The organism is Bradyrhizobium sp. ISRA436 (assembly GCF_029910015.1).
Lineage (GTDB): Bacteria > Pseudomonadota > Alphaproteobacteria > Rhizobiales > Xanthobacteraceae > Bradyrhizobium.
The window spans coordinates 3,797,197-4,024,526 of record NZ_CP094519.1 but is presented as its reverse complement, the minus strand read 5'-3'; the positions used below and the strand labels follow the sequence as shown (position 1 = coordinate 4,024,526).

General features: G+C 62.7%; 208 protein-coding genes, 6 tRNA genes and 10 pseudogenes (2 of these 224 only partly in view). 127 read left to right on the top strand and 97 right to left on the bottom strand.

The window, feature by feature from the left end:
* A protein-coding gene (locus MTX23_RS19105) for an SDR family oxidoreductase (RefSeq protein ID WP_280971760.1) crosses the window boundary here: on the top strand, positions 1–680 show its 3' portion. 130 nt of this gene lie to the left of the window's left edge; the window shows 680 of its 810 coding nt (coding positions 131–810); its start codon lies beyond the left edge, outside the window; its stop codon occupies positions 678–680.
* Between the two features lie 876 nt (positions 681–1,556).
* Here MTX23_RS19105 and MTX23_RS19100 read toward each other — a convergent pair.
* Positions 1,557–2,792: a lytic murein transglycosylase gene (locus tag MTX23_RS19100; protein ID WP_280971759.1), complete on the bottom strand. Its 1,236-nt coding sequence runs from the start codon at positions 2,790–2,792 to the stop codon at positions 1,557–1,559.
* Between the two features lie 54 nt (positions 2,793–2,846).
* Positions 2,847–3,446 carry a MarR family transcriptional regulator gene (locus tag MTX23_RS19095; RefSeq protein ID WP_280971758.1) on the bottom strand — a complete coding sequence of 200 codons (600 nt, stop codon included), beginning with the start codon at positions 3,444–3,446 and terminating at the stop codon, positions 2,847–2,849.
* Between the two features lie 74 nt (positions 3,447–3,520).
* On the opposite strand from MTX23_RS19095, the gene MTX23_RS19090 reads away from it, so the two are divergent.
* The 5 genes from MTX23_RS19090 (at position 3,521) to MTX23_RS19070 (ending at position 6,792) form a co-directional block, all read left to right on the top strand.
* Complete coding sequence (locus MTX23_RS19090; RefSeq protein ID WP_280971757.1) at positions 3,521–4,000, top strand: carboxymuconolactone decarboxylase family protein; 480 nt, start codon at positions 3,521–3,523, stop codon at positions 3,998–4,000.
* A gap of 46 nt (positions 4,001–4,046) precedes the next feature.
* On the top strand, positions 4,047–4,553 hold the full coding sequence (locus MTX23_RS19085; protein ID WP_280971756.1) for a cupin domain-containing protein: 507 nt from the start codon (positions 4,047–4,049) through the stop codon (positions 4,551–4,553).
* Positions 4,554–4,705: 152 nt separating this feature from the next.
* Entirely contained in the window at positions 4,706–5,605 is a 900-nt protein-coding gene (locus MTX23_RS19080) for a dihydrodipicolinate synthase family protein (RefSeq protein WP_280971755.1), read from the top strand.
* 437 nt (positions 5,606–6,042) lie between these two features.
* Positions 6,043–6,462, top strand: coding sequence for a DUF5602 domain-containing protein (locus MTX23_RS19075; RefSeq protein WP_280971754.1), 420 nt, complete (start codon positions 6,043–6,045; stop codon positions 6,460–6,462).
* Positions 6,463–6,510: 48 nt separating this feature from the next.
* Complete coding sequence (locus MTX23_RS19070; RefSeq protein WP_280971753.1) at positions 6,511–6,792, top strand: high potential iron sulfur protein; 282 nt, start codon at positions 6,511–6,513, stop codon at positions 6,790–6,792.
* 223 nt (positions 6,793–7,015) lie between these two features.
* On the opposite strand, the gene MTX23_RS19065 is transcribed toward MTX23_RS19070, so the two are convergent.
* Positions 7,016–7,924, bottom strand: a complete 909-nt coding sequence (locus tag MTX23_RS19065) for a LysR family transcriptional regulator (protein ID WP_280971752.1) — start codon at positions 7,922–7,924, stop codon at positions 7,016–7,018.
* Between the two features lie 119 nt (positions 7,925–8,043).
* Between MTX23_RS19065 and MTX23_RS19060 the strand changes: the two genes are divergently transcribed.
* Positions 8,044–8,523 carry a cupin domain-containing protein gene (locus MTX23_RS19060; RefSeq protein WP_280971751.1) on the top strand — a complete coding sequence of 160 codons (480 nt, stop codon included), beginning with the start codon at positions 8,044–8,046 and terminating at the stop codon, positions 8,521–8,523.
* Positions 8,524–8,710: 187 nt separating this feature from the next.
* Here MTX23_RS19060 and MTX23_RS19055 read toward each other — a convergent pair whose 3' ends face one another.
* Both MTX23_RS19055 and efp read right to left on the bottom strand, forming a co-directional pair.
* A complete protein-coding gene (locus MTX23_RS19055) occupies positions 8,711–10,285 on the bottom strand; it encodes a M23 family peptidase (protein ID WP_280971750.1) in 1,575 nt (524 codons plus the stop codon).
* A 153-nt stretch (positions 10,286–10,438) separates the two neighbouring features.
* Positions 10,439–11,005, bottom strand: a complete 567-nt coding sequence (gene efp / locus MTX23_RS19050) for an elongation factor P (protein ID WP_280978119.1) — start codon at positions 11,003–11,005, stop codon at positions 10,439–10,441.
* A 394-nt stretch (positions 11,006–11,399) separates the two neighbouring features.
* On the opposite strand from efp, the gene epmA reads away from it, so the two are divergent.
* The 3 genes from epmA to MTX23_RS19035 all read left to right on the top strand — a co-directional run bounded on the left by epmA (position 11,400) and on the right by MTX23_RS19035 (position 14,022).
* Positions 11,400–12,452: an EF-P lysine aminoacylase EpmA gene (epmA, locus tag MTX23_RS19045; RefSeq protein WP_280971749.1), complete on the top strand. Its 1,053-nt coding sequence runs from the start codon at positions 11,400–11,402 to the stop codon at positions 12,450–12,452.
* Positions 12,449–13,540 (top strand): lysine-2,3-aminomutase-like protein, encoded by a 1,092-nt coding sequence (locus MTX23_RS19040; protein WP_280971747.1) that lies wholly within the window; start codon positions 12,449–12,451, stop codon positions 13,538–13,540. The genes epmA and MTX23_RS19040 overlap by 4 nt, the downstream gene beginning before the upstream one ends.
* A 236-nt stretch (positions 13,541–13,776) precedes the next feature.
* Positions 13,777–14,022 (top strand): hypothetical protein, encoded by a 246-nt coding sequence (locus MTX23_RS19035; RefSeq protein WP_280971746.1) that lies wholly within the window; start codon positions 13,777–13,779, stop codon positions 14,020–14,022.
* A 69-nt stretch (positions 14,023–14,091) separates the two neighbouring features.
* On the opposite strand, the gene MTX23_RS19030 is transcribed toward MTX23_RS19035, so the two are convergent.
* The 3 genes from MTX23_RS19030 to MTX23_RS19020 all read right to left on the bottom strand — a co-directional run bounded on the left by MTX23_RS19030 (position 14,092) and on the right by MTX23_RS19020 (position 17,052).
* Positions 14,092–15,177 (bottom strand): 3-deoxy-7-phosphoheptulonate synthase, encoded by a 1,086-nt coding sequence (locus MTX23_RS19030; protein WP_280971745.1) that lies wholly within the window; start codon positions 15,175–15,177, stop codon positions 14,092–14,094.
* 226 nt (positions 15,178–15,403) lie between these two features.
* On the bottom strand, positions 15,404–15,979 hold the full coding sequence (locus MTX23_RS19025; protein WP_280971744.1) for an HdeD family acid-resistance protein: 576 nt from the start codon (positions 15,977–15,979) through the stop codon (positions 15,404–15,406).
* 35 nt (positions 15,980–16,014) lie between these two features.
* Positions 16,015–17,052 carry a PrsW family glutamic-type intramembrane protease gene (locus tag MTX23_RS19020; protein WP_280971743.1) on the bottom strand — a complete coding sequence of 346 codons (1,038 nt, stop codon included), beginning with the start codon at positions 17,050–17,052 and terminating at the stop codon, positions 16,015–16,017.
* A gap of 630 nt (positions 17,053–17,682) precedes the next feature.
* On the opposite strand from MTX23_RS19020, the gene MTX23_RS19015 reads away from it, so the two are divergent.
* Positions 17,683–18,588, top strand: coding sequence for a sulfite exporter TauE/SafE family protein (locus tag MTX23_RS19015; RefSeq protein ID WP_280971742.1), 906 nt, complete (start codon positions 17,683–17,685; stop codon positions 18,586–18,588).
* 20 nt (positions 18,589–18,608) lie between these two features.
* On the opposite strand, the gene MTX23_RS19010 is transcribed toward MTX23_RS19015, so the two are convergent.
* On the bottom strand, positions 18,609–19,841 hold the full coding sequence (locus MTX23_RS19010; protein WP_280971741.1) for a Zn-dependent hydrolase: 1,233 nt from the start codon (positions 19,839–19,841) through the stop codon (positions 18,609–18,611).
* A 131-nt stretch (positions 19,842–19,972) separates the two neighbouring features.
* On the opposite strand from MTX23_RS19010, the gene MTX23_RS19005 reads away from it, so the two are divergent.
* From MTX23_RS19005 to MTX23_RS18975, 7 genes are all read left to right on the top strand, one after another.
* Entirely contained in the window at positions 19,973–20,320 is a 348-nt protein-coding gene (locus MTX23_RS19005; protein WP_280971740.1) for a hypothetical protein, read from the top strand.
* 451 nt (positions 20,321–20,771) lie between these two features.
* Positions 20,772–20,846, top strand: a tRNA-Glu gene (locus MTX23_RS19000).
* Between the two features lie 345 nt (positions 20,847–21,191).
* Positions 21,192–22,826 carry an NAD(P)/FAD-dependent oxidoreductase gene (locus tag MTX23_RS18995; protein ID WP_280971739.1) on the top strand — a complete coding sequence of 545 codons (1,635 nt, stop codon included), beginning with the start codon at positions 21,192–21,194 and terminating at the stop codon, positions 22,824–22,826.
* A gap of 81 nt (positions 22,827–22,907) precedes the next feature.
* Complete coding sequence (locus tag MTX23_RS18990) at positions 22,908–24,101, top strand: serine hydrolase domain-containing protein (RefSeq protein ID WP_280971738.1); 1,194 nt, start codon at positions 22,908–22,910, stop codon at positions 24,099–24,101.
* Between the two features lie 202 nt (positions 24,102–24,303).
* Complete coding sequence (locus MTX23_RS18985; protein ID WP_280971737.1) at positions 24,304–26,316, top strand: sigma-54-dependent Fis family transcriptional regulator; 2,013 nt, start codon at positions 24,304–24,306, stop codon at positions 26,314–26,316.
* 197 nt (positions 26,317–26,513) lie between these two features.
* Positions 26,514–26,771: a PilZ domain-containing protein gene (locus MTX23_RS18980; RefSeq protein WP_280971736.1), complete on the top strand. Its 258-nt coding sequence runs from the start codon at positions 26,514–26,516 to the stop codon at positions 26,769–26,771.
* A gap of 31 nt (positions 26,772–26,802) precedes the next feature.
* Positions 26,803–27,048, top strand: a complete 246-nt coding sequence (locus MTX23_RS18975) for a hypothetical protein (RefSeq protein WP_280971735.1) — start codon at positions 26,803–26,805, stop codon at positions 27,046–27,048.
* Between the two features lie 16 nt (positions 27,049–27,064).
* On the opposite strand, the gene MTX23_RS18970 is transcribed toward MTX23_RS18975, so the two are convergent.
* From MTX23_RS18970 to MTX23_RS18955, 4 genes are all read right to left on the bottom strand, one after another.
* On the bottom strand, positions 27,065–27,706 hold the full coding sequence (locus MTX23_RS18970; protein ID WP_280978118.1) for a glutathione S-transferase: 642 nt from the start codon (positions 27,704–27,706) through the stop codon (positions 27,065–27,067).
* Positions 27,707–27,834: 128 nt separating this feature from the next.
* On the bottom strand, positions 27,835–28,050 hold the full coding sequence (locus MTX23_RS18965) for a hypothetical protein (protein ID WP_280971734.1): 216 nt from the start codon (positions 28,048–28,050) through the stop codon (positions 27,835–27,837).
* 4 nt (positions 28,051–28,054) lie between these two features.
* Entirely contained in the window at positions 28,055–28,507 is a 453-nt protein-coding gene (locus MTX23_RS18960; RefSeq protein WP_280971733.1) for a VOC family protein, read from the bottom strand.
* Between the two features lie 174 nt (positions 28,508–28,681).
* Positions 28,682–28,855 (bottom strand): hypothetical protein, encoded by a 174-nt coding sequence (locus MTX23_RS18955; RefSeq protein WP_280971732.1) that lies wholly within the window; start codon positions 28,853–28,855, stop codon positions 28,682–28,684.
* Between the two features lie 174 nt (positions 28,856–29,029).
* On the opposite strand from MTX23_RS18955, the gene MTX23_RS18950 reads away from it, so the two are divergent.
* Both MTX23_RS18950 and MTX23_RS18945 read left to right on the top strand, forming a co-directional pair.
* A complete protein-coding gene (locus MTX23_RS18950; protein WP_280971731.1) occupies positions 29,030–29,377 on the top strand; it encodes a GrlR family regulatory protein in 348 nt (115 codons plus the stop codon).
* A 780-nt stretch (positions 29,378–30,157) separates the two neighbouring features.
* Positions 30,158–30,472, top strand: coding sequence for a hypothetical protein (locus MTX23_RS18945; RefSeq protein WP_280971730.1), 315 nt, complete (start codon positions 30,158–30,160; stop codon positions 30,470–30,472).
* Positions 30,473–30,654: 182 nt separating this feature from the next.
* Here the strand turns inward: MTX23_RS18945 and MTX23_RS18940 are convergent, their stop codons facing one another.
* On the bottom strand, positions 30,655–30,816 hold the full coding sequence (locus tag MTX23_RS18940; RefSeq protein ID WP_280971729.1) for a hypothetical protein: 162 nt from the start codon (positions 30,814–30,816) through the stop codon (positions 30,655–30,657).
* Positions 30,817–30,857: 41 nt separating this feature from the next.
* Here MTX23_RS18940 and MTX23_RS18935 point away from each other — a divergent pair, with 41 nt between their 5' ends.
* From MTX23_RS18935 to MTX23_RS18910, 6 genes are all read left to right on the top strand, one after another.
* Positions 30,858–30,992 carry a hypothetical protein gene (locus tag MTX23_RS18935; protein ID WP_280971728.1) on the top strand — a complete coding sequence of 45 codons (135 nt, stop codon included), beginning with the start codon at positions 30,858–30,860 and terminating at the stop codon, positions 30,990–30,992.
* Positions 30,989–31,225 carry a hypothetical protein gene (locus MTX23_RS18930; protein WP_280971726.1) on the top strand — a complete coding sequence of 79 codons (237 nt, stop codon included), beginning with the start codon at positions 30,989–30,991 and terminating at the stop codon, positions 31,223–31,225. The genes MTX23_RS18935 and MTX23_RS18930 overlap by 4 nt, the downstream gene beginning before the upstream one ends.
* Before the next feature lie 77 nt (positions 31,226–31,302).
* Positions 31,303–32,064 (top strand): Sir2 family NAD-dependent protein deacetylase, encoded by a 762-nt coding sequence (locus MTX23_RS18925; protein WP_280971725.1) that lies wholly within the window; start codon positions 31,303–31,305, stop codon positions 32,062–32,064.
* Positions 32,065–32,264: 200 nt separating this feature from the next.
* The gene (locus MTX23_RS18920; protein WP_280971724.1) at positions 32,265–32,930 is read left to right on the top strand and encodes a cold-shock protein; all 666 of its coding nucleotides are present in this window, start codon (positions 32,265–32,267) and stop codon (positions 32,928–32,930) included.
* A 130-nt stretch (positions 32,931–33,060) separates the two neighbouring features.
* Positions 33,061–33,540, top strand: coding sequence for a DUF192 domain-containing protein (locus tag MTX23_RS18915; RefSeq protein WP_280971723.1), 480 nt, complete (start codon positions 33,061–33,063; stop codon positions 33,538–33,540).
* A gap of 66 nt (positions 33,541–33,606) precedes the next feature.
* Positions 33,607–33,683, top strand: a tRNA-Pro gene (locus MTX23_RS18910).
* A 37-nt stretch (positions 33,684–33,720) separates the two neighbouring features.
* Here MTX23_RS18910 and MTX23_RS18905 read toward each other — a convergent pair.
* The gene (locus MTX23_RS18905) at positions 33,721–34,908 is read right to left on the bottom strand and encodes an IS481 family transposase (protein WP_280971693.1); all 1,188 of its coding nucleotides are present in this window, start codon (positions 34,906–34,908) and stop codon (positions 33,721–33,723) included.
* Positions 34,909–35,420: 512 nt separating this feature from the next.
* On the opposite strand from MTX23_RS18905, the gene MTX23_RS18900 reads away from it, so the two are divergent.
* Positions 35,421–36,197, top strand: coding sequence for a cyclase family protein (locus MTX23_RS18900; RefSeq protein WP_280971722.1), 777 nt, complete (start codon positions 35,421–35,423; stop codon positions 36,195–36,197).
* A 326-nt stretch (positions 36,198–36,523) separates the two neighbouring features.
* Here MTX23_RS18900 and MTX23_RS18895 read toward each other — a convergent pair whose 3' ends face one another.
* On the bottom strand, positions 36,524–36,796 hold the full coding sequence (locus MTX23_RS18895) for a hypothetical protein (RefSeq protein WP_280971721.1): 273 nt from the start codon (positions 36,794–36,796) through the stop codon (positions 36,524–36,526).
* 364 nt (positions 36,797–37,160) lie between these two features.
* On the opposite strand from MTX23_RS18895, the gene MTX23_RS18890 reads away from it, so the two are divergent.
* Positions 37,161–38,984: a carbamoyltransferase C-terminal domain-containing protein gene (locus MTX23_RS18890; RefSeq protein ID WP_280971720.1), complete on the top strand. Its 1,824-nt coding sequence runs from the start codon at positions 37,161–37,163 to the stop codon at positions 38,982–38,984.
* A gap of 96 nt (positions 38,985–39,080) precedes the next feature.
* Here MTX23_RS18890 and MTX23_RS18885 read toward each other — a convergent pair whose 3' ends face one another.
* Positions 39,081–40,247, bottom strand: coding sequence for an OpgC domain-containing protein (locus MTX23_RS18885; protein WP_280971719.1), 1,167 nt, complete (start codon positions 40,245–40,247; stop codon positions 39,081–39,083).
* Positions 40,248–40,473: 226 nt separating this feature from the next.
* On the opposite strand from MTX23_RS18885, the gene MTX23_RS18880 reads away from it, so the two are divergent.
* Positions 40,474–40,779, top strand: coding sequence for an ETC complex I subunit (locus MTX23_RS18880; protein ID WP_280971718.1), 306 nt, complete (start codon positions 40,474–40,476; stop codon positions 40,777–40,779).
* Between the two features lie 14 nt (positions 40,780–40,793).
* Here MTX23_RS18880 and MTX23_RS18875 read toward each other — a convergent pair whose 3' ends face one another.
* Positions 40,794–41,291, bottom strand: coding sequence for an Lrp/AsnC family transcriptional regulator (locus tag MTX23_RS18875; RefSeq protein WP_280971717.1), 498 nt, complete (start codon positions 41,289–41,291; stop codon positions 40,794–40,796).
* On the bottom strand, positions 41,288–41,950 hold the full coding sequence (locus tag MTX23_RS18870) for a TetR/AcrR family transcriptional regulator (RefSeq protein ID WP_280971716.1): 663 nt from the start codon (positions 41,948–41,950) through the stop codon (positions 41,288–41,290). Before MTX23_RS18870 ends, MTX23_RS18875 begins: the two co-directional genes overlap by 4 nt.
* A gap of 194 nt (positions 41,951–42,144) precedes the next feature.
* Here MTX23_RS18870 and MTX23_RS18865 point away from each other — a divergent pair, with 194 nt between their 5' ends.
* The 4 genes from MTX23_RS18865 (at position 42,145) to MTX23_RS18850 (ending at position 47,921) form a co-directional block, all read left to right on the top strand.
* Positions 42,145–43,317, top strand: coding sequence for an isovaleryl-CoA dehydrogenase (locus MTX23_RS18865; protein WP_280971715.1), 1,173 nt, complete (start codon positions 42,145–42,147; stop codon positions 43,315–43,317).
* An 85-nt stretch (positions 43,318–43,402) separates the two neighbouring features.
* Positions 43,403–45,007: a carboxyl transferase domain-containing protein gene (locus MTX23_RS18860; protein WP_280971714.1), complete on the top strand. Its 1,605-nt coding sequence runs from the start codon at positions 43,403–43,405 to the stop codon at positions 45,005–45,007.
* A 2-nt stretch (positions 45,008–45,009) separates the two neighbouring features.
* A complete protein-coding gene (locus MTX23_RS18855) occupies positions 45,010–47,019 on the top strand; it encodes an acetyl/propionyl/methylcrotonyl-CoA carboxylase subunit alpha (RefSeq protein ID WP_280971713.1) in 2,010 nt (669 codons plus the stop codon).
* Positions 47,016–47,921 (top strand): hydroxymethylglutaryl-CoA lyase, encoded by a 906-nt coding sequence (locus tag MTX23_RS18850; RefSeq protein WP_280971712.1) that lies wholly within the window; start codon positions 47,016–47,018, stop codon positions 47,919–47,921. Before MTX23_RS18855 ends, MTX23_RS18850 begins: the two co-directional genes overlap by 4 nt.
* A 70-nt stretch (positions 47,922–47,991) precedes the next feature.
* Here the strand turns inward: MTX23_RS18850 and MTX23_RS18845 are convergent, their stop codons facing one another.
* Genes MTX23_RS18845 through dctP form a run of 3 tightly spaced genes read right to left on the bottom strand, consistent with a single transcriptional unit; the run spans position 47,992 to position 50,920 of the window.
* A complete protein-coding gene (locus MTX23_RS18845) occupies positions 47,992–49,350 on the bottom strand; it encodes a TRAP transporter large permease (protein ID WP_280971711.1) in 1,359 nt (452 codons plus the stop codon).
* Positions 49,347–49,901: a TRAP transporter small permease gene (locus tag MTX23_RS18840; RefSeq protein ID WP_280971710.1), complete on the bottom strand. Its 555-nt coding sequence runs from the start codon at positions 49,899–49,901 to the stop codon at positions 49,347–49,349. Before MTX23_RS18840 ends, MTX23_RS18845 begins: the two co-directional genes overlap by 4 nt.
* Positions 49,898–50,920, bottom strand: coding sequence for a TRAP transporter substrate-binding protein DctP (dctP, locus tag MTX23_RS18835; protein ID WP_280971709.1), 1,023 nt, complete (start codon positions 50,918–50,920; stop codon positions 49,898–49,900). The genes MTX23_RS18840 and dctP overlap by 4 nt, the downstream gene beginning before the upstream one ends.
* Before the next feature lie 316 nt (positions 50,921–51,236).
* Here dctP and MTX23_RS18830 point away from each other — a divergent pair, with 316 nt between their 5' ends.
* Positions 51,237–51,479 carry a pentapeptide MXKDX repeat protein gene (locus MTX23_RS18830; RefSeq protein ID WP_280971708.1) on the top strand — a complete coding sequence of 81 codons (243 nt, stop codon included), beginning with the start codon at positions 51,237–51,239 and terminating at the stop codon, positions 51,477–51,479.
* 57 nt (positions 51,480–51,536) lie between these two features.
* Here the strand turns inward: MTX23_RS18830 and MTX23_RS18825 are convergent, their stop codons facing one another.
* Positions 51,537–51,893 carry a DUF6481 family protein gene (locus MTX23_RS18825; RefSeq protein WP_280971707.1) on the bottom strand — a complete coding sequence of 119 codons (357 nt, stop codon included), beginning with the start codon at positions 51,891–51,893 and terminating at the stop codon, positions 51,537–51,539.
* A 254-nt stretch (positions 51,894–52,147) separates the two neighbouring features.
* On the bottom strand, positions 52,148–52,372 hold the full coding sequence (locus MTX23_RS18820; RefSeq protein WP_280971706.1) for a hypothetical protein: 225 nt from the start codon (positions 52,370–52,372) through the stop codon (positions 52,148–52,150).
* A gap of 186 nt (positions 52,373–52,558) precedes the next feature.
* On the opposite strand from MTX23_RS18820, the gene MTX23_RS18815 reads away from it, so the two are divergent.
* Positions 52,559–52,735 carry a hypothetical protein gene (locus MTX23_RS18815; RefSeq protein WP_280971705.1) on the top strand — a complete coding sequence of 59 codons (177 nt, stop codon included), beginning with the start codon at positions 52,559–52,561 and terminating at the stop codon, positions 52,733–52,735.
* Between the two features lie 82 nt (positions 52,736–52,817).
* On the opposite strand, the gene MTX23_RS18810 is transcribed toward MTX23_RS18815, so the two are convergent.
* From MTX23_RS18810 to MTX23_RS18800, 3 genes and pseudogenes are all read right to left on the bottom strand, one after another.
* Complete coding sequence (locus MTX23_RS18810; protein WP_280971704.1) at positions 52,818–53,042, bottom strand: hypothetical protein; 225 nt, start codon at positions 53,040–53,042, stop codon at positions 52,818–52,820.
* Between the two features lie 117 nt (positions 53,043–53,159).
* Positions 53,160–53,333 (bottom strand): hypothetical protein, encoded by a 174-nt coding sequence (locus tag MTX23_RS18805; RefSeq protein ID WP_280971703.1) that lies wholly within the window; start codon positions 53,331–53,333, stop codon positions 53,160–53,162.
* A gap of 404 nt (positions 53,334–53,737) precedes the next feature.
* Positions 53,738–54,697 (bottom strand): annotated as a pseudogene (locus MTX23_RS18800) (IS481 family transposase); the annotation flags it as partial.
* A gap of 409 nt (positions 54,698–55,106) precedes the next feature.
* Between MTX23_RS18800 and MTX23_RS18795 the strand changes: the two are divergent.
* Both MTX23_RS18795 and MTX23_RS18790 read left to right on the top strand, forming a co-directional pair.
* Positions 55,107–56,021 carry a 2-dehydro-3-deoxygalactonokinase gene (locus MTX23_RS18795; RefSeq protein ID WP_280971702.1) on the top strand — a complete coding sequence of 305 codons (915 nt, stop codon included), beginning with the start codon at positions 55,107–55,109 and terminating at the stop codon, positions 56,019–56,021.
* Positions 56,022–56,032: 11 nt separating this feature from the next.
* Positions 56,033–56,668, top strand: coding sequence for a 2-dehydro-3-deoxy-6-phosphogalactonate aldolase (locus tag MTX23_RS18790; protein WP_280971701.1), 636 nt, complete (start codon positions 56,033–56,035; stop codon positions 56,666–56,668).
* Between the two features lie 47 nt (positions 56,669–56,715).
* On the opposite strand, the gene MTX23_RS18785 is transcribed toward MTX23_RS18790, so the two are convergent.
* Entirely contained in the window at positions 56,716–56,901 is a 186-nt protein-coding gene (locus MTX23_RS18785) for a hypothetical protein (RefSeq protein ID WP_280971700.1), read from the bottom strand.
* A gap of 153 nt (positions 56,902–57,054) precedes the next feature.
* Positions 57,055–57,360: a hypothetical protein gene (locus MTX23_RS18780; RefSeq protein WP_280971698.1), complete on the bottom strand. Its 306-nt coding sequence runs from the start codon at positions 57,358–57,360 to the stop codon at positions 57,055–57,057.
* A 217-nt stretch (positions 57,361–57,577) separates the two neighbouring features.
* Between MTX23_RS18780 and MTX23_RS18775 the strand changes: the two are divergent.
* The 3 genes and pseudogenes from MTX23_RS18775 (at position 57,578) to MTX23_RS18765 (ending at position 60,243) form a co-directional block, all read left to right on the top strand.
* Positions 57,578–57,990 (top strand): annotated as a pseudogene (locus tag MTX23_RS18775) (SRPBCC family protein).
* Between the two features lie 994 nt (positions 57,991–58,984).
* A complete protein-coding gene (locus MTX23_RS18770; RefSeq protein WP_280971697.1) occupies positions 58,985–59,191 on the top strand; it encodes a hypothetical protein in 207 nt (68 codons plus the stop codon).
* Positions 59,192–60,015: 824 nt separating this feature from the next.
* Positions 60,016–60,243 carry a cysteine rich repeat-containing protein gene (locus tag MTX23_RS18765; protein WP_280971696.1) on the top strand — a complete coding sequence of 76 codons (228 nt, stop codon included), beginning with the start codon at positions 60,016–60,018 and terminating at the stop codon, positions 60,241–60,243.
* 93 nt (positions 60,244–60,336) lie between these two features.
* Here the strand turns inward: MTX23_RS18765 and MTX23_RS18760 are convergent, their stop codons facing one another.
* Together MTX23_RS18760 and MTX23_RS18755 are read right to left on the bottom strand one after the other, a co-directional pair.
* Positions 60,337–60,801, bottom strand: a complete 465-nt coding sequence (locus tag MTX23_RS18760) for a DUF992 domain-containing protein (protein ID WP_280971695.1) — start codon at positions 60,799–60,801, stop codon at positions 60,337–60,339.
* Positions 60,802–61,001: 200 nt separating this feature from the next.
* Positions 61,002–61,295: a hypothetical protein gene (locus tag MTX23_RS18755; protein ID WP_280971694.1), complete on the bottom strand. Its 294-nt coding sequence runs from the start codon at positions 61,293–61,295 to the stop codon at positions 61,002–61,004.
* Between the two features lie 1,979 nt (positions 61,296–63,274).
* Between MTX23_RS18755 and MTX23_RS18750 the strand changes: the two genes are divergently transcribed.
* A complete protein-coding gene (locus tag MTX23_RS18750; protein WP_280971693.1) occupies positions 63,275–64,462 on the top strand; it encodes an IS481 family transposase in 1,188 nt (395 codons plus the stop codon).
* A gap of 37 nt (positions 64,463–64,499) precedes the next feature.
* Here the strand turns inward: MTX23_RS18750 and MTX23_RS18745 are convergent.
* A tRNA-Arg gene (locus tag MTX23_RS18745) sits at positions 64,500–64,576 on the bottom strand.
* A gap of 285 nt (positions 64,577–64,861) precedes the next feature.
* Between MTX23_RS18745 and MTX23_RS18740 the strand changes: the two genes are divergently transcribed.
* From MTX23_RS18740 to MTX23_RS18715, 6 genes are all read left to right on the top strand, one after another.
* A complete protein-coding gene (locus tag MTX23_RS18740) occupies positions 64,862–70,075 on the top strand; it encodes an alpha-2-macroglobulin (protein ID WP_280971692.1) in 5,214 nt (1,737 codons plus the stop codon).
* A gap of 11 nt (positions 70,076–70,086) precedes the next feature.
* The gene (gene pbpC, locus MTX23_RS18735; protein WP_280971691.1) at positions 70,087–72,282 is read left to right on the top strand and encodes a penicillin-binding protein 1C; all 2,196 of its coding nucleotides are present in this window, start codon (positions 70,087–70,089) and stop codon (positions 72,280–72,282) included.
* A 142-nt stretch (positions 72,283–72,424) separates the two neighbouring features.
* Positions 72,425–74,086, top strand: a complete 1,662-nt coding sequence (locus MTX23_RS18730) for a glycosyltransferase family 39 protein (RefSeq protein ID WP_280971690.1) — start codon at positions 72,425–72,427, stop codon at positions 74,084–74,086.
* Between the two features lies 1 nt (position 74,087).
* Positions 74,088–74,933, top strand: a complete 846-nt coding sequence (locus tag MTX23_RS18725) for a phosphatase PAP2 family protein (RefSeq protein WP_280971689.1) — start codon at positions 74,088–74,090, stop codon at positions 74,931–74,933.
* 68 nt (positions 74,934–75,001) lie between these two features.
* Positions 75,002–75,781: a glycosyltransferase family 2 protein gene (locus MTX23_RS18720; RefSeq protein ID WP_280971688.1), complete on the top strand. Its 780-nt coding sequence runs from the start codon at positions 75,002–75,004 to the stop codon at positions 75,779–75,781.
* Entirely contained in the window at positions 75,781–76,119 is a 339-nt protein-coding gene (locus tag MTX23_RS18715; protein ID WP_280971687.1) for a lipid-A-disaccharide synthase N-terminal domain-containing protein, read from the top strand. Before MTX23_RS18720 ends, MTX23_RS18715 begins: the two co-directional genes overlap by 1 nt.
* A 3-nt stretch (positions 76,120–76,122) precedes the next feature.
* Here MTX23_RS18715 and MTX23_RS18710 read toward each other — a convergent pair whose 3' ends face one another.
* Both MTX23_RS18710 and MTX23_RS18705 read right to left on the bottom strand, forming a co-directional pair.
* Positions 76,123–77,814, bottom strand: a complete 1,692-nt coding sequence (locus MTX23_RS18710) for a Na/Pi cotransporter family protein (protein WP_280971686.1) — start codon at positions 77,812–77,814, stop codon at positions 76,123–76,125.
* Positions 77,815–77,979: 165 nt separating this feature from the next.
* Positions 77,980–78,162: a hypothetical protein gene (locus MTX23_RS18705; protein WP_280971685.1), complete on the bottom strand. Its 183-nt coding sequence runs from the start codon at positions 78,160–78,162 to the stop codon at positions 77,980–77,982.
* Positions 78,163–78,453: 291 nt separating this feature from the next.
* Here MTX23_RS18705 and MTX23_RS18700 point away from each other — a divergent pair, with 291 nt between their 5' ends.
* Both MTX23_RS18700 and MTX23_RS18695 read left to right on the top strand, forming a co-directional pair.
* The gene (locus MTX23_RS18700) at positions 78,454–78,699 is read left to right on the top strand and encodes a PilZ domain-containing protein (RefSeq protein WP_280971684.1); all 246 of its coding nucleotides are present in this window, start codon (positions 78,454–78,456) and stop codon (positions 78,697–78,699) included.
* A gap of 153 nt (positions 78,700–78,852) precedes the next feature.
* Positions 78,853–79,659 (top strand): tetratricopeptide repeat protein, encoded by an 807-nt coding sequence (locus tag MTX23_RS18695; RefSeq protein WP_280971683.1) that lies wholly within the window; start codon positions 78,853–78,855, stop codon positions 79,657–79,659.
* A 130-nt stretch (positions 79,660–79,789) separates the two neighbouring features.
* On the opposite strand, the gene MTX23_RS18690 is transcribed toward MTX23_RS18695, so the two are convergent.
* From MTX23_RS18690 to metC, 5 genes are all read right to left on the bottom strand, one after another.
* Positions 79,790–81,061: an AAA family ATPase gene (locus MTX23_RS18690; RefSeq protein WP_280971681.1), complete on the bottom strand. Its 1,272-nt coding sequence runs from the start codon at positions 81,059–81,061 to the stop codon at positions 79,790–79,792.
* Between the two features lie 4 nt (positions 81,062–81,065).
* Entirely contained in the window at positions 81,066–81,794 is a 729-nt protein-coding gene (locus tag MTX23_RS18685) for a CpaD family pilus assembly protein (RefSeq protein WP_280971680.1), read from the bottom strand.
* Positions 81,795–81,824: 30 nt separating this feature from the next.
* Complete coding sequence (locus MTX23_RS18680) at positions 81,825–83,300, bottom strand: type II and III secretion system protein family protein (protein WP_280971679.1); 1,476 nt, start codon at positions 83,298–83,300, stop codon at positions 81,825–81,827.
* A 13-nt stretch (positions 83,301–83,313) separates the two neighbouring features.
* Positions 83,314–84,120, bottom strand: coding sequence for a Flp pilus assembly protein CpaB (gene cpaB, locus MTX23_RS18675; protein WP_280971678.1), 807 nt, complete (start codon positions 84,118–84,120; stop codon positions 83,314–83,316).
* 290 nt (positions 84,121–84,410) lie between these two features.
* Positions 84,411–85,607 (bottom strand): cystathionine beta-lyase, encoded by a 1,197-nt coding sequence (gene metC, locus MTX23_RS18670; RefSeq protein WP_280971677.1) that lies wholly within the window; start codon positions 85,605–85,607, stop codon positions 84,411–84,413.
* Between the two features lie 319 nt (positions 85,608–85,926).
* Between metC and MTX23_RS18665 the strand changes: the two genes are divergently transcribed.
* Genes MTX23_RS18665 through MTX23_RS18650 form a run of 4 tightly spaced genes read left to right on the top strand, consistent with a single transcriptional unit; the run spans position 85,927 to position 90,441 of the window.
* Positions 85,927–86,943 (top strand): amino acid ABC transporter substrate-binding protein, encoded by a 1,017-nt coding sequence (locus MTX23_RS18665; RefSeq protein WP_280971676.1) that lies wholly within the window; start codon positions 85,927–85,929, stop codon positions 86,941–86,943.
* Positions 86,944–86,966: 23 nt separating this feature from the next.
* On the top strand, positions 86,967–88,172 hold the full coding sequence (locus tag MTX23_RS18660; RefSeq protein WP_280971675.1) for an ABC transporter permease subunit: 1,206 nt from the start codon (positions 86,967–86,969) through the stop codon (positions 88,170–88,172).
* On the top strand, positions 88,169–89,692 hold the full coding sequence (locus MTX23_RS18655; RefSeq protein WP_280971674.1) for an amino acid ABC transporter permease: 1,524 nt from the start codon (positions 88,169–88,171) through the stop codon (positions 89,690–89,692). Before MTX23_RS18660 ends, MTX23_RS18655 begins: the two co-directional genes overlap by 4 nt.
* Before the next feature lie 8 nt (positions 89,693–89,700).
* Positions 89,701–90,441 (top strand): amino acid ABC transporter ATP-binding protein, encoded by a 741-nt coding sequence (locus MTX23_RS18650; RefSeq protein WP_280971673.1) that lies wholly within the window; start codon positions 89,701–89,703, stop codon positions 90,439–90,441.
* A 121-nt stretch (positions 90,442–90,562) separates the two neighbouring features.
* Here MTX23_RS18650 and MTX23_RS18645 read toward each other — a convergent pair whose 3' ends face one another.
* Positions 90,563–91,603, bottom strand: coding sequence for a cysteine synthase A (locus MTX23_RS18645; protein WP_280971672.1), 1,041 nt, complete (start codon positions 91,601–91,603; stop codon positions 90,563–90,565).
* Positions 91,604–91,698: 95 nt separating this feature from the next.
* On the opposite strand from MTX23_RS18645, the pseudogene MTX23_RS18640 reads away from it, so the two are divergent.
* The 3 genes and pseudogenes from MTX23_RS18640 to MTX23_RS18630 all read left to right on the top strand — a co-directional run.
* A pseudogene (locus MTX23_RS18640) lies at positions 91,699–92,061 on the top strand (efflux RND transporter permease subunit); the annotation flags it as partial.
* 35 nt (positions 92,062–92,096) lie between these two features.
* Positions 92,097–92,828 carry a tRNA-uridine aminocarboxypropyltransferase gene (locus tag MTX23_RS18635; protein ID WP_280971671.1) on the top strand — a complete coding sequence of 244 codons (732 nt, stop codon included), beginning with the start codon at positions 92,097–92,099 and terminating at the stop codon, positions 92,826–92,828.
* Between the two features lie 104 nt (positions 92,829–92,932).
* Positions 92,933–93,006 (top strand) — tRNA-Cys (locus MTX23_RS18630).
* Between the two features lie 43 nt (positions 93,007–93,049).
* Here the strand turns inward: MTX23_RS18630 and MTX23_RS18625 are convergent.
* Both MTX23_RS18625 and MTX23_RS18620 read right to left on the bottom strand, forming a co-directional pair.
* The gene (locus MTX23_RS18625) at positions 93,050–93,214 is read right to left on the bottom strand and encodes a hypothetical protein (RefSeq protein WP_280971670.1); all 165 of its coding nucleotides are present in this window, start codon (positions 93,212–93,214) and stop codon (positions 93,050–93,052) included.
* Between the two features lie 168 nt (positions 93,215–93,382).
* The gene (locus MTX23_RS18620; protein ID WP_280971669.1) at positions 93,383–93,583 is read right to left on the bottom strand and encodes a hypothetical protein; all 201 of its coding nucleotides are present in this window, start codon (positions 93,581–93,583) and stop codon (positions 93,383–93,385) included.
* 25 nt (positions 93,584–93,608) lie between these two features.
* Between MTX23_RS18620 and MTX23_RS18615 the strand changes: the two genes are divergently transcribed.
* The 7 genes from MTX23_RS18615 to MTX23_RS18585 all read left to right on the top strand — a co-directional run bounded on the left by MTX23_RS18615 (position 93,609) and on the right by MTX23_RS18585 (position 101,030).
* A complete protein-coding gene (locus MTX23_RS18615) occupies positions 93,609–94,007 on the top strand; it encodes an anthrone oxygenase family protein (protein WP_280971668.1) in 399 nt (132 codons plus the stop codon).
* Positions 94,008–94,150: 143 nt separating this feature from the next.
* Positions 94,151–94,225, top strand: a tRNA-Asn gene (locus MTX23_RS18610).
* A gap of 135 nt (positions 94,226–94,360) precedes the next feature.
* The gene (locus tag MTX23_RS18605) at positions 94,361–94,540 is read left to right on the top strand and encodes a hypothetical protein (RefSeq protein WP_280971667.1); all 180 of its coding nucleotides are present in this window, start codon (positions 94,361–94,363) and stop codon (positions 94,538–94,540) included.
* Positions 94,541–94,674: 134 nt separating this feature from the next.
* Positions 94,675–95,340, top strand: coding sequence for a protein-L-isoaspartate O-methyltransferase (locus tag MTX23_RS18600; protein WP_280971666.1), 666 nt, complete (start codon positions 94,675–94,677; stop codon positions 95,338–95,340).
* 219 nt (positions 95,341–95,559) lie between these two features.
* Complete coding sequence (locus MTX23_RS18595; RefSeq protein ID WP_280971665.1) at positions 95,560–96,942, top strand: TolC family outer membrane protein; 1,383 nt, start codon at positions 95,560–95,562, stop codon at positions 96,940–96,942.
* Positions 96,943–97,269: 327 nt separating this feature from the next.
* Complete coding sequence (locus tag MTX23_RS18590) at positions 97,270–98,025, top strand: DUF2497 domain-containing protein (RefSeq protein ID WP_280971664.1); 756 nt, start codon at positions 97,270–97,272, stop codon at positions 98,023–98,025.
* Between the two features lie 137 nt (positions 98,026–98,162).
* Positions 98,163–101,030: a valine--tRNA ligase gene (locus tag MTX23_RS18585; protein ID WP_280971662.1), complete on the top strand. Its 2,868-nt coding sequence runs from the start codon at positions 98,163–98,165 to the stop codon at positions 101,028–101,030.
* Between the two features lie 21 nt (positions 101,031–101,051).
* Here MTX23_RS18585 and MTX23_RS18580 read toward each other — a convergent pair whose 3' ends face one another.
* On the bottom strand, positions 101,052–101,657 hold the full coding sequence (locus tag MTX23_RS18580) for a DNA-3-methyladenine glycosylase (protein ID WP_280971661.1): 606 nt from the start codon (positions 101,655–101,657) through the stop codon (positions 101,052–101,054).
* 189 nt (positions 101,658–101,846) lie between these two features.
* Here MTX23_RS18580 and lipA point away from each other — a divergent pair, with 189 nt between their 5' ends.
* From lipA to MTX23_RS18565, 3 genes are all read left to right on the top strand, one after another.
* Positions 101,847–102,806, top strand: coding sequence for a lipoyl synthase (gene lipA, locus MTX23_RS18575; protein WP_280978117.1), 960 nt, complete (start codon positions 101,847–101,849; stop codon positions 102,804–102,806).
* Positions 102,807–102,918: 112 nt separating this feature from the next.
* Complete coding sequence (locus tag MTX23_RS18570; protein WP_280971660.1) at positions 102,919–103,458, top strand: DNA topology modulation protein; 540 nt, start codon at positions 102,919–102,921, stop codon at positions 103,456–103,458.
* Positions 103,458–103,925, top strand: a complete 468-nt coding sequence (locus tag MTX23_RS18565; protein ID WP_280971659.1) for an SRPBCC family protein — start codon at positions 103,458–103,460, stop codon at positions 103,923–103,925. The genes MTX23_RS18570 and MTX23_RS18565 overlap by 1 nt, the downstream gene beginning before the upstream one ends.
* Before the next feature lie 260 nt (positions 103,926–104,185).
* Here the strand turns inward: MTX23_RS18565 and MTX23_RS18560 are convergent, their stop codons facing one another.
* Positions 104,186–104,785, bottom strand: coding sequence for a CinA family protein (locus MTX23_RS18560; protein WP_280971658.1), 600 nt, complete (start codon positions 104,783–104,785; stop codon positions 104,186–104,188).
* Position 104,786: 1 nt separating this feature from the next.
* Positions 104,787–105,998, bottom strand: coding sequence for a bifunctional 2-C-methyl-D-erythritol 4-phosphate cytidylyltransferase/2-C-methyl-D-erythritol 2,4-cyclodiphosphate synthase (locus MTX23_RS18555; protein ID WP_280971657.1), 1,212 nt, complete (start codon positions 105,996–105,998; stop codon positions 104,787–104,789).
* A 288-nt stretch (positions 105,999–106,286) separates the two neighbouring features.
* On the opposite strand from MTX23_RS18555, the gene dusB reads away from it, so the two are divergent.
* The 3 genes from dusB to ntrC are packed head-to-tail and all read left to right on the top strand — an operon-like array spanning position 106,287 to position 109,912.
* Positions 106,287–107,288 carry a tRNA dihydrouridine synthase DusB gene (dusB, locus tag MTX23_RS18550; RefSeq protein ID WP_280978115.1) on the top strand — a complete coding sequence of 334 codons (1,002 nt, stop codon included), beginning with the start codon at positions 106,287–106,289 and terminating at the stop codon, positions 107,286–107,288.
* Positions 107,285–108,460, top strand: coding sequence for a nitrogen regulation protein NR(II) (locus tag MTX23_RS18545; RefSeq protein ID WP_280971656.1), 1,176 nt, complete (start codon positions 107,285–107,287; stop codon positions 108,458–108,460). Before dusB ends, MTX23_RS18545 begins: the two co-directional genes overlap by 4 nt.
* 9 nt (positions 108,461–108,469) lie before the next feature.
* Entirely contained in the window at positions 108,470–109,912 is a 1,443-nt protein-coding gene (ntrC, locus tag MTX23_RS18540; protein ID WP_280971655.1) for a nitrogen regulation protein NR(I), read from the top strand.
* Positions 109,913–110,049: 137 nt separating this feature from the next.
* Here ntrC and MTX23_RS18535 read toward each other — a convergent pair.
* Positions 110,050–110,765 (bottom strand): annotated as a pseudogene (locus MTX23_RS18535) (IS5 family transposase).
* Positions 110,766–110,993: 228 nt separating this feature from the next.
* Between MTX23_RS18535 and MTX23_RS18530 the strand changes: the two are divergent.
* From MTX23_RS18530 to mgtE, 5 genes are all read left to right on the top strand, one after another.
* Positions 110,994–113,360: a PAS domain-containing sensor histidine kinase gene (locus MTX23_RS18530; RefSeq protein ID WP_280971654.1), complete on the top strand. Its 2,367-nt coding sequence runs from the start codon at positions 110,994–110,996 to the stop codon at positions 113,358–113,360.
* 18 nt (positions 113,361–113,378) lie between these two features.
* A complete protein-coding gene (locus MTX23_RS18525) occupies positions 113,379–114,749 on the top strand; it encodes a sigma-54 dependent transcriptional regulator (protein ID WP_280971653.1) in 1,371 nt (456 codons plus the stop codon).
* A gap of 374 nt (positions 114,750–115,123) precedes the next feature.
* Positions 115,124–115,372: an RNA chaperone Hfq gene (gene hfq, locus MTX23_RS18520; protein WP_006020546.1), complete on the top strand. Its 249-nt coding sequence runs from the start codon at positions 115,124–115,126 to the stop codon at positions 115,370–115,372.
* Between the two features lie 11 nt (positions 115,373–115,383).
* Complete coding sequence (gene hflX / locus MTX23_RS18515) at positions 115,384–116,763, top strand: GTPase HflX (protein WP_280971651.1); 1,380 nt, start codon at positions 115,384–115,386, stop codon at positions 116,761–116,763.
* Positions 116,764–116,891: 128 nt separating this feature from the next.
* The gene (gene mgtE / locus MTX23_RS18510; protein WP_280971650.1) at positions 116,892–118,262 is read left to right on the top strand and encodes a magnesium transporter; all 1,371 of its coding nucleotides are present in this window, start codon (positions 116,892–116,894) and stop codon (positions 118,260–118,262) included.
* A gap of 282 nt (positions 118,263–118,544) precedes the next feature.
* On the opposite strand, the gene MTX23_RS18505 is transcribed toward mgtE, so the two are convergent.
* From MTX23_RS18505 to mazG, 3 genes are all read right to left on the bottom strand, one after another.
* A complete protein-coding gene (locus MTX23_RS18505; RefSeq protein WP_280971649.1) occupies positions 118,545–119,288 on the bottom strand; it encodes an alkaline phosphatase family protein in 744 nt (247 codons plus the stop codon).
* A complete protein-coding gene (locus MTX23_RS18500) occupies positions 119,246–120,223 on the bottom strand; it encodes an alkaline phosphatase family protein (RefSeq protein WP_280971648.1) in 978 nt (325 codons plus the stop codon). Before MTX23_RS18500 ends, MTX23_RS18505 begins: the two co-directional genes overlap by 43 nt.
* Before the next feature lie 369 nt (positions 120,224–120,592).
* Positions 120,593–121,405 (bottom strand): nucleoside triphosphate pyrophosphohydrolase, encoded by an 813-nt coding sequence (mazG, locus tag MTX23_RS18495; RefSeq protein ID WP_280971647.1) that lies wholly within the window; start codon positions 121,403–121,405, stop codon positions 120,593–120,595.
* Between the two features lie 138 nt (positions 121,406–121,543).
* On the opposite strand from mazG, the gene MTX23_RS18490 reads away from it, so the two are divergent.
* Entirely contained in the window at positions 121,544–122,035 is a 492-nt protein-coding gene (locus MTX23_RS18490; protein ID WP_280971646.1) for a hypothetical protein, read from the top strand.
* A gap of 23 nt (positions 122,036–122,058) precedes the next feature.
* Here MTX23_RS18490 and MTX23_RS18485 read toward each other — a convergent pair whose 3' ends face one another.
* Together MTX23_RS18485 and MTX23_RS18480 are read right to left on the bottom strand one after the other, a co-directional pair.
* Positions 122,059–122,388: a hypothetical protein gene (locus tag MTX23_RS18485; RefSeq protein WP_280971645.1), complete on the bottom strand. Its 330-nt coding sequence runs from the start codon at positions 122,386–122,388 to the stop codon at positions 122,059–122,061.
* 128 nt (positions 122,389–122,516) lie between these two features.
* Positions 122,517–122,603: pseudogene (locus tag MTX23_RS18480) on the bottom strand (nucleoside triphosphate pyrophosphohydrolase); the annotation flags it as partial.
* Positions 122,604–122,731: 128 nt separating this feature from the next.
* Here MTX23_RS18480 and queC point away from each other — a divergent pair.
* Positions 122,732–123,448 carry a 7-cyano-7-deazaguanine synthase QueC gene (gene queC / locus MTX23_RS18475; protein WP_280971644.1) on the top strand — a complete coding sequence of 239 codons (717 nt, stop codon included), beginning with the start codon at positions 122,732–122,734 and terminating at the stop codon, positions 123,446–123,448.
* A gap of 231 nt (positions 123,449–123,679) precedes the next feature.
* Here queC and MTX23_RS18470 read toward each other — a convergent pair.
* Positions 123,680–124,434: pseudogene (locus MTX23_RS18470) on the bottom strand (IS5 family transposase).
* 668 nt (positions 124,435–125,102) lie between these two features.
* Between MTX23_RS18470 and MTX23_RS18465 the strand changes: the two are divergent.
* Positions 125,103–126,326 carry an acyltransferase gene (locus tag MTX23_RS18465; protein WP_280971643.1) on the top strand — a complete coding sequence of 408 codons (1,224 nt, stop codon included), beginning with the start codon at positions 125,103–125,105 and terminating at the stop codon, positions 126,324–126,326.
* A 25-nt stretch (positions 126,327–126,351) separates the two neighbouring features.
* On the opposite strand, the gene MTX23_RS18460 is transcribed toward MTX23_RS18465, so the two are convergent.
* The 7 genes from MTX23_RS18460 to MTX23_RS18430 form a co-directional block, all read right to left on the bottom strand.
* The gene (locus MTX23_RS18460; protein ID WP_280971642.1) at positions 126,352–126,729 is read right to left on the bottom strand and encodes a nitrile hydratase accessory protein; all 378 of its coding nucleotides are present in this window, start codon (positions 126,727–126,729) and stop codon (positions 126,352–126,354) included.
* Positions 126,729–127,388 (bottom strand): nitrile hydratase subunit beta, encoded by a 660-nt coding sequence (nthB, locus tag MTX23_RS18455; RefSeq protein WP_280971641.1) that lies wholly within the window; start codon positions 127,386–127,388, stop codon positions 126,729–126,731. The genes MTX23_RS18460 and nthB overlap by 1 nt, the downstream gene beginning before the upstream one ends.
* Positions 127,385–128,014, bottom strand: coding sequence for a nitrile hydratase subunit alpha (nthA, locus tag MTX23_RS18450; RefSeq protein ID WP_280978114.1), 630 nt, complete (start codon positions 128,012–128,014; stop codon positions 127,385–127,387). Before nthA ends, nthB begins: the two co-directional genes overlap by 4 nt.
* Positions 128,015–128,317: 303 nt before the next feature.
* Entirely contained in the window at positions 128,318–128,599 is a 282-nt protein-coding gene (locus MTX23_RS18445; protein WP_280971640.1) for a hypothetical protein, read from the bottom strand.
* 108 nt (positions 128,600–128,707) lie between these two features.
* A complete protein-coding gene (locus tag MTX23_RS18440; protein WP_280971639.1) occupies positions 128,708–129,694 on the bottom strand; it encodes a transporter substrate-binding domain-containing protein in 987 nt (328 codons plus the stop codon).
* A 482-nt stretch (positions 129,695–130,176) separates the two neighbouring features.
* Positions 130,177–130,476 (bottom strand): hypothetical protein, encoded by a 300-nt coding sequence (locus tag MTX23_RS18435; RefSeq protein WP_280971638.1) that lies wholly within the window; start codon positions 130,474–130,476, stop codon positions 130,177–130,179.
* Positions 130,477–130,769: 293 nt separating this feature from the next.
* Positions 130,770–131,435: a GntR family transcriptional regulator gene (locus tag MTX23_RS18430; protein WP_280971637.1), complete on the bottom strand. Its 666-nt coding sequence runs from the start codon at positions 131,433–131,435 to the stop codon at positions 130,770–130,772.
* A gap of 124 nt (positions 131,436–131,559) precedes the next feature.
* Between MTX23_RS18430 and MTX23_RS18425 the strand changes: the two genes are divergently transcribed.
* From MTX23_RS18425 to MTX23_RS18375, 11 genes are all read left to right on the top strand, one after another.
* Positions 131,560–132,357 carry an enoyl-CoA hydratase/isomerase family protein gene (locus tag MTX23_RS18425; RefSeq protein WP_280971636.1) on the top strand — a complete coding sequence of 266 codons (798 nt, stop codon included), beginning with the start codon at positions 131,560–131,562 and terminating at the stop codon, positions 132,355–132,357.
* Positions 132,358–132,368: 11 nt separating this feature from the next.
* The gene (locus tag MTX23_RS18420; protein WP_280971635.1) at positions 132,369–133,628 is read left to right on the top strand and encodes a CoA transferase; all 1,260 of its coding nucleotides are present in this window, start codon (positions 132,369–132,371) and stop codon (positions 133,626–133,628) included.
* Between the two features lie 53 nt (positions 133,629–133,681).
* A complete protein-coding gene (locus tag MTX23_RS18415) occupies positions 133,682–134,674 on the top strand; it encodes a tripartite tricarboxylate transporter substrate-binding protein (protein WP_280971634.1) in 993 nt (330 codons plus the stop codon).
* Between the two features lie 53 nt (positions 134,675–134,727).
* Positions 134,728–135,210, top strand: coding sequence for a tripartite tricarboxylate transporter TctB family protein (locus tag MTX23_RS18410; protein ID WP_280971633.1), 483 nt, complete (start codon positions 134,728–134,730; stop codon positions 135,208–135,210).
* A gap of 8 nt (positions 135,211–135,218) precedes the next feature.
* Complete coding sequence (locus tag MTX23_RS18405) at positions 135,219–136,757, top strand: tripartite tricarboxylate transporter permease (protein ID WP_280971632.1); 1,539 nt, start codon at positions 135,219–135,221, stop codon at positions 136,755–136,757.
* The gene (locus MTX23_RS18400; RefSeq protein ID WP_280971631.1) at positions 136,754–137,758 is read left to right on the top strand and encodes a 4-hydroxythreonine-4-phosphate dehydrogenase PdxA; all 1,005 of its coding nucleotides are present in this window, start codon (positions 136,754–136,756) and stop codon (positions 137,756–137,758) included. Before MTX23_RS18405 ends, MTX23_RS18400 begins: the two co-directional genes overlap by 4 nt.
* Positions 137,759–139,100: 1,342 nt before the next feature.
* Positions 139,101–140,645: an ABC transporter substrate-binding protein gene (locus MTX23_RS18395; RefSeq protein WP_280971630.1), complete on the top strand. Its 1,545-nt coding sequence runs from the start codon at positions 139,101–139,103 to the stop codon at positions 140,643–140,645.
* A gap of 63 nt (positions 140,646–140,708) precedes the next feature.
* Positions 140,709–141,626: an ABC transporter permease gene (locus tag MTX23_RS18390; RefSeq protein WP_280971629.1), complete on the top strand. Its 918-nt coding sequence runs from the start codon at positions 140,709–140,711 to the stop codon at positions 141,624–141,626.
* Positions 141,627–141,638: 12 nt separating this feature from the next.
* Positions 141,639–142,538, top strand: a complete 900-nt coding sequence (locus MTX23_RS18385) for an ABC transporter permease (RefSeq protein WP_280971628.1) — start codon at positions 141,639–141,641, stop codon at positions 142,536–142,538.
* A 113-nt stretch (positions 142,539–142,651) separates the two neighbouring features.
* Entirely contained in the window at positions 142,652–143,542 is an 891-nt protein-coding gene (locus MTX23_RS18380) for an ABC transporter ATP-binding protein (RefSeq protein WP_280978113.1), read from the top strand.
* A gap of 8 nt (positions 143,543–143,550) precedes the next feature.
* Positions 143,551–144,549, top strand: a complete 999-nt coding sequence (locus MTX23_RS18375; RefSeq protein ID WP_280971627.1) for an oligopeptide/dipeptide ABC transporter ATP-binding protein — start codon at positions 143,551–143,553, stop codon at positions 144,547–144,549.
* A gap of 472 nt (positions 144,550–145,021) precedes the next feature.
* On the opposite strand, the pseudogene MTX23_RS18370 reads toward MTX23_RS18375, so the two are convergent.
* The 7 genes and pseudogenes from MTX23_RS18370 to MTX23_RS18340 all read right to left on the bottom strand — a co-directional run.
* Positions 145,022–145,144 (bottom strand): annotated as a pseudogene (locus MTX23_RS18370) (DNA polymerase IV); the annotation flags it as partial.
* A 942-nt stretch (positions 145,145–146,086) separates the two neighbouring features.
* The gene (locus MTX23_RS18365) at positions 146,087–146,764 is read right to left on the bottom strand and encodes an RraA family protein (RefSeq protein ID WP_280971625.1); all 678 of its coding nucleotides are present in this window, start codon (positions 146,762–146,764) and stop codon (positions 146,087–146,089) included.
* 30 nt (positions 146,765–146,794) lie between these two features.
* Complete coding sequence (locus MTX23_RS18360; protein ID WP_280971624.1) at positions 146,795–147,775, bottom strand: C-terminal binding protein; 981 nt, start codon at positions 147,773–147,775, stop codon at positions 146,795–146,797.
* 80 nt (positions 147,776–147,855) lie between these two features.
* The gene (locus tag MTX23_RS18355; protein ID WP_280971623.1) at positions 147,856–148,860 is read right to left on the bottom strand and encodes a substrate-binding domain-containing protein; all 1,005 of its coding nucleotides are present in this window, start codon (positions 148,858–148,860) and stop codon (positions 147,856–147,858) included.
* A gap of 81 nt (positions 148,861–148,941) precedes the next feature.
* Positions 148,942–149,931 carry an ABC transporter permease gene (locus MTX23_RS18350; RefSeq protein ID WP_280990740.1) on the bottom strand — a complete coding sequence of 330 codons (990 nt, stop codon included), beginning with the start codon at positions 149,929–149,931 and terminating at the stop codon, positions 148,942–148,944.
* Entirely contained in the window at positions 149,928–151,343 is a 1,416-nt protein-coding gene (locus tag MTX23_RS18345; protein ID WP_280971620.1) for a sugar ABC transporter ATP-binding protein, read from the bottom strand. The genes MTX23_RS18350 and MTX23_RS18345 overlap by 4 nt, the downstream gene beginning before the upstream one ends.
* A 140-nt stretch (positions 151,344–151,483) precedes the next feature.
* Positions 151,484–152,203 carry a GntR family transcriptional regulator gene (locus tag MTX23_RS18340; protein ID WP_280971619.1) on the bottom strand — a complete coding sequence of 240 codons (720 nt, stop codon included), beginning with the start codon at positions 152,201–152,203 and terminating at the stop codon, positions 151,484–151,486.
* Between the two features lie 182 nt (positions 152,204–152,385).
* On the opposite strand from MTX23_RS18340, the gene MTX23_RS18335 reads away from it, so the two are divergent.
* Together MTX23_RS18335 and MTX23_RS18330 are read left to right on the top strand one after the other, a co-directional pair.
* On the top strand, positions 152,386–153,258 hold the full coding sequence (locus MTX23_RS18335) for an SMP-30/gluconolactonase/LRE family protein (protein ID WP_280971618.1): 873 nt from the start codon (positions 152,386–152,388) through the stop codon (positions 153,256–153,258).
* Positions 153,259–153,334: 76 nt separating this feature from the next.
* A complete protein-coding gene (locus MTX23_RS18330) occupies positions 153,335–154,372 on the top strand; it encodes a sugar ABC transporter substrate-binding protein (protein ID WP_280971617.1) in 1,038 nt (345 codons plus the stop codon).
* 9 nt (positions 154,373–154,381) lie between these two features.
* On the opposite strand, the pseudogene MTX23_RS18325 reads toward MTX23_RS18330, so the two are convergent.
* Positions 154,382–155,142, bottom strand: a pseudogene (locus MTX23_RS18325) (IS5 family transposase).
* A 152-nt stretch (positions 155,143–155,294) separates the two neighbouring features.
* Here MTX23_RS18325 and MTX23_RS18320 point away from each other — a divergent pair.
* Genes MTX23_RS18320 through MTX23_RS18310 form a run of 3 tightly spaced genes read left to right on the top strand, consistent with a single transcriptional unit; the run spans position 155,295 to position 158,292 of the window.
* Positions 155,295–156,797: a sugar ABC transporter ATP-binding protein gene (locus MTX23_RS18320; RefSeq protein WP_280971616.1), complete on the top strand. Its 1,503-nt coding sequence runs from the start codon at positions 155,295–155,297 to the stop codon at positions 156,795–156,797.
* The gene (locus MTX23_RS18315; protein WP_280971615.1) at positions 156,797–157,801 is read left to right on the top strand and encodes an ABC transporter permease; all 1,005 of its coding nucleotides are present in this window, start codon (positions 156,797–156,799) and stop codon (positions 157,799–157,801) included. The genes MTX23_RS18320 and MTX23_RS18315 overlap by 1 nt, the downstream gene beginning before the upstream one ends.
* Positions 157,798–158,292, top strand: coding sequence for a lactoylglutathione lyase family protein (locus MTX23_RS18310; protein WP_280971614.1), 495 nt, complete (start codon positions 157,798–157,800; stop codon positions 158,290–158,292). Before MTX23_RS18315 ends, MTX23_RS18310 begins: the two co-directional genes overlap by 4 nt.
* On the opposite strand, the gene MTX23_RS36385 is transcribed toward MTX23_RS18310, so the two are convergent.
* Both MTX23_RS36385 and dinB read right to left on the bottom strand, forming a co-directional pair.
* Positions 158,283–158,579, bottom strand: a complete 297-nt coding sequence (locus MTX23_RS36385) for a tetratricopeptide repeat protein (protein WP_348637571.1) — start codon at positions 158,577–158,579, stop codon at positions 158,283–158,285. The two genes, MTX23_RS18310 and MTX23_RS36385, sit on opposite strands and share 10 nt — an antisense overlap.
* Positions 158,580–158,630: 51 nt before the next feature.
* Positions 158,631–159,596, bottom strand: a pseudogene (dinB, locus tag MTX23_RS18305) (DNA polymerase IV); the annotation flags it as partial.
* Between the two features lie 468 nt (positions 159,597–160,064).
* On the opposite strand from dinB, the gene MTX23_RS18300 reads away from it, so the two are divergent.
* The 6 genes from MTX23_RS18300 to MTX23_RS18275 all read left to right on the top strand — a co-directional run bounded on the left by MTX23_RS18300 (position 160,065) and on the right by MTX23_RS18275 (position 165,072).
* Positions 160,065–160,286 carry a hypothetical protein gene (locus MTX23_RS18300; RefSeq protein ID WP_280971613.1) on the top strand — a complete coding sequence of 74 codons (222 nt, stop codon included), beginning with the start codon at positions 160,065–160,067 and terminating at the stop codon, positions 160,284–160,286.
* 53 nt (positions 160,287–160,339) lie between these two features.
* On the top strand, positions 160,340–160,720 hold the full coding sequence (locus MTX23_RS18295) for a hypothetical protein (protein ID WP_280971612.1): 381 nt from the start codon (positions 160,340–160,342) through the stop codon (positions 160,718–160,720).
* 742 nt (positions 160,721–161,462) lie between these two features.
* A complete protein-coding gene (locus MTX23_RS18290; RefSeq protein WP_280971611.1) occupies positions 161,463–161,915 on the top strand; it encodes a MarR family transcriptional regulator in 453 nt (150 codons plus the stop codon).
* A 90-nt stretch (positions 161,916–162,005) separates the two neighbouring features.
* On the top strand, positions 162,006–163,190 hold the full coding sequence (locus tag MTX23_RS18285) for an HlyD family secretion protein (protein ID WP_280971610.1): 1,185 nt from the start codon (positions 162,006–162,008) through the stop codon (positions 163,188–163,190).
* Positions 163,190–164,722, top strand: a complete 1,533-nt coding sequence (locus MTX23_RS18280) for a DHA2 family efflux MFS transporter permease subunit (protein WP_280971609.1) — start codon at positions 163,190–163,192, stop codon at positions 164,720–164,722. Before MTX23_RS18285 ends, MTX23_RS18280 begins: the two co-directional genes overlap by 1 nt.
* Before the next feature lie 149 nt (positions 164,723–164,871).
* A complete protein-coding gene (locus MTX23_RS18275) occupies positions 164,872–165,072 on the top strand; it encodes a DUF2905 domain-containing protein (RefSeq protein WP_280985425.1) in 201 nt (66 codons plus the stop codon).
* A 67-nt stretch (positions 165,073–165,139) separates the two neighbouring features.
* Here the strand turns inward: MTX23_RS18275 and MTX23_RS18270 are convergent.
* Positions 165,140–165,345 (bottom strand): annotated as a pseudogene (locus MTX23_RS18270) (methyltransferase); the annotation flags it as partial.
* Positions 165,346–165,465: 120 nt separating this feature from the next.
* Here MTX23_RS18270 and MTX23_RS18265 point away from each other — a divergent pair.
* Together MTX23_RS18265 and MTX23_RS36380 are read left to right on the top strand one after the other, a co-directional pair.
* Entirely contained in the window at positions 165,466–165,921 is a 456-nt protein-coding gene (locus MTX23_RS18265) for an SDR family NAD(P)-dependent oxidoreductase (protein WP_348637491.1), read from the top strand.
* Positions 165,882–166,064, top strand: coding sequence for an SDR family oxidoreductase (locus MTX23_RS36380; RefSeq protein WP_348637490.1), 183 nt, complete (start codon positions 165,882–165,884; stop codon positions 166,062–166,064). Before MTX23_RS18265 ends, MTX23_RS36380 begins: the two co-directional genes overlap by 40 nt.
* A 329-nt stretch (positions 166,065–166,393) precedes the next feature.
* Here MTX23_RS36380 and MTX23_RS18260 read toward each other — a convergent pair whose 3' ends face one another.
* The 3 genes from MTX23_RS18260 to MTX23_RS18250 all read right to left on the bottom strand — a co-directional run bounded on the left by MTX23_RS18260 (position 166,394) and on the right by MTX23_RS18250 (position 169,831).
* Positions 166,394–167,461 (bottom strand): Cj0069 family protein, encoded by a 1,068-nt coding sequence (locus MTX23_RS18260; RefSeq protein WP_280971608.1) that lies wholly within the window; start codon positions 167,459–167,461, stop codon positions 166,394–166,396.
* A 265-nt stretch (positions 167,462–167,726) separates the two neighbouring features.
* Positions 167,727–169,151 (bottom strand): ATP-binding protein, encoded by a 1,425-nt coding sequence (locus MTX23_RS18255; RefSeq protein ID WP_280971607.1) that lies wholly within the window; start codon positions 169,149–169,151, stop codon positions 167,727–167,729.
* Positions 169,148–169,831 (bottom strand): response regulator transcription factor, encoded by a 684-nt coding sequence (locus MTX23_RS18250; protein ID WP_280971606.1) that lies wholly within the window; start codon positions 169,829–169,831, stop codon positions 169,148–169,150. The genes MTX23_RS18255 and MTX23_RS18250 overlap by 4 nt, the downstream gene beginning before the upstream one ends.
* A gap of 261 nt (positions 169,832–170,092) precedes the next feature.
* Between MTX23_RS18250 and MTX23_RS18245 the strand changes: the two genes are divergently transcribed.
* The 6 genes from MTX23_RS18245 to MTX23_RS18220 all read left to right on the top strand — a co-directional run bounded on the left by MTX23_RS18245 (position 170,093) and on the right by MTX23_RS18220 (position 174,869).
* A complete protein-coding gene (locus MTX23_RS18245) occupies positions 170,093–170,641 on the top strand; it encodes a hypothetical protein (RefSeq protein WP_280971605.1) in 549 nt (182 codons plus the stop codon).
* A gap of 157 nt (positions 170,642–170,798) precedes the next feature.
* Positions 170,799–171,167, top strand: coding sequence for a hypothetical protein (locus MTX23_RS18240; protein ID WP_280971604.1), 369 nt, complete (start codon positions 170,799–170,801; stop codon positions 171,165–171,167).
* 8 nt (positions 171,168–171,175) lie between these two features.
* Positions 171,176–172,573 (top strand): ABC transporter permease, encoded by a 1,398-nt coding sequence (locus MTX23_RS18235; RefSeq protein WP_280971603.1) that lies wholly within the window; start codon positions 171,176–171,178, stop codon positions 172,571–172,573.
* Between the two features lie 5 nt (positions 172,574–172,578).
* Positions 172,579–173,829 carry an ABC transporter permease gene (locus MTX23_RS18230; protein ID WP_280971602.1) on the top strand — a complete coding sequence of 417 codons (1,251 nt, stop codon included), beginning with the start codon at positions 172,579–172,581 and terminating at the stop codon, positions 173,827–173,829.
* On the top strand, positions 173,826–174,539 hold the full coding sequence (locus MTX23_RS18225; RefSeq protein ID WP_280971601.1) for an ABC transporter ATP-binding protein: 714 nt from the start codon (positions 173,826–173,828) through the stop codon (positions 174,537–174,539). The genes MTX23_RS18230 and MTX23_RS18225 overlap by 4 nt, the downstream gene beginning before the upstream one ends.
* Before the next feature lie 33 nt (positions 174,540–174,572).
* Positions 174,573–174,869: a copper-binding protein gene (locus MTX23_RS18220; protein WP_280971600.1), complete on the top strand. Its 297-nt coding sequence runs from the start codon at positions 174,573–174,575 to the stop codon at positions 174,867–174,869.
* 355 nt (positions 174,870–175,224) lie between these two features.
* Here the strand turns inward: MTX23_RS18220 and MTX23_RS18215 are convergent, their stop codons facing one another.
* The gene (locus MTX23_RS18215; protein WP_280971599.1) at positions 175,225–176,286 is read right to left on the bottom strand and encodes a DUF3182 family protein; all 1,062 of its coding nucleotides are present in this window, start codon (positions 176,284–176,286) and stop codon (positions 175,225–175,227) included.
* A gap of 261 nt (positions 176,287–176,547) precedes the next feature.
* On the opposite strand from MTX23_RS18215, the gene MTX23_RS18210 reads away from it, so the two are divergent.
* Positions 176,548–177,144, top strand: a complete 597-nt coding sequence (locus MTX23_RS18210) for an ATP-binding cassette domain-containing protein (protein ID WP_280971598.1) — start codon at positions 176,548–176,550, stop codon at positions 177,142–177,144.
* On the top strand, positions 177,141–177,941 hold the full coding sequence (fetB, locus tag MTX23_RS18205; RefSeq protein ID WP_280971597.1) for an iron export ABC transporter permease subunit FetB: 801 nt from the start codon (positions 177,141–177,143) through the stop codon (positions 177,939–177,941). Before MTX23_RS18210 ends, fetB begins: the two co-directional genes overlap by 4 nt.
* Positions 177,942–177,948: 7 nt before the next feature.
* On the opposite strand, the gene MTX23_RS18200 is transcribed toward fetB, so the two are convergent.
* Positions 177,949–178,257, bottom strand: coding sequence for a hypothetical protein (locus MTX23_RS18200; RefSeq protein WP_280971596.1), 309 nt, complete (start codon positions 178,255–178,257; stop codon positions 177,949–177,951).
* A 331-nt stretch (positions 178,258–178,588) separates the two neighbouring features.
* A complete protein-coding gene (locus MTX23_RS18195; protein WP_280971595.1) occupies positions 178,589–179,404 on the bottom strand; it encodes a response regulator transcription factor in 816 nt (271 codons plus the stop codon).
* Positions 179,405–179,929: 525 nt separating this feature from the next.
* Here MTX23_RS18195 and MTX23_RS18190 point away from each other — a divergent pair.
* Entirely contained in the window at positions 179,930–180,871 is a 942-nt protein-coding gene (locus MTX23_RS18190) for a glycosyltransferase family A protein (RefSeq protein WP_280971594.1), read from the top strand.
* Positions 180,872–180,901: 30 nt separating this feature from the next.
* Here the strand turns inward: MTX23_RS18190 and MTX23_RS18185 are convergent, their stop codons facing one another.
* On the bottom strand, positions 180,902–182,131 hold the full coding sequence (locus tag MTX23_RS18185) for a glycosyltransferase (RefSeq protein WP_280971593.1): 1,230 nt from the start codon (positions 182,129–182,131) through the stop codon (positions 180,902–180,904).
* 21 nt (positions 182,132–182,152) lie between these two features.
* A complete protein-coding gene (locus MTX23_RS18180) occupies positions 182,153–183,412 on the bottom strand; it encodes a WecB/TagA/CpsF family glycosyltransferase (RefSeq protein ID WP_280971592.1) in 1,260 nt (419 codons plus the stop codon).
* Positions 183,413–183,854: 442 nt separating this feature from the next.
* Here MTX23_RS18180 and MTX23_RS18175 point away from each other — a divergent pair, with 442 nt between their 5' ends.
* The 3 genes from MTX23_RS18175 to MTX23_RS18165 are packed head-to-tail and all read left to right on the top strand — an operon-like array spanning position 183,855 to position 187,936.
* Positions 183,855–184,979, top strand: a complete 1,125-nt coding sequence (locus MTX23_RS18175; RefSeq protein WP_280971591.1) for a hypothetical protein — start codon at positions 183,855–183,857, stop codon at positions 184,977–184,979.
* 43 nt (positions 184,980–185,022) lie between these two features.
* Positions 185,023–186,663, top strand: a complete 1,641-nt coding sequence (locus tag MTX23_RS18170; RefSeq protein ID WP_280971590.1) for a tyrosine-protein kinase domain-containing protein — start codon at positions 185,023–185,025, stop codon at positions 186,661–186,663.
* 1 nt (position 186,664) lies between these two features.
* Positions 186,665–187,936, top strand: a complete 1,272-nt coding sequence (locus MTX23_RS18165) for a polysaccharide biosynthesis/export family protein (protein WP_280971589.1) — start codon at positions 186,665–186,667, stop codon at positions 187,934–187,936.
* Positions 187,937–188,000: 64 nt separating this feature from the next.
* Here the strand turns inward: MTX23_RS18165 and MTX23_RS18160 are convergent, their stop codons facing one another.
* The 3 genes from MTX23_RS18160 to MTX23_RS18150 are packed head-to-tail and all read right to left on the bottom strand — an operon-like array spanning position 188,001 to position 191,851.
* The gene (locus MTX23_RS18160) at positions 188,001–189,122 is read right to left on the bottom strand and encodes an acyltransferase (RefSeq protein WP_280971588.1); all 1,122 of its coding nucleotides are present in this window, start codon (positions 189,120–189,122) and stop codon (positions 188,001–188,003) included.
* 48 nt (positions 189,123–189,170) lie between these two features.
* Positions 189,171–190,664, bottom strand: coding sequence for an oligosaccharide flippase family protein (locus MTX23_RS18155; protein ID WP_280971587.1), 1,494 nt, complete (start codon positions 190,662–190,664; stop codon positions 189,171–189,173).
* Positions 190,664–191,851 carry a polysaccharide deacetylase family protein gene (locus MTX23_RS18150; RefSeq protein WP_280971586.1) on the bottom strand — a complete coding sequence of 396 codons (1,188 nt, stop codon included), beginning with the start codon at positions 191,849–191,851 and terminating at the stop codon, positions 190,664–190,666. Before MTX23_RS18150 ends, MTX23_RS18155 begins: the two co-directional genes overlap by 1 nt.
* A gap of 324 nt (positions 191,852–192,175) precedes the next feature.
* Between MTX23_RS18150 and MTX23_RS18145 the strand changes: the two genes are divergently transcribed.
* Positions 192,176–192,892, top strand: coding sequence for a class I SAM-dependent methyltransferase (locus MTX23_RS18145; protein ID WP_280971585.1), 717 nt, complete (start codon positions 192,176–192,178; stop codon positions 192,890–192,892).
* Between the two features lie 7 nt (positions 192,893–192,899).
* A complete protein-coding gene (locus MTX23_RS18140) occupies positions 192,900–194,183 on the top strand; it encodes a glycosyltransferase family 4 protein (protein WP_280971584.1) in 1,284 nt (427 codons plus the stop codon).
* Positions 194,184–194,194: 11 nt separating this feature from the next.
* Here the strand turns inward: MTX23_RS18140 and MTX23_RS18135 are convergent, their stop codons facing one another.
* Positions 194,195–195,469, bottom strand: coding sequence for an O-antigen ligase family protein (locus MTX23_RS18135; protein ID WP_280971583.1), 1,275 nt, complete (start codon positions 195,467–195,469; stop codon positions 194,195–194,197).
* 631 nt (positions 195,470–196,100) lie between these two features.
* Here MTX23_RS18135 and MTX23_RS18130 point away from each other — a divergent pair.
* The 4 genes from MTX23_RS18130 (at position 196,101) to MTX23_RS18115 (ending at position 202,316) form a co-directional block, all read left to right on the top strand.
* On the top strand, positions 196,101–196,670 hold the full coding sequence (locus MTX23_RS18130) for a sugar transferase (RefSeq protein WP_280971582.1): 570 nt from the start codon (positions 196,101–196,103) through the stop codon (positions 196,668–196,670).
* Between the two features lie 1,043 nt (positions 196,671–197,713).
* The gene (locus MTX23_RS18125; protein ID WP_280971581.1) at positions 197,714–198,733 is read left to right on the top strand and encodes a TRAP transporter substrate-binding protein; all 1,020 of its coding nucleotides are present in this window, start codon (positions 197,714–197,716) and stop codon (positions 198,731–198,733) included.
* A gap of 22 nt (positions 198,734–198,755) precedes the next feature.
* Positions 198,756–200,642, top strand: coding sequence for a TRAP transporter large permease subunit (locus MTX23_RS18120; protein WP_280971580.1), 1,887 nt, complete (start codon positions 198,756–198,758; stop codon positions 200,640–200,642).
* Between the two features lie 24 nt (positions 200,643–200,666).
* Positions 200,667–202,316, top strand: a complete 1,650-nt coding sequence (locus MTX23_RS18115; protein ID WP_280971579.1) for an acyl-CoA synthetase — start codon at positions 200,667–200,669, stop codon at positions 202,314–202,316.
* 132 nt (positions 202,317–202,448) lie between these two features.
* Here the strand turns inward: MTX23_RS18115 and MTX23_RS18110 are convergent, their stop codons facing one another.
* From MTX23_RS18110 to MTX23_RS18085, 6 genes are read right to left on the bottom strand one after another with little or no spacing between them, the layout of a single operon-like run.
* Positions 202,449–203,255: an MBL fold metallo-hydrolase gene (locus MTX23_RS18110; RefSeq protein WP_280971578.1), complete on the bottom strand. Its 807-nt coding sequence runs from the start codon at positions 203,253–203,255 to the stop codon at positions 202,449–202,451.
* Positions 203,252–204,043 (bottom strand): TatD family hydrolase, encoded by a 792-nt coding sequence (locus tag MTX23_RS18105; protein WP_280978111.1) that lies wholly within the window; start codon positions 204,041–204,043, stop codon positions 203,252–203,254. The genes MTX23_RS18110 and MTX23_RS18105 overlap by 4 nt, the downstream gene beginning before the upstream one ends.
* 14 nt (positions 204,044–204,057) lie before the next feature.
* Entirely contained in the window at positions 204,058–206,025 is a 1,968-nt protein-coding gene (gene metG, locus MTX23_RS18100) for a methionine--tRNA ligase (protein ID WP_280971577.1), read from the bottom strand.
* A 57-nt stretch (positions 206,026–206,082) separates the two neighbouring features.
* On the bottom strand, positions 206,083–207,123 hold the full coding sequence (locus MTX23_RS18095; protein ID WP_280971576.1) for a DNA polymerase III subunit delta': 1,041 nt from the start codon (positions 207,121–207,123) through the stop codon (positions 206,083–206,085).
* Entirely contained in the window at positions 207,120–207,806 is a 687-nt protein-coding gene (tmk, locus tag MTX23_RS18090; RefSeq protein ID WP_280971575.1) for a dTMP kinase, read from the bottom strand. The genes MTX23_RS18095 and tmk overlap by 4 nt, the downstream gene beginning before the upstream one ends.
* Before the next feature lies 1 nt (position 207,807).
* Positions 207,808–209,064: a D-alanyl-D-alanine carboxypeptidase family protein gene (locus MTX23_RS18085; protein ID WP_280971574.1), complete on the bottom strand. Its 1,257-nt coding sequence runs from the start codon at positions 209,062–209,064 to the stop codon at positions 207,808–207,810.
* Positions 209,065–209,224: 160 nt separating this feature from the next.
* Between MTX23_RS18085 and MTX23_RS18080 the strand changes: the two genes are divergently transcribed.
* Positions 209,225–210,160, top strand: a complete 936-nt coding sequence (locus MTX23_RS18080) for an alpha/beta hydrolase (protein ID WP_280971573.1) — start codon at positions 209,225–209,227, stop codon at positions 210,158–210,160.
* Positions 210,161–210,178: 18 nt separating this feature from the next.
* On the opposite strand, the gene MTX23_RS18075 is transcribed toward MTX23_RS18080, so the two are convergent.
* The 3 genes from MTX23_RS18075 to MTX23_RS18065 form a co-directional block, all read right to left on the bottom strand.
* Positions 210,179–211,105: a septal ring lytic transglycosylase RlpA family protein gene (locus MTX23_RS18075; RefSeq protein WP_280971572.1), complete on the bottom strand. Its 927-nt coding sequence runs from the start codon at positions 211,103–211,105 to the stop codon at positions 210,179–210,181.
* Between the two features lie 1,537 nt (positions 211,106–212,642).
* Entirely contained in the window at positions 212,643–213,071 is a 429-nt protein-coding gene (locus MTX23_RS18070; protein WP_280971571.1) for a hypothetical protein, read from the bottom strand.
* 199 nt (positions 213,072–213,270) lie between these two features.
* Positions 213,271–213,507, bottom strand: a complete 237-nt coding sequence (locus MTX23_RS18065; protein WP_280971570.1) for a hypothetical protein — start codon at positions 213,505–213,507, stop codon at positions 213,271–213,273.
* A gap of 188 nt (positions 213,508–213,695) precedes the next feature.
* On the opposite strand from MTX23_RS18065, the gene MTX23_RS18060 reads away from it, so the two are divergent.
* The 4 genes from MTX23_RS18060 to MTX23_RS18045 all read left to right on the top strand — a co-directional run bounded on the left by MTX23_RS18060 (position 213,696) and on the right by MTX23_RS18045 (position 215,912).
* Positions 213,696–213,929: a hypothetical protein gene (locus MTX23_RS18060; protein WP_280971569.1), complete on the top strand. Its 234-nt coding sequence runs from the start codon at positions 213,696–213,698 to the stop codon at positions 213,927–213,929.
* 443 nt (positions 213,930–214,372) lie between these two features.
* A tRNA-Ser gene (locus MTX23_RS18055) sits at positions 214,373–214,462 on the top strand.
* Between the two features lie 781 nt (positions 214,463–215,243).
* On the top strand, positions 215,244–215,426 hold the full coding sequence (locus tag MTX23_RS18050; protein ID WP_280971568.1) for a hypothetical protein: 183 nt from the start codon (positions 215,244–215,246) through the stop codon (positions 215,424–215,426).
* 24 nt (positions 215,427–215,450) lie between these two features.
* A complete protein-coding gene (locus MTX23_RS18045) occupies positions 215,451–215,912 on the top strand; it encodes a DoxX family protein (RefSeq protein ID WP_280971567.1) in 462 nt (153 codons plus the stop codon).
* Between the two features lie 604 nt (positions 215,913–216,516).
* Here the strand turns inward: MTX23_RS18045 and MTX23_RS18040 are convergent.
* From MTX23_RS18040 to MTX23_RS18030, 3 genes are all read right to left on the bottom strand, one after another.
* Complete coding sequence (locus MTX23_RS18040; protein ID WP_280971566.1) at positions 216,517–216,813, bottom strand: hypothetical protein; 297 nt, start codon at positions 216,811–216,813, stop codon at positions 216,517–216,519.
* Positions 216,814–217,228: 415 nt separating this feature from the next.
* On the bottom strand, positions 217,229–217,870 hold the full coding sequence (locus tag MTX23_RS18035; protein ID WP_280978110.1) for a hydrolase: 642 nt from the start codon (positions 217,868–217,870) through the stop codon (positions 217,229–217,231).
* Positions 217,871–217,991: 121 nt separating this feature from the next.
* Positions 217,992–218,858: a pirin family protein gene (locus MTX23_RS18030; protein ID WP_280971565.1), complete on the bottom strand. Its 867-nt coding sequence runs from the start codon at positions 218,856–218,858 to the stop codon at positions 217,992–217,994.
* Positions 218,859–218,973: 115 nt separating this feature from the next.
* Here MTX23_RS18030 and MTX23_RS18025 point away from each other — a divergent pair, with 115 nt between their 5' ends.
* The 3 genes from MTX23_RS18025 (at position 218,974) to MTX23_RS18015 (ending at position 220,670) form a co-directional block, all read left to right on the top strand.
* Complete coding sequence (locus tag MTX23_RS18025) at positions 218,974–219,906, top strand: LysR substrate-binding domain-containing protein (protein WP_280971564.1); 933 nt, start codon at positions 218,974–218,976, stop codon at positions 219,904–219,906.
* An 89-nt stretch (positions 219,907–219,995) separates the two neighbouring features.
* Positions 219,996–220,163, top strand: a complete 168-nt coding sequence (locus tag MTX23_RS18020; RefSeq protein ID WP_280971563.1) for a hypothetical protein — start codon at positions 219,996–219,998, stop codon at positions 220,161–220,163.
* Between the two features lie 249 nt (positions 220,164–220,412).
* Positions 220,413–220,670, top strand: a complete 258-nt coding sequence (locus tag MTX23_RS18015) for a hypothetical protein (protein ID WP_280978109.1) — start codon at positions 220,413–220,415, stop codon at positions 220,668–220,670.
* A gap of 21 nt (positions 220,671–220,691) precedes the next feature.
* On the opposite strand, the gene MTX23_RS18010 is transcribed toward MTX23_RS18015, so the two are convergent.
* The 3 genes from MTX23_RS18010 to MTX23_RS18000 all read right to left on the bottom strand — a co-directional run.
* A complete protein-coding gene (locus MTX23_RS18010) occupies positions 220,692–221,975 on the bottom strand; it encodes a sorbosone dehydrogenase family protein (protein ID WP_280978107.1) in 1,284 nt (427 codons plus the stop codon).
* Positions 221,976–222,144: 169 nt separating this feature from the next.
* Positions 222,145–223,641, bottom strand: a complete 1,497-nt coding sequence (locus tag MTX23_RS18005) for an HWE histidine kinase domain-containing protein (RefSeq protein WP_280978106.1) — start codon at positions 223,639–223,641, stop codon at positions 222,145–222,147.
* 15 nt (positions 223,642–223,656) lie between these two features.
* Positions 223,657–227,330, bottom strand: partial view of a HAMP domain-containing protein gene (locus tag MTX23_RS18000; protein WP_280971562.1) — the 3' portion only. The gene runs 2,614 nt beyond the window's last position; only the last 3,674 of its 6,288 coding nucleotides appear in the window; its start codon lies beyond the right edge, outside the window; the stop codon is at positions 223,657–223,659.

Sequence of the window (227,330 nt, the reverse complement as noted above, 5' to 3'; positions counted from 1 at the left end):
GGCCTGAGCTGGCCGCGCGCCTGAAGAAAGCCGGTCGCGATGTGAGTTTCCTGGCGCAGGACGTCACCAGCGAGGAGCGCTGGATCGAAGTCGTGGCCGAGATCGGCAAGCGGCATGGCCGGCTCGACGTGATGGTGTCCAACGCGGGAATCGGCATCGGCGTGCCTTCGATCGTCGAAATGTCGCTGCAGGATTGGCGCCGGCAAACTGCGATCAATCTCGACGGCGTCTTCCTGTCGGTGAAGCATTCCCTGCCGTTGATGCGCAAGTATGGCGGCGGCTCGATCATCATGATGTCGTCGCTCGCCGGCCTCCGCGGCTCAGCAAACCTCGCCGGCTACTGCGCGACCAAGGGCGGTGTGCGGCTGTTCGCCAAGGCGATCGCGATGGAGTGCGCGCAAGTTGGCGACGGCATCCGCGTCAACTCGGTGCATCCCGGCATCATCGACACGCCGATCTGGGGCAAGATCCCGACCGGCGCGGCCGGCGCCGGCCAAAATGCGCCGATCGATCCGGAGGAGCGCGCCAGATTTGCGACGCCGCTCGGCCGTGCGGGGCAGGCGATCGAGATCGCGCAGGGCGTGCTGTATCTGGCCTCCGATGCATCGCGCTATGTGACGGGCACCGAGCTCGTCATCGACGGCGGCATGAACGCCGGCGGAGTCGTGCGGCAGCAGTGAGTCTCCGGCGTTGCGAGCGAAGGCGATTGCTTGCATTAGTTCCGTCATCCTGAGCCCGGAACGCGCGTCTCAAAGGATGCGCGGCCCGGCGGGTGGCCGTCGTGCTTCGAGACGGCCGTTGAGCGGCCTCCTCCAGCGACAACGGCAATGCCGTTGCGCGGGCATGATGGAGTTCTCTCCGCGTCATTGCGGGCGAAGCGACTTGTCCGCCGAAGCCTTGGCGAGGGCGGAAGCAATCCATCGCCCCGCCGTCATACCCCGCGCATGCGGGGTATCCAGTACGCTGCGGCCTCTCGGATCAATCACTGCTGCCTCTGGAATACTGGATCGCCCGCTTTCGCGGGCGATGACAGTCGTGGAGATATGGCTTCGCGTTCCCGCGACATGATCTGTCCGAGCTTTTGCCGTTCGTTTCGCCCTCTCTTGAGCAGAGGGCGCAGGGAAAGCCGGGTGCCGATCGCACCCATGGGTCCCGTGCAAATGGAAAGCACGGGAGGTAGGACCACAGGTGAAACCGGAAACACTCCGGCTTTCCCTGCGCGATGGTTTACGGCTTATACGTGCTCTCCCCGGCGAGACTGGGCTTTGTTGTCACCGTCTTTGCAAAAGCGCTTCGCGCTTTGCAAGGAGACACCTGCCACTAGGGCGTCAGGCCTGCACGACTTCGCCGTCCGCCTTGCGTGCGCTCGTCAGTCACGCGCTCGGCGTCCACCGCATCTCGACCCAACACTCGTGACGATCGCGAAGCGCCCCTCAAGCGGGTGAGACGGGCCATTCATACACTGAGTTGAACTTCTGGAAAACAGAAATATTTCTCGCCCAAGGGCTTGACGGGTTTTGTTGAGTTGCCCGTCGAGACCGTTTGTCGCAGCGGTGCTAGCCACCCTGGCGCAGCCGCGCCAGCACCTTCAGCCCGCCATAGCCGTCAGCGGGCTGAAGGCCGGTCCTGATCTGATAGTCCTTGATAGCCTTCATGGTGTCGTTGCCGACGCGGCCGTCGGTGCCGCCCGTGTTGAAGCCGGCCTTGGTCAGGCGTGTCTGCATCTCCTGCACTTCCGCCAGCGTCAGCGCGCGCTCTGAGCCGGGGAACGGCTGGATGAAGGGCGGTCCGCCGAGGCAGCGATCGCCGAGATGGCAGATCGCCAGTGCGTAGTTCATCGAGGGGTTGTAGCTCTTGACCGAATAGAAGTTCGGTCCGAGCAGGAACGCCGGTCCGCCCTGGACCGGAATCCAGAGCTGCGCCGATGCATTCGGCTGCGGGAACGGATGTCCGTCGGCGCGCGTCACGCCGGCGTTCACCCAGGCCGCATAGCTGCGGCTGCCGCCGGCACCGCCGCCGGGCGCACGGACCTCGTAGCCCCAGTGCTCGCCGCGGCGCCACTTGCCGCGATTGACGAGGTATTTCGCGGTCGATCCCAGCGCGTCGTCGGGCCGGCCGAACGGGGAGACCTTGCCGTCGCCGTCATAGTCGAAGCCGACATTGAGCCAGACTTCCGGCATCCACTGCGAATGGCCCATAGCGCCGGCCCAGGAGCCGCGCATCTCTTCCGGCGTGCTCCAGCCACGCTGGACGATCTTCATCGCGTTGATCAGCTCGGTCTCCCAATAGGCCTTGCGGCGCGGCTCGTTCCAGGCGAGCGCGGCGAGGGAGGGAAAGACCGGCGTCATGTGGTTCTGCTGCACCAGCGGATCGCCATAGGCGGACTCGACACCCCATAGCGCCAGCAATGTGCCGCGCTCGACGCCGAAGTCGCGTTCGATCCGGGCGAACAGCGCCTCATGTTTCCGGAGCGCCTCGCGGCCATGGATGATGCGCCAATCGGAGACCCGGCGGTTGATGTACTGCCAGATCTGCTCGTGGAATTCAGGCTGATTGCGCATCTGCCTGAACACGCTCATGTCGGGCTCGACCCGCGCCATGCAGCGGTTCCAGGTCGTGTCCGAGATGCCCTTCGCGAGCGCGCGGCCGCGGAAATTGTCGCGCCATTGGTCAAAGCCTGGAGGCGCGGCCGCCAGTGCGCAAAGTGGACTGGCGAGCACGGCACCTGTGGCAACCCCGAGCTTCAGAAAGGTGCGGCGGGCGGGGGAGTTCGGAGAATCAGGCTGTTTCATTTGGCCAGTCTAGCGGCGGGCTCCGAATGGACCAAAGCAACTCCGCCGCAGTGGCTAGCTATCCTGCAAATCTGTGGCGATTTTTGACAGCCAGCGCCGGACCACGCGTTCCTCATGGGCGGAGAGCCCTGCGGACAGCCGCCGCTCCAGCGCCTGGGCGTGGCGGCGGCATTGCGCGAGCAGCGCGGTTCCACGGCTGGTCAGCGTCCATTGCAGCACCCGGCCGTGGACCGGGTGCGGCGACTTGCGGATCGCGCCGTCGCGCTCGAGGTTGCGGATGATCACGTTGACGGTCTGCGGCGTCAGGATCGCGACCCGCGCGAGGTCGGCGCCGGAGAGGCCTGGATAGGCTTTCAGCATGGTGAGGACGACGAACTGCGGCGAGGTGACGCCGAGGCCGGCGAGCGCGCGCTCCATCGACAGCCGTGACGCCGCCTGGGCCTGGCGCAGCAGGTAGCCGAGATAGCCCTGCTCGCCGCGTTTGCCCTGGCCGGGCGGCGGGGGGACGGCGAGGGGGGAGGGCGGCGCTGCCGCAGGCGCCTTCCGGGCACCAACCGGCTTGTTTCCGCTGCGGCCTCTCGCGGGCCGCTTTGCGGCGGCGCCGGACTTTCCGCGTTTTCGCACCTCCGCCATGCCGTCTAAGCGCGCCTTCATCGGCATCGATGTCTTGCTCACAATATCAGTGCTCTTATAAGATATCAGGACTCTGATAACACGAGGCAAAGCCGATGTCACATGCTCGCAAGGAATACACCGATTTCGAGAAGCTGGCGCCCGATGTGTTCGCTGTCGTGCGTTCACTCGGCCACTTTGCGGCAAAGGCCGGGCTCGACAAGCAGCTCATCGAACTCATCAAGATTCGTGCCTCGCAGATCAACGGCTGCGCCTTTTGCGTGCAGTATCACATCTTGCAGAGCGAGAGCCTCGGCATTCCCGCCGACAAGCTGAACCTCGTCGTGGTGTGGCGCGAGGCGCCGCAATTCTCTGCGCGCGAGCGCGCCGCGCTGGCCTGGACCGAAGCGTTGACGACGCTGCCGAACGGCGTCAGCGACGAGGTCTATGCGCAGGCGACAGCGGAGTTCTCCGAAACGGAGCTGACCTATCTGACCTCGGCGATCGCATCGATCAATGTCTGGAACCGGTTCGGCGCGGCCTATCGCTGGACACCGCCGCCGCGCAAGCAGAAGGCGGACGCGGCGGCATCGTAGGATGTGAGGAGCAGATTGGGCGACAACAGAACAGGGAGAACAACCGATGAGCATCATGGCCGCGACGCTGTCGCCTCCATCCATACGGTCGCCGCGGCCGGTTTCGCTCGCGATCGTTGCGGGACTGGCCTGCGCCATGGCGATCGGCAAGGCCTTGCCGATCCCGATGGATGCGATCTCCTCGGTCATCATGCCGCCGTGCGCGACCGCGAATGCTGCATCCCCGCTCGACAAGGTCGAGGTCATCAGCTCGCATGCATTGCCGAACGTACCTGGCAAGCGCGTTACGGTGGTGCGCGTGTTCTACGGTCCCGGCGGATTTACCCCGCCGCATCGTCACGCCGGCTCGGTGACGGCCTACATCACCAAGGGCGAAATCCGCTCTCAACTCGGCGGCGGGCCGATCAAGACCTTCAAGGTAGGCCAGTCCTTCTTCGAGCCGCCGGGCTCCACCCACGTCGTCTCAGCCAATGCGAGCACCACGGAGCCGGCGGAATTGATCGCGGTATTCGTGGCCGACGAGGGCGCACAGCTGACCACGATGCTTGAATAGTCGTGGACGGCAGGCCGTGTCTCGGCGGCTATTAGCGCAAGCGTGACGGGGGTCGGTGGTCCATCTCGAGGCCGAGATCGATCGCAACTGGATCATCTCTCGTCCAGTCAATCCGGATATGTGTTTCGCTGCTACTGAAGAGGAATCAACCGATGATCAATCTGAAGGGACTTTCCGCTTTTCCGATCACGCCATCGCATCGAGACGGGCGGGTCGACGTCGGTGCTCTCGGAGCGTTGGTAGAACCTCTGATTGCCGCGAAGGTGGATTCGGTCGGACTGCTCGGCAGCACAGGCTCATATCCGTATCTCGGTCGCGACGAGCGGCGGCGCGCCGTCCAGGCGGCTGTCCGCCTGGCGGAGGGGAGGACGCCGATCTTGGCCGGGATCGGTGCGCTTCGCACCGACGAGACGGTGAGGTTGGCCCAGGATGCGCGCGATGCCGGCGCGGCCGCAGGGCTTTTGGCGCCGGTTTCCTATACTCCGCTGACGGATGACGAGGTTTTCGAGCATTTCCAGACGGTGGCGCGCGAGAGCCGGCTGCCGATTTGCATCTACGACAATCCGGGCACCACGCATTTCCGCTTCACGCCGGCCTTGATCGGTCGTTTGAGCCGTGTGGATGGAATCGTGGCGGTGAAGAGTCCGGCGCCGGAGCCTGCTGCCATCTCGCGCCATATCGCGGAGTTGCGAGCCGTCGTCCCAAGTGGCTTTTCGTTGGGTTACGCCGCCGACTGGAATTGCACCGAGGCGCTGCTGGCCGGCGGCGAGACCTGGTACAGCGTTCTTGCGGGAATTTTCCCGAAGATCTGCCTCGACATCGTCCGCGCTGCGACGAGCGGCAATGCCCCGGAGGCGCGACGGCTCAACCAGCGCCTGCAACCGATCTGGGACCTGTTCAAGACGTTCTCAAGCCTGCGCGTGGTTTACGCAATCGCCAATCTCAGGGGAATCTGTGCGGCGGAGCCGCCGCGTCCGATCCTGCCGCTGCCCGCGGAAGGGCAGAAGAAAGTCGCGGAGACATTGGCAGGAATACAGATCGATTTTGGTTGAATCGGCTTCGTCGCTTTCGGGGCTAGGCGGACATCAGCCAGCCGACAGCCCGACCGAATCTGTCGAAAATGACCCGAAGCAGTCATCGGTATGTCGAAGTTGCTGCGATACGCAATCATCACTTCTCTGGTGCCGCGGAACGCGCGGCGGTGAGCATCAGCGTGGAATTCGCATAAGCGCCGGAGGCGCGCATCTCCGCTCGGTAGTGCGATTGCATCTCGGCTCAGTATTCCGATGATGCATTGCTCGCATCAGGCGAAGCCAGAAGTGCCATCGCATGGATCAAATTTGAGTGACGGCGGGAACCCGCCCGCGAGAACGTCATCTCATTTTAGCGAGTCTCTATTTGGCAAGTGTCTTCGGCCTTCCATCGGCCGCGCCTTGTGCGCCGCGGGATCGCGGACGCGCTATATAGCACAGACAGCGGGAGCAAACGCATGCGTAGAATTCTTGGAGTTGTTGCAGTCTGCGGCATCCTGGTCCTGTCCGCACTACCGGCAGCCGCTCAGAAGGTCGAAAAAGCGCCGCCCGGTGGTCCCTACAAGAAAGTGAGCGAGCTCGTGAAGCTACCTGATTTCCTGCCGGGCATAGGCACACTTTATGTCGACCCCAAGACTCTTCCCGAGGGGCCGTTCCTCGCCTATGACCACCAGGAAAAGCTTGTGAGCACGATCTTTATGATCCCGCTCAAAGACCTCGATGCGCAAAAAAAGCGGGATGATCTGGCGGCGCCAGGCGGGAAAGTCGATCACGTCAGCATCTACTACAATGCAGGCCATCCCGGCGTTCCTGAACCGCACTATCACATCGTGCTTTGGCACGTTCCGAAGGCGCAGGAGCAACTCGTCGCGAAGTAAAAGAAACCCGGAAGTGTTCACCTGCCGGTGCCCATGAGGATCATCATAATGGAAAGCAGCGTCTCGCGTCGCGGGATGCTGCAACTAACTCTCGTCGCCGCTGCCTCGGTTGCGGAAGCTGTAACCTGGCCTGCTCGCGCTCAGCCAGAACTGAGCGAAGCACAAAAGATTTCGCATGCCGACGCCAAATATCAGACTACGCCAAACGACCAGCAACGCTGCGAGATTTGTCTGCAATTTGAGCCGCCCAACCATTGCAAGGTCGTGCAGAGCCCGATCACCCCTCATGGCTGGTGCCAGTATTTTGCGGCGCGAGAGAATGCCCATTAGTTTTTAAGTGCGCCACTGCCACCATGCTGGCTACTCAAGTGCGTTCGGCCGCCGCGCCGCCCGCCTGATAGTCGAGATCGCTATTCTTGCCCAGCCTCTTCGCTAGTACGCCCTATGCGCTGCCATCGCGAACATGGATTTCATCGGCCCAATAGGCGTCAGCTTCGCCGCAACAGCTCGCGGCCGCACGCAATCGGATGGCAGTTCAGAGCCCTCCTGCTTGCTAGATGCTGGCGTCCCAATAGGGCGGTCTCCCGAAACTGCGGGCGAGATGGTTGACGAACGCGCGGACCTTCATGGACATCAGGCGATTGCCGGGATAGACGGCGTAGATGGCGCTGGCCGGCAGCTCCCATCTGGGAAGTACGCGTCTGAGCGCGCCCGTGCGCAGCGGTTCGGCCGCAGCCCATGTTGGTAGCACCGAGATGCCGACGCCATCGAGAGCCGCCGCCCGCAGCATCTCGGCGCTGTTGCTTCGGAAACTCCCGCTCACCGCCATGCGCACCTTCCCGCGTGGGCCTATAAGCGACCATTCGCCGCCCCACGGGAGCAGGGCCGTGCAGATGCAGTTGTGCTGTGTCAATTCCTCTGGCTTGCGAGGCATTCCGCGCGCATCGAGATAAGCCGGCGCAGCACAAAGAATAATGCGCGACGGCGCAAGCTTGCGCACCACGAGCCGAGAATCCTCGAGTACACCGATGCGAATGGCGAGATCGAGACCCTCGTCGACGAGGTTTACATGGGCCGGACTTAGCGTGATGTGGACGGCAAGCTCCGAATAGCGTCTCAAGAAGCCCGAAAGCGCTGGAGCGACATGCATCCATCCAAAGCTGTCCGGCGCCGAAATGCGCAGCGTACCGCGCGGTTGGTGTTGGAGCGCAGCAGCTGCCTGCTCAGCCGCTTCAGCCTCGGTGAGAATTCGGATGCAATGGCGATAATAGGCCGCGCCCGCCTCGGTTAAGGATACTCGACGGGTCGTCCGATTCAGAAGGCGAACGCCCAGGCGATTCTCGAGCCGTTGCACATGGGCACTGACCGCGGACTTGGAAATCTTCAAGCGAGCCGCCGCCGCCGAAAAGCTTCCGCTATCGACCACACGAACAAAGGCAGCGATTCCGTCGAGAGGATCCATCCGCCGATTGTCCTGAAATCAGAACGGCAAGTCCAGAGAATACCGGCTAATCAGACTTCCCAAACGGAGCTAGTTATCTGGCGATCGCAATGATTGGGGCAGAGAACAGGAGGTTGGAAATGACTAACAGTCTCGCTGCGGCTACGGCCCTTTCGCGTGAGCCTGAAGCCGGTTCGACACTGAACGTGTTGGGCGTCACCCACATTTACAAGGTAACGGGTGCTGAAACAGGCGGGTCCCTGTCGTTTTGGGAGGCCATCATCCCGCCGGGAGCGGGGGCGCCACTGCATACGCATAGCCGCGAGGATGAGGCCTTCTATGTCCTAAGTGGCGAGATCCTGATCGAGCGAGAAGGCGAGGCCGCGCCGCTTACCGTCGGTCCGGGTGATTTTTTCTTCGGTGCCCGCGGGCGCTACCATGCTTTCCGCAATGTCGGGGACGAGACCGCTCGCGTCCTCATGCTCAGTACGCCCAGCTGCGGCCTTGATCAAATGTTCGCGGACCTCGAAACCGCTACCCGTGGCGGCATGCCGGACCCCCCAAGGCTGGTGGCGATTGCTTCCAAGTACGGTGTAACTATCAAACCGCCGTCGGCGTGAAAGTCTGAAGCCGCGGCGTCGGGGACGCTGCGGCTTCCTTGCACAAATCAGCAGCTCTCTGCCGAGCGGGTCGCGATTTCGGCAATTGGCCCTTCGCGACATATTGCGTCGCCGCGCGAGCTTGGTCGCTAACGGCGCAGAGCGGACGTGGCTTTCGTCGCGCCGGGGTTATGGTGACACGGCCCAGCTAATTGCTGCCGCCCTCCTGGATGTCGATGCGACGTGTGACGTCCTCGGGCAGGGCATGGGCGACGGCGGCTGCAAGCCCCGGCTCGGGGCCGATTTCGCGCCCGCGGCCGCGGATCAATCGCTCATAGGCCGACACGAGCGTGGTGTAGGGATTGACCCAGATCCAGCCGTCGCGCGTGAACACCTGGACGTCGAAATGCAGATGCCGCGTCGTGCCGTTCGGATGATCGAGATAGTTCGAGACCACACCGATCCTCTCGCCCTCCACCACGCGGCGGCCGTTGAGCAGACCATCGGCATCCATCACCGACGGGTTCATGTGCATGTAGCGGAAGCGGATATGTTCGGTGCGGGTATTGACCTGCAGCGTGACCGCCTGCTGCTGCGGTGAGCGGATCACGATGGCGTCGCGCACCGCAACGACCGCCTGCCGCTTGGGGTTGCATCCGTCCGTGCTACCGGGCGGACATGCGCCGGGGCGAATGTCCTGGCCCTGATGGCCATAGCCGCCGGCGCATTGCCCGACTTCAAAGCTGCGCGCCTCGCAGAAATTGTCCTGCCAGGGATATTCATCGCCACGCCCGTGCTTGGGAAAGGACTGGGAATGGGCGAAGGCGGGCGCCTTCTCGAGCGGAAAGCGGATCTGCGAATAGACGGTGAAGTCGGCGCGGCCGCCCTGATGGTGCCCGCCGCTGTTGGCGATGATGTCGCCGCTCGGGCGATAGGTGAAGTCGGGCGAGGTCGCCGCCGGCCGTTCGGCGATGTCGGCGGCGAGATCGCTGCGCGGTCGCGATGACTGGCCGCCGGCGACGCGCAAAGCCTTCAGGAAGCGTTCGGCGACGGGATAGGCCTCGCGGCAGGCCAGCCGCTTCGGACGCGGCGCGCTGTCGAGGCACTGGATCGACACGACGTAAGGAATTCCGAACCGGGTGAAGGCGTAACGGACATAGCCTTCCCGGATGAAGCGGCGCATGTCCGGGAACTGCGTGGCGAGCGCCTTGACCGGCTCGCCTTTGCCGATCAGCCGATCAGCTAGGTCGTAGACCAGGATTGAGCCCGAGATCTGGACCTCGACCGGCTTTGCAAAGGTCCGCTGCGGCATGCCGTCGGTCGCGCCGGGGTCGAGCGAGAACACGGCATCGTAGCCGGATGGGCCGGCATGGAAGAGATCGGCAGCACGGAAGTCGGCCTGATAGCGAGACACGGGGAGGCTGTCCGGCGCACCGCCTTGCCGCGCCTCGAGATAGCTTGCCGTATCGAACGGCAGCAGCACCGGGATGGGGCTGCGCGCGATGCCGGGGAAAATCGGCGATGTCACCGCGTTCAACTGCACGAATGCCGGCGTCGAGCGCGGGTCGTGGGCCGGGACCCGGCGCTGGCTCGCAAAGCTGAAGCTGGAGGCGATGGCCGGCCGGGCGTTGATTTCCTGCCGCAACTGGTTGAGCGCGGAACGCCATTCGACCCGCATGGCCGAGATTGACGGCGTCCTGAACTCGCCGGCTGACGCGCCGGTCAGGGGGAAGAGCAAAGCTGCCAGCCAGCAACCGGCGAAGCTGACGACCTTCCTGCCCAACGCGCCCCCCCCCCCCCCCCGGGCTCATGTGCGACTGCCGGAGAGATTAATGCATATTAGGTTCTGATTGAATCGGAACCCAAGTTTTAGATTCTTGTTTTGAAGCGTTTTCTTAACGCGAACCTGCCCGCTCGCTTCGGAAAGCGCCGGCCGCTAATCCTTGGCGCGTTCGACGTAGGAACCGTCCTCGGTCATCACCACGATGCGGGTGCCGGTGGTCACGTGCGGGGGGACGCCGGTGCGCACGCCGTTGGACAGCACCGCGGGCTTGTAGGACGAGGAGGCGGTCTGGCCCTTGGTCACGGGCTCGGTCTCGACGACTTCCAGCGTCACGCGCTGCGGCAGCTGGATCGCGACGGGATTGCCCTCATGCAGCGAGAGCTTCACGGTCATGTTCTCCTGCAGATACGGCGCAGAAGAGCCGACGATCTCCTTGGAGACCTGGACCTGGTCGTAATTCTCGGCGTTCATGAAGTGGAAGCCGTCGCCGTCTTCATAGAGGTAGTTGAAGTTGTGGTCCTCGACGGTGGCCTTCTCGACCTGGTCGGTGGTCTTGTAGCGTTCCGAGACCTTAACTCCGTCGCCGATGCGGCGCATTTCGATCTGGCTGACCGGGGTGCCCTTGCCGGGGTGAATGTTCTCGGCTGACAGCACCACATAGAGCTTGCCGTCCTGCTCGATGACGTTGCCCTTGCGGATGGAACTGGCGATGACTTTCAAAGGTGTTTTCCTGAATTTGGGAGGCGCGGGCGCAAACCGGATCGGCAACCCCTCTGCCTTGGCGGCGATTTCGGGCTGCAACATACTGATTTGTCCCTGAGATGCCAGCCTTTTGCGGCTGATTTCGGCAGATTGCAGGTCTCCGATCCTGGCCAATCAGGGCCGTCCTCCCGTGTCATCTGGGGTTTTGGACGCCTTGGCGCGGGCTTCGAGAGGGTTCAGCCACATGGACAAGGCTGGCGTCTTTCGACAAGAAGGGAAAAACGTCGCCGCACTCCCGTGAGACAAAGATCATGTCCGTAGGCAATCGTTTCAATATCAAGGGCTTATATTTGTCTCTTAAACAAATGATGGCGGTTGCTGATGGCGATTCGTCGCATCGGGCGAGATCGAAATGACCGGACCGGACAACCCTTCGCCGTGGTGGACGCCGTCGCGCTACGCCGACCGCAAACCGTTCCTGCTGACGCGGAGCGTGGTGACGAAGGCGCTCAGGGCCTGGTTCGAGGAGCAGGGATTTACCGAGGTCGAGACCGGGATCCTGCAGATTTCCCCGGGCAACGAGACCCATCTGCATGCGCCCCGGACCGACCTGGCGCGGGCCGACGGCTCCCGTGCGACACGCTATCTGCGCACCTCGCCGGAGTTCGCCTGCAAGAAGCTGCTCGCAGCTGGCGAGCCGAAGATCTACGAGTTCGCACGGGTGTTCCGCGATCGCGAGCGTGGTGATCTGCACTTGCCTGAATTCACGATGCTGGAATGGTACCGCGCCAATGCAGGCTACGATGCCATCATGGCCGATACGATCGTGGTGATCGCGCACGCCGCGCAGGCGACCGGGATCGGCCGGTTCTCGTTCCGTGGCAAGACCGCCGACCCCTTCGTCGAGCCGGAACTGCTGACCGTCGCGGCGGCCTTCGATCGCTTTGCCGGCATCAATCTGCTGGCGACAATCACAGGCGGCGAGGGTGATCGGGCGGCGCTGGCGGCGGCCGCGCGGGAGCGGGTGCGGATTGCGGATGACGACACCTGGTCCGATATCTTCAGCAAGGTGCTGGTCGAGCATGTTGAGCCCAATCTGGGGCAGGGCCGTCTGACGGTGCTGTTCGAATATCCGTCGCCGGAAGCGGCGCTGGCACGCGCCAAGGCCGGCGATTCGCGCGTCGCCGAGCGCTTCGAGGTCTATGCCTGCGGCGTCGAGCTCGCCAACGGCTTCGGCGAGCTGACCGATGCCGTTGAGCAGCGCGATCGCTTCACCGCGGCAATGGACGAGAAGGCCAGGCGTTACGGTGAGCGCTATCCGCTCGACGAGGACTTCATTGCCGCGGTCGGCCAGATGCCCGAGGCGAGCGGCGTTGCGCTCGGCTTCGATCGGCTGGTGATGCTGGCGAGCGGCGCGCCGAGAATTGACCAGGTGGTCTGGACACCGCCTGCGGGAGAAACATGAACAGAATCGATCCCAAACTTGCTGCAACGCTGCGACAACCGCGCGAGCTGGTCGACGCCGGGCTCGCCCCGGTGGAGGCGTTGGCGGAGCTGGAAAAGGTCGCTGCGCGCTATGCCGTCGCGGTGACGCCGGAGCTTGCCGCGCTGATCGACCCGGCCGATCCCGACGATCCGATCGCGCGGCAATTCATTCCGAGTGCCGAGGAGCTCGTGGAGCAGCCTGGCGAGAACGCCGATCCGATCGGCGACGATGCGCATTCGCCGGTCGCCGGAATCGTCCACCGCTATCCCGACCGGGTGCTGCTCAAGCTGGTCCACGTCTGCGCGGTCTATTGCCGGTTCTGTTTCCGTCGTGAAATGGTCGGGCCGGGCAAGGCCACCGCGTTGTCCGATGACGCCTATCGTGCGGCATTGGACTATATCCGCGCGCGTCCGGAGATCTGGGAGGTCATCCTGACCGGCGGCGATCCGCTGATGCTGTCGTCGCGCCGGCTGACGGAGATCATGGCCGATCTCGCCCGGATCGATCACGTCAAGATCATTCGCATCCATACCCGCGTACCAGTTGCTGATCCAGCCCGCATCAACCCAGAGGTGATCGCGGCACTGCGGCCGGATGGCGCGACGACCTGGGTCGCGCTCCATGCCAATCATCCGCGCGAACTGACGGAGAACGCGCGTGCAGCCTGTGCGCGCCTCGCTGACGCCGGCATCCCCCTGGTCAGCCAGTCCGTGTTGCTGCGCGGGGTCAATGACGACGCCGCGACGCTCGAAGCGCTGATGCGCGCCTTTGTCGAGTGCCGGGTCAAGCCCTATTACCTGCATCACGGCGATCTCGCGTCGGGCACCGGCCATCTGCGCACCACGATCGAGGCCGGGCAAAGCCTGATGCGCGCCTTGCGGGGGCGGGTCTCGGGCCTGTGCCAGCCCGACTACGTGCTCGACATTCCCGGCGGCCATGGCAAGGCGCCGATCGGGCCGGATTATTTGTCGCAGTCAGATTCCCGGGAACGTGAAGGTTCCACGGAACGGCAGTATCGTGTCGTCGATTATTGTGGTGACGTTCACCTGTATCCGCCGGAATCGTGAGCCAGCGCAGGGGAAGGACGGCAGGAGCCGCCCGAGGACGAGGGCCGCCGCGGGATCGAAAATGCTGTGATGCTCGGCTTGTTTGTGGTGCTGGTCGCCGCGGGAATCTGGCTACATGGCACCATGGCCGATATACGGAAGGTGCAGGATTGCGCAGCACAGGGGCGACGCAACTGCGCTATCATCGACGTCCCGGACCGGGCGCGAGAAATAAGGGCTAGAGGCGGAGACGCAAAATGCGAAAAACAGTTTTGTCGATGGCGTTGCTGGTTGCGGTTGGAGCGCCCCAGGCCTTGGCGCAGCAGGGCGGGGTCACCACCATGCAGAAGGACAGGCCGCTGCCCCAGGCGCCGGTCGGGCACCGACAGCCGCGGGCCAGCGACGTTCCCAGCGAGAAGCATCTGAGCGATCCGAACAGCCAGACGAGCAAGGAAGACGCGGCGCTCGACAAGAAGATCAAGAGCATCTGCCGCGGCTGCTAGGCTGAGCCGGAGGACGGTGGAGCGCGGCATCGTGCGCTCCGCCGCTTGCGTTCAATCCTCGGTACCTCGTCAGGCGGAGGCTTCCTTCAAGCCGTCACGGCGAGCGTTTCGCCTGGCGTCGACCGCCTGGGCCAGCCGGTTGAGGACATCAGCTGTCGTCTCCCAATCGATGCAGCCGTCGGTGATGCTCTGGCCGTAGACCAGCGCTGTGCCCGGAACGACATCCTGACGGCCGGCAACCAGGTTGCTTTCGATCATCGCGCCGACGATGCGCCGTTCGCCGCCCGCAATTTGACGGGCGATGTCGGCGGCGACCAGCGGCTGGTTCTCCGGCTTCTTGCTGCTGTTGGCGTGGCTGGTGTCGATCATCAGGCGGGGTGCAACGCCGGCGCGGCTGAGCTCGACCGCGGCGGCATCGACGCTCGCGGCATCGTAATTCGGCGCGCGGCCGCCGCGCAGGATGATGTGGCAGTCCTCATTACCGCGCGTTGCGGCGATCGCCGAACGACCGCCCTTGGTGACCGCCATGAAATGATGCGGGTGCGAGGCCGACTTCACGGCATCAGCCGCAATCCGCACATTGCCGTCCGTGCCGTTCTTGAAGCCGACCGGGCAGGACAATCCGGACGCCAGCTCGCGATGGATCTGGCTCTCGGTGGTGCGCGCGCCGATCGCGGCCCACGAGACCAAGTCGGCGATGTATTGCGGTGTCGTCATGTCGAGGAATTCGGTGCCGGCCGGCAGGCCGAGATTGTTCACCGCCGACAGCACGCTGCGGGCGAGGCGCAGGCCCTTGTTGATGTCGAAGCTGCCGTCGAGGTTAGGATCGTTGATCAGCCCCTTCCAGCCGACCGTCGTGCGCGGCTTCTCGAAATAGACGCGCATCACGATCTCGAGGCGGTCGCTAAGCTGTTCGCGCAAGCCGGCGAGACGCTCGGCGTAATCGACGGCCGCCGCGGGATCGTGGATCGAGCAGGGGCCGACGACGACCAGCAGGCGGTCATCGGTCCCGTGCAGGATGGCGTGGATGGCGTTGCGGGCGCTCATCACGACCCGGGTCGCCGTCAGGGTGCGCGGGATTTCCCGCATCACCTCTTCGGGCGTACTCAGCTCTTTCAGTTCCTTGATGCGAAGATCGTCTGTCGTACTCAACACGGCTGGCTCCTTGGGATTGGGACCTGCCGGCACACAAAAAAGCCGCCAGGTCTGGCGGCTTGTTTCGGACGTCTGCTGCAATTCTTCAGATTGAGCGCGATCCTCCTGCCGCCAGCAAGCTGTCGTAGCTAAAGTACCAAAAATAGCTGGTGGCGACGGTGATCATGGGGCGGCTCTATAACCTATCGATCTTGGCTTGTCACCCCTAAATCCGACCGGCTCGTGATCACGAGGAGCCGCGGGCCGCCAGCGCCATGCCGATCAGGGTGGCCCCGCCGAACATCAGGTTGAGGCCGACCAGGAGACCAAGCGCCCACTGCGCCGAGCCCGGCAGGCCCGCGATGATGAAGAATGCGATCACGATGTCCATCAGGCCGGCGACGGCCAGCCACGACCAGCGCCCGGACAATTCGCGACGATGTTCCAGCGCGTACATGATGGTGGCGACGCCCTCGGCGACGAAATAGGCACCGACGACAATGGTCAGCGTCAGCACGCCCTGAAGCGGACGCGCCAGCAGCACCAGGCCGGCGAGAACGGCGAGGGCGGCCGAGATCAGCGACCACCAGAAGCCCGGCATGTTGCGCGCCCAGTACGTCGCGATGAGCCCGCCGATGCCGCTGATCAGAAACATCCAGCCAAGGAAAATGGTGACGGCAAGGCTCGCCAGTGGCGGCACGATCAACGCGGCGATGCCGAGGATCACCAGCAGGATGCCTTCGAACAGGAATGCCTTCCAGTGTTGCTTGACCGCAGCGCTCATCTCCGATCGCAGCTTGTCGAGATCATTGGGCAGGGGCATTCGCAGATCTCCTGGGACGCGCCTCGCGCGCGATTCTAACTCGGACCGGACGTCGACGAAAAGCCCTCCGCCGCCGTCCGCATCCGGCTGCGGCCGAGGAAGTAGACCGCGCCGGTCGCGACCAGGAGCGCAAGGCCGACCAGGATCGACGTGAAGCCGATCGGGACCAGGATGAACGACGCGTTGCGCTCGGGATTGACATACCAGTGGTGGAGCGAGGTGAGCAGGAAGGCGACGCCGGCAAAGCCGGCACCACCACCGATCAGCAGGAGCGCCCACATCCGCCGCAGTTGACTCAGCCGCTCGCGCGCAACCTCGGTGCGCGGCGCGTGATGCTTGCCGACACGCCGCACCAGCCGAACCGCAAATCCGATCGAGGCGAAGCCGATCAGCACGCTCGCCGAGCCCAAGAGCAGCCGAGCGGTCGGCGTCAGGTCGGGAATGCGTTGCAGCGACAGCAGCGGAAAATCGAAGGCCGCATGCAATGCGATCGGCGCGACCAGGACAAGCGCCCAGCTCGTGATGCGCGCCCAGTCGCGGTTGCCACGATGTGCGCCGAGCGCGCCGCCCGAACGCGCGATCGCCAGATAGGCCCCGGCGATGATGCCGAGCGAGCCGTGAAACGGCACGGTGAGGACGCTGCGCAGGGCCGCCAGCGCGCGCCACATGTCCTTGTGCTGGACCAGATAGGCGAGGTTCTCGTAGGCGGCGAAGCCTAATCCGGCGGCGGCGCCATAAACCACCGTGTCCATCGGATCGGCAAAGGCACGGCGCCGCGAGGAGATCGCGACGATGACGAGAACCTTGACGATCTCTTCGGGAGCGGCGACGCCGAACAGCGAGCGGATCGCCTGCGTTATCCAGGGATCGCCGGGGATCGCGAGCAGCGCATTGAACGGCACCCGCGCCAGCCCAAGCAGCGAAATACTGGCTGCGCCAAGCACGAAAGCAAGCCACACCTGCGTGGGCGGTCCGGGGCGCTCGTCGGCAGCGATGACAAGCCACAGCACCAGCAACGCAGGTGCGATGGCGGCAGCGCCAATTACAGTCGGAAGCGACTCAAGCAACAACATGAGCCGGATGGCCCCTTTGATGGCACCAAAGCGATGCGTGCCCAAGAAATGGCAGCAAGTTCAGCAGATTGCAAATCGGCGACGGCTATCGGGTCGGCCGACCCGGCTGAGGCTTGATCCAGCGCTGTGACCGGCTTTGCCACGGTGTCGATCCCCGACTCCACCTTCGGTCCGGTTCCACGAGCTCTTTCGGCATGATACGTGTCAAGGATGTGCCTCGCCTGAATTTGCGGCGCCGACAAACGACAAAGTGTATTCCGGCTGGGTAAAATTGTTCCGTCACGTGGGGCGCTCGTCGCGCTCGGGGCTCCGGCCGGCGCCCACAGCATCGACACCATGTAGCTCTGGGACGCCTGGGTCCAACCGTTTCGCGCTGAATTTCGCAAGCCGCCTGGCGAGGGCGAATCGCGGCGTGGTGGGCTTACACACCGACAAAGTGCTTGCAATCGACAATGGCCGTCAGCCCAACTTGCTCGGCAGAGGAGGCCGAGGTCATGACGATATCACCGGTCTACAGACCGCGGCGAGCCTCACAGCCGCCACGGGCCCAAGTTTCGGCGCCGCGCTCCTTTCGTTGCGCTATAATGCCGGAGAAAAACCGACTGTCGCCGATACGGTAAAGCGCCAAAGATGCCTTCGATTGATGCCGCAGTGATCGTTCTTGCCGTGATCGCTCTGCTTGCGGCCTTCGTAAACGGTGCGCTTGGCTACGGGTTTTCGTCCCTTACCGTACCGGTCGCACTCGTCTTCTACACCAATCGTATCCTCAATCCTGCCGTCGTGGTCGTCGAGGTCTTCGTCAATCTGTACGTTCTATGCATCAATCTGAGCGGCGTTCCGGCCGTTTGGAGGCGCGTGCTGCCCATTCTCATCGGCATGCTGCCCGGCATCGCAATCGGAGCCCTTGTTCTGACTTCGCTGCAACCCGGCTGGACCAAATTCGCCACCTACTCGATTATTCTGCCGCTTATCCTGCTGCAGGCAGCCGGTTGGCGGAGGCCGATTCAGTCAAAATGGCTCGTCGGTTTGCCCTTTGGAACGACGCTCGGGATCCTGTACTCGGTAACGACCATCTCGGGGCCGCCGCTAGCAATTCTGTTCAACAACCAGGGCCTCGTCAAAGATGAGTTTCGCGCCGGGCTCGCACTGGTCCGGGTGGCGGAGTCCAGTCTGACTGCGATTGCGTATTACAGGCTCGGTCTGTTCATCGAGGAAAGCCGGAGCATCCTGTTCGTGATCGTGCCCTGCGTTCTCGTCGGCATACCGCTCGGTGCCTATCTCATTCGACGGCTCGATGCCGAGACGTTTCGCCGGATATGCATGAGCTTTGACGGGTGGGTCGTGGGATTCGGTTTGTCTCGTGTCTTGATCGAACTGAATCTGATGGAAAGCCCGTGGGCCTATAGCGTCATGGCGGGCACGATTCTGATCGACGCCTATTTACTGTACGTCTTCTTCACCGTGCGAAGAGGGACCGTGAGCGGTTCGCAAGTGTTGGCTTGGCTGAGATCTGGCAACCGAGGCGGTCCGACCTAAGGGCCACGACCGTCAGGTGGCTAACGTGCCAACAGGCGCCGGCAGGTTTCGACAAAGACCTGCGCACCCATGACGATGTCGGCGTCCTCGGTGTTTTCGCTCCAGTGATGGCTGATGCCGCCGATCGACGGCACGAATAGCATGGCGGCCGGCATGATGGTGGCGAGGATCTGGGCGTCGTGTCCGGCGCCGCTCGGCATCCGGATTGACCGGCCGTCGGCGAAGGTCGCGCCGGCAGCTTCGATCGCGTCCTGGAATGCGTCGTTCATCATCGCAGGCACGCCGGTTCTGATGCGTTCAACCTCGACGCTGCAACGGCCCTGCGCGGTGACGTCGGCCGCCATGCGACGCAGATGCTCCTCCAGGCGCGCAATCACCGCGGGATCGTCATCGCGGATCTGAAACAGCATCTCGGCGCGCCCGGGAATGATGCTTGGCGCGCCGGGATCGAGCGCGATGCGGCCGGTGGTCCAGACCGTACGCGGTCCGCACAGGGCAGGGAAGTTGTCGTCGATCGCCACGCAGAACCGCGCGAGCGCAAGGCCGGCATCCCTGCGGATCGCCATCCGCGTGGTGCCGGCATGGTTCTGCTCGCCGGTGAACGTGATCCGGTACTGCCATATCCCGACGATGGAGGTGACGACGCCGATCTTGAGGCCGGCGCTCTCGAGCGTATCGCCTTGCTCGATATGCGCCTCGAGATAGCCGATATGGCGGCCAGGCTCTGCCTGCAGGCGCAGGCGGCCGGCGAGCCCAGCATCACGCAATGCCTGGCGCATCGTGCGATCGCTGCTGCGGTCGCGCGCGGCGTCGATCTCGCCTTCGGCCACCGCACCGACATAGGATCGGCTGCCGAGGAAATGACCGAAATGTCCTTCCTCGTCGCACCAAGCCGCCACCTCGACGGCGCCTTTGACGCCCTGATCGGCGTTGATCACGCGCGCCGCCTCGAGTGCGTAGATGACGCCGAGCGGGCCATCGAGCCAGCCCGCATGGTTCTGGCTCTCGAGATGCGAACCGGCCAGCAGCTTCGATCCAGTCTTCGCGCTTGTGCCGAGAACGTTGCCGATGCCGTCGATCGTCGCGGTGAGGCCAGCCTCGGGCAGCCGCTGCGCGAGCCAGTGGAGGGAATGAATATGGGGTTCCGAAAATGTCGGTTTGTGCACGCCGGTCTTGTAAGCGCCGATTGAGCGGAGCGCGTTGAGGTCGGCGAGCACGCGCCTGCCATCGAAGCGACTGGTTAACTCAGGCATGATCGGACTCCGGCTTTTCCTTGCCCGCCTCAATGCGGTCTTCGTTTGATGTGACGATCGATCAATACGGCAAACGATTTCTTAGCGGTTCTGCTTTTAGGTCACAGCACGAATAGCGTGAGAGTTCGATCATGTCTTCAATCCGGAACTGGGTCGGCAAGGCCGCAGTGTTGCTCCTGCCGATCGCGCTCGGTGCCTGCGCGCAATATGCTCAATACGGCATGACGACGGCACCGTCAGGGTCGGGTCCGCTTGCCTGGGACGGCGCTGGACGGGATCCGAACCTGCCACCGCCGCAGCGGCATGCACGGAATGCTTCGCCTGCCGTTGCGCAATCGAGCGATGACCAACAGACCGCGGCTGCGGATGACGACGATCGGCTCGCACGGAAGCTTGTGATCTGCAGCACATGCATCAAGCCGCCGGCGCCGCAGCCGAGCGACCGTCAGGACGTGGCCAGCATCGCCAATCAGCGATAGGTGGCGACGCATCAGCCGAAACAGCGGTGCGCCGCCTCGTCGTCGGCAAACACCGGTGATGTCGAATAGGCCTTAGTTGGGCCACGATGTCGTTTGATGCGCACGCGCATGAAATTTGGAAGAGCTATTGTTCCCGCAGTTCTCGTCGCGCTTGCCGTCGCCATTTTGGTTCACGCCGGCACGCGGGCCCACGCGCACGTGCCGCCGCATTGCGGCTTCTGGACCTCGATCGAGGCCGGATTGTCCTGCAGGTGACCAGATCGGCCTGCGGTTGACAGACCGCTCAGAAGGAAGCGGGTAGAGGACGTGCCAGGCCGCTCTCGGGAAAACATCGTCTAGGTGCTTGCCCGGCCGACCAATCGCCACTATACGTTCGCCCGTCGCAGCCGGTGACCGGCAACGACCGATCCGGCGCTTCTCACGTATAACGTATTGATTTGCCGGGAGTTTTGCTCCCTTCGTCTATCGGTCAGGACGCCACCCTTTCACGGTGGAGAGAGCGGTTCGATTCCGCTAGGGAGCGCCACGACCGTCGCCTCCGGCTGTTTCCAGGATCCCGTACGCTACCGCACGATGACCAAAGCCGCGGGGCGCTCTTCGACGCAAGGGCCGCTGCCGCCGGGCTCATCGGTGTCGACCAGCGGCCGAGTGCGAATCGGGTGCGCGCTTCGCGAGACGCGTCCGGATTTCGGCCTCACCGGCCTCCTCCGGTTCGAATTTCGAACGCCGAGCCGCATAGCCGGAAAACCATAAGCTTAACTATCGCAAGCACTTAGAACAGCTCATCAGGGTTGGCACACAACCTGCGTTTCTCACTCGCATCTCACGCCTTCGGCGGGAGGAGGACAACAAGCGAGATTGGGAGGAATGCATGAGTGAGAACAAGACCAATGGCGCGCGTCAGCACGAGGGGCTCGACGCGGTGGTGATCGGCACGGGCGTTGCCGGTCTCTACCAGCTCTACAAGTTGCGCGACGAGCAGGGTCTCAAGGTCAAGGCGTTCGACACGGCCACGGGCGTCGGCGGAACGTGGTACTGGAATCGCTATCCGGGCGCGCGCTTCGATTCCGAGGCCTACATCTACCAGTATCTGTTCTCGGAAGAGCTCTACAAGGGCTGGAGCTGGAGCGAACGCTTCCCCGGCCAGCCCGAGATCGAACGCTGGCTCAACTACGTCGCCGACAAGCTCGACCTGCGCAAGGACATCCGCTTCTCAACGACGATCACCTCCGCCGTCTACAACGAGGCGACGCAGCGCTGGACCATCACGACCGACAAGGGCGATGTGATCGACGCGCAGTTCCTGATCACCTGCTGCGGCATGCTGTCGGCGCCGCTGACATCCGTGTTTCCCGGACAGGAGACGTTCAAGGGCAAGCTCGTCCACACCGGCCGCTGGCCGAAGCAGGATCTCGATCTTGCCGGCAAGCGCGTCGGCGTCGTCGGTAACGGAGCGACCGGCATTCAGGTGATCCAGACCATCGCCGGTGACGTCGGCAGCCTGAAGGTGTTCGTGCGCACGCCGCAATACATCATCCCGATGAAGAATCCGAAATACGGTCCGAAGGAGGTCCAAGCCTACAAGGCGCGCTTCAAGGAATTCTGCGAAACGCTTCCCTACAGCTTCACCGGGTTCGAGTACGACTTCACCAACGGCAACTGGAAGGACCTGACGACCGAGCAACGTCATGCGGTGCTTGAGAAGATCTGGGACGAAGGCTCGCTGCGGCTGTGGCTTGCCTCGTTCTCAGAGATGTTCTTCGAGGAGGAGGTCAGCGAGGAGATCTCCGAATTCGTCCGCAAGAAGATGCGCGCCCGCCTCAAGGACCCCAAGCTGTGCGAGACGCTGATTCCGACCGACTACGGCTTCGGCACGCATCGCGTCCCGCTCGAGACCAACTATCTCGAGGCCTATCACCGGCCGAATGTCGAGCTGGTCAGCGTGAAGAACAATCCGATCGAGCGGATCACGCCCGAAGGCATCAAGCTCGCCGACGGAACCGTGTACAACTTCGACGTGATCATCCTTGCGACCGGCTTCGACGCCGGCTCAGGCGCGCTCACCCGCATCGATATCCGCGGCCGCGACGGCCGCTCGCTGAAGGACGAATGGAGCCGCGATATCCGCACCACCATGGGGCTGCAGGTCCATGGCTATCCGAACATGTTCACGACCGGCGCGCCGCTGGCGCCCTCGACGGCCCTCTGCAACATGACGACGTGCTTGCAGCAGCAGGTCGAGTGGATCAGCGACTGCATTCGCTATCTCCGCAAGAACGAGCTGCGCGTCATCGAGCCAACGCGGGACACTCAAGACGCCTGGGTCGCCCATCACGACGAGATCGCGAACACGACCCTCGTGACCAAGACTCACTCCTGGTACATGGGCTCCAACGTCGAGGGCAAGCCGCGCCGCCTCCTGTCCTACATCGGCGGCGTCGGGACCTATCGCAAGAAGTGCGATGAAGTCGCCGCCGCCGGCTATCAGGGCTTCGCGAAGCAATAAGCACCGCGAGGGGCCGTGTGATCGATCGCGCGAGCGCGGCCCTCCTTTCTCATATTTCTCAAAATCAAACGGAGGAAACACATGTCCAGAGAATTCGCTGTAGACGCCGATGCAATCCTCAATGAGACGGTCACGAAGGGGCCGGGTGTCCCGGGCGTTGTCGCCATGGTGACGGACCGCAACGGCAACATCTACGAAGGCGCGACAGGCAAGCGTCGGACCGACAAGCCGGACGCGATGACGACAGATACGAGCTTTGCCATCTTCTCGACAACCAAGGCGATCACCGGCACCGCCGCCCTTCAACTGATCGAAGAGGGCCAGCTCGACCTCGATGCTCCCGCCAGGAGATATGCGCCTGACATCGGCAAGCTGCAGGTGATCGACGGCTTCGACGCCAAGGGCCAGCCCAAGCTGCGCGCGCCGAAACGCGAAGTGACCACGCGCATGCTGCTGCTGCATATCGGCGGCTTCGGCTACGACTTCTTCAACGAGAACTATTTGCGCCTGGCGACCGAGCACGGACAGCCGAGCGTGATCACCGCGTCCAAGGCCTCGATCATGACGCCGCTCCTGTTCGATCCCGGCTCAAAGTGGGAGTATGGAACGAACATCGATTGGGTCGGTCAGGTCGTCGAGGGCATCACCGGCAAGCGGCTCGGCGAAGTCTTCGCCGAGCGGATCTTCAAGCCGCTCGGAATGGCGAACACGACGTTCGAGATCAACGATGCCGTGCGCAGCAAGCTCGCCGGCATGCATGCCCGCAACGCCGATGGCTCGCTCACGCCGATGGACTTCGAATTGCCCTCGAATCCCGAGGTCCATATGGGCGGGCACGGCCTCTACAGCACGGTCGGCGACTACATGCGCTTCATTCGGATGTGGCTGAACGACGGCAATGGCCCGCACGGCCGGGTGCTCAAACCGGAGACCGTGAACATGGCAGAAAAGAACCACCTCGGGGATCTCAAGGTGACCGCGCTGCCGGGCGTGATCAAGTCGCTCTCCAACGATGCCGAGTTCTTCCCGGGCCAGTCGAAATCGTGGTCGTTCACGTTCATGGTCAATGACGAGGAGGCCCCGACGGGCCGGCCGGCCGGCGCGCTCGGCTGGGCGGGACTTGCGAACTTGTTCTACTGGATCGACCGGCAGAATGGCTTCGGTGGCTATTGGGCGACCCAGATTCTGCCATTTGGCGATCCGGCTTCGTTCACCGGCTATATGCGTTTCGAGACGGCCTTCTACGACACGCTGCACCGACGCAAGGCCGCCTAGGCGCCTTGTCAGGCCAGGACAATCGGCGCGCCTTTCGGCTTCGCGGCTTTCGCAGTGCGGCCGGAGGCGCGCCAAAGTTGCGCCCTGATTCCGGTTGTCAGTTGCGCGGTGGCTTGGAATGGTTTCAAAATCAGGCGATAAAGCTCGGGGTCCCCTAACAACCAGAAGATCTTGGACCACTCAGCGCGTCAAAGGAGGAAGCGTGTTGGGTCAGACGCCAGAGGAAGCCTTTGCGAATCCAGATGTTGAACGCGACGTCCTGACAAGCTGGGAACGCTTCATGTCCGGGACCGGTGCCGGCGGGCAGGTCGTTCGGCCCGCGATCAATGATTCCTGGCGGCGGAGCCGGCAATCGGCCGTGGACTACCGACGCAGCCAGGCCCCGTTGCCGATGAATGACGAACGGCTACACCGCCTGCTCGACAAGCGTACCCGCCTGGTCCATGCCGGCGCTTCGACCATGGCGCTGGCGCGCGACTACATGCTCGAAACCGGCACGGTGATGGTGCTGACCGATGTCGATGGCATCGTGCTGCGCCTGGAGGGCGATACCAGGCTTGCGTTGCGTAACGCGGTGGAGAAGACCCACCTGTTGCCCGGCAGCAATTGGAGCGAGACGACCTGCGGCACCAACGCGATCGGCACGGCGCTGGAAACCGGCCAGGCCATCCAGGTGCATGCGACTGAACATTTCTGCTCTGGCATCCAGCGCTGGACCTGTTCGGCCTCGGTCATTCGCGATCCGATCGACGGCGCTGTCATCGGGGCCATCGATATTTCCGGGCTGTCCGATTCCTACGGACGACAGGCCCTCGCGCTGGCGATTTCGGCGGCGGCGCGGATCGAGGCCCAGTTGCTCCAGATGGAGATGGACGCGCGCTATCGGCTTCTCGACCAGTGCTTCTGGATGCTGCCTGCCACGGACCGGCACCACACCGTGTTGTTCGATAGCGCCGGGCGCCCCTTCAAGGCCAACGGCGAGATGGCGCAGATCATGCGCGATCTCGGCGCGCCGCGGTGCCAGCCCGACTTTCCTCAGCTCGGGACCAGCGATGATCGGCCTTGGGGGACCTCACGCCCGGCCTGGATCAAGGAGGAGTGGCTGCGGCCGGTGGTCTACCAGGGTGAACACCTTGGCACAGTCATGGTGGCGCCAAAGCCGGCGGCGAACAGGACCTGCTTGCCGCTCGCGCGCGAGGGGTCGAAGGCATTCGTCAACGTCGTTCACGGCAATGCGAAGATGCATGCGGTGGTCGAGACATGCCGTCGCGTCGCCGCGAGTTCCGCTCCCATCCTGCTGCTTGGCGAGACCGGCGTCGGCAAGGAGATCTTTGCGCAAGGCATCCACGCGGTGTCGCCTCGACGCGACCGTCCCTTCGTCGTCGTCAATTGCGGTAGCGTCTCGCGCGAGCTGCTTGCCAGCGAACTCTTCGGCTATGTGGACGGCGCTTTCACCGGCGCGCGTCGCGGCGGCTCCGCCGGGAAGATCGAAGCCGCTTCGGGCGGAAGTCTCTTCCTCGACGAAATCGGCGAATTGCAGCTCGACCTCCAGCCTATGTTGCTGCGGGCTTTGGAGAATGGCGAGATCAACCGCATCGGCGAAACCACGACGCGCAAGGTGGACTTCCGGCTTGTCGCCGCGACGAACCGCGACCTGCAAATCGAGGTCGATGAACGGCGTTTCCGCAAGGACCTTTACTACAGGCTGGCAGTGGTCCCGATCATCGTGCCTCCGCTGCGGGAGCGGGCGGATGATATTCCGATACTGGTCGAACACTTCGTCGCTCAGGCCAGGACTCGCTATGGCATCAGTGATTGCCGTTTTGCACCGGAGAGCATCGCGCGTCTGCAAGGCCATGACTGGCCCGGCAACGTCCGAGAGCTGCGCAATCTCGTCGAGAGCCTGATGCTGACCGGGCGGGGCGAGGTGATCGAAGTTTCGGACCTGCCCGATCTCATCTGCCGGAGGGAATTGCGCACCGGAGGTGAACAGGGTCTGTCGTTGGCCGAGTCGTCTGAACGCGATCTCATCGCAGGCACGCTGCGATCGCTCAATGGCAATGTAGCAGCCACCGCATCCGCGCTCGGTCTCGCCAAGAGCACCGTGTACGCTAAGCTGCGCCGCTACGGCATTCGTCCCGATCTGGGCTCCGGGGCGCAGGCCCATGCATGCACGGAAAGTATACAGCAATCTCAATTACATAAGAATTCGTAGATTTGTTCTGGGTGGCGCGCCACGGCGCAATCGAAAATTCCTGCAAATTCAGAGGATTGTCGCGGACTCCTCCAACCGGCATCGATTGGCGAAAGCACTGGCGCGAGTCCCGATCCGTCGATCGCTGCAATTCGCCGCGATTTCGCAACCGTTTGTAAAGCGACCCGGATTAGGGCTGAGGTTCGGGGGATGACGCGATGGTGTTCGGAACGAAAAAGCGCGAAGTGCGCAAATCGCTGCGCCGAGCCGGTTGGATCACCCTCGATGGCGGGTTTGCCGCGCGACCCTGCGTCGTCGAGGATATGTCGTCCTCGGGCGCAAAGGTCACGGTCCAGGACAACAACACGCTGCCGGCCAAGCTACGGCTGGCGTTTTCGCGCGACGCCCGCACCGGTCGGGCGTGCGAAGTGGTTTGGCAGGACGGCAAGACGTTCGGCGTCAAATTCGTCAGCTAGCCGCGATCGGCGACGCGCGGTAAAAGGCCGAATGCGGAAAACATGCTTCGTCATCATCGCCGTCCTGCTTCCGGCTGCCGCGCTCGCGCAGCAGGGCAACGAACGGAAACTTCAGACGCCGCCTGATGCCTGGAAGACTTTGCCGTCGAAAAGCACGACGCGGAGCAATCCCTGCGCATCGTTCGGACCGGGCTTCGTCAAGGTGGAAGGCAGTGACACCTGCGTGAAGCTCGGCGGCGGCATCAGCGTGGGCGGCGGGATGTCGACCGGACGGTGAGCGGCCCTTGTCCTCGCTATGACATCGGTGGTGCGACGAAACGGTTGAAGCCGGGCCGTTGCCCGAACTCGCCGAACCAGCGCTCGAGGTTGGGCAGCTTCGGCTTGACGACGCCTTCGACGCCCAGCCAGCGCCGCGCAAAAACGCCGAGCGCGATGTCGGCGATCGTGAACTGATCGCCTTCGATGAAGCGGCGGCTTGCGACCTGGGCCTCGACAACCCGCCACACCACGCCTTCTGCATCAACGTCCTTTTGGATCTGCACCATGTCGCGCTTTTCCGGCGGTGTGCGCACCAGCGCCCAGAACACCGGACGGTCGGCCGGCTGCATCGTCGACAGGCTCCAGTCGAGCCAGCGGTCGACGGCGGCGCGCGTCTTGGGCGCTTGCGGATAAATCGGCGAGCCCTGGCCGTAGGCCATGCAGAGATAGCGCATTACCGAATTGGATTCCCAGAGCACATAGTCGCCGTCGACCAGCGTCGGGATACGACCATTCGGATTCATCGCGAGATATTCGGGCTGATCGTTCTTGCCGAACTGCATGCCGGCGTCGATGCGCTGATAGGGCAGGTCGAGCTCGGCGAGGCACCACAGTACTTTCTGCACATTGACCGAATTGGCCCGGCCCCAGATCGTCAGTTCTGCCTCGCTGTCGATCACGCGTTCTCTCCCGCAGTTGTCCTCGGCCTGCGTTCTTAGCGCAGCCGCTTGCAAAATGCGCGGGATGAATTGTACCAGGAGCAATAAATCGAGGCGCTGATGCCAGAGCGTGCGGATACGCGCACTCAGGATGTTGGAAGCTCTGAGAGCGAGAGCCCGATCCTGAACAGCGAGTAGCCGTCGCGATCGACGGCTTCGCGCACCTCGGGATTGACGTCGTCTGCGCGTCGCGTGCGCGTCAGTCGCCATTCACCTTCGCTTGTCGCAGGCGGAAAGGGCGCGTCCGCCTTCACTACCAGGCGGTAGGCGGGATGGCGGACGTGCACGAGGAATTTGTACAAGGCTCTACCAGTGGCCGGTGTTCGGCATCGAGGTCCACGGCTCCGCCGGCGGCTTCGGATCGCCCTTCTGCAGCAGCTCGATCGAATGCAGGTCGGGTGAGCGCACGAACGCCATGTTGCCGTCGCGCGGCGGCCGGTTGATGGTGACACCCATCTTCATCAGCTTCTCGCAGGTCGCGTAGATATCGTCGACCTCGTAGGCGAGGTGACCGAAATAGCGGTCCTCGCCGTATTTCTCCTCGTCCCAGTTGTAGGTGAGTTCGACCAGTGGCGCGCCGCGCGTCTGCGGCAGCGCCTTGAGCAAATGCTGGTCCTCGGGCGCGCAAAGGAACACCAGCGTGAAGCGCCCCTTGTCATTGTCGATGCGGCGCACTTCCTTGAGGCCCAGAGCGTCCTGATAGAATTTCAGCGCCGTATCGAGGTTGCGGACGCGCAGCATGGTGTGGAGATAGCGCATGGTTGGGCTCCCTGGAGTTTTCCGGAGATGGTTTTGGTTGGATGGTTCGTGCCCTCAATAGCAGCAAAACGCCCGCTGCGGCAGGGTGCTATCCAGCCGGTTCGGCATGTGTGGGGTCACGATTTGGATAGGCCGCGCTGCGACACAGACTGACGCGTGCCGGGTTGCGGCAGGTCACGCCTTGATATCGAGGATGGTTTCCACGGCGTCGCGGTCGGCCTTGTTCTTGGCGGCGAACACGTCCAGCACGTCCTCGCTGACAATGCGGGGCTCGGCCTTCGCCGTCTGGTCGGCGACGAGTTGCACTCTGGCTCGTGTCACTTCGACAGGCACCGGATAGATGAGCATGGCTCTTCCTCCCGCCCGACCTTGCCTGTGCCTTCTTAACGAATTGTGAATAAATTCTGACGGGATACCTTGGTCTCCGGATCTGTCGGGTGAGCCAAATCGCGACATGAGGCCGCTCGCGGATCACCCCGGTTCGCGCAATAATGCTGCAGCGAGAGGCAAGCGGCGCGACGGATGAAGAACGGGCTTTACTCGGTTCACATGCATATGACCGACGGCGTAAGGGGGCGCGACAGCGGCATCCTGATCTTGCGCGATGGCCTCCTCATCGGCGGCGGTCCTTATTTCTGGTCGATCGGCGCCTACACGGTCGGTGACGGGACCTGGAAGGGACATCTCAGCACCAGCCAGCACACGCCGTTGCCGGATCCGTTCGTGCGGCCGCTGGCCGGCGGGCAGGAGGTCCATAGCGGCTTCTCGGGCACGTTCGGGGAGGACGGCGCGGATGCATTCGGCACCGTGCTGGTGGGAACACGCAGCCTGAGTTTTCGGGCTACTCTGAAGTGGTTGGCGGAGGTCTGACGTTTCGGGGGCGTGGCGAATGCGGCGTGCGGGCGAATGTGGTGTGGATATGTGCGCAGCAAGATCACGCATTTGCTTGGCAAATTCGACTATCACCCCTGTGGATATTTGCTGCGGATAACCGCTGAGTAAGCGGTGGACGATTATGGCATCGTCCAACGTCCCTGCACCCGCTCGGACCCGGTTTCGTACGACCGGCAACCCTATCCAGTTAGGTCAAGGGCAGCATGGCGATGCTACAACTTTTGATCGCATCAGGGATGGCTGCGGATGACAGCCATGACGCCTTCCTTTCACAATACGGATAGACCAACCCACCGACGCGTGATGGGCGTCGGGCTACTATTCTGCGCGGTCTTCGTGGCGATGACCGTCTGGCTCCGGCCGCAGCCGGAAAGTGGAATATGCTGGTGAAGGCGGACAGGCTGGTACGGGCCGCGGGTGAGCCGCCCAAGGCCAATCAGCGCCGCCGCCGATCGCTCAATCGGGCAGCTTTCCATTCGGATGCTTGTGATACATCGCAATGCCGATGAAGCCGGCAAAGCCCATCACGTTGAGCAGAAGTTCCATCCACGCCGGCATGATGCCAACCCTGACTTATTTCCACTTTCTAACCCCAAGGTTGTCTTTTTGTTCATGCACTAACTGATGGTAGCCCTGCGCAATCGCATGGCTATGGAACCCGGTCGTTCGTATCGACGCCCCGACCTGCAACCAACACTGTTCGCTTGCGTTAATTTATCAGGCGTTAATTTGTCAGATCATGTGAGGAGGTTGCGCATGAAAAAGGCATTGGCTGTTCTGGCGACGGTCGCGACGGTTGGCGCGACCATGGTCAGCGCGCCAGCGCAGGCGCGCCATATCGGGATTGGGCCTGGCCTGGCCTTCGGCCTGGCTGCCGGCGCTATCGCTGCGGGCGTGGCGGGCGCGTACGGCCCCTACTACTACGGGCCGGCTTACTATCCTGGGTACTATTATGGGCCGCGCTATTACGGCTACTATGGGCCGGGACCCTACGCCTATTATGGCGGGTACTACGGCAGGCCGTACTATCGACACCATTATTGGCACCACTATTGGCACCACTATTGGTAACGGCCAAAGCCCGGAGCACATCGCTCCGGGCTTTTCCAGCTCCGCATCGGCGCGCAATCCGCCGGGATGCGACATCGCGTTTCGGCGTCTCTTGTCAGCGTGATCTGCGCACTTGGGACGCGTCCATGTCGCGAGAGGACGCAGCAGCGCACGTCTTGGATCATCCCTGACGTCGCACGATATCACGCCGTCTCGCGTTGAAACCCGCTCCAGACATTGCCCAGCGTGTTGGCGTAGTACTCCTGACGATCGCGCTCGAACTTCTGCTGCGTCGCCCGGAAGCTGGCAACGCGTGCGGCAATCTCCTTGCGCTCACGCGCGATCGCGTCTTCCTTGTCGGTCATTGCCCATCCTCTCCGTGGTGCGGCCCCCGAGGCGCATAGGCATGGGCGATCTTGGCGTGAGTGCGGAGCGGGCGGTGCAGGATTATGATCAACCGATGGCGGTGGATAAGGCGCACGCCGCCTTGTCGCTCGCCGGGCTTCCCGTTAGCCAAAAGGAAAACGGGAGGCCGCAATGACAAAGATCGATCTGGACGCACTGAGCATCGAAGAACTCGCAAGCCTGCGCGATCACGCCACCGAGAAGCTGTACGAAAAGGTTGCCGCACGGCAGGCCGAGCTCGAAGCCGAGCTTTCGCGGCTCTCGCAATATGCGAAGCCAGTGAAGAAGGCGCCGGCGGCCCCCGTTGCCAAAATCAGGAAGAGGGAGGAGGAGAGCGCTCCGAAGGAGCAGGCGGCCAAGGCCGCTTGAGCGAGGAATCCATCGCGTGCCGATCTCGCAACCGATGGGACCGTGCTATAGTGGAGTGACCAACCGGATCATTTCGCGTGATTGCAAAGGACCTGCGGAGCGGCGTCGAGCAACTCGGCAACATGATTGCCGAGGCGTGCACCATCGTTCCGTTTACCGGCGCCGGCATCTCCACCGAGTGCGGCATTCCCGATTTCCGTTCGCCGGGCGGGATCTGGACCCGCAACCGGCCGATTCCGTTCGACGAATTCGTCGCCAGCCAGGACGCTCGCGATGAATCCTGGCGCCGCCGTTTCGCGATGGAACCGACCTTTGCGGCAGCCAGGCCCGGCCGAGGGCATCGGGCGCTTGCTTCGCTCTATCGGGCTGGAAAGATTCCTGGCATCATCACCCAGAACATCGACAATCTGCATCAGACGTCGGGTTTCAAGGCCGACGACGTCATCGAGTTGCACGGCAACACGACCTACGCTCGCTGCATTGGTTGCAGCAAGGCCTACGATCTCCCGTGGGTGAAAAAGCTCTTCGACACGACCGGCAGCGCACCCGACTGCGCGGACTGCGGCGATCCCATCAAGACCGCGACGATCTCGTTCGGACAGGCGATGCCCGAGGACGCGATGCTCCGCGCGACGGAACTCTCCCAGCATTGTGATCTGTTTCTCGCGGTCGGATCATCACTCGTGGTGTGGCCGGCCGCGGGCTTTCCGATGATGGCGAAGAACTGCGGCGCGAGGCTCGTGATCATCAACAACGAGCCGACCGATCAGGACGACATTGCCGATCTCGTGATCCGCCACGACATCGGCGAGACGCTCGGTCCGTTCGCGGGCAACTGATGTCCATTTGATTCGTGGCTGTGCAAGCCTGTTCATAGTTCCCGGCAAATTGGTTTTTTAGCTATGCGCGGCAGGCGGGAGTGTTATCTTTTGATTCGAGAGATTCGCGCAGCGCTCTCGTGAGTTGGTCATGCATAGCAGCGTGTTCAGGCGTCGCCGTAACGACGGCAAATTGCAATTGATGTGTGGGGTCCGGGGTCATGGGGTCGGACGGATTTGAGTCCAAGAAGCTCGGCGGACCGCCGGTGAGCGGAAGCGGGCAGAACAGACTTGGATCAGGCGAGTACGCAAGCGGCGCGCCGCGCGATCCGGCGATCGATGCATTCTCCGGTCTTGGCGACACTGCCGCCAACCTCGTCGAAATCTCCGGCGTCATCAAATGGTTCGACGCCTCGAAGGGCTACGGCTTCATCGTTCCCGACAATGGCTGGCCCGACGTCCTGCTGCACGTGACGGTGCTGCGGCGCGACGGCTATCAGACCGCCTATGAAGGGGCGCGCCTCGTTGTCGAATGCGTGCAACGCGCGAAGGGCTATCAGGCCTTCCGCATCGTCTCCATGGATGAGTCGACCGCGATCCATCCGGCGCAGATGCTGCCGCCGCGGACGCACGTCACCGTCACGCCGACCAGCGGGCTCGAACGCGCGCAGGTCAAGTGGTTCAACCGGCTGCGCGGCTTCGGCTTCCTGACCTGCGGGGAAGGGACGCCGGATATCTTCGTCCACATGGAAACACTGCGTCGCTTCGGCATGACCGAGCTCCGCCCTGGCCAGTATGTGCTGGTGCGGTTCGGGCCCGGCTCCAAGGGCATGATGGCCGCCGAGATCCATCCCGAGAGTGGCCCGTCTGCGCTGTCGTCGCACTAGCCTTAACGCCACTCCGCGAGAGCGCCTGACGGAAACGTGAGCCGCCGGGCTGCCCCCAAGGCTCTGGCATTTGCCGCAATCGTCGGGTTAGGGTTCGCCCGGACAACCTCCCCGACGTGAGTATTTATCGATGAATTTTGCTTCGTTTGCCGGGCGGCTGCGCCCTTTGCTGGTGGCCGCACTCGTCATCCTGTTCGGCGCGCTGGCTGGCCCGAGGGCACAGGCCGCAACTTTCGAGCCGCTTGAGATCGTCACCAAGTCGGGTGTTCACGTCTTCTCGGTCGAACTGGCGACCACGGAGCAGGAGAAGGAAACCGGCCTGATGTACCGGAAGGAGCTGGCCGACGGCAAAGGCATGCTGTTCGACTTCTCGCCGGAGCAGGAGGTGTCGATGTGGATGAAGAACACCTATATCCCGCTCGACATGATCTTCATTCGCGCCGACGGCCGCATCCTGCGGATCGCCGAGAACACCGAGCCGCTGTCGACGAAGATCATTCCGTCGCGGGGGCTCGCGAAGGGCGTCCTGGAGGTGATCGCGGGGACCGCGCAGAAGTACGGCATCCAGCCGGGCGACCGGGTGGCGCATCCCCTGTTCAACGGCCGCTGAAAGGCCCCAAGCGGCGCCTTGCTGGCGCCGATTTATGCGTGTATCGACAAGGCTTCTCGGAAATGTCGGGGTATAGCGCAGCCTGGTAGCGCGGCAGTTTTGGGTACTGCAGGTCGTTGGTTCGAATCCAGCTGCCCCGACCATTCACCCCAGGTCCGTTCCGGACACATGGGTTACGTTTCATTCCGAGGACATAGGTAACAGTTTTGGTCCGAAGGGATTTGCAAGGGGTTCGAGCCTGCAAGTCTCGTCGTCGAAGTAGCCGAGATCATATTCCATGAAGCTGACGAGCCAAATGCGGTCGTCGGTTTGCTTGATGCCGACGGTCTGGCCGGCGAAGACCTGACTGAGATTGATCTTCTGGTTATTGAAGCAGATGCGGCCGCAAGTGGTGACGGTGGCGGCCTTATCGTGAAGCGGATAGTCGAGGTCGGGCAAGCCGCGATATGGCCGGGACGAGGGCTGATAGCGCTCGGCTGGACACTGCATGTTGAGTGCCTGGTGTGGCCGCTCGTTGTTGTAGCCGTCGATGAAGTCATCGAACCTGGCCTGCTGCTGCAGGAAGTTTTGCGCGGCCGGCTTGGTGGCCTCCAGCTTCAAGGTCAGATGCATGCGCTCATGGCGGCCGTTCTGCTGCGGGTTGCCGGGCTTGATCCGCTTGATTTCGATACCGAGCCTGAGCCACCAGACCGACAGCCTGCTTAAACCGAACAAAGCATTGGGACTGGCAAACGGAACGCCGTTGTCGGTGCGGATGGCTCGCGGCAGGCCGAACTCCTTGAAGACGCTCTCGACCACCGGGAAAGCATAGACTTCCTTGGTGGTAGAGAGGGCTTCGCAGGCAATGAGATAGCGGCTGGCGAAGTCGGTGATGGTCAAGGGATAGCAGTATCGCCGGTCGGCAAGCATGAACTCGCCTTTGTAATCGGCGCACCACAGCTCGTTCGGCTGGGCCGGCCAAGAGAGTGCTGTGCCCTCAGCCCTGTTGCGTCGTCGGGTTCGGCGCTTGACCAGGCCATGGCGATCGAGCACCGCATGCACCGTGCTGATCGCGGGCGTGTGGACATCCGGATAGAGCCGGGCCAGTCGCTCCCTGATCTTTGGGGCGCCCCAGCTCGGCTTGTCCTGCTTCAGGCGTACGATCAGCGTTTCGATCTGGTCCGGAAGCTGATTGGCGTGGCGGTATGGCCGGCGTGAGCGATCGGTGAGGCCGTCGAGCCCGGTCTTGTTGTAGCGCGTGAGGATCTTGTAGCCGGTCTTGCGGGAGATGCCGAACTCGCGGCAAAGCCCCGCCATCTGCTCGCCATCCAAAAGTCTGGCAATGAACTTCAGTCGTTCGTCCATGGGTTTACACACCTTCCAGGGCATCTTGCGCTCCCCGCAAAAGGCCCGATTGTGTAACCCATGTCTCCGGAATGAACTGTCACCCCTCTCTCAGGAAGGGCACCATCTCATTACGATCGTCGGGACCCTCCCGGAGCGGCCAGGGGTGCCCCCGTGCAGAGTTGCTGCCAGCCCTCAAGGAGAACCTCGCTCGGCGGGGCGGGACTTCGGCCGGCGGCAATCGGGACCGAAGGGCCAGCACTGCCGGCATGATCATAAGCCAGAGATTGCATCGTGGAATGCAGCAGTGCCGCCTGGACGGAGTATGTTCGTCCAGGCGGGCGCCGTACGAATGACTGGGCCCTCAAATCCCCAGCACTCATCAGTCGTGCCTGCCGCCCCGAAGGTTCAAGGGGAGGCAGCGGCGTTCGCAGCGGTTTGGCTTGCACGCTGACCTGCGGCGCGCGTTATCCGGGTCGAGCGGATGTGGCTTGCCGATCGCGCGAGCGGGCTGGCAGGGTAAAGCGGCCCGACAAGAACAATCAGCGAGGACCGCCATGGCGCGCAGACTGATCGATATCTCCGTTCCCCTGCAGAATGACGTTCCGGCCGATCCACCCGGTAACCACCCGGCTATTCAATACGTCGACCATCAGCAGGGCCTGCCCCGCATGTTGCAGTTCTTTGAGGGATTGAAGGCCGAAGATCTGCCGGACGGGCAGGGCTGGGCCGTCGAGCAGGTCTCGCTCTCCACCCACAACGGCACGCATCTCGATGCACCCTGGCATTTCCATCCGACCATGAACCGGGGCGAGCGGTCCTGGACCATCGATGAGGTGCCGCTGGAATGGTGCTTCCAGCCGGGCGTGAAGCTCGACTTCCGGCACCTGCCGGATGGTTACGTCGCGACCGCGAAGGATGTTGAGGCCGAGCTCAAGCGCATCGGCCACACGCTGTCGCCGCTGGAGATCGTCGTCGTCAACACCAGTGCCGGCGCCAAATACGGTCGCCCCGACTACGTCAATTCGGGCTGCGGCATGGGCTACGAGGCGACGATGTATCTGCTCGAGCGGGGTGTGCGGCTGACCGGCATCGACGGCTGGAGCTGGGATGCGCCGTTCGTTTACACCGCGAAGAAATACGCCGAGACGAAGGACGCCAGTCTGATCTGGGAAGGTCACAAGGCTGGGCGGCACATCGGCTACTGTCACATCGAGAAGCTGCACAATCTCGAGCAGCTTCCGTCCACCGGATTCATGGTGTCGTGCTTCCCAGTGAAGATCGAGCGCGCGTCGGCGGGATGGACGAGGGCGGTTGCGATCCTCGATGGCTAGGCTCGCTCGGTTCCAGTCGCATTGCCCCGCGGAACCCTGGCGCGCCGATCATTCCAGCCGATTGTTGCCTCAGGGCTACAGCTTTAGACAGCTAGATGCGGCTTTAATACACGCAGTGGTCGTAAGCGCATTCGATGACGGAGCAGGCAGTTCGTCGTCGATTTCATCGCTTCCGCAGTTCTCTCCCGTGGACTGGAGCCCCGGTGTCTATCCGGGGCTCTTTCTTGCCCGGCAGCGGAATCTCCTGGCACAAAAAAATCAGGTGCGCCGGAACCGGCGCACCTGATGTCGTGTTGTGGGTTTCGTTTGCGCGGGACCGGAGGTTGTTACCACCGGCAAACGCGAACGCCGCGCGGGGTCCACCAGCAACGGGGACCGGGCCGGTAGAAACCGTAGCCGCGGGGATAGTAGCCACGGCCGCGATGCCAGCCGCCGCGATAACCCCAGCCGCCGCGATAGCCCCAACCGCGTCCGCGCCATTGCGCCTGTGCCGGCGTGGTCGTCGCACCCAACAGAATGGCGGACGAACTCGCGACATAGACGAACAGCAAGGCGACCGCCGCAAGGCAGCGCGTCAGGACATTGTAGCGTTTCGTCATTCGAGAATCTCCGGATCACTTCCAGACATCAGCACCGATGCTGGCTGTCTTGCTTAGACGCGCGACACCGACATCGGTTCGGATGCGCTAAGACAATATCTTCACTAACGTTCTTACGAGTTTTGTGAGCCTATTGAGACGAACAGGTCGGGTCAAGTTACAGTGCTGTTTGCGATGGATGATCATGTTGCTGCGTTCATCTTGTCGTTCATCTGCCGTTCATTCTGTTCATCTTGATCTGCATCGATTGGATTTGTGCGCCGCAGAATCGGAGACTTGAAACGTCAAGGAATCCGCGCCGAGAACTTGAAGTCGACACGATCGTAATCTGTGAACATCGCGAGCCGCCCTCCGAAGAGTATCCATGCCCAAACAACACACCTACGTCCTTGGTCTCAACAGCTACGACCATGATGTGAGCGCCTGCTTGCTGCGCGACGGCGCCATCGCATTCGCGATCTCCAAGGAACGGATCACGCGGGAGAAGCATGCATCCGGGTTCTACAAGGAGGTGATCGACTATTGCCTCGGGGCCGAGGGCATCACGCTCGACGATGTCGATCTCGTCGTGCGCAACAGCTACATCCTGCCGGTGCCGGAGATGGAAGAGCGGCTGGTCCATCAGGATATGCCGGGTTTCCTGCCGATCGCCGAGCGGACCGAGGCGATGAAGCACCCGCTGTTTCGCTCCGGATCCGACAAGGTGGTGTCGATCTCGCATCACCTCGCGCACGCTTACAGCGCGTTCGCGGTGTCGCCGTTCCGGGATGGTGCGGTGATGATCGTCGATGGTGTCGGCAGCTATCGCGCCGATGCGATGGAATCTTATCCTTCCGACGATGGCGGCAGCCCGCTGGCGCGCGAATCCGAGAGCTACTACAGGTTCGACGACGTCAGGCTGGAATGCCTGAAGAAGGTCTTCATGGAGCCGGCCCGTGGCCTGCTGAGCGACGAATTCTACAACATGCCGGGCCTCGGCGCGCTCTACAGTCGCGTCTCGACCTATGTATTCGGTGACTGGAACAAGTGCGGCGAGCTGATGGGGCTTGCGCCCTACGGGCGGCGCGAGCAGGTCGGCCACCTGCTCGAGATGACGGACGGCAAGCTGAAAGTGCCGTTCTGGACTACCGAGAACCAGCAGCCCTATGTGCTCGACAGCGGTAGCTGGGAGAAGAGCCCGGCGATGCGGCACTGGGAGGACATCGCCTGGCGTGTGCAGGATGATACCGAGAACGTGCTGCTGGCGCGTGCGCGCTGGCTGCGCGAGACCACGGGCGCCAAGAACCTCTGTATCGCTGGTGGCGTCGCGCTGAATTGCGTGGCGAACGGACGCATCGCGCGCGAGGCGGGCTTTGAGAACGTCTGGATCCAGCCCGCCGCCGGCGACGACGGCATCGCCATCGGCTGTGCCTATTATGGCTGGCTCGAGATCCTCAAGCAGCGGCGCTGTTTCGTGATGGACCACGCCTATGTCGGCAGGCCCTACGGCGACAACGAGGTGGCCGCGGCGCTGCAGAACTTCCTGGTGCGCATCCAGATCGATGCCAGGCGCAGCGACAACATCTGCCGCGACACTGCCAGACTGCTCGCCGATCAGCGCGTGATCGGCTGGTTTCAGGGGCGGTCGGAGTTCGGTCCGCGCGCGCTCGGCAACCGCAGCCTGCTCGCCGATCCTCGCCGGGCCGAGATGAAGGACATCCTCAACAGCCGGGTCAAGCACCGGCAGGCGTTTCGTCCGTTCGCGCCGATCGTGCTCGCGGAGCGCATGAAGGAGGTTTTCGAGGGGGAGGAAGACTCGCCCTTCATGCTGATCGCAAAACCGGTGCGGCCGGAATGGCGCGACAGGATTCCGGGGGTCGTGCACGTCGACGGCTCGGCGCGAGTCCAGAGTGTGCGGGAGGCGACCAACCCGATGCTTTACCGCCTCTTGAAGGAGTTCGAGGCGCTGACCGGCGTGCCGCTGCTGATCAACACCTCCTTCAACGTCAAGGGCGAGCCGATCATCGAGACGCCTGAGGACGCCGTGAACTGCTTCCTCACCACAGGCATCGATCATCTCGTGCTGCACGATACGTTGATTTCGAAGAACAAGATGCACAAGGTCGTTGCGCCGGTCATGAGGACGTTTGGCGACGTCACAACTATCGTCGCGGCGACGGCCCCGCCGGAGGGCGGACGCGCCGGCTGATCACGCTCCGCGCGCGGAATTGCTCGAGGCACAGAGCGAGGACGACAGCGGCCAGCCGCGCGGAAAGGGCAGCCGCCGGGAAAGTGAGGCAACCTGTCAGCCTGCCCTGGCTTGCGCCGGCGGCTTGGCGGGGGCCGGCGGCTTGACCGGCTTGTCTTGCCGCTTCGACCAGGAGATGTAGTAGGCCACGATCGTCATGATCGCGATGCCGGAGATGCTGACGAAGATCTGGGCGAACAGCGAGCCCGAGCTCATCGACAGCTCGAAATGGCCGACGAAGGACAGGAATACGCCGACGCAGAACACCGCGAGCGATTGCTGGCCGCACACGATCAGCGGGTCGAACATCTTCCACTCCAGCGCCTCCCAGTCCTTCGGGATGAACCGGATCACCAGCACAACGATCACCGCGAAATGCAGGAAGCGATAGGGCGCGAGGTTGGTCTTGTCGTTCGGGTTGAACGCCGAATAGAGCCAGTCCGGGAACATCGCGCCGAACTCGGGGAAGCGTCCGGCCATGGTCATGATCAGCCCGAAGATTAGATAGGCGACGCAGAACCAGAGCGTGTAGCGCGAGTTGATGATGTGCATGTTCCGCCGCGCGCCGCCGAGCGCGCACCACGATCCGAACACGAACAGCACCTGCCAGCAGAACGGATTGAAGTACCAGGTTCCTGCGGGGTAGGCCGGCAGGTTCCAGCCCATATGCCGCGACACCAGCCACAGCACCAGCGAGGCCAGCATGGTCCAGTTCGGCTGCCGCAGCATGAACCACAGCACCGGCGGGAACAGCCCCATCAGCACAATGTAGAGCGGCAGCACGTCGAGGTTAACCGGCTTGAACTTGAGGAACAGGCCTTGCCGCAACGTCTCGGTCGCGTTGTCGACGAGGCCCGCGACGTTGAACTCGTTGATCATCTCGGAATCGCCGAAACGCAGCGCGAGATAGCTGATCGAAGCGATGTAGATCACGAACAGGATGATGTGGGCGACATAAAGTTGCCAGACGCGCTTGGTCAGCCGCGTGGCGCCGACGATGAAGCCCCGCTCCAGCATCATGCGGGCATAGACGAAGGATGCTGTGTAGCCGGAGATGAAGACGAAGAGGTCAGCGGCGTCGCTGAATCCGTAATTCCGAGTCGTGATCCAGTTCACGACATTGTCGGGGATGTGGTCGAGATAGATCGCCCAGTTCGCAATTCCCCGGAACAGGTCGAGCCGGAGGTCACGTCCTTTTTCGGGCAGGGTGGCGTGGATTTCCATGGGCCGCTTCTTCGAGGTGACGCTTTCGAGAAGGCCGCGCTGCCGGCCGCGGGAAGCCCCCGAGGCCCAGATTGTCACAGCGCGGTAGAATGACTATATCGGTCCGGCGAAGGTAACATCCGGGAATGGGGAATCACCGATCACATCGCTGAGCGGTGTCTCTATACTATCCCGGCGGTTTCCTCCATTCGCTTCATGTTGCATATCCCACGAGGCCCGACCATCCATGACCGCACGCATTTTTAAGCCCGCCAAAAACGCGATGCAATCGGGACGCGCCACGGCCAAGGACTGGCAACTGGATTACGAGCCGGAGCAGCCCCGCACCGTGGAGCCGCTGATGGGCTGGACCTCGTCCACCGACATGAAGCAGCAGCTCTCGCTCCGGTTCGAGACCAAGGAAGAAGCGGTCGGCTATTGCGAGCGCAAGGGCATCGCCTACCAGGTGATCGAGCCGCAGGCATCGGCGCCTCGCCAGATCGCCTATGCCGACAATTTCGCGTTCCGCCGCTGGGAGCCCTGGACTCACTAGGGCCATTCCGGAGATTAGGTCGCCGGGCTTGGAGCGGCCAGGCTGCCGGGGATCGGCAACGGCGCGTCTTTCGAGACGCCGAGGACCGGAAAGCTTCTGATTTTGCGAACATTCGGCAGGCTTGCGAACTGCAGGAGCTGCTGACGCATGTCGTTGACATCAGGTGCGACGCATTTGAGCATGAAATCGGCGTCGCCCGAGATCCGCCAGCACTGCAGAAAGCGCGGCACCGCCGCCACGGCGGCCTCAAACGCCTCGATCGCCGAAAGCGTCTGGCTCTCGAGCTGGATCAGGACGAAGGTCGTGACCTCATAGCCGAGCATCCGTTCGTCGAGGGTCGCGCGGACGGCCTGGATCACCCCGCGGCTGCGCAGCGCCCTGACACGGCGAAGACAAGGTGGGGCGGTGATGCCGACGCGGGCTGCGAGTTCGTTGATCCTGATCCGGCCGTCGTTCTGCAGTTCGGACAGGATCCTGAGGTCGATGTCATCGAACTGTTGGCGTTCCGTCACCGGCGTTCACCCGCCACAGCGCTGCGGAGACCCTCGCTGCTCCTGCGCACTTCGCCCGCTCGGGTTAGCGCAGCGCCGACACCTGACAGCACCAGCTTCTCGTGGGCTGCGACGATCGCCTCCTTCGTCAACCGGCCTCCGGGGCGATACCAGGTGCAAAGCCCGGTCAGGAGCGCGATGATCGCAAAGGTTGCGACCTGGATGTCGACGACCTCAAAGACGCCTTCGGACACCCCGTCAGTGAGGATCTGGGCCAGCCGCTGCTCGTAGGCGCCGCGCAGCGCCACAACGGCCTCATAGTTCTTCGGCTCGAGACTGCGCAGCTCGGAATTGGCGATAAAGACCTCGCGTTTCCGCGTCATGTGGTAGGTGACGTGGAAGCCGACGAAGGTACGCAGCTTTTCGACTGGATCGGCCTTTCCGTCGAGCGCATGATCGAGCTGGCGCAGGAGATCGTTGATATGGTCCTGCACCAGGTCGAACAACAGATCCTGCTTGGTGCTGATATGATTGTAGAGCGAGCCGGCCTGGATGCCGACCTCGGCGGCGAGCTGGCGCAGGCTCATCGCCTCATAGCCGTGCTCGTAGATCAGGCGCACGCCGGCCTTGCGGATCGCCTCCAGCGTCTTGGGACCGTGTGAGCCGATCGTGCGTGCCATCGAAGCCTCGGATGGGTGTTGGCTTGCAGCGGATATCTCGGAAACAAGCGAACGACCGTATGTTTATTGCACAAAATCCTAGCAGATTCAATGTGCTGCTGGGTTCGTTTGCAAACCATAGCACGATGGCTTGCGAAGCCAATAAAAAAACGTATGATCGTTTAATTGCAGGATGAATCTCTAAGGGAGGGATCATGGCCTCGAACCAGGCGGCAATGTTCAATTTCGACCTCGGCGAGACCGCGCATGCGATCCGCGAGACGGTGCATGATTTCGCGACCAACGAGATCGCGCCGCGGGCGGCCGAGATCGATCGCTCCAACCAGTTTCCGCGCGACCTTTGGCCGAAGCTCGGCGCGCTGGGCCTGCACGGCATTACGGTCGAGGAGGAGTATGGCGGCTCGGGCCTCGGCTATCTCGAGCATTGCGTCGCGCTGGAAGAGATCTCGCGGGCATCCGCGTCGGTTGGCCTGTCCTACGGCGCGCATTCCAACCTCTGCGTCAACCAGATCCGCCGCAATGGCAACGAGACGCAGAAGCGCAAGTATCTGCCGAAGCTGATCTCGGGCGAGCATGTCGGCTCACTCGCGATGTCGGAGCCCTCGGCCGGCTCGGACGTGGTCTCGATGAAGACCCGCGCCGAGAAGAAGGGCGACCACTTCGTGCTGAACGGCAACAAGATGTGGATCACCAACGGGCCCGTCGCCGATACGCTTGTGGTCTATGCCAAGACCGATCCGAATGCCGGGCCGCGCGGCATCACCGCTTTCATCATCGAAAAGGGCATGAAGGGCTTTTCCACCGCGCAGAAGCTCGACAAGCTCGGCATGCGCGGCTCCGACACCTGCGAACTGGTGTTCGAGGATTGCGAGGTGCCGCAGGAGAACGTGCTTGGCGAGCTCGGCCGCGGCGTCAATGTGTTGATGTCCGGCCTCGACTATGAGCGCGCGGTGCTGGCTGCCGGTCCGATCGGTATCATGCAGGCCTGCATGGATGTGGTGCTGCCTTATGTTCACGAGCGCAAGCAGTTCGGCGAGCCGATCGGCGAGTTCCAGCTGGTGCAGGGCAAGATCGCCGACATGTACACCACGATGAACGCCTCGCGCGCCTACGTCTATGCGGTGGCCAAGGCCTGCGATCGCGGCGAGACCACGCGCGAGGATGCCGCCGGTGCGATCCTCTACGCCGCCGAGAAGGCCACTCAATGCGCGCTGGATGCGATCCAGCTCCTGGGCGGCAACGGCTACATCAACGACTACCCGACGGGCCGCCTGTTGCGCGACGCCAAGCTCTACGAGATCGGCGCCGGCACCAGCGAGATCCGTCGCATGCTGATCGGCCGCGAGCTGTTCACCAAGACGGCGTGAAGATCCACAATGCATCGCGCCGCCCGGCGCGATGATCTATTTTGCGCAAGTCCTGACGGTATCACCAACGAGACGTGCAACGCATATGCTGCTTCATTCGACGATCGATCCGACATCCCAAGAATTTGCGCATAACGCCGAGGTGATGCGCGGCCTGGTCGCTGAGCTCCGCGACAAGCTCGATCAAGTCGCCGGCGGCGGGGGCGAGACCTCGCGCAAGCGCCACACCTCGCGCGGCAAGATGTTGGCACGCGATCGCGTCGATCTTCTGATCGACCCCGGCACGGCATTCCTGGAACTGTCGCCGCTGGCCGCCAATGGCCTCTATGGCGGCGACGTGCATTCGGCGAGCATTGTCACCGGCATCGGACGCATTGCTGGGCGCGAATGCATCATCGTCGCCAACGACGCCACGATCAAGGGCGGGACCTACTACCCGATGACGGTGAAGAAGCATCTCCGCGCCCAGGACATCGCGCGGCAGAACAATCTGCCCTGCGTCTACATGGTGGATTCCGGCGGCGCGTTCCTGCCGCTGCAGGACGAGATCTTCCCCGATGAGCGGCATTTCGGGCGCATCTTCTACAACCAGGCCCAGATGTCTGCAGCCGGCATTCCGCAGATCGCGATCGTGATGGGCTCCTGCACCGCGGGCGGCGCCTATGTGCCGGCGATGTCGGACGAGAGCATTATCGTGCGCAATCAGGGCACCATCTTCCTCGGCGGTCCGCCGCTGGTGAAGGCTGCGACCGGCGAGGTCGTCACGGCCGAGGAACTCGGTGGCGCCGATGTTCATTCGCGGCACTCCGGCGTCACTGATCACTACGCGCAGAACGACGCCCATGCGATCGGGATCGCCCGGCGCATCGTGGGTACGCTGAAGCAGCCCGCGCGCGCGCCGCTCAACATGCGCAACCCCCAGGAGCCGCTGTTTCAGGCCGAGGAAATCTACGGCGTTGTGTCTGCCGACGGGCGCAAGCCGTTCGACGTGCACGACATCATCGCGCGGATCGTCGACGGCTCCGAGTTCGACGAGTTCAAGAGGCTCTACGGTACCACGCTGATTTGCGGCTTCGCCCATATCTGGGGCTATCCGGTCGGCATCATCGCCAACAACGGCATCCTGTTCAGCGAGAGCTCGCTGAAGGGCGCGCATTTCATCGAGCTGTGCTGCCAGCGCGGCATTCCGCTGGTGTTCCTGCAGAACATCACCGGCTTCATGGTCGGCAAGAAGTACGAGGCGGGCGGCATCGCCCGCGACGGCGCCAAGCTGGTGACCGCGGTGGCCACCGCCGGCGTGCCGAAATTCACCGTCGTGATCGGCGGCTCCTACGGAGCCGGCAATTACGGCATGTGCGGCCGCGCCTACAGCCCGCGCTTCCTCTGGCTCTGGCCCAACGCCCGCATCTCCGTGATGGGCGGCGAGCAGGCCTCGATGGTGCTGAGCCAGGTCCGCCGCGACAATATCGAGGCCAAGGGCGAGACCTGGTCGGCGGAAGAGGAGGAGAAATTCCGCGCGCCCATCCGCGCCCAGTATGAGAGCCAGGGCAATCCCTATTACGCCACCGCGCGACTCTGGGACGACGGCGTGATTGATCCTGCCGATACCCGGCTGGTGCTTGGGCTCGGGCTGTCGGTCGCCGCCAATGCACCGATCGAGCCGACGAAGTTTGGCCTGTTCAGGATGTGACCATGGACCGCTCAAGACTCTACCGGCGCTTCCGCACGCTTCTGATCGCCAACCGCGGCGAAATCGCCTGCCGCGTCATCCGCTCCGCGCGCGCCATGGGGCTGCGCACGGTCGCCGTCTATTCGGAAGCCGACCGTGAGGCGATGCATGTCGCGCTGGCCGACGAGGCCGTGCTGCTCGGACCCGCGCGGGCGCGCGACAGCTATCTCAACATCGAGCGGGTGATCGCAGCCGCGCGCGAAACCGGCGCTGAGGCGGTGCATCCCGGCTACGGCTTCCTCTCGGAAAATGCCGAGTTCGCCCAGGCCTGTCTCGAGGCCGGATTGGTATTCGTCGGCCCGACCGCCGAGATGATGACGGCGATGGGCTCCAAGTCAGGCTCCAAGGCGCTGATGGAGAAGGCTGGTGTGCCGCTGGTGCCAGGCTATCATGGCGAAGCCCAGGACGAGGCCACTCTTGCCGACGCCGCCAACCGGATCGGCTTTCCGCTGTTGGTGAAGGCCTCCGCCGGCGGCGGCGGTCGCGGCATGCGCGTGGTCAATTCGGCGGCCGAGCTGTCGGCTGCGATCGTTAGCGCCAAGCGCGAGGCCAAGGCGGCGTTCGGCGACGACCGGATGCTGATCGAGAAATTCGTGCAGAACCCGCGCCATATCGAGGTGCAGATCGTTGGTGACCGCCATGGCAATCTGCTCTCGCTGTGGGAGCGCGAATGCACGCTGCAGCGGCGGCACCAGAAGGTGATCGAGGAGGCGCCGTCGCCGACCTTGAATGCCGCGCAGCGTGAAACGGTCTGCGAAGCCGCGCGCAAGGCGGCCGGTGCGGTCAACTACGTCGGCGCCGGTACGATCGAGTTCGTCTCCGACGGCAAGGACGTGTTCTTCATCGAGATGAACACCCGCTTGCAGGTCGAGCATCCCGTCACCGAGCTGATCACCGGCGTCGATCTCGTCGAATGGCAGCTACGCGTCGCGTTCGGCGAGGCGCTGCCGCTGAAACAGGATGAGGTCAAGCTCAACGGCCACGCCATCGAGGCGCGTGTCTACGCGGAAAATCCGCGGAAGAACTTCATGCCGTCAGTTGGCCGCATCAAGACCTGGCGGACGCCGCCGCAACGCGACGGCCTGCGTATCGACGCCGGTTACCGCAGCGGCGACAGCGTGTCGCCATATTACGACGCCATGCTCGCCAAGGTGATCGCCTGGGCGCCGACCCGTCAGGCGGCGATCGAGAAGCTCAATCGTGGGCTGGAAGAGACCGATGTCCGCGGCATCGTCACCAACATCCCCTTCCTCTCGGCGCTGGTGACCCATCCGGCCACGCGCGCCAATACGATCGATACCGGCTTCATCGAGCGCGAGCTGAAGAGCCTGACGGCCGAGAAAGGCGCGGCCGGCGAGTTCGAGCTTTGTGCAGCGGTGGCTGCGATCGTGAACGAGGAGCAGAAGGCCGCGCGGAGTGAGGCGAGCTCGCCCTGGCAGACCTTCGGCTGGATGCCGGTCGGCCGCCGCCAGCGTGTCTTCTCGTTGCGGCAAGGCCACGAACCAGCGCAGACCATCACGCTGCACTATGGCAACGGGCCGTCGACGCTGTCCGTCGGCGGGCGCGAACCGACCTTCACCATTTCGTCTCCCGATGACCGCGGCTTCGACCTGACGCTGAATGGCGTGAAGTCGCGTGTGGCGTCCGTGATCGAGGGGCACGAGCTCTACTTGCGGACCCGCAACGGCCGCTTCGACCTGCACTGGGTCGATCCGTTCGGTGGCGAGAGCGAGGAGCACGTCGGCGAGGACAAGATCGTCGCGCCCTTGCCGGGCACCGTGGTGGCGCTGCTTGCCGAGGAAGGCGCGACGCTCGAGAAGGGCGCGCCAATCCTCACGCTGGAAGTGATGAAGATGGAGCAGACCCTGCGCGCGCCCTATGCGGGCGTGCTGAAGAAGCTCAAATGCAAGGTCGGCGACATCGTCGGTGAGGGCGTTGAGCTTGCCGAGGTGGAGCCGCTGGCTGAGTCATGAGCGATCGTATCAGCATCATCGAGGTTGGCCCGCGCGACGGGCTACAGAACGAGAAGACGCCGATCAGCGTCGCCGACCGCATCGCGTTCGTCGAGCGCCTGATCGACGCGGGCCTGCCGACGGTTGAGGTCGGCGCGTTCGTGTCGCCAAAGGCGGTTCCGCAGATGATGGGATCCGCCGACGTGCTGCGCGGCGTGGGCCACCTCAAGGGCGAGTTTCACGTGCTGGTGCCGAACGAGAAGGGCTACGAGGCGTCGCAGGCCGCTGGCGCCAAGGTGATCGCGGTGTTCGCGTCCGCGTCCGAGGGCTTCTCCCGCGCCAACATCAACTGCTCGGTTGCGGAATCGATCGAGCGGTTCAAGCCGGTGCTGGCGCGCGCCAAGGCCGACGGCATCAAGGTGCGCGGCTATATCTCCTGCGTGCTCGGCTGCCCGTTCGACGGCGAGGTGAAGCCGCAGGCGGTCGTCGATGTCGCCAAGACGCTGTTCGATCTCGGCTGCTACGAAATCTCGCTCGGCGACACCATCGGCGTCGGCACGCCGGTCAAGGCGCGGGAGCTGATGCGCGCGGTCGGCGGCAGCGTTCCCATGGCCAAGCTCGCGATGCATTTCCACGACACCTATGGCCAGGCGCTCGCCAATCTCTATGCCGGCATGGAGGAGGGCGTCCGTGTCATCGATTCCGCAGCCGGCGGTCTCGGCGGCTGCCCCTACGCGCCCGGCGCGACCGGGAATGTTGCAACCGAGGATGTGGTCTACATGCTCGAGGGCATGGGGATCAGAACCGGCGTCGACATGGAGAAGCTCCTGGTTGCGACGAACGAGGTCAGCAGGCTGCTGGGACGGCCGCCAGTAAGCCGCGTCGCCTCCGCGCTCAATGCGAAGAAGCGTCGTGCTTCGTAGCGTGGGTAGAGCGCAGCGAAACCCACGAACGTGATGGGTTTCGCTGCGCTCTACCCATCCTACAGAGGTTCTATCCCCCTCCCTCCGACCCCATGACGAGGTTCGGCAGCCAGGTGGAGATCTCCGGGAAGATGCAGAGCAGCAGCACCGCGAACATCATCAGGAGCACGAACGGCAACGTGCCCCAGATCACCTCGCTCAAGGAGATGTCGGGTGCGACGTTGCGGATGACGAAGATGTTCAGGCCGACCGGCGGATGGATCAGGCCCATCTCCATCACGATGGTCATGACCACGCCGAACCAGATGATGTCGAAATTGGCGGCGCGGAGCGGCGGCAGGATGATTGGCGCGGTCATCAGGATGATCGAGACCGGCGGCAGGAAGAAGCCGAGCACGATCACCATCACCAGGATCGCGAACAACAGCTCCCAGCGCGGCAGATGCATGGCCACGATTGATTCCGCTGCCGACTGCGAGATGTGCAGGTAGCTCATCACGTAGGAATAGAGCAGCGACATGCCGATGATCAGCATCAGCATGGTGGATTCGCGGATCGTCGATTTCAGGATTGGCGACAGGTCGCCCGGCCGCCACACGCTGTAGATCACCGCGATCAGCGCGAGCGCCAGCAGGCCGCCGAGACCGGCCGTTTCCGACGGGGTCGCATAGCCGCCATAGAGCGCGATCATCACGCCGGTCAAGAGCAGCACAAACGGGAGCACGCGCGGCAGCGCGCTGAAGCGCTCTGCCATGGTGAACTCGTCGTGCTGTAGGATCGCGGCGTCCTTGCCGGTGGCGTCATAGGCGGCGCGGGCGGCGGCATATTCCTTCCGGAAACGGAACACCGCGTACAGGCCGAACAGCGTCACCAGCAGCAGTCCGGGACCGATGCCGGCGAGAAACAGCCGGCCCAGCGATTTCTCGGCAGCGACCGCGAACAGGATCATCGTGATCGAGGGGGGCAACAGGATGCCGAGCGTGCCGCCGGCGGCGATGATGCCCGCGGCAAAGCCGCCGGAATAGCCGCGCTTGCGCATCTCGGGGATGCCAGCCGAACCGATCGCAGAGCACGTCGCGGGCGAGGAGCCGGCCATCGCCGCGAACAGCGCGCAGGCGAACACATTGGCGACGCCGAGGCCGCCGGGGATTCGGTGCAGCCAGGCATGCAGCGCCGAGTAGAGGTCCTGGCCAGCGCGGGACTTGCCGATGGCTGCTCCCTTCAGGATGAACAGCGGGATCGACAGCAACGTGATCGACGCCATTTCCTCGTAGACGTTCTGCGTTACCGTATCGAGCGAGGCGGCGGGCATGTAGATCGCCATAAAGACGACGGCGACGGCGCCCAGGGCGAATGCAATGGGCATGCCTGAGAACATCGCGAACAGGGTGGCAAGCCCGTAGGAGATGCCAATTCCGAACACGGTCATCGGCGGCCGCCACCGGTCAGCGGAACGAGGATCTGCAGCAGGATCTGCACACAGAGCAGGCTCATGCCAAGTGCCATCAGCCCATAGGGGATCGCGAGCGGCGGCGACCACATCGAGTTCGAGACCTGGCCGTCGACATAGGCTTCGTGCGCCAGGGTCCAGGACTTCCAGGCGAAGAAGGTGCAGAACGCGAAACTTGCGAGATCGACCAGCCAGAGCCGGACGCTATTCGCTCGCTTCGAGAGCAGGCCGACAAACGCCTCGATGCTGACATGGCCGCGCTGGCTCTGCACATAGGCCGAGGTCATGAAGGTGGCGCCGACCAGGAGGAACACCGCGGCCTCGTCCTGCCAGTAATTGGCCATGTGGAAGAGCGCACGCCCGAGCACGCTGTAGCTCAGGATGACGCAGGCTGCGACCAGGGCGACCGCCGCGAACACGACGATGATGTTGTTGCAGATACGAAGCGCGCGCTCGAGAACAGCCACGGGCGAGCTGCCCTTGGCCATATGTGCGGCTTCCGGTTGATCCGCGATCGGACCATGCATCATGCGGCGACGTCGCTTGCGAGCTTCAGGAGCTTGGCTGCGGTCGCCGTCTTGGCGCCGTAGTCCTTCCAGGCGGTATCGCGCGCGATGTCGCGCCACTTGCCAACGGTGGCGGCATCGAGTGCGCTGACCTTGGCGCCGGCCTTCTCATAGACCTTGGCGACCTCGGCGTCGTCGTCCTGCGCGCCCTTGCGGCCGAAGGCTTCGAGCTCCGCGCCGACGGCCAGGATGATGTCCTGCTGGTTCTTCGGCAGCTTGTCGAAGATCGCCTTCGACATCATCAGCGGCTCCAGCATGAACCAGTAGGAGGCGCCGGCACCCGAAGTCAGCGATTTCGCGACCTCTTCGAGACGGAACGAGATCAGGCTGGTGGAGGAGGTGATGCCGGCATCGCAGGCGCCGGTCTGCATCGCCGCATAGATTTCGTTGGAGGGCACCGACAGCACCGCGGCGCCGGCGGTCTGCAGCACCATGTCCATCTCGCGCGAACCGCCGCGCACCTTCATGCCCTTGGCGTCCTCCGGCGCAACGATCGGCTTCGAGCGGCTGGCAACGCCGCCGGCCTGCCAGACCCAGGTGAGCAGCAGGATGCCCTTGTCGGCGAGGAAATCGCTCAGTGCCTTGCCGACCGGCTCCTTCTTCCAGCGCAGCCCCTGATCGTAGGTCGTCACCAGCCCGGGCATCAGGCCGATATTGGTCTCGGGCAGCTCGCCGCCGGCATAGGGCATCGGATACAGGCTGATATCCAGCGCGCCCTTGCGCATCGCCGAGAACTGCGCGTTGGTCTTGATCAGCGACGAGTTCGGATAGACCTCGGCCGCGATCTCGCCGCCCGAGCGCTTCGCAACCTCGGCCGCGAACATTCTGCACAGCCGGTCGCGGAAGTCGCCCTTGTCGATGGTGCCGCCGGGAAACTGGTGCGAGATCTTCAGCGTGGTCGCGGCGTGCGCGGTCCCGATGCCCATCCGCAGGATGGCGGGTGCGGCCAGAGCGGACGCGAGGACGTGGCGGCGTGTAAGCATGATGTCTCCCCCTGGTGAGCTTCTTGAGTGGCTGGCTAGGCCGGTGCCGGGCGCACCATAGCCGGTCTTCGCGCGAATCTTCTCTAGTCTGATAGTTCGAGGCGCCCTGATAGTGCGAGCAGCTGTGCGCCGGCAAGCTTTGACGTTGCTGCGGCGCACACTGCGGCGCGACGACGTCGCAGTTCAACCCATGCGGGTGAGCTCACTCAAGCGGCATCGCGGGTTCAAGAGTTTGTTATTGAGGTAACGAGTGATGGTCCCGGCGCGTCGAGCAGGGAGCGGCAGTCGTCGCTTTCACATTCGCTTCACACAAGGGATGACCCTCATGACCACCAAGACCTGCATCGGCCTCTCGGCCGCGATCCTCTCGTTCAGCCTCGCGCTCGCACCGGCCGCGCTCGCTCAGGACAAGATGGGCAAGGACGACGCGATGAAGAAGGAGGACGCGATGTCCAAGGATCACATGAAGAAGGAAGGCGGCATGATGAAGAAGGACGACGCCATGAAGAAGGATGGCGGGATGATGAAGAAAGACGACGGCATGATGAAGAAGAACTGATCGCCGCCGTCACGCCATCGTCGCCAGGCCCGCCGCCGGGGCGGGCCTGTTGCGCGCTTACCGCTTCTTCTTGCCGCGTTCCTTGCGCGCTGCGTAGCGGGCGTCGCGTTTGGCCTTTTGTTCGGCGAGGAGGGCCTCCTGCCGGGCGGCTTCTTCTTCCTTCTCGCGCGCGATCCGGGCTGCCTCGGCGGCAGCGGCTTCTTCCTCGCGGCGCTTCTGTTCGGCCTTCTCGGCCTCGCGGGCTTCCTTGGCTTTGGCGCGGCGTTCCGCGATCGCCGCGCGCTCCTCGGCCCGCGCCTTCACGGCCGGATCGTCAGGTCCCGGCCGGGCGCGAAACTTGTTGAGGATGTCCTGCCGCGCCTGCTGGGCCGCTTTCTGGCGGTCGGCAAAACCCGGTTCCTTGAAGCCACTCATAGAGGAAGCCTTGCTGCTTTCTGTTCGGTGATGGATGGGGATTCAGTTCGGCGTTTCAATAAGTGAACGGCGGCGAAAATGCCAGCGTCGAAGGACGGGCGGTAAAGCAGGGGAGATATGAGTGAGCGGCAAATGGCCCAAAACGATGCCGATCAGCGCGCTGACATTAGCGCTCCTCGACAAGATCGCGATGATCGCATCCGGCAAATGACCAGCGCCGGTGAGTGAACGATCACCGCCATCCGCCGAATATCCTAGCCGCGCTGGACATGCGCGCGGCGCCCGCTGCTGCCCAGAACCTTGGCGACCGTCTCGGCGGTCATCGCGATCCGGTCGGACATGCGCTGGGCCTCCAGCCGGTCACGGGCCCTTTCCTTGATCAGCAGATCGATCAGCCGCAGCCGGCTGGCTTCGTCGACGGCTTCAGACAGCAACTGCCTGTAGCGATGGAAGTCGTAGGTCGTTTCCTGCTCGCTCATTGGCACGCCCCGCACACGCGCTCCATTGAGCGAGCAGTTTTTCGCAAGCCGTCGCTGCGTGCAATGGAATTGCGGCATCGATGTCCGGCCCATCGACTTTAACTGTGCGACTGTTGCAGATTTGATCGCACGCCAGCGGGCAAAGCGGTCATGATGCGCCCGGAATGACTTGGAGCCGGAGCAATCATGGGTGATCCGGACGACGGTGGCGGCCGCCGCGGCGCGCTGGTGGGATTGCTGGTGGCGGCCGTGATGCTCGCGGTCGGGCTCTGGCTCGCCCATGCCCTGACCTCGGCGAGCAAGATACAGGACTGTGTGATGGCCGGCCGGAGCAACTGCAATGTGATCGAGCCGGCGCGCTAACGGTTCTTGCGGCAGTGCAGTATCGACCCCAGATGGCGCAATCAGGGTAACGCGAAATAAACGGCCTGGATTGTGATCCCAATCACAGGGGAATCGGGTGCGCCGATCCAAGATGCCTGGGATCGACAGGAACCAAAGCGATGATCTCTAAGCTGTGGTCCAGAAAGGGCGTGGCGCTCGCCGCCGCGGCCGCAATATGCGCTGGTTTGGCGGCGCTCGTGTCGTTCGGCCTGCCGTCGCCGGAGCCGGCCTCCAGTGCGGCGCTCGGTCCCCAGTGGCAGTGCAGCCGGGTTGCCTTCGTATTCACCAGTTGCACCCGCACGGCCGAGGCCGGAAATAATAAGGTGATTCGCGTGCGGGCGAAGGAGGATTGCCCCCCTCGGGGGACCTAGCGGGCCGCCGGGCCGGCAACGGGTCCTGGCAGTTACTTCTTCGCGGCTCGCGACTTGATCGACAGCCCGAGTCGCATCGCCATCTTTTTGATTCGGTCCGGCGAGCGCCCGGTGACCTTGGCGACCTCCTCGAGCGACTTGGAGGCGCGAGCCAGTTCCATGAGGCGGCGGTCTTCCTTGAACGACCAGCGCGGCTTTCGAGCCATCCTGTTGATATCCTCGCATTACCGGACAACAAAGCCGCCAAGCGAAAGCGCCTGACGGCTTTGCCGGTGTGGGCCCGGACCTTGGGGAATTGTCCGGTGGATAAGCAATACTGCTTCCGGATAAGGTCGCAATTGAAACCAGAACTTAACCTAACCGGTAAAGGTTACTTCGGTGGAACGTGGCAGGAGGCCTTATGCTCAAGGTCGCCGTTCTGGGTGCCGCAGCACTTTGCCTGTCCGGTTGCTGGTCTGATCCGGAGGTCACGGGATCGACCAACGCCTGCGCGGCCAATCTCTACAGCCAATACAATCCCAAGGTCATGGACCAGTGCGCCAACGCCTGCATCAAGTGTGACCACGGCAACGTAACCACCTGCACAACGTCCTGTACGCTGAAGGGCGCGGAGCCTCAAGAGGTTGTTCCCGGTTAATCCGAGCCTGCTGATCGGCGGCTTTGAGCCGATACTGCCATGAGGACGATGCCAGTTGTAGCGGTGAAGCCATCGTGGCAGCTCCGCGGCTCTTTCTGTTGAGGTGTTGTAGGCCTGCGCGTAGGCCCATTCTCGCAGGCTGGTCTGAATGAAGCGTTCGGCCTTGCCATTGGTTTTGGGCGTATAGGGCTTGGTGCGGATGTGCTTGAGGCCGAGGCGCTGACATGCCTTTCGGAAGGCGGCGGATTTGTAGCACGCGCCGTTGTCGGTCATGACGCGCTCGACCTTCACGCCCAGGCTCACGTAGTAGGCCACCGCCGCCTTGAGGAAGGCGACGGCACAGCCCTTTCGCGCGTTCTTCATGACCTGGCTGAAGGCGATCCGCGACGCATCGTCGATGCAAACATGGACGTATTCCCAACCTGGTCCTTGACGGCGAGAACGCAGGTTGCTCGCCCCACGTCGATCGCCGGTGATCCGATGGCCGATCCGATTGAACTTGCCGAGCTTTTTGATGTCGATGTGGATCAGCTCACCAGGATGCTGGCGCTCATAGCGCCGGATCGGCTCAGCCGGCTCCAGCGCAGCCAGCCGGTTCAAACCGAGCCGGCGCAGGATCCGGCTGACGGTTGCTGCTGAGACCCCGACCTCGCGCGCGATCTGCTTGCCGGTGTGGCGCTGCCGGCGGAACGTCTCGACAGCGGCGCATGTGGCGGCCGGGGTTTGGCTTGGCAAGGAATGCGGCCGTGAGGACCGATCCTGCAAACCATCGACGCCTTCTGCGCGGAAGCGCTTGACCCATTTGGCGACTGTCTTCGCCGTAACATTGAATTGGCGCGCGGCGGCGGCCTTCGTCAGGCCGCTCTCGATCACGCTCCGCGCCATCGCCGCTCGACCTTTTGGCGTCAAAGGCGCATTCTTGTGGATGTTCATCTGGTCTCTCCGGGGAACCCTGAAGCGTCGCAGCCTCAGCTTCCTCGGTTCAGACCAGATGGACAACCTCCTGAAAGCTCACAACTAGGGCGTCAGGCCTGCACGACTTCACCGTCCGCTATCTGCCACGCTCGTCAGTCGTGACAGCGGCGTCCACCGCATCTCGACCCAACACTCGTGACGATCGCGAAGCGCCCCTCAAGCAGGTGAGACGTGCGAACAATACACTGAGTTGCAATTCTGATAAACAGAAATATTTCTGCCGCGAGGGCTGGACATTTGCCAAATCGCGTGAAGCAAAATGTGAGTTGCCCGTCGCGGCGCAGATCGCAGGACTCTCACGCCACGCACCTTCGTGCTACCCATCGTCCTCGAATCCGTCCCAGCAAACGCCCGGAACCGAGCCGAAATGACTAGTGCCGCATATGTCGCCGTCGATTGGGGCACCAGCAGTTTCCGGCTGTGGCTGATGGATCGCTCCGGCCGCGCCCTGGATCAACGCCGTAGCGACGAAGGCATGGTGGCCGCGGCGAAGCCCGGCTTTGCGTCGGTGCTGCAATCGCATCTCGATGCACTCGGCGTGGCCGCCGACCTGCCGGTCGTGATCTGCGGCATGGCTGGCGCGCGACAGGGCTGGGTCGAGGCCGGCTATATCGACACTCCCGCGCATCTTTCCGATGTACTCGATCACGCCGTCGTGGTCGGCGGCCAGGCGCGCGACATCCGGATCCTGCCGGGGATCGCGCAGCGCGATACCGCGGCACCGGACGTGATGCGCGGCGAGGAGACCCAGTTGCTCGGGGCGCTTGGCTTCGACGCGGCCGGTGAGGCGGTCGTGTGCATGCCGGGAACGCATTCCAAATGGGTGCGCATGCGCGGCGAAACGGTCGAACGCTTTGCGACATTCATGACGGGAGAGCTGTTCAGCGCGGTCGCGCGCGAGACGATCCTGTCGCACGCCGTCAATGGTGCCGGGGAGGCCGTCGACCAGGATGCGTTCGGGGCGGCCGTAACCGACGCGTTCAACGCGCCGGCGCTCGCGGCCAACCTGCTGTTCCGCGTGCGATCGCGACAGCTTCTGTTCGGTGGCAGTGCCTCGGCTGCGCGCGAGACGATCTCGGGCACATTGATCGGCCTCGAGCTGGCGGCCGGTCTAGCAGAACGTCCGCGCGAAACCCCGGTCATGCTGATTGCCTCGGGGCGGCTTCAGCGGCTCTATCAGATGGCGCTCGAAACCCTTTCGATTCCGCTCCGCTTTGTCGATGCGGAAGAGGCGGTCCGTCGCGGCCTGTCGAGGGCCGCGGCGGCAATATGGAAGAGCTGAAGGACAACGCAATGAGTATCCCGTTTCCGCCGATGAAGCGTCCGCTGGTCGCGATCCTGCGCGGCATCAAGCCGGACGAGGCCGATGGTATCGTGAGCGCGCTGATCGAGGCGGGCATGACAGCAATCGAGATTCCGCTGAATTCGCCGGAGCCGTTCCGCTCGATCGAGGTCGCCGTGAAGCGTGCGCCGGCCGATGTCCTGATCGGCGCGGGCACCGTGTTGACGGCCGCGGAGGTCGACCGTCTCCATGATGTCGGCGGCCGGCTGATCGTCTCTCCGAACGTCGATGTCGACGTGCTGGCGCGCGCTCGCGAGCGCGCAATGGTCACCATGCCCGGCGTGTTCTCGCCGACCGAGGCGCTGCTGGCGGCGAAGGCGGAAGCGTCGAGCCTGAAGTTCTTTCCGGCGAGCGTGCTCGGGGCGGCCGGCATCACCGCGATCCGCGCGGTGCTGCCGCCGAACCTGATGATCGCAGCGGTCGGCGGCGTCTCCGACCAGAATTTTGCTGACTATGTGAAGGCCGGCATCCGTGCCTTCGGTCTCGGCAGCAGTCTCTACAAGCCGGGCATGACGGCCACGGACATCGCAATCAGGGCGAAGGCAACGATCGAGGGGTATGACGCGGCGATTCGGCGTGCACCATAGAACTTCAAGATGGCTCTCGAAGTGGCTTTCAGGTCGCGCGCTGCCGCTTACGCGGCCTCGCCGGACTGGTAGGTCGCAGTCCCAACCGATCGCCCGCCGATCGAAAATTGAACTTTGTGAGCTCGCCAGTCGCCATCGCGCACGGTCTGGAGAATGATCCTCGCAATATCCGTGTAATCGTCGAATTCACAGGGGTCGAGGGTAAAGCCATAATTGGGAAGCAACTGGTTCAAGCTGTCTCGCACTTCCAAAACGACTAGCATAATTTGGGCTTCTCAACGAAAGGATTGTCCTTTCTGAAAAGTGTGATGCATCGCTTAAGGCCCGGTTAATTTTTCGCCGTTGCGTCGCGCAGGATCGATGCCGACTTCGTGATCGTGCGGAAGCTATTCATCCCGCTTGCCGCCGTCGATCACCCTGAACAGGGGCGCCGCCTCGCGGGGATGCTCGAGCAGCTCATCGACCATGGCGATGGCGGCCGCAACGTACTTGCTCGTCGCGCTGTCGAGCGGCCGCTCGGCTTCATCGGCAAGCGCCAGCTTGGCGCCCTCCAGCAGCTTGCGGGTGCGGGCGGCGGATTCATCTCCGGCCGTCAGCGAGGCTCTGGCGATCGACCGCAGGACGAACAGCTCGCCCTCCAGCCGCAGCAGTCGATCGTTCAGCTTGCTCAGGACGGTGTTCAGGTTCCGCATGGGGTTCTCTCGCGGTCGTTCGGGCGGCCGCGGCTCTGGCCGTCCAAGGCTTGCAACGGCATTATCCTTACACGGCCATTCCTGACGAAATTGTTGTGTCGGCCGCCGGCTGGCGGAGGGGCAGTCGGGCGCATTTTGTGGATCAGAGGGAACGTCGCAGATTGGCGCGGTTCCGGCGCACCGGCCGGGCAAATCCGCAAATCATGAGGACAAGCAAGTGAAGATCGCCGTCGAAACGACCGTTGCCGCACCGATCGCCGAGTCTGGCGGGCCTATACGACGCCTGACGACATCAAGCAGTGGAACGCTGCCTCCGACGATTGGCACACCACCGCGGCGACCGTCGACTTGCGCGTGGGCGGTGCCTTCTCGTCGCGGATGGAGGCCAAGAACGGCAGCATGGGATTTGATTTCGCCGGCACCTACACCAAGGTGGAGGCGCCCCGGCTGCTCGAATATTCTTTCGGCGACCGTACCGCGCAGATTGCATTCACGCCGGAGGGCAGCGACGTCAAGGTGCAGGTTGCGTTCGACAGCGAGGACACCCATTCGCTCGAGCAGCAGCGCGGCGGCTGGCAGGCCATCCTGAACAATTTCAAGCGTTACGTCGAAGCGAGGTCGCGGTCCTGACGCGCGGCTGCGGGAGGACCACGTGATCGACGCGCTCAAGGTCTGCGGCTTCGGGGAAGGTGATAATCTCGCACGTCATCGTCACGGGTCGTCAGGAGCAAATGCGATGCGTTCTGTTCTGGCTCTTGGTCTGCTGCTCATCCTGTGCGCGTCCGCGAGCGCCGCACCGGTGCGTCACGCCCGCGCCCGCCAGCCTGTGTCTACGCATCCGCCCGCGGCCGCAGCCCCGAGGCCGCGCTTCGCGGTGCCTGGCTGGAGCGACGAGGCGACGCGCCAATGGCTTGACCGGGCTTCGTCCATGGTTGGGCGAGGAGGATAGTCAGTCGCCACGAGCCCGGCGGGCGGAAACGCTGTTTCCGTTCTTGCTGACTTCGCCGCGATCCTCCGCAGCGTCGGATGCGCCTGGCCCTCGTGTCTTCCCCGAATGTTAGTGAACGACCGGCTCGCCATGAAAACGGCGGTGCAGCTTCCGCTGACGCCGAAACTGAATTCGAAGACGAGCCGCGGCACGCGTCCGAGCGCAAACATCGGCAGCCATCGCGGGTTCTCCCTGATGTCAGCAACATGTGTCGGCAAACGTTTGATCATTCGTCCGATTTTCGTAACGATCCTTGGCCCGCTGTGCACCAGGGCGGGAGTAGCCCCTTAAGCAGTTCGGTAGTCTGCGTTGTCGTTCAGAATTGGACATGACGGCTCGCAGCTCCTGGGCTGGGTGGACTTCCACGACCGTACATTCAAGCGTAGCCATCTCGTCGCGCCGCGGACCACGAAGATTTCCGCCATGAACCCGCCCGAACGGGGTATCCCGAAATCACATCTCCCATTGCCGCTTTTCCGCGTACAGTGCTTGCTGCTCGTACACAGCGCCCATGGGATGGTGGACGGCTTCCGGTGCTCTTGACCGGGGTGTCCCGGTCACGTCGAGGCTGTTCACCAGCCCCGCCGGAATGTTTACCGCCTTTCAGTCCAGCTCTACGTTGCGTTGGGGGAAGTGATGAAAACAAGCGCTTGCGGCGATATGACTGATGAGAAATTGGCTCGCCAACGCGCGCACGAAAATAACATCGCGCGCTATCGCGGCTTGCTCCAGACCCGACTCTCGGACGTCGAACGCCACTTCATCGATCAGCGCCTTGCCGAAGAGCAGGCTGCCCTATCAATGCTTGCTCAGCCCAATGAAACAACGTTCGTCGCGCCTTGACCAATCCCTTGTTTGCCGGAGCATCATCGCCGCGATTGCTGGCGGCTTCTCGCCGCGCGCTATCGGAGCGATCATTGGGTATGAGGCGCCCTCAAAAGATCACCGTCGGCGAGATGCACACGGCAGGCGTGCGCGGAGTGCTGGTCTTCTGTTCGGATTACGCGTGCAGCCACTCGATCGCACTCATGGCGGACCGCTGGAGCAACGATCTGCGGCTCTCCGATATCGAGCCGCGGCTCGTCTACTCTGTCTGCGGTAAGCGCTGCGCCGACGTGCGGCCGAACTTTAAACTGGGACATCAAGGGGCCTATTGGCGGGATGGGTTACTGCATTCCCCAACCCTGAAGGCAATCGTCCCGCGCGCCGGTCAGAATCTGGGACGCGAGCGGGGGGCGCCCTCGCGGGCCACCCGCCTGTGCTTCCGAAGTAGGTGGCCCGCTTCCGAGGGCCGGATAAGCCGGGGAGGCTCACGCCAGCTTTGCTCGCCGCGCGATTAGACGGCCAGTCCAATGGGTCCGCAATTGGGGAAACGGGATTACCTCGCTCGGTCGAGTGCAAGGGCCCATCTTCTCTGAAGTATTTCCATCCGGAAGCGCTGAGACCAACCAGATCAAGCGCGATGCGATTGCTGCGCGCCCAAGCATCTCCAAGCTATACGCGACGGGAGCGCTCTTCGGACGCTCGGTGATCGGTCGCGGTACAGCGCGACGAGCCTGCGTTCGTCCGGTGGGTCGATTCCTCGCCCAACCGAGGGAACCGCGCGATAGGTTCGCGCCTTATCCCGCGTTCGGAAGTGTTGTGTCACGGACCAAGGGAGAAGGTCGATGCGCCAGCTAATGCTCGCCGCTGTTGCGTTGCTGATTGGGACGTCATCGTCCTGGGCTCAGGGGCACATGGGATCACCACAGGAGCAGCAGGCGTGCAGGCGAGATGCACAGCGATTTTGCCGCAAGGATCTCGCCGATGACAACGCGGTTCAACAGTGCTTGCAGCAACACCGAACGAGGTTGAGCAGAAGCTGCCGGAAGGTATTTGAGAGCCACGGAATGTAGAATAGTCGGCTCGTTGGCATAGCCGGCCGTGTTGGTGATGAAGCCGGCACGGGCCTCGCCTTTCGCCACGAGGCCGATAGCGCGGGGCGGCGATCAGGATCCTCGATCCATCGGTCGAATCTCCAGGTTTTCGATGTTCGCGGGCGGTGCTGAGGCTTCATTCCGCTCGGTCAACGGACGCAATGTGATCGTGGCATTTGCGCCGCCGACCAGAACGTTGGTGCCGGCGTCGCCGGCGTGCGTGTAAGTGCCGACGAGATCGTCGATCCCGAGCCATGGCACGGGCGCCATCACCTTCCAATTCAGTGCGACGTCCCTTTCGCCGATGAAGACTTCGAAATTCTGAATGGCTGCGACGTAGCGACTATCCGGCGAGCTATCGACATGCAGCACGCAATTGAGATTGGTCACCGAGCCCAGAACGAACCCGGTGTCGGGGCCACCACGACACTCAAGCGTTCCGGCCGGTACCTGCTGTGCAACGGCGATTCCCACCGGCGCAGCGAAGCCGGCTGCGCCACACGCCGCAAGGACGACCAAATGACGCGCGGTACGCATGGTCCGGTACAATGCGAATGGGGAGCGATCGGTTCGCTATCTCGGGGGAAGTCCCCCACTCGTGGTTAAGAGAACCCTAGACCGCAATATTGGCGACGGCGAGAGACGACAAGCCGGAGCGCCCTCTCGTCGGTCAGGTGGTTTGCGGGCCGCGCGAAGCTTGTGGCTGCGCAAAAATACAAACGACCTAAAAGACACGCTCAGGATTTATCATGCTTCTGGCCGCCCTTGTGCTCAGCCTTGTGGGCGCCCTTGTGGCCGCCACGACCAGGACCGGTTCCAGACTTGTCGCCCTTGGCGAGGATCACATTGCCTCCTGAGAAGCCTCCGTGGCCGCTTCCGGCGACATCGCCGGGAGCGATTTGGCGCTTTTGGATAGCAGCCCCAGCAGCTCCCAATTCAGGATCTCCGACCTGCTCTCGGCCGGCCGTCAACGCCATCACTGCCGTCGGCGCCAAAAAAATGACTGTCAAGGCCAGAATCGTTCTCCGCATGGCACTCCTCCAGATGGAAACTCATAGAAACTCCGAAATCGGCCCCTAAGTTCCCGACACTTAAGGACACGACGTGTCTTGGGTATTCTTTCAAAGCGGTCCTCGTTGTGGGGCGAGGGAGCAATACTGGCGCGCATAGTTCCTGCACAAAGCCACACACCCGAATTGGTTGCACAGTGTGCCAAATTCGAGAGGCTTTCAGCCGCTCCCGGCGCCTACAAGGCACTTTCGCTGATGAACATAGATCTCGATATCAGATCTATCCTGAGGATGGAGGGCATGCCTTTTGGTTTGGTGACGCCGAAGCGTTTCTTGGAGATATCGAGCAATTCGTCACGGGACATCGCGAGAAGCGGTCAAACGACCTTGAGCGAGTATTGGCCACTGTTCTTTTCACCGATATCGTGGACTCGACCCGCAGCGCTTCCGATATGGGCGATTTGACTTGACGTCGCTTGCTCGACAAGCACGCTAGCGAAGCAATCGTAGAAAAGCATCGCGGCAATCTCGTTAAGTCTAGCGGTGATGGATTCTGGCGACATTTGATGGGCCGGGCGCGCAGTGAAATGCGCGATGGCGTTTACAGCGGCGGCGCATCGACTTGGCCTGCGGCTGCGAGCCGGTCTTCATACCGGCGAGATCGAGCGCAGGGGTCAAGATATTGGTGGCATAGCAGTCCATACCGCCGCGCGTGTGATGGCCCGATGCCAACCTAACGGAGTTCTAGCATCGAGAGTCGTAACCGATCTGGTCGCCGGGGCTGGTTTGAAGTTCTCGGAGCGCGGCTCCCATGAACTGAAAGGCATACCTGGTCGATGGGAGCTATTTGCCCCGCGAATGCTTAGTGCGGTCTGCGACTAAGGCGCGGTCACATAAGGGATCGTCGCCCGCGCCAGCGTGATCGGCAGTGGCCGTCTAAATCCACGGCCATCAGTTGGAGCCATGACGGTGAATGGCGCGATCGGGACGAGGAGGTCGACAACCGCGTTCTCATGGCTCGCAGGCTCCTAATTGACCTTGCGGGTGGGAGCCATCAGGGGAACTTCGGGGGCAATTCGCCTAGAGCCTCGGCGATACCGTCCCAAGAAAAGACGCCGCCGGTCTCACAAATACCGACGGACGCTGAAATCCCCAGCAGCGAACGTACTGCACCGCCTGTGCCAAAGGCAGATGGCGCACATTGCGAGCAACCAAGCGGATTATGTGGCGTTTCCGTTCACGTGTTCCCTGAACCCAGGGAGGGTTTCCGATGTTCAGAAAAGTGTTTCTATCCCTAGTCGCTGCAGCCATAGGCGGGGCGCCGACGGTGGCTTCTGCGCGCGGCGGATTCGGCTTTCATGGAGGCGGTTTCCATGGTGGCTTCGCGGGAGGTGGTTGGCACCGCGGATTTGGCCCCGCCATCGCTGGCGGATTGATCGCGGGAGCCGTGATCGGAGGTCTCGCTTCGTCCGCATATGCTTGGGGGCCAGACTACGATTACTACGATGGGTATGCGCCGGCGTATTATCCGGGGCCGTACTATCGGGGCTGCCCTGAGCCTGGCTATGGGGCCTACTACAACTGCGGAGCCTATGCCGTGCCAGGGTATGGCTATTCATACGTTCCTTGGTAGGATTCTAATTCCGATCGAGAGACCACCCGCCGGTTCACGCCGGCGGGTTTTTTATCGCCTGCTGGCAATGTGCTCGGGCGAATTGAAGCCTGGCTTCGGCGGCCCCGTCGTCAGCCACATAGCAACGCCAATGGCCAGCGCGACCAGCACGGTAATTGAGAACAAACGCGGAAGCGCCGTGGATCATCCGTGTACGACCGGCTCAGCGGGACTAAACGAGAAAGCCTGAAATTAAAGGGGTTTCCGCAACACTCGATGAGACGCGGGATTTTCGACGCACATTGCGTTGTGCCCTTCCTGAGAGAGGGGTGACAGTTCATTCCGGAGACATGGGTTACACAATCGGGCCTTTTGCGGGGAGCGCAAGATGCCCTGGAAGGTGTGTAAACCCATGGACGAACGACTGAAGTTCATTGCCAGACTTTTGGATGGCGAGCAGATGGCGGGGCTTTGCCGCGAGTTCGGCATCTCCCGCAAGACCGGCTACAAGATCCTCACGCGCTACAACAAGACCGGGCTCGACGGCCTCACCGATCGCTCACGCCGGCCATACCGCCACGCCAATCAGCTTCCGGACCAGATCGAAACGCTGATCGTACGCCTGAAGCAGGACAAGCCGAGCTGGGGCGCCCCAAAGATCAGGGAGCGACTGGCCCGGCTCTATCCGGATGTCCACACGCCCGCGATCAGCACGGTGCATGCGGTGCTCGATCGCCATGGCCTGGTCAAGCGCCGAACCCGACGACGCAACAGGGCTGAGGGCACAGCACTCTCTTGGCCGGCCCAGCCGAACGAGCTGTGGTGCGCCGATTACAAAGGCGAGTTCATGCTTGCCGACCGGCGATACTGCTATCCCTTGACCATCACCGACTTCGCCAGCCGCTATCTCATTGCCTGCGAAGCCCTCTCTACCACCAAGGAAGTCTATGCTTTCCCGGTGGTCGAGAGCGTCTTCAAGGAGTTCGGCCTGCCGCGAGCCATCCGCACCGACAACGGCGTTCCGTTTGCCAGTCCCAATGCTTTGTTCGGTTTAAGCAGGCTGTCGGTCTGGTGGCTCAGGCTCGGTATCGAAATCAAGCGGATCAAGCCCGGCAACCCGCAGCAGAACGGCCGCCATGAGCGCATGCATCTGACCTTGAAGCTGGAGGCCACCAAGCCGGCCGCGCAAAACTTCCTGCAGCAGCAGGCCAGGTTCGATGACTTCATCGACGGCTACAACAACGAGCGGCCACACCAGGCACTCAACATGCAGTGTCCAGCCGAGCGCTATCAGCCCTCGTCCCGGCCATATCGCGGCTTGCCCGACCTCGACTATCCGCTTCACGATAAGGCCGCCACCGTCACCACTTGCGGCCGCATCTGCTTCAATAACCAGAAGATCAATCTCAGTCAGGTCTTCGCCGGCCAGACCGTCGGCATCAAGCAAACCGACGACCGCATTTGGCTCGTCAGCTTCATGGAATATGATCTCGGCTACTTCGACGACGAGACTTGCAGGCTCGAACCCCTTGCAAATCCCTTCGGACCAAAACTGTTACCTATGTCCTCGGAATGAAACGTAACCCATGTGTCCGGAACGGACCTGAAAGCGTTGGCGATCCCGGCAGGATTCGAACCTGCAACCCGCGGAGTAGAAATCCGCTACTCTATCCAGTTGAGCTACGGGACCGTGGCCGTCTTCTAGCACCGCCAATATGAAAAATCCGCTTTTCCGCCAAGTCCGTCCGAACCGATTTTTGTGGTCGGGCGACAAAGGCGGGCAGGGGGCCGCCCGGTTCGCTGGCCCAGCCCCCCGTGCCGGCAGGATCCGGCCGCCGGGGCTGGTCAAAGGACGGCTGGAAATGCAGTTTGCGACGGTTTTGTTCGGTCATTTCGGCGCCTTTACTCCGTCACCTTTTCGCGCACTTTTTGGCCCCGTGCGGTGCTTGTCCGCGGGCCCTTCAGGAGCTCCATCATGATCGGTTTGGTTCGTGCCGCCGCAGTTTGCGCCGCGCTGGCGCTTGGCGTTGGCCTGGGTGTCGCCCAGGCTGCGGAGAAGGCCTTCACCCGCGACGACCTGGCCGATTCCGCGATCAAGCTGGAGGCCCAGATCAAGAGCGAGGCGGGGCCGGTCAACAAATCGTCCGCGACCCTGCGGACCGATGCCGACGCCGCGTTCAGGCGCAATGATGTCCGCTCCGGCTTGCAGATCCTGGGCCAGATCGCCGCGACCACGCCGGAGGACGGGGCCAACTGGCTGCGGCTGGCCAAGACCATCTTCCAGATCCGTTCGGCGAGCTCCAGCGAGCAAACCTTCCTGATGGAGCGGGCCTCGACCGCGGCCTACATCGCCTATCAGCGCGCCGGCAATCCGGGCGAGGAGGCGGATGCGCTGGCCGTGCTCGGCAAGGCGCTGTCGGAGCGCAAGCTGTGGCGTCCGGCGCTGGATGCGCTCCGCCTGTCGCTCGACCTGCGCGAGGTCGCCGACATCCGCGGCCAATATGAGAAGATGCGCGACGAGCACGGCTTCCGGCTGCTCGATTATACCGTCGATTCCGATTCGGCGTCGCCGCGGGCCTGTTTCCAATTCTCCGAGGAACTGGCGAAGCGCGTCGACTTCGCGCCGTTCCTGGCGCAAGCCGGCACCGATAAGCCGGCGCTGTCAGCGGAAGGCAAGCAGCTCTGCGTCGACGGGCTGAAGCACGGCGAGCGCTACAACATCAATCTGCGCGCTGGCCTGCCGTCGACGGTCAAGGAGACGCTGCCAAAATCCGCCGAGTTCAACATCTATGTCCGCGACCGCAAGCCGTTCGTGCGCTTCACCGGACGCGCCTATGTGCTGCCGCGGACCGGGCAGCGCGGTATCCCGGTGGTCAGCGTGAACACGCCGGCGGTCAAGATCGACGTGTTCCGGATCGGCGACCGCAACTTGATCAACACGGTGATCGATTCCGACTTCCAGAGCACGCTGAGCCGCTACCAGCTCTCCGATCTCGGCGACCAGCGCGGCGTCAAGGTCTGGTCCGGCGAGCTTGCGACCGCCACCACGCTGAACCAGGACGTGGTCACTGCATTTCCGGTCGACCAAGCACTCGGCGACCTGCAGCCGGGCGTCTATGTCATGACCGCTGCCGCGAAGGGGCCGGGAAGCGACGAGGACGGCACGCTGGCGACGCAATGGTTCATCGTCTCCGACATGGGCCTGTCGGCCTTTTCCGGGAATGACGGTATCCACGTCTTCGTCAGCTCGCTTGCCTCGACCGATCCGGTCGCCAACGCCGAGGTGAGGCTGGTCGCCCGCAATAACGAGATCCTGGCGACCCGCAGGACCGATGCGGCCGGCCACGTGCTGTTCGAGTCCGGATTGGCCCGCGGCGAGGGCGGCCTGTCTCCGGCGCTGCTCACGGTCACCAGCGACAAGGCGGACTATGCCTTCCTGAGCCTGAAGACCAATGCCTTCGACCTCACCGACCGCGGCGTCGCGGGCCGCGCGATTCCCGCTGGTGCCGACGCCTTCGTCTACGCCGAGCGTGGTGTCTACCGCTCCAACGAGACGGTCTATCTGACCGCGCTGCTGCGCGATGGGCAGGGCAATGCCCTGACCGGGACGCCGTTGACCGTGGTGATCGAGCGGCCGGATGGCGTCGAGTTCCGCCGCGCCTTACTGCCCGACCAGGGCGCCGGCGGCCGGACACTGGCCGTGCCGCTGAATTCGGCGGTGCCGGCAGGAACCTGGCGGGTCCGCGTCTTCACCGACCCCAAGGGCAATTCGGTCGGCGAAACCACCTTCATGGTCGAAGATTATATCCCCGAGCGGATCGAATTCGATCTCACGGCCAAGGACAAAATGATCAGGGCTGAAGTTCCGGTAGAACTTCAAGTGAGCGGCCATTTCCTCTATGGCGCGCCGGCCTCGGGCTTGCAGCTCGAAGGCGACATGCTGGTCGCGCCCGCAACCTCCGGGCGGCCGGGCTATCCCGGCTACCAGTTCGGTGTCGAGGACGAGGAGACCGCGAGCAACGAGCGGACCCCGATCGAGGACCTGCCGGAGGCCGATGCCAACGGCGCGGCGACCTTCCCGGTGAAGCTCGACAAGGCGCCGACCTCGACCCGGCCGCAGGAGGCTCAGATCTTCATCCGCATGGCGGAGACCGGCGGCCGCGCGGTCGAGCGCAAGATCGTGCTGCCGGTGGCGCCTGCGACCTCGCTGATCGGCGTCAAGCCGCTGTTCGGCGACAAGAGCGTCGCGGAGGGCGACAAGGTTGAGTTCGACGTCGTGTTCGTCGCTCCCGACGGCAAGCAGTTGCCGCGCGACGGGCTGCGCTACGAGTTGTTGAAGCTGGAGTCGCGTTACCAATGGTACCGGCAGAATTCGTCCTGGGAATACGAGCCGGTCAAGTCGACCCGCCGCGTCGCCGACGGCGACGTCAACCTTGCGGCCGACAAGCCGATGCGGCTGACGTTCCAGCCGCAGCCTGGCCGCTACCGGCTCGACGTGAAATCGACTGGCGCCGACGGCCCGCTTACCTCGGTGCAGTTCGACGTCGGCTGGTATTCCGACGGTAGCGCCGACACGCCGGATCTGCTGGAGACCTCGATCGACAAGCCGGAATACGCCTCGGGCGATACGATGACGGTGTCGGTGAATGCGCGCACGGCCGGCAAGCTCTCGGTCTACGTGCTCGGCGACCGCCTGCTGACCACGCAAAGCGTCGACGTCAAGGAAGGCACCCGGAAGGTCAAGATCCCGGTCGGCAAGGATTGGGGCACCGGCGCCTATGTGATGACGACGCTGCGCCGTCCGCTCGATGTTGCGGCCGGGCGCATGCCGGGCCGCGCCATCGGGTTGAAATGGTTCGGGATCGACAAGAAGGCCCGCACGCTGGCCGTCGAGCTGTCGCCGCCCGCGCTGGTGCGGCCAGGCTCGACGCTCAATATCCCGGTGAAGCTCGGCGGGCTCAGCCCGGGCGAGGATGCCAAGGTGGTGATCGCGGCGGTCGACGTCGGCATTCTCAACCTGACCAATTACAAGCCGCCGGCGCCGGACGATTACTATCTCGGTCAGCGGCGCCTCACCGCCGAAATCCGCGATCTCTACGGCCAGTTGATCGACGGCATGCAGGGCACCCGCGGCCAGATCAGGACCGGCGGCGATGCCGGCGGCGCCGAGCTGCAGGGCGCGCCGCCGACGCAGAAGCCGCTCGCGCTCTATTCCGGCATCGTCACGGTCGGGCCCGACGGCACTGCGGAGGTGAGTTTCGACATCCCCGATTTCGCCGGCACTGCGCGGGTGATGGCGGTGGCCTGGAGCGCGACCAAGCTCGGCCGTGCGACGACCGACGTGACCGTGCGCGATCCCGTGGTGCTGACCGCGACGCTGCCGCGCTTCCTGCTCACCGGCGACAAGGGCACCATGAGCATGGACATCGACAATGTCGAAGGCGCAGCCGGCGACTATGCCGTCAGCGTCAAGGCGCAGGGCCCCGTGAAGGTCTCGGGCAACCCGAGCACAACCGTGAAGCTCGCCGCCAGGCAGCGCTCTTCGCTGTCGCTTGGGCTCGAGGCCGGCGGTGCCGGGCGCGCTGAATTCGACGTCGATATCTCCGGGCCGAACGGCCTGACGCTGGCGCGGCATTATGCGCTCGACGTCAAGCCGGCAACGCAAGTGCTGGCGCGGCGCTCGATCCGGACATTGGCGAAGGGCGAGAGCCTGACGCTGACCTCCGACATGTTCTCCGATCTCGTCCCGGGCACCGGCAGCGTGTCGATCTCGGCGAGCCTCTCGACGGCGCTCGATGCCGCGACGATCCTGAAGGCGCTCGACCGCTATCCGTATGGCTGCTCCGAGCAGATCACGAGCCGCGCGCTGCCGCTGCTCTATGTCAACGATCTCGCCGCCGGCGCGCATCTCGCGATGGACACGGCCGTCGACCAGCGGATCCGCGACGCGATCGATCGGCTGCTGGCGCGTCAGGGCTCGAACGGCTCGTTCGGTCTGTGGTCGGCAGGCGGTGACGACGCCTGGCTCGATGCCTATGTCACTGATTTCCTGACGCGCGCCCGCGAAAAGGGTTTTGCGGTGCCGGACGTGCTGTTCAAGAGCGCGCTCGACCGTGTCAGGAACTCGGTGGTGAACGCCAACGAGCCCGAGAAGGACGGCGGTCGTGATCTCGCCTACGGCCTCTATGTGCTCGCGCGCAATGGCGCCGCGCCGATCGGCGACCTGCGCTACCTGGCCGACACCAAGCTGAACAATCTGGCGACGCCGATCGCCAAGGCGCAGCTGGCCGCGGCGCTGGCGCTGGTCGGCGACAAGGCCCGCGCGGAGCGAGTGTATGGTGCCGCGCTCGACGCGCTGAATCCGAAGCCGGTGCTCGAGTTCGGCCGGGTCGACTACGGCTCGGCGCTGCGCGATGCGGCAGCACTGGTCTCGCTCGCCGGCGAAGGCAACGCGCCGCGCGCGACGCTGACGCAGGCCGTGCTGCGGGTGGAAGCGGCGCGGGGGCTGACGCCCTACACCTCCACGCAGGAGAATGCATGGATGGTGCTGGCGGCGCGCGCGCTCGCGAAGGAGACGCTGGCGCTCGACATCAACGGCCAGCCGGTCAAGACCGCGGTCTATCGCAGCTACAAGGCCGAGGAGACGGTGGGCCAGCCGCTCAAGATCACCAACACCGGCGATGCGCCGGTGCAGGCGGTGATCTCGGTGTCGGGCTCGCCGGTCACGCCGGAGCCCGCGGCCTCCAACGGCTTCAAGATCGAGCGCGCGTACTACACGCTCGACGGCAAGCCGGCCGATGTCACCAAGGCCAGGCAGAACGACCGCTTCGCGGTCGTCCTGAAGGTCACCGAGGCCAAGCCGGAGTTCGGGCACATCATGGTGGCCGACTATCTCCCGGCCGGTTTCGAGATCGACAATCCGCATCTGGTGTCGTCGGGCGATTCCGGCACGCTCGACTGGATCGAGGATGGCGTCGAGGCCAAGAACACCGAATTCCGCGATGACCGCTTCACCGCGGCGATCGATCGTGCCGCCAACGACAAGTCGGTGTTCACGGTGGCCTATGTCGTGCGCGCGGTGTCGCCGGGCAAATACGTGCTGCCGCAGGCCTACGTCGAGGACATGTACAATCCCTCACGCTACGGCCGCAGCGGCACCGGAACGGTCGAGGTGACATCGGCGAAATGAGCGATGGTGGGATGAGCGAAGACGCATGCCCAGGACCCTTCTCGTCATCCCCGGGCTTGACCCGGGGATCCGCGGACTTGCCTGGCGGAACGAAAAACGCGGATGCCGGGGGCAAGCCCGGGCATGACGCTGGCAGAGGGTGGACGCTTCGCGTCATTGCAGCGCTGGCCGCGGTGCTCGTCATCGTGACCGGCGCCTTCGCGGCCTGGGTCCATTCGCTTGGGCCTCTGCCGATTGCGCAGGCCGAGCAGGTCTCGACCACCGTCGTCGACCGCAATGGCAAGCTGCTCCGTGCCTATGCGATGGCCGACGGACGCTGGCGCCTGCCGGTCGACGCGAAGACCGACGTCGACCCGGGCTACCTGAAGCTGCTGTTCGCCTATGAGGACAAGCGCTTCTACGAGCATCACGGCGTCGACCCGCTGGCGCTGTCGCGCGCTGCGTTGCAGCTCATCACGCGCGGCCAGATCATCTCCGGCGGTTCGACCATCACGATGCAGCTCGCGCGGCTGATGGAGCCACGGCATCAACGCTCGGTCTACGCCAAGCTGCGGCAGATGGTGCGCGCGGTGGAGCTGGAGCGGCAGTTCTCCAAGGATCAGATTCTCAACCTTTACCTCGCGCTGGCGCCGTTCGGCGGCAATCTCGAAGGCGTGCGCGCGGCCTCGATCGCCTATTTCGGCAAGGAGCCGAAGCGGCTCTCGCTGGCCGAAGCCGCGCTGCTCGTAGCGCTGCCGCAGTCTCCCGAACGGCGGCGGCTCGACCGCTATCCGCAAGCGGCACACATTGCGCGCGACCGTGTGCTCGACCGCATGGTCGAGGAGGGCGCGGTGTCGAAGGAGGACGCCGCCCAGGCGAAGGCCGTGCCGGTGTTGAAGATGCGCAAGCAGATCCCGATCCTGGCGCCGCATTCGTCGGATCAGGCGATCGCGACGATGAAGGATACCCCCGTCATCAAGCTGACGCTGGATGCCCCCTTGCAGAAGAATCTCGAGGCGTTGGCGCGCGACCGCGCAATCGCGCTGGGACCTGACATCTCGGTCGCGATCATCGCGGTCGACAATGAGACCGGCGACGTGCTCGCGCGCGTCGGCTCGCCCGATTACTTCGACGAGCGGCGTGCAGGGCAGGTCGACATGACCCGCGCGGTGCGCTCGCCCGGCTCGACGCTGAAGCCGTTCATCTATGGCCTCGCCTTTGAGGACGGCTTCGTGCATCCGGACAGCCTGATCGAGGATCGCCCGATCCGCTTCGGGACCTATGCGCCGGAAAATTTCGACATGACGTTTCAGGGCACGGTGCCGGTGCGCAAGGCGCTGCAGTTTTCGCTAAACGTGCCGGCGATCGCGTTGCTCGACCGGGTCGGCGCCAGCCGGCTGTCGTCGCGGTTGAGACAGGCCGGAACCAATCTGGTGCTGCCCAAGGACGAGGCGCCGGGTCTCGCAATGGGCCTCGGCGGCGTCGGCGTGACGCTGCAGGATCTCGCGCAGCTCTATTCCGGACTGGCGCGGCTCGGCGCAACAAAGCCGCTGCGCGAGATCATGCAGGCCAAGGACGAGCGCGACACGATGCGGCTGATGGATCGGGCTGCGGCCTGGCAGGTCGGCAATGTCCTGCTCGGTACGCCGCCGCCGGAGAATGGCGTGCACAACAGAATCGCGTTCAAGACCGGCACCAGCTACGGCTATCGCGACGCCTGGTCGGTCGGCTTCGACGGCCGCATCACGATCGGCGTCTGGGTCGGCCGCCCCGATGGTTCACCGGTACCGGGTCTGGTCGGCCGCTCGGCCGCGGCGCCGATCCTGTTCGACGCCTTCGCGCGCACCGGTAGGATCCCGGCAGCGCTGCCGAAGCCGCCGCGGGGCGTGCTGATTGCCAGCAATGCCAAGCTGCCGCCGCCGCTGCGACGTTTCCGCCCGCTCGGCGAGCTCGTCCGCAGCGGCAATGACCGGGCGCCGCACATCCAGTTTCCACTAAACGGCTCGCGCATCGCCGTCGACCACTCCGAAGGCGGCCGTTATGGGGCCATGCCGGTGAAGGTCGCCGGCGGCGTGCTGCCGCTGACGGTGCTGGTCAATGGTGTCTCAGCCGGGGACATCGACAGCCGCCGCCAGCGCCTGATCGATCCGCCCGGGCCGGGCTTCGCGCGCCTGACCGTGATCGATGCCACGGGGGCCGCGGATACCGTTGTGATTCGCGTGCAATGATGGCGCGGGAAAGCGGAACTGCACAGTTGTTTGCGCTGCGGTTTCATCGTATGCGAAATCCATGGTGGATGGCCTCCAACCCCGGCGCTTCGGAGCAGGGCAACAGTCTGTAAAACCTGCGCATTCGAGCCGCAGGTTGTTCATGGCGTTCGAGTTCGCCACGGCCAGCCATTGGCGTTCGGTCCTGTTCCTGACACTGACCTGTCTGGTGCTGTTCCTGCCGGGCTTCTTTACCATCCCGCCGATCGACCGCGACGAGGTGCGCTTTGCCCAGGCGACCAAGCAGATGGTCGAGAGCGGCGACTTCGTCGACATCCGCTTCCAGGACGACGTCCGTTACAAGAAACCCGTTGGCATCTACTGGATGCAGGCGGCGGCCCTGAAGACGATATCCGCGCTCGGGGTGCCGCGGGCTCAGGTGCGCATCTGGGTCTATCGCCTGCCATCCTTGATCGGCGCCATCGGCGCGGTGCTCCTGACCTACTGGACGGCGCTGGCCTTCGTGACCAGGCAGGGTGCGGTACTGGCCGCATTGATGATGGCAAGCTGCGTGCTGCTCGGGGTCGAGGCGCGGCTCGCCAAGACCGATGCGATGCTGCTGTTCACGGTTACAGCCGCGATGGGCGCGATGGCGCGGGTTTATCTGTCGTGGCAGCGCGGCGAGGACCCGGCGCACCCGTCGTGGGGGCCGCCCGCGATCTTCTGGACGGCGCTGGCGGGAGGCATCCTGCTCAAGGGGCCGCTGATCCTGATGTTTGTCGGGCTCGCAATGGCGGTGCTCGCCTTCCTCGACAGATCGGTGGCCTGGTTCGGGCGCATGCGCCCGGTCTGGGGGCTGATGTGGCTGCTGGTGCTGGTGCTGCCGTGGTTCGTGCTGATCTTCCTGCGCGCCGGCGAAACGTTCTTTGCCGACTCGGTCGGCGGCGACATGCTGAGCAAGCTCGGGGCGCAGGAATCCCACGGCGCGCCGCCGGGACTGTACCTTCTGCTGTTCTGGATCACGTTCTGGCCCGGCGCGCCGCTTGCCGCAATGGCCGCGCCTGCGGTCTGGCGCGCACGGCGGGAGCCTGGCGCGCAGTTTCTGCTGGCCTGGTTGATCCCGTCCTGGATCGTGTTCGAGGCTGTTCTGACCAAGCTGCCGCATTACGTGCTGCCGCTTTATCCGGCGATCGCGATCCTGACCGCGGGCGCGCTGGAGCGGCGCGTGCTGGCGCGCTCCTGGCTGTTGCGCGGCTCGGCCTGGTGGTTTGCGATCCCCGCAGCCGGCTCGGTGCTCGTGATCGTGGGGGCCATCAAGGCGATTCATCAGCCGGTGTTTCCCGCCTGGCCGTTGTTTGCGGTCGCAATGGTGTTCGGCCTCGTTGCCTGGCGGCTGTTCGAGGACAGCCGCGCCGAGCGCTCGCTGCTCAACGCCGTGATCGCCGCGGCGCTGATGGCGGCCGGCACCTACGGCGTGGTGTTGCCGCAGCTCACGACGGCGTTCCCGAGTCAGGAGGTGGCACGCGCCCTTCGCACCGTCACATGCGTAGGCCCGAAAGCCGCAGCAGCAGGTTTCCTCGAGCCGAGCCTCGTGTTCATGACGGATACGTCGACACTTCTGACCGACGGATCGGGCGCCGCCGATTTCCTGTCGCAGGGCGCCTGCCGCTTCGCGCTGGTCGAACAGCGCTCCGAGCGCTCCTTCGTCCAGCGGGCCGAGGCGATCGGGCTGCGCTACAACGCGATGGTGCGGATCGAGGGCTACAACATCTCGCAGGGCAAGGCGGTCTCGATCGCGATCTTCCGCTCCGAAGGAACGGAATAAGATGGCGTTGCCGCCTGCGCCCCAGGACACCGGGAATTATTTCGGGCGACTGCTGACGCTGGTTTGGCTGTCGTTCACACAGCTTGTGCGCGCCCCGTCGCATTCGCTGAGGGCGGAGGCCGCGCGCCGCTCTGCGCGTGACGTGCTCATGCTTGTCGTCGTCACCGGTGCCGCGATCGTCACGCTGATGTATCTCGTCGACACCGAGGAGATCAGCTTGATGCCGCCGCGCGGCACGCCGAGCCTGTGGTGGGTGCGGATCCTGACTGACTTCGGCAAGGATGTGCACGTGCTGTGGGCGCTCGGCATTCTGCTGATCGCGGTCGCGCTGGTCGCCCCCGCGTTGCGCGGCGTGTCTCGCGCGACCTTGCTGGGCCTTGGAACACGGCTGCAATATCTGTTCCTGTCGGTCGCGTTCTCGGTGGCCGTGGGCGAAGTGATCAAATGGATCGTCGGCCGCGGCCGGCCCTTTGTCGGCGGCAAGGCCAATGCCTTCAACTTCCATCATTTCGCCGGCACCGAGGCCTATTCGAGCTTCCCGTCGGGGCACGCGATCACGGCGTTCGCGCTGGCGTTCGCCGTGTCGGCGGTATGGCCGCGGGCACGGATCGTGATGCTGGTCTACGCGCTGATGATCGCCGCGACACGGCTGGTGCTGCTGGCGCATCATCCGAGCGACGTGGTCGCCGGAGCGCTCGTCGGCGTGATCGGCGCAATGGCCGTGCGGTACTGGTTCGCCGCCCGCCGTCTTGGTTTTGCCATCCATCGCGACGGCACCGTCGTTGCGTTGCCGGGACCGTCGGACGGGCGCCTCAAAAGGGTTGCGGGGAACGCCTTCGCCCCATAAAAGCGGTCGCCCGACGGCCGGATCGGGCCGGTTCCAAGCCGGAAACAACACCAACCTCGAGTGCCGATTTGCCGCTTCCCGACCAGACGCCGGTCGCCGTTTCCATCGTCGTGCCGGTGCGCAATGAGGCCGACAATATCGCGCCGCTGATCGCCGAGATCGCGGCCGCGCTGGATGGCCGCTGGGCCTACGAGATCATCTACGTCAACGACGGCTCGACCGACGACACCGGCGAACGGCTGGCTGCGATCATGGCGCAGCGGCCCAATCTCAGGCAGCTGCGGCACGCCGTGTCGTCGGGCCAATCAGCGGCGGTGCGCAGCGGGGTACGGGCCGCGCGCGGTGCGATCGTGGCGACGCTCGACGGCGACGGGCAGAACAACCCGGCGTTCCTGCCGAACCTGATCTCGGCGGTCGAGAGCGGCAACGGCCGTGTCGGCCTCGCCGCCGGCCAGCGGGTGGGGCGCAAGGACACCGGATTCAAGAAGATGCAGTCGCGCATCGCCAACGCGGTGCGCGGCGCGATCCTGCGCGACGGCACCCGCGACACCGGCTGCGGGCTGAAGGCCTTTCCGCGCGACGTGTTCCTGTCGATGCCCTATTTCGACGGGCTGCACCGCTTCCTGCCGGCGCTGGTCCGCCGCGAAGGGTTCGCCATCGCCTATGTCGACGTGATCGACCGCCCACGCCATTCCGGCGTATCGAACTACGGATTCTTCGACCGGCTCTGGATCGGGATCATGGATCTCGCTGGCGTGTGGTGGCTGATCCGCCGCAAGAAGCCGACGCCGGTCGTCACTGAAGTGACGGGCGTCACTGAAGTGCCGGTCGTGACCGAGGTGAGGTGATGCTGATTCAGTACGGCCAGGCGCTGCATGCCTATCTCTACGACGTGTTCGTCGCCAAGTTCGACTTCTGGCTGGCCTTCGGCCTCGTCGCGCAACTGCTGTTCACCGCGCGCTTCCTCGTGCAATGGATCTCCAGCGAGCGCGCCGGCCAGAGCGTGGTGCCGATGGCGTTCTGGTTCTTCTCGATGGGCGGCGGCCTGATGACGCTGATCTACGGCCTCGCCAAGCGCGAACCGGTGATCATCCTTGGCCAGGGCCTCGCCACGCTGATCTACACGCGCAACATCATGCTGATCGTGAAGAACCGAGGCAAGGCGTCCAAGACGCTCGACCGCTGATCATCACGATCGGCCGGCCATGGGCGCCGAAAGATCATTCGCGGCCTCGACGGCGCTCTCGCGATAGGCCGCGGTCTCACCGGCTGCGTCGAGCACCGGGTAGGCGACCGAGCAGATATGCGAATGGATGCGGCGGAGGTCGCGCAGCACGTCCAGATGCAGCGACGTGGTCTCGATGGTCTCGGGACGGCCTTCACGCAGACGCTCGAGATGACGCTCGACGGCGGCGAGTTCGGCCGCGCGCAACGCAGCCTTCTCGGTCAGCAGCTTGCGCGCCTCGCCGGTGTCGCCCGACATGAAGACGCCGAACGCGATCCGCAGCGAGTCGATGGTCCGCTTGTGGAATGCCGACAATTCCTCGGCACCTTCGCTCGAGAATTGCAGGCGGCGCTTGATCTTCTTGGTCGCGAGCTCGCTGAGGTTCTTGTCGATGATGTCGCCGATATGCTCGAGATTGATCGCGAAGGCGACGATCTCCATGGCGCGCTGGCCCTCGCGCTCGTCGAGGCTGCCGCGGGTGAGCTTGGTCACGTAAAGCTTGATCGCCTCGTTCAGGCTGTCGACGCTGTTGTCCATCCTCGACACCTGGTCGACCAGCGCGCGGTCGCTGGTCATCATCGCGGCCATCACCTTGCGCAGCATCACCTCGACATGGTCGCCCATGTACAGCACCTCGCGCGCGGCGTCGGCCAGCGCGAGCGACGGCGTCTCCAGCGCGCTCTCGTCGAGATACCGCGGCCGTGACGGATCGGTCTCCTGCACCCGCTGGGGCAGCAGCCGATTAAGCAGCCGCGCCATGCCGTCGAGGATGCCGATAAACAGGATCGCTGTCGCGACATTGAAGGCGATGTGGAACTGCGCCGTCGCCTTGGCGAGGTCCGGCTGGAAGGCCTGAATGTGCTCGGTGATCGGGCGCAGGAACGGCGCCACCAGCAGGATGCCGACGATGCGGTTGACGAGATTGCCGACCGGCAGGCGATAGCTCGCCGGATTGTCGCGGCGCGCGCCTTCCATCAGCGGGTTGATGGCGCTGCCGAGATTGGCGCCGAGCACCAGCGCAAACGCCGCGTAGGGTGAAATGAACTGGGCGTAGGCCAGCGACATCACCAGCAGCACGCTGGCGACGCTGGAATGGACCAGCCAGGTGACGATGGCGCCGATGAAGATGCAGAGCACGGGATCGCCGGTGATCGCGTTGATGAAGACGCGCACGCCCGGGGCGTTTTCGGCCGGCGCCAGCGTGTCGAGCAGGATGTGCAACGCCAGCAGCATCAGGCCGAGGCCGATCGAAACGCGGCCGAGGTCCTTGATCCGGGAGCGCGGTCCCGTGCGGAAGGCGACCAGGCCGAGGATGAACAGCACGGGCGCAACCGCCGCGACGTTGAACGACAGCACCTGCACGATCAGGGTGGTGCCGACATTGGCCCCCAGCATGATGGCAAGCGCCGGCACCGGACTGACCAGGCCTTCCGCGGTGAACGAACTGGTGATCAGGGCGGTCGCGGTCGAGCTCTGCAGCAGGGCGGTCAGGCCGAGGCCGGCGGCGAAGGCGCTGAACCGGTTGTTCAGTGCCCTGGCGAGCAGCAGGCGCAGGTCGGGGCCGAAGGCGCGCAGGATCCCGCTGTGGACCATGTGAAGGCCCCACAGCAGCAGCGCCACGCCACCCATTAGATCAAGTAAGACCATGCTTCCCATGCCTGTCCGCGCCCCGGCAAAATCGAGCCGAAAGGGTCACGCTATCGCCAATCGACCGTGGATCAACCCCTTTTTGTTCTCACGGGAACCTGGCGGCGGGGAGGGACCTCAACGAAAAAGGCCGCCAACCGAGGCGGCCTCTTCCAGACTGTCGGTGATGACCGTTCAGCTTTTCAGCCCGAGATTGGTGCAATACCAGGCGAGCGCGTTGTTGTCCCAACCGAGCGTCAGCATCTTCGCGTGACATTCCCCAACGCTGCTGAAGTTGTAGTAGTTCCTGCAGGGTAGCGCCGCACCCATCCACCCGATATTGCCGTTGCATCCGATGCGGGTGTCGGACGTGATCATTCGGCCGTTCGTCCTTTGAAGCGGGCCGGCATTCGCAGGAGCGACCGACAAGATAGCGGCGAGCAGGAGTAACGAGGCTATCCCAATGTGAACGATGGCACGCTTTAGTGGCTCGGATTAGGAGATTGCTAACCGTAAGGCGGAGGCAGTGCCGGAGCGGGCAGCGCTCGTGGGTAAATGAAGCTGAAAGACAACCGCTCAATTGCGAGCGGTTCCGCTAGTCAGTTTCCAATCTTTGCGCGCTACGACTGAGGCAATCAGAAACTCGTCCAGCCGTGTTTGGGGATCAGGATGTTTGTTAATCGCCGCAAGAGCGAACGTCGCGCCTGCAGAAGCGTCGCCAAGATCCAGATCGGAACCGGTTCACTGCCTCGGGATTGCATGATCACCGATATTTCGGCGGGCGGCGTCAAGGTGATCGCCGAGTATCTGGAAGTTCCGCCGGAATTCACCCTCATCTTTTCGACCGGTAGCCCACGCCAATGCCGTCTGGCCTGGCGGATCGGGCATGAATTCGGCGCCCAGTTCATCGACTGATCCGGCTCGGTCCGTGCGCCCGACGTGCGCGGCGGGCGCTGGTATGGCGGCGGCATGATGCCGGCCTTAACCCGGCCTTAGGGTTAAGCTGTGAGCATCCGGGAACCTTCGCTCTCCCGAGTCCCGTTGATGTTCCAGAAGTCATCCCGACAAATGAGCCGCGTGAACCGTCTCGCGAGCGCAGTATCGGCCGCGGTCCTGTTGGTCGGACTGTCGGCCTGCCAGACGTCGTCAGATCTCGCCGGAGACATCACTGGGTCATTGGGCGATACGACGGAGCCGAGCCAGGCGTCCGCCGATCCGCGGCGCGACCTCGAAATCTATAAGGAGCGCGTCCGCGCCAATCCCAAGGATGCCGACGCCGCGCTGAAATACGCCAAGGCGCTGCGTGCGACCGGCCAGCGCGAGCAGGCGGTCGCGGTCATGGAGCAGGCGGTACTGGCCCAGCCCGGCGACAAGCGGCTGCTCGCAGGCTACGGGCGCGCGCTGGCCGACAACGGCAATTTCCAGCAAGCCTTCGACGTGCTCGGGCGCGCGCACAGCCCGGAAGATCCGGACTGGCGCATCCTGTCCGCGCAGGGTGCCGTGCTCGATCAGCTCGATCGCCATGACGAGGCGCGCCAGTATTACGCGAGCGCGCTGAAGATCCGGCCGGACGACCCCTCGGTGCTCTCCAATCTCGGATTGTCCTATCTGCTTTCGAAAGATCTGCCGAAGGCGGAGGAGACGTTGCGTCGCGCCCGGGAGCGCGCCCCCGGCGACATGCGTGTGCGAACCAATCTTGCCGTCGTGGTGGGGCTGCAGGGCCGCGAGGCCGAGGCCGAGGGCATCATGAAGGCGAATCTGCCGCCGGAGCAGGGCTCGGCCAATGTCGCTGCGTTGAAGCGGCTGTTGGCGCGGAAGGACGCGAGCCGGACCGATACGGGCCGGATTCCGGTCGCCGCCAACCATCGCGACTAGATCGCGATGCGAGCACGTTTCGATTCCCATGAGCGCGATCTCTGCGTACGAGTGCGCGTTGCTCATGCGCAAGAGGCGGCTTGCATTCGTCGGTCGCGATCGAATCCGTCAGGCAACGCATTGAGTGCAATCAGCCCGCGGCCTTGCGCCTGCCGTCGCGGCTCCCCTGCAGCTTCCTGAGGATCGGCGACAACAGCGAATCGCGCTGCTCGGCGAGGTCGGGGCGGCCGGTCAGGCGGTGCGCGATCTGCAGGAAGGTCTTCGTGGTGCGATGACGCGCGGACACTTCCGCGATCATCTGGCCGTTGTTGGCGGCCTCGCCGAACAGGCGGCTGTCGAACGGAATTGTCGCGATCGGCGGGGTCTCGATGGCCTTGGCGAACTCCTTGACCTCGATCTCGGGCCGCCTCGGCATGCCAACCTGGTTCAGGCAGTAGAGCGGCGGGCGGTCGTTGGGGCGCGCCGCCTTCAGCAGGTTCACCATGTTCTTGGTGTTGCGCATGTTGGCGAGATCTGGCTCGGCGACGATCAGAATATCGTCGGCGCCGACCAGCGTGCGCTTGGTCCAGGCCGTCCATTGATGCGGAACGTCAAGCACGATGCAGGAAGTGGTCATGCGCATCGTATCGAAGATCGCCTCAAACGCATCGGCGCCGAAATCATAGACCTGATCGAGGGTGGCCGGCGCCGCCAGCAGGCTGAGATGGTCGCTGCATTTGGCGAGCAGGCGGTCCATATAGGCGGTATCGGGGCGCTCGGGCGAGAACACCGCGTTGGCGATGCCCTGCACCGGATCCTGATTGTAATCGAGGCCGGCGGTGCCGAAGGCAAGGTCGAGATCGACGACGACGGAATCGAGCCCGAGATCGCGCGCGATCGTCCAGGCGACGTTGTGCGCAACGGTCGATGCGCCGACGCCGCCCTTGGCGCCGGCGACCGCGATCAGGCGGCCGACCGAGACCGCTTCCGTCGCCGAGAACAGGCTGCAGATCGAGCGCACGATGTCGAGCACCTTGACGGGGCCGACCACGTAATCGTTGACGCCGCGGCGGACCAGCTCGCGATAGGGCGCAACATCGCCGGCATTGCCGAGCATGACGACGCGGGTGCCGGGATCGCACACCGCGGCAAGCTCGTCGAGACCGGCCAGGAAATCTGTGCCCGGCTCGGTTTCCAGGACAATCACGTTCGGCGTCGGCGCCTTGTGATAGGCCTCGATCGCAGCGGCGATGCCGCCCATGTGGACGGAGAGGTGAGCCTTGGCGAGGCGGCGGTCCTCGGCGGCGGCGCGCGCGGTCGTGGCGGTTGCGACGCTGGCGCAGAAGGCCTGCACCGAAATGCGTGGCGCCGGCGCGATGTAATCGTCGATCTGCGGTTGTTCGTCTTGTTGTTGGGCGGTCATTGCCTTAGTCGCTCAGCTTGGCCTTTTCGGCTTCAGGATAGGCGGTCGCGGTGGACGTGCCCTTGCGGTACTTGTCAAACGCGATCAAACGGCGCGGCGTGTAGGCGGCGGTCTCGGTGCGCGGCTGCTCGAGGTCGGACGGATTGGCGACCATTGCCGCCAGGTTGCGCTGGGTGGCGCAGCCGAAATTGTAATAGTCCTTGTTCTGGATGTAGGCGGGGTTGTCGAGCGAGGGGCCGAGATCGGCCGGCCACAATCCGCAAGGGCCGGCAACCGCAGCCATCTTGGGATAGCTCACACGGATGGTAGCGAGCGCGCGCGGATCGTCGGGGTGGTAGAGCCGCTTGGTGATGGCGTGGCCGGGCACGCCCATCGACGCGAGCAAGCCGCGGATCTCCTGATAGATCGCCTGTGCCGCGCGCGCATTTGGCGTATCGACCGGTACATCGACGGCGATCGCGCCAGTTCCCTCGCGGCGCCAGCCGCGGGCCATCCCCATGACGTCGTCGCGCTGGGTCTCGGTCAGGTTGCCGCGGGCATGACCGACGAATACGACGATCGATTGCTCGCCTTCAGTCACCGCGATCGGATGGCGCTGGCGGTAGTCGTCCGGGAGGGTCCCGGTCACGACCTCAGTGGTCGCCGTGTTGCATCCGCCGAGTGCAAGCGCCGTGAGCAGGACGCCGAACAGCGGTAGCGTCCGCGCGCGTCCGCCGAGTGTGTTGCGTGTCATCGGTTCGATCCCCAACTCTTACGACCCGTGTCAGTCGATGATGAAGCCGAAATTGGCCGGCGTGGCGCCGATCGGCTCGGCGCGGGCGGCGACGCCATAGATGCGGTTGATGCGCGCCAGCAGCGCCGACTCCGAGTCGGAGGCCGAGGCAAAACCGTCGTCCGGACGGGACAGGTCCTTCTGCGCAACCGCGCGCACGACATACGGCGTCACGATGACCATCAGCTCGGTCTCGGAATTGACGAAGTCCTGACTCCGGAAAAGCTGTCCGAGGACCGGGATCTGATCGACACCGGGCAAGCCGTTGATCGCCTGCTTGGTCTGCTCCTGGATCAGTCCGGCCATCGCGATCGAGCCGCCGGAGGGCACTTCCAGCGTGGTGTCCGCGCGCCGCGTCTTGATCGATGGAATCGTCGTTCCGCCCTGGCCGCCGGTCAAAGCGTTCTCCATCGAGACCTCGGACACCTCGGTCATCACCTTCAGGCTGATCCGTCCCTCGGACAGCACCACCGGCGTGAAGTTGAGCGAGATGCCGAATTTCTTGAAGCTGACCGTCTGGACGCAGTTGCCGATCGTGCCGTTTGTCGACGTCTGGCAGGTCACGCCGGTTGGAATCGGGAATTCGCCGCCCGAGACGAATGTCGCGGACTCGCCGGAGATGGCCGTGAGATTCGGCTCGGCCAGCGTCCGCACGACGCCCGCGCTCTCCATCGCACGCAGCGTCGCGGTGACCGATGGGACACCGGCCTTCGTCAGGGCCGCCCCAGCCAATCCGTTGCCGGAGACGAGCGGTCCGTTGTTCGCGGTGAAGGGGGTGCTGTTGTTGAACACCACCGCGGCGGTGCCGTAGTTCATGTTGGCGCTGAGATCGATGCCGAGTTGCTTGACCAGATCGCGCCGCACTTCGGCGACGGTGACCTTCAGCATCACCTGGTCGCGGCCGCGCACCACGATCGAGTTGACGACCTTGTCGGCGCCACCGACCAGCTTTGCGGCGACGTCGCCGGCCTGCTGGGCCTCGACCGGGCTCGACACCGAGCCGGTCAGCACGACGCTGTCGCCGACACCCTCGATGTTGACGCCCGGCAGCATTTGCCTGAGCGCGGCGCGCAGGCCGTTGAGATCGCGCTTGATGGCGATGTCGTAGGAGGCGACCTGCGCCCCGTCCGCATCGAAGAACACCACATTGGTCTGACCGACCGTGGCGCCGATGATGTAGGCCCGCTGGGCCGAGCGGATCACCGCGTTGGCGATCTTGGGATCGGCGACCAGCACGTCCTTGGCTTCGCGGGGCAGGTCGACCACGACAGACTTGCCGACGCCAAGCGCGAGGAAGCGCGTCTTGACCGGGATGCTGTTGGTCACGGCGACATCCGCATGCTTGTCGGGATCGGCCGCAACGGCCGGAGACAGGGCAGGGATGACGATCAGCGCCGCGGCCGCCGAAAATGACAGTGAGCGGACCAGTGCAGTCCGCGCCTTCAGTTGCCTTGCACCGGATATCATTTCGAAGCCCCCATCACTTCTGTGTCGTCTGAGAGCTCAGGACGCCGTAGCGAACCACACTGATGCTCTCGCCCCGCTTCGGGGCCTGGTCGTTGGCCGAGGTCTCGACCGTTGTGTCGTTGATGTCGGCGATGCTGCGCAGCGCGAGCGACAGCGTGCCGCTCTGCCTTGCGCGCGCGAGCGTCTCGGCCTGTTCGGGCTTCAACTCGAGCGTCGCGGTCTTGCCGACGAGCGAGTTGGTACCGTCCTTCTCCTTGGGCGCCTGGTCGATCGCCAGCACGCGGACATTGGACAGCAGGGTTTCGGTGACGACGACGTCGGAACCGACGCGATCGGGGCTCTTGTCGCGCTTCGACAGGATCACGTCGACGCGGTCGCCGGGCAGGATGAAGCCGCCCGCGCCGGTCTCCGGCGTGATTTCCGTGGAGATTGCGCGCATGCCTGCCGGCAGGATCGCGGCCATGAAGCCGCTTCCGTTGGCTTTGACCAGCTTCTGCTCGCGGATCGGCTCGCCGACGATGAAGGGGGCGCGCGCGATCGAGCCGATGACGTCCTTCATCGCGTCGGCATTGGTGTCGCGGCGCATGAAGCCGCTGCTCGCGGTCTCGGCCGGCCAGCGCTGCCATTGCACGTCTTCGGGCTTGACGGATTGACCGAGCCCGATGTCGGACTTCGCCACCAGCACCTCGACGGTCGGCAACTGCACGACCGGCGCCACAGACGCCGGCTTGCTATCGTTGCCACCGGTGCTCGCGAGATACGTGGCCGCAAGGCCTGCGACGCCGGCGATGGCCAGGACCATGATACGTGCCGTCTTCATGTGACCGACTGAATACCCTTACGCCAGGCGGTCAGCGGCCTTGCGGCGCGGACAGCCCTTCCCGGGGCATGACTACGGCAGCAAAAGTGTAAGCGAACTTGCTAGCGGGCTTGGGCGATTAAGGGATTGGTGGGGATGGTGAACGGCTGGTTATCAGCGACGTCACAACCCTGCAAAATCCCGGAGGTCGCCGCTTGCGATCGGCAGGCGCAGCGTCGAGCACAGGATGGGAAAAGCCACGGCGCGCCGCTTGCGGTCCGCGAGCGTCGGGCGCGCTGCGCGTCAGTGGATCACAGTGCCGCCTTCAGCGCCGCAAATCCGCGCTCGAGGTCGGCCTTGAGGTCCTCGACATCTTCGAGCCCGATATGCAGCCGCAGTGTCGGCCCGCCCGGCGCCCATTTGGTCGCGGTGCGATACTCGTTGCAGTCGAACGGGATCGCGAGGCTCTCGAAGCCGCCCCAGGAAAAGCCCATGCCGAACAGCGTGAGCGTGTTGAGCATGGTATCGACCGCCTGTTGCGGCACCGGCTTCAGGACAACGCTGAACAGACCGGAGGCGCCAGTGAAGTCGCGCTTCCAGATCGCATGTCCCGGATCGGTTTCGAGGGCAGGGTGCAGGACACGAGCGACCTCGGGCCGCGCGGCGAGCCAGCGTGCCATCTCGAGGCCGGAGCGATGGTGTTGCGCGAGCCGGGCCGACAGCGTGCGTATTCCGCGCAGCGCGAGATAGACGTCATCCGGCCCGGCGCAGACGCCGAGCAGGCGGATCGCCTCGGAGACCAGCGGCCAGGCCTTGGCGTTCGCCGAGATGGTGCCGAACATGATGTCGGAATGGCCGCCGATATATTTGGTCGCGGCCTGCATGCTGATATCGACGCCCTGGTCGAGCGACCGATGATAGAGCGGGGTCGCCCAGGTGTTGTCGTCGATGACAAGCGCGCCGTGGGCATGGGCCGCGGTCGCGATCGCAGGGACGTCGGGCATCTCGAAGGATTGCGAGCCCGGCGCCTCGACCAGCACCGCTCGGGTGTTCGGCTTGAACAGAGCCTTGATACCGCCGCCGATCAGCGGATCGAAATAGGTGGTCTCCACGCCATAGCGCGCCAGTATGCCGTTGCAGAAATTGCGCGTCGGCCGGTAGGCGTTGTCGCAGACCAGCAGATGATCGCCCGCTTTCAGCACCGCGAGCAGGGTGGTCGAGATCGCGGCCAGTCCCGATGGCGCGAGCCCGACGCCGGCGCATTGCGGGCCTTCGAGCGCCATCAGCACATCTTGCAGCGCCCGCGTGGTCGGCGTGCCGTGGCGGCCATAGGTAAATTCGGCACGATGGGCGTGGAGGTCCTCTGCGCTCGGATAGAGCACGGTCGAACCGTGGAAGACCGGCGGGTTGACAAAGCCCTTTTGGGCCTTGGTGTCGCGCCCGGCGGTGACCAGCCGGGTTGCGGCGTGTTGCAGATGGGAGGGCGTGGAATTGTCGGAGGAGGTCATGGTCGTTGCCGTTAGACTTTTTGCCGCAGCCGTAACGCGTCGGGAGGGCAGAGTTACGCTGGGGAGTGTTACTAACAGGACGCGGAAGACATGCGTCAACCCCTTGACCCGGCACGTCAGTCGCTATGTGATGCGCCGCAACTTCCAGTCGCCGCACGTTGAGGGGCCTGCCGCGACCTTCGTTCCCGTTGCCTGACCGATTTGCAGTCAAACTGCCGGTCAGATTGGCATTTTTGCTGCAGGGGGATCATCGGGTGGCCCCGTGAGCGTCAGGCGATCAAAAGCAACGTCCACGGACGACCCTGAAAGGCCCCTGCCCATGAAACGCGTTCCCCTGGCTCTAACCCTTGCCGCTGCCGCCGCCTTGTCGGTTCAGGCCGCCTCGGCGCAAACCCTGAAGGCGGTCAAGGACCGGGGCCAGCTGTCCTGTGGCGTCAGCAGTGGCCTGCCGGGCTTCTCGTCGCCGGACGACAAGGGCAATTGGACCGGGATCGACGTCGACGTCTGCCGCGGGATCGCAGCGGCAATCTTCGACGATCCGACCAAGGTCAAGTTCGTGCCGCTGTCGGCCAAGGACCGCTTCACCGCGCTGCAGTCCGGCGAGATCGACGTGCTGTCGCGCAACACCACCTGGACGCTATCGCGCGATACCTCGCTCGGCGCCAACTTCACTGGTGTGACCTACTATGACGGGCAGGGGTTCATGGTGAAGAAGTCGCTCAAGGTGAATTCGGCGCTCGAATTGAACAGCGCCTCGGTCTGCGTGCAGACCGGTACCACGACCGAGCAGAACCTCGCCGACTACTTCAAGGGCAACAACATGAAGTACGAGGTGATCGCTTTTGCCTCGGCGGACGAGACCCTGAAGGCCTACGAGACCGGCCGCTGCGACGTGTTCACCTCGGACGTCTCCCAGCTCTACGCGATGCGGCTGAAGCTCGCCAACCCGGCCGATCACGTCGTGCTGCCGGAAATCATCTCCAAGGAGCCGCTCGGCCCGATGGTCCGTCACGGCGACGATCAGTGGTTTGACATCGTGAAGTGGGTGCTGTTCGCGCAGATCAACGCTGAGGAGATGGGCGTCACCCAGAAGAACGTCGACGAGATGGCCAAGTCGGACAAGCCCGACCTCAAGCGCGCCTTCGGAACCGACGGCAATCTCGGCGAACAGCTCGGCCTGACCAAGGACTGGTTCGCCCGGATCATCAAGGCCGTCGGCAATTACGGCGAAATGTACGATCGCAATGTCGGCGTCGGATCGAAGCTGCAGATCGCGCGCGGCCTCAACCAGCTCTGGAACAAGGGCGGCATCCAATACGCGCCTCCGATCCGCTGATCGGGGACGAGGCGGCTGCGGCGATGACCACCGAGCCCCGAAATCCACCGCCGCAATACGTTCTCCGCTTGAAGCGTGCGCTCGGCGGCAAGGCCGGCTGGACCGGTCTTGCCGTGCAGATCGTGTTCGCCGCGGTGCTGGCCTGGGTGGCTTACGAGATCGTGGCCAATGCCAGGGCCAACCTGGAGACGCAGCGCATCGCCTCGGGGTTCGGCTTTCTCAGGAACACCGCCGGCTTCGACGTCAGCCAGAACCTGATCTCGTATACGGGATCGGACACCTATACGCGGGTGTTCCTGGTCGGACTCCTGAACACGCTGCTGGTGTCGGTGATCGGCATCGTGTTCGCCACCATCATCGGCTTCGTCCTGGCGCTGTGCCGGCTGTCGCCGAATTGGCTGCTGTCGCGGCTTGGCGAGATCTATGTCGAGATTGTGCGTAACCTGCCGCTGCTGTTTCAATTGCTGTTCTGGTACCTCGCGGTGCTGGCGTCGCTGCCTGCGCCGCGGCAGAGCATCAACCTGTTCAACGCCGTCTTCCTCTCCAATCGCGGCCTGGTGATTCCACGGCCGATCGGTCAGGCCGGTCTCGATCCGTTTCTTGCGGCGGTCGCCGTCGGGATCCTGGGTTCGCTGCTGTTGCGCGGCTACGCCCGGCGCGCGCTGTTCCAGCGCGGGCAGGCGATCCGGATCTGGCCTTACGTGCTCGGCCTGCTGGTCGGACTGCCGCTTTTGACGATGCTGATCTTCGGGCTGCCGCTGACCTTCGAATTGCCGCAACTCAGGGGCTTCAACTTCGCCGGCGGATCGCGGGTCATTCCGGAGCTGGTTGCACTGGTGGTGGCGCTGTCGACCTATACCGCGGCCTTCATCGCGGAGATCGTCCGGGCCGGCATCCAGTCGGTCCACAAGGGGCAGATGGAAGCTGGTTTCTCGCTCGGCCTCTCGCGCGGCGCCACCTTGCGGCTGATCGTCATGCCACAGGCGATGCGCGTCATCGTTCCGCCGCTCACCAATCAATACCTCAACCTGACCAAGAACTCGTCGCTCGCGGTCGCGATCGGCTATCCCGACCTGGTCTCGGTCTTCGCGGGCACGACGCTGAGTCAGACCGGCCAGGCGATCGAGATCATCGCCATCACCATGGGCGTCTATCTCATGCTCTCGCTCGTCACCAGCGCTATCATGAGCGTCTATGGCTGGCGCATCAACCGGAGCCTCGGGGCATGACCGATATCTCCGCGTCATCCTTTGTCCGGCAGCACCTTGTCCCCGAGCGCGCGGCGCCGGTGAAGGCGACCGGCTTGTTCGGCTTCCTGCGCACCCGGCTGTTGAACTCGCCGACCAACATCCTGCTCACGATCCTGGGGCTGGCGCTGCTCTGGTACACGATCGTTCCTGCGCTCAAGTTCCTGCTGGTCGACGCGGTCTGGAGCGGCAAGGACCGCAACGCGTGCCTTGCCGACAATGCCGGCCACCAGGTCGGGGCCTGCTGGCCCTATATCCAGGCCAAGCTCACCCAGCTGATCTACGGCTTCTATCCGGCAGGGGAGCGCTGGCGCGTCAACCTGACCTTCGCTTTCGCAGCGGCGCTGCTGCTGCTGCCGCTGCTCATTCCGCGCCTGCCGGCGAAGCGCCTGAATGCGAGCCTGTTCTTCTTTGCCTTTCCGGCGGTCGCATTCTTCCTGCTGCGCGGCGGCGGGCTCACCGGTTTCGGCGTGAGCTGGGTTGCCGGCCTGCTGCGGCTTTTCGACGACAGCATCGTCAGTGCCGGTCAGATCCTAGTTAATCTCAGCCAGGGTTCGGCGATCGGCCCACTGCTCTGGGGGATCGGCAAGATCATCATGCTGCTCGGCAGCCTGATCGGCTGGCTGATCCTTCCGCTGAGCTGGTTGCGCGACCAACTCCAGGCATCCGGCCAGCCGCTGTGGTTCGATTTCGTACTGACTGCCGCGATCGTCTCGCTGATCTTCTTTGCCCTCGGCGGCGGCACGAGGACGGGGCAGCGTGCATTGGTCGGAAGCCTCGTGACCTTTTTCGGCACTGCCATCGTGATCAAGCTGATGGGGCTCGACCGCGGCGGGCTTCCAGTTGTCGACACACGGCTGTGGGGCGGCCTGCTGGTGACGCTGGTGGTCTCGGTCACCGGCATTGTGACCTCGATGCCGATCGGTATCGCGCTCGCGCTCGGCCGACGCTCGACCATTCCCCTGATCCGGATCTTCTCGATCGCGTTCATTGAGTTCTGGCGCGGCGTGCCGCTGATCACGGTCCTGTTCTTCGCGACCTACATGCTGCCGCTGTTCCTGCCGGGCAACTTCAGTGTCGACGGCCTGGTCCGCGCGCTGATCGGTATTGCGCTGTTTGCGGGCGCCTACCAAGCTGAAGTCGTGCGCGGCGGCCTCGCGGCGATTCCGCGCGGGCAGGGCGAGGCGGCAAGTGCCCTCGGCCTGTCCTGGTGGAAGACCGCGTCACTGATCGTGATGCCGCAGGCGCTGCGCCACGTCATTCCGGGCCTCGTCAACAGCTTCATTGCGCTGTTCAAGGATACCTCGCTGGTCTCGATCGTGGCATTGTTCGACCTGCTCGGGTCGCTGCACGCCACGTTCTCCGACCCGACCTGGTCGACGCCGAGCACCGCCTTTACTGGCTTCGCCTTTGCCGGAATGATCTACTTCGTGTTCTGCTTTGGAATGTCGCGCTACTCGCTGTTCGTCGAAAGCCGCCTTAACGCTCACCACCGTCATTGAAGGTCATCATGTCCACAGATCCGATCGTCAGTATTTCCGGTCTCAACAAATGGTACGGCGACTTCCACGTACTGCGCGACATCAACCTCGAGGTCGGCAGGGGCGAGCGCATCGTGATCTGCGGGCCGTCCGGCTCGGGCAAGTCGACGCTGATCCGCTGCATCAACGCGCTCGAGGAGTTCCAGGAGGGCGAGATCGTGGTCGACGGCATCGACCTCGGGCCGAACCTGCGCCGTGTCGACGAGGTGCGACGCGAGGTCGGCATGGTGTTCCAGAGCTTCAATTTATTCCCGCATCTCACCGTGCTCGACAATTGCACGCTGGCGCCGATCTGGGTCCGCAACATCCCGAAGAAAGATGCCGAGGCGGCTGCGATGAAGTTCCTCGAACGCGTCAAGATCCCGCATCAGGCCAACAAGTTCCCCGGCCAGATGTCGGGCGGGCAGCAGCAGCGCGTCGCAATCGCCCGCGCATTGACGATGACTCCGAAGGTCATGTTGTTCGACGAGCCGACCTCGGCGCTCGATCCGGAAATGGTCAAGGAGGTGCTCGACACGATGGTCGATCTCGCCAAGGAGGGCATGACCATGCTCGTCGTGACTCACGAAATGGGCTTTGCCCGCGAGGTTGCCAATCGCGTCGTGTTCATGGATGCCGGTCAGATCATCGAGTCGAATACGCCGCAGGAATTCTTCGCCAACCCGCAGCACGCGCGGTCGAAGCTGTTCTTGAGTCAAATATTGAGGTGATTTCGCCTCTCATGGTGAGGAGCGCGCATTTGCGCGCGTGTCGAACCATGAGGCCCATGGCCCATCCTTCGAGACGCCGCTGCGCGGCATCCTCAGGATGAGGTCGGCAAGTGTGGCGGGCTCACGTCTTTACAAGCGGCAATTCGACCTTGGAGCGTGTCTCCAGCCATTGCGGGACCGGCAGGTTCTTCGAGCGCATGAAGTCCGGATTGAACAGCTTGGACTGATAGCGATTGCCGGAGTCGCAGAGGATCGTGACGATGGTCTTGCCGGGGCCAAGCTGCTTGGCGAGCTGAATTGCGCCTGCGATGTTGATGCCGGTTGAGCCGCCCAGGCACAGGCCTTCGTGCTGCAGAAGCTCATAGATGGTCGTCACGGCTTCCTCGTCGGAAATCAGGAACGCGTCGTCGACCTTAGCGGTCTCGACGACCGGCGTCTTGCGCCCAAGACCGATGCCCTCGGTGATCGAGTCGCCCGGCGTCGATTTGAGCTGACCATTCTTGAATAGCTCGTACATCGCAAATCCGTGCGGATCGGCACATGCGATCACGATGTCCTTGTTCTTTTCCTTCAGGTAGCGGCTGACGCCGGCGAGCGTGCCGCCGGTGCCGATCGAGCAGATGAAGCCGTCCACCTTGCCGTTGGTCTGCTGCCAGATTTCCGGCCCCGTCGAGTCGTAATGCGCCTTGGGATTGTCGAGGTTGTTCCACTGGTCGGCGAACAGCACGCCATTCGGCTCCGTCTTGCGGAGCTGCTCGGCAAGACGCCGGCCGAGATGCTGATAGTTGTTCGGATTGGAGAAGGGCAGCGCCGGCGCCTCGACCAGTTCGGCGCCGCATAGCCGCAGCATATCCTTCTTTTCCTGGCTCTGGGTTTCCGGAATGACAATCAGGGTGCGGTAGCCGCGCGCGCTGGCCACGACCGCGAGCCCAATTCCGGTGTTGCCTGCCGTCGACTCGACGACGAGGCCGCCCGGTTTCAGGTCGCCGCGTTTCTCCGCCTCCAGGATCATCCACTTGCCGGCCCGGTCCTTGACCGACTGGCCGGGATTCATGAACTCCGCCTTGCCCAGAATGGTGCAGCCGGTCAGTTCGGACGCTCGTTGCAGCTTGATAAGGGGGGTATTGCCGATTGCTTCGACGACGTCTTTGTTGAATGCCATGTCAGGGACGATCTTCTGCCGGTCGATGTTTTGGTTGCCGCGAACCTAGTGCGCTGATCGCAAAAGGGAAAGGTTTTTGCACTGCGGCGAAGCAGGCCTTCGTCGGCGTCATCCTGTTGATCGGCATTGTAAAGAAGAACGGCATCATGATGGTCGACTTTGCGCTGGGGGCTGAGCGGCATCAGGGACTGTCGTCGCGCGACGCGATTTTCGAGGCCTGCCGGGCGCGCTTCCGGCCGATCCTGATGACGACGATGGCGGCGCTGTTCGCCGGCATTCCGCTGGTCATCGCCACCGGCCCGGGCACCGAGCTGCGGCGGCCGCTCGGCATCACCATCATCGGCGGCCTGTTCGTCTCCCAGATCCTGACGCTCTATACGACGCCGGTGATCTGTCTGTTAATCGACCGGCTGCGCCAGCGCTCGGCACCGTCAGCGGTAGCCGCGCCGGCAGAATAGGTTGAATTGCGCCATCCCTGGCGTATAGCGAACCCATGTCGGAACCGACCGAATCACAGACCGACGTTGTGCTCGGGACGCTCGCGGAGTGCCCGCATTGCGGCAAGCCGCTGCCGCTGTGCATCTGCGACAGCGTCACGCCGATCGAGAGCCGGATCCAGCTCCTGATCCTGCAGCATCCGCAGGAACAGGACAGGGCGCTCGGCACCGCGCGGCTGACCGCACGACATTTCAAGAACGCGGTCGTCCGGATCGGGCTCTCCTGGCCGAGCCTGTCGAAGGCGTTCGGCCGGCCCGTCGCCGACCCGTCGCGCTGGGCGGTGCTCTATCTCGGCTCCGCCAAGGCCGAGGACCTCGATACCGATGCCGAAATCATCGCCATCAACCGCAAAGGGGAGCTGGAGCCGGACCAGCGCGGCATTCTTGCCGACATCGAGGGCATCGTGCTGCTCGACGGTACCTGGAGCCAGGCCAAGGCTTTGTGGTGGCGCAATGCCTGGATGCTGAAATGCCAGCGGGTGATTCTTGGACCGAAGCGGCCCTCGCGCTATGGCCCATTGCGCCGGGAACCGCGGCGCGACGGCCTGTCCACCATCGAGGCGGCGGCGATGCTGCTGGCCGGGCTGGAAAAGCGGCCGGACATTGCCGCGATGCTGATTGCCAGTTTCGAGCGAATGTTGACGAGATTTCGCGAGGTACAGGCCAAAATGCCGGAATTGGCGCCAAAACCGAAGAAGCGCGACTTCCGCAGGCGGAGGCGAGGCTAGCGTTTTGCGCTCGCACGGACCGCCGCCATTTTGCGCGAAAGCGCGATTGCGGGTCCGGCTCGGTTGCCTATCGGAGTGAGCCCGTATATGAGTGCGGCGCGTGGGGCCACGTGGCGGAGTGGTTACGCAACGGTCTGCAAAACCGTGTACACCAGTTCAATTCTGGTCGTGGCCTCCACCCATCTCATCAATAATTTGCGGTCGATAGATGAGGCGCTGCCTTAGCTGGCGGCGTACCAGCCCTCGGGGAACGGAATCAGCGGCCAGGGCGCGCTGTTGTCGTTCGCAGCGCGCGGCGGTGGCTGAGCCAAGAAATCCTCCTCGGAAACAGGCGCGACGGCCGTTCGCACGGCGTCCAACAACAGGTCAAATTCCACTTCGCTCATCGCGCTCTCCGGGGTTCGAGAGCGCAATGGTCGCAAAACTGTCTTGTGTCTGGATTGAGCCGATCGTTCGAATTTTAGCTAAGGAGCGCCTGCGTCCGGCCCAGTTACTAGATCGCTGCCGCCCCGCCGGAACTTAGGTTCGGCTATCCGAGCCTCATGTGAAAGAAATCACATTTCGAGAAAAACTGTTCGTGTCGTCTCGACGGCCAGGTTGAGCTGGGGCTGCGCGGCGGCGTTCGAGCAATAAGACTGTCGGGCCAGCTTGGAGAGATCGTGCGGTAACATGGTCTTGAACTGCGCCAACACGCGCTGCGCTTGTTTCGGCGGCAGCGTAATTGCGTGACGCACCGCGGCCGCGATCAGGGTCATGATCAGATTGGAAAAGGCGGAGAGCGTGGCCGGCGCGGTGTTGGCGGTGCTCGCTTGCCTGCGATGGCAGGAGCCCGGCGCGATCGCGATGATCTGCGGCGGGGTGCTCTACGTGGTCGGCATGTTCGCGGTCACGATCGTCTTCAACGTGCCGCTCAACGATCAGCTCGCCGCCGCCGATCCCGCAAGCAGCGCGGCCGCGCCGGTATGGGCGCTACCTGACCGAATGGACATTCTGGAATCACCTGCAGACGGCCGCGTCGATCGCGGCGACGGCGCTATTCATCGCGGCCATTGCCGCGCGATAGGTGGTGGGCTTCGCCTCGCGGCCGGGTCCCGGGCACCTGCCGGCGAATCCGGTCCGGCGGGATTTGGCGTTCCTAGAACCTCCCGGGCCTGTCACAACGGGGCAGGAGGGCGCTGAGCATCCCCTGAAGCGGGCCAAATCCTTGCCCCGCAGCGAGTTTACGCTGCTTGTTAAAGTTAGAACGGGAGTGTCATTTGGTTCTTTGCAAGGCCGAAAGGCTTTGTTATACGCTGCCCGCTCGCGAACAGACGTTCGCCTATTCCTCGGTAGCTCAGCGGTAGAGCATTCGACTGTTAATCGAATGGTCGCTGGTTCGAATCCAGCCCGGGGAGCCAGTTTTGGCCCCACCGACAAAGTCCGGATCATCGTTCACAAGCCTGTAGCTCGCTGCGGACAGGCTAAATTAGCCGTCAAATCGACTTAATGGCTGTCGATCGTTCCTCTCGCCGGGTTCTGAGAGGTGATTTTCCATGTCCGAGATCCTGATCGATCTGTCGATGTCCCAGCCGACGCTCGTTCCTGGCGACGTTCCCGACATCAGCGATGATGAGTGCCTGCGCCGATTAGCGAAGGCCCTCGAGACGCATGATTCGGAGCATCTCGACGAGGTAGCCCGCCTGATTGGCCGGCTGGCCGTCACCATCGAATAGGCAAGCTCCAGAACGCGCCCTGTGGCGCGTTGTGCGCATCAAGGCGTGTTGCGTTTTGGCGGAGCTTGTTCCAAAAGGTGGCCCTGTTCTAGCTCCTCCAGCGGCAATGCCGCGCGATTTGCAGGGTTCCGCCAATGTCCGGTTTTTCGGCCGCGCGCCAGTATATGGTCGATGGTCAGGTGCGTCCGAGCGACGTCACCGATGAGCGAATCCTCGATGCCATGCTGACGGTGCCGCGTGAGGCCTTCGTGCCGACCGACAAGCAGGCGCTGGCCTATCTGGACCTCGATCTGGACGTCGCCGAGAAGGGGGCGTTCAAGCGCTACCTGATCAAGCCGGCGCTGCTTGCCAAGATGCTGCAGGCGGCCGACATCAAGAATACCGATCGCGTGCTGATCGTTGGCTGCGCGACCGGCTATGCCGCCGCGGTGGTGGCGCGCTTTGCCGCCCAGGTGAGCGCGACCGAGAGCGATTCGGCCCTTGCGGCGAAGGCGACTGCGGCACTGGTCCAACTCGGCATCCAGAATGCGACCGTGACCGCCGTGGCCGCGGCCGACGGTGATAGCGCCGGCGCGCCGTTTGACGTGATCGTTCTCAACGGCGCCACCGAGGTTGTCCCGACCGGCCTTTATGCCCAGCTCAAGGAAGGCGGCCGGCTGGTTGGGGTCTTCGCCCTGTCGCAGCCGCCGCGGGCCAGCCTCGTGACCCATTCCCACGGCGACTATGGACACCGCGAGCTGTTCGACGGCACGGCCCCCGTTTTGCCCGGATTTGAGCGGCTTCCCGCGTTTGTCTTCTGAGCGCCTCCATCCCTACCGCGCTGCAGCACCTGATAGAATCCCATTCTGAATCAGAAGTGTGGCTCGTTTGCCCCACGTGAAGAGTTTCCGCTGTGTTTCATTGCAGGGGAGTTCCGTTGCTCATAGCTGCGGACTAAGGTGAGGCGGGACTCACTTCGTCTGAAGCGACGCCGGGCCCATGGGCATGATGGGGCGGCGATACATGAATGGAACTTGGGGATGCGAGGGGTGAAGGCTGTCACCGCGGCTGCGATTGCGGTCCTACTGTCGGCGGAGTTGGGCCCAGTGCCCGCCTTGGCCGATACAATCGAGGCCGCGCTGGTGCGAGCCTATCAGAACAATCCCCAGCTCAACGCCCAGCGCGCATTGGTGCGATCGACGGACGAAAGCGTGCCGCAGGCGCTCTCGGGCTACCGCCCGAAGGTCTCGCTAACCGCGAGCGCCGGGTATCAATACACGGACGAGCAGTTGTCGAAGGACACTCCCGCGATTCACGGCACGACCGTGCCGCGCAGCGTGGGTCTCACGGTCAACCAGTCGCTGTTCAACCCGCAGACCGCTCCCCGGGTGCGCGCGGCGGAAAGCCAGGTATCGTCGGCGCGCGAGGGCTTGCGCGTGCTGGAGCAGACCGTGATGCTGCAGGCGGCCACGATCTATATGGACTATCTTCGCGATTCCGCGATCGTGGAGGTCCAGCGCAGCAACACCCGCGTGCTCGAGCAGACGCTGAAGCAAACCCAGGACCGCTTCAACGTGGGTGAGGTGACGCGCACCGACGTCGCACAATCCGAGGCGCAGCTTGCCGCCGGCAGAACCCAGCAGCTCACCGCGGAATCGAACCTCACCACAACGCGATCGAACTTCCGCCGGATCATCGGCAACGAGCCGGAGAATCTCGCGCCGGGGTCGCCGGTTGATCGTTTCCTGCCTTCGACGTTGGCCGCGGCCGTTGAATTGAGCCTGACCCAGAACCCGAGCGTGACCGCAGCGATGTACGGGGTCGACGTCAACTTCCTGCAGGTCAAGATCAATGAGGGCGCGCTGTACCCGTCAGTCTCGCTGCAGGCCTCGGTGAACCAGGCCTTCGAGCAGCAGTTGACGATCAATCGTGTGTTCAACGCCGCGGCCAACGTCCAGTTGTCGGTGCCGATCTATCAGGGTGGCGCCGAGTATTCGCTGATCCGGCAGTCCAAGGAATCGCTTGCGCAGCAGCGTCAGGTTCTGGAGCAGACACGGAACCAGGCGCGCGCCGACGTCGTCACCGCATGGGGCCAGTTGCTCGCCGGCAAGTCGCAGGTGGCGTCGGCGCAGGCGCAGGTGACTGCATCGGAGATCGCGCTGAACGGCGTGCGCGAAGAGGCCAAGGCCGGCCAGCGCACCACGCTCGACGTGCTGAACGCGCAGCAGGCCCTCGTCAACGCCCGCAACGCGCTGGTGACGGCGCAGCACGATCGCGTCGTCGCCTCCTACAACGTGCTGAACGCGATCGGCCGGCTGTCCCCGCAAGTGATGGGCCTGAAGACCAACGTCTACGATCCCAGCGTGCACTACCAGCAGGTGCGTGACAGCTGGGCCGGCGTTCGCACGCCGGACGGCCGCTAACCGCCACATCAACGTCGCCTGACGCGCCTAGTTTGTGGTTCTGAATCAATCAGGGCCACAAACGGGCGCGTTTGCTTGCAATCGATAAATGCCCTGACATACCGTTTTGTTGGGCAGCAAGGCGATTCGCGGCGAGGCTGGCGGCACGGTTGGCCGGCGAGGGTGTCTCGGCGAGTTGCGCCTTGTGCGACACGAGCCTGTGCGAAGCCTCGGGCAGGCTTGATCTGGGGACAAGTCGGGCGTGAGCGACGAATATCTCGGCCTGCAAAATCGGAACCAGCGAATCCTCCGGGGCCGATGTAAAATGGTTTCGATGTGGAGTCGGCAATGACGCAACCTGCGAAGGTCCAAGAGCCCTCGATGGAGGAGATTCTGGCGTCGATCCGTCGCATCATTGCCGACGACGAGGCGAAGCCGGCTGCTGCCGAGAAACCTGCTGCTGTCGAGAAGGCGGCTGCCGCCGCGCCACCGCCCAAGGTCGAGCCGCCACCACAGGGCACCCCCGCAATGAAGAGCCCTCCGCCAGAGCCGCCCGCCGCCGCGAAGGCGGCCGCGCCGACTCCAAAGCCGGCGCCAGCCGCGCCGCCACCGGCGGCCGGCAACAGTCAGGACGATATCGATTCCCTGTTGGCCAGCCTCGACGAGGCGACGCCCCCGTCGGAGATCAGGCCGCCGCAGCCGGATGGTGACGTGTTCGAGCTCACCGACGACATGGCGCTGCCCGATACAGCACCCGCTCCGGACGCGGCCCCGTCGTTCCGCAAGGTCGAGCCGCAGGACGATGTCGAATTCGCGGAAGCCTCCGCGCGGACGCGGCCGCCGGCCCAAGAACCGGTTCGAGAGCCGCCGCCGATCGACACCGCGTCGATGCAGCCGATTCTCTCCGGAACCACGATGCGGGCGGTCGAATCCGCCTTCAATTCGCTGGCCAATACCGTGCTCAGCAACAATGCACGGACACTCGAGGATCTGGTCAAGGAGATGCTGCGGCCGATGCTGAAGGCCTGGCTGGACGACAACCTGCCGGGGTTGGTCGAGCGCATCGTCAAGGCCGAGATCGAGCGGGTATCCCGCGGCCGATAAGCCCGCGCCGCAAGGGACTTGCGGCCCTCATTCAGCCACCCAAAGTTGGCCTAATCGCCGCTTCGGCACGCCGGTCCGGTTGACTTGGTGCGTTGGGGCGGCTTTCTAGCCGTTTCCATGGTCAAAATCGCATTGTCATGATCGAGAAAAACTACCAGCCCGCCGATATCGAGCGCCGGATGTCCCAGATCTGGGAGGGGAGCGGTGCGTTCAAGGCCGGACGGCCCGAGCGTAAGGACGCTAAGCCTTTCACCATCGTGATCCCGCCGCCAAATGTGACCGGCTCACTGCACATGGGGCACGCCCTCAACAACACGCTGCAGGACATCCTGTGCCGTTTCGAGCGGATGCGCGGACGTGACGTGCTGTGGCAGCCCGGGACCGACCATGCGGGCATCGCCACCCAGATGGTGGTCGAGCGGCAATTGATGGAGCGGCAGGAGCCCGGCCGGCGTGAGATGGGCCGCGCCAAGTTCCTCGAGCGGGTCTGGCAGTGGAAGGCCGAAAGCGGCGGCACCATCGTCAACCAGCTGAAACGCCTGGGCGCGTCCTGCGACTGGTCGCGCGAGCGGTTCACGATGGACGAGGGCCTGTCCCGCGCCGTCGTCAAGGTGTTCGTCGAATTGCACCGCCAGGGGCTGATCTACAAGGACAAGCGTCTGGTCAATTGGGACCCGAAGCTGCTGACCGCGATCTCCGATCTCGAAGTGCAGCAGATCGAGGTCAAGGGCAGCCTCTGGTACCTGCGTTATCCGATCGAGGGGCGGACGTTCAGCCCTGATGATCCCAAGTCGTTCATCGTGGTCGCGACCACGCGTCCCGAAACCATGCTCGGCGACACTGCGGTCGCGGTGCATCCGGACGATGAGCGCTACACCGATCTGGTCGGCCAGCACGTCATCCTGCCGCTGGTCGGGCGCAGGATTCCGATCGTCGCCGACGACTATTCCGACCCGGAGAAGGGCTCGGGTGCTGTCAAGGTGACGCCGGCGCACGACTTCAACGACTTCGAGATCGGCAAGCGCCATGGCCTGCCGCAGATCAGTGTGCTCGACCAGGAGGGCAGCCTCAACCTCGTCGGCAACGAGGACTATCTGCGCGGACTGCCGGAGGGCGCCTCGGAATTCGCCATGGAGTTTCATCAGATCGAGCGCTTCGCCGCGCGCAAGAAGATCGTGACGCGGCTGGACGAGTTCGGCTTCCTCGAACGGATCGAGCCGAACACCCACATGGTGCCGCACGGCGACCGCTCCGGCGTCGTGATCGAGCCTTATCTGACCGACCAGTGGTATGTCGACGCCAAGACGCTGGCGCAGCCGGCGATGGCGGCGGTGCGTTCGGGCGAAACCACCTTCGTGCCGAAGAACTGGGAAAAGACCTATTTCGAATGGATGGAGAACATCCAGCCCTGGTGCATCTCGCGCCAGCTCTGGTGGGGTCACCAAATCCCCGCGTGGTATGGGCCCGACGGCAAGGCGTTCGTCGCCGAGACTGAGGAAGAGGCGGTCGGCAACGCGCTCGGCTATTATGTCGAGCAGGAGGTCATCACGGCGGAGCAGGGCCACGAGATGGCGCTCGACCCCGCCAAGCGCGAGGGCTTCATCACGCGCGACGAAGACGTGCTCGACACCTGGTTCTCGTCGGCGCTGTGGCCGTTCTCGACGCTGGGCTGGCCGGACGACACGGCGGAGGTGAAGCGCTATTACCCGACCAACGCGCTGGTCACCGGCTTCGACATCATCTTCTTCTGGGTCGCGCGGATGATGATGATGGGCCTCCACTTCATGAAGGAGGCGCCGTTCTCGACCGTCTACATCCACCGTCTCGTCCGCGACGAGAAGGGCGCGAAGATGTCGAAGTCGAAGGGCAACGTCATCGACCCGCTCGGCGTGATCGACGAATACGGCGCCGACGCGCTGCGTTTTGCGCTGACGCGCGAGGCCGCCCAGGGCCACGACATCCGGCTGTCGCCGCATCTCGTCGAGACCAACCGCAACTTCGCGACCAAGTTCTGGAACGCCTGCCGCTTCGCCGAGATGAACGAGTGCGCCAAGCCGGACGGCTTCGATCCGAAGGGCGCGAAGGAGACCCTGAACCGCTGGATCGCGCACGAGACCTCGCGCGTCACCCGCGAGGTGACCGAGGCGATCCAGGGCTATCGCTTCAACGACGCGGCGGGCGCGATCTACCGCTTCGTGTGGAACGTGTTCTGCGATTGGTATCTCGAATTGGCAAAGCCCGTGCTGATGGGCGAGGAGGGCGCGGCGAAGGCCGAGACCCGCGCCATGATCGCCTGGACGCGCGACGAGATCCTCAAGCTGCTGCATCCGTTCATGCCGTTCATCACCGAGGAGCTGTGGGCCGTGTCAGCCAAGCGCGACGGCCTGCTGGTGCTGGAAGCCTGGCCGCGCAAGGCGACGGCGCTGAGCGGCGAAGAGCTGGCGGCGATGGCAATGGCCGGGCCGAATGGCGAGATCATTCCGCCCGTCATTGCAACGCTCGATGCCGACGACTTCAGCGATCCCGCGGCGGAGGCCGAGATCGGCTGGGTGGTCGACCTCGTCACCGCGATGCGTTCGGTGAAGGCGGAGATGAACATCCCGCCGTCGACGCTGACGCCGTTGGTGATAGCAGGAGCCTCCGACGAGACGCGCGATCGCGCGCAGCGCTGGAACGACACCATCAAGCGCCTGGCGCGGCTGTCCGATATCTCCTTCGCGGATCGTCCGCCGGAAGGCGCGGTGCAGCTTCTCGTCCGCGGCGAAGTGGTGGCGCTGCCGCTGAAGGGCGTGATCGATTTCGTCGCCGAGCGGGCGCGGCTGGAGAAGGAGCTCGGCAAGGCCGACGCCGACATCAAGCGCGTGGATGCAAAGCTCTCCAACGAGAAGTTCGTTGCCAACGCACCGGAGGAGCTTGTCGAGGAAGAAAAGGAAAAGCGCGAGGCTGCACTGGAGCGCAAGGCCAAGATCCTCGAAGCGCTGGAGCGGTTGAAGCGAGCCTCGTAAGCGCCACGCAAACTGTGGCGCTTAAAACGGCTTGCTGAGGAACTTCGATCCCTTCACCCCGTAGCGCCAGGGCAGGTCGACCGCCTTGGTGATGCCGATCCGCACCCCTGCGGCAATCTCAGGCGTGTCGGTGCGGGCATGGAGCGCGATCGGGGGCCGGTCGAGTGGCAATTCGCTGTGCGCGATGGTGATGCCGAGCGCCTCGCAGAGCTTGCCGGGTCCGGAGCACAGGGTGCGCACGTCATCCAGGCCGCGCCGGCGGCGCATCGCCGCTATCCCGTGGGTCGGCTCGAGTGCGCGGATCAACACGGCGCTGGCAGAGCCGGCCTCCTCGCAGACGAAGTTCACGCACCAGTGGATGCCGTAGGAGCGGTAGACGTAGGAGAAGCCCGGTGGACCGAACATCACCTGGTTGCGCGGGGTCGGCCCCCGGTAAGAGTGCGCGGCGGGATCGGTGTGATGATAGGCCTCGACCTCAACAATGATGCCGCCGACGCCGTCGATCAGGAACGTGGCGCCGATCAGGTCGGGTGCGACCTCATGCACGCTGCGGTCAAAGAAGGCCCGTTTCAGCGGCTTGCCGAGGCGCGGCGCCGTCGCTCTGGTCGATCGGGGTTTTTGAGCCATTTTCAGGTGGGAATCGGGGCGGAACGGACCGGAAGACTGCCAATATATTGAGCGGTCTGCTAGGGTCGCATGGGCCGGGTTGCGAGCCGCGCCGACACGGATTAGCTAAGTTTTTTTGAGTGAGCAGGATCTCCGGAAAACCGGTCTCTACTTTTCCGGATCATGCTCTCTCGCGACTTGCAGGCATCTATGGTCACCATCGTCGACACAATTTCAGGCACTCCGGTCCGCCCGCGGCACCCCGAAAAGGTGAACCGGCCGGACGCCGTGTCACCACCGAAGCCGGACTGGATCCGCGTCCGCGCGCCAAACACGCGCGGTTATGCAGATACGCGCCGGATCGTGAAGGAGAACGGCCTCGTCACGGTTTGCGAGGAGGCGGGCTGCCCGAATATCGGTGAGTGCTGGGACAAGAAGCACGCCACCTTCATGATCATGGGGGATACCTGCACGCGGGCGTGCGCGTTCTGTAATGTCAAGACCGGCATGCCCGTCGCGCTCGAGACGAATGAGCCCGAGTACGTTGCGGAAGCGACCTCCAAGCTCGGCCTGAGCCATGTCGTGGTCACCTCGGTCGACCGCGACGATCTCGCCGACGGCGGCGCCGAGCACTTTGCGCAGACCATCCGTGCGATCCGTGCGCGCTGCCCGACGACCACGATCGAGATCCTGACACCCGATTTTCTGCGCAAGGACGGCGCGCTGGAGCGCGTGGTCGCGGCTAAGCCCGACGTGTTCAATCACAATTTGGAAACGGTGCCGTCGCGCTACCTGACCGTTCGTCCGGGCGCGCGCTATTTCCATTCGATCCGGCTGCTGCAGCGGGTCAAGGAAATGGATCCGACCATTTTCACCAAGTCGGGCATCATGGTCGGGCTCGGCGAGGAGCGCCACGAAGTGCTGCAGGTGATGGACGACCTGCGCTCGGCTGATGTGGATTTCCTGACCATCGGCCAGTATCTGCAGCCGACCCGCAAGCATCATGCCGTGATGCGCTATGTAACGCCGGACGAATTCGCGGGCTATGAGCGCGTCGCCTACACCAAGGGCTTCCTGATGGTCTCGGCGAGCCCGCTGACCCGCTCGTCGCATCATGCCGGCGAGGATTTTGCGAAACTGCAGGCGGCGCGCGTGGCCCGCGGCCGCTAAATACTAGACAGCGGTGACATCGTCATCGCGTTCCATCGTTTCATCGAGCACGATCTTCCGGAAGGGCCGGCGCCGACCCTTCCGGATCGCGCTCCGGCCTCGGACTGGACCAATGCAACGCGTTCTGGTGATGGGATCGTCAGGGTCCGGCAAGTCGACATTTGCGCGTCGGCTGTCGGATATCACCGGCATTCCGACAGTGTCGATCGACGCGCTGTTCTGGAAGCCGGGCTGGGTTGAGTCCGAGAAGGAGGAGTTCGAGAGCCGCATGATTGAGGCCGCACAGCAACCGCGTTGGATCATGGACGGGAACTATCTCGCGAGCGGCGCAGGCGAGCTGCGCCGGCAGCTTTCGGATACGGTCGTCTGGTTCGATCTGCCGCGGTCGACCTGCATGCTCGGAATTTTCAAGCGGATCGCCGCAAGCTACGGCAAGGTCCGTCCCGAGATGGCCGCCGGCTGCCCGGAGGAAATCGATCTTGAGTTCTTTCGCTACGTCTGGGCCTATCGCCAGCAGCAGCGGCCGAAGCTCGTCGCGTATTTCCAGGGGTTGCGGCCGGATCAAACGCTGGTTTGCTTCACTGACCATGAGCAGGCGGACGACTATCTGGAAGGCCTCGCACTGAAGCAAAAGCGCGCGAGTATCCACTGATGCCGCGATTTTCCAGCAAGCGGCGGGCGCACCACGCCGCGCAGCAAATGTTCGATCTGGTTGCCGACGTCGAGCGCTATCCGGAATTCGTGCCGCTGTGCCAATCGTTGAAGATCCGCCAGCGCACGCCGAAGGACGACGGTACCGAGGTCGTGATCGCTGACATGACCGTGTCGTTCAAGCTGGTACGGGAATCTTTCACCAGCAAAGTGACGCTCGACCGGCCCAACCTGAAGATCCTGGTCGAATATCTTCGCGGCCCCTTCAGCAATCTCGAGAACCGCTGGACCTTCGAGCCGAAGTCCGAAACCGATTGCGATGTCGGCTTCTTCCTGTCCTATGAGTTCAAGAGCCGGATGCTGGCGATGCTGATGGGCTCGATGTTCGATGCCGCATTTTCACGCTTCGCGGCCGCGTTCGAGAAGCGGGCGGACCAGATCTACGGAAAGCGACAGCTTTCGACCTAAAGCGCGATGAGATTGGGTTGAATCGTCATCGCGCTTCAGCTTCTTGTTTGAGCATGATCTTCGCGCAAACGCGTTCCGCGTTTTGCGGTTGCGGCGTCACAAGCACCGTACGCAACTTCATTATTTCTTCTTCGTGCGCGAGGAATCAATGGCCAAGGTGATAACAGCCCATGAGGTCCCGTGTTCCGCGCCTGACGAGCGTCACGGGGTCGCAGTTGACGTGCGATAACCCAAGCGTCGTGCGGACGACTCATCTTGCTTCATCCGCGTGGCGGCCGCCGGCGTTTCGCGGCGTGACTTCGCGGTGAGCGGGCAATCCGCGGCCGCAACCGGCTCACGGCCTCGCGGCGGGGCTTGGCGGCCTGCGGCGGGCGAGCCAATTCCATCAGCATGCGCAAGGCTTCGACCACCGAGCGCTGGCGCACTGCGCTGCGACCAATCGCACCGAACCGCTGTTCGCGATGAATGATGCGGCCGTCGCGCGCGGCGACGGCGAAATGGACCAGCCCCACTGGTTTTCCCGGCGTCGCGCCGCCCGGGCCGGCGATGCCGGTGATGGAGACCGCGAGGTCGACGCCGGCCCTTTCCAGTGCGCCGATCGCCATCGCGGTCGCGGTTTCCTTGCTCACCGCGCCGAACGTCTCCAGCGTTGCCGCCTTGACGCCGAGCATCACGCGCTTGGCCTCGTTGGAATAGGTGACGAAGCCGCGGTCGATCACATCGGAGGAGCCGGGTATGTCGGTGAGCGCGCCGGCAACCAGACCGCCGGTGCAGGATTCGGCGGTCGCGATGGTCAGCTTGCGCATCCGGCACAGGTCGAGCAGCGAGCGGGAGAGGGCACGAGCGTCGCTGCCGCCCATGTTATGCGCTCCGGCCTTTATCGTCCCAACCTTGATCGGTCCAAGGCAAGCGGATGGTGGCGCTCGCGGTGGCCGCGATCCCTTCCTCGCGCCCGGTGAAACCGAGACGCTCGCTGGTAGTCGCCTTGACCGCGACGCGCGAGATGTGGACGCCCGAGATCTCAGCGATCTTCGCCCGCATCGTGTCGCGCAGCGGGCCGATCTTCGGCCGCTCGCAGATCAGCGTCACCTCCAGATTGGCGATGCGCCCGCCGCGCGCGGTGACGCGCTCGACGGCATATTTCAGGAACTGGTCGGAGGAGGCGCCCTTCCATTTGGCGTCGCTCGGCGGGAAGTGCGAGCCGATGTCACCGTCGGCCAGCGCGCCGAGAATCGCGTCGACCAGCGCGTGCAGTCCGACGTCGCCATCGGAATGGGCGAGAAAGCCCTTGCTGTGCGGGACGCGCACGCCGCAGATCATGACGTGGTCGCCGTCGCCAAAAGCGTGCACGTCATAACCAGTGCCGGTCCTGATATCGCCGAGCTGGCTCGCCAATCGCGCTTCCTCGCGGACGAAGTCTTCGGGCGTCGTGAGTTTCATGTTGGCAGGATCACCTTCAAATGTCGCAACCGTCAATCCCGCCCATTCCGCAAGCGCCGCATCGTCCGTGAAATCGCTGCGGCCCTCGCGCGCAGCGCGACGATGCGCCTCAAGTATCACGTCGAAACGAAAAGCCTGTGGCGTCTGCGCGATCCGCACGCGTGCACGCTCCGGCGTTGCCTCGACGTCGCCGGTATCGCCGGTGAGCTTGATCGTGTCGGTGACCGGGACCACAGGGATCGCGGCACCCGTGCGGCCCGCGGCTGCGATCGCGCGTGAGATCACGGCCGACGTGACGAAGGGGCGCGCGGCGTCATGGATCAGGACGATGTCCGGCTTCTCGTGGGCGAGCGCCTCAAGCCCTGCATGCACGGAGGCCTGACGGGTGGCCCCGCCGGGGGTGGGTGGTTGATGGCGCAAGCCGGCAACAGCCTCCTGGAAAAGCGCGGTATCGTCGGGATTCACCACGGGCTGGACGGCGAATACATCCGGATGCCCGGAGAAAGCCTCCATCGCGCGATAGATCACGGTCTGCCCGCCGATCGTGCGGTATTGCTTTGGCCCGCCCGCGCCGGCGCGCAGTCCGCGCCCGGCTGCGACAAGGATGGCTGCGGTACGCTCGGACTTCGGCATTTTGAACCAATGACAGACGAATCGGGGATGAGGGAGGGGAGCGACAGGATCGCCGCACACAGCCCTTAGCATGCCCGGTGCGCAAGAACAGCGCGTTTCCGGTTTGTTGGGGGAAAAGCAGATTATGTTGCAGTGCACTTGCGTAAATGATAGAATTGTCTAAAGTGTAGGCATAAAGCTTGACTGCACAAGATTTGTGCGCACAATAGGCACCATCGGCTGCAATGGCGTAGTCGACGAAACGACGAGACGGCCGTGACCGGCGTGCAAAGTGTTCCTCGTAACCCGTTGAAGATAGGCGACATTGCTGTCGCCAACCGGGTTCTCCTCGCGCCCATGTCCGGTGTCACCGATGCGCCCTTCAGGCGACTCACGGCCGCGCTTGGCGCCGGGCTGGTGGTGTCCGAGATGACCGCCAGCGACGACTTGGTGAACGGCAAGCCGATGTCGAAGCTGCGCTGCGAGGCAGCCGGGATCGGCCCGCATGTGGTCCAACTCGCGGGCTGCGAGACCCGTTGGATGGCTGAAGGCGCCCGCATCGCCGAGGGTGCCGGCGCCGACATCATCGACATCAACATGGGCTGTCCGGCCCGGCACGTGACCGGCGGCCAGTCCGGCTCGGCCCTGATGCGCAATCTCGACCACGCGGTCTCCCTGATCGAGGCGACGATCTCGGCGGTCAGGGTGCCGGTGACGCTGAAGATGCGGCTCGGCTGGGACGAGCGCTCGCTCAACGCGCCGGAGCTGGCGTGCCGCGCCGAGGCCGCCGGCGTGCAGATGATTACCGTGCATGGCCGCACCCGTTGCCAGTTCTACAAGGGCGATGCCGACTGGAAGGCGGTGCGTGCGGTCAAGGATGCCGTCGCGATCCCGGTCGTGGTCAACGGCGACATCACCTCGTTCGACAAGGCCGTCACCGCGCTCGAACTATCGGGCGCCGATGCCGTCATGATTGGCCGTGGCGCGCAGGGCCAGCCCTGGCTGCCGGGCCAGATCGGCCGCCGGCTGGAGACCGGCATCGCCGAAGCCGCACCGTCGCTCAGCGAGCAACTCAAGCATGTCCGTGCACTCTATGATGAAGTTTGCAGCCATTACGGCGTGCGCATAGGCCTCAAGCACGCGCGCAAACATCTCGGCTGGGCGCTTGAAACCGCGGCCGTGTGCAGCCGCGCGCCGGCCGCAACGTTGAAGGACTGGCGGCAGAAGATCCTGACCTCGGACGAACCGTCCAGCGTGCACCGGTCGCTCGAGGATGCCTATGACGATTTTGCCTGGAGTGCTGCCGCATGACGTCGGCCATGGAACAGCGCCGGCCGGTGCCCACCGACGGCGAGGCGATTCTCAATGCGCTGCCCAATCCGGTGCTGCTGGTTGCGCCGGACGGCCGGATCGTCGACGCCAACATTGCCGCCGAAGCCTTCTTCGAGATCTCGACCCAGTTCCTGCGACGGCAGTCGCTGAAGGAGCTGGTGCCGTTTGGCAGCCCGCTGCTTGCGCTGATCGAGCAGGTGCGGACGAGCGGCTCGCCGGTGAATGAATACAAGGTCGATTTGGGCACACCGCGCATCGGCGGTGATCGCCAGGTCGATCTGCACGTCGCGCCGCTGACCGAACGGCCCGGCCACATCGTGGTGATGCTGCAGGAGCGCACCATCGCCGACAAGATGGACCGCCAGCTCACGCACCGCAGTGCCGCGCGCTCGGTGATCGCGCTCGCCGCGATGCTCGCGCACGAGATCAAGAATCCCTTGTCGGGTATCCGCGGCGCAGCGCAGCTGCTGGAGCAGCAGGCATCGTCCGAGGACCGGCTGCTGACGCGGCTGATCTGCGACGAGGCGGACCGCATCGTTACGCTGGTCGACCGCATGGAGGTATTCGGCGACGACCGCCCGGTGGCGCGCGGTCCTGTCAACATCCATTCCGTGCTCGACCATGTGAAGCGGCTGGCTCAGTCAGGCTTTGCGCGCAACGTCCGCTTCATCGAGGATTACGATCCATCTCTGCCGCCGGTGCTGGCCAATCAGGACCAGTTGATCCAGGTGTTCCTCAATCTGGTGAAGAACGCCGCCGAAGCGGTCGCCGATCTCGGCACCGATGCCGAGATTCAGCTCACAACAGCGTTCCGTCCGGGGGTGCGGCTGTCGGTGCCGGGCAAGAAATCGCGGGTCTCGCTGCCGCTCGAATTCTGCGTCAAGGACAACGGAAACGGCGTGCCGGAAGACTTGCTGCCGAACCTGTTCGATCCGTTCGTCACCACCAAGCAGACCGGGAGCGGGCTGGGGCTCGCACTGGTCGCCAAGATCATCGGCGATCACGGCGGCATCATCGAATGCGAGTCGCAGCCGCGGAAGACCACATTCCGAGTGTTGATGCCGATGTACAGCGCCGCCAAACAACACGACCAAAGCAACCGCGACGACGTTCCGGGTACGCCGTCGCCTGCCTCTCAGGATGCACGATGAGGAACTCCAATGCCCGCAGGTAGCATACTTGTCGCTGACGACGACACCGCCATCCGGACCGTCCTGAACCAGGCGCTCTCGCGCGCCGGTTACGAGGTGCGCCTGACCGGCAATGCCGCCACGCTGTGGCGCTGGGTCAGCCAGGGCGAGGGCGACCTCGTCATCACCGACGTGGTGATGCCCGACGAGAACGCGTTCGACCTGCTGCCGCGCATCAAGAAGATGCGGCCGAACCTGCCGGTCATCGTGATGAGCGCGCAGAACACCTTCATGACGGCGATCCGCGCCTCGGAGCGCGGCGCCTATGAATATCTGCCGAAGCCGTTCGATCTGAAGGAGTTGATCACGATCGTCGGCCGTGCGCTCGCCGAGCCGAAGGAGCGGGTGGCCAGCGCCGCCGACGATTCCGAATTCGACTCGATCCCGCTGGTCGGCCGCTCGCCGGCGATGCAGGAAATCTACCGCGTGCTGGCGCGGCTGATGCAGACCGACCTCACCGTGATGATTTCGGGCGAGTCCGGCACCGGCAAGGAGCTCGTTGCCCGCGCGCTGCACGACTACGGCCGGCGCCGCAACGGGCCGTTCGTCGCGGTCAACATGGCGGCGATCCCGCGCGACCTGATCGAATCCGAATTGTTCGGCCACGAACGCGGCGCGTTCACCGGCGCGAACACCCGCGCATCCGGCCGCTTCGAGCAGGCCGAAGGCGGCACCCTGTTCCTCGACGAAATCGGCGACATGCCGATGGAGGCGCAGACGCGTCTGCTGCGCGTCCTGCAGCAGGGCGAATACACCACCGTCGGCGGCCGTACCCCGATCAAGACCGACGTGCGCATCGTCGCCGCCTCGAACAAGGATTTGCGTATCCTGATCCAGCAGGGGCTTTTCCGGGAAGACTTGTTCTTCCGCCTCAATGTCGTGCCGCTGCGGCTGCCGCCGCTCCGCGAGCGCATCGAGGACTTGCCCGATCTGATCAGGCACTTCTTCTCGCTCGCCGAGAAGGACGGTCTGCCGCCGAAGAAGCTCGATGCCCAGGCCTTGGAGCGGCTCAAGCAGCACCGCTGGCCGGGCAACGTGCGGGAGCTGGAAAACCTCGCCCGGCGGCTCGCCGCGCTCTATCCGCAGGACGTCATCACCTCGTCCGTCATCGACGGTGAGCTGGCGCCGCCCGCCGTCACCTCGGGTGGCAATGCCACCGTCGGCGTCGACAATCTCGGCGGCGCCGTCGAGGCCTATCTGTCGTCGCACTTCTCCGGCTTCCCCAACGGGGTACCGCCGCCGGGCCTCTATCACCGCATTCTCAAGGAGATCGAGGTGCCGCTCCTGACCGCAGCGCTGGCAGCCACCCGCGGCAACCAGATCCGGGCGGCCGACCTGCTCGGGCTGAACCGCAATACCTTGCGCAAGAAGATCCGCGACCTGGACATCCAGGTCTACCGCAGTGGGGGCTAACCTTCGCGGCTAGGGAGCGCAGTGGATGGGCTGGACCCGATGCGGCGGCCCGGCCTTGGCCGGGAGCTAAGGTGCGCAGCCTCGTCGCCGATCTCGCTCCGTTTGCAACCGTTATGAACACTAGGCAGTGTGGACACTTATCGCATCCATAGGACGATGGCAGCGAGAGTGACGACGGCTCGGTAATTTCGGGCGGTTTTTTCGAAGCGGGTAGCGACGCGACGAAACTGCTTGAGTTTGGAGAAGCAGCATTCCACGAGATGGCGCTGGGCATAGAGATGCTTGTCGAGCGGATATTTGAGCGCGCGTGACGGGTTGTTGGGGATGACGGCGAGCGCGTTTTTGGCGGCGATGTGTTTGCGCAAATGATCGGCGTCATAGGCCGTGTCGGCGATGACGACCTCGGCAGGCAGTCCCTCGATTAACGCAGCGGCTTGCGGTGCATCGCCCTTCTGGCCTGCGGTGAGCGTGAACCGGACAGGACATCCCAAGCCGCGAACGGCCATATGGATCTTCGTGCTCAGGCCGCCGCGCGAGCGGCCAAGCGCCTGATCTTCAGGCCCCCTTTTTTCGCGCCGGCGGCGTGCTGATGCGCCCGGACGATGGTGGAATCGACGATCAGGTATTCGAAGTCCGGATCATCGGACATCGCCTCGAAGATCCGCCACCAAACACCCTTGGCGCTCCATCGGCTGAAGCGCCGGAACACACTGTTCCAGTCCCCGAACACCTCCGGAAGATCACGCCAGGGAGAGCCCGTGCGCACGATCCAAAGCACACCTTCCACGAACATCCGGTTGTCTCGCCCGGTCGAGCCCTTCTGGTCGGGCCGGCCGATGATCAGCGGCGCCATGCGCTCCCAGGCCGCGTCGCTCAATACCAAACGATCCATCACACCCAAGACTGCCTCCCCAAAAGCAGCCTTGAATCTGATTTGCTCTCAAAAGGGAATCCTTAGAGTCCACACTGCCTAATCTTCAATCGGTTGACGCCGTGGAAATGTCGCAATTCGGCAACAATGTGATATGATTGCATCAGTTCGTAATTCCCGCGGGCGAAAGCATTCAGCTCAATTGCCGGTATGACCCCCGAAGAGACAACGCCTTCCACGTTAGACGCGTCCCGAACCGAGCCGAGGGGCTTTCCCCTGCGGAGATGGCTGGCGCCGTTTGCCGCGGTCACCGCGCTGCTGTCCGCATTCCTGACCTTCGTGGTGTTGAGCGGCCTGACCCCGATCGAGCCGACCAAGCGCGTCGTCTACTCGTTCCTGCTGATCAATACGGCCATCATCCTGCTCCTGGTCGGGATCATCGTCCCCGAGGTCTGGAAGGTGCTCCAGGCACGGCGGCGGGGCAGGGCGGCGGCCCGGCTGCATGTCCAGATCGTCAGCCTGTTCTCGGTGATCGCGGTGCTGCCGGCAGTGCTGGTCGCCATCATCGCCAACGTCACCCTCGACCGCGGTCTCGACCGGCTGTTTTCGGGGCCGACGCGGGAAGCGATCCAGAACTCGCTCAGCGTCGCCCGCGCCTATACCTACGAGCACGCGCAGTTGATCAACGGCGACATCCTCTCGATGGCCAACGATCTGTCCAATGCGCGGCCGCTCTACGACCAGGATCGGCGGACCTTTCAGGAGTTCCTGACCGTGGGCGCGGCGGGCCGCAACCTGACCGGGGCGATGCTGCTCGACAAGGACGGCAACATTCTTGCAAACGCCGACACCGGAATATCGCGATCCTTCGTGACGCCGCCGAAGGAATTGCTCGACAGCGTCACCGAGAACAAGCCGGAGATATCGGTCTTTCCGGAGGAGAATTACGTCGCGGCGGTGGTGCGCCTGCGCGGCTTTACCGACACCTTTCTCTTTGTCGCGCGGCTGCTCGATCCGCGCGTCATCAGCCAGCTGAAGCAGACCCAGGCCAGCGTCGCCGAATATGCCCAGACCGAATCGCGCCGGCTCGGTATCCAGGTCACCTTCGCGCTGATGTTCGCGGTGATCGCGCTGACCATTTTGATGGCCTCGGTGCTGATCGGACTTAATTTCGCCAACTGGCTGGTCGAGCCGATCCGCAACATCATGAGTGCGGCGAACCAAGTCTCGACCGGCGATCTGCATGTGCAGGTGCCGGTGGTCAAATCCGAGGGCGATCTCGCCCAGCTCGGACAGACCTTCAACAACATGACGCAGGAGCTGCGCACCCAGCGCGACGAGCTGGTCAACGCCAGCGAGCTGATCGACAGCCGCCGCCGCTTCATCGAAGCGGTGCTGTCCTCGGCGAGCGCCGGTATCATCGGCGTCGACGCGTCCGGCAGCATCGGCATCCTCAACCGTTCGGCCGAGAAGCTGATCGGGCACGCCGAGTCCGAGACGCTGGATCATCCGCTGTCCGACGTGCTGCCCGAACTCGACGAGATGATGAAGACCGCGCGCGAGGGCACCCAGCGGCTCGTGCAGGGCCAGATCACCATCAACCGCGACGGTCACGAGCGGAACCTGTCGGTGCGGATCTCGGCGGAAAAGACCCACCAGGCGCGCGACAGCTACATCATCACGCTCGACGACATCACCGAGCTGGTGTCGGCACAACGCACCTCGGCCTGGGGCGATGTTGCTCGCCGCATCGCGCATGAGATCAAGAATCCGCTGACCCCGATCCAGCTCTCCGCCGAGCGCATCCGCCGCAAGTTCGGCAAGACCATCACCGAGGAAAAGGACAAGTCGATCTTCGATCAATGCACCGACACCATCGTCCGCCAGGTCGACGACATCAGGCGCATGGTCGACGAGTTCTCGCGCTTTGCACGGATGCCGAAGCCGGTGATGGAGGGCGAGGACGTCGCCGACGTGGTGCGTCAGGCGGTGTTCCTGATGAGGGTCGCACATCCCGACCTGGAGATCGAGGCCGACATCAAGCAGGACCCGCTGCCCGCGCAATTCGACCGCCGGCTGATCTCACAGGCGCTGACCAACATCATCAAGAACGCGACCGAAGCGATCGAGCAGGTGCCGCCCGAAGAACTCGGCAAGGGCCGGATCAACGTCGTCGCCCAGCGCGAGAATGACGACATCGTCATCGACGTCGTCGACAACGGCATCGGGCTGCCGAAGGTCGCCCGCGCGCGCCTGCTGGAGCCTTATGTCACGACCCGGGCAAAGGGCACCGGCCTCGGGCTCGCGATCGTCGGCCGTGTCCTGGAAGACCATGGCGGCCGCATCGAGCTCAAGGACGCGTCCGATTTCCGCGAGGGCCAGCGCGGCGCCTGGATGCGCCTGCGCTTCGCCGTATCGGGCCAGGCGGCCAAGCCCGAACACAAGGAGCAGGGACCGGACGTGAAAGCGGAAGCGGCCGCGCCGGCCCCTGAAAAAAATCCGCCGGGGGAGCCGACCAGCGCCCCGGCACAAGCGACCAACAATGAACCAAAAATCAAAGCCGCGACGGGCGACTGACAAGGCAGGTGTAAACCCATGGCTAGCGACATTCTGATTGTCGATGACGAGGCTGATATTCGCGACCTTGTTGCGGGCATCCTGGATGACGAGGGCTTTTCCACGCGCACCGCGCGCGACAGCGATTCGGCCCTCGCCGAAATCACCAACCGCCGACCGCATCTGGTCTTCCTCGACATCTGGCTGCAGGGCTCCAAGCTCGACGGCCTGCAGCTGCTTGAGCAGATCAAGAAGGACAATGCCGATCTGCCCGTGGTGATGATCTCCGGCCACGGCAACATCGAAACCGCGGTCGCGGCGATCAAGCGCGGCGCCTACGACTTCATCGAAAAGCCCTTCAAGTCGGACCGGCTGATCCTGGTCGCGACACGGGCGCTGGAGACCTCGCGGCTCAGGCGGGAGGTGAAGGAACTCAAGCAGCTGGCTCCGGCGGCGAGCGTTTTGACCGGCCGCTCGGCCTGCATGAACCAGCTCCGTCAGACCATCGACCGCGCCGCCAAGGCCAACAGCCGTATCCTGATCGTCGGACCTGCGGGCTCGGGCAAGGAGCTCGCCGCGCGCACACTGCACAACGCATCCGGGCGCGCCGAGGGGCCGTTCGTGGTGATCAATGCGGCCGCGATCACGCCCGAACGGATGGAGGTCGAGCTGTTCGGCGTCGAGGGATCGAACGGCGAGCAGCAGCGCAAGCCCGGCGCGCTCGAAGAGGCGCATGGCGGCACGCTGTTCATCGATGAGATCGCGGATATGCCGCGCGAGACCCAGAACAAGATCCTGCGCGTGCTGGTCGATCAGACCTTCCAGCGCCAGGGCGGCACCGGCAAGGTCCACGTCGACGTCCGCATCATCTCGTCGACCGCACGCAATCTCGAGGAAGAGATCGCGGCGGGCCGTTTCCGCGAGGACCTCTACCACCGCCTGTCCGTGGTGCCGATTCGCGTCCCGCCTCTATCCGAGCGGCGCGAGGACATCCCTGAACTGATCGACTATTTCATGGACCAGATCTCGGCCGCCACCGGCCTGCCGAAGCGGCAGATCGGGCAGGACGCGATGGCGGTGCTGCAATCGCATGTCTGGCCGGGCAACGTCCGCCAGCTCCGCAACAATGTCGAGCGCGTGATGATTCTCGCCGGCGGCGGACCGGAGGCGATCATCACCGCCGACATGCTGCCGCAGGACGTCGGCTCGATGGTGCCGGCGATGCCGACCTCCAACAATGGCGAGCACATCATGGGCCTGCCGCTGCGGGAGGCGCGGGAGGTGTTCGAGCGCGACTATCTGATCGCTCAGATCAGCCGCTTCTCCGGGAACATCTCGCGTACCGCGGAGTTCGTCGGGATGGAGCGCTCGGCGCTGCACCGCAAGCTAAAGGCGCTGGGGGTCGGCTGACCCCTGGCCCAGCGGGACCGGGTGGACTGCCGTCGCCCGTGGCTGACGCAATCGCAGCCATCCGGGATGCTCGGGGACAGTCCGGGGGCGGCTGCCATGATGCTTCGAGTGGATGGCTAGCCGGGGTTGTCTTGGTCTGACTTATCCACTTACTTGAGAATATTTGTCTCTTTTTCCGCGCCTTCTTAGAATTGCCACCGTGTTCCTACGGACTGGCGCGTGAACCGGCTTGCCTAAAAAGCGCGCGTGGCCTCTAATCCTACCGCTATGCCTGCCGGAGGGGGATCTCAGGGCAGGTGAGTAGCCGGGGGAGGCTCCGTCAGAGAGCAACAACCGGTTCAATAAAAACAAGCACAAGCTTGCGGGATAAAAAAATGGCGGCAGACCGCGCACAAAATCTACAAGACACCTTCCTTAATCACGTTCGTAAAACCAAAACGCCACTGACGATATTTCTGGTCAACGGAGTGAAGCTGCAGGGAATTGTCACCTGGTTCGACAATTTCTGCCTGCTGTTGCGGCGCGATGGTCATTCGCAACTGGTCTACAAGCACGCGATCTCGACCATCATGCCCGGCGCTCCGATCCAGTTGTTCGAAGGCGGTGAGGACGCACCGGCTTGAGAGTGATCTGATTGGAACCCTTCAATCGTGAAGGGGGCGCCGACCGTCCACGGTCGGCGGGAAATGGCAACACAGGGCGGGTGATCGTCATCGGCCCTTACCTGCGTGCGCGCCGCGGCGACGACGCGCGAACGGATACCTCTGTCCGCGACTACGATGCGCGGATCGAGGAAGCCGCCGGTCTGGCGCGGGCCATCGACCTTGCCGTGGTGGAGTCGGTGGTCGCGCCGATCAGCCAGATCCGTCCTGCGACCTATCTCGGCAAGGGCAAGGTCGAGGAGATCTCCGGCCTCGTCGCCAGCAACGCGATCGAACTCGCGGTGATGGATTGCGCGCTGTCGCCGATCCAGCAGCGCAACCTCGAGAAGGCGTGGAGCACCAAGGTGCTCGACCGCACCGGCCTGATCCTGGAAATCTTCGGCCGCCGCGCCAAGACCAAGGAAGGCGCACTGCAGGTCGAGCTCGCCCATCTCAATTACCAACGCAGCCGCCTGGTGCGGTCCTGGACCCACCTTGAGCGCCAGCGCGGCGGCTTCGGTTTCATGGGTGGCCCTGGCGAAACCCAGATCGAGGCCGACCGCCGGCTGATCAGTGAGCGCATCACCAAGCTCGAAGGCGAATTGAAGAAGGTGCAGGCGACGCGGCGGCTGCACCGCGCCGGCCGCCAGCGCGTGCCGTACCGCGTGGTCGCGCTGGTCGGCTACACCAATGCCGGCAAGTCGACCCTGTTCAATCGCCTGACGCGGGCAGACGTACAGGCCGCCGATATGTTGTTCGCGACCCTGGACCCGACGCTGCGCGCGCTCAACCTGCCGCATGGTGGCAAAGCGATGCTGTCGGACACGGTCGGCTTCATCTCCAACCTGCCGACCCAACTGGTGGCCGCGTTCCGCGCCACGCTGGAGGAGGTGCTGGAGGCCGACATCATTCTGCATGTGCGCGACATCTCTCACGAAAATGCGGAAGCGCAGGAGCGCGACGTCGAGGCCGTGCTGCGCCAGCTCGGCATCGATCCGGATGCCGACGGCGGCCAGCGCATCATCGAGGTCTGGAACAAGATCGATCGCTTCGATCCCGAGGAGCGCGAGAACCTGCGCAACATCGCGGCGCGCCGGCCGCTGGAGCGGCCTTGCTTCCTGGTCTCCGCGACCTCGGGCGAGGGGATCGATGAGCTCCTTTCCGCAATCGAAGACCGGCTCGCGGCGAAGCGCATGACGTTGAACCTGTCGATCGACGCCTCCGATGGCGCGGGTATCAGCTGGCTGCATCGCAACGCCGAGGTGCTGAACAAGGAGCTGCATGGCGAGCGCTTCGACATGACGGTCCGTGTCGACGAGACCAAACGTGACATCGTGATGTCACGATTCGACGCGGTCCCGAGCGGCGCGTAAGGCCCGCCGGCACGTTCGACAGGGCTCGCCCTCCTGGAAGCGGATTGCGACGATCCGCCGCACTTTCTGTTTGAATTTCCCGCCGCCTTGGTCCATTGCGCTGCAGGACGCACAGGCAAGGGCGATTGATGCAGAATTCCAGCGAAGCCGTGAGGAGCGAGACGCTCGTCAGCCCGAACGGGGATCTCGCCCACGAGCGGGCGCCCGAAATCGTCGAGGCACTCAACGCCCAGGACCCCGCGGATGCGGCGAGGACGCTGCAGTCTCTCCCGGCCGAGAAGGCGGTCGAGGTGCTGGATCTGCCCGGGCTCGACAACACCTGCGAGATCATCGCCGAGTTGCCGACGGACACGGCGGTTGCGCTGTTGTCCGGCGTCTCCGACGATCGGGCCGCCGACATCTTCAAGGAGCTTGTCGAACCGCTCCGGACCACGCTGCTAAACCAGCTCAATCCGGACACCAGGACCACCATCTCGGCCCTGCTGGCCTATCCGGAACGCAGCGCCGGCAGCATCATGACCACCGAGTTCGTGAGCGTGCCGTCGACCTGGACCATCGCCGAGGTCCTGCATCACATCCGGATGGTCGAGCGGACCCGCGAGACCGTCTACTCGATTTTCGTGGTTGATCCGGTCAAGAAGACCTTGATCCAGGCGGTGTCGTTGCGCCGCCTGATCTCCGCCGATCCTCACGCCAATGTGCTGACCGCCGCGCCGGCGCGGCGTCCGCTGATGATCTCGCCCGAAGCGGACCGCATGGAGGCCGCGCGGCTGATCTCCCGCTACGATCTGCTGGCCGTCGCTGTCGTCGATGGTCCGGGCCATATCCTCGGCATCGTCACGGTCGACGACGTGATCGACGCCATCGTCGAGGAGTCGACGGAGGACGCCCAGAAGTTCGGCGGCATGGAGGCGCTCGACGAGCCCTATTTGCGTATCAGCTTCGGCGAAATGATCAGGAAACGCGGCGGCTGGCTGTGCGCGCTGTTCCTCTCGGAAATGCTCACCGCGAGCGCCATGCAGACGTTCCAGAGCGAGCTGGAGAAGGCGATCGTGCTGACCTTGTTCATCCCGTTGATCATGAGCTCGGGCGGCAATTCCGGATCGCAGGCGACCTCGCTTTTGATCCGTGCTCTGGCGCTGCATGAGCTGCGGCTGCGCGACTGGTGGCGCGTCGCCTTGCGCGAACTTCCGACCGGGATCGCGCTCGGCGCCATCCTCGGCGTGATCGGCATGGCGCGGATCACGCTATGGCAGACGCTCGGCTTCTTCGACTATGGCCCACACTGGGGCCTGGTGGCAGGGACTGTAGGTGCTGCTCTGGTCGGTATCGTCACATTCGGGTCGCTGGCGGGATCGATGCTGCCGTTTGTCCTCAAGCGCATCGGATTCGATCCAGCCAGCGCGTCCGCACCGTTCGTCGCGACGCTGGTCGACGTCACCGGCCTCGTCATCTACTTCGGGGTTGCCGCCATCATCCTCCGCGGCACGCTGCTCTGAACACGTGGCTTTGAAGGTCATGCACAGGCTCGGTGGCCCGCTGCCGCACGCTTCAGCAACGGGTCGGTTCACGCGGCAAACAGCCGGCCGGCGGAGAAATCAACAAGCGCGCTCGACGGAGGCGTGTCTCCGGCTGGCGAGCCGCCACGAGAGATCATGCGCAAACAAGAAACCAGAGCGCCATGACGATCCGTGCTGATCGCATCGCGCTCCGGATTCTGCAGTAACGGGCCGTTGATTCAAGGCCGGGGCATGGAGCCCCGGCTTCCGGTCGGGCGTGATCTATTCAAGTCCCGGCAACGACTTCGTGTGCTCCTTGCGCACGGCTTCGAGCTCTTCGGGGTCGAGCCCCAACGCTCTGAGAATCGTAGGCGCGATCTGCGTGGTGGCGACCGGCTCGTTCACGTTGGACCGGGGCAGATCGGGCTTCGACACCAAAAGCGCGACATGGACGTCATCGGGGTTGAAGCCGCCATGCTCGGCAATTTTCGAGCCGCCGGTATAGATCACGCCGACGCGCGTGATGCCGATGATATCGGGCGCACGCGAGTCCTTGGCCGGGTTCTGGAACATGTCGGCCAGGGCATCACCATAGAGGAAGCTCGCAATGCCGGTATCTCCGGCAAAGCTTTTCAGCGCGTTGACCGCTTCCACGGTCCTGTTCCCGCTGTTGTCCTTGAGCCAGATCAGAGCGCCGTCGTCCGCGATGTCAAAGGCGAAGTTCGATCCGATCGGAGCGGCGATGACCGCGGCGTCGTCGAGCGCAACCCGCTTCGTGCGGTCGACCGGACGCTGCCCGTGCTTGGCGCTGACGATGACGAGGGTGCGTTCTGTCGGGCCGCGGTTCTGCAGCGTGTTCATCATCAGCCCGATGGAACTGTCGACAAAGCCGATCGCGTTGGCAAGATTGTCGCTCGGCGTGCCGATCGCGTCCGTGTAACCACCGATTTTCAGCTTCTGGCCGACGCTGACGGACTGGAAGTTCATGCCGAGGATCGCCGGCGTACCCACCTCGACCGTCCCCATATGGTTAAAACCATTGAGTTCATTGAGGATGGCCGAGACCTTGATGCCGTCGTAGACTCAATGCCATCGATCGACGACGTAAAATCGCTGCCGCAGTTCGGCCCGGGGCAATTCGGATCGGTGGCGGGCGCCGGCGCCGTCGAATGCAGCCCGAGCGAGTTGATCAGCTGCACGTTGGCGTTGCTCAGATCGGAATTGATTTCGGGCGCGAAGAAGTCATCGATATTGGTGCCGGGCCCGTCGGCCGGCTGTGAATCCGGATCGTTGCCGTTGACGATATCGTAGGCCGGATGCTTGTCGGACCACGCGGTCCTCAGGTGATGGTGATGGAGCACCTGGAAAATGGTGTTGGTGCGCACGAAATTGTGCGGCCAGACCGGCGCGCAGCGCTTGTGCGTGAGTTGACCCGGCAAATTGCTGGGATCAATCGCCATCGCGCTATTGGACCCGGTCAGGCTCGCCGGCACGCCGCCGTCGATCGAATGCTGGTCCTTGTCGAGATTCTCGGCATTGTTGGTCTCCGCGCCCGGACCTGACGCGCAGGGCGCAGACGAGGCGCTGGCGGGCGCGAACAGCGTGCGATCGTAGCTGTCGTCGTAGTACACGCCGGTTGATTTCGGCGTGCCGCCGGTCACTTGCGCCAGCATGCCGGGAAACGAATCCGACGGCTTGGTGGTGGACGCATTGGCGTAGGTCGTGCCGTGCTGGGCAAGCTTTGCCAGGTTCGGACACAATTTGCTCGCGATGCAATTGGTGAGGTCGAAGCCATGGAAGCCGTCGATGCTCAGGAGCAGCACGTGTTCGATGCGTCGACCATGGTGATGCATGCCGTCATCGTCGGCGAAAGCCGTCGCCGCGAACAGGACCTGCGAGGAAAGTGCCACTCCGATTGCCGTCGTCCATCCGCGCGTCCGTCCGCGCTTTGGCATCCCCATATGTGCCTCCTTTTTGCTGGGTTTGGGTCGAGGAGGGGGATTTAGCGGTCCGGAAATGACAGCAGGGCGTCGCTTTGATGAAGATTTATATCGGGCCGCGAGATAACGGCCGAAAATAGCCGATGACGGCTAAAGACCGCACCAAATTAGGCTTTATTGGCTCTGCCGTGAATTGGTTATTTCATTCGAGTTCACAGTTCGAACCGGAGCTGGATGAATTCGTTGAGTAATCTATTCGGGAAGAGATGAAGTTTCGATCGCAGCGGAAGACGCAAAGCATGTGATACCAAATAACCAGCCGGACTGCTCCATCAACATAGGAGTTGCCGGCTCAGCGCTTGCGAAGCTTGCTTATCCGGGACGACCGGATCACGCGCGCTTTGCCTCGTTCCACAGCGCGTCCATCTCCTGCAGCGATGCATCCTCGAGCGAGCGGCCCTTCGCAGCAAGGGCCCTTTCGATGTAAGCGAACCGCCGCTCGAACTTGGCGTTCGTGCTGCGCAATGCGGTTTCCGGATCGGCGTCGACATGGCGGGCGAGGTTGACGAGCGCGAACATCAGATCGCCGGTCTCTTCCGCGAGCTCTTCCCTGTCGTTGCGGTCGAGCGCAGCCTCGATCTCGTCGGCTTCCTCGCGGATCTTGGCGAGCACGGCGCGCGGATCGTTCCAGTCGAAGCCGACGGTCGAGGCCTTGCGCTGCAGCTCCATCGCGCGCGTCAGCGCAGGGAGGCCGGCCTTGACGCTTGCAAGCAGCGAGCTGTGCGCGGTTTCCTCGGACTGCCGGCGCTCGGCGCGCTCGGCTTTCTCTTCGGCCTTGATCCGCTCCCACGCGCTCTTGACCCCGGCGGGCTGAATGTTGCCGTCTTTGTCGGCAAACACATGCGGGTGACGGCGGATCATCTTTTTCGTGATCGCCTCGACCACGTCGCCGAAGGCAAAGGCATTCTGCTCCTCAGCCATGCGGGCGTGATAGACGACCTGCAGCAGGAGATCGCCTAGCTCGTCGCGAAGGTCATCGAAATCGCCACGCGTGATCGCGTCGGCCACCTCATAGGCTTCCTCGATCGTGTAGGGCGCAATCGTCGCGAAATTCTGCTCAAGGTCCCACGGACAGCCGGTTCCAGGAGATCGAAGAGCGGCCATTATCTCGATGAGGCGGGAGATGTCGCGGGAGGGCTTCATGTATGTAACCAGCTGATCCGATAGCGAAATTCAATCTCTTGGCATGTTACAAGAGATGATAAAATAATAATCTCAAATGGCGATAGAAATGCACGAGTGCCTAGGGACGCCACAATTCACCACAATTTAGGGAGGGGTATGGACGGACTGAAGATCACCGAAGAGCGTACGGAGTTCGAGGCAGGGTTCTACGCAGGGCTGGAGTGCGCTGCGAATCTTATCGAGTCGACTCACGAGACGACGACTATTGAAAGCTGCGGCGATACGCAGCGGCACCTTACTCAGCGCAAAGTCGCAGGGGATCTGGCCGGGATGACGTGGGCGGCTGCCATTCGCACCCTCACTCCCACCACCCCAGTGGAGCCGGCCGCCGATACGGGAGCGACGCTCACTCAGATAGAGGGCGAGATCATGGAGCGCATTCCAACGATCGCGCGGCTCTATTACACCGGACTTGGGGCGCGTCGCTATCGTCGAGCAAGCGTCCAAAACGGCCCAGGCGAACCTCTCGTTCACCGCAGTCACGCAGAACGCGAAGTGCATCGCCTATTGATCGAGATCGTGCGCCTGCGATCGTTGCTCAGCGAGCGGGGTAAGCCTGATACGCAACCGGCTCAATCAGCGGAATGACAGCTTTGGATCGAATTTCCGGATCATCCGGTACGCGGCCCAACTACCCCGAACGTTACTCGCTCAAAATCGATGCCAGACGTGCTCTCTTCATACGAATAGCCCTCCAGCTTATGAATGTGACCATCCCGAAGCCAGAGCAGAAATCCCATTCCATGCTGAAGACCGCTAACAGTCGCACCGACATCGCCCAATGGTGAGGCAACACCTTTGATTGGCGAATGATGTGAGACATCGAGCGTGGTATAGAAACCGGCTCCTGTGTTCTCTCGGGCAGAGACGCGCACTTGCCCCTGCTGACCAGCAAGCGCATCGGCAACTTCGGGCACCTGAAGCGCAATGGCGTCGAGCACTGCTTGCTCTAACGGAGACAAACTTTCCATGGGCCAACGATATCAACTCTTAGCGGAGCTTCAATGCTCCTATTAACAGCCGCCTTCGGGCGGCTTTTTTATTGGGTGCGCGGGCCGGAGTGTGTGTATTTGACCTCCCAGGGGCAACCGGTCACCGGCGTGCGCAGCACGGCCATGATTTCGATCAGGCGGGAAATGTCGCGGGAAGGGGTCATGGGGCACCGGAATGGAGGGGGCTCAGGCTTTATGCCAAATCGACGCTGCCGATCCCAGCAAAACGCGGCGAAATCACGGAACTGTCCACGGATTGGCCGGGCGGCCGAGGAGTGGTAAAGCCCGTTCCATGAGCGATCAGATCAATTCAGATACGGCGCTGGTGCTGTTTTCCGGCGGCCAGGATTCCACAACCTGCCTTGCCTGGGCCTTGTCGCGCTTTGCCCGCGTCGAGATGCTCGGTTTTGGCTATGGCCAGCGCCATACCATCGAACTCGACTGCCGCGACCGCCTGCTGGACGGCATCCGGGCGCTGCGGCCGGATTGGGCCGCCAGGCTCGGCGACAGCCACACGCTCGCGATCCCGACGCTGTCGGAAATTTCCGACACCGCGCTGACCCGCGACGTCGCGATCGCGATGGGCGAAGATGGGCTGCCGAATACCTTCGTGCCGGGCCGCAACCTGGTGTTCCTCACCTTCGCGGCGGCGCTCGCCTACCGCCGCGGCATCCGCCACATCATCGGCGGCATGTGCGAGACCGATTACTCCGGCTACCCGGATTGCCGCAATGAGACCATCAAGGCGTTGCAGTCGGCGCTCAACCTCGGCATGGCGAAGAACTTCGAGCTGCATACGCCGCTGATGTGGCTCGACAAGGCGGCGACCTGGCAACTCGCGTATGAGCTCGGCGGGGCAGGGCTGGTCGACCTGATCCGCGAGCACTCGCACACCTGCTACCTCGGCGAACGCGGCGCGCAGCACGAATGGGGTTACGGCTGCGGCGAATGCCCGGCTTGCGCCCTGCGGGCGAAGGGCTGGCGGGAATACGTGGCGCGCAGGCCGTAGCGTCAATCACTGAGTTGCCCGACGGCGCAAGACCCCGCAGCAAAAATATTTCTGTTTATCGGAATTGTAACTCAGTGTATGAATAGCCCGTCTCACCCGCTTGAGGGGCGCTTCGCGATCGTCACGAGTGTTGGGTCGAGATGCGGTGGACGCCGATGTCACGGCTGACGAGCGTGGCAGATGGCGGACGGTGAAGTCGTGCAGGCCTGACGCCCTAAGGTCCGGACTCAATCAGGTCCACCAAATGATAGCGGCAGCAAGATTGACGGCCGAGAGGAAGTTTCTGGCGAGCTTGTCATAGCGGGTTGCAATGCGCCGCCAGTCCTTGAGCCTGCAAAACATGCGCTCGACGAGGTTGCGCCGCTTGTATGCGGCGCGGTCGAACGGATGGAAGCGTTTTCGGGTGGGATTGTTTGGGATGACCGGGGTTGTTCCCCGTTCGATGAGGAATTGCCGCAGTTCGTTCGCGTCATAGGCCGTGTCGGCCGCACAGCAACGCGGTGGTGGCAGAGAGCTGAGCAGGGGCAGCGCCGCGCGGATGTCACCACGCTGACCTGGCGTTACTTCGAGCGCGATGGCGCGTCCGAGACTGTCGCAGACGGCGTGGATCTTGGTGGTCCTGCCACCGCGGGAACGACCGATGGCCTGAGCCTCCGCCCCCCTTTTCCACCGGCCGCCGCACGGTGCGCCTTGGCGGTCGTGGAATCGATGGCCTGGAAGTCGTCATCGGGCGACAGGCCCCGAAGTGCTTCGAACAGATTGCGCCAGACCTCGCGCCGCGACCAGCGGTTCCAGCGATTGTAGACGGTCGTGTAAGGGCCGAACACTGCCGGGCAATCGCGCCAGCGGCAGCCGGACTTCAACACATGGATGATGCCACTGATCACGCGGCGATCATCGACTCGACGAGCGCCGGGCTGATTTTGCGGCAGCAAGGGCTCGATTGCTGCCCACTGCCGATCATTCAACCAAAACTCGCCCGCCATGATCCAAGCCCCGCAAATGCAGAGCTTGAATCATATCTCCACGTAAAATTATACATCTGATTGAGTACAAACCTTAGTGGCAGGTGTCTCCTTGCAAAGCGCGAAGCGCTTTTGCAAAGACGGTGACAACAAAGCCCAGTCTCGCCGGGGAGAGCACGTATAAGCCGTAACCCATCGCGCAGGGAAAGCCGGGATCGCTCCGGTTTCACCTGTGGTCCTACCTCCCGAGCTTTCTATTTGCTCGGGACCCATGGGTGCGATCGGCACCCGGCTTTCCCTGCGCCCTCTGATCTCAGAGGGCCGGAACGAAGTGCAAGACTCGGACGTTTCACGTCGCGAGAACGAGAGCCTGCATCTTCAACGCTGATTGAAATGTGTATCCAGGCCCACATCGTCCCGGCACAGGCCGGGACAGCCGCAGTCAGTAGCGTAACGGTCGGGACGGGTCACGGGACGCGCACCGATGTGACGACTGGGACTGCGCCAGTCGCGGTCGGCAGTCTTGGTGTCGAATGAATGGACGTCGTCGGCATCTGGCCATTACTCCAGCTGACTTTGACCACCGCGTAAGCCGCACAGACCTCCCGGTCCACGATAGCCACAAGGCTTTGTTAGTTAACTTGCGACAGACTCTATGGGTTTCGTAACCAGGGTCCATCAGACGTCCCATGCCTCCGTCCCGGATGTCCTATCTTGACGGCCTTCGCGGCGTCATGGCGCTCAATGTCGCGCTGTCGCATTTCATGACGGCCTTCGATTTCGCCATCTATACCGGGCGCCCGGAGCATGCGCATGGTTCGTGGGAGGTGGCACTTTCGGCCTATCCCTTTGTGTTCATCGCAGCAGGCGGCAACTACGCCGTCTGCGTCTTCCTCGCGCTCTCGGGATTTGTTCTCGCCAAGTCGTTCCACAAGAGCGACGTATCTGCGATCGCGCTCGTGGTGAAGCGTACCCTGCGCCTCGGACTTCCGGTGCTCGCGGCCAGCCTGTTCGGCTGGATCATCCTGTCTTCGGGATTCGCGTTCAATCGCGACGCTGCCGTGTTCACGCACTCGACCTGGCTGTCGAGCCAGTTCGCGCAGCAGCCCAGCCTCCCGGACGCGCTTCTTCAGGCGTGGAACAGCCTGTTGGGCATTCCAACCCGCGAGAACTCGTATAACTCCGTGCTTTGGACGATGCCGATCGAGTATATCGGCTCGCTGCTGCTGATCAGGGTCTTTGCGACGCGATTGCCGGCCTCGCGCCCACGGTGGGCGGCATTCATCATGCTCGCATTGGGCACCATGCTCGGCCGCGCCTACATCTCGGTGATCTTGTTCGGGGCGGCCCTGTATCTTCTGGACGCTCCGCGCTTCACGGCGCGCCTGCGATGGCGCCCGGCCATTCTGGTGCTTGTTCTGCTGTTGGGGACGGTACCGCTCAGCATTGAGCGATGGCCGATCTGGGATGCGCTGCTCTCGATCACGGCGCTCGTCCCGTTCATTCCGATCACAGCGCCCGGGCTGACGGTTCAGGCCGACGCATCGATCTGGCACTCGATCTCAGCCGTGATGCTGGTTGCATTGGTCACGGGCTGGCCCGCCGCGCAAGGGCTATTGGCAAAGCCGGCGGTCCGGCGCCTTGGCGACATGTCCTTCCCGCTTTATCTGGCGCACATACCGGTGCTGTTCTCGGTTGGATGCTTTGTCTTCCTGGCCGCTCACGCTGCCGGGCTCTCCTACGGCACTTCGGTGCTGATCGCCTTCATTGCCTATCTCCCATCGGTCCTGCTCGCAGCCATGGCGTTCGAGAGGGCGGTGGACGAGCCGTCAATTCAACTGGCGGCCGGAGCAGCAAAGGCGCTTGCTCAGCCGGCCGCGAGGCCCGTGCTTCCCACCGGCCATGGATTTTGATCGAACTCGGCGCCGCGACCGCGTGCTACTCGAAATCTGCCGGCGTCAGCTCGATCGGCTTGCCGTGCGGGGTGCGATCCGCGGCGCGATCCCAGGCGTTGCGATAGCGATGCAGCGTTTCCGATGTCGTCACGCCCTTCGCGGCCACCAGGTGCTCAAGCGTGGCCAGCCAATGCAGATAATAGGTCTCGCCGGTGTCGGGATCGCCAGCGGCCTGCGCGCGCTTGATCTGGTCGGCGAGGACCGCGGCCCATTCGCCCCAGGTGAACACGCCACGGTCATGCAGCGTCAGCGCCATGGCGAAGGCCTGCGCTTCCCAGGGAGCGCGGAACACCGGACCGGCGTCGTCGCGGGGAATGCTGGAAATGGCGCTGGTAGCGCGTGTGGCCGCGGACGCATCCATCACACGGCCTCAAGGTAGGGCTCGAATGCATCGATCGATACCTTGATGGTCGGATCGGAGTCCGGCCCCCACAGCTCGCGTCCGTCGAACACGACGGTGTAGAGCCATTGCGGGTTCTCGCCGGCATCGTTGGCAACGGTGTCGGGGAACACGTGGCAGCCGTGATCGCGCTCGACGACGCCGACATGGCCGCGCACATAACGCGGCAGCCGCGTGTGCGTGGCGGGGTGGATGTTCTTCGCCCGCACGCGGTCGCCCGCCTTGAATTTCGCGGGCACAGGCGCCGCGCGGCCGAACTTGCCGCGCACCATTACGCGCTCGACATCGGCAACCGAGAACTTGCCGCGCTTGAGGGGACTCGCCGGCGTCACGGCATGTCCGGCCGCGATGTCCTCCTTCCCGATAAAGCCCTTGTCGAGCAGCAGCGCTTCAAGCCCGAGCAGCCATTTCTTGTAATAGGAGCTCGACAGATAGACGTGCGGCGGGAGGGTCTCGCGATAGAAGCGCGATGCATCGATGTTGAACGCACCGGCCGCGCCCATGGCGCGGACCATCGCCAGCACCCGCGATTCCCATTCCTGATGGAACATCGGCTCGTTCGGCTCGGGTTCAACCTTGCCGAACCCGTCCATGCCGCCCATGTCGTGGACGCCGTTCATGACGGAGCACCCGGCTTCTTCGGGAATCCGGTGCCGATCATGGAATCGCGCGTCACGAGCTCGGCGAGCTGCTCTTCGCTCCAGCCCTCGGTGCCCTCGGGCCGCATCGGCAGCACCAGGAAGCGGGTTTCCGCGGTCGAATCCCAGACGCGGATTTCCGTCTCCTTCGGCAGGCTCACGCCGAAGTCGGCAAGGACGCCGCGCGGATCCTTGACCGCGCGCGAGCGGTAGGGGGCGGCCTTGTACCAAACCGGCGGCAGCCCGAGCATCTCCCACGGATAGCAGGAGCAGAGAGTGCAAACGACAATGTTGTGACGGCCTGGCGTGTTCTCGACCGCCACGAGATGGTCGCCGACCCTGCTGACATGGCCGAGAGTGCCGACGGCCTTGGTGGCGTCTTCGAGCAGCGCCTTCTTGAAGGCGGGATCGGTCCAGGCCTTGGCGACGACCCGGGCTCCGTTATGCGGGCCGATTTTCGTCTCGTAGGCCTGCACAATGGCGTCGAGCGCGGCCGGCTCGAGATAACCCTTCTCGCTCAGGATCGATTCCAGCGCGCGCACGCGCAGCTCGGTCTCCGACAGCTCGGAATGGTCGTGATCGTGGTGATGATGATCGTGATCGCTCATGCCGGGCAGGATAGGCGAAGAGGCCATACGATGTCGAGGCGAACGATTTGCCCGCATCTCACACAACGCGAGCGAGGGAGGTAGCAGTCGCCTCCGGCCCGAGGGCCGCATCGCGGTGGTGCGTTTCGACCGGGGCGAGGGCAGCGACGCGCTGTCGAATGGAGGCTGGTGGAGCAGGTGGTCGACCCAGCCAAGACCTATGAGGCCGGACGATCTCTGGATCTCGATCAGTTTGCGCTGGTGACGACCGCAGCGTCCTGGCGTGCGGCCGCCGGGCTCGGGCGAGAGGGAAGCGGTTTGCGGCTAAGCCGCCATCGCCTGCTGCAGAGCGATTGCCTGTTCCCGATTCTGGAACGCAATCGCGGTATGCGTGAAATCGCCGGAGATCTGCGTCTGAGCGATGTGGTTGAGGACTTCGGTTCCCTTGACCACATGAAGATCCATTCCAGCCGAGGAAGGGAAGATACCCAGCACGACATCGTAGGCGTTAACCACGGCCTTGAGGGCGCCCGCCTTGTCTTCGGAAGCTTCGATGAAGATGCGAACGTCTGCTGCGAGACTACGCAGCTCGTCAAAATCGATCACTGGTGCACTCCAACGCAACTCATTGGTGGACCCTCCCACGATCTGCTTACTGAAGTATAAATTACAGCAATGCCGCCCCTGAGAACGTAGACTCCCCGCGCGCCGGAGTCAGCGAGATCGAGCGTTTCCAAGGGACTCGAACAGCGTTTGCTGCCACCAATCGCTTTCAATTTCATCGAGCACGGCGAGATCGAGCGTCGGCCGCAGGGGGCTGCCTTTCGGCAAGACGATTGCATAGCTCTCGCTGCTGAAGCTGGTGTCGACGACACGGACCGAGTCCGAGAAGTTGTTCCGAACCATCCAGGTCAGCAGTGGCTTGTCGTGGACGAAGGCATCGATGGTGCCGTGCGCCAATGCGGAGAGGCCGCTTTGGACGTCCGGAAAGGTCCGGAAGGAAAGCCGCTGACGAGTGAAGTAGTCAGTTGTCGGGGAGTTCGCGACCGCGCCGACACGTACGGACCGCAGGTCGTTGAAGCCATGAACGGAGCCCTCGAGCCCTCTCCGCGTCAGGGTGGAGGTGATACCGGCGGTGAACACCGCGATCGCGATCACGGATGCGATCATCCAACCCATTGCGACGATCCGCCCGGGGAGGGTTGTCGGAGCATTCTGGGCGGCCCCGGCCTGCGTCATGGCGACGGTCGACCACCAGAAGCTGGAGCCAAGCCCCTTGGCGCCACCGCCGAAATGCTCCGTCCTGCGCCGTTCCAGCACCCAAATCAGGAAACCGACCGCCATTGCGAAACCAAGCAGCACCCCGACGGCCTGGAAGAAGCCGAACGAAAGAAGCGCCCGTCCGATCGAAACCCAGGGATTTTCATTGACCGGTACCGCAATGCCGAGCCCGGTATTATAGAAAGGTTGAGTAAAACCGACTTTGCGCGCGCGCTCGGCCGTCACTGTGACCGCCGCGACGCCGGCGTCGAAGCGGCCGTTCGCGACGCCATCAAGCAGATCCGGCACGTTCTGGGTCTCGACCAGGCGAAAATGCAGATGCGCCCGATCGGCAACCCTTTTCCAGAGTGCGATGCTGATACCGCGCCAGTTCCCATCGGACTGTTTCAGCGCGAATGGGGGTGCCTCCTTGGTCGCCACGACCAATTCCCTGTCAGGGCCTGCGACGTCTTGGGCGTGAAGCCGGGTGCAGCCGAGCGCAATCGTCGACAGCGACACAAGGCATAACAAGGACGGTCGAAGTGACGACAACGCCGGTTTGCGTCGAGAAGTCGGAGGTCGCTTCTGGTCCTCCATCGAATGGTGGCGGCGCGGGGCTGAGGGAGATGTCTCGAACAATCTCATTGCGAACCTGGTGCATAGCGACACCGCCGACCAAACCATCGCTATTTGGCGGCATTTCGTCACAAGCCGCCGCGCGCCGGGCGCGTGAGGTGAGATCGGATGAGAAAAGCGAGAGTTCCGAACGTGAGGTCGATCGGTGTGATCTTGTGCCGGCGGGGGCCCACAAGGCCTTCGGCGGGGCCTCCGAATTCAGGCCCCGAATGCCGACAACGCGCAAAGCCCGCCGAACAACGACGGGTTGTGGCGGACTTTGCGGATAGCGAGACGTTCAGCGGATGTTAATAGCCCGGGCCGATGCCGAAGCTGAATCCTGGGCCGTAAACACCAATGCCAGGCCGGTGATAGTAGCCGTAATCATCGTAATCGTAGTAGCGTCGCGGCCCGTAGTAGTAGGTCTCTCCGCGTATCACGCGATCATGCCGGGTATGCCAACATCGCCCGGCATCGTTACACACCAGCCGAGCCTGGTGAAGCAGAGGAGCGTTATCCCTGATCTGGAACTCGTTTGCTGCCGCGTAGGTGCCGGAGGCTATGAGGGCGCCGGCGCCGGCGAGCGCTGCCAATGTCAGGTTTCTCATATCTCGTCTCCGTTCAATCCAAGCCCCGGTGAAGGAACGCCTCACACTTGGCACCGTTCCTCCTGTTCAGGTGTGGTGAGGCAAGTACAAATGCGCGGATTCGCCTTAATCCTAAGTGACTGTTTTCTCTGGTATATGACTGGTTCCAAGTCACCGGAATTCTGCATTCATCCGTCGAATCCTGCAGCGGCTGCTGTGATTGGTGGGAACTGGCGCGCGGACCTCTGGCGCGGGTGTGCTTAGATCAACTCAATTCTGCATTGCGGCCATATCGTCGGCCAATGCGGGGCGCTTCACGCGATTTGGCAGGCCAGATCGATGCCGTCCGTGTCCGCGAATCCTGCTTGCAAGACCTCTTCGCGCTTGTGGCGAAGATGGGCGCGCAAGACGTGGGAGAGGCCAACGCCGTCACGCCGCTGGAGCGCGTTGAGAATTGCTTCGTGCTCCTGGACCGCGCGCGCCCAGCGCTGGGGCGTCATCGGCGTAACGTAACGGGCGCGCCGAATGCGCGCTGTTACCGAAGCATAGAGGCCCGTGAGTACGGGATTTCCGGCTGCGGTGACGATGGCTTCATGAATCGCGCGGTTGCCGCGGTAGTACTGGATCAGGTCGCCCTCGCGATAATGCTGCACCATGGCCGCGTGCGTCGCGGCAATCTCATCGATCTCACCGTTCGTAATGCGTTCGCAGGCAAGTTCGCCGGCGAGCGCCTCGAGGCCCTGGCAGACCTCGAACAGGTCGCGCATGTCCCTGTCCGTCAGCTTTGCCGCGCGTGAGCCGCGATGGGGCAGCAACTGCACGAGGCCCTCGGCGGCGAGCACCTTGAGCGCTTCGCGCAGCGGCGTACGCGAAATCTCCAGCCGGTCGCACAACTCGCGCTCGGGGATCCGAGCGCCCGGAGGGATTTCGCCATCCAGCAGAATGGCGCGAATGCGTCCGACGACCTCCTCGTGAAGCATGGGATCAAGCCCTATTTTGCATGCAAAATCGAATTTTTAGGTGCAGGAGAAGGAATTATAGCTTGAATATTCCAAATTTTGCATTCAAAACTGTAAAAAATAAGAAGCAAGAGGACCCGAGGAAATGGACCTAGAGGTCGCAGCGGCGGAAGATCTGGTTTTCGAGCACCATGACGGCATCGGGTGGATCACTTTCAAACGACCGCAGGCGCGCAATGCCTTCACCTTCGCCATGTACGAGCGGCTCGCCGCGATTTGCGAGCGCGCCAACAGCGATCATTCAATCAAGGTGCTGGTGCTGCGCGGTGCAGGCGACAAGGCCTTCGCCTCGGGCACTGACATCAACCAGTTCCGCGAATTCAAGACGCCGCAGGACGCACTCGACTACGAGAATCGGATCGATCGGGTGCTGACCACGCTCGAGCGGTGTCGGGTGCCGACAATCGCGGCGATCAACGGATTTTGCACAGGCGGAGGAGCAGGCATTGCCGCGGCCTGCGACCTGCGGATCGGCACGAAAAGCATCAGAATCGGATTTCCCATCGCCCGGACGCTCGGCAACTGCCTATCGATGTCCAATATTAGCCGTCTCACCGCGCTCATTGGCGCTGCGCGCGTCAAGGATCTGATCTTCACCGCGCGGCTTGTCGATGCCGCTGAGGCTGCAAGCGTCGGGCTGCTGGGCGAGGTCGTCGAAGATGTTGCGGCGCTCGACCGGCGCGCCGAAGAAGTCGCCCGGCTGCTGGCCGGTCACGCGCCGCTGACACTGAATGCGACCAAGCAGGCGGTAGCCCGCCTGCAAAAGCGGCTGACGCGGGATGAGGGGGAAGACCTCATCCTGATGTGCTACACGAGCCAGGATTTTCGCGAAGGGCTCGATGCTTTCCTCAACAAGCGCGCGCCGCAGTGGCGCGGTCAATAGGTTAGGCGCCGATGCAAAGCGATCGATCGCAACCCACCTCTCGCCGTCCGGGACCGCTTGCCGGCCTCAAGGTCATCGATCTCACCCATGTGATGGCGGGTCCGACCTGCACGCTGATGCTCGCCGACATGGGCGCAGATGTCATCAAGATCGAGAAATCGCCTTCTGGTGATGACACCCGCCATTCGGTGCCGCCGACGATCGGCGGCGAGGCGGCCTCGTTCCTGATGATGAACCGCAACAAGCGCGGCATCGTGCTGGATCTGAAGACCGACGGCGGCAAGCAGGTGCTGCGGCGGCTGCTCGCGAACGCCGACGTGCTGGTCGAGAATTTCGCGCCGGGAGCAATGGAGCGCCTGGGCTTCGGCTACGAGGCGCTGCACAAGGAATATCCGGCGTTGATCTATTGCTCGCTGTCGGGCTTCGGCCGCACCGGCCCCTACAAGCACCGCAGGGGCTTCGATCTGGTGGCGCAGGCGATGAGCGGCATCATGAGCTTTACCGGCGAACGTCCCGACGGGCCGCCTGTGAAATGCGGGCCGCCATTGTCCGACATCACCGCCGGCCTGCTCGCGAGCATGGGAATCCTGGCCGCCTATACGCACCGTCTCAAGACTGGCGAGGGGCAGTGGGTCGAGACGTCGCTTTATGAAGCGGCTTTGGTGCAGACCTATTGGCAATCGACAATCGCGCTCGCCGCGGGCACCGCGCCGCGCGCGATGGGCTCGGCGCATCCGCTCAATGCGCCCTATCAGGCCTTCGAAGCCTCCGACGGTTGGCTCGTGGTCGGCGGCGCCAACAAGAAGCATTGGCTCCTGATGCTGGAGGCGCTCGGTGCCACCGAGCTTTCCGCCGATCCGCGCTTCGTCACCGGCGCCGACCGCATGGCGCATCTGAAAGAGCTCGAGGCTGTCTTGAGCGAACGCTTCCGCACCAGGCCGCGATCGCACTGGCTCGCGGCGCTTGACGACAAGGGCGTGCCGTGCGGACCCGTGCACGACATGTTGGAGGCGCTGAGCGATCCGCAGACGCTGGCACGCGAGATGGTCGTCGAGGTCGAGCATTCCACGCTCGGTCCCGTGAAGACGATCGGTCTTCCCGTCAAATTCTCGGAGACGCCGGGCAAGGTGCAGTCCGGCGCCCCCGTCTATGGCGAGCATACGCGCGAGGTGCTGGCCGAGCACGGGTTCGACACGGAGCAGATCGAAGCGCTCGAGAAAGAAGGCGCAATCGTTTCGGCGTCGGGGAAGGGCGAGCAGCGCGTCGCCTAGCGGACATCGATACGACAGATAAGAACAATAGAGAGAATCAGCTGGAGGAGATCATGCGTCTGACGTCAACACTTCTGCTTGCGGCGGGCGCTGCCGCGGTCACCGGCACAATGCCGGCACGTGCCGCCTGGCAACCGCAAAAGCCGATCGAGTTCGTGGCCACGGCCGGGCCGGGCGGTGGGACCGACAATCTCGCTCGCGCGGTGCAGAACATCATCACCAAGTACAAGCTGACGGCTCAGCCGATCGTCGTCGTCAACAAGGGCGGCGGCAGCGGTGCAGAAGGCTATGTCTACGGCAAGGCGTCGGCGGGCGACCCCTACAAGCTGATCTTCGGCACGTCGAATGCCTGGCAGCAGCCGCTCGTATCCAAGGTCGCGTTCAACTATACCGATCTCACCCCGATCGCGGCGATGGCCCAGGACGAGTTCCTGCTCTGGGTCAAGCAGGACGCGCCCTACAAGACGGCGGGGGACTATCTGAAGGCGGCCGCATCGAGCGAATTCAAAATGGGTGGTGCGCAGTCGAAGGATACCGACGAGGTGCTGACCCGCATGATCGAGAAGGTGGGTCACGTCAAACTGACCTACATCCCCTTCAAGAGCGGCGCGGAAGCCGCCGTGCAGCTCGCCGGCGGGCACATCGACTCCCACGTCAACAATCCCAGCGAGAGCCTCGGGCAGTGGCGCGGTGGTACACAGCGGCCGCTCTGCGCTTTCAGCCCCAAGCGGCTGCCGCAGGGCCCCAAGGTCACCGCGACAGAAGGCTGGAGCGACGTGCCGACCTGTGTCGAGCAGGGCCTCGACATCAAGCAATATGAGCAGCCGCGTACGGTATGGCTGCCCGGTAAGGTCACGCCGGACCAGGCCGCGTTCTATGTCGACCTCATGAAGAGAGTGCAAGCCACGCCGGAATGGAAGGACTACATCGAAAAAACTTCCCAGGTCGACACGTTCCTGACGGGTACCGACTTCGACAAATTCATCAAGAAGGATATCGAGCACGTCAAGCAGGTTGCGAGCGAGCAGGGCTGGCTCGTCAAGTAAGGCGTAATCACCGCGCCATGAGTCCTGTTGTCTCTCGCCACCAGGAGCCCTTGATGATATCGCGCCGCGCTCTTGAACTTGCGACCGCCGGCCTCACCGGTAGCTTCGGTGTGGCAGTCGTCGTCTCCAGCCTCGACAACGGCATCGGCTGGTCGACCGCGGGCGTGGACGCCGGCACGTTCCCGTTCCTGACCGGCATCGTCATCGTGCTTGGGAGCCTCTACAACCTGGTGCGTGGCGTCCTGCCGGCCGCGACGCCCGCAAGCGTTCCTGTTGCCATCACGCCGATCGAGCTGCGCCGGCTTGCCGGCCTGTTCGTTCCGGCTGCAATTTTCGTTGCCGCGATCCCGCTGGCCGGGATGTATCTCGCCTCGGCCCTGTATGTCTTCGCGGTGCTTGCGATCCCCAGGCACCAATCCGTGCCGCGAGCGCTGGTCATGGCGGCGGCGACGTCACTCGCGCTTTATGTCGTGTTCGAGCGCATGTTCCAAGTCGCGCTGCCGCACGGCGCTCTCGCCGCCGCGTTCGGGTTCTGAGAGGGCCGATGGACAATCTCCAGGAACTCCTGCACGGGTTTACGATCGCGGTCACCGTGCCGCATCTGATCCTGATGGCAGCCGGCGTGCTCCTCGGCATTCTGGTCGGCGTGCTGCCGGGGCTGGGCGCGCCGAACGGCGTGTCGCTACTCCTGCCACTGACCTTCGGCATGCAGCCGGTTTCGGCGATCATCCTGCTCTCCAGCATGTATTGGGGCGCGCTGTTCGGCGGCTCCGTGACGTCGATCTTGTTCAACATTCCGGGAGAGCCGTCGTCGGTTGCGACCACCTTCGATGGCTATCCGATGGCGCGCGACGGCCGCCCGACGACGGCGCTGGCCACCGCCTTCGGCTCGGCGGCGTTCGGCGCGCTGGTCGGCGTCATTCTGATCACGTTCCTCGCCTCGTGGGTGGCGCAGGTCGCGCTCGCCTTTGGGCCGCCGGAATATTTTGCGGTGTATTTCCTCGCTTTCGCCAGCTTCGTCGGCATGGGCGGCGCGGCGCCGATCAAGACCGTCGTAGCGCTCGCAATCGGGTTTGCGATCGCCGCGATCGGCATTGACACCGTCTCCGGCAGCGTGCGTCTCACCATGGGCATCGACGAGCTGGTCAAGGGCGTGAGCTTCGTCGTCGCGGTGATGGGACTATTCGGCATCGGCGAGCTCCTGGTCGCGGTCGAGGAGGAGTTTCATGCCCGCGCCGTCTCATCGAAGATCGATTGGGGCGAGGTGTTTTGCGCGGTTGCCCGCCTGCCTCGGCACGGCGTGGCACTGCTGCGGAGCGCTGCGATCGGATGTTGGATGGGGATTACGCCGGGTGGCCCGACCGCGGCATCCTTCATGAGTTATGGCATCGCCCGCCGCTTCTCGCGCCGCGGCCGGAACTTTGGCACCGGGGAGGTTGAAGGCATCATCTCGCCAGAGACGGCTGATCATGCCGCCGGCACCAGCGCGTTGCTCCCAATGCTCTCGCTCGGCATTCCCGGCTCAGCCACCGCGGCCGTCATGATGGGCGGGCTGATGATCTGGGGCCTCAATCCCGGGCCGATGCTGTTCGTCGACCAGAAGGATTTCGTCTGGGGACTGATTGCCTCGATGTATGTCGGCAATATCGTCGCGGTCGCGCTGGTGCTGCTGACCGTTCCGATCTTTGCCGCCCTCATGCGGATTCCCTTCGTCGTCATCGCGCCGCTGATCGTGATCATCTGCGTCGTCGGCGCCTATTCGGTGTCGAACTCCTATCTCGACGTGGTCATGATGCTCGGCTTCGGGATCCTCGGCTATCTCTTCAAGAAGCTATTCTATCCGCTGGCACCGCTCGTGCTCGCGATCGTCATAGGCGACAAGGCCGAGGACGCCTTCCGGCAGTCGATGCTGATGTCCAGGGGGTCGCTCGGGATCTTCTTTGCAAATCGCCTGGTGACGTGCCTGATTGTGGCTGGCATCGCGCTGTTGCTGCTTCCGCTGGCGCTTCAGCTCGCGCGCGTCTGGCGCAAGCCCGCACCCCACGGTACCGATACGACAAGCCAGGAGAAGGTGATCATATGACCGCTAAGCCGCTCATTGCATTGGCAATGGGAGATCCCGCGGGCATCAGCCCGGAGTTGACGGCGAAGCTAGTGGCGCTGGATGACGTCCGCGCCCGCAGTCGGCTGGTCGTGATCGGTGACCGCCGCATCTTCGACGAAGGGGCGCGCGTCGCCGGCGTTACACCGGAGCTGAAGGCGGTGGAGCAGGGCACCGACTTTCGTGCGGCGAGGGGCGAGGCGCTCTTCATCGATCTCGCCCATCTTGATCCGGCCGAGGTCGAGCGGGGAACTGCAAGCCTTTCCGGCGGCAAATTCGCGCTGACGAATTACCGGCACGCGCTGGAGCTCGCTCGGGACGGGCGTGTCGACGCCGTCTGCTTCACGCCGTTCAATAAGCAGGCGATGCGCCTTGCCCGTGCCGACTACGACGACGAGATCGCGTTCTCCGCCGAGGTGGCCGGGCTCAAGACGCCTGCAAGCGAATTCAACGTGCTCGGCCAGCTCTGGAATGCGCGTGTCACATCGCACATCCCGCTCAAGGACGTGGCCGCGCGGCTGTCCAGCGAACGCATCCATCGTGCGCTGAGGCTAACCGACACATGCATGCGTAACGCCGGGTTCGCGCGGCCGCGCATCGCGGTCGCGGCTCTCAATCCGCACGCAGGCGACGGCGGCAATTTTGGCCGCGAGGAGATCGACGTCATTGCGCCTGCCGTCGCGGCCGGCCGGCGCGAAGGCGTTGCCGCCGAGGGGCCGTTTCCCGCCGACACGGTGTTTCTGCGTGCCAAGGGCGGCGCCTTCGATGCGGTGCTGACGATGTATCACGATCAGGGCCAGATCGCGATGAAGCTGATGGGCTTCGACCGCGGCGTGACCTTGCTCGGCGGTTTTCCGTTTCCCATCTGCACTCCCGCGCACGGCACCGCCTATGACATCGCAGGGCGAGGAATTGCCGCAGTCGGCGCGAGCCAGTCGGCACTTCGCCTCGCGGCGGATATGGCCCAACCATCGCTTGTCTGAGGTAACGGGCGGATCATTCGAGATGCATTCGAGAACAATCGTATTGCACGCCAATTCCATCCCGAATCCAAAAAAAGATAGCAATTACAATGGCTTGATTTCGACGGATTCGAGTCTCGGCGAAGTCTGAATTCGAGTCCGATGTGGGTTTCAAACAACAGAATTCGAGTCTCGTTTATTCGCGTCTAGTCAACTACGAGGCGGTTTATAGCCGAGGTGAGCGATCTGCGCTCATTGGATGGAGGCGATCGACAAATTCGGCTAGCTCGTCTGAAGAGTAAGGCTTGAGCTTGATATGCGGAATGCTTCGATAGCCGTGAATTGCAAAGGCGTCTAGCCAATCCAGATCATTATCGGCAAGGAGCTTCACCGAAGGTCTTTGCAGCTTGGCGGGCGTGAGACCCAAATCACCGACCCCCGCCTTTATAACTTTTATCTATAGAGCCGCCTTACTGCGAGGACGGCCTGTGACGACGGCAATCTCGGCCGAAAAGAATCTTGTATCGGTGCTCGGCAGGTTTCTCTGATTTCTCGATTTCGGCTAACGTCCTTGCGGACTGCAAAAGCCGATCGGCTCCCCGGCCGACCAGGCTTCGACCAAACGATTTCGTGCGCGTTGGCTGCAGTGCAGCACGCTAGTGTTCAATCCTGTGCGGCGGAATGTCTCTTCAAGCGAGCCATTCTTTTTGTGGCCGTGCTGAAGAGAAAGTATGATAACTTACATTGCAGGTGACCCCTGTCCTACCGCCGTACAGGGGCGAATGATCACTGTCGTGGTGGGATGGTGCTCAGTGGTGAAGCGCGCCGACTGACTTAGGCGGAATTGAGCAGCCGTCAGAGCCAGCCGCCCGTTACGGGTGGCCCCGTACGTGTTCTATGGGTGCCCGAACAGCTATCTTTGAATCAAGTCATGGCTGGACCAACCGGGAGTTCAGTTAGAGCACGCCCGCCAATCTGGGAGGCGAGGCTCTTACATCGGCGCCCATCACAGTCGAGGAAGCGGGCTAACGCGCTTTCAGTGCCAGCCTGAGAGGCCACCACGTCGCAATGTGGCTGGTCAAGGAACGACTGTCAGGGGGAGCAAAGATGCGGTCAGGACGAGAAATTTCCACATCAGCCGTCACACGACGCGGGTTCTTGAAGCGGGTGGGCGCGGCAGCTAGCGCCGCGGGTCTGGCGCCGGCGGTATCAATGCCGTTTGTATCTACCGCTCTTGGACAGGCCAAGACGCTCAAGATCATCTAGTGGAGCAACGGCCTCGGTGCGCTAGATTCCGCTTCGTAGCAGTCACCACAACGCCGATTTCAAACGGCGTGGGCAAATAAATAACGGGAGGAAGTGGATGTTTAGAACAACAGCCGCGATAACCTGCATGGCGGCCTTGGGTGTCGGATTGTGGACGGCGCCGGTCTTCGCAAACAAGGCAAACGACACGCTCAGGGTCGCTTGGGACCAGCAGATCGACAATGCCGACGCCTACTTCAACACCAACCGCGAGGGCATCATCCTGGCGCGGATGGTTTGGGATCAGCTGATCGACCGCGATCCGGAAACCTTCCAATACAAACCCGCGTTGGCCACGGCCTGGCGCTGGGTCGATGATTTAACGCTCGAGTTCGACCTTCGCCAAGGCGTCAAGTTTCAGGACGGGCAGCCCTTCGACGCCGAAGACGTGGTCTACACGCTCAATTTCGTGTCGAACCCGGCCAACAAGGTGCTCAACACCACCAACGTGGGTTGGATCAAGAACGCCGAGAAGATCGACCAGTACAAGGTCCGTATCCATCTGAAGGCACCGTTCCCGGCGGCGCTTGAATATCTTGCCGGGCCAATCCCGATTTATCCGCACGTCTATTACGCCAAGGTCGGTCCCGACGGCATGGGGCGCCATCCTGTCGGCAGCGGACCTTACAAGGTCGAAAGCCTCGAGCCGGGCAAGTCGATCACGCTGGTCAAGAACACCGACTATTGGAACGACAGCCCCAAGGGCAAGCCCAAGATCGGTAAGATCGTGGTGACCTTCCCGCCGGAGAAGACGACCCAGTTGGCTGAATTGCTATCGGGCGGGCTTGACTGGATCTGGTATGTGCCGACCGACCAGGTGAAGAACCTGGAGAAGGTCAAGGGCCTCACCGTCACCTCGGGCGAGACGATGCGTGTCGGATACATCTATTTCGATGCGGCCGGCCGCTATTTCGATGCGGCCGGCCGCTCGGGGAAATCGCCGCTCCAGGATGTCCGCGTGCGTCAAGCGATCGCGCATGCGATCAACCGGCCTGAGTTTACCAAGACCTTCTTCGCTTCGACCGCGAACGTGCTCAAGGGACCGTGTTTCCCGACCCAGTTCGGCTGCTATCAGGGCGCGAAGCAGTACGACTACAACCTGGCGAAGGCGAAGGAGTTGATGAAAGAAGCGGGCTACCCGGATGGGTTCAGTACGACGCTTTACGCATTCCGCCAGCCGCCGAGTTGGGAAGACGCCCTGGCCGGTTACATGCGCCAGATCGGCATACAAGCCTCGATCCAGCTCCTGCAATATCCCGCCTTCCGCAACAAGAACCATGAAGGCGTGACGCCGATCTCGTTTGGCGATTGGGGGTCCTATTCGATCAACGATGCTTCGGCGATCCTGGGTAACTTCTTCACCGGTTCGGCTGACGATTTCTCCGGCGACAAGGAACTGCAGGGCTGGGTCCAAGACGCGGACACCAACTCTGATCCGAAGAAGCGCGAGGAACTTTACAAGAAGGCCATCGATCGCATCATGGACCGCATGTACTGGCTTCCGATGAATTCGTACGCGGTGTACTACGCCCACACGAACGAATTGAACTTCACGCCTTACAAGGACGAGATCCCGCGCTATTATCTCTATAGTTGGAAGTAGGGCCGCCGCGCGGCTGCGGTTTCGCTGGGCCCGCAGCCGGCAAGCGCAGGGAAGGGCCTCCCGTTGTTCTTATACTTTATCAAGCGAAGCCTTGTTGCTCTACTGGTGGCGATCACCGTCTCAATCGTCAGCTTCCTGCTGTTGCATCTGTCGGGCGACCTCGCCCAGTCGCTCGCCGGGCCGTCGGCGAGCGCTGCGGACGTCGCTCAAGTCCGTAAGGCCTATGGCCTCGATCGGCCGATAGCGATTCAGTATCTCGATTGGGCCGGCAAGGCGATCCGCGGTGATTTCGGCGATTCATTGTTCCTCAAGCAGCCGGTCTTTCCGATCATCGCCGAGCGTCTGCCCGTAACCATGATGCTCGGCATCTCGGCGCTGGTGATCGCGCTGTTCGTCTCGATCCCGCTCGGGATCGCTGCCGCACTGCGGCCGAATTCCTGGATCGACCGTCTGGCTCTAACCATCTCCGTGTTCGGGCAGGCGCTGCCCAGCTTCTGGTTCGGGCTGCTACTCATGATGTTGTTTGGAGTGACGCTGCGCTGGCTGCCGGTCTCCGGAACCGGAGGCTGGGAATATTACGTGATGCCGGCGATCACGCTCTCCTATTATTCGATTCCGACCTTCATGCGGTTGACCCGCGCCGGCATGATGGAAGTTCTGGCGTCCGATTACATCCGGACCGCCCGCGCCAAGGGCCTACGCTCGATGACGGTGCTGTTCAAGCACGCGCTGCGCAACGCGATTATCCCGTTGGTGGCGGTGGCGGCTGTCCAGTTGGGTTTCGCGCTGGGCGGTTCGATCGTGATCGAATCGGTGTTTTCGCTGCACGGCGTGGGCTATCTGGGCTGGGAGTCGATCAGCCGCGCCGACTTTCCGGTGGTGCAGGCAATTGTGCTCATCCTCGCCTGCTTCTACATCGTGCTGACGTTGCTTGCCGACATGCTCAACGCCTTTCTCGATCCGCGCATTCGTGTGCGTTGAGGAGCCCAAGCGATGACGATCGAGACCTACGTCGATTTCGCCAGTGTGCTCCCGTCATCGGCGGGCGCAGCATTCAGGCGCCGGGTGCTGGGCCACACCACCTTTCTGATCGGCGCCGGCATCCTCATTGTCATTCTGGGCGTAGCCCTGTTCGCGCCCCTGCTTGCACCGCACGATCCCTACGCTCAGGATCTGAGCCAGCGCCTCGTCCCGCCGGTGTGGGATGAAAGCGGCAGCTGGACCCACCTGCTCGGGACCGATCAGATCGGGCGCGACTATCTGAGCCGACTGATCTACGGATCGCGCATTTCGCTATTGGTCGGCTTCAGCATCATGATCATGTCCGGGATCATCGGTACCAGCCTCGGTGTCATTGCCGGATACTTCGGTGGACGGATTGACCTCGTCATCAATTTCATCGTGACGACCAGGCTTGCGATGCCGGTGATTCTCGTTGCGCTCACCGTCGCGGCTCTGGCCGGCAGTTCGCTGCGGAACGTCATCCTGGTGCTCGGTCTCCTGCTGTGGGACCGCTTCGCCGTGGTCACGCGCAGCGTCACGCTTCAAATTCGCGCGCTTGACTACGTCGCCGCCGCCCAGGCCGTGGGCTGCTCGACCTGGCGGATCGTTGCAAGTGAGATACTGCCCAACGTCCTCAACGTCATCATCATCATCGCGACCATCGAGATGGCCAACGGTATCCTCCTCGCCGCAGCGCTGTCCTTCCTCGGACTTGGCGTTCCGCCGCCGCTGCCGGACTGGGGCGCGATGATCGCGGACGGCAAGCAGTACATGTTCTTCAGCCCCTGGGTTATCACGATCCCTGGTGTGGCGCTGTTCATGCTCGTGCTCGGGATCAATCTGCTGGGCGACGGTGTCCGCGACCTGACCGCGCCGGAGAATCGAAGTTGAGTGCACTTCTCGAAATTGCGGGCCTCAATGTCAGAATTTCCTTGACTATCGGAACCCTCCACCCGGTTCGCGATGTCAGTTTTTCGGTCGCGCGCGGCGAGACGCTTTGCATTGTGGGTGAATCGGGTTGCGGCAAGTCGCTGACCTCCCTCGCAATAATGAATCTGCTGCCCAAACGGGCGCAGCGCACGGCGACTCGACTGACCTTCGACGGAATCGATTTGACCAAGTTGGCGGAGCGCGAGATGGCCGATGTCCGCGGCGACCGCATGGCGATGATTTTCCAGGAGCCGATGACTTCGCTGAATCCGGCCTACACCATCGGCAACCAGCTCGAGGAAGCGTTGTTCCGCCATCGCAAGGTCGCCCGCACCGCGGCCCGCGACCGCGCAGTCTATCTGCTTGAAAAGGTTGGCATCACCGCGGCCGGCCAGCGGCTTGCGCAATATCCGCATCAACTATCGGGCGGCCTTCGTCAGCGGGTGATGATTGCGATAGCGCTGATGTGCGGCCCCAAGCTAATCATCGCGGATGAGCCGACAACGGCGCTCGACGTGACGATACAGGCCGAGATTCTACGTCTGCTCGCCGCACTTCAGCGCGAGTTCGACATGGCCGTGGTCCTCATCACCCACGATCTCGGGATCGTTGCACGGATCGCCGACCGGGTCGCCGTGATGTATGCTGGGCAAATCGTCGAGATCGGACCGGCGAAAGACATATTCACCCGCCCCCTTCATCCCTACACGCAGGGCCTGCTCCGCTGCATTCCGATCCCTGGCCGCACCAGACCGGGCGAGCATCTGGGCTCGATCCCGGGCATGGTGCCGAGCCTGATCGGGAAGATCGAAGGTTGCGCCTTCCGCAATCGTTGTCCGCACGCCTTCTCTCCTTGCGCGACCACGGAGGTGACGCTTGCTGAGGTAAGCGGCGCACACGCTTATCGTTGTCTTCTTTCGCCGCAGGCGAGCGCGGCTAATGCCGCCGAGGTGGCCGCCGTATGACACGCCCCATGCTGGAAACCCGCAATGTCGAGCGGCGCTTCGTGGTCGACGGCGGCTTGTTCAAGGCCCGCCGCGTGTTGCACGCGGTCAATGGCGTCTCGCTCACCGTCCGCAAGGGCGAGATCCTCGGACTGGTCGGCGAATCCGGCTGCGGCAAGTCCACGCTTGCCCGCATGATGCTGGGGCTCCTGCCGCCCACCAGCGGTGAAATTCTTTTTGACGGAGCGGCGGTCAAGGGGCTCGACCGCGGTGTCATGGCCCGGTGCGTGCAACCGGTCTTTCAGGACCCCTATTCGTCCCTCAATCCCCGCAAGTCGATCGGTGCCATCATCGGTTTGCCGCTTGAGGTTCATCGCATTGGCGGACCGGCGGAGCGCCGCGTCAAGGTCGAAGAGATGATGGAGCGGGTCGGTCTGGCGCGCCGGCTTCGCAGTGCCTATCCAAACCAGCTCTCGGGCGGCCAGCGCCAGCGCGTCGCGATCGCGCGCGCTCTCATCACGCGACCGCAGGTGATGATCTGCGACGAGCCGACGTCGGCGCTCGACGTCTCGGTGCAATCGCAGATTCTCAATCTCCTGCAGGACCTGCAGAGGGAATTCGGACTGACGCTGCTGCTGATCAGCCACAACCTGGCCGTCGTCCAGCACATGGCAACCCGCGTTGCAGTCATGTACCTTGGACAGATCGTCGAAGAAAGCGACACGGTTTCGCTGTTCCGCGCAGCCCGGCATCCCTACACGCAGGCATTGCTTGCCTCGATCCTCACGCCGGAACCGGGCCTCGGCTTGCCAGACACCCACCTTGGCACCGCTTTTCCCAATCCACTGGAACCACCCGCGGGCTGCACCTTCCATCCGCGCTGCCCCCATGTCATGCCGGTTTGTGCGCAAGATGCGCCTTTGCCGCGAACGATCGCCGGCGGTTCGGTTCGCTGTCACCTCTACGATTCCGAAGCTAAGGAGGCGCTGGGCGCTGAGTTCGGTGCAGGTGGACACCGGTTCAATTGAGCGCGGTCCCGCGATTCCGATAGGATCGCGATATCCGCGAACAGGAGACCCTTTTGAGCTGGATGCCATCGGACGACGCCATGCTCGGCGATCCCAAAACTTGCTGCGGAGAGAGAACAGATGTTCAAGCTAAACAGCGCATATTGCGACCATGTTGCTGGAAGCCGGACCTCTCCCATGGGGGTCGTGCCATGCAGCGTGACGATAGCAGGCTTTAATCGCGCGCTCGCTCAGAAGACTGCCCGAAAGTTGCGGCTGGCGCATCTGTCCTGATGACCGGTTCGGGTCAAACTGCGACCTGGCTCGGAGGGCAGCTCTCGGCGCGAAGCAGACGTTTGAGCTAGATTGGCGAAGATATCTGTCGCAGATCCTCCCGCAGCCTGGCGGCCAGGGTCAGGTCGTTTTCAAGCATTGGTTTATCGCGATCCTCCGGGCAATATGGCCCATGCATTGGGGTGCGTGGGCCACAAGTCTAGTCTTGCTTACCCCGCAGCGAGGACAACGACACACCCAGGAGGCGCGCAGCCTTCGGAAGGGGCCAGGCGCTCTCCAGCAGGCCGATCGACAGCCGTGGGAGATCGTCGCGGTTCGCGACGGACCCCGCAGTTTCGCGTTGGCGTTCCCGATGAAGCACTCGCTGTGTTGTGGGGGCGAGGCGACGAGCCCGAAGAAATCGCAGCGCGCTTCTAAATCACCTTGGCCGTGGTCGAAGAGGCTATCCGACTTGCACGGCCACAAATACCCGAAGCGACCAAAGCGTCGTCGCCGCCGTATCTAGCTTTCTTCAAAGCGGCGTGGGCGGTGGCCAAAATGGTAAAGCTGCCGCGTTCGCTGGGGGGATGCGCGCGCAGGAGGGCCGAGAACCTCAGGGCCGCACGGTTACCACGGAGCAAATGCGGCTACCAGATTCGGCGCGCGCTGGCAGTCGGCGATGTCGAGGGTGTCCGGGCTCTCGCAGAGCTACTCGCGATGAACGCAGGCGGCGAGCGCGATGTCATCGACGACCTCTTTGCGATTACCGCCGTTCCCGGCACGGAAGGTCGCGAATCCTTCACCCGACGGCCATCAACGGCGGGTACGTCTTCAAGACCTGGAGCAGGTCATCGATATCTGGAACGAGGAAGTCGACAAACGCGGTCCCGAGTTCGCGAGAACGCGCGTCTGTCCGCATTCGCACGCGACGTGGTTCCGCGCGAATTGTTGGCGCCGGCGGATGATGCGGCGCTGGCTGGGCTCGCCACCTGATCTCACGTACATAGACCTCACGCCCGGCGCGCTTCACTCTCGGGCGCATTGTTCAGCTTGAGGCGCTTGCCGGAATCATCGCTGTCCGGCCCTTGCCGCCGCATCTCTTGCAAAGCGCCGGGTAGATCCGTCTACCTGATGTGACCGCTTGCACCGGCGGGCGTCCTTTACCGTCGCAGCCGTCGCACTTGGTCTCCGGCCGATGTGGCTCTCTCTTCTTCATGCCTTGCCCGATCGGTTGGACGACGACGCGTGCGGCGCGCCCGGAGACCTCCGGAGTTCAGACGGTACTCTAAATCCTGCCGAATTCCTGCAACAAATCCTCGACCGTCTTGCCCTGCTTGACCCATTGGCGGGTTTTTTCTTCTCGCTCAGCTTGCTCCCTTGCAAGCTTCAGCACCGGCGCAAGGCGCTCACGCGGTACAACCGTGATGCCGATCTCGTCCGCCACGATCATATCGCCGGGATTGACCGGAACCCCGCCACAAACGATCGGCACATTCAAGGACAGATCCTCCTTGCGGCCTGAGAACATCGTATGCGTGCCACGGGCGGTCACGGCCCGGGTAAAGATCGGCCAGCCGATATCGCGCAGCTCATCGATGTCACGGCCCGCACCATCGACGATCATGCCGGCGATGCCTCGATTCTTGGCAAGGCCTCCCATGAGACCGCCGACCACGGATGTTTCGGTATCCGCGTTGGCATCAACGACGATCACATCGCCGCGCTTGCCGATCTCAAGTGCCTTCAATGGATCCTGCAGGTCGCCGGGCGCGAGCTTAACGGTGAGGGCAGCGCCGACGAGCTTGCAGGCGAAGATCGGTTTGATTGAGGAGTGCATCACCCCGGCGCGGCCTTGAACGTCTGCGAATACGCAGGATGCGCTCAAGCATCGGGCCACATCGACATATTCAGCGATAATGTTATCATCGGGTCGGGGCATCTCTCGGATTTCATAAAAGCTCATGGCTGAGTCTCCTTCGCGAACAGAATTGCGTTAGAGGACGACCGGGTTTGGCGGCCTCTGTCCAAGCAGGACGGCCCGCGCATTCTCGGCGGCGGCCCGGCGGCATTCGGCAAGCGACTCGTCGGATACGTACGCGACGTGCGGGGTGACAATGCAGTTATCCAGCCGAAGCAGCGCGTTGTTCTCGGGCCTCCAATGCTCGAGCTTGGCCGGCTCTTCCTCGAGATCGTCGAGAGCGGCGCTGGCGAGCTGGCCCGCTGCAAGCGCGTCGAAGAGCGCCCGGTTGTCGACGATCTTGCCCCGCGTGCAGTTCACTAGGACGGCATCGGGGCGCATGCGGGCGAGGGCAGCGTGATCGATGAGGTGATGCGTTTCCGGCGTATAGGGGCACAAGACCTGCACAATCTGCGCATCAGCGAGCAACTGATCCAGCTCTACCTTGCGCACGCCGAAACTGCGCATATAGCTGTCCGACACGTAGGGATCGTAGGCGATCACCGAAAAGCCGAATGGCGCGAGCTTATGAACCATGTTCTGTGCGATCCGGCCGAAGCCAATCAGACCGCAAATCATGCCGCGAAGGCGGCGGATGGCACCGCCGCCCGCGCTCCAGTGCCAACGTCCATTGCGCGTAGCCGCCGCGTATTGGGGTAGCCGACGAAGCAGAGTGAACCCGAGCGCAATGGCGTGATCGGAAACCTCATCGAGACAATAATCGGGAACGTTGGTCACGATGATGCCGCGCTCGCGCGCAGCCTCGAGATCGACGATGTCGACGCCGATCCCATAACGACAGATCGCCCTGCAGCGAGTCAGGCGTGCAATGGTTTCGCGCGAGATCCTGGCATATTGCTGGAGGATCGCGTCGGCATCAGCCGCTTGCTCGGCGAGACCTTCGCCGGTGCGGCACTGCAAGCCTATGACTTCGGCGCCGATCGGCCCGAGCACGGCCTGCTCGATCGAAAGATCGGGATAGTCGTAGTCACTGACGTAGACCTTGAATTTGGCCATGCGATCTCCATCGCGAGTTGCACAGCGTGGGACGGACCTGAGGCGCCAGCCGGGCCAACTGCGCCGCGCCTCCGGGCGCATCAGCTATGCTTGAAGAGCTTCACGTTCTCGCGTGTGATCCGCATGATGCCGGTCTGGATCTTTTCGGGCAGCGGATCGATGCCGGCCGCCTTCCAGTCCGGAAGCACCTTCATGTCATTGGCATTGAGCCAATAGAGGAGGTGCGTGGCGATATAGGCCTCGGCATAGCTCTTCTGCGCAACCGATCCCCAGATCGTGCCATCCTCGATGAACGGGAGCATATCGTCATTGCGGTCCATCGCGACGATCTTGACTTTCCCGGTCCGGCCGGCGTCTCGAACCGCAATGGCGGCACCCTTGCCACTGTCGCCGTCGGTGCCGCCGATCCCGACCACGTCGGGATGGGCCTGCAACGACTGCGCATAAGCGGTCGGCGCATAGGATGGATCGGCCTTGTCGTTCACCACGTCGGTGACGGTGATCTCGGGATATTTTTCCTTGAACATCGCTTTGTAACCTTCGACGCGATCGAGCACGTTCGGTGCCGGGAAGGTGCCAAGCAGCACCTTGCCCTTACCGCCGATGGCCTGCGCGAGCATCTCGCCGCCGGCACGTCCTGCGTCAAAGCCGTTGATGCCCAATGTGCAGAATCGTTTGCTGTTGGGCACGTCGCCGATGATGGTGGCGACGGGAATGCCGGCATCCACCGCACGGTCGATGCCGGGCGCCAAGGTGGCGGCATCTCCCGGGAAGAGAAGGATTCCGGCGGGCTTCCGGGCCACGATCTCATCAAGTTGCCGCGCCTGGCCGGCAGTATCGAAATCGAGCGGACCGGTGAATGTGGTGCTGACGCCGAGCTGTTTGCCGGCATCGGCAAGGCCGTGTTTATGGTCCACCCAGAAAGGCACCTGCGTGACGATTGAAAGAAAGACGTACTCGCCCTTGGCTTCCGCAGCGTTCGCCGGGCGCACATCATTCAAACTCAGGACGCCGGTGCCGGCTGCCCCGGCAAGCATTCCCGCCATATTGAACAGATGCCGTCTTGTCATGTCCATTTCGGTCATTTTGTCCTCCCTGATTTGTTGTTTATGAGCGTCTCCAATCCTGCCCTGCGGTGCACATCTTCGCTGCACAAGAAACGCGACCTAACGCGAACGACCGCGCACGAGCATGTCGAGCGCGACCGCGATCGTGAGCACCAAACCCGTGACAACCATCTGCCAATAGATCGACACCGCGAGCATGGTCATCGCGTTATTGATGAGCGCAACGAAGATCACGCCGAGAAAGGCGCCGAGCACCGTGCCTTCGCCCCCGCGCAGACTGGCGCCGCCGATAACCGCGGCAGCAAGCACCTGGAGCTCAAGCGCATTACCGGCCGTGGGCGTGCCGGCCATCAGGCGCGATGCGAGCAGCATGCCTGCCAGCGTCGCGAGCAGGCTCGAGGCCACGTAGGCCGAGATACGCACGCGGTCGACCGGAATGCCGGAGAGTCGGGCCGCCGTTTCATTGGCGCCGACGAAATAGAGTTGTCGCAGCGCGCGCGTGTGGCGGAGCGCAAGATCGGCCACCAGAACGATCAGGCCCATGATCACGACCGTCAGCGGGACACCGGCGATGTCCGTGCCGCCGACAAAGCCGAAGGAGGAAGGCAAACCGCTGACGGAAAAGCCGTCAGTCAGGACCAGGGCGATGCCGCGAGCGGCCGAGAGCGTACCGAGTGTTGCGACAAGCGGGTTAACGCCAACCCGGGTCACCAGAATCCCGTTGGTCGCGCCGACCACTGCGCCGACCAACATGGTCGCCGCCAACGCGAGCGCGATCGGCAGGCCCTTGACCACAAGCAGCGCCAGCACCGTGCCCGTCAATGCCATGACCGAGCCGACCGAAAGGTCGAATCCGCCGGACACGAGCAGGAGGGTCATGCCCACTGCGATGATTGCGGTCGGCGCGAGTCCGATTGCCATTGCACGGAAGTTGGCGGCTGTCAGGAAGTACGGACTTGCGAATGACATCGCCGCGACGACGGCTGCGATCAAAACGACGAGCGTAATTTCCCGGGCCTCGACGATTCGTCTAAGCCTGAAGGCTTCATTTCCGCGCGGCCAGTGGATGGAATGCTGAAGGGCCTTCATGACACTCGTTCCGATGCTTGCGGCGCTGACGCGATCCCCGATGCCAGGGCCATCACTCGCTCCTGACTTGCCTCTGAGCGCGGAAGCTCGCCGGCGATGGCACCGTTGCGCATGACCAGCACGCGATCCGACAGACCGAGAAGCTCGGGCAAATCCGAAGAAATGACGAGGATTGCAGCGCCTTCCGATGCAAGCCGGCGCAACTCGGCGTGGATTTCGGCCTTGGCTGCCACGTCCACACCCTTGGTAGGCTCGTCGACAATCAGGATGCGCGGTTCGGTGACGAGCCACTTTCCAAGCAACGTCTTCTGCTGGTTGCCGCCGCTCAGATGACGCATCGCCTGATCGAGGCTCGCCGTGCGGATACGCAGCCGGTGCACGGTCGTGCGGGCCAGTTCGTCTCTTCGCCTGCGATCGAGGAGGCCAAAGCGCGATACGCCCGACAGGGATGCAGCGACGATGTTGTCGGCCAGCGATTTGTCGAGAAAGAGACCCTCGCTCTTCCGGTCGCCGGGTAGATAGGCGATTCCGTGCCGGATCGCTGCGCCCACGCTGTCGAGAGAGACGGGATGGCCGTCGATCAGAATGCGCCCGGCGTCGATCAGGCGCGCGCCAACCAGCGCCTTGCCGAGTTCGCTCCGTCCCGCGCCCATCAGTCCGGCAAGGCCAACGATCTCACCTTGACGCAGCGCCAATCCGACGTCGTGGAAATGCCCGGGAGCCGACAAGCGTTCCGCGCGCAGCAGCTCGGCGCCGGTGGCGGCCGCGCCGGAGACAGCAGCATCATCTGCGATTTCGTGGCCTACCATGTGACGGACGATCTCGTCCGCCGTGACTGCATCGGCAAGCCATGTCCCAATTTTGTGCCCGTCGCGCATGACGGTAATGCGATCGGCAATCGCCAGGATCTCGCTCATCTGATGGCTGATGTAGATGATCGCGATGCCGCGATCCCGCAGCCGGCGTAGAAGATCGAACAATGTGTGCACCTCGCGTGCCGTCAGTGACGACGTCGGCTCGTCGAGCAGCAGCAAGCGCGCCCGCAACGACAATGCCTTGGCGATTTCGACGAGTTGCCGTGTTGGCGTGTCGAGCGAAGCGACGGATCGCTTGACATCGACGTCTACGCCAAGTTCGGAGAGCAGCTGATGGGCACGTTCGTAAAGCCTGCTCCAGCGAATGATTCCACCCGGCAAGGTCGGCGGGTGATTGGCGTAGATGTTTTCGGCAATGCTGACCGCGGGAACGACGCTCAGCTCCTGAAACACCGTGGCGATCCCGAGATCCTGTGCCTGGCGAGGCGAAGCAAGTTGGATCGGCGCGCCATCAATGCGGATTTCGCCTGCATCAGGCGCAAACACGCCGGAGAGCATGTTCATGACCGTCGATTTGCCGGCGCCGTTCTCGCCCACGATGGCATGGATCTCGCCAGGCCAGACGTCGAGCGAGAGATTGATGACGGCGGGAATGCCGTTGAACGCCTTGCTGAGGCCGCGCAATTCCACCCGTGCTGCGTGGTCGTCGGGAGAGAGATGACGGGCCTCGGCGGGTGTCATGGAGTCGAGCCAAGCTTTGCGAGCGGCGGCGGGCCGCGCGAAGCGGAATCGGCCGCGGCGATGTCTTCGATGTTGCGCGTGTAGGCGGATCGTGTGCGTTCGATGTGGCGATCGAGAATCACCATCACGTCGTCCTCCTGCTCACGCCTGATTGCGTCGAGGATCTGCTTGTGTTCCTCGTAGGAAAGACGCGTGTGATCGGGGCGCGTCGCAAGATGGGTGCGCAGCGCGGCGACCTTCGGCACGATGCGATGATACGCATCGGCAAAGTAACGGTTGCCGCAATTGGCGAAGAACTCTTCGTGGAAGGCGCTGTCGAGTCGAAGATAGGCGCGTTCGTCACCGCTGACGCGCGTCTCGTCCATCTGCCTGCAAACCTTGGCCAAGCCATCAACGAGTCGAGCCCGGTTGCGCGCGATCGCAAGGTGGAGCGCGGCCGCTTCGAGGGTCTGCCGCAGTTCGCAGATCTCGATCACCTCCACCGCGCTCAATGTGAAAACGAACGTACCCGACTGCGGAACGATGGTGACGAGCCCCTCCATCCGCAGATGTGCCAGCGCCTCACGGACTGGCGTCTTGCTGATCCCGAACGAGGCGGCGAGCTGGCTCTCGGACACGGCCGAACCGAGCGGCAGCGTGCCCTCGATGATGGCCGTGCGGATTTGCTGCAGGGCAATCGCTGCAAGGGAGGCGGGCCGCTCAATGACGGAAACCATGTGCGGAGACACCTCTGGCTTTGGCGCGATGGCTGGCGGTGAGCCGCTCAGAATCGTCGTTCATCCGAAGAGCGATATTGCAGACGCAAGGTATCAGATCTAAGATAGCAGTCAAGCACAGGGGCAGTGGCTGCAAATTGGCTGTGCAACTTCCTCAGTTCGGCCCCGTGGAGCGAAGTCCGATGAGTGAAGTGCGTCTCGTCGTAGACTGCCGAAATGTGCTCGGCGAGGGGCTGACGTGGGACCCGAGCGAGCGGCGTCTCTACTGGGTCGATATCGAGTCGTGCGAAATCTGGAGCCTCGATCCGGCTACGGGGCAAACTTCGTCGCAGAAGGCGTCAGAGCGGGTCGCTTGTCTCGCACCACGCCCGCGCGGCGGCTTGATCGTTGCGTTCGCCTCGGGCTTGGCGCTGTACGATCCTGCAACTCGAGAGCGCAAGGATCTGGCTGCGTTCGAGCCTGACAATCCGAACACGCGACTCAACGACGGCCGCACCGACCGCCAAGGGCGATTGGTTGCGGGTGGATTCGACGAGATGGAAGGGAAGTTCGTATCGAGCGTTGTTCGAATAGATCAGGACTATCGCGTTACAACGCTCTTAAGACGCATTGCGTGCGCGAACGGCATCTGCTTCAGCGCAGACGGCCGGACGATGTATTTCGCGGACTCGCCGGCGCGGACCATCTGGGCCTACGACTACGATGATCGAACGGGCGCCGTCAGCAATCGACGCGTGCTCAACCGTTTTGAAGACCAGCCGGGGCTACCGGACGGCTCCTGTATCGACGCCGAGGGCTTCATCTGGAACGCACAATGGAATGGGCGTCGCGTGGTGCGGTTCACGCCAGACGGACGGATCGACCGCATTGTGCCTGTCCCAGTGCTTAACCCGACTTGCGTGACCTTCGGAGGCGAGGACCTAGACACGCTCTATATCACCACAGCGCGCTATCTGATGACACCCGAACAGATTGCGGCGGAGCCGCAATCTGGTGCGCTCTTTGCCATCAAGCCCGGCGTAAGGGGTGTCCCCGACAAACCGTTTCTTGGCTGATGCGCCGGATCCGGGCTTCCACACCAAAAACGATCGAACTCATAAGTGGAGCAAACACCAAAACGGGAGGATGTGAATGGCTCGAGGAAGCAAATTATTGGCGACCATCGCCGCCATGTTCGCGCTGGGGACAACGAGTGGTGCACCAGCGGATGAATATCCCGCGCCGAAACCACTGAAGCCGGAAGCGCAAGCTCCGATCAAGGACTTCAAAGGTTCGAAGGGCGCGCGGATCGCCTACATGCCGCCGGCAACCGAGTTCAACTACTACATCGCGATCGGCGAGGGCATCAAGGACGTGGCGGCCGAGCACGGGATCCAAACCTTCATGCTGGCGCCACAGAGCGGGGCCGACATCAATGGCCAGATGGGCATGATCCAGGACGTCATCAATCAGGGCGTCGCCGCGATCATCCTGTCCACGCATGACGAGCATGCCGCCGCGCCATTGGTCAAGCGTGCGGTGGGGCAGGGCATCGCGGTCGTGATTGTCAATTCCGACATCGCGGATTTCCCGACCCCCATCCACGCGGTGGTCGGCTACTCGCAGCGAAATGGGACGCACGAGGAGGGCGAGTACGCGCTCAAGCTCGTCGGTGACAAGCCGATGATGGTCGGTATTCTTGAAGGCCAGCCCGGCTATCATTCGACGGAGCGCGTCGGGGGATTTCTCGATGCCATCAAGGGCTCCAAGCTGAAAGTTGTGGCAAGCCTCGATGGCAAGTGGAACGTCGAAGGCGGCAATGCCGCCGCAATGGACATGTTGCAGGCGCATCCGGACATTCAGATGATCTTTGCCGCCAATGACTATGAGATCCTCGGTGCCGCGCAGGCCGCAAAGGCGCTGGGTCGGAAGAACCTTCTGTTGTTTGGCAATGACGGCGATACGGGAGCCGGGCTCGAGCCGATCGCCGCGGGCACCGTGACCGCGACGGTGGATACGACCCCCTACGTGATGGGTCAGATCGCTCTACAAGTCACAGCGGATGTGCTCGACAACAAATATCGCGGCGGGTGGGTCGAGACGCCCACGCGTATTGTGGATAAGAGCAACGTACTCGACGTGCTGCGGCATCCCGAGGTGCTCTATCCCAAGCCTTCGAAGAAGTACTAGGGTTCAGACTCAATTGATCCAATAGGCGACGATGGCGGCGAGGTGCACGGCAGCCAAGAAGTTTCTGGCAAGTTTGTCGTAGCGAGTTGCGACACGCCTGAAGTCCTTGAGGCGGCAGAAACAGCGCTCGATGACGTTGCGTCCCTTATAGGCGCGTTTGTTGAAGCTGTGGAGGATGACCCTGTTGGATTTGTTTGGAATGACGGGCTTGGCACCACGATCGACGATTTCGGCGCGAAAGCCGTCGCCGTCGTATCCTTTGTCGCCGATGAGGGCAGACATGGGTGGCGCGAGTTCCAAAAGGGCCGGCGCGGCGGCAATATCTGCGTCCTGGCCTGGAGTGAGATGAAATGCGCAAGGTCTGCAATCAGGGTCGCTCAGCGCGTGGATTTTCGTGGTCCGCCCGCCGCGCGAGGAGCCGATCGCCTGTTCATGCTCCCCCCTTTTCCGCCGCTCGCCGAGCGATGCGCTTTGATCGAGGTGGAATCGATGGACAAAGTCACGCCATCCTTTCCGCAGCGGGCGAGCGCTTCAAAGATCGCCTGCCAATGTCCGCGCTTGGCCCAGCGATTAAAGCGATTGTAGATCGTCGTGTAAGGACCATAGTCGGGCGGACAATCGCGCCAGCGTGCGCCGCACTGAAGCATGTGAATGATACCGCTGATAATGCGTCGATCGTCATCGCGCGCCGGGCCAGTCTGGTTCGTTGGCAGATGCGGCTTAATCTGAGCCCACTGCTTGTCGTTCAGCCAGAACAGCCCCTTGCGCACCTAACTCCCCCGTGCCGAATCAATCCAACGCGAGGGAATCAGAAATCGCTAATTAGGTACAGACCCTAAGCTGAACCCGGATCGCGCGTCTGCTTGACCGCGGTCCGGTGATCGGCCGCCGAACCAACACAGACAAACGCGCCGGAAGGTCCATGATCATGCCGGAATCCATGGCTTGGGAGCTGCGCCGCATCCGAAAAACGTTTGGGCCTGCCGTGGCCAATGACGACGTGTCGCTTCTGCTGCGCGCGGGCGAAATCCACGGCTTGGTGGGCGAGAACGGCTCGGGAAAATCCACGCTGATCAAGACGCTCAGCGGTGCACACCAACCGGATTCCGGTGAGGTGCTGTGTGCCGGCGAGCCGGTTCAGTTGGATAGTCCGCTTGCGGCGCGAGCGCTCGGCGTCGCCACCGTGTTCCAGGAATTCTCTCTCGTGCCGGATTTGACAGTTGCCGAAAACATCCTGCTTGGGCGCTGGCCGGGACGGGCTTACCGCCTGGACTGGCGTTCGATGCGGGAGACCGCGAAGACGGTGCTCGATGGGCTAGGAATCGCGATTGCAACCGATGCATTGGTGCGCGAACTTTCGAAGGCGCATCAGCAGATGATCGAAATCGCCAAGGCGATGGCCGCGCGCGCCAACCTGTTCGTGCTGGATGAGCCGACCACGGCACTTGGAGCGTCCGAGGCCGGTCATCTCCATGACCTGTTGCTGCGGATGCGGGAGGCTGGCGCCGCGATTCTCTATGTCTCCCACCGACTCGACGAGGTGGTGCGTTTGGCTGACGTCGTTACCGTGATGCGCAATGGCCGTATCGTCAGCCCAGCCGATGCGACGCCGCTCGATGTCGCGGCGATCATCAAGCTGATGATCGGGGAGGAGGTTCGCGAGCACTATGGCAAAGTGTCTGCAAATGCCGGCGAGCCGCTCCTTGAGGTGGTGGATATTTCGACGGAGCGCGGCGTGCGCGGCGTGAGTTTCACGCTTCGCCGTGGCGAAGTGCTGGGGCTCGGCGGCATGCTGGGGGCCGGCCGGAGCGAGATCGCGGGGGCGCTGTTCGGCGTCGATCGGCTAACATCCGGCGAGATCCGCCGCAATGGGCGATCGCTGCAGCTGCGCTCCCCTGCTGACGCGGTTGCCGCGGGAATCGCGCTGCTGGCCGAGGACCGCAAGGCCGACGGCCTGTTCTTCAACCTGACCGGCGCCCGGAACATGACCACCGCCACACTTGGGGCTTATGGCCGCGCTTTGTGGTTCGATCTGGAGCAGGAGCAACGGACGAGCCGAGCCTTGATCGAGCGATTAAGGATCGCACCTCAGGCGGAATATGAGCTGCCCGACCGCCTCTCGGGCGGCAATCAGCAAAAGCTGCTGCTTGGGCGTTGGCTTGGTGCTGGAGCGGACGTGTTCATTCTCGACGAACCGACGCAGGGGATCGACGTTGGAGCCAAGGTCGCGATCTACCACTTGATCAATGAACTGGTCCGCGCCGGAAAAGGCGTGATCCTGATCAGCTCCGACGACAAGGAACTATTCTCGATATCCGACCGGATCGCGATCGTACAGCGCGGACGCATCGCTCGCTTTGCAGAAGCTTCCGAGTTGCGCAAGGCGGATCTGCTGGAGACCACTGCAGGAGGGATGAACGTCTGATGCGGCGCTATTTGAACCATCCGCTGACCGGCCCCGCTGTCGCGACACTCATCGTCGCACTGATTGTGCTGTCCACGACGGACCGCTTCCTCACAGCCGGCAATCTCAGCAATCTTGCCCTGCAGGTCAGCATTGTTGCAATCGTCGCGATTGGTTCTACCCTCGTGATCTTTGTCGGGGGAATCGATCTCAGCCCGGGCTCGATGATTGCGCTGCTCACCATGCTGCTGGGCAGCATGCTCAAATTCTGGGGCGTGGAGTTTTGGGTTGCCGTCGTGTTGACGCTCATAATCGGTGCTGCTCTCGGCGGTATCAATGGATTCGTCACCGCATACTTGCGAATTCCTGCCTTTATCACGACTCTTGCCGGGCTCAGTGCCTATCGCGGCCTCGCTTTCATGTTCAACAACGGTTCACCGATCTTTGACGCTTCGGACCGCCTGGAGCCGTTGTTCTACGGCCATGTGCTCGGCATGCCGCTGCCGCTCGTTTATGTCGTTCTCTCGTTCGCTGCTGCCCACTGGCTGATGCGTCACATGCGGCTCGGACGCGAGATCTATGCTGTCGGCGGAAATGCGAATGCCGCCTATCTTTCGGGCCTCAAGGTTCGCCGCACGCAGCTGCTCGCTTTCGCTATCGCGGGCTTCATGGCCGCGGTTGGGGCCGTCCTGATGGCCGCACGCCTGAACTCCGGTTCGCCCAACTACGGCACGGGGCTTGAGTTGCAAGCCATTGCCGCCGCAGTGATTGGCGGTGCCAGCCTCGCAGGCGGCCGCGGCGATGTCGTAGCGACGCTGTTTGGCGCTTTGACAATTACGATCGTTCAGAACGGCCTCAATCTCAACGCCATCCAGACCTCGACGCAGAATGTGGTGATCGGCGTGATCATCGTCCTTGCCGTCGGCATTGACATGTGGCGCGACGAGATCGGCCGCCTGCAGTTTCTCGCAAGGTTGCGCTGGCCGGCTCGCCGCGCCCCGAGCAAAGAGGAGGAATATCCATGACCTATCCGCGGGCTTTCAATCATATCGGTCTTTCGGTGCCCGATGTCGACGCGGCATTCAAATGGTACACGGAGGTGCTCGGACTTTATCCGATCATGAAGCCGACGACGATCACCAAAGACGACAGCGCAATCGGACAAATGTGCACGGATGTCTTCGGCCCTGACTGGACGAGTTTTCGCATCTGCCATCTCGCGACGGCCGACAAGATCGGCATCGAGTTGTTTGCCTTCCCGAGCAATGTCAAGCCTGACAATAACCTCGAATACTGGAAGACCGGTATCTTCCATTTCTGCATCACCGATCCGGACGTGGAAGCCTTGGCCAGCAAGATCGTTGTGAACGGTGGCAAGCAACGCATGCCGGTCCGGCACTATTATCCCGGAGAGAAGCCGTATCGCATGGTGTACTGTGAAGATCCCTGGGGCAACATCGTTGAGATTTATTCGCATTCTTATGAACTGACTTATTCCGCTGGCGCTTACCAGTAGGGGTCGGCCAGCGCCGCGTCGTATTCATGCAGACCGTAGTAGGCGACGCCGCGGTTGTTGTAGGCCCAGCCATATGGCGGATCGATCCTGATCGCCTCGGTGCAATCCGCAATGGTCGAGTCGTGATCCTCTTTGCTTTCGTAGGCCTCACACCGGTGCGCAAAAGGCCAGGCGTCCTTCGGGCTGAGCTTGACGGCCTGGCCGTAGTCGGCAATCGCTCGGTCGTAATCCTTCCTGTTGAAGGAGCCGCGGCCTCGGTTCTTGAAGGCCTCGACGCGTTCTGCCATCTGCTCGCTTGCATCGTCGATGATGCGGCTCATATCAGACCAAACAACCGCGAGGTCTGCGCGGGTCGCGACAGCCGAAGAAACGGATCGGCTGCGCGTGATGATTTCGAAGTCGGCGAACTTCACCTTGAGCGTAACCGTTCGCCCCCGACTCCTCACCGTCTCGCAGTGTCGCCAGACCTTGTCGATCAGGGGCTGAAGCTCTGCGACCATCGCGTCGAATTCTGTCAGGTCGCTGAAGAACGTGTTCTCGGCACCGACGGACTTGCGCACGCGGTTGGCCCGTACGAGGCGTTCGTCGATACCGCGCGAAATCCAGTAGTAGGTCCCGGACTTGCCCAAGTTCTCCTGCAGGAAGGCGAGGGACTGGTTGCGGATGTCGAGGCCGGTCCAGATCCCGAACGCGTTGAACTTGGCGGCGGTTGTCGGCCCGATGCCGTGAAACTTCCCGACCGGTAGCTTCTCGACGAAGTTCGGCCCCATCTCCGGCGCGATGACGTACTGACCGTTAGGTTTGCGGTGATCGGAGGCGAGTTTCGCCAGGAACTTGTTGTAGGAGATACCCGCAGGGGCGTTCAGGCCTGTCTCGGCCTTGATCTTCTCACGGATCCGCAATGCGACGTCTCTGGCCAGCGGGATGCCTTGCAAATTTTCGGTTACGTCAAGGTAGGCCTCGTCGAGCGACAGCGGCTCGATGATCACCGTGTGCTCGGCAAGGATTTCGCGGATCTGCAGGCTGATCGCCTTGTAAACCTCGCAGCGCGGCTTGACGAAGACTAGGCACTGTCGCTCCGCGGTGATCGACTGCATCGCAGAGCGGACGCCAAACTTCCGCGCTTCATAGCTCGCGGCTGCCACGACACCTCGCTCGGCCGAACCGCCTACCGCGACCGGCTTCCCGCAGAGGTTGGGATTGTCGCGCTGCTCGACCGACGCGTAGAAGGCCTCCATGTCGATGTGAATGATCTTGCGGTGCGACGCCCGCGCGAGGTCCGTTTCCTGTTCGGAAGAGAGCATGACCGGATACTACAAGAGCGTGAAGCCACTCGAGACTATTTTGGCCGAGACGAGTAGGGCCGCCAGGTCGTTGGATCCGCTGGCGGAAAGGGGCCTGTCAACCCTGCTGAAACGATTGATCTTTCTGAGATAAAACCTTGAAAAGCTACGGTGGAGGCCACGGAGGACGCGTTCGAACAGTTCGCTGAACTGCACGATAAGGCGAATGCCGCGCTTGCCGAAGGGTATCAGTTCGACAACGCGAGCTTTCCAGTGAGGCTGTCCTCGCTGCGGCGCTTAGGTACCGCGCTCCATTTCACATATCCATCAGGGAAATTTGTCCCGAATGCTCCAACGGACTGATTGCGAGCCGCGCGATCGGTCCGCGGGCGCCGTCTTCCGCTCGCACGTTCTTCTCTTGAAAGTTGGTGAGGTCAGTTGGATACTGGAGCGAGGTCCTTGGCTACCAGCTATCCGAGGAGAATGATCATGGCGATTCAGATCGTGATGGACCGCGCCGGCGACAGGCGGCACCGTTTCAGTCCGGATGATGCAGAAGAACTGGCGAAAGCGGAGCAGAGGTTTTACGAGCTTACCAATGCCGGCTTCACCGCAGCGGTTCGGACAGGTCCCGGTCAGACCTCGCACCTCCGATCATTTGACCCTACTGCGGAAGAAACCCTATTCTTCCCCAGGCTCGTCGGCGGTTAATCGGCCCGGCCATGTTCGGCTTTCGATCGTCGCCGCCAAGCAGCCGCTCCCGCATGAGAGCGGTGAGAGCCCTCTTCATCGTCCACGGCGCCGAGCGCACACCGGAGGGGCGCTCGCTGCTGCTCTTGCTGAACTGGCTGTCACCGGCGCAGCGGGAGCAGTTCACCCAAATGGGCTACTTCGACGTCCTGGGAAGCGATAGCGGAAAGCGGTACAGGATCCATGCCGGGGCCTCGGTGAACGTATGCGAGATCGACCAAAGAGGCCGTCTGCAAGAAGGGTTGTGTTTCATGCCGATCGGCGCTCTGCCGATCGGAGACGTCATGCTCGCCCAAAAGGTCGCGCTGGAAACTTGCGAGGGCGAGGTGCGCTGCATAGCCAGAAGGTTCACTCCGAACCGCTTCCATTTCAGGCAAACCCGGCCCCTCGGGTGACGACCCGGACCGTGTCGTTGCTGCCGCTCAGCCGCTTTATGCCGACTTGCGCTGCTCCGGGCAGTAGTGAATTGCTGCGTACTGTGGAACCCAACCGTAGCTTTTCACATGATCGCCGGAGAGCGCAACGAAATCAACGTCGTGCAGAGGAGGGGATGTCCGTCGACGAAGTAAAAGCGCAGCACCCCGTTCACTCGCGCCTGCTCGCGGAGGATGTTCGGGAAGTCCGAATCCCATACCCAGTCATGAGCAGTTGGGAGCTCCGAATATCGCTACGGAGTGGCTCAACAAACGGTTTTGAAATGGGCAATAGCGGAGTGCGGTAAATTTCCCCATTTACATCGTTGAGCACGCGCACATAGCAATGCTTGCCCTCTAAACCCGACCTCGCGAGCCGCAATTCCTCGGCAAGTGCGTCAGCCGGTCCCGCGCTCCTTCTGTGTTTCCAGGATCATTCCTTCGCTGGCTCTCCGGATGATCCCCAACTAGGAGATCGAAGTAGAACCCGGGCATCGCTCGTCCTTTTAATGACGTCCCAACGCCGAGCTGGCCTACAGGTTCCTAAAGCCATGGCGCCTCTGTTCGATGCCATGCGATAGGACAAGCCAGACTTGCCCGCACCGGGCGATGGAATCTTAAGCTTGCTTACCATCTCCTCGGTGTGACCTGGCAGCCGAGGGAACGATCTCAAGGCCTTCGAAGCCCTCCGAAGCCCCGGCCTGACGCCAGCGTCCGGAGGCATATGTCGACCGATCTCGACCACGATCTACTGATCCAGCTCTATGATGTGGCGCGGCACATGCGCACCTACGCTGATCAGCTCGCGCGCCAGATGGGCATGACCCGAGCGCAGATGATCATCCTAGCTCGTCTCGAGCGCCAGCCGGACATTTCTCAAAATGAGCTCGCGGCTGCTGCGGAGGTTGCCCCGATGACGATCGGGCGTCTGATCGACCGTCTTGAAGAAATGGGCCTCGTCAAGCGTTGCGGTGATCCTGGCGACCGCCGCGCCTGGCGCCTGCGATTGACGCCGGCGGCTATCCCGATCCTGCGCGAGATCGAGCGGGCGCGGGCCAAGCTGCACCTCGAAATTACCCAAGGCATCGAGCCCGCTGTGCTCGGCGCGATGTCGCAAGGTTTGAGGCAAATGAAGGGAAACCTGAGCGGACGTCGGCTTATGAAGGCCTCCGCATAAGGAGCTTGCATGCCAAAATTAGTTGAGCGTCCTTCGCAAGGCGGTGATGACCGCATGGCGGAGACGCACCCGAATAGTGATGAGAGAGGGATGGATGGCGCGGTTGCCCGGAGCCCGAATCGAAGCGAGCCTGCGCGCCCCGAAGAGAAGCCCGCAACCGAGCGGCCGGAACGGCAGTCGGCGGCCGCTGACCGCCCGGCCTCGCGCAGTGCGCGTCGCCGGCTGTTGACGCGTTGGGGGCTTTTTGCAGTTTTGCCCGTGATCTTGCTCGCCGGCGCCTACTGGTATGTGACCGGCGGCGAGGTGATGTCGACCGACGACGCTTACGTTAACGCCGACAAGGTCGGTCTCTCGACCGACGTCTCCGGCATTGTGCAGAAGGTCGACGTTAGCGAAAACCAGCACGTCAATGCCGGACAGGTGCTCTATCAGCTCGATCCCCGGCAGTTCCAGATCGCTCTCGACAGCGCCAGGGCCAATCTTGCGCAAACCAGCCTGACGATCGAGTCGATGAAAAAGGATTATGGCCGGATGCAGAGCGACATCAACGCCGAGCAGGCGCAGGTTGATCTCGATCAGGCAAATTATAACCGCTACGCCGCGCTAGTGAAGACGGATGCAGTCACGAAGGCCAACTATGACCAGGCCCGTTTCACGTTGCAATCCGATCAGAGCAAGCTGTCGTCTCTCAAGGGCCAGGCGGAGGTGCAACTCGCAAAACTCGGCGGCAATGCTGACATCGCGGTCACCGATCATCCAGAATACCGGCAGGCCAAGGCGCAGGTAGACGAAACCCAACGCGAGCTGGACCACGCCGTGGTGAAGGCTCCTTTCGCGGGAATCGTGACCGATGTGCCCGCGATTGCACCAGGAAAGTACCTGCAGGCCTCCACCACGGCATTCTATCTCGTCGCCACCGATCATGTTTGGGTCGATGCGAATCCAAAGGAAACCGAACTCACCTATGTGCGGCCTGGCCAGCCGGCGACGGTGACGGTCGACACCTATCCGGACAGGACGTGGCACGGCACGGTTGCGAGCATCAGCCCGGCGGCGGCCCAGGAGTTCCAGCTTCTGCCGGCGCAGAACACCAGCGGCAACTGGGTCAAGGTCGTGCAGCGCGTCCCCATGCGTGTGCGCGTTGACACCAGCGGCAGCCAGCAACCACCACTGCGGGCGGGCATGAGTGTGGAAGTCGCTGTTGACACCGGCCACGAGCGCGGCCTGCCGCACTTCCTCGCGTCCTTGTTTGGTGAGACGAATAGGAGCTCCTGATGGCAGATCCGCGCGCGGCCGTTGCCAATCGCGGGGCAATTACGCTCTGCGTCAGCATTGCCACGCTGATGCAGGCGCTCGACACCACGATCGCCAATGTCGCACTTCCGCACATCCAGGGCAGCGTCGCCGCAAGTCCGGATCAGATCGCGTGGGTGTTGACCTCCTACATCACGGCGGCTGCCATCATGACGCCTCCCACGGGGTACCTTGCCGGCCGCTTCGGGCTGAAGAGGCTGTTCCTGGTTGCGGTGGCTGGGTTCACCATCGCTTCGATGCTCTGCGGTGTCGCTCAATCACTCACTCAGATCGTTCTGTTTCGTATCCTGCAAGGCGCGTTCGGCGCCGCCCTCGTCCCGTTGTCGCAGTCCGTGCTGATCAACATCTATCCCAGCGAACGCCAGGGGTCCGCAATGGCACTGTTCGGGCTCGGAGTGATGGCCGGGCCCATTCTGGGTCCAGTGATCGGCGGCTGGCTCACCGACAGTTACAGCTGGCGGTACGTGTTCTATATCAACCTACCGATCGGCATTCTGTGTTTTCTTGGTCTGTCGGTATTTCTGCCTGATGCGCGACATCATTCGAACGCAAGGCTGGATTGGTTCGGTTTCGCCGCGCTGAGCGTCGCTGTCGGTGCGTTGCAGATCATGCTTGACCGCGGCGAGCAGAAGGATTGGTTCAGCTCCGGAGAAATCTGGATCGAGGCGATCGTAGCCGCCTCGGCGTTCTATCTTTTCCTCGTCCACACCTTCACCGCTGACAAACCCTTCGTCAGGCCCGCACTGTTCCGCGACCGCAATTTTGCCGCGGGTTCGCTCTTCATCGCGATCGTCGGTCTCACGTATTACGCCTCTCTGGCACTACAGCCGCCGTACCTGCAGGATCTGATGAATTACCCGGTCGTCACCTCGGGCCTGGTGATGGGGCCGCGAGGCATCGGCACCATGGCCGCCATGTTGGTCGTCGGAAGACTAACCGGAAGATTCGACACACGGTTACTACTGTTCATCGGGCTGGCGCTGACGGCTTATGCTTTCTACGTCATGAGCGGCTGGACGCCGGACGTCTCTGAGGGCGAGATCATCTGGGTTGGGGTGATCCAGGGAGCCGGTCTCGGCTTTCTTTTCCCGCCGCTCAGCGCGGTGGCATTGGCGACGCTGCCGCCGGACTGGCGTACCGAAGGCGCGGGCATCTACAATCTCGCGCGGAACATCGGCTCGAGCGTCGGCATCTCCATTGTAAATGCTCTGCTCGTCACCAACACGCAGGCCAATCACGCCGACATTTCAACCCACGTCACGGCGGTCAACCGCGCGTTTCAGAATCCGGCCGTTGCGCAGTTTTTGAGCCCATTCACCGCTGCCGGACGAGCTGCCCTCGATTCCGCTATTACCACGCAGGCGCAGATCATCGCCTATATCGACGATTACAAGCTCCTGATGATCGCAACGCTTATGGTGCTTCCACTGCTCATCGTGTTCCGCAAGCCACCTCCCAGGCAAAGCGGCGGCGAGACCGTGCTTGCTGACTGAGGATACAAGCCGTCCGAAAAGCGCTTGTGCAGCGTGAGGCCGTTAAATTCGTGTTAGACGGGAACGTCGATGACGAGGTGGCGTTGCGGGGAGAGGGGATAGCCGCGATTGAATCCGGGGGCGAAAGCGAACCGTAGAGATAACGTAAGATGTCGCGCACGCTTATTGTCGTCGGAATTGTCCTGATGGTCGCCGGAATCTGCTGGCCATTAATCGGCAGACTGGGCCTGGGGCAGCTGCCAGGCGATATTCTGATCCAACGGCAGAAGTTTTCGTTCTACTTTCCGCTCACGACATCGCTCATCATCAGCATCCTGCTGAGCATGGTCTTTTGGCTGATCAATCGATAGGTGATGTCCTTGGCCGGATCGCACGATCTCGATATGACCGGCAAGAGGATCTATGCCGATCACGTGGCCGTTCGGTCCGACGAGGCCGGCGACGAATTCCGCGAGCCGTCCGGTGCCGGTTCCGATATCGAGAACATGCTCGCCTGATCCGGTGGCGAGCGGCCCGATCAGGCACTTGCCGTGGCGGAACTGAACCAGGCCGGCTTCATCATAGGAGCGGGCGAGCCCCGGCGTGTCGTGTTCGAGACTGATCGCGCCGTCGGATTGCGGCATGTCGATGGGTCCATTGCTATTACGGCGTTGCGCCGACGTTCAGCGCGGCTTGCATCGAACTCTACGCCGGTCTCGGTGAAATGAATTTGCGTCGCCCGACCGCTGAACAACTCGTTCGGAATGGCCATAAGGCGATCGCAATCCGGTGCGACGTCGTCGACGAGGCCACCGTGGCCGCAGCGGTCGACCGGATCGTTGCCGAGTTCGGGCAGCTGGACGCTGCAAAACAACGCCGGGGTGCACTCGCCGGCGACCGAGACCACGGACGTATCGGGCGAGGAATTCAACCGCGTGACCGTGATCCATTTCCGAGGCATCTGGACGTGCATGAAGCTCGAACTCCGCCACATGCGCGAGCAGGGCAGTGGCGCGATCGTCAATTGCTCGTCCATCGGGGGTCTCATCGGACTTCCCGGCAGGTCCGCCTATCATGCGGCCAAGCATGGCGTGTTCGCCCTGACCAAGAGCTCCGTACTCGATACGCCTCCCGAGGAATCCGGATCAACGCAGTGTGTCCGGGCACGATCGATACTCCCATGGTTTCGGAAATGCTCGCCAAGGAACCAGAAGCGATGAAGGAGATCCTGCGGGATCAGCCCATCGGGAGGCTCGGTCGGCCGGAGGAAATCGCTTCCGCGGTGCTTTGGCTCTGCAGTCCCGGCGCCAGCTTCGTGATCGGACACGCGCTCGCTGTGGATGGAGGTTTCACCGCTCACTGATCACCAGCGATACTCGGCTGCGGGCGGCCCAAGCGGCCGCGCGGCCCAGCACTCCAATCGTTGTGGTCAATCTGGAGCCGGACACGCGCGGACGAGCTGCTGACCGACCCTGACGGACCAAGACCATCGTGGCGCTGGTCAGTTTCTGGAATAGGACGGCCGCCGAGGCGAACGTGACCTTGCCTGCGCAGCATCGATCACGACCGAACCAGGCAACGGAACTTCTCTGTCGAGGAGATACCGCACCTCTAGCTTTACTGCAACATCGACGGAATGACAGCCGTTGGCGGCTACTGTGAAAACTCGAGATCGACGCAGAATTTCTCGCCTCAGAGCTTCGACTGCAGTCTATCGGCAACTCGGCGAGCGATCTCTGCCGGTGCCTCATCGGGGATCGGGAAGACTGAACTGACGTTGATCTCGCCGAGCACGTAACTGTCGGTCCCGTCGGAACGGGTGGGACCGAGCATGAAGTCCGCGTCCCAGATCATTGGGAGATCGCTGCTCGGGATATCCAGCAAGGAGGTCAGCTGCGGCGTCCACTCATCTTCCATCAACCGGCGCAGGCCCTGGAAGCGCGGGTCGGCCTTATTGGTATAGAGCCGCGGTCCAGCTTCGGCGCGCGCGGTCGGTTGGTCAACCAGGGCCTTGACCTTATGGTAGCCGAAGCCGGCGCAGCGATCGCCCGCCATATAACAGCGCATCACCCCTTCGCTCAGGCGCGGCTGGAACGGTTGATCGATCACAGAGCCGTCTTCGAAATACTCGATGCACCGCTCGAGAAACTCGTCCAGAGCGACGTCCTCCGATGCGTCGCTGGTGGCATCAAGCACGCGAACCATCGGCCGGGCGGGTGGACTTGCCAGGGCCTCGACCTTCCAGACGCCCTGACCGCCGTTGCCGCGGTTGCGCTTAATCACGCGCGGGCCAGCCGCCAGCCGCAAGGGCAATTCCACCCTCATCTGCTCGAGCGTTCGATAGAGGGCCGTGTCGCAGCCCCAGCTCATCATACGGGTGCGATGGAGTACCTCTTTGGTGCCCATTTTTAGGATGACATCGGGATGGGCGCTCACCCAGACGCCGCGCGCCGCGACGTCGCGCAGCAGCGCGTCGAGATTGGCGCGGTTGCGCCCCTCGTGAATCGGGTTAACCCAGACGAGCACGCCATCGAACGTGGCGAGCTGTGTGCGAACGGCGTCGAGGACATCGTCCTCATAGATTACGGGTTCCGCATCAACGCCGACATCGGCGAGCGCCGCGAACACGGCGCTGAACCGACTGGTCCCTGGCGAGGCACTGCGGCGCGCCGCTTCATCCCCGCGCCAAAGGATAGCGATGCGGCCGAGGCGAGCTGTGGGTTCCGTGTCCGGGTTGGTCGGACTGATCTGGCAGGTCAACGAGAAGCTCTCCTTTGACGTCGCGTATCGCGATGCTCTGACTAACCGCCACGCCGTCAATGAAATTCGCGGCGGGTTAACCTTCGCCGTTCCAATTCGTTTCGACGGGGGCTCGCAATAGATGATGTTAGGATCGTAGGTGATGGAGCGGGGGTTATCGCAAGATCGAATGAGGTCCGGAGGGGGCAAGGTAACGCAAGGATCTCCAAATAGGGGCCGCGGTCGATCGATTGCCTGAGTGCTGGCAGCGCCACCGCAGCCCACTTCACGATGATGCAGCTTCTTGTGTCCCCCTGCGCAGTTCACACGGCACCTGGCTATGCCCACCGGCCGCGGAAGAATCGTCCGCAGCCGGCAGCATGACCCGGAACAAGCTTCCAGCCGTCGCTTCGCTTGCGAGTTCGATCTGCCCGCCATTCGCCTCGACCGCCCAGCGCGCGATTGCGAGCCCAAGTCCGACCCCGCCTTCTTCCCTCGATCGGCTCGCATCGACGCGATAGAAGCGATCGAAAATGCGATCCCGATGCGCGGTAGGAATCCCGGGTCCCGTGTCCCGCACCTCGATCACCGCCCGCTTAGCCGTCGCATTCACCTCGACGGTGATCGCGCCGCCATTTGGTGTGTATTTTATTGCATTGTGTATCAGATTCATGAGTGCATGCCGGATGAGGGCGGCGTCTGCCGTAGCATGGACCCTGATCGGAACGCGGAGCGTGAGCTCTTGCCGCTTTTCGTCGGCAAGCACGTGGAGCTGATCGATGACATTTCCTGCCAACCGTCCAAGGTCCAGGTCCTCTGGCACTAGGTGGATTTTTCCCGAGTCGGCTCGTGTGAGGATCAGGAGGCTTTCGACGAGTCGCGTCAGCCTGTCGACTTCCTCCAGCATGCTGCCGATGACGTCGCGGTACGCGACGGCATCAAGTGGACTCTGCAGCGCGACCTCCCCAACGCTGCGCATCGCGGTGAGGGGAGTGCGCAGCTCGTGCGAAGCATCAGCGGCGAAGCGGCGTAATCGTTCGAACGCATCTTGGAGACGGAATAGCGTGTCGTTGAACACCGTCGCGAGCTGCCCGAACTCATCCCGAGCGTTATCGACCGGGAGCCGCTTTGCGAGTGATTCTGCAGTGATTTCTCGGGCTTTTTGTGCCATCGCGCCGACCGGAGCGAGTACCCGGCCTGCAAGGAAGTAACCTCCGGCGACTGCCAAACCTGCGGCGAAGGGAATGCCCGTCGCGAGGATGACGGCGAGCGTCCAAAGTGTGTCCCGGAGGGAAGTTTCGTCAATCGCGGCGGCCACGCGATAGGTCGATCCAGTAAAGCTATGGACGCGATAGCGACGACCGCTCGGGGCCGTCCAAGACAGCGGCGATGCCGAATCGCCTGGCTGCAGCGGGGACGAGAGTCCCTCCCGCGCCCATGCTTCGGTTTGCTGACGGATGCCGCCGGCGTCGTCCACCCGGAACAATGTTATGCCCCATTCGGACGCCAAATCCGCCAGCTCGTCAGGCTCCTCGCGATAGACCTTGCCGATGGTCGCGATCTGCAGGCCGAGTTGCGCGTCCAAGGCAGCGTAGAGGCGAGTCTGGACGAAAAGCAGAATGGCTGCGGAAAAAATACATATGATCAATGTCAGCACTCCAGCGTGCCAGAGCGTAAGCCGCGTGCGCACGTTCGGCGGGCGGAATCTCATTCTTGTCTCCCGCTAAGAAGGTATCCAAGGCCGCGGACAGTGTGCAGCAACTTTCTGTCGTAGGGTTCGTCGATCTTACGACGCAGCCGGGCAACCGTAACGTCGATGACGTTGTCGAGGGGGGTAGCCCTAGCCGTCGCGTGCCACACGTCGCGTGCGAGCATCTCCCGCGACACGATGCGGCCGCCGTGACGCAATAGGTATTCGAGCAGGTCGAATTCCTTCGCGGTCAGATCGAGAGACTGAGCTCCCCTGGAGACTTTGTGCATGACGAGATCCATCTCAAGGTCCTCGTGCTGTAGCTTGAGGATCTGGTCCATGCGCCCGCGGCGGAGCAGCGCCCGGATGCGCGCAAGCAGCTCGGAGAATGCGAAGGGTTTGGTGAGATAGTCGTCAGCGCCTTGATCGAGGCCAACCACCCGGTCCTCGACCGCATCCTTGGCCGTAACGACCAAGATCGGCGTCTGATTGCCGCACTTGCGCAGCGTCGCGAGAACATCGATGCCGTCGCGGCGCGGCAGCATAAGATCGAGCAACAAGAGATCGAAAGAGCGCTGGCTCGCGAGGAAAAAGCCTTCTTCTCCGGTCGCCGCGACCGTGACTTCGTAGTGTTCTGATTCAAGGCCCTCGCGCAGGGCGTTCGCGACCTTCTTTTCGTCCTCAATGACCAGGATACGCACGGTGTGCTCCGCTCCGAGAGCTGCCCTCGCGCCGGCATTATAAACCGGTTCCTTGCTGTCGCAGCGTTCCTGACAGGAATTTCAGGAATTCTTCAGTGGTGGAGGCGCCGAAAGGCGACCAAGATTTGTCGAGGATCGAAACGTCGGCCGCATCTGGAACGCCCTCAGGTCGCCAGATCGGCGGCAGGCCGCAACCGGTTGGTGGTGGTGCAACAGCAGCTTTGACGGCGGGGCATCTCGATTAATGAAGGGAGGCACCTCATGACCAGACGACAAATGCTACTGGCGTCTGCCCTTAGCTTCGTGATCATTGCTTTGGCCGCATCGTCTGTTGGCCTTCGATCAGCTTTCGCGATTGGTCCAGACCAGGAGCAGGCCGAATTGGCGAACGCGTTGAGCGGCGTGAAAGTCAGCCTGCAGCAGGGCTTCACGGCCAGCGAACGGGAAGGTCAGCCGATCTCTGGAAAATTCGAGATGGACGAGGGTAAGCTCCAGCTTTCGGTCTATACGGCGAAAGAAGGAAAGTTTTACGAGGTGATTGTCGATCACATGACGGGGACTGTCGCCAAGGTCGAGCCGATTACCGAGGGCGAGGACCTTGCCCACGCCAAATTGCAAAAGGCCGCAATGGACAGGGCGAAGGTCAAGCTGGCCGATGTTGCGACCAAGGCAAAAGGACAGGCCAAGGGAGAGGCCGCGGACGTGCTCGTCGTGAGCGCAGTGCCTGAGCTGAAAGACGGCCGTCCTGAGGCCACGATTGTTCTGCTGCAAGGAAAGAAGTTTTCGACTGCTTCGGAGCGGCTCGACTAAAGGTTGAAGCCTATCCGAGTCCACGATTTGCCGTCTCTGCGTTCGGCGAACGCGGTGAGAGGAGAGTGGGGAGTAAGAGAATCAGGCTGGAGGGCTCTGTCTGGCGGGCATCTTACAGGAGGATGCGATGAGAACTGCCCCAATGAGGATTAGCCTAATGCTGGCGGCCGGCGTGGTGACGATCGGCCTCGGAATTGACGGCGCAGGCTGGAGTGGCGCAGCAATCGCGCAGAAAAGGTCCCAGGGCGGGGGATCCGTGGATCGGATCGTGAGCCATTTGCGCGCGGTAGATACAGCCTACGCGTCAGGCAACGCGGCTGAAGCTCAAACCCGCTTCAGGCAGGCGCGTGCAGCATGGAACGGCGTGGCACCGAGGATTTCAGCGCGTGAGGCTCGCGAACAACAACTACTGTTCGATTCGCTGGGCAATCAGCTCAAGAGTGGGGCACCGGCGACTAAGGTGAAATCGACGATCTCCGGCATGGTTGAAGAACTTCACGAGGATATCGAACGCGAACTGAGGTAGAATTCGTCGTGGATCGTGGGCTTTTTGGGCTCGCCGTCGTCGATCTCAGAAGGGCGTGGCTGCGGTCACTGGCGACCGCGCTGGCGATCGCACTTGCATTAGTCGCAATCACGTTCTTTGCAGCACAAATAGGTCTTCGACGGGCGGAACTCCTGACCAGCTACGAAGAGTCCGGAGCGGCGACATTCATCGTCGATCTCAACAAGGTGCCGATGGGCGAAATCGCAGACCTCATTCGGGCGCTACGCTCGGCTGCCGGGGTACAGTCAATCGTGGCTCCCTACAATGGCACTCAGCTCGGCTTGGTGGCCGACACATCCTTTGTGGTTTTCGAGAACGAGAAGCAGCAGGAATCTCTCGGTGCTCGGACCACCGCGCTAGGTGTCGATCGGTCATTCGATCCAGTCCAGGATTATTATGTAAATTTCCATGATCTGAATCCGAACGCGCCCACAGCAACCCTCGGAGCCCCCCTGCTTGCGACATCTGGAACGGCGCGTCCGCCGGACCGCAACGAGGTCGTTGTCCCCTCCGGGGTTGCTGATTACGTCGGCATTCGACCTGGCGCCGAAGCAACCGTCGATTTGACGTACGTGAACGCGGATCCTCCAATCGTTCGACGCTACGAGAAGCTACGCCTGATCGGGACATTTGATCTCGTCGGCCCGGATCAGGGTCGATTTGAGCCCTTTTGGCGCCTTGCTGCGCGCGGCAATGAAGTCCTCACTGTACGTCGCCCGGATGCCCCAAAGGGCGTGGCAACCACGTTGCCAATCCTTTTGAATGACCAGCTGTTGAAGGACTTTTTCGGATTCGTCGGCGAGCAACTGGCTGCTCGCGGCATGCCACCCCCAAAGGAGACTGCAGCCAAAGAACTCGTCGTGCGGGCGCACTCAGTTCGGGAAGTGCCAACAGTCGAAGGTGAAGCGATATCCTTGCTCGATCAGCGGAGTCTCAAACAACACTGCGGCGCTGCAGGTGAATCTACCTTCTGCCTACGAGTGCCGGAGCGCAACAATTTCGAAGCGGCACTCCAAGAGCAAGGAAAACTGGAAGCAGGTGGGTCGTTCTTCATCTTTCTCCTACTTGTACTCGTGGCCGCCGGGGTAGCCGGTCTGCAGATCCAGTTGATCCTGGCACGTTGGCGTGAGCTCGGAATTTTGCAGGCCGTGGGCTTTTCCCCGTTTAAAGTCCTGCTCTATTTCGCGATACGAATGTACACGGTCCTTGCCGCGGGCATGGTGATCGCCGCAGTGGCGGTGATCATTCTGCCGTTTGTTCGAACCGCTTCAACGTTCGGTTTTGCCACCGGGGTTGCGCTTGTTGCCGCAACCATCGCAGCTCTTCCGGTGCTGCTTTGGCCGCTCGCACAAGCGCCCGCCCAGCTCCTTCGGGTGTCTGCATGATATGGGTGAAGCTCACCTTCGGAGGCTACGGCCGCCGCTTCGTCGAGGCGCTTGCGGCGGCGATCGTTCTCGCTGCGACGAGCGCAACCGTCGCTGCGTCGCTGATGGTGGTCGAGGGCGCCCGCAACACTTTGAGCAGGGCCATACGTCAGGATCGGCCCGACGTCGTTGAGGTCAAGAGCCGCTTCAATCGCGCTCTGTTTGAAACGCCGCGGAGTGGAAATCTGCCGCCGCTCACAATTCCAGTCTATGAGCCGCTTATCGACCCCACCGATCTGGAAGCGGCTGCAGGCGAGAATCAGGTCGTTAAGCGGCAGTCGCTGTTTCGTAATGTTGTATCCGGCGACAGCTTTCTAAACATCTACATTTTCGGTATTGATCCTGACAGCGAGCCCGGTTTGAGCAGCTTCTCGCTGGCGCGCGGTCGGTTTTTGCGGAGTGATGATCGTGCGGTCGCGGTGCTCGATCAAGCGTCAGCTCAGGCGCTCGGCGTAGATATCGGCGGCACTTTCCCGGTTCGGAAGGCGGACGGCACGGACCTGCAGCTCACCGTCGTTGGCATTCTCGACAAACTTGAGTTACGGGGCGCCCCGCCTAGGTCGGCTGAAGCGCCCTCGTTGCGGCCGGGGTCGACCTTCGTCTCGAGCGGTGCGTTCGTGAATATCCAAACCAGCGAAGACATCTTCGGTCGCGAGAGCCTGACCGATGCCATCGTCATTGCACGAAGCGCCTCTGACGTGCCGGCTCTCGTCGCCAAGCTCCAGGAAGCCTTTCGGTTGGAGCCAGGCGTCTTCGTCACGGAACGATACAGCCAATACCAGCGTAAGGTCCACGATTTCGTTCTGACCCTGACCTTGTTTTCCGCCGTAAGCACTGCGACCCTGCTATTGGCCGGATCGTTCGCTGCAAACCTTCTGCACGACATATATGTCGAGCGACGGCGCCAATATGCCACGCTCATAGCCGTCGGATTTCGGCCTGCGATCGGAACCGCTCCTGCCGTCGTCTTCGGGCTGGTTCTTGGATTTGCTGCGGTTGCCTTCGGCGCCTTCGCTGCCCGTGTTTTCGTGCCGCGAACTTTCGCTATGCCTTCGCTCATGGCCGATCTTGGCCCGACGGAACCGGCAATCGATTGGGTGGTGGCCGGCTCCCTCGTGGCGATCGCAATCGCAGCCGTCGGCATCGGCTCGGTCTCGACGGTGCTTCGACTTGTGCGGCAGCCCCTGGCAATAACTCTTTCGGAGGAGAACTTGTGACCCCGCTCGTCTCCGTGCGCTCGGTTTCAAAGACATATCGCCGCGAGCGCTCCGTCGTTGGCGCGTTGCGCGATGTATCACTTGAAATCGGAGAGGGCGAGTTCGTGCGGATCAGTGGTCCATCGGGCTCGGGCAAAACCACGCTTCTCAACCTCATCGCGCGACTTGATCAGCCGGATCAAGGGCACGTCATCGTGGCGGGAACCGATCTCGCCCGCTTATCAGGGGCGCAAGCATCAAAATACCGCGCGGAGCAGGTCGGGATGGTCTTTCAGGCCTATAATCTGATCCCGCAACTGAGCGCTTTGGAAAATGTGCTGCTCCCGATGATTGCGTTGGGGCGAGCGAACCAAGGCCGTGCCCGCGAACTTCTCGATCTCGTCGGCCTGGCCGATCGCGCCGACCACAGCCCATCACAGCTCAGTGGGGGAGAACAGCAGAGAGTGGCTATTGCCAGAGCATTCGCAAATGATCCTGCACTACTCTTGGCTGACGAGCCGACTGGGAATCTCGATGAACAAAGCGCACAACGTGTGATGGAATTGCTTGCGAGCGCGGTTCGTCAGCGCGGCAGAACGTTGCTGCTCGTAACACACGAGCGCGACTCGGTGCAGACGGCCGATAGGTGTCTCGAAATGCGGGCCGGGGTTGTCACTCGGGCCGGAGGGATCAACCTGAATTCCTCTGACAATCTGTGCTCACGAAGTTGAGCGCCAATTCACCTTAACGGTCGGGAGATTACATTGAAAGCAGCACGAGTTATCTTGACGGTCGCTATAGTGATGACGACGATCAGCTCGCAGGCCATAGCCGAACGAACCGTTAGAGGAGTGGTCGTAAAAGTGGACGGGATGGCCGGCAACATTTCGGTTCGCGAAATGCATCCGGGTACGGCCGGGGCGACCTCCTACGGGATGGTCGAAGAATTCAAAGTGCAGGATGGGCTGCTGTTTGATGCGGTGCGACCTGGAGATGAAGTGGTCTTTTCCGCTTCGGAAATGGACGGAGCTATGACGATTACCAAGCTTAGCGAGCAGTGACTCGAGCGATCCGCCTTCAGTTGATTCCGCCGCACATCACAAGCGAGGAACATCTGTTGTGAAGTGCCAGTATACAAAGTGCAGATCGATCGTCCCGCCGGACGATTGCAATGCCGACCGCCCCTTCGGGAACAGCGCACTGATCTGCTGACACTGATCTGCTCATGGCGACTTCATTTGCGGATCACGAGAGTTCTCGCCGGGGCACCCTGGAGACCTACGGTGTCCACACGATCAGCGGGCAGATAGGCAAGGCATGGCCTGGGAAGCGATCAAGAATACAGCACGGAGGGATGTGGCAAATCCGCGGTCCCAGCGCTGGAGACGCGGCGGCTAGAAGTTGAGTGTCCGCTGGTTATGCGACTTGGCGCAGCGCTCGTGCGACCCTTGTGTATCTGATCAACGGCCCCTCGTCAGGATCATCACCATGAAAATGAACCGCCGCGCCAGTCGAGGTGCTGCGCGACTTTCCGTATTCCTTCACTGCCGTCGTCTCGACCACTTGCAGGCTGGAATCATCTGCGAATGCCGTCAGGGCGGCGAGCTCCGCAGTGCTCGCGCCACCAGAGCGCCACGAAGCCTCAAATACTCCGGAGCGCCACTGCCCATTGCCATCCACACCTTGTCCGACGTCGTAATTTCGACGCGAAGCCAGGAAGTGTGGGTATTTGACCGCATTGCGGTCATACATTCGAGCTTGGCGGACTGCGAGCCTCGCATCTGCTTCCATGGGAAGTTCTTCAAGCGCTGACCAGCCGCCGCGAACGCATATGAGACGCGAGCCCCCGTAGACGGAAAGTCCGTGATTATTTGTAACGGTCCACTGCGTGCCATGATAGGCGATCGTCGAGCTACCGATTGTCGTGCAACCGACGCTTCGTGTAGTGACGTGACGCAGGCTAGTCTCGAGTACCAGACCATGAGACGCGAGCTTCTCAGCCGGAAAATTCTCTAGATAAGCCTCCAGTTCGGCAACGCGCCGGATAGTGACTTGACCGTGGCCACCATCGCCCAGCGGCTCCTTCAAGCGAACCGCTCCGAGCACCAAGAGTCGTTTAGCTGCCAGTTTTGCATCGGCGGCGCAAAACACTGTATAGCCCGGAAGAACAGCACTATGGACGTTATCGGCGAACGCAGATGACCAGCCAGACGGTCGAGACGCGTGCGCGCCAATGAGGCGATGCGTGATGGCTTTCGTCTTGACGAAGGGATAAGGCACGACCGCGCCATAGAGTTGCTGGGAAGAATGAATTCCTAGAGCCCGCGCCTCATCGAAGATCAGGGTATCGCTGGGAACAAAGAAAAGACGGGCGGGCGCATGCGCCTTTGGATCGAATTCACCCGCAAATCGATGCCCCTTGAGGCGCGCGATACTCTTCGCCACCACGGACAGCGTGACCTTCTCGTGAGTGTACATCGGACCGCCCAGACGAGAGAAATGCAAGACGACCGCGTCGATGCCACGCTCTTCGCGCTGAATGCCGCGAGCTGATGTCTGCCCTGCAGAGGCCGATCTTTCGTGGAAAAGGGGGGGGGGTCTGCCCATGCGCAACCATCTCACCTGGTGAGTATTGGTCAGTGCTTGGACGGAAACCCGTCTGACGGGGAGACTGGAAATCCCCGTGTGTGTAAACTAGGCAGGGAACTAGGCCAACGCAAGCCGTCCCAGGGTCAGTTAATGCTTACGATCAATGCGCTAAGACGCCTGCATATCTCGGCTTCTTTTCAACTGGCCGATGGAGAATGCCTTGCGCTGCAAGGCCCCTCGGGCGTTGGCAAGACCCTGCTGCTTCGTGCCATCGCCGATCTTGATCCGAACGAAGGCTCTATCGAGTTGGATGGCAGGCCAAGAGAGTCGATGCCGGCTCCCATTTGGCGGAAGCAGGTGACCTATGTTGCTGCTGAACCAGGCTGGTGGGCAGACACAGTGCAGGAGCACTTTGTTGCATGGGGGCCGGCGGTCGCGCTGGCTCAACGCCTGGGGCTGCCATCGAGTTGCGGGACTTGGCCGATCCAAAGACTTTCCACAGGCGAGAAACAGCGGCTCGGGCTCGTGCGGGCTCTTTTGCTGCATTCGCGCGTGCTCTTGCTGGACGAACCCACGTCAGCGCTCGATGCAGCCTCGACCGCTTCTGTCGAAGCCATTATCGCTGAGCGCTTGTCGAGCGGCACAAGTGTGATCTGGAGTACTCATAACAGCGCCCAGGCGCGACGCATCGGATCGCGCTTGCTCATGATGGCGAGCGGCGGGCGGATTGAGGAGCACCCGCTTTGAGTTACATTCAGTTAAGTTACGGCGACCTGATCCTGCCTGCGTTACTCGTGGTCATGAACGGTGTGCTCTCGCTGGCGCTGCACCTCAAGCTTGGGCGGCAACTGGCCTTCGCGAGTGTGAGAATGGTGATTCAGCTTGTGCTGGTCGGTTACGTGCTGACGTTTCTGTTCGCGGTCGTATCGCCGTTGTGGACGGCACTCGCTGCCTTCATCATGGTCTTGTTCGCATCACGCGAAATCGTCGCCCGTCAAAAAAGGCGGCTGGAGGGTCTTTGGACCTACGGCTTGGGTGCAGGATGCACGTTGCTCGCGGCCGGTATCGTTACGACGTTTTCGCTGCTCACGCAGCTACGTCCTGAACCCTGGTATCACCCCCGCTACGCTCTGCCGCTCCTGGGAATGATCCTGGGCAACACCATGACTGGTGTGAGCCTGGGCTTGGATGTGCTGGTGAGTGGGGTGGTTCGCGAACGAGCTGCGGTGGAATCCTGCCTCGCCTTGGGAGGTACGCGATATCAGGCGCTCCTGCCCGTGATCCGCGATGCGCTACGAAGCGGCTTCATGCCGACCATCAACGGTATGGCGGCAATTGGTCTCGTCTCTCTACCGGGGATGATGACCGGACAGATCCTCGCGGGCGTCGAGCCGGTCGACGCTGTCAAATACCAGCTACTGATCATGTTTCTAATTGCGGGCGGAACGGGTCTGGGAACGCTTGCAGCGGTCATCGGTGGTGGACGTCTAGTCACTGACCATCGGCACCGATTGCGCCTGGATCGGATCGCCTCGGAAGACTGACCTTGAGTCATCGTAGATCGAGAAGATCGCGCGGCACGTTTGGGATGGATTGTTCGCGTTCGAAAAGATCAATTATGTCATCGGCAGGGATGCGGCCAATCTCGTAGCGCGCACTCTCTACAACAAATCCACGCAGCACCAGACTGGTTCGGTGGAGCGGTTGCTGCATGGCGCTGGTTCTCTTCCAATCAATGCGCCAGACGCCCTCGAACTGCATCAAAAGTGAGTCAGAGCCAATTTTGCATGCCGAATGACAACCAAGCAGTTCGCGGCGCTTCGCGTCCGAATCCCGCAACGCCGAATTGAGCGTTCTCATTACGACACGACGCAACTGCGCTGGTAGCCGGTCCGCGGAGCTCGTCGGATCGAATGTCCGCAGCGCACATTTACAAGCGTTAGTGTTGGAACCGGCCCGCAGGTGCAGTCTGGCATCCGCTGATGGCTGCTCAGGTGGACGTCAGCCAACCAAGAGTAGGCTGCAAGGGCCCCAGCTCCAACCCCTGAGCTGGGGCCCATTGCATCCCAGCGATGTAGCGCGCTCGCTCGACGAGCGGAGGGCGCGCTGACCGGACAACGGGACGGAGGCTAGACCAGCAAGGAGAGGAAGGAGGCGCCAACCGCACCCGCGGTTGTGATGTGAAATCACGTTATTGCGAGCTCACCTTGGCACGACCAGCAATGAGGGCATCGTCAATCGTCGGATCGAGCTGGTTGAATCCCAGGGAGTGCCTTTCGTCGCCGGCGACATGCTCGTCGAGCAGCGTGGAAATGCCGTGCGCGCCGTTGATAAGCTTGTTGTTGAGCGCCCAGATGGCAGCCTGGGTACGATTGGTTGTGCCTATCTTCCGAAAGATCGCCTTGACGTGAGCCTTGACGGTCGGCTCGGCAATCTTGAAGTACCGCGCGACATGTTTGTTGGAATCACCCCGGACAATTCGTTCCAGGATCGCGATTTCCCGTGCGGACAGCAGCTTGGAGGCATGCAGCGCGCTCTCCGCCTCCCAAGGAGCACCATTTTGAGTTGGGGGCGACAATCGTTCGTCGAGTTTTGGCAGGACGGTCGCTAATGGCCAAAGGCGACCATCGATAACGATGAGATGTTCGTCAGTAACGGCGTGCAGACAATTAATGAGAGCGTTCGGCGCGACGGAATTGAAAAGAGCTGCATTCACGCCGGCATCGAGTGCACTCGCCAGGCAATCGGGGCTGCGCTCGTCGCCAATCGCTACGATGAAGGACAGTGGATACAGCGCGCGAATGCGTTTGAAAATGAAATCATGCTTCTGTCCAACTCCGACTATAAATAAGCTGGGCTCGTCGCTGGGTATTGCGTTGAGCTCGTCGAGCGCAATACCCCAGCCTTGTGGAGAGAATCGCGTTCTCGATAGAATAAGCCGAAGGCCTTCGCGAAAGAATCCATCAATTTGGAGGATGAACGTTGGTACTAACGCGGCGCTCGACATGTCCAAATATCCTGACGCAACCAACAAAGAGTCCGATCGGGTATTTCAGGGACGCGATATGGAACACGATATTTATTCAAGCTTAAAGTACATTAGAAATGTTGTCGAGAAGGAGGCGCCGAAGCCGATTTCTGGCTCAGGCGAAGTAGTCACGCCGTATCACGATTAGAAACGAAACGCGCTTGATTGAGTTAAGTTAAAGGGGGGGTGCGCCCGCAGCGTCCGAAGGTTCCAGCAACATCGTCGTCGTCGCACCCTCAGGCTGAGGTGGTTGCGCGGAGCGGTCTCTGGACTCCGAATTCTCCGAAGAGAGTGCTCGGGAGCTGCCTGAGCGGCTTCCGATATTCTACCGTTTCGGCTCTATGAGCTGCTTTCAATAGTCCCAGATCCGGATGCTGGAGGTCAAGTTGCGTTCCCCGTGCGGGCTAGTTCGGGTTCACGATTGTCTCTGAGCGCGGCGCACGAATAATACTTAACGGAAAGCCGCGCGCTCAATGTTGCGGCCAGATAGCCGTGGAAACTCGCGTGATCATCAGGCGGAAGCCGCTCATCACTGTCGTGACACCCTTGTACAACAAGGCAGACTGCGTTCTGCGAACGCTGTGGTCAGTAGCTCGTCAGACGGACATCGATTTTGAGCTTATAGTTGTCGACGACGGATCGACCGACCCCAGCGCGACTTTGGTGAAGGCGGCCGGCTTGCCGCATCTCCAGTTGATTGAGCAGCCGAACGCTGGAGTTTCGGCCGCGCGTAATCGTGGGATTCGAGCTGCGCAGGGAGAATGGGTTGCGTTCCTCGATGCAGATGATCTGTGGTCGCACGACCATCTCGCGAGTCTTTGGCGCGCCGCTGATGGCAGCGATGCAGTCGCAGTCTTCAGCAACCTGCGACTGGAAAGCAGAGCAGGCAGCCTTCTGATCGATCCGAACGTTTCGGCGCAAAGGATCGACGATTATTTCTCGTTTGCGCTCTCCAATGGCGGCTATCCAGTCAGCTCAAGTTCGATCATGGTCCGTCGGGACGAGTTGCTGGCTGCAGGGCCGTTTGCCGAGGGCATCTCGACAGGCGAAGATATCGACATGTGGTGCAGACTTGCCTGCCGGGGTTCCTTTATTTATAGCGCGGCACCATCTGCAACGTACAATGACGCGAGCTCGCCATCGCTCTGCGGGAGCCGCGACACGATATCGCGACCGCTCTTCGCAGAGCGCCTATCGGACTTGATGCGAGATCATGTCGTCCCGACGCGTCTGCATGAGAGCGGCAGGCGCTATGCTAATTTCCTCATGTTGGAATATGCGCGCCAACTATTGGATGCGGGGCGATACAAAGAGGCTCAGGCCGTTCTCCTTAGCGACTGCATTCCAGGATATGATCTGAGCCGCTTTCTCAAGCGATTGGCAAGGACAACGATTGTCGGACGAACACTGTTTGGCTTAAGGCAGGCGACTGCCAGTCGCGCTTGAGCGACCAACAAGCGCTTTCTGCGCAAAGCGCTAGTGTCGTGTGTGGCGCACGTGCCGGATGAATTGAGGGGTTGTCCGTGGCCGATCGGCTCGGACCCATTGCGTCCGATCTCCGCGAGCCAACGCCAGAGCGGTGCGCATCACCATGATCATGTGCCGCGGCACCTGCGCTATTTCTCTAAATCCGATCAAATCGCGACCGGAGACGTACCAAGCGGTCACCAGCGGGAACGCAAAAACGGCTAGCTCAATCGCGGAACATGCGAGTGGAGCGCGTATGCCTACAGCAGCCAGATACAGTAAACTGACGGCCAGGAGCACCATGTTGGCTATGGCCAGCATGCCGAGTGGCGGGACCGCGAGATCCGCCGCCAACGCAAGCAAGCGTAGATCTCGTTTTTCCCAGGCCTGGAAGATGAGGCGGGGCAGGTGACTTCTGATCAGCCCAAGGTGCCCTTGGACCCAGCGATGCTTTTGCCGGACTTGGCCACTTTGCGTGTCTGGGAAATAGCTTGTCACGCGCGCACCACGGAAGAAGCGCGCCGGATGTCCTTGGATCGCCAGCTCAAGTCCAAGGAAGATGTCCTCGGCCAGAAGCTCGGTCGCGAATAGGTCTGGATTGATTAGCGCCCATGGCACGGCCATGCCTGTTCCGCGGAGCTGGCAAGGCAAGCCAAGGCGCGCGTAGCCGTTTGGACGAAAATCGTTCTTGATCCGCCAGGCGAATTCGGCCAAGCGAGGCGCTCCGGGACTATCGGGATGTGCGACCATGAGATCTAGACACTGGATCGGCGCGTCGGCGGTTGCGCAGGCGCGCGCTAACAAATCGATCCCGTGCCGATTGATCTGACAGTCGGCGTCTATGAACACGACGACTTCGGGAGGCGTCGCGGCTAGATGCCGAAGGCCGGCCGCCAGGGCAAAGCCTTTGCCGCGCCGCTCCGGATTGCTCCGGAGCAAAACTTCTGCTCCGGCTCGCGCTGCGAGAGGAGCAGTTCTGTCACTACAATTGTCCGCCACAACCAGGAGTCGGTCGCCGGGCGCTAGGTCCTGCCTAATACGAAGGAGTGTCGCCTCGATGCTCTGTTCTTCGTCGTGCGCCGGCACCAATATCGCGACTGGAGGGCGGCGGGGCAGGAGCAAGAACGGACGATCATGCAGAAAGATCATGGCCGCTGCTTGCAGGGCGAAGCTCAGCGTGACCAGAGCCAGGGCTGTCGCGGCGAGGCCGAGCAGGATGTTCAGCGTCGAAAGGATCATGAGGGCCTCGGCCAAATCGATCTAAAGCGTGCCGCCGGAAGCGATCTTTCCCTCGCAAACTTTGCGAGAGCCAAGCATCCCTGCGGCGTCGCAAGGCTCAGAGGCCGCGACAGTGTCCAAACCGGGTTGACCGGCGAAAAGCAGATAGTCGCAACCGTGCAGGCGCAGCATTTTCCTGATTCGTCGTTCGGAAGCGCCAAGCAGGAATCCCCGGTGCATTCGGCGGCGATAGCCATATGCAAGCAGGAGTTGTCCAAGGAACGTGGCGTCGACGTAACTCACGCCGTCGACGTTAATGACAAGGTTGCCCTTGGCAAGACACGCTACGGCGAGGGCGTCGCGTACCGGCAAGATGTTCTGCTGCGTCCACGCGCCGAAGAATTCCAGGGTCTCGTCATCGCCACGCCGATAGTGTCGGATGCGTGCCGCAGCCAGTTGCGTTGCCGAAGGCCGGTGAATACTACGATAGACGACCCAGGGGAGGACCTGACGAAGCAGGACAGAAATCAATGTTACGAGATCGAGAGCGTACCGCGTCCAGAGCGCCGGTTCCTCCTTGATGCGCCACAGCCATTCAATTCCGGCACGCCGAAAGAACATGGGAGCGCGCTTGATGCTTCCCGCGACGAAATTGATGGTCGCTCCGAGATTGCAGATGACGGGAGCCGAAAGCTGGTGCTCATTCCGATTAAGCCACAACAGGCCTTTGCGCGCTCCGACCGAAACGATCAGAAGGTCGGGGTGCGCGTCATTGATGATGTCGAGAACTTCCGGATCGCTCATCGATTCAACGGAGCCGAAGCCTGGAGAAAGGGTGCCCGCGCATTCGATGGCCGCCTTAGCTTCGCTGAGACGCTTCCGCACGCGGTAGCCGATGTCATCGGTCGCACCGAAAAAGAAGGTGCTCAGGTGCTCGCTGGTATCGGCCCAGAGAGCATCAAATAGGTCAGAGCCGGCGACACGCTGTCGAACAGGAATCCCGAGCAGGCGGGCGAGCCAAAGCAGTGGCATCCCATCGATGACAGAGAGATCGGTTGCCAATGCGGCATCTCTGAAATCCGGGTCGGAGCGGATCAGGCGCAGGAAATTCGCATTCGGAGTGACCAGATTGCAGCGGCGCGTTTCTCTGATGGACGAGACAATCCGCTGCTTCGCCTCCTCAAACGTCACCGCGTCGCAGAGCAGTCCCTCAATGCAGACAACTTGCCGGGAGAAGTCGGGAAAGATCGGCGTCCGGATGTCGCGCCTGTGAGCGGCCGTTTGTGTTTGCAGGGCACGCATTGAGCCAAGTCCACTGACTGCAGGCAAACTGAAAAGCGGCGCGTCCGTAGGCTTGAATGGATCGCCAATCGTGCGCGCAGCGCCCCCTCGCTTTCGCGGAGAAGGCGAGACGGAGTGTAGCCATGGGCCTGCACAGCAATGTTGCTCTCACGAATAGGATGGTGAGTCATGCCGACTAGTCCGAGTCGGGCTGTGGCCAGGAGCCGATCGAACTACTGCTGCGGCGAGGTACCGGTACGGAGCGCCCTAAAGGGCGCCTCTGAGCTTTGCAGTGGACCGTTTGTTGGCACCCAACAGGACTAGTTACTTTGAAGGCGTTGCGGCCCTGCTGCAGATGCCGTCATGTTTCTGGATGGGCGATAGACGTGGAGCCGAACGGGAGGCGTTATCTCGACTGTGGATGCACTGAGAGGTTCCACTGAATTGAGCGGGAAAGCCCAGAATGCGCGGTCCCATCACGAGCCTTTGCTGTACTGCCGGTACGATGTTTCTTCTTGGTCTCGGGATCTGCGTCGGAACCGTAGCGGATAGTGCTCGTACGTCGCGACAATCAATCGATGCCAAGGATCGACCGTCGCTGATCATGGCGCCGGATCGAGAATTTTCCGGGACAAGCTACGTCCATGCCCAGTTGCCACCGGATGCTCCGCGCGATCCACATTCCGACAGATGGGTAGCTGCGCTTCAGAACCAGATCAGAACTCATTACGGAATTGCGTCGGTCAATATCGATCGGTATTCGCCGCCCCTTTACGTTGTCTCAGGTGATCAGCCGACGGTCCGTGTGCGGGCGGAGCGAGCGGCGAGCCCGGACTGGCAATTCGAACCGCTGCAACAACAATGGGAGAGCGTTCCGCTACCTGACGGGTTTCAGCCCTCGAGCGGCAGTGACGCGGAGGCCATCGTCTATCAGCCCTCGACGAAGCACTATTGGGAATTTTGGGGCATGGAAAAGAGTGGGCGCAAGACCATCAACTCGGTGGGCGACACTGTAGACGAATGGCGGGCTTCGTGGGGTGGCAAGATCAATAACCTTGCGACGAGTCCAGGGTATTTTCCGACGACTGAAGACGGGTACAAATTTGGCGCGACGGCGACTGGCCTTGTTCTGCTTGCGGGGCTGATCACCGTGGCGGAGCAGCGCCAAGGTGAGATCAATCACGCAATTCACATAGCCCTGCCGCAAGCGCGCCAATCCGTGTGGGCCTACCCCGCGCAACGCACCGATGGCGACGACAACGATCCCGAGGCGATTCCTGAGGGCGCGACGTTCCGGATTCCTAGCAATGTCGATCTCGATAGGATCGATATGGACCCCTATGCGGCTATGTTGGCGCACGCCGTGCAACGATACGGGATGATCGTGCGTGACACAGCGGGCGCCGTGGTGTTCTACGCCGAGAACCCACTCTCAAAGGGAACAAGTCACCCGTATTTTGGAATTGGCGGCATCTTGCGGTGCCCCAAGGGCTACGCCGAGGCGGCCTGCTATCCCGATGGCAACAACCGTCTTCGCGGCTTTCCTTGGCATCTTCTGGAAGCGGTCCAGTCGAGACTACAGCAGTGATGCCCACTTTTTTCGACGGACACAATAACCGGGAGACGCATTGATGCTCGACTCGTCAGCCAGGAAGCGGGTGTATGTCGACCGCACAGAGGACCGATCCCTTCCGCCGGAAGTCTGGCGTGATGGGCTGGGCTTCAGGATTGCGCTCGCGAAGATTCGTCAGCACCGTCCAGCGCTTCTACGGCTGCTGCTCGTTGGCGTCACCATTGGAGGGATGGCAGGTCTTGCCTATGGCGCGATCAGGGTTCCAGTGTTCAGCGCGACCTCCGAACTACTCATTTCGAATACGACGCTGCAAATGTCTGGACCCGACGCTGTTGTCACTCAGGTTCTGGTCGAGAATTCGCTGATCCAAAGCGCAATTGAAATGCTGAGATCGAGCAGGGTTCTCGATCGGGTGGTCGACAAGATCGGGTTGGAAAAGACCGAAGAGATCCTGCCAAGATCGAGCCTCGCGCAGGCCATTGGCCGGATCGGGTGGCAACGTGTCCGCGATCTCTTGCAAAGGCGAATATCTGGTTCCGAAGAGGCGCTCTCGGACGAAAGAAGAAGGCAGAAAGTGCTGGCGCGAATGCGATCTGACATGGCGGTCAGTCGCGTCGGTGCGAGCCTCATCATTTCGGTCCGAGCACGCGCGCGCAGCCCCGATGAAGCGGCGAGGCTGACGAATGAGCTGGCAGCATCATTTGTTCAAGAGCAAAACGACACAAGCGCGGTGGTCAGTACGAGTGCCTCGCTGCGGGAGCGAATCAAGGTGCTTGGTCCGACGGCGCGGATCATTAGTGAGGCCGTTCCGCCCACCTCAAGCGATGGGCCCCCAACGGCCGTCATCTTGCCGTTGGCGCCGGCGGTCGGTGGAATGCTGGCTTGCATTGTTGGACTCGGCCTCGCGCTGTTCGATAGGAGCTTGCGGAGCGCCGAACAGCTCGTTGCGTTGACTTCAGTCGAGTGCTTTGGGGCCCTGCCGCGCACGAAGGTCCCGCAAATGAACCGGTTAGGCTTGGCCTCAACGTTGAGGCGATCGGTCCTGCAGCGCGCGCGGTCGGCAGTGCTCGAAACATCAAACCAGGTCCCGCACTTCGTTGGAGTGACATCTTATTGCCCTGGGGAAGGGAAGACAGTCGTGGCGGGCAGCTGGGCTAGGTTCCTCGCCGGCGACGGCTCGCGCGTGCTCCTTGTCGATGCAGGGCAGAGCGATACGCGTCCCGCCCTCAGGCCGGTTGCACCGCAAGTGGCCGGTTTGCACGAGGTGCTGCGAGGGGAGGTCGCGCCCGGCGATGCCATTCAGTCGGAGATTAGTCCCAATCTCGACTTTCTCCCGAGTGGGGAAGCTCTGAGCAACCTCGATATGCTCTGGGGCAATCTTGCCTACGTGATCAATGCAGGGCGCGAGTGTGCTTACGAATGGGTCATCTTGGATCTACCTCCACTTGCGACTGCGGCCGACGTGCGATCTGCCGGTCAAATCATCGATAGCCTGCTGATCGTGGTGGAGTGGGGCCACGCGTCGGAGGCCGAGTTGAGCGGAGCGCTAAGTTCGTTGGGATCCGTGCGGGGCAGGATTCTGGGTACGGTTCTCAACAAGGTTCCGCGGAGTGTGCTGCGGTCCGAGACTTTGGTCCGAACGCGACGGCGCTCCGGGAGGCCCCAATCTCTAGATCTGACAGAGCCAGGGGATTTGTAGGATGAAGCGAACAGCTCTCAAGATCGCGATCGCCGTCAACATCGCAATGGCTCTTGTTGTCCCATCGGCCATCGCGGAAGATTACAAGCTCGGCGTGTCCGATCGATTAAAGGTCAAGGTGCAGGAATGGCCGGATCTGACCGGCGAGTATACGGTCGCGGCGGACGGCGCAATTTCCCTGCCTCTGATCGGAAATATCGATGCCAGAGGTCTGCGTGTGAACGATCTGGCAGGAGAGATATCTGATCGTCTGCAACGGCGCTCGGACGGAGCGGAACGGCCGGTTGCGGCGGTGGAAATCCTTCAGTATCGGCCGTTTTTCATCGTGGGAGACGTCCAGCACCCGGGCCAGTATCCATATCGGCCGGGTCTTACGGTCCTTGGGGCGATCAGCATCGCGGGCGGATACTATCGTCCCGAGTTCGGCTTACTGCGCCTGGACCGCGACATGGCGTTGGCCAAGGGTGAAATGCGCGCCCTGTCGCTGAAGCGGTGCCGCCTGCTGGCGCGCGAGGCCCGGCTGACTGCTGCACTCGCCGGTCGCGCGGATCTTCCGTTCCCACCGGAGCTTGCTGATCGCAAGGATGACCCGGACATCGTCGCGATCGTCGAAGGCGAGCGCTCCGTCCTTGACGTGGAAAACAACACAATTCGTTCAGAGCAGGCGGAGTTCGAAAAAATCAAGGCGCTCTATAACAGCGAGACTGAATCGCTTCGCGGTCAGGTCAACGCACTGGCGCGGGAGAGGGATAGCACTCAGGAGCAGCTGAAGCAATTTCGCGCCCTTTCCGCGAAGGGGCTTGCGCTCGCACCGACGGTCTTCTCGATGGAGCGATCTCTCGCGCAAATCGTGAACGAGCAATTGAACATCGAAACGGCGATCGTAAAGGCGCAAGAGAGTATTGCCCTGGCCGAGCATCGGCTTAACGAACGCGCTCAGGAGAGAAGGAAAGCGGACGAGAGAGATCTGCAGCAGACAAAGGATAACATCGCGGAAGTGCGGGCGCGGATCAAGACGCAGGGCGATTTGCTTATGGAGGCGCAGATCAGTGCGCCGGCCGAGGCGAGGGCGCGCTTGGCGGAAAAGGATCGACGATCCGGGTTCACACTAGTCAGAAAAAATGGCGAGACGACGCGGGAAATTGCGGCGGACGAGACGGCTCTTGTACAGCCTGATGATATTATTAAGGTTCCGGTAATCCGTTCCGAACCATACGAGGCGAGCAATATGCTCAGCCTGTCTCAAGCCAAGGCCGAGAAGGCGGATCGGTAAATCAACAGCGTGTTGGATCGGCTGCTGCATTTTTGAACCGAAACGGACGGCCGCCCGTTCATGATCATGGTCGCGAACTCACGTCGCTCCAGATGTGATCCGCTGCGATGGCCGGCTTCAGGGCGCGCCTTGAACTCAACCAGCGCCGTGCCGCTTGTATCCACATGCGCTCCCAATAAAACGTCGAGAGGTGGGCTGCGAGCAGCGTGAGAACCAGACCAATGGGTCGCTTGAGCAGATAGCGCTGGTAAATGCTGCCGTCGTTCCACCATCCGTGCGCCGTGAGTGGATGAAGGATATAGAGCGCGTAGGAGGTCGCAGCAATGTACGATAGGCTTTTGCTGCCGAGCACGTCGAGCAGCGTGTTCGGCGGCTGCGAAAGCGTCGCCCACAGCAGGAGGCCTGTCGCGTAGGGCCGCAGATATTGCAGCCAGCCGGTATCGGGATGCGAGCTTGCTGCCCACGCGCCTGCCGCGAGCGCCCACACGAGCGAGGAGGTTGAGGCGCGGAGTTGGTGCGCCGGCAGGGTGGCAACGCAGGCCCCGACGAGGATTTCGTCGATACGCAGATGAGTGGTCACCTCGATCGGCGTACTTTCCAGGATACGAAGAGCTGTGATTGCTGCGCAGCAGGGCCACACGGCGATCAGGCCCTTGCGTCCGGCCAGCGCGGCCAGCGCCGTCACAAAGACGTAGAAGTGAACTTCCACGCACAGGGACCAAAGGTGCTCGGTCACCGGGATCATTTGATCGAGCCGGTAGTTTATGATGAAGCCAAGATGGTAAAGCAGTGCCGGCCCGCTCAGGCCGAAGACGATGAAAACGAGCGCGATGTAGAGGTATGCAAGCGGCAGGATTCGGACAATTCGCCTGACGACGAACTCGAAAATGGTCGCAGAACGCAGGCTGCGAATGATCAGGTATCCTGAGAGGGCAAAGAACAGGCTCATGCCCATGGGCCCGGCGGTGGAATTCAACTGCAGATATTTGGGCCCGAGCGGAAGCAGGTGGGCCGCCAGGACAAGGACGATGCTGATCGCTCGAAGCCCGTCGAGAGCTGGGCTGTTGTGCGTTGCGCTACGGCCAACTCGAGTTGTCGAGCCGGTGCGCAAGTCCGCTGTCGGATGTGCAAGGCAGTGTCCAAGCCGCAGCCGAACTTTGCGATCACGACCAGGATCGCTGCCCACACGGTCTATCGTCACTGGCCCCTGCCGTTCCGAACTGTCTTGCAAGAGTCACCCTCGATCCGTTTCGGTTGGTTGAGGCAGGAATCGTGGATATGCGGAGAAACCTATTGACCGTGAGAGATCCTCGATCAAACCGCGAACGTGAACGGAGAGCTCGTGTCGAATGAATGTGAGAGCCACAACCCAGATCGCCACCGAGATTGCGCTTGACGCTACAAACCCGAACAGAATTTCAGTGGGGCCTTGAGTCAAAACATGTCGAAAGGCGAGTGGGACGGGAAGCACCACCAGTGTGGCAGCCAGGCTTCTTGCCCAAGCCGTGAACAGCCTTCCGGGATCATACCCAATGACAGATCTAAGCACCACCAAGTAGCAAGTTGCAAAGAAGATGCCGCTCATTGGCAGGGTCCAGATTGCAGCCTCAATCCCGAGTTTTAGGCCAGCCCCAAGCATCACGATCGTGAAAACACAAACTGCGGCTTCGCAGGCAAAGAGTAGCCGCTGACGTCGCTTGACGATCAAGATATCGTAGTATGGACCAGCCGTAAGCGTCACAGCGTGGGCAATTGCGATCGGTATCATCATCACGCCAGTGGCGCGCCACGCCTCTCCGTAGATTGTCCTCACGATCGGTTCGGCCCAAATTGCGAGCAGGGCGTAGACCGGCCAAGCCAGCCCTGTCATCGTTTCAACGAACGATCCGTAGATCGGCGCCAGGTCGACGCCGCGGCTTTCCCGTTCGCCAAGGTTTGGCAGCAGGGGTCTCGTCATACCGAGCACAAGGCCGTTTCTAACGAAAGAGACCAGGTTTTGAGCGCGTGAAAACAAAGCCGCGTTGGCAAGCCCGACGGCTCGGCCGACCATCAGTTCGGGGCCAGACAGCGCTGCGCTGCCGACCAAGAGTGTCGCCGAAGTCCAGCCTCCAAAAGCAAGCAGACGCCGCGAGCCTGCAAGTGTCGGCAGAAGGCGCAAGGCGTCGGGCTTGCAGGCAATGGTCATCGCGGCCGTGATCACGGCCGAGGCGAAATACCCCCACGCCAGTGCGTCGGCTCCGTATCCCAGTGCCGCAAGCGAAATTGAGACTGCACTTTGGCAGCTTGCCGCAACCAGGCCGATGGCGAGCAGGGCGCCGAAGCGCATTGCGCGCATCAGCCGCATTGTCGCTGGAAAGGCGACCGCAGGACAGAGCTGCGCAAAGGCCAAAATCCGCAAAGAGTGGCCGAGAGCCGCGTCGCCGTAGAAAGTGGTAAGCACAAAGCTCAACCCGAACAGCCCAACGGTGAGACAAACAGCTATCGTCAGGCTTAAGCCAAAGGCAGCACTCAGGAGCGCATTATCGAGCTTCGGGGAGCTGACCACATATGATCCAAGTGCCGTGTCCTTCAAATCCGCGACCGTACCGGCGGCAGCTATCGCAATGGAGTAGGACCCAGCCTGTCGCGGCGTAAGCAGGTGAGCGATCACAACGCCAGTTGCGAAGAACAGCAGAAGCGTCGCGTTCTGCTGCACGGCGGAACTTAGAATTGCCTGCCGCAGGCGCATCACACGGCCTCCCGATTTGAACTCGAGCTCAGAATCTTCATAGACTCTCTGAGCCGGCGCCACAGGCCCGCCAACAAGGCGCGGCACGATGCTGTCGCTGTGATGTGCGGAGTGGCGGGGCGTCTTTGGCCGCTTGGGAATGTAGTGCGAGCTGCCCGTCGCCTCCGCGCAGTAAACAGGGAGGTTGCGAGGACCTCCGGTCGGAACCGACCATTGGGAGCGATCCGCCTTGCGTCGACATCAAGCCGCCCGACCCGCGAACTCGCCAGAAAGCCATGATCGAGGCTGCAAAGCTCCGGCTCGCCGGTAAACAGAAGCACGTAGCCCGCAGCAAGTGCCTGATCAGCGATCTCCGGCGTGTACGCTCCGTGCGGAAAGGAGAGTGCGTCAATCGAGCACTGGCCGTGAGGCGTGACGATCTCATTCAGTACAGCGCGAGGTTCACAGAGCTCGGCTGAAATATCTGAAGAGAAAGGGAACGCTGTATGGGTCTTTCCGTGGGCACCGATAGAAATTCCGTTGAGAATCAAAATTGCAAACTCTTCGGGAGCCAGCATTTGGCGGGGACGCCGGACCCGTTGCAAATCGATCTCTAGCGCGGAAAGCGCGGCCTCGACCAGCTCCACCCCGAGCTGGGGGGCGCGACGCACGATGTCCCAAACGAGATTGTCGTCGTCCGGATCGCTGGCTTCGCCGATCAGGAGTGTATGCAGACAGGCAAGTTGCCGCCGGCTCACCCGTCCACGCATAGCAGCCGACAGCAAATCCTCGGTCCAGAGCCGCTCCTCGCTTCCAATCCGGTCCGAGGTTACGAACATGGTCGCCGGCGCGTGGTACTTCTGCAGCAGCGGGAGCGCGTAGTCGAAATTATCGGCAAACCCATCGTCGAATGTGAGCAACAGGCTCCTCACCGGCAGAGGGCGCTCTCCCTTCAGGGACTGTTTGATGTCGTCGAGCCCGACGATTGCGTAGTGACGCTTGAAAAACGCGAGACATTGGTCGAACGTCGCTTCGTCGAGAGTCCATGGGGAAAGTGCTGTTTCCCATCGTGCATCCCCGCGTCGCAGAACACGATGCAGTGTGACGACCGTCAGGGTACGCCGATTGCGGAGCCAATGATAGAAAGACAACGCGCCGATCCGGTAAAGGGTGCTTCGGACCAGCTCGCGCAGGAAGCGGATAGTCACCAATCGTGTCGCACATGAAGCGCCACGGCCGGCGTTACCGAATGTCGCTTGCGTCGTAGCCCTCACCACTGATCTCAACCACCGCACACCTGAGCTGCTTCGATTTGAGCGATAGTCGGCTGTGAGGCCGAACCGTCAATGATCAGTCGGGACTAGTACGCAATTCCGCCGGTCCTGGCCTGTCCACCGGGCATGCACCGCGTTACTGATTCTCAGATGCGGGACTGTGAGTGGTCTCGAGGGCCGCGCCACCAAATGGAACCGGCTGGGCGCGTCGGGCTTGGCCCCAGGCCATGGTTGCTGGGATGTCAGCAGGGATCTCACATGCAGGCACTCGAAATGATCGAACGGATGGTCCCTGGGCGGCTACGCCAGAGCGCTCGCGAGTTGGTAGATGCGGTGTTCGTCGGGCGGAGTTCTCGACGCGGTGTCGCGATCGCGCCGCAGCGTCTCAACCGGGACTACGAGACGGGTCGATGGGACTATCTCAGCAATCTCGAGGAAATGACACGCTATGCGGTGATCGGCGGATATTGCAGATACGACGGGACTGTCTCGAGCGTGCTCGACCTCGGGTGCGGATCTGGCATTCTGCGTCGTTGGTTCAGCCCACTCGAGACCATCGAGTATGTCGGTGTCGATCTTTCCGACTGCGCCATCGATATTGCGAGTCGCGCGTGGACGGATTCGCGCACGAAGTTTGTCGCGATGGACGCCGCGACTTACACGCCGGAGCACAAGTTTGACATGATCATCTTCAACGAGGTGCTCTATTACTTTGAGCGGCCGGAAGATGTCCTGATGCGCTTTGCGGATTTCCTGGAACGAGACGGATCCTTTCTCATATCCTTGTGGGATTCTGCCGACTCGCGACGGGCCTGGCAGCGGTCGCAAGGCAGCGTGGACGTGATCGATAGCGTCCAGATCAAGCATCACTCTGGCGTGTCTTGGAAGATCCGGCTTTGTCGACCGCGGTGTCGGCAGCACGAGGTCATCGATGAAGCGGGACTGCCATATGCGTCCAGCAGCTTGCAGAACTGATCAGGTCTTGCAGAACCCGCTCAGGGTCGTAAATCGCGGCCCGATCGTCCTATACCTGGTCAATCAATATCCTGCTGTCACGCACACCTTCATCAAGAGGGAGGTGCAGGCGCTCGAGCGATTGGGCGTTGAGGTCGTCCGCGTCGCTGCGAGAGCCGGCAAGACGCTGGTGGATCCCGGCGACATCGAGGAAGAAAAGCAAACGACCTATCTGCTTCGACAGCCGTTTGGCTTGCTGCGCGCGGTAGCTCAGTCGATACTGCTGCATCCGCACCGTTTTGCGAGGGCACTTGCAACGACGTTGCGGCTGATGCGCAGGAGCGATCGTGGGCCATTGCTGCACGCCCTCTACTTGGTCGAAGCGTGCGGGGTCGCGTCGCTCGTTCGAGTGACGGGCGCGGCGCACATTCACGCCCATTTTGGAACGAACCCGGCCGAGCTTGCGCTGCTCGCCGCCCGACTTTCTGGCGTGACGTATAGCTTCACGGTTCATGGCTACGATGAATACGACAAACCCGAATTCATTGGCTTGCGGACCAAGATCCATGAGGCTGCGTTCGTGGCCGCTGTAAGCCACTACGGGCGATCCCAGCTCTACCGTTGGTGCGACGCTGCCGATCAGAGCAAGGTCAAACTTATCCGGTGCGGTCTGGATCGAGGATTCCATGAAGCGGCCGAGGATGAACCGGGTGATGCAGCGCGGTTGGTATGCGTCGGGCGGCTGTGCAGAGAAAAGGGCCAGAGTATTCTCATCAGGGCTGCAGCGATGGTGGCCGCTGCGGGTCATCAATTCGAACTGGCGTTGATTGGGGACGGGGAGGCGCGACCTGAACTCGAAAGCCTGATTGCCGAGCTCGGACTTTCCGGCTCAGTCCGGCTGCTCGGCTGGCTGAGCAGCGCCGACGTTCGGCGTGAAATTTTGGGCGCTCAGGCGCTTGTCGTTGCGAGCGTGGCCGAAAACCTGCCTATCGTGATCATGGAAGCAATGGCACTTCGGCGCCCGGTGTTGGCAACGCAAATCGCCGGAATTCCAGAGCTGGTGCTCTCCCGCGAAACGGGTTGGCTTGTCCCCCCAGGATGCGTGGAGGAGCTTGCCGCAGCGATGACCGAATGTCTCCTTGCCCCGCGGGAGAAGCTGGACGCAATGGGGCGCAAGTCGCGCGAACGCGTGATGGCCCTGCATGACGTCGACCGTGAGGCGGCGGCTTTGGCCGCTGTGTTTGCAGAACAGGTGTCGTGCCGGTGCAATCCCCTCGGTGCAGAGCGGCCACTCACGACAGCGATGCAATAGCGCAGCGGTTTTCAGGAGAGGAGCGGTCGAGATTGCAATGCTGCTCCGGCAAAGCGCTTTGACGCGCACACGGTTCCCATCGTGAACCAGAAGAACCATTGGAATTGCAGGTAATCGAGAAGATTGTCCGAATAGAAGACCATAAGATAGCCGATCCACAACATCAGCATTGTGAAAGAGCCGGCGAAGTCCCGGTCGATCGTGGAGAAAAGCCTGAACGCAATCGCAGCCATCAAGACGGCGAAGCTGCACAGCCCGACGATACCCATTTCAAAGTAAATTTGCAGAACAGCATTATGCGGACCGATCCCCTCCTGCCCGTCGCCGCGCGGGAAGAATAGGGGAAAGTAGGATTGATAGGATCCTAACCCGTAGCCGAACAGGCCGGAGGGATTGGCCGCGAGCCATTCGAGCGTGTCATTCCACAGCACCTCGCGCCAAGCCATCGAGTTCAGGTGCTCGTAGGTGCCGTCGATGGCGCCCGTTTCGAGATCCGCCAAGCGTTCGGAAACTCCGGGTATGAGGAGCGCCATCGGCAAAATGAGCACTGGAAGCAACCAGCGCCGGTCCACGACGATCGAGTAACCGGTTATGAGGAGCAGCGCTGCAAGCCACGCACTACGGGTCTTTGTGAGCAGCAGCAGGAACAGAAGATAGAGCGCGTAGCAAAATGTCGCTCGCCGCAAGAAGGCGGAGATGCGGAAATTCGTGGAGCAGTGCATGTAGAGGATCAGAGCCAGAACGCCGACAATGTAGAACGCGTAGATATTTGGATGCGTGAAGGTGCTCTGCAGTCTTTGCGGTCCGGTCAGGGACGCGGGCTGTCTTGCGAGTTCCAGCAGTGAATAGACCGACGGTATCAGCGATGAGCCGAGTGCGACCGTGAGGCACTGCGCGGCCGTTGTTCGGCTCCTGACGACGAGATATGGAAGCGTGAAGGCGGCTCCATATGTGGCGAGATCCAGCACGTCACGTGTGCCCGCGCTCAGATCGGTCGTGTGAAAGAGGGATATCGCGGCCGCTAGAAGCAGGCTTGCCCATCCAAGCAGCGGCGCCGAGAGGACGGCGTTGGGAACCTGGGCGATAGCGATCATCGCCAAAGCGATCACGAGCGCGTTGATCGCTGCGCCCGGTCCGGATTGCTGGCCGAGGCCGGCCTTTACCCAATCGAACGCGCGATCGCACGACGGGCGCAAGAGCATGACAGTCAGCATCATCTGGCGCACGCCGATGATGCGCGTCAGCAGGAGTAGCAAACCGACAACTGCCAGAATGATGGCGGACACGGCATTCCCGGGGCGGCGCTACTGGATGGTATTGCGATCCAAACCGATCGCAGCGAGCTGAAGTCAGCAGAAGCCTCGTTCTTTAGGGCGATCGCACAATCTACGCAAAAGCTCAAACGTATCGGCGGAGGCGCATCGGACCTAGCACTGACGAAATCTCGCCAGTCCAAAGCATCGAATGTATCGTCTTCAGCGCCACGACGCCTGTAGCGGGAGCAAGCGCTGGAGGCGTGGCGTGGTCGGCGGAAGCATGCAGAAGCGTGCTGCGCCGGGATTGAGAATGTTTGCATAACCAGCTCGTGCGACGGCCTGAGAACAGCGGGTTCCCGGGGCGGGGACGATCGTCGCCTCTCACGCGGGAGTCAGGATGCAATGGCCGACTGTTCTTGGGGCGCCTGGCGCGTTCGCCAGGCAGCTTGGCCGCAGCCGTGGTGGTCGGCGCGGTTTGATGCGCGGAGCGGCTCCGGTCGAGGCTGAACGGCCCGCTTGCGCCAAACTTGAGCATAGCGCGGTCGTCGATACGCGGCTTGAGGCGCGTGGTCCCCGTCTGAGATCGAAGAAGAGGGAGGTGCCCGGCGGACGGCGCGGACGTCAACGGAGGCAAAGCGGTCCAAATAGCAAGACCAAGAGGGTGTTCGATCTGGTGGTCGCCGGAATTGCGCTTGTCATCCTGTTTGTGCCGATCGTCCTCATCGCGATAGCGGTGATGGCAGAGACTCCGGGTCCGGCTCTGTTCCGACAGTGGCGTGGTGGGCGCGGCGGGCAACGCTTTCAAATTCTGAAGTTCCGCACCATGACCTGCATCGAAGATGGCGCCGACGTTTGCCAGGCCCGGCCGGGCGATGCCCGCGTGACCAAGATCGGACGGATCCTGCGCAGGACAAGCATGGACGAGTTGCCTCAGCTCTTGAATGTCCTCCGCGGCGACATGTCACTTGTCGGTCCCCGACCGCATGCGCTCGTCCACGACGCGATGTACTCCAGATTGATTACGAGGTATGCGTATCGTCACTCGGTACGGCCGGGAATGACCGGCTGGGCGCAGGTGAATGGATGTAGGGGCGAGACGCGCGACCTGATAGCCATGGAGAAGCGCGTCGCTCGTGATCTCGCGTACATACGCCATTGGTCATTTCGGCTTGATCTCATCATCGTCGCGATGACAGTGAGGGAAGTGCTGCGTCCGCAGAATGCGTGCTGATCGTGCATGCTGTGTCAATCGGCGTTCAACATTGCATGCGATGACGCAATTGCGGTCGGCATCCGCGACACAAAAGGTCCGTTATCATAACGCCCTTACGCAATCATCCGAGTCGGAGGGGGCTATGAAGCAATACGTTGGGCTGGATGTCTCGCAAAAGGAGACCTCTGGTCTCGCCTGCTGGGGCCATCGCAGGCACCTATCGGTGGAGGACGAGTGGCAAGGCAGGCGCCTCCCGTCCGCCGACAAGGAATCCATAATGCCGGCAGCGAGATCGAAATATCCTCCAGCCGCAGTCAGCGTGCATCGACCGGCTGGTCTCGCTGGGCCTCGTCTACACGGACGAGAACCTCTATGTGACCCTGCCCATCCGCTGATCTTCAAGTGCGGGGTTCCACCGCTTTCCGACGTGGATGACGCGATTTGCCTGCGTCGGATGCAGCGGACCGATTGCACCAAGCTGCCGGGAGCAGGGTGGTGATTGACCTCCACGGGCGACTGGACCTGGCCCACTGTCCTGCGGCGGCATTATAAAGCCGGATGTCGTTTTCCTCGGCGAACGCGCGGCAACGAAATCTGGCATGTCCACGACGCGCCTGCAGACTCCAATAGAGCACGAATGGCTCAGATCCAATCGCAGCCGACAACGCCACTCGGTGGAGGAATCGTGTGAACGCAGTGCAGGAAATCAAATGAGTGCTACAGCCGAGGATGGACGCTGACACCAATTATTCGCATAAGGTATATTATGGAATATTTTGTATCTACAATTAGATCAGATACTTGGCGTGGATTCTTCACAGGACGTCGGATATCCGCCACTGCAACGACCCTGATTGCGGCGGCGATCACTCCAAAGTCCGATGGCCATCGTGCGCCAATCCTCAGCCATCTGATCCTCTCGTCTGAAAGCCGATATTGCCGCGGCGTACGGACGCTGCAATAAGCGCGGCCTGAGCCGAGATCGCTGGTGACCCCGCGGCATCAGGTCCGTATAGGATGGCATCTCAGAACAACAACAAGCCTCTCCGAGGGAGAAACCGATGAGCTTTTCACGACGCACGCTGCTGAAGGTCTCCGCCGCTTCCGCCGTCCTGGGCGGAATTGGCGCCCCATACGTTGCGCGCGCCCAGATCGCCGAGTTCAGCTACAAGTTCGCCAATAACCTGCCGGAGTCGCATCCATTCGTGGCGCGCGCCCGGGAGATGGCCGCGGCGATCAAGACTGAGACCAACGGCCGCTTCGACCTGCAGGTGTTCCCGAACAGCCAGCTCGGTTCCGATACCGACATGCTGAGCCAGGTGCGGTCCGGCGGCGTCGAGTTCTTCACGCTGTCCGGCCTGATTCTGGCGACCCTGGTGCCGGCAGCCTCGATCAATGGCATCGGCTTCGCATTCCCTGACTATCCGACGGTCTGGAAGGCCATGGACGGCGAACTCGGCGCCTATGTGCGCGGCGAGATCAACAAGGCCGGCCTCGAGGTCATGGAAAAGATCTGGGACAACGGCTTCCGCCAGACCACGTCGTCGACCAAGCCGATCAACGGTCCCGACGACCTCAAGGGCTTCAAAATCCGCGTGCCGGTGTCGCCGCTGTGGACCTCGATGTTCAAGGCGTTCGATGCATCGCCGGCCTCGATCAATTTCAGCGAGGTCTATTCGGCGCTGCAGACCAAGATCGTCGAGGGCCAGGAGAACCCGCTGGCGCTGATCTCGGCGGCTAAGCTGTATGAAGTGCAGAAATACTGCTCGCTGACCAATCATATGTGGGACGGCTTCTGGTTCCTGATGAACCGCCGTGCCTGGCAGGCGCTGCCGGACGATATCCGCACCATCGTCGCCAAGCATGTCAACGCGGCGGCGGTGAAGGAGCGCGAAGACACCGAGAAGCTCAATGCGTCGGTCCAGCAGGAACTCGCAGGCAAGGGGCTCGTCTTCAACCAGCCCGCCGTCGCGCCGTTCCGCGAGAAACTCCGCGCTGCCGGCTTCTACGCCGAGTGGAAGGGCAAGTATGGCGAGAAGGCATGGGAGCTGCTCGAGAAGTCGGTCGGCAAACTGTCCTGAGCGGTAGAGCGGGAGACTTGCCATGGCTCAAGTCGAGATGACGCCGGCCGTGGCCGGCGAGGCGGCGTCGCAGTCCCCTCGCCGCCGCTCCGTCCTCGGCTCCATCGATGCCGCTCTCGGCCTTCTGGTGGAGATCCCGGCGGCGATCCTGGTCGTCGCCGAGGTCGTCATCCTGTTCGCCGGCGTGATCGCACGCTACGTGCTCCATGCTCCGCTGATCTGGTCGGACGAGCTGGCGTCGATCCTGTTCCTGTGGCTCGCCATGCTGGGCTCGGCGGTGGCGCTCCGCCGCGGCGAGCACATGCGCATGACGGTGATGGTGGCGAACGCCAAGCCGGCGCTGCGGGCCTATCTCGACGTCGTCGCGACCTGCGCCGCGCTTGCGTTCCTGATCCTCATCGTGCGGCCGGCGTACGAGTATGCCTACGAGGAAAGCTTCATCACCACGCCGGCGCTGCAGATTTCCAACACCTGGCGTGCGGCGGCGCTGCCGATCGGCACCGGCCTGATGGCTCTGTTCGCGCTGTTGCGGCTGGCACGGGTCGGTGACGTCAAAACCCTGCTGCTGGCCGTTCTCACGGTTGCCGTGCTGATTGCCCTGTTCTGGTTCGCGCAGCCCTTGTTGCGGCCGCTCGGCAATCTCAACCTGGTCATCTTCTTCGTCGGCGTGGTCGGCTTCTGCGTCTTCGCCGGCGTGCCGATCGGGTTTGCCTTCGGCATGGCGGTCTTGGGCTATCTGGCGCTGACCACGCGGACGCCGCTGATGGTGCTGGTCGGCCGGATGGACGAGGGCATGAGCCATCTCATCCTGCTCGCGGTGCCGCTGTTCGTCTTTCTCGGCCTCCTGATCGAGATGACCGGCATGGCGCGGGCCATGGTCGCGTTCCTGGCGAGCTTGCTTGGGCATGTGCGCGGCGGCCTGCACTACGTGCTGGTCGGCGCCATGTACCTGGTCTCGGGCATTTCCGGATCGAAGGCTGCCGACATGGCGGCGGTCGCACCGGTGCTGTTTCCGGAAATGAAGCAGCGCGGTGCCAAGCCAGGCGATCTCGTCGCCCTGCTCGCCGCCACCGGCGCGCAGACCGAAACCATTCCGCCGAGCCTCGTGCTGATCACCATCGGCTCGGTGACCGGCGTCTCGATCTCGGCGCTGTTCACCGGCGGCCTGCTGCCGGGCGTCGTGCTCGCGATTACGCTCTCGGCGCTGGTGTGGTGGCGCTACCGTGGCGAGGACCTCAGCCACATTCAGCGCGCCAAGGCCGGCGAGATTAGACGAGCGTTCGTGTTCGCCCTGCCCGCACTGGCCCTGCCCTTCGTGATCCGCTACGCGGTGGTCGAAGGCATCGCGACCGCGACCGAGGTCTCGACCATCGGCATCGTCTATGCTTTCGTCATCGGCCTCCTGATCTACCGCCAGTTCAACTGGCGGCGGCTGGTGCCGATGCTGGTCGAGACAGCGTGCCTGTCGGGGGCGATCCTGTTCATCATCGGCGCGGCTACCGGCATGGCCTGGGGCCTGACCCAGTCCGGCTTCTCGCGCGCGCTGGCGGCGTCGATGACCGGCTTACCCGGTGGCTCGGCGACCTTCATCGCGGTTTCGATCCTCGCCTTCGTGATCCTCGGCAGCGTGCTCGAGGGCATTCCGGCGATCGTGTTGTTTGGGCCGCTGTTGTTCCCGATTGCCCACGCAGTCGGCGTCCACGAGGTGCACTACGCCATGATCATCATCCTGGCGATGGGCATTGGATTGTTCGCACCGCCGTTCGGCGTCGGCTATTATGCCGCCTGCGCCATCGGGCGCGTCGATCCGGCCGAAGGCATCCGGCCGATCTGGGGTTACATGCTGGCGCTGTTGATCGGCCTGATCATCGTCGCCATCTTCCCGTGGATTTCGATCGGCTTCCTCTAAGTACCTTGCGGAGGAGATAGAGCCATGAGTGGAGCTCAAAATCAGTACTCAATCGGATTGGACAAGACGCCGGCCAATTACGTGCCGCTGACGCCGCTGAGCTTCCTGGCACGCTCGGCCGCGGTCTATCCCGACCATATCAGCGCGGTCTATGAAGGTCGCAGCTTCACCTGGAAGCAGACCTACCAGCGCTGCAAGCGGTTTGCGTCCTATCTGACCGGACACGGCATAGGCCATGGCGACACCGTCGCGGCGATGCTGCCGAACATCCCGGCAATGAACGAGCTGCATTTTGCCGTGGCGATGACCGGCGCGGTGCTGAACGCGCTGAACATCCGCCTGGATGCGCCGTCGATCGCGTTCCAGCTCGACCATGGTGGCGCCAGGATCATCCTTGTCGACCCCGAATTCTCCCATGTGATCGCGGAAGCCCTGTCCCTGATGAAGGGCCCCAAGCCGTTCGTGATCGACGTCGACGACGCGGCATTCGCCGGCGGCAAGCGGATCGGCGGGATCGAGTACGAGGCAGCGGTTGCCGCCGGTGACCCTGCTTTCGTGGAGCGGCTGCCGGCCGATGAATGGGACGCGATCGCGCTGAGCTACACGTCGGGCACGACGGGCAATCCCAAGGGCGTGGTGACCCACCATCGCGGTGCCTATCTGAACGCCGTCAGCAACATCCTGGCCGGCAATCTCGGCCAGCATCCGGTCTATCTCTGGACGCTGCCGATGTTCCACTGCAACGGCTGGTGCTTCCCCTGGACCGTCGCGGCCGCAGCCGGCGTCAACGTCTGCCTGCGCAAGGTCGATCCGGCAAAGATCTTTGAATTGTTCCTGAAGCACGGCGTCACCCACATGTGCGGCGCGCCGATTGTCTACAACACGCTGATCAACGCGCCGAACGCGCCCGCGGGCAGCAAGGCAAGGCCGGTTGTCGGGCTGATCGCAGGCGCAGCGCCGCCGGTTGCCGTGCTCGAAGGCGCCGAGCGTATCGGCATCAAGCTGACCCATGTCTATGGCCTGACCGAGGTCTATGGCCCCGCCTCCGTCTGTGCCGAGCAGCCGGGCTGGGACCAACTCTCAGCCGACCAGCGCGCGCAGCTGAAGCGGCGCCAGGGCGTGTCGTATCCGCTGCAGGAAGGAGTCACGGTGCTCGATCCAGAGACGATGCGCGAGGTGCCGCGCGACGAGAAGACCATCGGCGAGGTCATGTTCCGCGGCAACATCGTGATGAAGGGCTACCTCAAGAACGAGAAGGCAACCCAGGAAGCCTTTGCCGGCGGCTGGTTCCACACCGGCGACCTCGGGGTGCTGGACGAGCACGGCTACGTCATCATCAAGGACCGCTCCAAGGACATCATCATCTCCGGCGGCGAAAACATCTCCTCCGTCGAAGTCGAGGACATCCTCTACAAGCATCCGGCCGTGCTGTTTGCGGCCGTCGTGGCCAAGCCCGACGCGAAGTGGGGCGAAGTGCCCTGCGCCTTCGTCGAGCTGAAGGACGGCGCCAAGGCGACCGAGGCCGAGATCATCGCCTACTGCCGCGAGCACATGTCGGGATTCAAGACGCCCAAGTCAGTGGTGTTCGGCGTGATTCCGAAGACCTCGACCGGCAAGATCCAGAAATTCATGCTGCGCAACGAGGTCGGGTCCGCCAAGGCCATCTCGACCTAAGCGTCATCGGCGAACCAACGGGGCGCGCGAATGGGCGCCCGATGACAGGCTCCGCGAAGCAATCCATGTCTCCACTTGCCCGAAGGATGGATTGCTTCGTCGCTATCGCTCCTCGCAATGACGCTTGAACGATTAGCTTACCCTTTCCAGCTCCAACCGCATGCCATCATAGGCCGGCACGACATTTGCGGGTAGCGACTGCCGCAGCACCTCGTAGTCGAGGTCGGAATGCATGTTGGTGATGACGGCGCGTTTCGGCTTGAAGCGCTCGATCCACGACAGCGCGTCACCGACACTGAAATGGCTGGGATGGGGCGCATAGCGCAACCCGTCGACGATCCAGAGATCGAGGTTTTGCAACGCCGGCCAGCTCTCCTTGGGAATGTCGTGGAGATCAGGCGTATAGGCGGCATTCGCGACGCGAAAGCCGAGCGCGGGAATCTTGCCGTGGTGCACCAGGAAGGCCTCGAGCTTCACCGGGCCGCCCTTCCCTTCGGTCGAATGGCTTTCGCCGGCCTCGATCGCATGCCGCGTCAGGATCGGCGGGTAGTCGCTGCCCTCTGGAGAGATGAAGCAATACGAGAACCGCGCCATGATGTCCTTGGCGGTCGACTGGTTGAAATAGACCGGAATGCGCCGGCGCTGGTGCAGCACGACGGAGCGGAGGTCGTCGATCCCGTGCGTCTGGTCGGCGTGCTCGTGCGTCAGGAACACCGCGTCGATATGGTCGACATTGGCGTCGATCAACTGTTCGCGCAGGTCGGGCGACGTGTCGACCACGATACGCGTGATCCCGTGTGCCCCCTCGCGTTCGACCAGCAGCGAGCAGCGGCGACGGCGGTTTCTGGGATTGTTGGGATCGCAGGCGCCCCAACCCAACGCGGGGCGCGGCACGCCGGCCGAAGAGCCGCAGCCGAGGATCGTCAGCGTAACGGTCATGCGGTCCCCTTCGGCGCCGGTACCTTGGAAAACAGCCGGAAGAAATTTTCGGTGGTCTGCCGCGAGATCTCCTCCAGCGAGACGCCGCGGGTTTCCGCCAGTACCTTCGCGACCTCGACGACATAAGACGGTTCGTTGCGCTTGCCGCGGAATTTGCCGGGCGCGAGATAGGGCGCGTCGGTCTCCACCATGATGCGGTCGGCCGGCAGTTCGGCGGCCAGCGCCCGCAGCGCGTCCGACTTCTTGAACGTCAGGATGCCCGTGAACGAGATCGAAAGCCCGAGGGCGATTGCCTTCATCGCCAGCTCGCGCCCGCCGGTATAGCAGTGCAGGACGGCCTTGAACGGCCCCTTCGCCACCTCGTCTTCAAGGATGCGGCCGCAATCCTCGTCGGCTTCGCGGGTATGGATGACGAGCGGCAAGCCCGTCGTGCGCGCCGCGGCGATATGGGCGCGGAAGCCGCGCTCCTGCGCCTCGCGCGAACCGTGCTCGTAGAAATAATCGAGCCCGGCCTCGCCGAGAGCTACGACCTTCGGATGCTTGGTGAGCTCGACGAGCTCGCTTGCGGGAATGCCGTCCTCTTCATCGGCATGATGCGGATGCGTGCCGACGGAGCAGTAGACGTTTGGAAAGCGCTCGGTGATCGCCAGCAGCACGTCGAGCCGCTTCACCCTGGTCGAGATGGTGATCATGCGGCCGATGCCGGCGGCGTCTGCGCGACCGACGATCCCGTCGATATCATCGGTGAAATCAGGAAAATCCAGATGGCAATGACTGTCGACCAGCATGATTTCCGAACCGTTCACTCGGTCTTCGGTTCTACATAGCGCGGGAAGACGCCGACCGGCGCGGGCAAGATCGTACCCGGCTTGATCCGCTCTGCGAGCGCCGCAAAGCTGCGGGCATCCGCGGCGATGCCGAGACTGTCGAGCATCTTCGCGCAGGACGCCGGCATCACGGCCTGCGCCATGATCGCGATCTGACGCACGACTTCGGCGGTGACGTACAGAACCGTCTTCTGACGCGCGGGATCGGTCTTCGCCAGCGCCCATGGCGCCTCACCGGCAAAATAGCGATTGGCTTCGGCGACCACGGCCCAGACCGTGTTGAGCCATTGATGGATCTGCTGTGTCGCCATCGCGGTCCGCGACGCCTCCAGCATGGCGTCGGCCTGTGCCAGGATCGCCTTGTCGTTCTCGCTGAACTCGCCGGGCTCGGGCAGCACGCCGCCGATCTGCTTGGCGATCATCGACAGTGAGCGCTGCGCCAAATTGCCGAAGTCGTTGGCAAGGTCGGCATTGATGCGCGCCACGATGGCCTCGTGGTTGTAATTGCCGTCCTGGCCGAACGGCACCTCGCGCAGGAAGAAATAGCGCACCTGGTCGACGCCATACTGCTCGGCGAGATTGAAGGGGTCGACCACGTTGCCGACCGACTTCGACATCTTCTCGCCCCTGCTGAACAGGAAGCCGTGCGCATAGACGCGCTTCTGCACGGGAATGCCTGCCGACATCAGGAAGGCCGGCCAGTACACCGCGTGGAAGCGGATGATGTCCTTGCCGATGACATGCACGTCGGCCGGCCAATAGCGCCAGTGCGCGTCCGCTTCATCGGGATAGCCGATGCCGGTGATGTAGTTCGTCAGTGCGTCGACCCAGACATACATCACATGCTCGGGATCATCAGGCACCTTGACGCCCCAGTCGAAGGTGGTGCGCGAGATCGAGAGATCCTTCAGCCCGCCCCGCACGAAGCTCATCACCTCATTGCGGCGCGAGTCCGGGCCGATGAAATCGGGCTGGCTCTCATAGAGATGCAGGAGCTTGTCCTGATAGGCCGAGAGACGGAAGAAGTAGCTCTTCTCCTCGACCCATTCGACCGGTGTGCCCTGCGGGCCGCGTCGGACATTGTCCTCGCCGACCACAGTCTCATCCTCGGCGTAATAGGCCTCGTCGCGCACCGAATACCAGCCGGCATAGGTGTCGATATAGATATCGCCGTTCTCCTGCATGCGACGCCAGATCGCCTGCACCGATTTGTGGTGCGCGGGTTCAGAGGTGCGGATGAAGCGATCGAACGAGACGTTAAGCCGCTCGTCCATTTCCTTGAAGCGGGTGGCGTTCCGGGTCGCGAGATCGAACGGCGTCATCCCCTCGTTCTGCGCGGTCTGGATCATCTTCAGGCCGTGCTCATCGGTGCCGGTGAGGAAGAACACATCCTTGCCGTCAAGCCGTTGGAAGCGCGCCAGCGCGTCGGTCGCGATCGCCTCATAGGCGTGGCCGATATGCGGCTGGCCGTTCGGATAGGCGATTGCCGTCGTGATGTAGTAGATGTTGCCGCGATCTGCGGGCGGCGCCGATACGGGGGTGGACGCGGGAGCGACCGCCGGCTTGGGCTGCTTCGGCGCAAAAGCGGCCTTCGGCACCTTCCTGGCTGCCGGAGCCTTGGATGTGGCGGGCTTTGTAGACGCCGGCGCGGCGGCCGTTATCGCGTCCTGATTCGGCGAGGCCTTCGCGGTTTTCCTGACGGTTTTCTTGACCGTTTTTTGGGCGACCTTCTTGGCAGCCTTCCCGGTCGCCTTTTTGGCAACCTTCTTCCCGCCTGACTTCTTGACGACTTTCTTGGCCGCCTTCTTAGCCTTCTTCCCGACGCGCCCGCTCGTCTTGGCGACGCGCGACTTTGCCGCGCCTTTCTTCCGGGTCGTGCGAGCAGACGAAGCCTTCTTCGTCTTCTTCGCTTTCTTGGACGATTTTTTCTTTGCGGTCGCCACCACGGAATCCTTTGTCGGTCGAAACGAAATTGTCGGGAGTGTTGTCAGACGAAGCGTCTATCGGGTTGCGTCCGCAAGCATCGAAAACACCGAGAAAACCAGCGGCTTGCGCTCCAGATTGTAGGCCTCGGTGTCGCGCGCGGCGCGGACGATCTTTTCCCATACCTCTGCGAGCCGTGCAAGGCGCGGCAGATTGGCATTGGCGTCGCCGGTGCGCATGCGCTCGCTCATCCAGCGATCGATCCCGTCGATGAAGGCCGCGAGCGCGGCGCGGTCGCTGGTGCCTAGCGCATCGCCGAGCGCGTGCAATTCACGCGGATCGACCCGGGGAAGCGTCGCCAGCAGCGCGGCGGTGCGCTGCTGCAGCTTGAGCGCGTCGCCGCCGAGCAGCGACAGCGCTCTGCCCACACTCCCCTCGGAGGCCGCCGCGGCCTCGACCAGTGCAGGATCGTCGGCCGCAATATCGGTTGCTGCCGCCGCCGCGCGCACGACGTCGCTCGTATCGATCGGTCGCAGCAGCAACTTGCGGCAGCGGGACAGGATGGTCGGCAGCACCCGTGACGGCGCGTGGCTAACCAGGAGGAACAGCGATTGCTGTGGCGGCTCCTCGAGAACCTTGAGCAGCGCGTTCGCGGCATTGGGATTGAGCTCGTCGACGGTGTCGACGATGCAGACGCGCCAGCCATCGACCGCGGCGGTCGAACCGAAGAACGAAATCGTCTCCCGCGTCTCGTCGACCGTGATCACCGTCCGCATCACGCCACGGTCGTTGAGGCCCCGCTCCAGCACCAAAAGTCCACCATGCGCGCCCGCCGTGACCTGCCGCGCCACCTGGTCAGCGGGGTCGAGACGCAGTGTCAGTGCATGCTGCACCTGGGAGGCCTTCGGATCGCGGAACGCCAGGACGAACCGCGCCATGCGGTAGGCCAGCGTCGCCTTGCCGATGCCTTGGGCACCGCCGATCAGCCAGGCGTGCGGAATGCGCCCGCTGCGGTAGGCCTCGAGCAACGCAGCCTCGGCCTCGCGATGCCCGAACAAGTTGGACGTCTCGCGCGGATGCCGGACCGCGATCTCCTGCTCGGTCTTGCGGGCGCTCATGTGGGACCGGCCGCCGTTGCCGCTGCGAACAGATGGTCGCGCAGCGCGGTCCATACCTTGGCTGCGACCGTATCAGGGTCGGCCGTGGCATCGATCAAGACGCAGCGTTGCGGGTCCTCGGCCGCGATCTGCCGGTAGGCCTCGCGCAGATTTTGGTGGAACTGAACGTCCTCCGCTTCGAAACGATCCGCCACGGCGTTGCCACGGCGGGCGGCGGCGCGTTGCAGGCCGATCTCGACCGGGACGTCGAGGATGATGGTCAGATCGGGCTTGAGATCGCCGATCGTGACACGCTGCATGGCGTTGACGAGTCCGGGCAGCACCTGTCCGAGTTGGCCTTGATAGACGCGCGTCGAATCGAAGAAGCGGTCGCACAGCACCCAGATGCCCTGGTTCAGCGCCGGCAGGATCACGGTGCGGACATGGTCGTCACGGGCGGCTGCGAACAGCAGCGTCTCGGCCTCCGGCCCGAGCAACTTGCCCATGCCTGACAGCACGAGGTGGCGGATGATCTCCGCCCCCGGCGAGCCGCCGGGCTCGCGGGTGACGATGGCGCGCAGCTTGGCGGCATCGAGACGTTCGGCGAGCCTGCGGATCTGGGTCGACTTTCCGGACCCCTCACCCCCTTCAAAGGTGATGAAGCGACCGCGCAAGCTGGGCCGTTTGAGCGCGACTTCAGCCATCTCAGAGCTTCTCGACGCCGGCGCGGAACATGCCGATGACGAGCTCCTGGGCGCCATCGAGCGCGCGGCGCATGGTCGATCCCGTGCCGACCGCATCCGCCGCGAACACCGGCGATTCCACCGCGACATTGACGCCACGCCAGACCCTGACCACGCCGATCTGCTGGCCGGCCTGGATCGGCGCCTTGACCGGACCGTTATAGATGATGCGCGCCAGCAGTTTGTCGTTGCCGTTCTTCGACACCATCACCTTGATCGGGTCCGGGCTGGTCAGCTTGACCGACCGGCTGTCGCCGCCGAATACCCTGGCGTAGCCGATGGTCTGGTTGGCTGCGATCAATGTTCGCGTCTCGAAGCTGCGGAAGCCCCATTCGAGCATCTTCTTGGCCTCGGTGGCGCGATCTTCCGAATCCTCGAGTCCATTGACCACCACGATCAGCCGCGTGTCGTTCTGCACCGCCGAGCCGACCATGCCGTAGCCGCCTTCCTTGGTGTAGCCGGTCTTCAGGCCGTCGGCACCGGGCAACGTGTTGAGCAGCGGGTTGCGGTTCTGCTGGCGGATCTTGTTCCAGGTGAATTCCTTCTCGCCGAACAGCTTGTACCTCTCGGGATAGGTCAGGATGATGTGGCGCGCCAGCATCGCAAGCTCCCGCACCGTCATCTTGTTGCCGGGGTCGGGCAGCCCGTTGGAATTGGCGAAAGTCGACTTGGTCAAGCCAAGCTCGCGGGCGCGCTTGGTCATGAAGTCGGTGGCGAAGATGTGCTCGTTGCCGGCGATGCCTTCGGCCAGCGCGATGCAGGCGTCGTTGCCGCTCTGGATGATCGCGCCGTGCAGGAGATTGTCGACGGAGACCTTGCTGTTGATTGCGGCGAACATCGTGGAGGTACCCGACGGCGCCCCGCCATGCCGCCAGGCGTACTCGCTGATCCGGTACTCGTCGGTGAGCTTGACGTCGCCCTTCTCGATCGCGTTGAACACCACCTCGGCGGTCATCAGCTTCATCATGCTCGACGGCGCGCGCAGTTCGTCGGCATTCTTTTCAAACAGGACGCTGCCGCTGGAAGCCTCGATCAGGATCGCGGTCGGCGCATCGCCATCGAAGCCTTCTTCCTTCTTGGCGCCCTGCACGCTGTTATTGGCAGCGTAGACGACCCCGCCGCAGCCGATACCCAACGCCACGACGGCAGCAAGCAGGCCACGCCAGCCTCGTCCGGCGCGAGCGGCGAAGGTGCGGGGAACTGCGGTCTCGGCGGCCATCGGCGATATCCTGAAAGGTGCGTTCTAACAATTGGAAGTACCGCAAACAACTGAGGTTTTTGCGACTGTGCATGGCCGGTTGGATTGCCGCTTGCAGCTAACCTCCGTATCCTTGGAACCAGCTCACGACCCCAGAACCGGCAAACAAGGCGGAAACGCGATGTCCTCCTCCCACACCATTTCCGCCAATGGCATCGACATGTTTGTGCGTGAAGCGGGGCGAGGCCCGCTCGTCGTGCTCTGCCACGGCTGGCCGGAACTATCCTATTCATGGCGGCATCAGCTCGAGGCTCTGGCGGCGTCCGGCTTCCGGGCCGTTGCCCCCGACATGCGTGGCTTCGGCCGGACCAGCGCGCCGGCCGACATCAGCGCCTATACGATCTTCGATACGGTCGGCGACATGGTCGCGCTGGTTGCGGCCCTCGGCGAGAAGCAGGCGATGATCGTCGGCCACGACTGGGGTGCACCGGTGGCCTGGCACGCGGCGCTGTTCCGGCCGGACATCTTCACCAAGGTCGCCGGCCTCAGCGTCCCGCCCCCGTTCCGGGGACGCGGGCGCCCGCTCGAGACCCTGCGCCAGAGTGGCATCACCAACTTCTATTGGCAGTACTTCCAGCCGCCCGGCGTGGCGGAGGCCGAATTCGAGCGCGACATCGCCAGCACCATGCGCCTGATCCTCGGGCGCGGCGTATCCGACCCCAGCTCGATGTTCGTGGATGAGGCCAAGGGCTTCCTCGGCAACCTGCCGTCCGGGACGCCGCTGCCGAACTGGCTCACCGAAGCCGACATCGCAGAGTTCGCGGCGGGCTACGCGGTGTCCGGCTTCCGCGGCGGCCTGAACTGGTACCGCAACCTCGACCGCAACTGGGAGCTGACCGCACCCTGGCAGGACGCGCAGATCCGTCAACCGTCGCTGTTCATCGCAGGCTCGAACGATTCGGTGATCACCGGGCTGATCGGTGCCAAGCGGGTCGCCGACATGGAACGCGTGCTGCCGAACCTGAAACTAAAGCTATTCATCGAGGGCGCCGGTCACTGGATCCAGCAGGAGCGGCCCGACGAGGTCAACCAGGCGCTGATCGCGTTTCTCAGATAATCCGACGAAGTGCTTGATTCAGTAGAGACCGCGTCCGCTCAGCACTTCGGCCGGCCCGCGCGCGTCGATCGGCACATAGGACGGGGCCGGATTCGCGGCATAGCGGGCGTCGGCCTCGTAGGACACTTCCCGCGGATTGTTCAGGACGCGGCCGCGCGAGCGGCTGGACGCTGATATTTCGGAGGTGGCACCAGTCGACGCGTAATCGGCCGAGGTGTTGCCGAGGCTGTAGGGCCGCCCTTCCGGCAGCGGGACGTCGCCGCGGACGCGACCGGCCGAGGACGACATCTCAGGCACGAACGATCGCGCGGAGGCGACCCGCACCAGCGACGGCGCCGGGGCCGGCGTGCCAGTGCGCAAGGTCGCCATGAGCTGGCGGTCATCGGACCCTTCGAGCGGCGCGCGGCCGACATATTCGACGCGAACCCGGGCGGTTCCATTTCCTTTGAATTCAAGCAGTTCGGCAGCCTTGTTCGAGACGTCTATGAGACGATTGCCGTGGTACGGGCCACGGTCATTGACACGAACAATCAGCGATTTGCCGTTGCTCAGATTCGTGACGCGCGCGTAGCACGGCATCGGCAGGGTCGGATGGGCCGCCGTCAGCGACGCCATATCGAACACCTCACCATTCGCCGTCAGGCGGCCGTGGAAGTCGTCGCCATACCAGGAGGCGATGCCCTCGGCGCGGTAGTTGACGTTCTCCTCGGGCACGTAAGTGCGGCCGGCGACGACGTAGGGCTTGCCGACCCGGTAGGTGCCGCCGCCCTTCGGCACAGGCTCACCGAACGCCACGACGCGCGGGCTCGAGGAAACGCCGTATTTGGGATCGACGCGGCTTGCGAACTTGTTCGACGAAGCGCAGTTGGCGAGGATCAGGCAGGTCGCCACGGCAATGGCGCCGCGCGCCGTCCGGATAATCGAATCTGGCCGTGTGATCCCCATCTGCCCCAAGTACCATTTGCCGGACCCGCACCTACTGCGAGGCGTCGGCGTCCCTTCCGTCACGATGCGGCCCACCATCCGCACCGGATGGTGAAGATATCGCAACCGGAACAAGGCGGAAATGGGGAGAGCCGCCCCGTGGTGAACGATTGGTTGTGCGCCCTCAGTGGATCTACGGACCTGCCGGCGCACCGAGCGCCCTCTCCTGTGCCGCAATCAGACACACTGTTGCAGCAAATCATCAGTCAGGCCCCATCTTCGATTCCAACAATTGAATCTTTTTGACTGTGCAAGGCTGCAATCGTTTTCTCTCGCGTGTGGGGCGCAAAGGAACGTTTGCGATGATCGAGACGGTTACGGCGGTTATGGGCCTGGTGAGTGCAGCCATCTTCTTGGCTCATGCCGTGGAAGGCTATCGGTACCGGGCCTGACGGTCCGTTGAAGCGGAAAGATGCATCACTTCTTTCCAGGAGCGACTGTTCGGAAAGCTTTAATCAGTTCGGATGAGCATCGGGTCAGGCAGGTGTGTCATGCGTAATCACGATTTGGTCTCCGACGGATTTCTCACTCTGACCGCAGCGAGCCTCGTGCTGCTGTGCTCGAGTCTCTTGGCTTTCGCGCTCAACTGAAAAGTCCAGCATGGGGCGCCCAAGCGCCCACCCAAGGGGACGCCTAGGCCCCCTTTCACGATGCACACCTCTTTGCTATGCCGCTCGCATCCGCGAATGGAAGGGTGGCCGAGTGGTTTAAGGCACCGGTCTTGAAATTCAGAAGCAGACGTACCGTTAGGTGACGAGCCGTTTGCAAGTATCCTTGTTAGTTGAGCTTTTTTTGATCGGCGATTGCCGTCACATCCCTCCCCATCCTAGCCAGTTCTTTCTAGTTGGGTAGCAAAGTCGGTGGCAGTCCGACCGTCTGCATTGAGGGACAGTGTATTTCGAGCCCGGCGGCATAATTCTTTTCCGTGAGACGGTCTCTAGTAGCCATACCCTGGCACAGCATAGGCGCCGCAGTTGTAGTATTCCCCGTAACCGGGCTCAGGGCAGCTCCGATACCCGTAGTATCCGTAGCCCGGCCCTGGGTAGTACGCCGGCGCATACCCATCGTAGTAATCGTAGTCTGGCCCCCAAGCATATGCGGACGATGCGAGACCTCCGATCACGGCTCCTGTGATAAGTCCGCCAGCGAAAGCAGGGCCAAATCCACGGTGCCAACCACCTCCCGCGAAGCCACCATGGAAACCGCCTCCATGAAAGCCGAATCCGCCGCGCGCAGAAGCCACCGTCGGCGCCCCGCCTATGGCTGCAATAGCGACTAGGGATAGAAGAACTTTTCTGAACATCGGAAACCCTCCCTGGGTTCAGGGAACACTTGAAGGGAAACGCCGCATAATCCGCTTGGTTGCTCGCAATGTGCGCCATCGCCTTTGGCACAGGCTGTGCAGTACGTTCGCTGCTGGGGATTTCAGCGTCCCAGTTCAGGAATAAGCGCCGCCGGCCCGTATCATTTCGAGACCGGCGGCGTAGTTTTGGGCGCCCTACGCAGCCTCAGTCTCGGTAATTCCGACACCGGTGAGCGCCGAAACCAACGCAGCGAGCGCGCTCGTTTCGATGTCATCGTACCTGCCTATTTCGCCCGGATAGAGCACGGCACTGGCAAGTGCTCGGTAGCCCTCTATCGATTTCGGCTTGATGGCGAACATCCGCTCATAGACCTCATGCATTGAGCGGCCGATCGCCTCGCTCTTCTCCTCGGCCGGAAGGTATCCCGATTGCTCCGCGGCCGTTTCCTCTGCGCGCCAACGCCGGTAGGCCGTGATGGGTTGGTCAGCGCGACGCTGCTTGTGCTTGTTCGGCCTGAACAGGTGGCTGTACTGGATGACGTAACCGGCCGGATCGCCAAGCCTCCAAATCAGCTCACGCGGCAGCGCGGGCCTCAAGCGATGATAGACGTCGTATGTTCGCATGCATTCGGCGGTCGCCTCCTGCTCCGCAGTCCGAAGCTCAAGCATCCTTTCCCGCAGCGTGACCAATTCAGCATCAGCCTGTCGCGAATGGTGCGCGCCGTCGCAGATCGAACCCGCAGGATTTCCGCCATGGATCCAGTCAAGATCCTGACCATGCGAGCTAAAAAACGCTTGATGGTATGCAGCCGTGTCCTCATCTTCATCCTTGAACGCAGGCCCAAAGACGTGCCGACGGAAGTAATTCAGGGCAGCGCGCTGCTCCGTCCTCGTCCATCTTCCAGCCCTCACAGATGTATCGCGTGCGGAGCAGGTCGACGATTTGCTCGACGCGAAGCCAAGATAGCTTGGTGATCGATCGCAAACGGCCCATCGGCAGCCGAGTCAGAGCGACAGCGGGCGCAGCAGCAACCGCCGCGAACGAGACGAACATATTCATTAAGAGCCTTCTGCCCAAAGTTGGCCCTGCCCGCTTCGCAGAACTCGACTCAGCCGCGTTCGGTTCGCTCCCGTCGCCGACCGGCTGACATGCGCCAGCGTGGCTAGTTGGAATCAGAGAGCGAGGGGACAATTTAACGGCGCCGTGGGCGCCAATGCCCTCCTCTAGAATTGCGGACGAGCTTGTGGGTGGCGTGCTATACAAGCGGGCACGCACGCAAGTTCGAACCCATCCAGGACGGCCGGATCTACATTGAGAAGATCAACGGGCCTTTTCTGTTCGAGGACAAAGGGACGACGGCCGAGTACCGCGCGAGTTTAGATCTGGCAATCGAGCGCAGATGGCTCGGGAAGGTCCACGAGAGCGGCACCTGCACCAGGATGACGCAGGCCGGCAGAGACCTGTTCCCCGAGGCGGGCTAAAGAAAAAGGGCCGCTCGAAACAACAAGCGGCCCCAAGTCTAGGGAGGAAACGCCCTCGAAGGAGGGCGGCGATAGCGCCAGGCGCTACCGCACGACACCCATATGGGTTTGGGCGCCCGGCTCGGGAGACCCCGCCCGCGCCAGCCAGAGGCGCGATTACACGCCTTGAATCTGGCTTCGCGGCGCATAACTCCCGACATCGCAACCAAACCGACCCGGACCCACCTACTGGGCATGCCTATCACCCGAAAGCTGATTGAGATCCCGCCGGAAGTCGCGCGCCAGTTCTGATGCCGAACATGCAGGAAGAGGCCACCGCGGTTGACGGAGCCTTGCGCGCCGCAATAAACAAGCGCGCCGATGACGTTGGGTAGCAAAGCGGTAGCAGATGACTCGCTTTGTTCTCGAATTGATGATTAAAAGCCCAAATCGTTCAGAGACTTGGAAGGGTGGCCGAGTGGTTTAAGGCACCGGTCTTGAAAACCGGCGTGCCCGCAAGGGCACCGTGGGTTCGAATCCCACCCCTTCCGCCATCACCGTTGAAATCATTAAAAAATTTTCAATCCTCGTGAAAAGGCCGCTCGCGCGCGGCCCCTCTTCGGTGTCAGTGTCAGCTCACCGCGCCTGCCCCGGGCGCTCGATCGGGATTGTGATTGCAGCCGCCCATCACAGGACATACTGTGTGCGCTCATTTTTAGACGTTCTTTTTCGACGTTCATTTTTTGGAGCGAGAGATGATCGCTCGATTGTTGGCATTTGCCGAATTACTGCTATGGGCTGCCGCGGCCGCTATCTGGTTGATGCTTCTCCCCCGTTTCGTCCGTGAAGGTATGCAATCACTTTCGCGGGTGATTGATTGGCTGAAGACGAACGGACAGGCCCGCCGAAATCGGCTGACACGGCACCTTAGAACGGGCCCGCCTAGCGGCTGGCCCCGTCGGTGGTGGTGATGGTGTCGTGCGGCTAGAAGACCCGCAGCGGGTAATACTTGCGTACCTTTTTCCAGAAGCTAGCGACGAACCTCTCATCCGGCTTTGGCGCACCGTTGATCACGTGCTTCGGCGAATAGCCTCAACGTCGATGGCGGATCGAATTCCTTACCAGTTAGGGTGTGTATTCGTAAACTCGTCACGTCCTCTCTACCTCGAACGGTGACGTCGAGCCCGATATGGATGCACGTCGGCTTTGGGGCCAACAAAAGAGACGTTGGCTGCGCGAATTCGGACGCCAGGAAACGCTCAGACATTTTTGGTAGCGACATCCTCGCACAGCTTCTTGATCGGCACATAGTCTGGAGAATTCCAGAAGGCATCGATGGCCTCCATAGTGGGAAACTCAAAACATGACCACCGATCGCGTATCGTGATCGCCTTCGAGGACTTCGACCTTTGGGCGCTTGCAGCGCATCAAACGGTGGGCAAATCAGCGGGCCACAAATGGCACGCGCGCTTCAGCCGGTTCGCCGATCGTGGTAGCTTTGCTCTGGTCGACATTTAACTCTCGAACTAGGGATAGAGGGGAATGACTATGCAGTCCGGTTCTTACTCGCTCATATCTCGGCTCGACGAGGTCGCCACGAACAGTGCCAACGTTCTTATTCTGATCGGCCGGATCCTGCTTGCATGGGTCTTCGTGGGAAGCGCGTACGGAGCTATTACCAACTTGAGCGGCTCCGTGGGTTACTTCAGGTCACTGAACGTTCCAGCACCTGAGCTATTCACCGCAACGGCTGTCGCACTGGAAGTAATAATGTCGGCTGGTTTGATATTGGGCATTGGTACGCGTTACTGCGCAATTTTGGTTTTTCTGTTTGTCTTGATAGCTACTGCGATTGCGCATCGGTACTGGGAATATCCCGCCGGTCCGCAGCAGGCCGGTCAGTATAATAATTTCTTGAAGAATATCTCGATCATGGGAGGCGCGCTGTTGATCTTCGTCACCGGAGGAGGCTGGTTCTCCGTTGATCGGAAGCTGGCAAGATAGCAGCTTTCGGTCGATCCAGTCTGTCTCTCTCGGCTATCGATTTATGGCTGGCGCAACTCGCGTAGGCAATCAGCTGAACGACCTCCACCATTATGGTGAAATTGCTTGGTGCGTTGTACCGAGCGGGTAAAGAACGGCACATGGACAACGCCCTTACACCAGATGAGTCGGTCACTATCTACAAGGCTCGATGCCCGACTGGATCGCCGACGGCCACGTCACCTGCAATGTTCGGGGTCACGGGGGAAGCCACATCCGCAGCCGTATTTCACGCCGCTGAAGCGGTTGCGGTTTCGGTGCTCAGCCTCTTCCTATCGGGCTCGGCCTCTTCCTATCAGCTTGCAACCACGTCCGCGCAATTGGCGAACCATGCCGCCATGAACGGGCATTTCTACCCATACTGGAACCAATATTCGACGATCGGCAGAAAAAGGGAGCCCGCGCGCGAGCGGCCCTCGTCCCGTCCGCTACTTCCTAAGTACCGTTGTGCTGGTGGCGCGCTCTCAGAGATCATCCACCATGTCTCCCTACCTGACGGACGAGACACCCCCCTCGGCCCCGGCTCGAAATTGCCGGGGGCCCTTTTTTGCAACGGCGGTCGGAATTAGTAGCAGCGGCGCTCCCTGCGCGTAACCCTACGGCCATCATCACGTTCCACCGTGACGGTCTCGGTGCGGCAGCGCCGTCGTGGGCCGACGGTGATGCCCCCCGGGCCGACACCAACTGTGGTGTCGCGATCGTAGCGGTCACGGTCCCGGTAGTAGCGGTCCTCGCGATCCCGTCCGACCTGGACATCGACACCTTGGGCCATCTTGAGGTTTTGGGCCTTGGCTGGAATGGCAAGCGGGGCAGTTGTCAGCGCCGTTGCGGTCGCCGCCAAGACAAGAGCGATTTTCAACATGTGGAACTCCGTCCTTGAGGTTGAACCGGTGTAACGAGAGCGAGCACTGACCGTTCCATGTCACAAAGGCCGGTGGCTCGCATTTGGCGTGAGAACCGCTGTGGCCTTACCCGATCGGCTTACGGCGTCTTGCCGGTATCGTTCGTAGGCCGCTGGCGCCAGGGGGCTCGCTCTTTAAGTGGGCTCGCTCTTTAAGCAAGTGCGTGTCCAGCGCTGCTCGGAAGGTTTGAGATCAGCCGGACGTGTCCGGCTATCGACGTTGAACGCAATTCTGAGCCGACGCAGTTTGCGGTCAAGATCCTCGCGCTCTGGCCATGTGGCCCCGTTCACGAGTTGAGCTTCCAAACGGCGCCCACTGAGGAACGGCGCACGCCGGCCGAAAAGCGCCGGCGCGCGCGGCACGCGATGACCGACGTTATTCGGCCCTGTCGTAGCTGAACTGAATGCCGGCAGTACCGCCCGTTTCGATGAACAGATTCATGAAGGCCGGAACCGTTTCGCTGCGCTTCCAGTCGCGCTGCAGTTCGCAGAACAACTGGACGGTGGAAATCAGCTTGCCTCCGGCCTGCTCGATCCGGCGCAGCGCCGCTTCGTGCGCAGCGAGCGACGTGCCGCCGACTGCGTCGACCGGAACATAGACCTCATAGCCATCGGCGAGCGCATCGATCGCCGGGAAGGTGAGACACGCCTCCGTCCACAGCGCCGTTATGACAAGCTTCCTGCGTCCGCTCGCCTCGACGGCCTTGCGGAAGCCCACGTCCTCCCAGCTATTGATGGTGGTGCGGTCATAGGTGGGATAAGCGGCGAGAACCTTGCGGATGTGCGGCACCGGCGGCTTGTTGAGTCCCGTCTCGACGTTCACGGTCGAATGAATAATGGGCAGGCCGTAGGTAACCGCAGCCTTCGCGCAGCCGACGATGTTGTTCAGCAGTAGCTGCCGGTCCATCGAGGCGATCGAGTTCACCTGCACCGGCTGGTAGTCGATGATGATGAAGGCCGCGTTTTGCGGGGTCAGAAGCCGGTCGGCCTTTGGGTCACGGATCGGTTCACTGGGCATGACTTTCTCCTTGGGTTTCAGTTGGTGCGGCCCGCGAGGGTTTCTCACGGATCATCTCCCGCGGCTGGGGCGGCGCGGGCCGGCGCCCCAACCACGAAGCTCTCGGCGCCTTCAGGCGCCCTCATCCCGTCTTCGCGAGGCCGCCGCTGTTGAGGTCGTCAATCGCCTGGCGGATCTCCGCCTCGCTGTTCATCACAAACGGACCGTAGCCGACGATCGGTTCGTTGATCGGCTCGCCGGTCAGAATCAGCAGCGTGGCGTCCCCATCGGCGTGCAGCGCGACGCTGTCGCCCTCGCGGCCCAGAAGCAGCATCTCCGCCTCGCCTAACGCGTGCTGGCCTTCGACGGTGACATTCCCGCCCAATCCGACGATCATCGCGGTATGGCCTTCCGGCAGGTCGAGGGTCAGGTCAGCGTCACGATTGAGCCGCACGTCCCAGACGTTGATTGGCGTGAAGGTCCGTGCAGGTCCGCGGCGCCCCAGGAGTTCGCCCGCGATGATCCGCGCCGTGCCGGCGTCGCTGGGCAGATTCACGACCGGAATATCGGCCGAGACGATGGCCTGATAACCGCCGGGTGCCGACTTGTCCTTGGCGGGCAAGTTCACCCATAGCTGCACCATGCGGAACGGGCCGCCGGTCTTCGCGAAGGCTGGCGAATGATATTCCTCGTGCAGGATGCCGCCGCCGGCCGTCATCCACTGCACATCGCCGGGGCCGATAACGCCGCCGTTGCCGGCGGAATCGCGGTGCTCGACCTCGCCGTCATAGACGATCGTGACCGTCTCGAACCCGCGATGCGGGTGTTGGCCGACTCCGCGCCGCTCCGTTGTGGGCGCGAAATGATGCGGCCCAGCATAGTCGAGCAACAGGAACGGACTGATGTGCTGGCCTAGCGTATTGTAGGAGAAGAGCGAGCGGACCGGGAATCCGTCGCCCACCCAGTGGCCACGGTTGTTGCCGTAGCGGCCCAGAATTGCCTTGCTCATGGTCTGTCTCCGAACGGTCCACGCGGTGGTGGGCTCCTTGTCGACGCGACAATAATTTCGAACGACGGACCTTGAAGTCCGCAATATTTTGACGCATCGTCCCATCAATAGGACGATGCAGGACCTCAACGACCTCTTCTATTTCGTACAGATCGTCGATCACGGCGGGTTCGCCGCGGCCGGGCGTGCGCTCGGTATCCCCAAATCGAAGCTAAGCCGACGGATGCAATTGCTGGAGGAGCGGCTTGGCGTCCGGCTGGTCAACCGGTCGTCGCGGCGTTTCTCGATGACGGAAGTGGGACGCGAATATTACGAGCGTTGCGTCGCGATGCTGGTTGAGGCGGAGGCAGCCGAGCACGTGATTGCCGAACTGCGTGCAGAGCCGCGCGGGATCGTCCGCATCAGTTGCCCGATCGCATTGCTCGGCTTCCAGTTCGGCGCATTGTTCGCCCGCTTCATGATGGAGAACCCCGCGGTCGAGCTGCACCTGGAAGCAACCAACCGTCGTGTCGACGTCATGGCGGAAGGGTTCGACATCGCGATCCGCGTACGCTTTCCGCCACTGCAACCTACAGACCTCGTGATGCGAAAGCTGGACACCAGCACGCAATGCCTCGTGGCGAGCCCAGCGCTGATCCCGCACACGCTGCGGTCACCCGCCGATCTCGCCGGCATGCCCAGTGTGGATCTCGGGCCGCGACGCGATCATCAATGGCAGCTTGAGGGTCCTGATCGGCAGACAGCAGCCCTGCCGCACCGCCCGAGGCTGGTGACCGACGACATGGCGGCGCTTCGACAAGCGGCGCTGACAGGTGTAGGCGTCGCCCAGCTTCCCACCATGATGGTGTGGCAGGACATCGAGCAGGGCCGGCTGGTTCACGCCTTGCCGGATTGGCGTCCGCGCGCAGGCATCGTGCATGCGGTCTTTCCGTCGCGGCGTGGTTTGCTGCCATCGGTCCGCACACTGCTCGACTATCTGGCGAAAGAATGCGCGCGTCAGCGCAGCGCGGCCGCTTCGTCGCTGTCCGTCCACGAGAAGCGCACCTGACCCAGCAAGACCGCAGCGCCGCGAGGGTTCGGCCGTCCCGCAACGGAACATTAACCCTTACTGCCGCAGCATTCGGTCGTGGAGGACCGATGCAGACATTCCGGATTTCGCTGAGCGATGGCACGCGGAAATTCCATACGGTGATTCAGGCGCCGGATCCCGCGTCCGCGCGCATCAGGGCGGCCTACTTCTTCGACATATCGAAGTGGCGGATTTTGAGTGTATCGCTGACCAGTGCGAGCGCCGCGGCGGCGTAATTGCTGGCGCCCTTGCGCCATTTGGTCCGGCTCGGCCGCGGCGAGTTTTGCGATCTGCAGGTCGGTCGCGGCAAGCGCATCACCGTCTCCCAGAAACCACGCAGCCGATTGCCCCGCGGCCAGCCATGGCGGGTTCCTGTGGCGGCATATCCCGATCCAAGATTCCCGCGGCTCGGACCATGATGGCTGATGACAGCACCCACCCGTTTTGCGTTAAAATGTCGCGCGCCGGTGCACGGAGGTGTGGCGATGCCGCGAAAGGGAATTACCGGACACGACGATTGGGTGGTTACCGAGGCCCTGGCCACGGCGCTTATCGCGCTTGAGCAGCTTCCGTCGAAACATCAGCCGCGCGCGCACATGGAGGATGTTCGGAAGCTCCTGACCGCCAAGTGCGAACCTGGCGCGGTCACCCTGCATCTTGCGCAGGCCAAGTGCAGGCTGTTTCCCGACACCGATCCCCTGACGATCTATGAGGAGTTCGGCCTCAAGGACGGTCAAGGCTAGGCGCGCCGCCGCGCTCGCCGGCTAGTCGTGCGTGATCCGCCAGATTGTGCCGTTGCCGTCTTCCGAGACAAGCAGCGCGCCGTCGCGCGCCACGGTGACGCCGACCGGACGGCCCCAGACCTCCTTATCGCCGACGACAAAGCCGGCGACGAAATCCTCGTACTCGCCGGTCGGCACGCCGTCCTTCAGCCTGATGCGCACGACCTTGTAGCCGGTCCGCTTCGCCCGATTCCATGAGCCGTGTTCGGCTGCGAAGGCGTCGCCGCGGTACTCAGGCGGGAAGTCGCTGCCGCTGTAGAACGTCATGCCGAGCGAGGCGGAGTGTGCCTGAAGCAGGACGTCGGGGATCGTCACCTTGTCCTTAAGGTCCGGACGTTGCCCGGCATGAGCCGGATCTTCGTTGGCGCCGAGATAGAACCACGGCCATCCATAGAACGCGCCTTCGCGGATCCGCGTCACATAGTCGGGCACGAGGTTATCGCCGCGGCCGTCGCGCTCGTTGGTCGAACACCATGGCGTGCCTGTTCTGGGCTGGATCGCGAGGCCCACACAGTTGCGGAGACCGGTGGCGAACAGCTTTCTGTTCTTGCCGTTGGGATCGAAGGCGAGCACGGCGGCGCGATCGGTCTCTGAACCCCAGGCTGCACCGAGCGCGCGGTCGCGGCTCCAGGCTTCGATGCCTCCAGGCGGCTGACCGAGCCCCTCGCCCGCGTTACCGGCGGAGCCGACCGACACCAGCATCCGCTTGTCGTCGGGCGTAAACACGATGTCGCGCGTGGAGTGGCCGTAGCCGTGCGGAAGGCTGGCGACGATCGTCTCAGGTTCGTCTGAAGCCTTGAGGTCGCCATTCCGGTAAGCGAAGCGCACGACGCTGTCGGTGTTGGCGACATAGAGCCATTGCGGGGTGTCGCCGTTCGGGAAGAACGCGATGCCGAACGGCCTGTTCAGACCGCTCGCGTAAACTTCGTTGGTTGCAGGTTTTGCGGCGCCTGCATCGCTGCGCAGGATGCGGATACGGCCGGCTCTGGTCTCGACGACGAAGATATCGCCATTGGGTGCGGTCCGGATAATCCTCGGCCCGCTCAAGCCGCTGGCGAACAGCTCGATCTTGAAGCCCGCCGGGACGCGGGGCACCGCGGATGCGGGGCGCGGCACGATGCGCGACATGTTGCTGGCCGACGCCGTCGCACCCGGCTTGGGCAGATCCTGCGGCCTGATCAATCGGATGGTGCCTGGCTTGTCGCTCCGCCAGTCGCCAAACGCGTCGGCGCCCCTCAGCACAGTCGGCTCGGTCCACGCCACCATTGTCGTTGCAATCAGGCAGGTGGCGGAAAGGCCTGCAACGAGCGCATGCTGTTTGTTCAACATCGATTGTTCCTGCCGCACGATCATTGAAACGGACGCGATCGCACGCGCTGACGATATCTAGCTGAACAGCCGCGCCACCTCATCTCACAATCTCTTGGATGTTGGTTTAACCGACCTGAGACTGTACGGCCGATTTGTGCTCCTGCGCCGGCACTTCGCGAAAAGTCTGAGACTCGGACGAGAAGACCGATCGTAGCGGAACGGTCAGGCGACAGATCAGGCCCTCTGCCCGCCAGTCAAAATCAGCCCGTCCGCCAAGCTGGGTCTCGATACTGGCGATGACGCTGCGGGTCCCGAACCCCTTCTGCTTTGGCTTCGTCACTTTGGGCCCGCCGGATTCCACCCACGCCAGGATCAGCGTGTCATCCTGCACTTCCCAGGTGATCGCGAGCCGGCCCGACAGCACCGACAGGCTGCCATATTTGGCCGAGTTGGTGACGAGTTCATGGAGCGCCAATGCCAGTGTCTGCGCGGTCGCAGGCTGCAACTGCACCTCGCTTCCTTCGATCTGGATCTGCCCGGCTTCGGAATAGGGCGCGATCTCCTCGGTCACCAGCCGCCGGATTTCAGCCCCCTGCCAGCTCGACAGCGACAGCACCGTATGGACCCGGGCGAGCGCGGTGATGCGCCCCTCGACCGCGCGCACATAGGCGCTGACATTCTGTGCGCGCGTCAGCCGTACGATCGATTGCGCCAGCGCGAGCGCGTTCTTGGCGCGGTGATCGACCTCACGGGTCAGGAGACTCTGGCGTTCCTCGGCTCGCTTGCGGTCGGTGATGTCGACGGTGACACCGCTGACCCGCACCACCCTGCCGTACCTGTCGCTGGTGGCTGCTGCGGTGCCGACGCACCAGCGCACTTCGCCGTCGGGCCGCAGGATCCGGAATTCGGCTTCATATGACGTCTGGCCCTTACCGAAGCTGGCCCAGGCTTGCCGAAGTTCTTCGACGTCCTCGGGGTGAAAAAGGCCCTGGATATTCTCGGAGGTGAGCTCGAAGGATTTCGGATCGACGCCGAATATCTTGTACTGCCCCTCGTCCCACATCCAGTCGCCGTTCACCCAATCCCAATCCCATGACCCCATCTTGCCCGCAGCAATTGCCATGCTGCGGCGCTGCTCGCTTTCGACCAGCCGCGCCGTCGACTGCTCCAGCTCCGCGGTACGTGCGCGCACGCGATCCTCAAGCTCGGCATTGAGGCGCTCGAGCTGCCGCGTCTTGCGGTAGAGCTCGGCGAACACGCGGATCTTTGCCCGCAGCACCTCGGGCACGACAGGTACCGGCACGTAGTCGACGGCGCCCATCTCGTAGCCGCGAAGCCGGTCGATATCGCTGACCTGGATCGCCGAGATGAAGATCATCGCGGTCTTCTGGAAGCGGGGATGCTCGCGGATCATCGCCGCGAGCTCGAAGCCGTCGAGCTCGGGCATGCAGACGTCGACCAGAATGACCGCGACCTCGTTCTTGAGCAGGAATTCAAGCGCCTCGCGGCCGGACGACACCGCGACGAGATTCTCGCCAAGCTCCCTCAGGATGACCTCGTAAGCCAGCAGCTTCGCCGGCTGATCATCGACCAGAAGAATGTTTATCTTTTCATGGTCCATCATTTCGAGCGCCGATCAGCGGTGCAACCACATGCGGATCGCGAGCAGCAGTTGTTCGGTGTTGACGGGTTTTGCCAGATAGTCGGACGCGCCTGCCTCCAGGCATTTCTCGCGGTCCCCCTTCATCGCCTTCGCCGTCAGCGCAATGATCGGCAGCCGCGCGAAGGCGGGGTCTCGTCTGATCGCACCGATGGTCTGGTAACCGTCCATCTGCGGCATCATGATGTCCATGAGCACGATCGCGATCTTCGGATTCGACTCAACCAGCGAGATCGCTTCGTGACCTGTTGTCGCAGTCAGCACCTTCATACCGCGCCGCTCGAGCACGCTCGAAAGCGCGAAGATGTTGCGGGCGTCGTCGTCGACCAGCAGCGCCGTCTTGCCAATAAGATCCTCATCGGAGCTATTGAGCTTTTCGAGCATCTTCTGTTTGGCGGCCGGCAATTCCGTGATCACACGGTGCAGGAACAGTGACGTTTCATCGAGCAGCCGTTCGGGCGATTCCACGCCCTTGACGACGATGCTTCGCGCCATCGTGTGAAGTTCCGCGTCCTCCTCGGCCGAGAGTTCCCGTCCCGTGAACACGACGATCGGAACGTTCGAGAGCCTGTCGTCCTTGCGGATCTGGTCGAGCACATCGAAGCCGCTCATATCGGGCAATCGCAGGTCGAGCACGACGCAGTCGCACGGATTTTCCCGCAGCGTCGACAACGCCCCTGCCCCGGTATCGCTGGTCACGATTTCGATATCTTCGTGCCCGAGCAACTCCGTGATGCTGAGCTGTTCGGCGGCATCGTCTTCGACGATCAGCAGGCGCTTGCGGCGCGGCTTGGCGTATTCCTTGATTAGCGAGAGTGCGGCGCTGACGCCTTCGGTCGTGGTCGGCTTGTTGACGAAGGAGAAAGCGCCACGGGCCAGCGCATGCTGCCGGTCCTCGTCGAGGGTGATGATCTGCACCGGAATGTGCCGGGTCAGCGGATTGTGCTTGAGCTGGCTCAGCACGGTCCAGCCGAGCATGTCCGGCAAGAACACATCGAGCGAGACCGCAGCCGGCTGGTATTGCTTGGCGAGCTCAAGCGCTTCGGCGCCACGGCTTGCGACCAGGACCTTGAAGCCCTTGTCGCGTGCCAGGTCGATCAGCACGCGCGCGTAGTGCGGGTCGTCCTCGACGATCAGAAGGATGGTGTCCCCGGGTTCGAGATTGAGCCGATCGTCCGGCAACTGCTCGATCGTACGCTCCTGCGCGGACGAGACCTGCAGCGCTGGCGTCAGCGCGGGCGGCATCAGCGCGGCCTGCGCCCGCGGCCGAAGCGCAGTGCTTGGCCCCGAATATTTCAGCGGCAGATAGAGCGTGAACGTCGAGCCCTTGCCGGGCGCGCTGCGCAAATGGATCTCGCCGCCGAGCAGGCTTGCGAGCTCGCGACTGATGGCAAGGCCTAAACCGGTGCCGCCGTATTTGCGGCTGGTGCCGGCATCGGCCTGCTGGAACGCCTCGAAGATCAGCTTCTGCTTGTCCTGAGGAATGCCGATGCCGGTATCCGACACTTCGAATGCGACCACGGCGGGCGCCGTGTTGAGGATCGGATGTTCGACGCTCCAGCCGCCGACGGCGGCCGATACGGTCAGGCTCACGCCGCCTTCCGCAGTGAACTTGAATGCGTTCGAGAGCAGGTTCTTGAGTACCTGCTGCAGCCGCTTGGAGTCGGTGACCATGCTGCGCGCGAGGTTGGCGTCCACGTCGATGCTGAAGGAGAGATGCCGATTCTCCGCCTCGTGCCGGAACGGCCGGCCGACGGTCTCGAGCAGGCTCGACGTCAGAATCTCCTCGGCCTCGACTGTCACCGTGCCCGACTCGATCTTGGAGAGGTCGAGGATGTCGCTGATCAGGTTCAAGAGATCGGTGCCGGCGCCATGAATGGTGCGCGCGAATTCCACCTGCTTGCCGGTCAGATTGCCGTCGGGGTTTTCGGTGAGCTGCTGGCCAAGGATCAGGATCGAGTTCAGCGGCGTCCGCAACTCGTGCGACATGTTGGCAAGGAATTCGGACTTGTACTTCGAGGTCAGGGACAGCTCGGTCGCCTTCTCTTCCAGCGCGCGGCGCGCCTGCTCGATTTCCTGGTTCTTGCGCTCGACGTCGACGTTGCGCTCGGCGAGCTGCTGGGCCTTCTGCTCGAGCTGATCGTTGGTCTGCTGCAGTTCCTTCTGCTGAGTCTGGAGCTCCGCCGCGAGCTGCTGCGATTGCTTGAGCAGCGCCTCGGTCTGCATCGTCGCCTCGATGCTGTTGAGCACGATGCCGATGCTGTCGGTCAACTGCTCGAGGAAGGTGATCTGCGACGTGGTGAAGGACGAGATCGAGGACAACTCGATCACGGCTTTGACCTGGTTCTCGAACAGCACCGGGAATACGACCAGGTTCCTCGGCATGATCCGCATCAGGGCGGAATTGACCGGCACCGCGTCGCCGGGAATGTCCGACACGAGGCGCTGGCGCTTGTCGAGCGCGCATTGGCCGATCAGTCCCTCGCCGAACTGGATGATCTGCGGATGCGGATTGGTGCTGTCGCTAGCGTAGGCCGACAAGAGCCGTAGCTGCGGGTTCTCGGGATTGTCGACCTGGTAGATCACGCCGATATGCGCGTTGATCAGCGGCGCCAGCTCGGTCAGCAGCAGGCGGCCGACGGTCGCGAGGTCGCGCTGGCCCTGCAGCATGTTGGTGAAGCGCGCCAGGTTGGTCTTCAACCAGTCCTGCTCGGTGTTGCGCTCCGTCGTCAGACGGAGGTTGCCGATCATCGTGTTGATGTTGTCCTTCAGCTCGGCCACCTCGCCGCGGACGTCGACCTGGATCGAGCGCGTCAGGTCGCCCTTGGTCACGGCAGTCGCCACTTCTGCGATTGCACGCACCTGGGAGGTCAGATTGGCCGCGAGCAGGTTGACGTTGCCGGTCAGGTCCTTCCAGGTGCCGGCCGCGCCGGGCACGTTGGCCTGACCGCCCAGCCGTCCCTCGACGCCCACTTCGCGCGCCACGCTGGTGACCTGTTCGGCGAACGTCGCGAGCGTCTCCGTCATGTTGTTGATGGTGTCGGCGAGCGCCGCCACCTCACCCTTCGACTTCACCGTCAGGTTCTGCTTCAGGTCGCCGTCGGCGACCGCGGTCACCACCTTGACGATGCCGCGCACCTGCTCGGTCAGGTTCGCCGCCATGACGTTGACGGTGTCGGTCAGGTCCTTCCAGGTACCGGCCACGCCGCGCACCTCGGCCTGGCCACCGAGCTTGCCTTCGGTGCCGACTTCGCGCGCCACGCGCGTCACTTCTCCGGCGAAGGCGTTGAGCTGGTCGACCATCGTGTTGATGGTGTTCTTCAGCTCGAGGATTTCACCCTTCACGTCGACCGTGATCTTGCGCGACAGGTCGCCGCGCGCAACCGCCGTGGTCACTTCCGCGATGTTGCGGACCTGCGTGGTCAGGTTCGCCGCCAACAGGTTGACGTTGTCGGTCAGGTCTTTCCAGGTGCCGCCGACGCCGGGCACCACGGCCTGACCGCCCAGCCGCCCCTCGGTGCCGACCTCGCGCGCGACGCGCGTCACTTCGGCCGCGAACGAGCGCAGCTGCTCGACCATCGTGTTCAGGGTGTCCTTGAGCAGCAGGATCTCGCCGCGCACGTCCACGGTGATCTTCTTCGACAGGTCGC

Coding starts and splice junctions, on each gene's coding strand:
- MTX23_RS18980 (WP_280971736.1), top strand. CDS start 26,514: ATGGTGTTCGGAACGAAAAAGCGCGAAGTGCGCAAATCGCTGCGCCGA.
- MTX23_RS18955 (WP_280971732.1), bottom strand. CDS start 28,855: ATGCTCATCTATCCGGTGCCTGTCGAAGTGACACGAGCCAGAGTGCAA.
- MTX23_RS18155 (WP_280971587.1), bottom strand. CDS start 190,664: ATGCGCCTGCGGCAGGCAATTCTAAGTTCCGCCGTGCAGCAGAACGCG.
- MTX23_RS18865 (WP_280971715.1), top strand. CDS start 42,145: ATGGCCTCGAACCAGGCGGCAATGTTCAATTTCGACCTCGGCGAGACC.
- MTX23_RS18285 (WP_280971610.1), top strand. CDS start 162,006: ATGGATGGCGCGGTTGCCCGGAGCCCGAATCGAAGCGAGCCTGCGCGC.
- MTX23_RS18565 (WP_280971659.1), top strand. CDS start 103,458: ATGCCGCGATTTTCCAGCAAGCGGCGGGCGCACCACGCCGCGCAGCAA.
- MTX23_RS18940 (WP_280971729.1), bottom strand. CDS start 30,816: ATGACCGACAAGGAAGACGCGATCGCGCGTGAGCGCAAGGAGATTGCC.
- MTX23_RS18395 (WP_280971630.1), top strand. CDS start 139,101: ATGTTTAGAACAACAGCCGCGATAACCTGCATGGCGGCCTTGGGTGTC.
- MTX23_RS36380 (WP_348637490.1), top strand. CDS start 165,882: ATGGTTTCGGAAATGCTCGCCAAGGAACCAGAAGCGATGAAGGAGATC.
- MTX23_RS18820 (WP_280971706.1), bottom strand. CDS start 52,372: ATGAGCGAGCAGGAAACGACCTACGACTTCCATCGCTACAGGCAGTTG.
- MTX23_RS18195 (WP_280971595.1), bottom strand. CDS start 179,404: ATGTCGAGCGCCGCGTTAGTACCAACGTTCATCCTCCAAATTGATGGA.
- MTX23_RS18830 (WP_280971708.1), top strand. CDS start 51,237: ATGACCCTCATGACCACCAAGACCTGCATCGGCCTCTCGGCCGCGATC.
- nthA (WP_280978114.1), bottom strand. CDS start 128,014: ATGAGCGATCACGATCATCATCACCACGATCACGACCATTCCGAGCTG.
- MTX23_RS18905 (WP_280971693.1), bottom strand. CDS start 34,908: ATGCCCTGGAAGGTGTGTAAACCCATGGACGAACGACTGAAGTTCATT.
- MTX23_RS18920 (WP_280971724.1), top strand. CDS start 32,265: ATGGGGTCGGACGGATTTGAGTCCAAGAAGCTCGGCGGACCGCCGGTG.
- nthB (WP_280971641.1), bottom strand. CDS start 127,388: ATGAACGGCGTCCACGACATGGGCGGCATGGACGGGTTCGGCAAGGTT.
- MTX23_RS18405 (WP_280971632.1), top strand. CDS start 135,219: ATGGACAATCTCCAGGAACTCCTGCACGGGTTTACGATCGCGGTCACC.
- MTX23_RS18355 (WP_280971623.1), bottom strand. CDS start 148,860: ATGACCGAAATGGACATGACAAGACGGCATCTGTTCAATATGGCGGGA.
- MTX23_RS18120 (WP_280971580.1), top strand. CDS start 198,756: ATGGCTCAAGTCGAGATGACGCCGGCCGTGGCCGGCGAGGCGGCGTCG.
- MTX23_RS18690 (WP_280971681.1), bottom strand. CDS start 81,061: ATGACCGCCCAACAACAAGACGAACAACCGCAGATCGACGATTACATC.
- MTX23_RS18280 (WP_280971609.1), top strand. CDS start 163,190: ATGGCAGATCCGCGCGCGGCCGTTGCCAATCGCGGGGCAATTACGCTC.
- MTX23_RS18770 (WP_280971697.1), top strand. CDS start 58,985: ATGAAAACAAGCGCTTGCGGCGATATGACTGATGAGAAATTGGCTCGC.
- MTX23_RS36385 (WP_348637571.1), bottom strand. CDS start 158,579: ATGGCAGAACGCGTCGAGGCCTTCAAGAACCGAGGCCGCGGCTCCTTC.
- MTX23_RS19035 (WP_280971746.1), top strand. CDS start 13,777: ATGCGAAAAACAGTTTTGTCGATGGCGTTGCTGGTTGCGGTTGGAGCG.
- MTX23_RS18170 (WP_280971590.1), top strand. CDS start 185,023: ATGCTCGACTCGTCAGCCAGGAAGCGGGTGTATGTCGACCGCACAGAG.
- dctP (WP_280971709.1), bottom strand. CDS start 50,920: ATGCTTACACGCCGCCACGTCCTCGCGTCCGCTCTGGCCGCACCCGCC.
- MTX23_RS18890 (WP_280971720.1), top strand. CDS start 37,161: ATGCCCAAACAACACACCTACGTCCTTGGTCTCAACAGCTACGACCAT.
- MTX23_RS18780 (WP_280971698.1), bottom strand. CDS start 57,360: ATGCGGAACCTGAACACCGTCCTGAGCAAGCTGAACGATCGACTGCTG.
- MTX23_RS18705 (WP_280971685.1), bottom strand. CDS start 78,162: ATGATCACGTCCGACACCCGCATCGGATGCAACGGCAATATCGGGTGG.
- MTX23_RS18185 (WP_280971593.1), bottom strand. CDS start 182,131: ATGATCCTTTCGACGCTGAACATCCTGCTCGGCCTCGCCGCGACAGCC.
- MTX23_RS19090 (WP_280971757.1), top strand. CDS start 3,521: ATGTCACATGCTCGCAAGGAATACACCGATTTCGAGAAGCTGGCGCCC.
- MTX23_RS19100 (WP_280971759.1), bottom strand. CDS start 2,792: ATGAAACAGCCTGATTCTCCGAACTCCCCCGCCCGCCGCACCTTTCTG.
- MTX23_RS18560 (WP_280971658.1), bottom strand. CDS start 104,785: ATGGGCGGCAGCGACGCTCGTGCCCTCTCCCGCTCGCTGCTCGACCTG.
- ntrC (WP_280971655.1), top strand. CDS start 108,470: ATGCCCGCAGGTAGCATACTTGTCGCTGACGACGACACCGCCATCCGG.
- MTX23_RS18075 (WP_280971572.1), bottom strand. CDS start 211,105: ATGGGGATCACACGGCCAGATTCGATTATCCGGACGGCGCGCGGCGCC.
- MTX23_RS18080 (WP_280971573.1), top strand. CDS start 209,225: ATGTCCTCCTCCCACACCATTTCCGCCAATGGCATCGACATGTTTGTG.
- MTX23_RS18585 (WP_280971662.1), top strand. CDS start 98,163: ATGATCGAGAAAAACTACCAGCCCGCCGATATCGAGCGCCGGATGTCC.
- MTX23_RS18750 (WP_280971693.1), top strand. CDS start 63,275: ATGCCCTGGAAGGTGTGTAAACCCATGGACGAACGACTGAAGTTCATT.
- MTX23_RS18680 (WP_280971679.1), bottom strand. CDS start 83,300: ATGATATCCGGTGCAAGGCAACTGAAGGCGCGGACTGCACTGGTCCGC.
- MTX23_RS18040 (WP_280971566.1), bottom strand. CDS start 216,813: ATGTTGAAAATCGCTCTTGTCTTGGCGGCGACCGCAACGGCGCTGACA.
- MTX23_RS18860 (WP_280971714.1), top strand. CDS start 43,403: ATGCTGCTTCATTCGACGATCGATCCGACATCCCAAGAATTTGCGCAT.
- MTX23_RS18365 (WP_280971625.1), bottom strand. CDS start 146,764: ATGAGCTTTTATGAAATCCGAGAGATGCCCCGACCCGATGATAACATT.
- MTX23_RS18555 (WP_280971657.1), bottom strand. CDS start 105,998: ATGCCGAAGTCCGAGCGTACCGCAGCCATCCTTGTCGCAGCCGGGCGC.
- metC (WP_280971677.1), bottom strand. CDS start 85,607: ATGACCTCCTCCGACAATTCCACGCCCTCCCATCTGCAACACGCCGCA.
- hfq (WP_006020546.1), top strand. CDS start 115,124: ATGGCGGCAGACCGCGCACAAAATCTACAAGACACCTTCCTTAATCAC.
- MTX23_RS18580 (WP_280971661.1), bottom strand. CDS start 101,657: ATGGCTCAAAAACCCCGATCGACCAGAGCGACGGCGCCGCGCCTCGGC.
- MTX23_RS18320 (WP_280971616.1), top strand. CDS start 155,295: ATGATCATGCCGGAATCCATGGCTTGGGAGCTGCGCCGCATCCGAAAA.
- MTX23_RS18290 (WP_280971611.1), top strand. CDS start 161,463: ATGTCGACCGATCTCGACCACGATCTACTGATCCAGCTCTATGATGTG.
- MTX23_RS18350 (WP_280990740.1), bottom strand. CDS start 149,931: ATGAAGGCCCTTCAGCATTCCATCCACTGGCCGCGCGGAAATGAAGCC.
- MTX23_RS18850 (WP_280971712.1), top strand. CDS start 47,016: ATGAGCGATCGTATCAGCATCATCGAGGTTGGCCCGCGCGACGGGCTA.
- tmk (WP_280971575.1), bottom strand. CDS start 207,806: ATGGCTGAAGTCGCGCTCAAACGGCCCAGCTTGCGCGGTCGCTTCATC.
- MTX23_RS18010 (WP_280978107.1), bottom strand. CDS start 221,975: ATGGTGGCGTGGACCGAGCCGACTGTGCTGAGGGGCGCCGACGCGTTT.
- MTX23_RS18050 (WP_280971568.1), top strand. CDS start 215,244: ATGGCCTCCATAGTGGGAAACTCAAAACATGACCACCGATCGCGTATC.
- MTX23_RS18490 (WP_280971646.1), top strand. CDS start 121,544: ATGGACGGACTGAAGATCACCGAAGAGCGTACGGAGTTCGAGGCAGGG.
- MTX23_RS19065 (WP_280971752.1), bottom strand. CDS start 7,924: ATGGATCCTCTCGACGGAATCGCTGCCTTTGTTCGTGTGGTCGATAGC.
- MTX23_RS18045 (WP_280971567.1), top strand. CDS start 215,451: ATGACTATGCAGTCCGGTTCTTACTCGCTCATATCTCGGCTCGACGAG.
- MTX23_RS19015 (WP_280971742.1), top strand. CDS start 17,683: ATGCCTTCGATTGATGCCGCAGTGATCGTTCTTGCCGTGATCGCTCTG.
- pbpC (WP_280971691.1), top strand. CDS start 70,087: ATGAGCGAAGACGCATGCCCAGGACCCTTCTCGTCATCCCCGGGCTTG.
- MTX23_RS18375 (WP_280971627.1), top strand. CDS start 143,551: ATGCTGGAAACCCGCAATGTCGAGCGGCGCTTCGTGGTCGACGGCGGC.
- MTX23_RS18840 (WP_280971710.1), bottom strand. CDS start 49,901: ATGATGCATGGTCCGATCGCGGATCAACCGGAAGCCGCACATATGGCC.
- MTX23_RS18760 (WP_280971695.1), bottom strand. CDS start 60,801: ATGCGTACCGCGCGTCATTTGGTCGTCCTTGCGGCGTGTGGCGCAGCC.
- MTX23_RS18995 (WP_280971739.1), top strand. CDS start 21,192: ATGAGTGAGAACAAGACCAATGGCGCGCGTCAGCACGAGGGGCTCGAC.
- MTX23_RS18935 (WP_280971728.1), top strand. CDS start 30,858: ATGGGCGATCTTGGCGTGAGTGCGGAGCGGGCGGTGCAGGATTATGAT.
- MTX23_RS18695 (WP_280971683.1), top strand. CDS start 78,853: ATGAGCCGCGTGAACCGTCTCGCGAGCGCAGTATCGGCCGCGGTCCTG.
- MTX23_RS18605 (WP_280971667.1), top strand. CDS start 94,361: ATGTCCGAGATCCTGATCGATCTGTCGATGTCCCAGCCGACGCTCGTT.
- MTX23_RS18295 (WP_280971612.1), top strand. CDS start 160,340: ATGAGAGCGGTGAGAGCCCTCTTCATCGTCCACGGCGCCGAGCGCACA.
- MTX23_RS18710 (WP_280971686.1), bottom strand. CDS start 77,814: ATGGGAAGCATGGTCTTACTTGATCTAATGGGTGGCGTGGCGCTGCTG.
- MTX23_RS18005 (WP_280978106.1), bottom strand. CDS start 223,641: ATGGACCATGAAAAGATAAACATTCTTCTGGTCGATGATCAGCCGGCG.
- MTX23_RS18275 (WP_280985425.1), top strand. CDS start 164,872: ATGTCGCGCACGCTTATTGTCGTCGGAATTGTCCTGATGGTCGCCGGA.
- MTX23_RS18930 (WP_280971726.1), top strand. CDS start 30,989: ATGACAAAGATCGATCTGGACGCACTGAGCATCGAAGAACTCGCAAGC.
- mazG (WP_280971647.1), bottom strand. CDS start 121,405: ATGAAGCCCTCCCGCGACATCTCCCGCCTCATCGAGATAATGGCCGCT.
- MTX23_RS18595 (WP_280971665.1), top strand. CDS start 95,560: ATGCGAGGGGTGAAGGCTGTCACCGCGGCTGCGATTGCGGTCCTACTG.
- MTX23_RS18855 (WP_280971713.1), top strand. CDS start 45,010: ATGGACCGCTCAAGACTCTACCGGCGCTTCCGCACGCTTCTGATCGCC.
- MTX23_RS18715 (WP_280971687.1), top strand. CDS start 75,781: ATGCTGATTCAGTACGGCCAGGCGCTGCATGCCTATCTCTACGACGTG.
- MTX23_RS18335 (WP_280971618.1), top strand. CDS start 152,386: ATGAGTGAAGTGCGTCTCGTCGTAGACTGCCGAAATGTGCTCGGCGAG.
- MTX23_RS18385 (WP_280971628.1), top strand. CDS start 141,639: ATGACGATCGAGACCTACGTCGATTTCGCCAGTGTGCTCCCGTCATCG.
- MTX23_RS18870 (WP_280971716.1), bottom strand. CDS start 41,950: ATGGCACGCACGATCGGCTCACACGGTCCCAAGACGCTGGAGGCGATC.
- MTX23_RS18500 (WP_280971648.1), bottom strand. CDS start 120,223: ATGGGGATGCCAAAGCGCGGACGGACGCGCGGATGGACGACGGCAATC.
- MTX23_RS18730 (WP_280971690.1), top strand. CDS start 72,425: ATGGCGTTCGAGTTCGCCACGGCCAGCCATTGGCGTTCGGTCCTGTTC.
- MTX23_RS18240 (WP_280971604.1), top strand. CDS start 170,799: ATGCTGGCGGCCGGCGTGGTGACGATCGGCCTCGGAATTGACGGCGCA.
- MTX23_RS18110 (WP_280971578.1), bottom strand. CDS start 203,255: ATGACCGTTACGCTGACGATCCTCGGCTGCGGCTCTTCGGCCGGCGTG.
- cpaB (WP_280971678.1), bottom strand. CDS start 84,120: ATGAAGACGGCACGTATCATGGTCCTGGCCATCGCCGGCGTCGCAGGC.
- MTX23_RS18945 (WP_280971730.1), top strand. CDS start 30,158: ATGAAAAAGGCATTGGCTGTTCTGGCGACGGTCGCGACGGTTGGCGCG.
- MTX23_RS18115 (WP_280971579.1), top strand. CDS start 200,667: ATGAGTGGAGCTCAAAATCAGTACTCAATCGGATTGGACAAGACGCCG.
- MTX23_RS18885 (WP_280971719.1), bottom strand. CDS start 40,247: ATGGAAATCCACGCCACCCTGCCCGAAAAAGGACGTGACCTCCGGCTC.
- MTX23_RS18790 (WP_280971701.1), top strand. CDS start 56,033: ATGAGTATCCCGTTTCCGCCGATGAAGCGTCCGCTGGTCGCGATCCTG.
- MTX23_RS18315 (WP_280971615.1), top strand. CDS start 156,797: ATGCGGCGCTATTTGAACCATCCGCTGACCGGCCCCGCTGTCGCGACA.
- MTX23_RS18590 (WP_280971664.1), top strand. CDS start 97,270: ATGACGCAACCTGCGAAGGTCCAAGAGCCCTCGATGGAGGAGATTCTG.
- MTX23_RS19005 (WP_280971740.1), top strand. CDS start 19,973: ATGTCTTCAATCCGGAACTGGGTCGGCAAGGCCGCAGTGTTGCTCCTG.
- MTX23_RS18400 (WP_280971631.1), top strand. CDS start 136,754: ATGACCGCTAAGCCGCTCATTGCATTGGCAATGGGAGATCCCGCGGGC.
- MTX23_RS18065 (WP_280971570.1), bottom strand. CDS start 213,507: ATGAATATGTTCGTCTCGTTCGCGGCGGTTGCTGCTGCGCCCGCTGTC.
- MTX23_RS18525 (WP_280971653.1), top strand. CDS start 113,379: ATGGCTAGCGACATTCTGATTGTCGATGACGAGGCTGATATTCGCGAC.
- MTX23_RS18895 (WP_280971721.1), bottom strand. CDS start 36,796: ATGACGAAACGCTACAATGTCCTGACGCGCTGCCTTGCGGCGGTCGCC.
- MTX23_RS18950 (WP_280971731.1), top strand. CDS start 29,030: ATGAAGAACGGGCTTTACTCGGTTCACATGCATATGACCGACGGCGTA.
- MTX23_RS19010 (WP_280971741.1), bottom strand. CDS start 19,841: ATGCCTGAGTTAACCAGTCGCTTCGATGGCAGGCGCGTGCTCGCCGAC.
- MTX23_RS18665 (WP_280971676.1), top strand. CDS start 85,927: ATGAAACGCGTTCCCCTGGCTCTAACCCTTGCCGCTGCCGCCGCCTTG.
- MTX23_RS18465 (WP_280971643.1), top strand. CDS start 125,103: ATGCCTCCGTCCCGGATGTCCTATCTTGACGGCCTTCGCGGCGTCATG.
- MTX23_RS18430 (WP_280971637.1), bottom strand. CDS start 131,435: ATGCTTCACGAGGAGGTCGTCGGACGCATTCGCGCCATTCTGCTGGAT.
- MTX23_RS18025 (WP_280971564.1), top strand. CDS start 218,974: ATGCAGGACCTCAACGACCTCTTCTATTTCGTACAGATCGTCGATCAC.
- MTX23_RS18265 (WP_348637491.1), top strand. CDS start 165,466: ATGGCCATAAGGCGATCGCAATCCGGTGCGACGTCGTCGACGAGGCCA.
- MTX23_RS18330 (WP_280971617.1), top strand. CDS start 153,335: ATGGCTCGAGGAAGCAAATTATTGGCGACCATCGCCGCCATGTTCGCG.
- MTX23_RS18210 (WP_280971598.1), top strand. CDS start 176,548: ATGCTTACGATCAATGCGCTAAGACGCCTGCATATCTCGGCTTCTTTT.
- MTX23_RS18435 (WP_280971638.1), bottom strand. CDS start 130,476: ATGAGAAACCTGACATTGGCAGCGCTCGCCGGCGCCGGCGCCCTCATA.
- MTX23_RS18410 (WP_280971633.1), top strand. CDS start 134,728: ATGATATCGCGCCGCGCTCTTGAACTTGCGACCGCCGGCCTCACCGGT.
- MTX23_RS18685 (WP_280971680.1), bottom strand. CDS start 81,794: ATGACACGCAACACACTCGGCGGACGCGCGCGGACGCTACCGCTGTTC.
- MTX23_RS18300 (WP_280971613.1), top strand. CDS start 160,065: ATGGCGATTCAGATCGTGATGGACCGCGCCGGCGACAGGCGGCACCGT.
- lipA (WP_280978117.1), top strand. CDS start 101,847: ATGGTCACCATCGTCGACACAATTTCAGGCACTCCGGTCCGCCCGCGG.
- MTX23_RS18900 (WP_280971722.1), top strand. CDS start 35,421: ATGGCGCGCAGACTGATCGATATCTCCGTTCCCCTGCAGAATGACGTT.
- MTX23_RS18035 (WP_280978110.1), bottom strand. CDS start 217,870: ATGCCCAGTGAACCGATCCGTGACCCAAAGGCCGACCGGCTTCTGACC.
- MTX23_RS18825 (WP_280971707.1), bottom strand. CDS start 51,893: ATGAGTGGCTTCAAGGAACCGGGTTTTGCCGACCGCCAGAAAGCGGCC.
- MTX23_RS18650 (WP_280971673.1), top strand. CDS start 89,701: ATGTCCACAGATCCGATCGTCAGTATTTCCGGTCTCAACAAATGGTAC.
- MTX23_RS18660 (WP_280971675.1), top strand. CDS start 86,967: ATGACCACCGAGCCCCGAAATCCACCGCCGCAATACGTTCTCCGCTTG.
- MTX23_RS18815 (WP_280971705.1), top strand. CDS start 52,559: ATGGGTGATCCGGACGACGGTGGCGGCCGCCGCGGCGCGCTGGTGGGA.
- queC (WP_280971644.1), top strand. CDS start 122,732: ATGAGCGATCAGATCAATTCAGATACGGCGCTGGTGCTGTTTTCCGGC.
- MTX23_RS18645 (WP_280971672.1), bottom strand. CDS start 91,603: ATGGCATTCAACAAAGACGTCGTCGAAGCAATCGGCAATACCCCCCTT.
- MTX23_RS18635 (WP_280971671.1), top strand. CDS start 92,097: ATGTCGGAACCGACCGAATCACAGACCGACGTTGTGCTCGGGACGCTC.
- MTX23_RS18975 (WP_280971735.1), top strand. CDS start 26,803: ATGCGGAAAACATGCTTCGTCATCATCGCCGTCCTGCTTCCGGCTGCC.
- MTX23_RS19025 (WP_280971744.1), bottom strand. CDS start 15,979: ATGCCCCTGCCCAATGATCTCGACAAGCTGCGATCGGAGATGAGCGCT.
- MTX23_RS18845 (WP_280971711.1), bottom strand. CDS start 49,350: ATGACCGTGTTCGGAATTGGCATCTCCTACGGGCTTGCCACCCTGTTC.
- MTX23_RS19095 (WP_280971758.1), bottom strand. CDS start 3,446: ATGAAGGCGCGCTTAGACGGCATGGCGGAGGTGCGAAAACGCGGAAAG.
- MTX23_RS18020 (WP_280971563.1), top strand. CDS start 219,996: ATGCAGACATTCCGGATTTCGCTGAGCGATGGCACGCGGAAATTCCAT.
- MTX23_RS18740 (WP_280971692.1), top strand. CDS start 64,862: ATGATCGGTTTGGTTCGTGCCGCCGCAGTTTGCGCCGCGCTGGCGCTT.
- MTX23_RS19085 (WP_280971756.1), top strand. CDS start 4,047: ATGAGCATCATGGCCGCGACGCTGTCGCCTCCATCCATACGGTCGCCG.
- MTX23_RS18015 (WP_280978109.1), top strand. CDS start 220,413: ATGCCGCGAAAGGGAATTACCGGACACGACGATTGGGTGGTTACCGAG.
- MTX23_RS18530 (WP_280971654.1), top strand. CDS start 110,994: ATGACCCCCGAAGAGACAACGCCTTCCACGTTAGACGCGTCCCGAACC.
- MTX23_RS18360 (WP_280971624.1), bottom strand. CDS start 147,775: ATGGCCAAATTCAAGGTCTACGTCAGTGACTACGACTATCCCGATCTT.
- MTX23_RS18215 (WP_280971599.1), bottom strand. CDS start 176,286: ATGTACACTCACGAGAAGGTCACGCTGTCCGTGGTGGCGAAGAGTATC.
- MTX23_RS18880 (WP_280971718.1), top strand. CDS start 40,474: ATGACCGCACGCATTTTTAAGCCCGCCAAAAACGCGATGCAATCGGGA.
- MTX23_RS19070 (WP_280971753.1), top strand. CDS start 6,511: ATGGAAAGCAGCGTCTCGCGTCGCGGGATGCTGCAACTAACTCTCGTC.
- MTX23_RS18990 (WP_280971738.1), top strand. CDS start 22,908: ATGTCCAGAGAATTCGCTGTAGACGCCGATGCAATCCTCAATGAGACG.
- MTX23_RS18505 (WP_280971649.1), bottom strand. CDS start 119,288: ATGGGGACGGTCGAGGTGGGTACGCCGGCGATCCTCGGCATGAACTTC.
- MTX23_RS18030 (WP_280971565.1), bottom strand. CDS start 218,858: ATGAGCAAGGCAATTCTGGGCCGCTACGGCAACAACCGTGGCCACTGG.
- MTX23_RS18805 (WP_280971703.1), bottom strand. CDS start 53,333: ATGGCTCGAAAGCCGCGCTGGTCGTTCAAGGAAGACCGCCGCCTCATG.
- mgtE (WP_280971650.1), top strand. CDS start 116,892: ATGCAGAATTCCAGCGAAGCCGTGAGGAGCGAGACGCTCGTCAGCCCG.
- MTX23_RS18655 (WP_280971674.1), top strand. CDS start 88,169: ATGACCGATATCTCCGCGTCATCCTTTGTCCGGCAGCACCTTGTCCCC.
- MTX23_RS18125 (WP_280971581.1), top strand. CDS start 197,714: ATGAGCTTTTCACGACGCACGCTGCTGAAGGTCTCCGCCGCTTCCGCC.
- MTX23_RS18085 (WP_280971574.1), bottom strand. CDS start 209,064: ATGGCCGCCGAGACCGCAGTTCCCCGCACCTTCGCCGCTCGCGCCGGA.
- MTX23_RS18180 (WP_280971592.1), bottom strand. CDS start 183,412: ATGCGTGCCCTGCAAACACAAACGGCCGCTCACAGGCGCGACATCCGG.
- MTX23_RS19080 (WP_280971755.1), top strand. CDS start 4,706: ATGATCAATCTGAAGGGACTTTCCGCTTTTCCGATCACGCCATCGCAT.
- MTX23_RS19020 (WP_280971743.1), bottom strand. CDS start 17,052: ATGTTGTTGCTTGAGTCGCTTCCGACTGTAATTGGCGCTGCCGCCATC.
- MTX23_RS18245 (WP_280971605.1), top strand. CDS start 170,093: ATGACCAGACGACAAATGCTACTGGCGTCTGCCCTTAGCTTCGTGATC.
- MTX23_RS18960 (WP_280971733.1), bottom strand. CDS start 28,507: ATGCGCTATCTCCACACCATGCTGCGCGTCCGCAACCTCGATACGGCG.
- MTX23_RS18425 (WP_280971636.1), top strand. CDS start 131,560: ATGGACCTAGAGGTCGCAGCGGCGGAAGATCTGGTTTTCGAGCACCAT.
- MTX23_RS18255 (WP_280971607.1), bottom strand. CDS start 169,151: ATGAGATTCCGCCCGCCGAACGTGCGCACGCGGCTTACGCTCTGGCAC.
- epmA (WP_280971749.1), top strand. CDS start 11,400: ATGACCGGACCGGACAACCCTTCGCCGTGGTGGACGCCGTCGCGCTAC.
- MTX23_RS19075 (WP_280971754.1), top strand. CDS start 6,043: ATGCGTAGAATTCTTGGAGTTGTTGCAGTCTGCGGCATCCTGGTCCTG.
- MTX23_RS18175 (WP_280971591.1), top strand. CDS start 183,855: ATGCGCGGTCCCATCACGAGCCTTTGCTGTACTGCCGGTACGATGTTT.
- MTX23_RS19060 (WP_280971751.1), top strand. CDS start 8,044: ATGACTAACAGTCTCGCTGCGGCTACGGCCCTTTCGCGTGAGCCTGAA.
- MTX23_RS18420 (WP_280971635.1), top strand. CDS start 132,369: ATGCAAAGCGATCGATCGCAACCCACCTCTCGCCGTCCGGGACCGCTT.
- MTX23_RS19040 (WP_280971747.1), top strand. CDS start 12,449: ATGAACAGAATCGATCCCAAACTTGCTGCAACGCTGCGACAACCGCGC.
- MTX23_RS18915 (WP_280971723.1), top strand. CDS start 33,061: ATGAATTTTGCTTCGTTTGCCGGGCGGCTGCGCCCTTTGCTGGTGGCC.
- MTX23_RS18200 (WP_280971596.1), bottom strand. CDS start 178,257: ATGAGAACGCTCAATTCGGCGTTGCGGGATTCGGACGCGAAGCGCCGC.
- MTX23_RS18625 (WP_280971670.1), bottom strand. CDS start 93,214: ATGAGCGAAGTGGAATTTGACCTGTTGTTGGACGCCGTGCGAACGGCC.
- MTX23_RS18070 (WP_280971571.1), bottom strand. CDS start 213,071: ATGCGAACATACGACGTCTATCATCGCTTGAGGCCCGCGCTGCCGCGT.
- MTX23_RS18620 (WP_280971669.1), bottom strand. CDS start 93,583: ATGACCCTGATCGCGGCCGCGGTGCGTCACGCAATTACGCTGCCGCCG.
- MTX23_RS18415 (WP_280971634.1), top strand. CDS start 133,682: ATGCGTCTGACGTCAACACTTCTGCTTGCGGCGGGCGCTGCCGCGGTC.
- MTX23_RS18700 (WP_280971684.1), top strand. CDS start 78,454: ATGTTTGTTAATCGCCGCAAGAGCGAACGTCGCGCCTGCAGAAGCGTC.
- MTX23_RS18165 (WP_280971589.1), top strand. CDS start 186,665: ATGAAGCGAACAGCTCTCAAGATCGCGATCGCCGTCAACATCGCAATG.
- MTX23_RS18145 (WP_280971585.1), top strand. CDS start 192,176: ATGCAGGCACTCGAAATGATCGAACGGATGGTCCCTGGGCGGCTACGC.
- MTX23_RS18795 (WP_280971702.1), top strand. CDS start 55,107: ATGACTAGTGCCGCATATGTCGCCGTCGATTGGGGCACCAGCAGTTTC.
- MTX23_RS18765 (WP_280971696.1), top strand. CDS start 60,016: ATGCGCCAGCTAATGCTCGCCGCTGTTGCGTTGCTGATTGGGACGTCA.
- MTX23_RS18340 (WP_280971619.1), bottom strand. CDS start 152,203: ATGGTTTCCGTCATTGAGCGGCCCGCCTCCCTTGCAGCGATTGCCCTG.
- MTX23_RS18095 (WP_280971576.1), bottom strand. CDS start 207,123: ATGAGCGCCCGCAAGACCGAGCAGGAGATCGCGGTCCGGCATCCGCGC.
- MTX23_RS18755 (WP_280971694.1), bottom strand. CDS start 61,295: ATGCGGAGAACGATTCTGGCCTTGACAGTCATTTTTTTGGCGCCGACG.
- MTX23_RS18570 (WP_280971660.1), top strand. CDS start 102,919: ATGCAACGCGTTCTGGTGATGGGATCGTCAGGGTCCGGCAAGTCGACA.
- MTX23_RS18310 (WP_280971614.1), top strand. CDS start 157,798: ATGACCTATCCGCGGGCTTTCAATCATATCGGTCTTTCGGTGCCCGAT.
- MTX23_RS18725 (WP_280971689.1), top strand. CDS start 74,088: ATGGCGTTGCCGCCTGCGCCCCAGGACACCGGGAATTATTTCGGGCGA.
- MTX23_RS18545 (WP_280971656.1), top strand. CDS start 107,285: ATGACGTCGGCCATGGAACAGCGCCGGCCGGTGCCCACCGACGGCGAG.
- MTX23_RS18105 (WP_280978111.1), bottom strand. CDS start 204,043: ATGCTGGTCGACAGTCATTGCCATCTGGATTTTCCTGATTTCACCGAT.
- MTX23_RS18600 (WP_280971666.1), top strand. CDS start 94,675: ATGTCCGGTTTTTCGGCCGCGCGCCAGTATATGGTCGATGGTCAGGTG.
- MTX23_RS18460 (WP_280971642.1), bottom strand. CDS start 126,729: ATGGATGCGTCCGCGGCCACACGCGCTACCAGCGCCATTTCCAGCATT.